We start from the raw sequence: 170,949 nt of genomic DNA, 5'->3' as shown, positions 1-170,949 counted from the left end.
GAGCCATTTACCGTGGCCGCGGGTCGCATATATTATGCTTTCCCGAAAAGAAGTCAAGCGATATGCGCCTGATTTCTTACTGAAACTGCGCTGGCGTTTCACCGTTGCCGTGTCAGTGGAGGCGCATTATAGGGACTTCTTCGTCGCTGACAAGCACTAATTTCAAAAATAATTCCGACCGCTCAATATTCATTCACCCACTGTGTTTAATGGCAGTTTTTCGAGTGAATGGAAGCCATAACGGCGTAAAACTGGCCAAAGCGCCGCCACTTTGGGTGTTATCGACAAACAATAAGCCAGGTTTTTCTCCGTTGAACATTTAGGGTTATCTAAATGTTCTATCAGCCATGCGGTTCTACGCGCAATTGCCGAGCCAGAATCAACCAACCGTGTACCATCAGGTAGTACCTGCTGCAGTTCCTCGGTCAATAACGGGAAATGCGTGCACCCTAATACAACCGTGTCCGGCGGCTCAGGCAATTTCAGCCACGGACGCAGAATTTTGCGCAGTGCATCTTCAGATACCGACTCACCCTGTAATTTCGCCTCGGCAAACTCAACCAACTCCGCAGAACCCAATAGCAAAATCTGGCAGTCATGGGCAAAACGCGAAATCAGTTCATGAGTATAAGAGCGCTGGACCGTTGCCCGGGTTGCCAATAGGCCGACCACACCGTTTCGAGTGAGCTTTGCCGCAGGTTTAACTGCCGGGACTACCCCAACGACCGGGAAATCAAAACGTGTACGCAATGCGGGCAGTGAAATCGTGCTGGCAGTATTACAGGCAATAATCACCAGAGATAATGGATGCTGCTTCTCCACCGCTTCGACGATAGAGAGCACTCGTTCAATAATGAATTGCTCAGGCTTTTCCCCATAGGGAAAAGCCTCATTATCGAATGCATAAATATAATGTAAGTCCGGCAGTAAATTGCGAACTTCATCATAAACGGACAAACCGCCCACCCCGGAATCAAACACCAGGACCGTCGGGCGGTTGGGTAAATCAGAAACTATAGCTTCCGGTGAGATAATATTCTCGCCCTGCAGTTCGGTAGCCATATACCGTCTCATAATTCTTATCAAACAGGTTGGCTATTCTAGCACGAACTGTCAGATGTGAGGTGACAGGATATGATGCAGCGATATCCCACAAACTTACCCCAGCCAGCTTCACTCTCTCTGCCGGCGTGGTATTGAAGTTCTGGTCATAACGTTCACCCAGATAGTGATAAGTTACCGTCCAATCCAGATCGTTGAATTGCCAGTCCAAATCATATTTAAATTGCTGTCTGGCGCGTCGGGTCAATATTTGGTTGGTATCGAGATCGCGTGGGTCCAAATAATCGTACGACAATTTGTGTGACACAAACCCGGTATCAAATGATGCTGTCGCTTCAACGCCCTGCAGGCGGGCACGACCGACATTCACATTTGCGAAAGTTGGCGCACTGCCGCTCTGGATTAAATTATCCACATCATTACGATATGCTGACACATGCCAGTTCACTGGCCCCGTCAAACCTTCAATGCCACCTTCCCACTGCTTACTTTCTTCAGGCTTAAGGCTCGCATTTCCAGAAAACGATCCGTAAAGCTGACCGATAGTTGGTGCCTTATAACCCGTCCCATAAGATGCCAGCAAACGGTAGCCATCAACGAATTCCCACGCGGCACTGCTTTGCCAGGTGGTATGTTGACCAAACTGGGAACTGTCATCGCTGCGTAATGCCCCTTCAAGAGTTACCGGGCCGAATGCCTGTAACGCGGTAGTATAAATACCGGTATTGCGGAGCTCATAACCATTAGCGATAAAGTTTGTGCCAGGTTCAGTGGTTTGTTTCTGCCAGTCAACGCCCGCACCGACATTGCCCTTTCCTACCTGAACACTGTTGCTCCACTGAACGTTGTACTGTTGGATATCGTCCAGCGTGGCGGAAATATCAGAAATACCAAAACGTGGGTCATAGTTATAGTCTTTGCTATGGCTATAGCTGGTAATCAGTTGAGATGACCAAATATCCTGGTGGTAACGGAGTCCGCCATCCCAGGATTGGCTATAGAGCTGCCGGGTATCAGGAAAGGCCTCCGACCGATTGAAACTGGCTGTCCCATCGTACGCCGTCCGGTTATCAAAGCCGTATCCGCGAACAAACCCGCTGACATTTTCACTGAATTGATGTTCGACATTTCCGTATACCGTTTTGCTCATGAAACCATCGCGATCAGGCTGGGCGGGGTCTCCAAACGAATCGGGCAGGTTGGCGACAACATCAAACCCTCTGGTATAGGTGTAATTCCCGGCAAAGGTTGCCAGCGTATTTACGCCCAATTGCTGCTGGGTGGAAGCGTCATAAGACTGATAACCATTAGAGCCGATGCCCGTGGAAAGGGTTGTGCCTTTTTTCTCGCGGGTGGTGATGATATTTACCACGCCGCCAATCGCATCCGAGCCATAAACAGCTGAGCGTGGCCCGCGGATATATTCCACTTTCTGAACCAGGGAAATCGGGATTTGGCTAATATCGGAAGAGCCGCTGATACCAGCCTGATTAAGCCGCACGCCATCAATCAATATCAATACATGGCTTGATGACGCACCACGGATAAATAACCCACTCAGTTGCCCTAAGCCACCGCTCTGGTAGAGATCTACCCCCGGCAACCGGCGCATAACGTCGGTCAGGCTTTTTGACTGCCAGCGGTCAATATCATCACGCGTCACCACGGTTGTGGGAGCCAGTACAGAGGAAATGGGTTGGGGAAAACGGTTGGCGGTCACCACCATCGCGTCATTATTATTTTGCTGTGTGTTGTCGCTACCCTGCGCCCATCCTGAAAAAGCCGTGGCTATCATCGCCGCCAGCATCGTTATTTTTTTATTAAACATGTTAAGAAGCATCCAAACTGAATTGGCAGGATGCCGCACCCTCATGATCGATAGCACGCGATGACCATGAAACATTGCGACGTATTCCGGCAGGTCTTCGGGCTTGGGTGCTGCCATAAACTGGCATGGCAACGATGACTTCCCATCCGTCAGAACAGTGTCTGTATCATACTATCGTTGCCCATTCCCCTTACCGCTGCGCGTCAGCTCCAGATTTACACTGGATTCCCTTTTCACTTGCGAGGCAAGACCGGACGCCCATGCTACGATCGAGCCAGGTGGATGTCTAGACTTCCATTTTTAGATAAACGAATCCGTACGGCAAGACTGGACATCCCTTCTGGATGCCCTACAATCGCGCCCTGACAACTATCTGTCACTGTAGCAACATTATTCCAGCCGCTTTTTCAGATGAGACCATCATGACGCCAGAGATTCTGCCCATCGACCAATATGACGCCCAGCTTGAAGAAAAAACCGGGCGCCTTGGTGCCATGATGGCGCCATTCGATGCGCCGGCACCGGCCGTATTCCGCTCGCCGGTGAGTCACTACCGGATGAGGGCGGAGTTTCGGATCTGGCATGATGGCGATGATCTGTACCACATTATTTTTGATCAGCAGACCAAACAGCGGATCCGGGTTGATCAGTTTCCGGCAGCCAGCGAGCTGATTAATCGCCTGATGCCGGTGCTGCTTAACGCACTTCGCGCCGAGCCGGTGCTACGACGCAAGCTGTTCCAGCTAGATTATCTTTCCACCCTGAGCGGTGAAATTGCCGTGTCGCTGCTTTACCACAAAGCGCTGGATGACGAATGGCGGCAGCGTGCCCGCGAGTTGTGCGATGAGCTGCGCGCACAGGGTTTTGCCCTACAGTTGATTGGTCGCGCGACGAAAACCAAAATTTGTCTGGATCGGGATTACGTGGACGAATGTCTGCCGGTTGCCGGTCGCCAGATGATTTATCGTCAGGTGGAAAATAGCTTCACCCAGCCTAACGCCATGATGAATATTCAGATGCTGGAATGGGCGTTATCAGTAACACAAGGCTCGACAGGTGATTTGCTGGAGTTGTATTGCGGCAACGGTAACTTCTCATTGGCGCTGGCACGCAATTTCGAGCGGGTGTTGGCAACGGAGATAGCCAAGCCGTCGGTCGCAGCGGCGCAGTACAATATTGCCGCTAACCAGATTGATAACGTGCAGATTATTCGCATGGCGGCGGAAGAGTTTACGCAGGCGATGAACGGGGTACGCCAGTTCAACCGTCTGCAAGGCATCGATCTGGCTGGTTATCGCTGCGAAACTATCTTTGTTGACCCGCCACGCAGCGGCCTGGATGACGGCACAGTCAAACTGGTGCAGGCGTATCCACGCATTCTGTACATCTCCTGCAACCCGGAAACACTGTGCGCCAACCTGGAAACCTTGAGTCAAACACACCGGATAAGCCAGTTGGCGCTGTTTGACCAGTTCCCCTATACCCACCACATGGAATGCGGCGTGTTACTGGAAAAACGCCAGTAACTCCATCATCGATTAAGGCGTATTGATGTCATTACTGTCGGGCTTGCGGGCCCGCAGTTTGACGACCAGCCACAGCGCCAGCACCACGCAAAGGATTGACGGCACAAAATTGGAACCTATCTGCGGGTACTCGGCACGTACAATCGCACTGTAAAGCAACAGGCCGAACAGAAAACAACCCGCCGCCAGCAGTGGCGTTCCTTCAGGCATGGCATGATGCATATAACGCTGATGCAAGCAGTAAACCGACAGCACTAGCGCAATCAGCGGGAAAATGGAAAACGGCACGATAGAGCTAAACACAGCAACAAAGGAACCATTTGCGGACAAACCGGCTACCATTGCCAGCACCAACGTGCTTTTCTCTGAATTTATCTGCTCTGTCATGACTTTACCTCTGATTATCCTTCAGGGTAAGAAAACCCTTTACCCTGCTCTTTGCGATACCAGTAATAAGCGCCCTTGGCAATCATACGCAGTTGCAATACTAACCGCTCTTCCAATTGGCGCCGTTGCTCGAGATCGACATCCAGCGCCTCTGCACCCGCGCTGAAGACGATCGTCACCATCGCTTCCGACTGTGCTTCCGCGAAACTGCGCGGAATATGATTTTCGACTTCAAGATAGTCGGCCAGTTCAGCGATAAAATGCTGAATTTCACGCGCTACCGCAGCACGGAACGCAGCCGACGTACCGGAGCGCTCGCGCAATAGCAACCGAAAGGCGTTGGGATTGTTACCGATGAACTCCATAAACGTCGATACCGACGTTCTAATCACACTGCCGCCGCTTTTGACGATGCGCTGGCGCGCCTGTCGCATCAGTTGACGCAGCATCAGCCCGCTTTCATCCACCATGGTCAGCCCCAGTTCATCGACATCGCGAAAATGGCGATAAAACGAAGTAGGCGCAATCCCTGCTTCACGGGCTACCTCACGCAAACTCAGGCTGGCAAAACTACGTTCAGCACTTAACTGGCTGAAAGCGGCCTCAACCAGGGAACGGCGAGTTCGTTCTTTTTGTTGTGCTCTGACACCCATTATCCTGCCCGCAGTCATCGGCTCTCCTTAAATCAAGGGAAGCACTATAACAAACTTTACTTGCTACATACTGCGCCAAAGTTTGTCATAGTAAAAATGTGATCCTGGGTTCCCATACAAATATCAGGGATGATTGGGTTATCATCTGGACGATGTTACAATCGCGTTAGTAACTTGTATAAAAACAGGTGGTTCCTACCATGTCCATACAACAGCAATACGATTACGATGCCATCGTGATTGGTTCAGGTCCGGGTGGTGAAGGGGCGGCCATGGGGCTCGCCAAGCAAGGGGCGAAAATTGCCGTGATAGAACGGCATTACAACGTCGGCGGTGGTTGTACCCATTGGGGCACCATTCCTTCCAAAGCGTTGCGACACGCCGTCAGCCGTATCATCGAATTCAATCAAAACCCGCTTTACAGCGATAACGCCCGTGTCATCAGCACCTCATTCTCCGATATTCTGCGCCACGCCGACAGCGTGATCGGCCAGCAAACCCGCATGCGTCAGGGCTTCTACGAACGCAATCACTGCGAAATATTTTCCGGCGAAGCACGGTTTATCGATGCGCACACCATCGCGGTTTATTACCCGGATGACACCCACGACACGCTGACCGCCGCGAATATTATCATCGCTACGGGTTCACGGCCTTATCATCCAGGCGGAGTAGACTTCGACCATCCCCGCATCTACGACAGTGATTCCATTCTCGATCTGGATTATGAACCCAAGCACGTGATCATCTACGGCGCTGGGGTGATCGGCTGCGAATACGCATCGATCTTCCGGGGACTCAATGTAAAAGTCGATTTGATCAACACCCGTGATCGTCTGCTGGCGTTTCTTGATCAGGAGATGTCCGACGCGCTGTCCTATCACTTCTGGAATAATGGCGTGGTGATTCGCCACAATGAGGAATTCGAGCGCATCGAAGGGCTGGACGACGGCGTCATCATTCATCTGAAATCCGGTAAAAAGATGAAGGCGGATTGCCTGCTCTACGCCAACGGGCGTACCGGCAACACTGAAACGCTGGGGCTGGAAAATGTCGGGCTGGAAACCGACAGTCGCGGTCAGTTAAAGGTTAACAGCATGTACCAGACAGCCCAGGCACACATCTATGCCGTGGGTGATGTGATTGGTTACCCCAGTCTGGCATCAGCTGCCTACGATCAGGGCCGCATCGCCGCGCAAGCCATCACCAAAGGCGATGCCAGCGCACATCTGATCGAGGACATTCCCACCGGCATTTACACTATCCCGGAGATCAGTTCCGTCGGCAAAACCGAGCAGGAGCTCACGGCCATGAAGGTGCCGTATGAAGTGGGCCGCGCCCAGTTCAAACACCTGGCACGAGCGCAGATTGTGGGAATGAACGTCGGTAGCCTGAAAATCCTGTTCCACCGTGAAACCAAGCAGATTCTGGGTATTCACTGCTTTGGCGAGCGTGCAGCCGAGATTATTCATATCGGCCAGGCCATCATGGAACAGAAAGGCGAGGGCAACACAATTGAGTACTTCGTGAACACCACCTTCAACTACCCGACCATGGCGGAAGCCTATCGGGTAGCGGCGCTGAACGGCTTAAACCGGTTATTTTGATAACCGGCGTATTTCCTCAAAACAGGCGCTTAATCGGACAAACTGTTTGATTAAGCGGACTGTTTGATTAAGCAGACTGCGCCGACAGCTTTTCCATGTGAAGTTGCATGTGTTCGCGCACCGAATCGGCCAGTTGTTCATAACGGCCGCGTAACGGCGAGCCCGGACGGTACACCAGCGCGATGGTACGTTTGGGCTCCGGTTTATAGCAAGGCAGATAGCACACCCCATCGCGTATCCGCTCCTGCGGTACCGCCAGCGACGGCAGTAACGTAATACCGCTGCCCGCCGCGACCATGTTACGCAGCGTCTCCAGGCTGGTAGCGCGGAAATGGGTATCTTCATCCGCGCCGGCCTGAAAACAGAAGCCCATCGCCTGATCGCGCAGGCAGTGACCGTCTTCCAACATCAGCAATTTTTCGCCCGACAAATCGGACATCGCGACCCGCTCGCGATTCGCCCAGGGGTGATCCTGATAAATCGCCAGCTTCATCGGCTCATCAAACAACGGCACTTCGATAAAGGCTTCCGACTCTTTCACCATCGCCAGAATGGCGCAATCCAGCTTGCCGCTATCGAGCTGGGCCAGCAACTGATGAGTCTGGGCTTCGTGCAGGTACATTTCCAGCTTCGGGAAAGCGCGATGCAACATCGGGATAATCTGAGGCAGCAGATAGGGGCCGACGGTCGGAATCAGGCCGATATGCAGCGGGCCGGACATGGCTTCGCCCTGCTGGCTGGCCATCTCCTTCAACACCTTCACTTCGCGCAATACGGTTCTGGCTTGCTCCACCAGCAGCAGCCCCGCCTGAGTGAACAGCACTTTGCGGCTGGTTCTCTCCAGAAGCATCACGCCCAGTTCATCTTCCAGCTTACGAATCTGACCACTCAGAGTGGGCTGACTGACATGGCAGGAATCTGCTGCGCGTCGAAAATGGCGGTGCTCCGCCAACGCCACCAGATACTCTAAATCCCGAATATTCATGCCCTGAGTCCTCTAAACATGATAGTCCCTAGCGATAGATAGGATAGCAACGAACGATTAGTCCTATCAACCTTTGATGATGAATAATGTCTCTAACAACCGAGTCCTGATTACTGACGGATTCAGCCAGACAGAGCTTTTCGACTAATAGAGACTGAAAAATGTTTGTAAGCCAAGAAGGCAAAAAAATTCCGTCAGTAACTTTCCATACCCACCAAGGGGATCAATGGGTTGACGTGACGACAGAGGAACTCTTCAGCAACAAAACCGTCGTCGTCTTTTCCCTGCCGGGGGCTTTTACACCAACCTGCTCTTCCAGTCATTTGCCACGCTATAACGAGTTGGCTGCGGTATTCAAGCAATTTGGCGTTGATGCGGTGTTATGCGTATCCGTAAACGACACTTTTGTGATGAACGCCTGGAAAGCCGACCAGGATGCAGAAAATATTACGTTTATTCCCGATGGCAACGGCGAATTCACCCGCGCCATGAATATGCTGGTCGAAAAAGCGGATCTGGGCTTCGGCCCTCGCTCCTGGCGCTACTCCATGCTGGTTCGTCACGGCGTGGTGGAGAAAATGTTTGTTGAACCCAACAAGCCGGGCGACCCGTTTGAAGTTTCCGACGCCGACACCATGCTGAAGTACCTTGCTCCGCACTATAAGGTTCAGGAATCTGTTTCACTGTTTACCAAACCCGGCTGCTCGTTTTGCGCCAAAGCCAAACAGTTGCTGCAGGATCGCGGTATTCAGTACGAAGAAATCATGCTGGGTAAAGATGCCACCACGGTGAGCCTGCGGGCAGTAACCGGGCGTAGCACCGTTCCCCAGGTATTCATAGGCGGCCGCCATATCGGCGGCAGCGAAGAACTCGAAACATTCCTGACCACATAAATTTCTATAAAGCCAACGAAACTTTGGCGGGCTTCGGCCCGCCCTTTTTTTCTCCCCACGTCTTAAACATAAACGCCCGCCCGGAGATATCCAGGCGGGCGTTTGACATGATAATGGGTCAGGAAATCAGGCTAGTGTCGCCGGGCGCACGCCCAACGTATGGCAGATGGCATAGCTCAGTTCTGAACGGTTCAGGGTATAGAAATGGAAATCTTTCACACCCTCACGGCTGAGGATCTTCACCATATCCATAGCAATCGACGCACCGACCATCTTGCGGGTTTCCGGGTCGTTATCCAGCCCTTCAAACATGGCGGTCATCCAGTTTGGCACACGTACGTTGGTCATCGTGGCGAAACGTTGCAACTGCTTGAAATTCGACACCGGCAGAATACCGGGTACGATTTCCACATCAATACCGGTCGTGACGCAGCGGTCGCGAAAACGTAGATAGCTTTCCACGTCAAAAAAGAACTGCGTGATGGCCCGGCTGGCACCGGCATCAATCTTACGTTTGAGATTAATCAGGTCCGCTTGCGCGCTTTTCGCTTCCGGATGTACTTCAGGATAGGCCGCGACCGAAATATCAAAATCCCCCACTTCCTTGAGCAAGGTGACCAGATCAGAAGCGTACATCTCCGGTTTACCCGCGCCCGGCGGCAAGTCACCGCGCAGGGCGACGATGTGGCGGATGCCGCTCTGCCAGTAGTCTTGAGCAATGGCTTTCAATTCATCGCGGGACGCATCGATACAGGTCAGGTGCGGCGCAGCTTCCAAACCGGTACGTTCCTTGATGCCTTTAATAATGCTGTGGGTGCGGTCACGTTCGCCGGAATTGGCGCCATAGGTCACCGACACGAATTTGGGTTTCAGGCTGCTGAGGCGGTCAATCGAGTTCCACAGCGTTTCTTCCATCTCGCTGGTACGCGGTGGGAAAAACTCAAAGGAAACGTTAATCCGGCCCTGCAATTCCGCCAGATTCTGGTTAAGCGCTTCCTGATGGTTCGCGTGGAAAAAGCTCATATCCTTACCTCGATTCGCCATTATCATCGTTACTTTCTACAAACGTCTATACGTTTAGACGTCTATATAGAAAATGACTGAATCCGCTTAAAGAGTCAACGCTTTTCAGCGTGATAAATGCTGATGTTTGCTCATGCAAGATGAAGAAAATTCATGATCGTAAATCACGCATCACCATGCTTATCACCAAGAAATACCCATAAACTGTAAGGAATACAGATTCAGTATCGGCAAAAAACGTAGTTCTCGCCACTGGGTGAATTGAAGGCGTAAAAAAGCCCGCGCTGCGGGCTTTGGGGCATGTAGCTAACACTCTGTGAGTTCAGTTGGGATGATCACAGCAGTTGCGCCAGACGGTTGAGATCCGACTGAATCGCCCCTGCCGTCACATCACGGCCGGCACCCGGCCCACGAATCACCAGCGGGTTATCGCGATACCAGCGGCTTTCGATGGCAAACACGTTATCACACGGCAACAGTGCCGCCAGCGGATGATCCGCCCGCACGGCCTCTACGCCTACGCGCGCCTTGCCGTTACTATCAAAGCGGGCGACATAACGCAGCACCAACCCCATCTCATTGGCAGCCTCCAGCCGTTGCAACATTTGCTGGTTCAGCGGCTCGCCGTCTTCAAAGAACTGATCCACCGAGCCGTTCTCGCATCCGGCAGGCACCAGCGACTCCACCCGTACCTGATTGGGCTCGATCTCGTAACCGGCTTCGCGCGCCAGGATAACCAGCTTGCGCATCACATCCTGGCCGGAAAGATCAACGCGCGGATCCGGCTCGGTCAATCCTTGCTGCCAGGCTTGGTCCACCAGTTCGGTAAAAGGCACCGTGCCGTCAAACTGCAGGAACAGCCATGACAGCGTACCGGAGAAGATGCCGCTGATAGCCAGAATACTATCGCCACTTTCACGCAGGTCCCGTACCGCATAGTTCACCGGTAACCCGGCACCAACGGTGGCGTTGTACAACCAGTGACGCCCGGTTTTGGCGAACGCGTCGCGGATCTGGCGGTAATTATCGCCGCCGGATGCCCCCGCCAGTTTGTTGGCGCTGATCACATGGAAACCGTAGCTGGCGAAATCCAGATAGAGATCGGCAACCGACTGGCTGGCGGTCACATCCAGCACCACCAAATCATCATACGGATGGGCGCGCATCCACAGGAACAGCTCATCGTCGTCACGCTCTTGCGCTTCGTCGCCAAAGAAGGCCAGCACGCGGCTGGCATCCAGGCCCTCGTAATTCAGCAGGCTGCGGGAACTGTCCACCACGCCCGCCAGCGTGAACTCAAAACCGGTGCGCGCCGAAATCAGGCTCTGCTCACGAGCGAACAGTTCCAGCCAGCGTGAACCGATATTGCCTTTACCAAATAGCACCAGGCCGATGCGTTTTTCCGCCCGGAACAGCGAATGATGTAGACCACGCACCAAATGCTCGGTCGGGCCGACGCGCAGCACCGCCACCAGGCTGATCTCGTCTTCCGCCTGCCAGACAAACTCGATCGGCTGGTCACGCAGTTGCTGGTAAAAACGATGGCTATGCAACGGGTTACGGCAAACACCGGCGCCCACCAGCGCCACCAGCGCCAGCCCTTCGCGCAGATGCAGCGACACCGGCAGCGCCGCCTGTTCCAGCACTTGCCAGGCGCTGTGCACCACTTCTGAGGTGTAACACAGTTGCAGCAGGTTGCGGTCCTGATGTACGCCGAGCGCCAGCGGCCGGATTTGAGATTTATGCAGCAGTTGTTCGACATCTTTGTGCATACGGGCGAAATCGTGATCCGCCGATACGCCGATCTCAATCAGGCAAACATCATCGTGACTGGTGACGATCTTGGCGCCGGTGCCGGAGGCCAGCACGCGCTCAATACGGGTCGACCCTTGCTCAGGCTGGTAGCTGCAACGTAATTGCAGGTCGATATCACTGCCGGAAACCGGCTGCAGGGTACGGGCATGGAGTACCGGCGCCGCCAGACGAGCCAGCTCGCTGGCTTCATCCAACCGTAGCAACGGCAACAGGCAGGCGTCTTTAACCTTGCGTGGGTCGGCGCTGTAAACACCTGCCACATCACTCCAGATAGTCACGCGCTCGGCACCGGCTAGCGCACCAATCTGCGTAGCGGAATAGTCACTGCCGTTACGTCCCAGCAGAACGGTTTCGCCCGCCTCGTTGCTACTGATAAAACCGGTGATGACCAAACGCTGCCCGGCATGTTGGGTCAGCAGTTGCTGCAATAGCGGCCAGGAGCGGCCCTCATCGACTTGCGGTTGCGCCGCACGCTCAGCGCGCAGGAAGGTGCGGGCATCCAGCCAGGCCGCCGGCAGGTTTTTCTGATTCAGGACCGCCGCCATCAGGCGGGCTGACCAGATTTCACCATGCCCGACCACTTCGGCATACGTTGCCTCAGTCATCTTGCCATCCAGCAACGCCGCCAGACGTTCCAGATCGCGAATGAATTCATTAATCAGCGGTGCTGCCGTTTCAGCCGGCAGCAAACCGGAAATCAGCTCGCTTTGATAACGACGTAGCGACTGCTGTACCTGATGAGCGGAAATCCGATCCGACTGGCTGAGGTTCAACCAGCTAATGAGCTGATTGGTGGTGCTGCCTGCCGCCGAGACCACCATTAAATCGCCAGCCTGGCTGTAATTGGCCATGATGCCGGCGACACGCTGATAACATTTCACATCAGCCAGGCTGCTGCCGCCGAATTTGTGCAGTTGCCGTCCCTTCACGGCCGCTGCTATCCCTAACGCACTCATTGTTACCTCTTGGCTGCTGCCTGAAATGCTCTGTCCAGAGAAGCGACCAAATCGTCGCCGTCTTCAATCCCGACAGAAATACGCAATAACGTCTCCGAGATACCGGCGGCGGCGCGCGCTTGCGGCGCCATGCCGGCGTGAGTCATGGTAGCTGCGTGAGAAATCAGGCTCTCCACGCCGCCCAACGATTCCGCCAGCGTGAACAGATCCAGCGCGGACAGAAAGCGACGCAGGGTGTCTTCATCGCCATCCAGCTCAAAACTCAACATCGCGCCAAAACCAGACTGCTGCCGACAGGCGATCTCATGACCGGCATTCCCGGGCAAAGAAGGATGATACAACGCCTTGACCAGTGGCTGATGCCGTAAATACTCCACAATTTGCAGTGCATTCTTCTGCGCCATCGCCATACGCGGCGACAGGGTACGCAGACCGCGCAGCAACAGGTAGCTGTCAAAAGCCGCCCCGGTCACGCCAATATTGTTGGCCCACCAGGCCAGATCCGTCACCACCGCCGGGTCACGGGCAATCACCGCTCCCGCCACCACGTCGGAATGACCGTTAAGATATTTAGTACAGGAATGTACCACCAGGTCCGCCCCCAGCGTCAGCGGATTTTGCAACGCCGGGCTCAGGAAGGTGTTATCCACCACGCTCACCGCCCCCACTTCACGCGCGGCCTGACAGATAGCGGCGATATCCACGACGCGCAGCAATGGGTTGCTGGGGCTTTCCACCAGCACCAGTTTCGGTTTTTCCGCCAGCGCCGCCTTCAGGTCGGCCTCATTGCCCTGATCGACGAATTTCACCCGGAAAGCGCCGCGTTTGCTCAGGCTGTCAAACAGACGATAACTGCCGCCATAGCAATCATGCGGGGCCACCAATAAATCGCCAGGGCGCAGGAATACCGTACAAACCAGCGAAATCGCCGACATACCGCTGCTGGTCATCACCGCGCCCGCTCCGCCTTCCAGCTCTGCCAGCACCCGCTGGACGACATCACGCGTCGGGTTGCCGCGTCGGGAATAGTCATGCGCTCTGGGTTCATTAAAACCGGTGAAGTTGTAGGTACTGGAGAGATGGATCGGGGGAACAACGCAACCGAACTGCTCGTCATTGTTTAACCCACTGCGGACTGCGATAGTAGCCTGTTTACGCGTCATCGGTGCTTTTCCTGACTGGAAGACTGAAGTAGAGAAGTTAAAGAGTAAACCCGGACAATATAGACGTCAATACATCTGGACTTCTAAACTTCTTTGCGTATAGATTGAGCATCCCTATAATAATCGTTAGAATTATGGTGTTTTGTGCCAGTGACTGTTTTTATCACGATCAATATTTAAGGTATCCCATGGCTGAGTGGAATGGCGAATATGTAAGCCCATACGCTGAACACGGCAAGAAGAGCGAGCAGGTTAAGAAGATCACCGTATCTATCCCTTTGAAGGTATTGAAGATACTGACAGACGAGCGTACCCGTCGTCAGGTCAACAACCTGCGTCACGCAACCAATAGCGAGTTACTGTGCGAAGCGTTTCTGCACGCTTTTACCGGCCAACCCTTACCCAATGACGATGACCTGCGTAAAGAACGCGGCGATGAAATTCCTGAGGTCGCCAAAGCGATTATGCGTGAAATGGGGATTGACCCGGATACATGGGAATACTGAGCAGACCGCCCGGTTAATGGGAAAGGACGACAGAAACAACAAAGGCACCCGCAGGTGCCTTTGTTTTGACGAGAAAACCGGTTAGCCGATTTTCCGTCCCGGCGCAGAAGCCAGTTATTTTTTGGTGCCCGGGACGCTGAAGCGTTTGTTGAAACGCTCAACACGACCACCGGTGTCAACCACACGCTGCTTGCCGGTGAAGAACGGGTGGCAAGCGCCGCACACGTCCAGGTTCAGGTCGTGAGCAACGGTAGAACGGGTTTTGATGACGTTACCGCAAGAGCAAGTAGCGGTAATTTCAACGTAATTCGGGTGAATACCTTCTTTCATGGGAAACCTCTGTTTAAGGCCGTGTCGCTATCCGGCCCTGTTCCGCCAGACACCACACGAAGTTGAGTGAAATGTTCTTCATACCACAAGGTATAAAGGCGGCGGATCATACAGAAATTAACCAGCTGATGCAAATTGGATCCGTGCCGGGATCGCAGCGACGCGTCAACACAACACCGGCAAGATTGCACAATGTACTCGCGCACAGTACCGTGACGGCAGACAAACCCTCATGCACGACCGAAAACCTTCATGACCTATTTGAACGCAGAAACCATGCCCGTTGTTCAGGTTGCCTTGCCGGTACCGCTGACGCGAACATTTGATTACCGGTTGGCGCCGGGTGTGACGCCACCGGTAGCCGGCGTGCGGGTAAGCGTTCCCTTCGGCAACCGCAAGATGATCGGCATCGTGACGGCGCTGAGCGCCGGCAGCGAACTGCCGCTGGCACAACTCAAACCGCTGCATGACGTACTCGACGACGCTCCGCTATTTCCTGACAGCCTGTGGCGCATTCTGCTGTGGGCGGCGGAGTATTATCATTATCCGCTTGGCGAAGTGTTGTTTCATGCCCTGCCGATTTTACTCCGACAGGGAAAACCGGCGCACAGTGCGCCGCTCTGGCAATGGTTTGCCACCGAGCAAGGGCGCGCCACACCGCTGAATGCGCTGAAACGCGCACCGAAGCAACAGCAGGCGCTGGCCTCGCTGTTACAGGGGCCAATCTATCGCCATCAGGTGGCGGAAGCCGAACTGACCGAAGCCGCGTTGCAGGCGCTACGCGAAAAAGGATTGAGCGAGCTGCGCGCACAGCCCAGGCACGTGCAGGACTGGCGTAATACTTTCAGCCTCGCGGGCGAACGCCTGCGTCTCAATACCGAACAGGCCACCGCGGTCGGCGCCATACGCAGTGAAGATGACCATTTTGCCGCCTGGCTGCTGGCAGGCATCACCGGTTCCGGCAAAACCGAGGTTTACCTCAGCGTGCTGGAAAATATCCTGACACAAGGCAAACAAGCCTTGGTGTTAGTACCGGAAATCGGCCTGACGCCGCAAACCATCGCCCGTTTTCGCGATCGGTTCAACGCCCCGGTAGAAGCGCTGCACTCCGGTCTGAACGACGGCGAACGGCTGTCGGTATGGCTGCGAGCGCGGCAAGGTGAATCCGCCATCGTGATCGGTACCCGTTCCGCACTGTTTACCCCCTTTGCCCGACTGGGGCTGATCGTCATCGACGAAGAGCACGACGGCTCTTACAAGCAACAGGAAGGCTGGCGTTACCATGCTCGCGATCTGGCGGTGTTCCGCGCCCGACAGGAAAATATTCCTATCGTGATGGGGTCCGCCACGCCCGCATTGGAAACGCTCTATAACGTGCAGATTGGCAAATACCGCCAGCTACGTCTGAGCAAACGTGCCGGCAATGCCAGACTGGCGCAGCAACACTTGCTGGATTTGAAAGGGTTGCCGCTGACCAGCGGCTTGTCACAGCCGCTGATAAACCGCATCCGCCATCATCTGGCCGAAGACAATCAGGTCATTCTGTTCCTGAATCGTCGCGGTTTCGCGCCGGTGGTGCTGTGCCATGAATGCGGCTGGATCGCCGAGTGCCAGCGTTGCGACAGCTACTACACCTTGCACCAACATCAGCGGATGATGCGCTGCCACCATTGCGACAGCCAACGCCCGATACCGCAGCAGTGCCCGCAGTGCGGCTCCACCCATCTGGTGCCGGTGGGTCTGGGAACCGAACAATTGGAACAGGTATTACCGACGCTGTTTCCCGACGCCCCCATCACCCGAATCGACCGCGATACCACCAGCCGCAAAGGTGCGCTGGAGCAGCAACTGGCGCAGGTTCGCCAGGGTGGCTCCCGCATTCTGATCGGCACCCAGATGCTGGCGAAGGGGCACCATTTCCCCGACGTCACGCTGGTAGCACTGCTGGATGTCGACAGCGCGTTGTTCTCCGCCGACTTTCGCGCTACCGAACGCTTCGCCCAGCTCTATACTCAGGTATCCGGGCGCGCCGGGCGCGCAGGCAAAGCGGGCGAAGTCGTACTGCAAACCCATCACCCGGAGCATCCGCTGCTGCAAACACTGCTACATCAAGGCTACGACGCCTTCGCCAGTCAGACGCTAAAAGAGCGCCAGAGCGTCTTCCTGCCGCCGTTTACCAGCCATGTGTTGTTCCGGGCGGACGATCACGATAATCAGCAGGCCAGCCTGTTCCTGCAGCAGTTGCGCAATCTGCTGGAAGCCAGCCCGCTGCGTGACGAAGCGTTATGGCTAATGGGGCCGGTACCGGCACTACAACCCAAACGAGCCGGACGTTTCCGCTGGCAACTACTGTTGCAACACCCATCGCGCGCCACGCTGCAACGGCTCATTCGCAACTCGATGCTGCTGATCGATACGCTGCCGCAAACGCGCAAGGTGAAATGGGTGATGGACGTTGACCCGACCGACAGTTGAGCCGATTCTGCGCCGCCGAAATACCCGATGCCAGCAGTGGCGACGTTTTTTGCGAACAATGCCGAAAAACCGATAATTCAGGCGGCACAGAAGTAAATTCTTCGATAAATCCTGGACGCAATCTGTTAAGAGTGATGTCGGAAGCAGTATGCTGATCAGGCAGTTGGCGCACCACCCAATACCTGACATAACCGCACTTGCCCATACAGCGGAACAGACATTCTGTAAAACGGCGGCCGACCGATAATAACAACGGCCCCCTGACTACAGCGCCAGTAAACGCTGACGCAAGGAGGAAATGCGTTGGAGCAGAAAAAAATCATCTCACCCGCCACCATGAAAGACGTTGCCGATCAGGCCGGCGTATCCACTGCAACGGTGTCGCGGGCCCTGACCACCCCGGAGAAGGTCTCGGCCGCCACCCGCAAAAAAGTGGAGCAGGCAGCGCTGACGGTGGGATACTCTGCACAAAATCTCGCCCGCAATCTGCGGCGGCATGAATCCAGAACGATTCTGGCGCTGGTTCCCGATATCTGTGATCCCTTTTTCAGCGAAATGCTGCGCGGCATTGAGGAAACCGCCGCGGAACACGGTTATCTGGTGCTGATCGGCGATTGCGCTCACCAGCGCAAAACAGAAAAAACCTTTCTGGACCTGATCACGACCCGGCAGATCGACGGCATCCTGCTGTTAGGGTCACAACTGCCGTTTGATGCCGGCAAGGACGAGCGTCGCCATCTTCCTCCGATGGTAATGGCGAATGAATTCGCCCCCGAACTGGATATGCCCACCGTACACATTGATAATCTAACCGCCGCGTTTGAGGCCGTCAGTTATCTCCACCAACTGGGGCATCAGCGCATCGCCTGCATCGCCGGGCCGGAACAGATTCCACTCAGCGAATACCGGCTGCAAGGTTATATTCAGGCGCTGCGGCGCTGCGGGCTGGTCGTCGACAACCAGTACATCGTACACGGGGATTTCAGTTACGAAACCGGTTCGCGCGGCTTAAACCGGCTGATGTCGCACCCTACGCCGCCCACGGCAATATTCTGTCATAGCGACGTCATGGCGCTGGGTGCATTAACCCAGGCGCGCAGAATGGGTCTGGAGGTGCCGCGTGACCTGTCGCTGGTCGGATTCGATGATATCGAGCAAGCCAGCCACGGCTTTCCGGCACTGACCACCGTCGCGCAGCCACGCTATGATATTGGCCGCGAAGCTATGCTGTTACTGCTGGCTCAACTGCAGCAGCACAAGGTGCCGCGAGGGTCGCAATTGATGTCCAGCCAGTTGGTCGTTCGCGATAGTACCGCCGCGCCAGCCCTGCGTGTTACAGGCTTTAAGAATTCCGGTGCTGGTCAAACATTTTAGGGTTCAGTAACATGGCGACCTGTTACTTATTTTCTTCGCAACGAAACGATTGTGGCACAACGAGACTATGTCAGCCGGGGACGTTCTGGGACGCGCCGGAAAAAAACATCCAGCCGTAAACGAGGAGAGACCTCGGGCGCATCCAAAACAATGGTGGCGCTGGCCGTTGCCGTGCTGGTCACGTTTGCCGGTGGGCTCTATTTTATCGCCCACAATAAGCCGGACGAATCACCGGTTCTGCCGCATCAGGGCACCAAAGGGAATGGGCTGCCGCCCAAGCCGGAAGAACGCTGGCGCTATATCAAAGAACTGGAAAATCGCCAGATTGGCGTTGTTTCACCGACCGAACCTTCGGCAGGAGGCGAAATTCAGTCGACTGGCCAGCTTACCGACGAGCAACGGCAACTACTCGAGCAGATGCAGTCGGACATGAAACGCCAGCCAACCACGTTGGCGGAAGTGCCTTACAACGATCAGAGCCAAATGCCAACACGCTCGCTGAATACGTCCAGACAGCAAACCGTTGTGCCGATCGTCCCCAATACCAATACGATGACGCTGCCCGCGACGCCTCGCACGACCACTGCGGCCCCGCCAGCGAATCAACACCATGCCGCGCCGGCCGTCAACACGCCGACGCAAACGGCTCAGAAGCCGGCGCAGGCGGAACCGCGCAAAGAGGTTGCCAAAACCGAGCCTGCGCCGGTAGCCAAAGAAACGGCCAAAACGGATAACACCAAACCAGAGAGCAAGCCGGAGAAGGAGCAGCGCTGGATGGTGCAATGCGGCTCGTTCAAAACGGCGGAGCCTGCCGAATCTATCCGAGCCCAGTTGGCATTCGCTGGTGTCGAAACTCATATTGCCAGCGGCGGCGGTTGGCACCGGATCATGCTTGGCCCGTACAATAGCCGCGCTGTGGCCGACAAAATGGCACAAAAACTCAAAGGCATGGGTCAATCCAACTGCATCCCGTTAGCCAGCGGGGGTTGAAAACCCCGCCCCCTTCCCCCATCTTCATCGTCAATATGCCCCGCGTCCGCGCGGGGGCCTTTTTCTCAGTAACGGGGATAAACTCGTGACAACAATTGTAAGCGTACGCCGTAATGGTCAGGTGGTGATTGGCGGAGACGGGCAGGCCACTCTGGGCAACACGGTAATGAAAGGCAACGTACGCAAAGTACGTCGTTTGTACAACGACCGGGTTATCGCCGGGTTCGCCGGCGGCACCGCCGATGCCTTTACTCTGTTCGAGCTGTTTGAGCGCAAGCTGGAATTGCATCAGGGTCATTTGGTGAAAGCGGCGGTGGAGCTTGCCAAAGACTGGCGTACCGACCGTATGCTGCGCCGGCTGGAAGCGCTGCTGGCCGTTGCCGACGAAAATGCGTCGCTTATCATTACCGGCAACGGCGATGTGATTCAGCCGGAAAACGACCTGATCGCCATCGGTTCCGGCGGCCCCTATGCACAGGCAGCGGCACGCGCCCTGCTGGAAAACACGGAATTAAGCGCCCGGGAAATTGTCGAAAAATCACTGGGCATCGCGGGTGATATCTGTATCTACACCAACCAGTTCCACACGATTGAAGAATTAGCCTCCAAGGCGTAAGGATCCCACTATGTCTGAAATGACCCCGCGCGAAATAGTCAGCGAGCTTGATAGCTATATCATCGGACAGCATAAAGCGAAACGCGCCGTGGCGATTGCCTTGCGTAACCGCTGGCGCCGTATGCAGTTAGAAGAGAACCTGCGCCATGAAGTCACCCCGAAAAACATCCTGATGATCGGCCCAACCGGGGTGGGGAAAACCGAAATCGCCCGTCGCCTTGCCAAGCTGGCCAACGCCCCGTTCATCAAGGTGGAAGCGACCAAATTTACCGAAGTGGGGTACGTCGGCAAGGAGGTGGATTCCATCATCCGTGATCTGGCCGATGTCGCTATTAAAATGGTGCGTCAGCAGTCGATAGAGAAAAACCGTTATCGCGCCGAAGAGCTGGCTGAAGAGCGGATTCTGGACGTACTGATTCCCCCGGCCAAAAACAACTGGGGCCAGCCGGAAGAGAGTCACGAACCGTCTGCCGCCCGTCAGGCGTTTCGCAAGAAACTGCGTGAAGGTCAGTTGGATGACAAAGAAATCGAAATCGATCTGGCCGCCGCACCGGTCGGCGTTGAAATCATGGCTCCGCCCGGCATGGAAGAGATGACCAATCAGTTGCAATCGATGTTCCAGAATCTGGCGGGGCAGAAACAAAAGAGCCGCAAAATCAAGATTCGCGAAGCCTTTAAGCTGCTGGTGGAAGAAGAAGCCGCCAAGCTGGTCAATCCGGAAGAGCTCAAGCAGCAAGCGATTGAAGCGGTGGAACAGCATGGCATCGTGTTCATCGATGAAATCGACAAGATTTGCAAACGAGGCGATACGTCCGGCCCGGACGTATCGCGTGAAGGCGTCCAGCGCGACCTGCTGCCGCTGGTGGAAGGCTGCACGGTATCCACGAAACACGGCATGGTGAAAACCGACCATATCCTGTTTATCGCCTCCGGCGCGTTCCAGATTGCCAGCCCGTCGGACCTGATCCCGGAATTGCAGGGCCGTCTGCCGATTCGTGTCGAGTTACAAGCGCTGACCACTGAAGATTTCGAACGTATTCTGACCGAACCCAGCGCCTCGCTGACCCGTCAGTATCAGGCGCTGATGGAAACCGAAGGCGTTAACATCACCTTCCAGCCCGACGGTATTCGCCGTATTGCGGAAGCCGCCTGGCAGGTCAACGAGCGTACCGAGAATATCGGCGCCCGTCGCCTGCATACGGTACTGGAGCGGTTGATCGAAGAGGTGTCCTATGGCGCCAGCGAAATGAGCGGCCAAACCGTGACGATTGATGCAGATTACGTACGCAGTCACCTTGATGAGTTAGTAGCAGATGAAGATCTGAGCCGATTTATCTTATAATCCGCTCACGGATCGCACTGATGACTAAACCAGTGGGAGGCCAACGCCTCCCACTGGCGTTTTTATTACCGTCACCAAGGCATTATTCCTGAACTGAACGCGTCACAACCTGGCTGATTCCATGGCCCATTAGACACCATGATTCTATTAACACCATGACCCAATTGACACATAGCAGCAAAACCCAAGCCTGGCTGGACAGCCTGCGTCCCAAAACGCTGCCGCTGGCTTTTGCCTCCATCGTTACCGGCACCGTCATCGCTTGCTGGCACAGCAACTTTAAGCCGGGCGTCGCGCTATTAACGCTGATTACCGCCGGCCTGTTGCAAATTCTCTCTAATCTGGCCAACGACTATGGCGATGCCGTGAAAGGCAGCGACAAGGAAGACCGTATCGGCCCGTTGCGCGGCATCCAGACCGGTGCCATCACACTATCGGAACTGCGCAGGGCGCTGTTGATCACCGTGCTGCTGACTGCGGTTTCCGGTAGCGCGCTGGTAGCGCTGGCCTGCGAAAAGCCGGTGGATATCATGGTGTTTCTGGCGCTCGGTCTGCTGGCAATTCTGGCGGCGATTACCTACACCGTCGGCAACAGGCCGTACGGTTATATCGGATTGGGCGATATCTCGGTGCTGATCTTCTTCGGCTGGCTCAGCGTGGCAGGCTCGTACTATCTGCAAACCGGCTACTTCGACAGCAGTGTGATCCTGCCCGCGACTGCTTGCGGTCTGCTGGCCGTCGCCGTCCTGAATATCAACAACCTGCGTGATATCGATAGCGATCGGGAAAACGGCAAAAATACGCTGGCGGTGAGACTCGGCGCGCACAAGGCCCGCCGCTACCACATGGTGCTACTGATGACGGCGCCGGTGTGCCTGGCGCTCTTCGCGATGCTCTACCTGCATACCCTGGCCGGCTGGCTGTTTATTCTGGCGCTGCCGCTGCTGGTGAAACAAGGCCGCTACGTCATGCGTGAAACCACCGCGTTCAGCATGCGTCCGATGCTGGAGAAAACCGTGAAAGGCGCGCTGCTGACCAACCTGTTGTTCGCCGTGGGTGTGCTGCTAAGCTAGCCTTAGGCAGGCAAAGCGTTTGTATGGATTGGCAAAATCACTACCGATTACTGATGCGGGTCAAAGCCGCTGTTGATGATTTTGCCAACAACAAACAGAAAGGGATATACTCAGTCCCACACTCCCCAGCGGCAACAAACGTGACTCCTATGAAATACGATACTTCCGAACTGTGTGATATCTATCATGAAGAGGTCAATGTGGTTGAGCCTCTTTTCTCCAATTTTGGTGGACGTAGTTCATTCGGCGGCAAAATTATCACGGTAAAATGCTTTGAAGATAACGGCCTGCTATTCGATGTACTGGAAGAAAACGGCAGTGGCCGCGTCTTGCTGATCGACGGCGGCGGTTCTGTACGCCGTGCGCTGGTTGACGCTGAACTGGCCCGCCTAGCCACGCAAAACGAATGGGAAGGTATCGTGGTCTATGGCGCGGTACGTCAGGTAGACGATTTATCGGAGCTGGATATCGGCATTCAGGCGATGGCGGCGACACCGGCGGGCGCCGCCAGCGAAGGCATCGGCGAAACCGATATTCGGGTGAATTTCGGCGGCGTGACCTTCTTCTCCGGCGATCATCTCTATGCCGACAACACCGGCATTATCCTGTCCGAAGATCCGCTGGATCTGGAATAACCAACGGCATACCTAAGGGCGTCAACTGACGCCCTGTGCGCATCCGTCTGTCTGACTTCGGCGATTACTGAACGTCTTCCATTTTACCCAGCAGTGCGCGCAGGCGTTCCTGCCATACCAGCTGTTCCTGCTTGAGTTGTTCGTTCTCGCTCATTAGTGCATCACGGTTACCCGCCATACTCTCTACTTCCTGCGACAACGAATTGTTCTTCTCTTTCAGTTCTTCGATTTCCATCTGCAACAGCGTGATCGTGTCAATCGCCTGCTGAACTTTCGCTTCCAGCTTCTCAAACACTTCAAATGACATAACTTCTAACCCCTTTTGATCGCACGGCCTCAGCCGGTTAACGCAGATGTATCACGAACAGGTGTGTCACGACCGGTATCTCGCGAACAACGGTATCTCGCGAACAACGGTATCTCGCGAACAACGGTATCTCGCGAACAACGGTATCTCGCGAACAGATGTTTCACCAGCACGGTTTCACAAACAGATCTCTCGTGGCGCTTCACGCCCTCGGCTTGCGTCCCGCGATGGCAACGCCGGACGCAAACGCCAGCCAAATTGTATGTAGCCGGATCAGGCGTGTCCAGCGCACTACCGCTAAAACAGTGACTCTGCCTGCTTTTTTACCCATACGCCATCAGTACAGACTGAAAATCGCCCGAATTATTGTTAAACAATACTAATGTTAATAAATTTAACACCCTGATTAACACCTGACCGGCGGCGATATGACGCTTTTGTGTCTAATTACGCGAATGCGCGCATTTTCTTGACGCGTCACACACATTTTGATTTCGATATTTCTCGTTTTCGAACATTAACGATAAATTCACATCCGAAATACAAAAAGAGTCTGGCCGTGAATCCGCTGAGAGTCGCGAGACAGACCAGAAAACGCGCAGACCATTCGACAAGTCTGCGTTAACCACCATGCTGTAGCCTACAAGCAGGAACAAGCATTATGAGTCAATATGAACTTTCTACCCTTAAAGGCCAGTGCGTCGCCGAGTTTCTCGGTACCGGCCTGTTGATTTTCTTTGGCGTTGGCTGTGTCGCGGCTCTGAAACTGGCTGGCGCCAGTCTGGGGCTGTGGGAAATAAGCATTATCTGGGGGTTGGGCGTCGCGATGGCGATCTACCTGACCGCCGCGATTTCCGGCGCCCATCTCAATCCGGCGGTGACCATTGCCCTGTGGCTGTTTGCCTGTTTCGATGGCCGCAAAGTGCTGCCTTATATCGTTTCACAGGTCGCCGGCGCATTCTGCTCGGCGGCACTGGTTTACGGCCTCTACCACAACCTGTTCGACAATATCGAACAGACGCACAATATGGTGCGCGGCAGCGTGGAAAGCCTCGATCTGGCCGGCGTCTTCTCCACTTATCCTAACCCGCACATTTCGGTGATGCAGGCGTTTCTGGTGGAAACCGTTATCACCGCTATCCTGATGTGTCTGATTCTGGCGCTGACCGACGACGGCAACGGCATTCCGCGCGGGCCGCTGGCGCCGCTGTTGATAGGGATTCTGATCGCGGTTATTGGCGCATCGATGGGGCCGTTGACCGGGTTTGCCATGAATCCGGCGCGTGATGCCGGTCCGAAGCTGTTTGCCTATTTCGCCGGCTGGGGCAAGATCGCACTGACCGGCGGGCGTGACATCCCTTATATACTGATACCGATTTTCGGCCCGATCGTCGGTGCCTGTCTGGGCGCATTTGGCTATCGCAGCCTGATTGGCCGCAATTTGCCTTGCGATGTCTGCGCCATTGATAACGACACCGACACGGCGGCTTCTGCCCAAACTCGTAAGGTCTGACCCTACTCCGCTAACAGGATTACGTTTATGAACCAGGAAAAAAAATACATCGTCGCGCTTGACCAGGGCACCACCAGTTCACGGGCTGTTGTGTTTGATCATGACGCCAACATCGTCAGCGTATCTCAGCGGGAATTCACCCAGATTTACCCCAAAGCGGGTTGGGTAGAACACGACCCGATGGAAATCTGGGCATCGCAAAGCTCGACGTTGGTGGAAGTGCTGGCGAAAGCCGGCATCAGCAGCGACGAAGTCGCCGGCATCGGTATTACCAACCAGCGTGAAACCGCCGTGGTATGGGAAAAAGAGACCGGCAAACCGATTTATAACGCCATTGTGTGGCAATGCCGCCGTTCCGCCGATATCTGCGAAAAACTGAAAAAAGACGGGCTGGAAGAGTACATCCGCGCGAATACCGGCCTGGTGGTCGACCCGTATTTTTCCGGCACCAAAGTGAAATGGATCCTCGACCACGTAGAAGGATCGCGTGAACGCGCTCGCCGCGGCGAGCTGCTGTTCGGCACCATCGATACCTGGCTTATCTGGAAGATGACGCAAGGGCGCGTCCACGTCACCGATTACACCAACGCTTCGCGCACCATGCTGTTCAACATCCATAAGCTGGACTGGGACGAACGTATGCTGGACGTGCTGGACATCCCGCGCGCTATGCTGCCGCAGGTACGCCCGTCTTCCGAGGTTTACGGCCAGACCAACATTGGCGGTAAAGGCGGTACCCGCATTCCTATCGCCGGTATCGCCGGCGACCAGCAAGCCGCCTTGTACGGCCAACTGTGCGTACAGCCCGGCATGGCGAAAAACACCTACGGCACCGGCTGCTTCCTGCTGATGAACACCGGCACCGAAGCGGTACGTTCTAAACACGGCCTGTTGACGACCATCGCCTGCGGCCCGCGCGGCGAAGTGAACTACGCACTGGAAGGCGCGGTATTCATCGGCGGCGCGTCGATCCAATGGCTGCGCGACGAACTGAAACTGATTGGCGATGCGATGGACTCCGAATACTTCGCCACCAAAGTGAAAGACACCAATGGCGTCTACGTGGTGCCGGCGTTTACCGGTTTGGGCGCGCCTTACTGGGACCCGTACGCCCGCGGTGCGATTTTCGGCCTGACCCGCGGCGCTAACGCCAATCACATCATCCGCGCCACGCTGGAATCCATCGCCTACCAGACCCGCGACGTGCTGGAGGCGATGCAGGCCGACGCCGATACCCGCCTGCAGTCGCTGCGCGTGGACGGCGGTGCCGTCGCCAACAACTTCCTGATGCAGTTCCAGTCCGACATTCTGGGTACGCGCGTAGAGCGCCCGCAAGTACGCGAGTCCACCGCGTTGGGCGCCGCGTTCCTGGCCGGCCTGGCCACCGGTTTCTGGAATGATCTGGACGAAGTGAAGAGCAAAGCCACCATTGAGCGTGAATTCCGCCCCAGCATCGAAACCGTGGAACGCAACTTCCGCTATCGCGGCTGGCAGAAAGCGGTAGAACGCGCACGGGCGTGGGAAGACCACGACGAATAAAATCATCGCTATCCTTGATCGGGCGCGGCTATCGCGCCCTTTTTCCCGCCCCTCGCTCCCCCGTCCGCCATTACGCCTGTGTTACCATAATGCCCCGACTATTCCTTACTCCCCGTTCAGGACAGGTATCCATGAAACGTGAATTAGCCATCGAATTCTCCCGCGTGACAGAAGCAGCTGCACTGGCCGGTTACAAATGGCTGGGACGCGGCGATAAGAACGCCGCCGACAACGCCGCGGTACAGGCGATGCGCATCATGCTCAATCAGGTCGACATCAACGGCCGGATTGTCATCGGCGAAGGTGAAATCGACGAAGCCCCGATGCTCTACATCGGCGAGCAAGTGGGCACCGGCCACGGCGACGCGGTGGACATCGCTGTTGATCCGATTGAAGGCACCCGCATGACCGCCATGGGACAGGCTAACGCGCTGGCGGTGCTGGCGGTGGGTGAACAGGGTGCCTTCCTGCACGCCCCCGACATGTATATGGAAAAGCTGATTGTCGGCCCACAGGCCAAGGGGGTCATCGACCTCGATCAGCCGCTGGAAGATAACCTGAAGCGTATTGCAGAACGGCTGGGTAAGCCGCTGAGTAAATTGACCGTCATCACGCTGGCTAAACCGCGTCACGACCAGGTCATCACAGATATGCAGCAGTGGGGGGTAAAAGTCTTCGCCATTCCTGACGGCGACGTGGCGGCGTCTATTCTGACCTGTATGCCGGAAAGCGAAGTCGATGTGCTCTACGGCATCGGCGGCGCGCCGGAAGGCGTTATCTCCGCCGCCGTAATCCGCGCGCTGGACGGCGATATGCAAGGACGCCTGCTGGCGCGTCATCAGGTGAAGGAAGACAATGCGGAGAACCGCCGGTTGGGCGAGCAGGAGCTGGCGCGCTGCCGTGAGATGGGTATCGAAGCGGGTAAAGTGCTGGCGTTGGGCGATATGGCGCGTAACGACAACGTGATATTTTCCGCCACCGGCATCACCAAGGGCGACCTGCTCAACGGTATCTCACGCCGCGGTAATATCGCGACCACTGAAACGCTGCTGATTCGTGGTAAGTCGCGTACCATCCGCCGCATCAGTTCCACCCACTATCTGGACCGCAAGGATCAAGCGCTGCACGACTTTCTGCTGTAGACCCGGCAGGGCACGAATTGTTTCACTGTTGTTAACAGATCGCGTATCGTAAGGTTTGGCTGCATGCAGCCTTGTGATGCCCGAGAGATCAAAACAGGAGCAGAGAACCATGGCAGAGTGGGTGACCGGCAAAGTTATTCAGGTTGAACACTGGACGGAAAACTTATTCAGTCTGCGGCTGGAAGCGCCGGTGGCACCGTTTACCGCCGGGCAGTTCGCCAAACTGGCGCTGGAACTGGACGGCGATCGGGTTCAGCGCGCTTATTCTTACGTCAACGCCCCCAGCGATAACCTGCTGGAGTTCTATCTGGTCAATGTGCCGGACGGCAAGCTCAGCCCGCATCTGCATCGCTGCCAGCCGGGCGATGAGGTGCTGGTGACACAGGAAGCCGCCGGTTTCTTCGTGCTCGACGAGCTCCCGGACTGCGACACCCTATGGATGCTGGCGACCGGCACCGCCATTGGCCCGTACCTGTCGATTCTGCAGGAAGGGCGCGGCCTGGAGCGGTTTAAACATATTGTGCTGGTACATGCCGCCCGCTTCGCCCGCGATCTGAGTTATCTGCCGCTGATGCAACAGTTGGAACAGCGCTATGACGGCAAATTGCGCATCCAGACGGTGGTCAGCCGCGAGGAACCGCCTGGTTCGCTCATCGGCCGCGTGCCGGCGCTGATTGAAAACGGCACGCTGGAAGCGGCGGTCGGCCTGCCGCTAGACGCGGCGACCAGCCACGTGATGCTGTGCGGCAACCCGCAGATGGTGCGGGATACCCAGCAATTGCTCAAAGACACAAGGCAGATGAGCAAACACCTGCGCCGTCGCCCCGGTCATATGACCAGCGAGCACTACTGGTAACCACCGGCTGGATTCAGGAAGCGCGGAGCCGCAACGGTTCCGCCGCTGGTCCGAAACGGTTTGAGCCCGTCGTACCGCCGAACGCGCCGCAATCCAGCAACATCATCACGGTAATCAGCGTCGGCAGAAAACGCCCCACGCCCCACTGGCCGAGCGGCGGCAGCATTGCCCAGTTGCCGTTACCCAGCATCCAGGCCAACACTAGCGCCAACGCCCACCCGCCGCTTTTATTGCGATCATGCAATCGCTTAACCAGTATCGCCGTCAGCGGCCATAACAGTACTACCAGCATGAACGCCGCTTTCTGGGTTTCCAGCCAGCCGGTGCCGGCCAACACGAACAATCCCACTATCAGCGCCAGCACGATCACCATCCCTAACCAGAAATCCCGGCGGCCAACACGGCCACGAAACGAAAAGCACCATTGTTGTATCGTCATCACTTTATCCCCGAATACGGTTCTACGGGCACGAGTTTACCTTAAGTCAGGCCGTGTTTTTTACCGCACGTTTTGACAATCGATCCCGAATCCCGTTTTAATCACACAGCATGCCAACGGTAAGTGACGATACTAATGAATTGATGATGAAAAATGCCCTGTTGATTGTTTGTTGCCTGTCTGGCCTACTCTGTCCCCCACTCGCCAGGAGTGACAGCCTGTTCCAGCCAAAAAACCCGACCGCTGCGCCTTACCTGTTGGCTGGCTCCCCCACGTTCGACATGAACATCGTCCAGTTTCGCACTCACTATAATCTGAGCAATCCCTCATTGCCGATTAGTGAATACCGAGTCGTCGATACCGGCGACGACTCACCTAACCTGACGCGAGCAGCCAGCCGCATCAACGACCATCTGTACTCCTCTACCGCGCTGGAAAAAGGTACCGGCAAGATCAAAACCATGCAGATTACCTGGATCCCCAAGCTGAAAGACCCTGACCAAAGCGGGCGACGCAAGCAGGCCATCAGCTACATGGCCGCGCTGGTTCGCACGTTTATGCCGTCGTTAACCAACGAGCAAAGTCTGAGAAAAATCGAGACCTTGCTGGAAAAAGGCAAAGGTCAGCGCTTTTACCAGCAAACTGAGGGGGCATTACGCTATGTTGTAGCGGATCATGGAGAAAAAGGGCTAACCTTCGCTGTTGAACCGATTAAGCTGACACTATCTGATTCGTGATCGCACCGAGAATTAGGCACGAAAAACAGAGCCACCGGGCCATTTCGACTCTATACTATCGTCAGTTTTGTATCATCGTCAGATTGGCTGCCTGACGCAGCCATGCATTGATTAACTGGCAATTCGCCTGGAGGAAACAAGATGCGACACCCCTTAGTCATGGGCAACTGGAAGCTGAACGGCAGTACCAGCATGGTTCACGAACTGATCGCCGGCCTGCGCAACGAACTGAGCACCGTCACCGGTTGCGACGTAGCCATCGCGCCGCCAGCCATTTATCTGGATCAGGCAAAACACCTGCTGGCAGGTAGCCGTATTGTACTGGGTGCCCAAAACGTCGACGTCAATCTTGCCGGCGCCTTCACCGGTGAAACCTCCGCCGCCATGCTGAAAGACATCGGCGCCAAATACATCATTATCGGCCACTCCGAACGCCGCACCTATCATCACGAAAGCGATGAATTCATCGCCAAAAAATTCGCCGTGCTGAAAGAAACCGGCCTGATTCCGGTACTGTGCATCGGTGAAACCGAAGCCGAGAATGAAGCGGGCCAGACCGAAGCCGTCTGTGCACGTCAGTTGGATGCCGTGCTGAACTCGCTGGGTGCGAAAGCGTTCGAAAATACCGTTATTGCCTATGAACCGGTATGGGCCATCGGCACCGGCAAGTCCGCCACCCCGGCGCAGGCGCAGGCAGTGCATAAATTCATCCGCGACCACATCGCTAAACAGGACGCGGCGGTCGCTGAGCAAGTGATCATTCAGTACGGCGGTTCGGTCAACGCCGCCAATGCGGCCGAGCTGTTCACCCAGACGGATATCGACGGCGCTCTGGTGGGCGGCGCATCGCTGAAAGCCGATGCGTTCGCGGTCATCGTCAAAGCAGCTGCTGAAGCCAAAGGCCAGGCCTGATTCCGCTCCCGGCATACCACGGCTCCGTTTCGGAGCCGTTTTTTTATCTGTTTCGGCCTCTCTCCCGGCATTCTCATTCTTTTGCCTGGTTTTCCACCGGGTGTTACCCCCGAACCGTTTTCTCTGCACCACGCCTGAAACCACCCTCAACACAATGCCACCGGCTTGCGCCCATAAAAAATGTCTACCGTCAAGTCTTTTGCGAGATCATGAAGTGGCATGAAAGGTCTTACGGGGCAACAGGTTAGGCCAGATTTCGGCCATCGTGTGCTCTTGCTGCTTTTCCGGCTAGGTGCCGCATAGGCGCTTCGCGGTAGCAAGCCCAGGGGCGGCGTAGCGGTCGAGGTCGGCTTTCAGGCTGGCCGGGCAGGCAAAGGTCAGCTTCGTGGATTCGGTTTTCGGCAGCGGGCCGAGCCGCAGCTTGCGCGTCGTCATCGTGAAGTCCCCTTGTTGAAGAACAACGGCTGGTAGGGCCGCAGCACCAAGTCGCGGTTGGCGATGATGCGAACCGGCAGGCCCGGCCGCTCGGTCAGCGTCGGCTGGATGTTCATGTTGCGCCGGGTCATCTCCTGCCCGACCTGATTGATGCTGTCCTGCGCGCTGTCGCGCCCGGCGATGATGATGCGGTCGCCATCCTGGCGGTTCTCGGGCGCGGCCAGCTCGGCGCCGACGCCCAGCACAGTGTGGTCAACGCTGCGCCAGCGAAGATGCGGCCCCAGTGGTAGTCCACGTCGTCTTCCAGCCCGGCATAGCCGGCCGGGTCGGCTCCGACCAGGTTGTCGAGCGTGAGCGAAGACGTGTCGGGCAGGATGATCCAGTACCACACCACCTGCACGCGGCTCTGCCCGTAGCTGACCTGGCTGTTGTAGCGGCCCAGCGGCGTTCGATGCCATCGCTACCATCGAGCGATTCGGTGAGGCGTCGACCGATCTGGTTCAAGATGAGCCGGATCAACGGCTTGGTGCGGCTGATGTCGGACGGTGGCACCACCAGGTACAGCGACACAGGTGATTCGGACGCGATCAGGTCAGCGATACGCCAGTCGCAGCGTGACGTGACCTCGGCCACCGTGGGGTCGCGGTACAAGCCCAAAAAGCTCATCGCGGTGGACAGCACACCAGACCGCTCGTTGTCCGACTTGTTGAGCACTTCGCGCGCGGCGGACGCGACAACAGGATGCGGCGTGTCACCGAGATGGCGCGTCGTCGTCATCCGGTGCAGCGTCAGCTCGAACGGGCACGCCGGGTCGCTGAGGAAGTTGGCGACGCCGCGCAGCGTCGAGTCAAAGAAAAACGCCGCAAGCGAAGGCGCATTGCGGCGTGTATGGCGAAAAAACAGAATATTTTTAGGAATCGCCTGCGATCAGAACTTGGGCGGTTCCTTCGGCGGCGTTCTTTTCTTCCAGTTCGGTCAATTGAGCATCGTTTCCAGAGCGCACGCTCAAATGTGCATTTTCAAGCCCCAAGCGGGCAATGGCCGGCTGCGGCGGGAGATCACCGCGGGTCAAAATTTGCCGGATCAGTTCACGAAAAGCGGCGGTGGATTGCCTCAATTCCTTGGCAATAGGAGGTCGGTCTTCCTCGAAGTCCAGCAGGCGCGCGAGGATCGGCCTGCGTAGTTGTTGACGAACCGCGACGGCAATCAGATGCGTCAATGCTTGCCGACCCGTTGGCTCGCCGAGTGCGCTTTCGCCTTCCGCGAGGAACAGACCGCGTTCGCGCTGGATCAGGGCAACGATTAGCGCATCCTTGCCGGGGAAGTATTGGTACAGTGAACCGATGCTGACCCCGGCACGCAGCGCCACGAGGTTCGTATTCAGCCCCTGTAAGCCCTGGGTCTCCAGAATACGGGCCGCCGCTTCCAGAATTGTGGCTACCGTCTGCTCGGCACGCGATTGTTGTGGAATCTTGCGCGGCTTCAACGATGGACGCTTTTTTACCGTCACCATAGTCCCCGATTTAATGCGAGCATAGACTCATTTTATTCGGATCGGATACTTCATCTCAAACATCCGATAAAGAGACTGCATCGCCGCAAGTTTGTCTGGATTGGACAACATTCTGGCCAATCATCGCTATCATCGAGAAGCAAGGGGCAAGTATTTTGATGGGTTAGCGGCCACATTATTGGAGATGACTCATGGATCTTGGATTGAAGGGAAAGCAGGTACTCGTAACAGGATCGACGGCCGGCATCGGACTGGCCACCGCTCGCGCGCTGGCGGCCGAGGGCGCGTCCGTCACGGTCAATGGCCGAACCCAAGCCCGTGTCGATAGTGCGGTGAATGCAATAAAAGGTGGATTCCCCAACGCGGTCATCACCGGAATTGCCGCCGATCTGAGCCATAGCGAAGGCTGCGAGACACTGATAAGACAGCTTCCAGACATTGACGTGCTGGTCAACAACCTAGGCATCTTCGAGCCCAAACCATTCGAGCAGATTTCAGACGCAGACTGGCTTCGCTTCTTCGAGACCAACGTGTTAAGTGGAGTTCGCCTTTCGCGTCATTACGTGCAGGGGATGCGCTCACGCAACTGGGGGCGCATCGTGTTCGTATCGAGCGAATCGGCCTTGCAGATTCCCGCCGAAATGATCCATTACGGCATGACCAAGACTGCGCAACTTGCCATTTCACGCGGGCTTGCAGAGACGCTCGTAGGCACCGACGTCACGGTCAACAGCGTGCTTCCCGGCCCGACAGCCTCCGAGGGCGTTGGCGGCTTTGTTGCCGAATTGGCTGCGAGCCGCGGCGTTGATGTCGCAACCGTGGAGCGCGAGTTCTTCGCAACGGCCCGCCCATCTTCGGTGCTTCAACGTCTTTCGACGCCGGATGAGGTTGCCGCGATGATTGCCTATGTCTGTAGCGCACGCGCATCCGCAACGACAGGCGCCGCGCTTCGCGTTGATGGTGGCGTGGTGCGGGCAATCGCATGAGGGATGAGTCCCTTTCGGATCAGGCGGTCTTGGCTTGAGACCGCCTACTGTCCTCCCTTGCAGAGTTGCCGACATTTCGTACACGTCATGGTGATGGTAAAGGCTGGCTCCCTGTCGAGAGCGAAGCCTTCCTCGCGCGCCACAGTGACATCGCAGTGTGTCGTAGTGGGCGTTTAGCCCGTCCGGTTTGATGGCATAGAACGCGCGCCCATGTGCGCCTTCCGTGCGAACCAGCAGCCCAGCAATCCATAAATCATTCAGCGCACGGTAGATCGAGGCCGGCGTGAGGCTATCGAGTTGCGTGCTGAGGATGCGATACATCTGGCTGGCATCGAGACAGCTCGGCGTCGCCTTCTCCAGCGCGTTCAAGACACTGGTACGAGCGATCGTCGGTCGCAGTCGGCTCGCCGCCAATCGTTGTTCCTGAGACGACATCGGCGATCTGGTCACGGGACTGGCTGCTGCGGTGTGCTTCATCATGTGTTTGCCCGACGGCAGGTTCTTGCTACCGAATGATGTAATCAGGTCAATGATCCGAGGTGGGTCATCGTGCGGGTCCATATCTGTATTCCTTCGCTATGCCGGATCTGCGGTTGTTTGTGACAATGCGGACGGGCGTGGCTAATGGTTGGTGTCGGACATGGGCGCGATGGTGGGGCCGCCACCGCGCCCATGTCCGTAGGAGCTACTGCGTAGTGGCCTGTTCCCATCCGCCACCAAGCGCCTTGAACACGCTGACCCGTGCGGAACCTACGCGCTGGTCGGCAGCGGCTACCTGCGATTTCGTGTCGATCAGACTGGTCTGCGCGACGATCACGTCGAGGTAGCTGATAGACCCGGCGTGGTAACGCTGGTCGGCCAACTGGAAGGCTTTTTCGGCCCGGTCGCGCGCTTCGACCAGTGCCTCGCGCTGCTGCATCGCGGCGCCGTAGGCACTCAACGATTGTTCGGACTCCTTCAGGGCATTCAGCACGGCACCATCGAAGCTGGCCAACGATGCCGCGTTTTGCGCCTTTGCCTGTGCGATGCGGCTACGTGCGGCCATCGTGTTGGGGAAGCTCCAGGAGATCAGCGGCCCGAAGGAGAACGACCAGGTGCGATTGCCTTTCAGGTAGTCGTTGCGCAGGTAGTTGCCAGAGGCGCCCAGCGTGACGCGCGGATAGAGGTCGGCCACGGCCACGCCGATGCGGGCGGTATCGGCGGCCAGTTGGCGCTCGGCCTGGCGCAAGTCCGGGCGGCGGCGCAGCAGCGCGGTGCCATCACCGATCGGCAGCGCCCCCGCGATCTCCGGTGCCTGGGTGCAGGCACGCGCCGACTCGGGCACTTGCGACGGCGTGCGGCCCATCAGCGCGGCCAGCTCGAACAACGCGGCATCCCGCTGACCCTGCAACGGCGGCAAGACGGCCCGGGCCTTGGCCAGCGTGACACCGGCCCGTTCCACATCCAGATGCGACGCTGAGCCGGCGTGTTCCTGGCGGCTAACCAGATCCAGGCTGCGCTGAGCCAGTTCAATGGACGAGTGCGCGACGCCGATGGATTCGCCATAGGTGCAGGCGTCCACATAGGCGCGTGTCGTCTCGGCGACGACGACGACCTTGGCGGCATCATGGGCGGCGGCGACTGCATCGGTGTCGTAGCGTGCGGCCTCGATGTCGCGCCTGACCCGGCCGAACAGGTCGAGTTCGTAGGAGACGTCGAGGCCACCGCTGTAGCTCCATTGTGTGGGCGCCTGACCGGTGCCCGTCCACGTGGACTGGTCGCGGCCGTAGCCTGCGCCCGCCGACACGTTGGTCGAGGGAAACAGGCCACCGCGCGCTTCCTTGTAGATGGCTCGTGCGCGGTCGAGGTTGGCCAGCGTCACGCGCAGGTTGGTATTGGCCGACAGGGCTTCCTGCACCAGATTGTCGAGTGCGGGATCGTCATACAGCTTCCACCAGTCCACCGGCAGTGATGCAGCGGTGTCCGTATCGGCTGGCGTGCTGACGAAGGGGCCTGCCGCGGTTTCCGGCGTGGCCGGAGCGCGATAGTCGGGGCCGCTGGCGCAGCCTGCGGTGATCACGGCAACGGCAATGGCCATGAAGGCAGCGCGCCGAGGGGGAAACATGGCCGGATGCAAAGCAGTAGTCATGGCAGCAATCGGTTTAGAGCGCGACATCGGGGGCCTCCGCAGTGGCGAGTTCACGGGCGCGGGGACTTTCCGCTGCCGCCCGGTGATCCTTGGCGATGAAGCTGTAGATGGTGGGCAGCACGAACAGCGTGAAGAAGGTGCCGACCAGCATGCCCATCACCACCACAATGCCGATGGAAAAGCGGCTGGCTGAACCCGCGCCATCTGCGAACAGCAGCGGCACCAGGCCGGCGACCATCGCAGCGGTGGTCATCAGCACGGGGCGCATACGCACCGCTGCGGCCTTCTCGATGGCCTCGATGCGGCTCAAGTTTTCGTGGTGCTGGATATGGTTGGCGAATGTGACCATCAGGATGCCATGCTTGGAAATCAGTCCGATCAACGTGACCAGTCCGATCTGGGTGTAGATGTTGAGCGTCGCGTAGCCCAGCCACAGCGGCACCAGCGCGCCGCAGACCGCCAGCGGCACCGTCACCAGGATCACCAGCGGATCGCGCAGGCTCTCGAACTGCGCCGCCAGCACCAGGAAGATGACCACCAGCGCGAAGCAGAACGACACCAGCAGGCGGTTGCCTTCCTGCACGAACTGGCGGCTGTCGCTGAGCCAGTCCACGCTGGTGCCGGGCGGCAGCGGTTGCGATTGCAGGAACGCCACCGCTTCGCCCATGCTCACGCCCGGGGCCGGCAGCATTTCCAGCGTGGCCGAGTTCATCTGGCCGAACTGGGTGAGCTGGTTGGCCTGCGGACGCATTTCGACGCGGGTCACGGTCGATAGCGGCACCAGCGCGCCGGAGGTCGCCTTGACGTAGAAGCGCCCGAGGTCTTCCGGTGTCATGCGTTCGCCGCCGCGCACCTGCGGGATCACGTCGTAGGAACGGTCGTGGAAGTTGAAGCGGTTGACGTAGTTCTCACCGACCAGCACGGCCAGGGTGTCGGCGATGGACTGCATGGTCACGCCCATTTCGCTGGCCTTCGCGTTGTCGATGCTGATGTGCGCCTGCGGACTGTCGTAGGACAGGTCGTTCTGCACGTAGAGGAACAGGCCGCTGGCGTAGGCGGCGGTCTTGATCTTCTCGCCGGTCTCGTACAACGTCTTGAAGTCGTCGGGCGAGCGCAGCACCATCTGCACCGGCAGGCCGCCGCTGGAACCCGGTAGCGGGGGTAACTGCACGGCGGTCAGCGTCTCGCCGTCGATGGCGCCGCCGGCGGCCTGGATCTGGCCTTGGATTTCGGTGGCCGAACGCTTGCGTTCCGACCAGTCCTTGAGGATCGCGCCGCCGATCATCATGTTCTGGCCGCCGGCATAGTCGCCGATGTTCATGAAGCTGCTGTCGAACTCCGGGATCGACTCGAACAGCTTTTCGATCTGCTGGGCATAGTGGGCGGTATAGCCCACGCCGGCATACTGCGGCGCCTTGGTGACGACGATGACGGCGCCCTGATCCTCGGTCGGTGCCAGTTCGTGGCGGGTGCCGGTGAACAGCACCACGATGGCGGCCAGCACCACCACGCCGACCAGCAGCACCGCGCCGCGCGCGGCCAGCGTGTGGGCCAGCAGGCGTCCATAGAATGCGGTCAGCCCTTCCATGGTGTGTTCGACCCGCTTCGCCAGCCGTCCCTCGCCCTGCTTGGAACTGAGCAGCATCGAACTCATCACCGGCGAGAGCGTCAGCGCGACTACCCCCGAGACGATCACCGAGCCGGCCAGGGTGAAGGCGAACTCCTTGAACAGCGCGCCGGTCAGCCCGCCCATCATGCCGATCGGCGCATAGACCGCCGCCAGCGTGATGGTCATGGCGATCACTGGCCCGACGATCTCGCGCGCGCCGAGCAATGCCGCGCGCACCGGCGTCAGTCCTTCCTCGATGTGGCGATGGATGTTCTCCACCACGACGATGGCGTCGTCCACCACCAGGCCGATCGCCAGCACCATCGCCAGCAGCGTCAGTAGGTTGATCGAGAAGCCGCAGGCCAGCATCAGCGCCGCCGTGCCGACCAGCGACAGCGGAATGGTGACGACCGGGATGATGACCGCGCGGAAGGTGCCGAGGAACAGGAAGATCACCACGATCACGATCACGATGGCTTCGACCAGCGTGTGCTTCACTTCCTCGATGGAGGCGTTGACGAAACGCGCCACATCGTAGTTCGGCGCCACCGTCAGTCCCGGCGGCGCCATCGCACGGATCTTGGGCAGCAGTTCATTGGCCTGCCTGACGATCTCCAGGGGGTTGCCGTCGGGCGTGGGTTGGATGGCAACGAAAATCGTGGGGACGCCGGTAGCGAACGAGAGGTTGTTGTAGTTCTGGCCGCCGACTTCCATCGTGGCGACATCCGACAGCCGCACCACGCCGCCGCCGGGGCTGGACTTGATGACCATCTGGCGGAAGTCCTCGACGCCGCGCAGGTCGGTGGCGGCGCTGATGTTGGTGACGGTCAGCGCGCTCTTGAGCTGGCCTGGCGCGGCCTGCACGTTGTTGGCGCGCAGTGCGGCCGAAATCTCGCCCGCCGACAGCCCATGCGCGGCCAGCCGCACCGGGTCGATCCAGATGCGCATGGCCAGCGTCTGGCCTCCATAGACGTCGGCCGAGGCCACCCCCGGAATGCTGGTGAACAGCGGCTGCGCCACCCGGGACGCGAAATCCGTCACCTGCGGGATCGACAGGGTCTTGCTGTAGAAGGCGACGTACTGCACAGCGGTGCCGCCCTCGGTGGACTTGGCGATGACCGGATCGGTGACGCCTGCCGGCAACTGGTACTTGACCTGCTGCACCTTGGCGAGGATTTCGGTCATCGCGCGGTCGGCGTTGGCGTTGAGCACCAGCCGCGCCTTGATCTCGCTTTTGCCCTGCGTGGTGGTCGAACTGAGGTATTCGATGCCGCTGGCCGTGGCGATGGACTGCGCGATCGGCGTGGTGACGAAGCCCTGCATCACGTCCTGGGTCGCACCTGGAAGCGTGGTGCTGACCGTGATGGTGGCGTTTTCCAGATAGGGGGTACTGCCGCACGGGCAGCAGGAACACGGCGGTGGCGCCCATCAGCAGGATCAACAGGCTGACGACCAGCGCCAGGATGGGCCGGCGGATGAAGATGTCGGTGAAATTCATGGCGCCGTCCTCTATCGTGCGCCAGCGGCGGAGGCGACCGCCGGGGCAACATGCGGCGCTGCGGCGGCAGGTGCGGGCGCATTGAGCCTCACCGTCGCGCCGGGCGGCAGCCGATTTTGGCCGGCCATCACCACTATGTCGCCGGGCTTGACGCCCTGGGTCACGAGGACTTCCTCGCCGAGCCGGCGACCAGTGACGACCGGCACGGCGACCGCCTTGCCGATTCCCTGCGCGTCGGCATCTTGCACGAGCACCACGCTGTCACCGGAAGCCGAAGTCTGGATCGCCGTCAGCGGCAACACGATGGCGTCGGTCGTGACGGGCAACGCCAGCCGCGCCGTCGCGTACATGCCGGACTTCAGCAGCCGATCGGCATTGGGCAACAGTGCTTGCACGGCCACGTTGCGGGTTTCGCCGTCGATGCGCGGTTCGATGGTGCTGATTTTGGCGGTGAATACCCGACCCGGCGCGGCGTCCACTGTGACCTGCACCGGCGCGCCCGGCGTCAGCTTGGACAAGTCCTGCTGCGGCAGCGTGAAGTTGACGTAGAGCGGGTCGAGCTGGGTCAGCGTGGCGATCGCATCGCCGGCATTGAGGTACTGGCCGGGATTGATCCGCCGGATGCCGATCTGGCCGGAAAACGGCGCGCGAATGCTTTTCTGCTGGATACGTGCGTCCAGTTGCCGCACCGCCGCGACGGCCTGGGCGGCCTCCGCCTTGCGTTGTTCGAGCAATTCACGTGGCTCGGCGCCGGTAGGGGCCAGTTCCTGCGAGCGCCGGAGTTGCAACTGGGTGAAATCGGCCTTGGCCGCAGCAGCGGCACGATCCGCTTGTTCGGGAGCGTCGTAGAGCTGAATCAGCACCGTCCCTTCCTTCACGGACTGGCCGGCGTCGAAATTGATGGCGGTCACGCGGCCCGACGTGTCGGGGGCCAGCAGCACTTCGCGCACGGCTTGCAAATTGCCGACGGCCTGCAACTCCTCGGCCACGCCGCGAGGTTCGGCGCGTATCGTCGAGACCGGCATCGGCGGCATGGCGTGGTGTTCAGCGCCACCGCTGCGGGTGGTACGCCAGGCATACAGCAGGCCGAAGACCACGACGAGGCCAATGACGCTGATAACAACGGGTTTGGCACGGGAGATAACGGCGGTGCTCATGCGTTCCTCCCGACGACAACGGGGATGGGGGTGGCGCGTGATCGGCTGTGCGGGGCCGATCCACCAAGGCAAAGTGAGTGCATAGGGGAATTTCCTCGGGAAGAACGGGGTATTCGTTCGGCCGGCCAAGCACGCTGGATTGAGGCATGACAGACCACGATGAAGCGCAGCCTATCCGTGTGAGCACAGTTCTACATTGCGAAAGCAAGTCAATTTATTTCGCAATACGGCCAAACGCATGGAGACAATTGAATTTGGCCTAACCGAATAACAATCTGGCTTAATTTCACCATCATGCCCATTCAGTTCCATTGTTAAATAAAGCATCTAAACGCAAATGAGTATTGTTTGATGCTAGATCTCACGACTACTGGAAAGCTCCGTTGGCAAATTGATGTGCGCGCAATGCCCGCCGTCTATCCTCATCTGGATGGGCCGTGCAAGGGCGTCATGAGGAGCGCGCCCCGCACTATGCCTGGCTCGGCAGTTGCGGCGGCAATTTTCATTAGCGCGCAGGGCGCGCGCCGCCTTTGACGGCGAGAACGCCGTGGTACGGTGAAGGGAACAGCAAGACCACCTACACCCCGCCCACTGCACACACCTGCTTTGGGCAAGCGCAGGCCCACAAGGGCCGAAGACGTCAGGGGTCAAAGCCGGATGGCCGCGACTCGGCACGAGGCGCGGGGCGCAGCCCGCGAACCCGACGGCAGCATGCCGGGACGCACGGATGTTGCGGTCAGAATTTTTCGTTAGGCCGCCGTTGCTCGATCTGCAACCGCGCCCGCTCCGTCGCCTGCTGCAACCGTTCGCCCAGCACCGCACGCGGCGGCAAGGTGGTCAGGTACTCGGCAACGTGAATGCCCGACTTGTCCAACTCCAGCAATTCGATCTGCTCGGACTTCTTGCCCGTGCAGAGGATGATCCCCAGCGGCGAGGCTTCTTCCGGCTCCCGCTCATGCTTGTCGAACCGGCGAAGGTAAAGCTCCATCTGCCCCTTGTAGGTACTCGCCGATCTTCAACTCCACCGCCACCAGCCGGCGCAGCTTGCGGTTGTAGAACAGCAGATCAAGGTGGAAATCCTCGTCGTCGATCTGGATGCGCTTTTGCCGGGTGAGGAAGGAAAAGCCCGCGCCCAGCTCCAACAGGAAAGATTCCATTTCACGGATGATCGCCGCCTCCAGGTCGCCTTCCTGCCAGGTATCCCGCAGCCCCGGGAAGTCGAGGATGTACGGGTCGCGCATGACCAGGGCCGGTGTCATGCGCTGCACATCGCGCAGAGTCGCCAACTCCTGCGCAATCGTTTCGTCCGGCTTCTTGGACAGTGCCTTGCGTTCGTACAGCATCGAGTCGATGCGTTCGCGCAGCATCCGCACGCTCCAGCGTTCGGCGCTGGCCATCTGCGCGTAGTAGTCCCGCTGGAGCGGGTCTTTCAGCGGGATCAGGGCGATGAAGTGCGTCCAGCTCAATTGTCGTATCAGTGATACGACAATCTGCTCGTCGGGGAAGGTGGTGGCGCACTGCACCATGCGGCGCAGGTTCTTGACCGCAAAACTGCTGCCGTATTCCTTCACCAACTGCGCCGCCAGCGTCAACACGACCTCCTCGCCGTAGTCCGCCCTCCGGCCCTCCAAGCGCGGTGCCGCCGAAAGCAGCCGATAGGCTTCCTCGCTCATGGGCTTGGACATGCTGCCGGTCTTGCTGTCGGGCCAAGATACGCGCCGGTTCTCGAAGTCCAGCCAAGGCCATTCGAGCGGGCAAATTTCTCCACGGCGACCGGAGAACTCGAATTGCAGGCGGATCGCCAGCGGGATGACGTAGTTCTCCAGTTCTTCGGCTTCGGTCTTTTCGATCTGCCGGAACAGCTTGCCCATGTCCTCGTCGCTGATGAGGTGGGTGGCCCTGCCGGGTACATCGGGACGTGGCGGCACGGATTGGTGCCGTCCGGGCGGTAGCCCCACACCTCGGCCAGATTGAACATCCGACGCATGACACTGAACGTCCGGTTCGCATCGGCCGGCTTGTGCGTCATCTTCTTCATCATCCCGGCCACGTCCGGGCGCTTCACGTCCTGAACCTTCATGCGACCGATAATCGGAACGATGTTGCGGTCGATGACGCTCTGGTCGCCTTCCTGCGTGCTGGGCTTGTTGCGCACCCTGGAGTAATCCGTCATGAACTTCGTGCACAACTCCTTGACCGTGGGCGCCTTGCGCGCCGCCGTCTTGTCCGCGCTGGGATCGCCGCCCCGGCGCACCTGGGCCAGCCATTCCTGTGCCAGCGAGCGGGCCTGTTCGACTGTCAGTTCCCCGTACTGGCCCAAAGCGGGCTTGCGGCGCTCGCCAGCGTTCGTGCGGTACTGAAGCATGAACACCTTGCGGCCCGATGGGGTAATCTTGCACAAGAAGCCGGGCACCAGGGTATCCGCCTGCGCCTGGGGTTGTGCCGCATCGACAGCGGACTTGGTGAGCTTGATCTTTGCCATGATGACTCCTCGGAAAGACCCGATCCCCAAGAGCCTCATAGGGGCCACCAGCAGGGAAGTCGGGTCAGGTTTCGGAAAGCACCGGCATATGTTGAAATATACTAAGTTATTGATAAATATGCTGCATAGAGTTTGGGCGTAGTCCAGCGAAGTCCGGTGCTGGAGTCATCCTGAAATAAAAAAACCGGGCCGAAGCCCGGTTAACAACAGCATAAAAAACAGACACAGGGAGGGTGATGATTGATGATGATTATTGAGGAAGGGGAAAAGTATGTTTCCCAACTTCACCAGTCACATTATTTATACAGAACAGCATTGCCGTGCAGTGTGTCGTTACCCTGAACAGCGGTTATCTGGAACGACTTGGCACCAGCGGCATCGGCTTTCGCAGCCAGTTTAGCCTGCAGGCTGTCGAGCGTGTTGGCACTGGCAGAGACACTCCCCATTTCCTGGCCCTGCGGGTATTGGATTTCAGTTGCAGCAAAAGCGCCGACAGACAGAGTGCTCAGTGCGATGGCAGTAAAGATAGCTTTCATATTCATGGTGGTTTCCTTTTTTACGTTTTCGTTGTTGATGGGCTCGTAAATGACAAGTCAATTATCACTATAGTAACTATATCGCATTTCACAAAAAGTGCGATCCATATCACATTCCTATGTCAGGAAGATGAAAACTATGTTTTTTCATCACGTTACCGACATCACTTTCTCGCATCCGAGCGGGACCGATGCTGAACAAGGTGTGTTAAAGCCGATAACGGCCACTGAAGAGAGCAACATGCTGAGGAGAGAGTGCGTCTTCCCTGATAGGTCAACACACCTTAAGACGCAAAGAGGCCAGAGAAACGCCACCGAGCTACACATACCTATGGCGAGATAACATGCATTTCTGACTACGATGACACATCACCTACCGTCAGAGGGATCCGCATGGAAGGGCAACTTTCTTTACTCTCATTCACGACTATCACGCGGTAGTAAGAGATGTTCACGAAACCTATTACCTTAATCCATATGTATCATCGCCTTCCTGCCGTGCATATCCGGGGTGGCGGCCATCACACTCTTTCTTCCCCTATCTCCGATAACACAATACGTGCGCATCACGCAGGAAGCATTCACACCATTACCAGAATAATAATGACTTTTGTGAATTACCGTTCAACGAGTCAGGCATACTTTATGCAATAAAAACAGATTACCTGGTCGCGGCTTAAGATAAAAAAGGAAATGAAATGTCAACGAACAAACCCCAAAGTTTCCTAAACGGATGAAAATAATCACGCTGGAAAAGTGAGTGGTAAAAACGTTACCATATATACCATCAGACAAACTTCCATGCCAAAAGACATAAAAGTGATAACAGGAGGACAAATGTTAGAAATATTTGATGTGAATTTTAGTTTAATGTCAAATAACAAGCTGGATGAGGTGTTTACATTACGAAAAGATACATTTAAGGACCGTCTGGACTGGGCTGTTAACTGTATTAACGGGATGGAGTTTGACGAGTATGATAATGAAAAGACAACCTATCTTTTAGGTATCAAAGAAGGAAAAGTTATTTGTAGCGTCAGATTTATCGAAATGCAATATCCCAACATGATTACCGGCACATTCTTCTCTTATTTCGATAATCTCAAAATCCCCGAAGGGAATTATATCGAATCCAGCCGCTTCTTCGTTGATCGTGACCGGGTAAGAAATTTGATTGGTACCCGTAACCCGGCGTGCCTGACGCTATTCCTTGCCATGATCAATTACGCCAGAAAGTGTCACTACGATGGGATACTCACCATTGTCAGCCACCCGATGCTAACCTTGTTAAAACGTTCAGGCTGGCGTATATCCATCATCCAGCAAGGGTTATCGGAAAAACAAGAGCGTATTTATCTGCTGCACCTGCCCACTGACGATGAAAGCCGGCATGCGCTGATTGAACGCATAACACAAATGACGAAAGCGGAATCCGAACAGCTTAAGACCTTGCCTTTACTGGTTCCACTGGCTTGATCAGATTCATTTCAACGCCAAGTCGAATCGCATGTTTGGCATTCAGCACACCCAGTTTTTTCACGACATTGCCGATATGAAATTTTACAGTACTGGTGGTAATACCAAGAATAAGCGCAATCTCATGATACGTTTTTCCCATACTTGCCCAGTAGAGAATTTCATTTTCTCTTTGTGAAAAAATATCGGCTTCCTGCGACTTACTATTGTGCCTGTTTCTGCTCATCTCCCGATGAAGGGAGGTGAGCTTTTCATGGGCCGAGATCAACAGCATTTGCAGCTTGTCTCTATTATTCTGAATAATCTCTTCCAGCTCGCTGCTGCGGTGTTCCTCAACCATGAAAGACAGCGTCGCCAAATTGTTACCCGGATCATGTAAGACAAACGTATAACCGTTAACAATGTCATATTCTTTGGAGAGGTTGAATATTCTGGAGAATTTCAGTTTTGAACTGATAACCAGGTCATCATCCCAGGAGAAGGGAGATATCTTATTAATCGCCGTCAGTATTACCGGGTCAATATGCTGATAGTTATTGCTGCGGTAAACATCAACCCACTCCGGCGGATAATTGGAAATGATCACGACATCCGTCGGTTTCTTCTTGTTCATGATCAAATAGGCGTACTTAAGATCGCCGTAACTTTTTAACTTCCTGTCAATAAAGTTTTGTATTGTGCTATTGATGAAGTCAACGTTAGAGAATGATATAGACATCTAACTCTCCCAAAATCGCATGCGACAGCCCAACCTGACCATAACGGCACGAAAGTATAGTATCAACCTATACCTAAGTCTAACTATCTTTCCCGATACAAAATCCTTAGAATTTTCAAAAAATAACATCAAACACAAAAATAAAAACCTCCGGTCGATTTTAAAGATCGGAAAGCCAAATTGGCGCACACCAGGGAAATATCTGTTAGTTCATTAATATATACCCTAAATAATTCAGGTTGCAGGAAAGCGGCAACCCGACGTATCACCGAAAGCAGGCATTGAGCCGGTGACGGAGATGAACACGGTCGCTTAACCTTGACGGCAATCTGAAGTATGGCGGGACTATAACGTTATTCTGTATTGTTAGCCCTTCTCTCTCCTGTTCTGGTTCACGGGAGAGAGAAAGGTGATTTTCTCTTCCCCCACGATTATTCCTTGTCTGGTATTTCACGCCAGCGTCTCGCCAATACCACGAACAAATTTGCCAGTTAAAAGCCGCGATAATACAACTATCGGAATAAGTTATGCGTCTTTTGCCGCCGATCTGAAGACTCGCTCACAACGACGTCGATTCGCGTGCAATTTCAAACAAAACGCCCGAATAAAACGCTGGTTATACTCCCGTCAGAGATAAAGATAAGGGGAGTAGAATGGAGTATCCGGTAATTACCCACCATGACGACGACGCGTTGCACACCCTCCTGCGTGAAAAACTCACCGCGATTGGCGTCGATAACGGCCGTATAACCGAGATCTTTCAGGGAGCTTCACTGTTTGGTGAAGAGGGGCTGCTGGATTCCATCAATATCGTCAGCCTGATTGCCGTTCTCAGCGATCACTGTGAAACGACTTACCACCTGACCGGCGACCTGTTCAATCTGACGGACGATCGTGTCTTTGAGGCTTTCCAGAACCTGACCAGTCTGACGCGTTACCTGCGCGAGCGGCTTCACCATGGCTGACGCTGTTCACCCCTTGATCCAGCCTGAAGCACTATTTGCGAACGGCTATATAGAAGAGGTGTCGATTACCGATATTGCCGACCGTATCGGTACCCCCTTCTATGTCTACAGCACCCGGCAGTTGCGCCGCCAGCTTCAGCAGCTCTATCAGCAACTGCCTGCCGATACCGCGGTTTATTATTCCCTGAAGGCGAATCCGAACCTGTCGGTGGTTAAAACGCTAGTGGAACAAGGGGCGGGATGTGAGGTCTGCTCACCGGCGGAACTCGACACGGCGCTGGCAGCGGGCGTACTACCGCAACATATTCTGTATGTCGGGCCGGGAAAATCCGTACCGGCCTTGGCGCGGGCTATTGATTGCGGCATCAGGGCAATTGTCGTGGAATCGGTCGCCGAGCTGGAGACAATTAACCGGCTGGCCGCACAGGCCGGTACGATACAAACGGTGGCGCTGCGCATTAATCCGGACTTCAGCAGCGAACACGCCCGGCTGGTGATGAGCGGTAAACCCACCCAGTTCGGCATGACGCTTGATACGCTGCAAACCGTGCTGCCCTGTCTGCATCGCTGGCCTGCCGTTGCCCTGCGCGGCTTTCATGTTTATCTGGGCACCCGCATCCTCAACGCTCAGGCTATCGCCGATAACACCCGCAATATTCTGCAAATGGCGCTGAACCTGCGCGATCAACACCAGTTAACGCTGGATTTTGTCGATGTTGGCGGCGGCTTTGGCGTCCCCTATTTCCCCAAGGAAACACCGTTGGATTTGCCCTCGCTGGGCGAAGCAATCGCGCCTGTCATGGCGGATTTCCGCCGTCAGGCCACCACGACGCAGATCATTATCGAACTGGGGCGTTATCTGGTGGCGGAAGCCGGTCTGTTCGTCACCCGGGTGAATAACCTGAAAACCGTCGGCGGAAAAACATTCGCTATCTGCGACGGCGGCGCCAATTGCCATAGTGCCGCGGCGGGGTTGAACAGCATGCTGCGTAAAAACTTTCCGCTGCTGCGAGTGGGCGATAACCAATCGCGGCCGTTACAGCCTTATCAGGTCAGCGGCCCGTTATGCACCCCCACCGACCTGCTGGGCGACAATGTGCTGCTGCCGACGCTGGAGGTTAACGACCTGATCGGTATCACCCACTCGGGTGCATACGGGTTAACCGCCTCTCCCGGCGCATTTCTCAGCTTCGGTTATCCGGCGGAAATGATGGTGGATGGACGCCGCCTGATTCAGATTCGCCAGCCGGAAACCACAGCGCAGTGGCTGGCCCGTCAGCAACCGGTCGACCTCTGGCACGGAGATGAACCATGACGCTGTGTATCCAGCCGGATGACCTGGTATGGCGCACTTTCGCGCCCGAGAACGACGCCGTATTACCGGCGCCGCATCCTAATCAGGATCTAATGGCGGATTACCTACGCGCTTTTTTTCGCTCTCATGGCGAAATGGGAGAACCGGACAACGCCCTGTTGACCCGCTGGCTGAATAGCGGTCGTTACAGCTTTAGTACCATGATGCAGACGCTGTTGCCTGAATTGCAGGCACGCGGCACATTACAGCAACTTGATTTAGTGGTATTCGCCCACTGGACCCCGGATAGCGATCTCGGCTGCGCCGTCTCCAATGCGTTGATCCATGCCTGCGATGCTCGCCACGCGTTCGGGCTGTCGGTGTCGGATCGTGGGCTGGCCGCGCCCTTTTTCGCACTGCACACCATCGATGACTATCTGGCCTGTGACGACAACCGGCGCGAAGCATTGCTGATGATTGCCGATCAGGATGTGGCGCCTTATCCCAGCGAACAGCTGGCCCAGGCGCATCCTCAAAAGAACTGCTGCCTGATACGAATGGAAAAACGTCCGACCGATGAAGCCATCGGGCTGGTATTTGAGGGGTATTATCGCCAGCCTTACGCGGATCAGGGCGATCTGGCGGCAACCCTGCGGCAATTGCTCTCACGCTTGCCGATGGCAGATGGATTACCCTCGACGTTACTGGCTAGCCCGTCGCTGGTAACCGCGCTGCAAGGCGCGCTCCCCGAACTTCGTCTGGCGAATGTACCGGCCTCATTGCTGTGCGCCGCTCCATTCGTCTACCTGAAACAGCATGCGGAGCCGGGGCAACGTTACCTGTTAGCTGTGCCGGAAAGGCGCCATCTCACCGTCTGCGTATTGCGTTATCAACCGCACGATGCCCGGCCGCTCCCTCTTTCTTCCTGTACCTGATAAGGATGCCCATGACGAACATTACCCACCTGACCGCCTGGCTTGACCGGGCAGCCAAAGAAGCGGCGAATAAAACCGCCATTATTGATACCGATCGCGAAGTCAGTTGGTTTATGTTGCGCCTGCAAGCCCGCCAGTTGGCGGATTATCTGCGGGAAAAAGGGGTGGAGAAGGGAGATCGGGTGATCGTCTACCTGCCAAACTCATTGACGTTCGTGCTGTATTTCTGGGCGTTGCAGTATCTGGGCGCAATCTTCATTCCGCTGAACCCGGAAACCAAAGCCGCCAAACTGAGTTGGCTGGTGGATAATGCCGGTTGCCGATTACTGATAACCCACCACGCGCTGGCGGACGAAATCAACATCGCGCAGGCCAGCGAACACTGGCAGCAATACAACCGTCATACCCGCATCTGTTTTAGCAGCGATGTCACGGCCGTATTGGCCGATGAACCGTATCGCATCGCTGCCGAATGCGAGCGCAAGACGACGGGCATCGATCTTGATCTGGCGTGTATTCTCTACACGTCCGGTTCTACCGGCCATCCCAAAGGGGTGATGCTCAGCCGCCGCAATATGATTACCGCCGCCAGTTCGGTGGCCGGTTACCTGCAACTGCGCGACGACGATCGCATCATGTCGTTCATTCCAATGAGCTTCGACTACGGTTTGTATCAGGTCATTATGTCGGCGCTGGCGCAGTGCACGTTGATCGTGGAGCCCGATTTTCGACGGCCGTTGCTGTCGCTGCAACGCATGGTCACGTTGCGTGCGACCGTGCTGCCGCTCGTACCGACCCTGCTGCGCCTGATTGCACCACTGGCTTCCCGCTATAACTTCAGCGCCATCCGCACCATCACCAATACCGCCGCGGCGCTGCATATCAACGATATTGATCAATTACGCCATATTTTCCCACAGGCACGCCTCTACTCGATGTATGGGTTGACCGAGTGCCACCGTTGTACCTATCTGCCGCCGGAATACCTTGCCACCCACCCGCAAAGCGTCGGTATCGCGATCCCCAACACCGAACTCTGGGTGGTGGATGACAACGGACAACGGCAGACCCGCAACGCCACCGGCGAGCTGGTCATCCGCGGCGCAACCGTGATGTGCGGCTACTGGCGCAATGAAGAAAAGAGCGCTGAGAAGCTGCGCCCCGGCCTGCTACCGGGTGAGAAAGTGCTGTACACCGGCGATATCTGTCGGCTGGATGAACAGGGGCTGCTCTATTTCGTCGGCCGTCAGGATGAAATGCTGAAAAGTTGCGGTGAAAAAGTCGCACCGAAAGAGGTGGAAGCCGTACTCAACCGTCATCCGCAGGTGGTGCAGGCAGCGGTAATCGGCGTACCACACCCGATCTACAGCGATGAAATCATCGCCTGCGTGGTAACCCGCGGCAATCTGAACGAAAAGGCGCTGGCGCGCTGGAGTAAAACCCAGATGGAATCGTATATGGTGCCCCACCGTTTCCGGCTGATGTCCCAGCTCCCCCTTACTCCGAACGGCAAGATCAACCGTTCTCTGCTGCAAGAGCAACTGATGGCCGGCACGACGATGCAGGCTTCTACGCAACCCGGCTTGATGGAGTAACGCCGATGTCATGTGATACTGCTTACACCCCGATAACCGGCTACGACCCGGACTTTTATTACCCGAAGATCGTCACGGCGATCGGCATGGTGCTGGAAACGGATGACCTGTCAGAACTGCATCCACATACCAATCTGGAACGGGATTTAGGATTCGAAAGCGGCATTTTCATCGAACTGATGATGTATCTGGAGGAGATGATAGAGGGGTTATCCATCGATCCGGTGACGCTGGACAGCCAGCAGCTCAGCACCATTGATTCGCTCGGTCGTTTTATTCACTCGCAACGGGAGCCTGGCGTACCTTGTGTATGATCGCCTCGTGGCAATACCTGACCACCTTGTTGGCACGGTTCGACGGCGTGCATACCCCCGCCTGCCATCACATTGAAGGTTCGCTGACGTACCACCAGTTGTACCTCGGCGCACTGGCGCTGGCGGATCAACTACAGGCGCGACATATCGCCAGCGGGCGTCGTCAACCGGCACCGGTCATACTGTTCGGGCACAAACACCCGGCGTGTCTGATTGCCTGGTGGGCTTGCCTGTTGACGGGTCATCCGGTGGTGCCGGTGGAAACCGATAATACCGACGAACGTCTGCGTTTTATCGCCGACAGCATTCAGGCAGGGTTGCTCCTCAACGCCACCGACCGGGCAGCGCCCGAAACCGGCATCCCGTCGCTGACGGTGACAGGGGTCGATGATATTGATCCCACTGGCAATCGGCCTGCCGCCCGACTGGCTGAACACTGTCACCAGATGGGGCTGGCGTTCGGCCGGAACGCCGTCAGCGGCATCGCTTACATCATGTTCTCTTCCGGTACCACCGGCGCGCCCAAAGGCATCCAGGTGAGCTACGCCAATCTGGCGCACTTCGTGCGCTGGGCCGCGGACGCTTTTCCCGCCCCCGGCCCTATCAGCGGCAATATTCGCTACTGCTTCGACGTCGCCCAGTACGAGCTGTGGCTGGCATGGCATTATCGCCAACCGATTTCGGTACTCGACTACCGCGACGTCATCAATACCCGCAAAATGATCGCCCGCCACGCCGATACCGGCGTGCAAACCTGGGTCAGCACACCGTCGCTAACCCGAAGTTATCTGCGGGATCGCGCGTTCCGTCACGACAACCTGCCGCGATTGAACACGTTTATCTTTTGCGGCGAAGTCCTGACAAAAGAGCTGGTCGGCACGCTGTGGCGAGCGTTTCCGGGCTGTCGTATCGTCAATACCTACGGCCCGACGGAGTGCACGGTCGCCGTGACCGCCTGCGACATTACGCCGAACATGCTGGATGACGATACGCCGCTGCCGCTGGGTTATGTTCGCCCGGGCGTCATCCTGCACATTGATGCCCCGGCAGACAGCGAGCGCGGGGAAATCGTCATTACCGGCCCGGCAGTCAGCGAAGGCTACCTGAACGCGTCGCCGGCTCAGGCATCGCGGTTTAGTATCGACCCGGACGGCACGCGCCACTACCGCACCGGCGATATCGGCTCACTGCGCAATAACCTGCTCTATTTTCACGGACGGGAAGACAGCGAGTTAAAAATTCAGGGTTACCGCATCGCTCTCGACGACATCGAGAATGCGCTGCGGGAACATCCGCAGGTACAGGATGCCATCGTCACCCCGTGGCTATTACACAATACGCCCCAGGGTCTGCAGGCGTTTATTCTGTCCAGTCAGCCGGATATTTTGCCGGTGCTGGCGGACTACCTGCGCCGCTATTTTCCGCTCTATATGGTGCCCAAATTCTGGTATCCGGTAGACCACGCCGCGCTCAACCACAACAGTAAGCTCGACCGCCGGTGCGTCACGCAGCAAGCGCTCGATAAAGGCAAACGCTATGTTTTCGTCAGTTCTTAATCCTATCCAGAGCTGGATGCGGGAGAATCCGCAGCGCCTCGCCATCATCAACGACGGCGGCAGCTATACCTTTGCGCAGTTGGGATACCGGGTGGAAGGCATACGGCAGGCGCTGCAACAGCACAAGCCACACTGCGCGATGATTTACGGCCACAAGCAACTGGATGCGGCGGCAGCCATGCTGGCCTGCGCATTTGAAGCCATTCCGTTCACCTTCGTCGATATCGCTAATCCGCCCGCTCGTCTTGCCCACATTATCGACGTGACGCAGGCGGATCTGTTGTTGCTCACCTTCCCGCCCCATACGGCGCTACCGCAGTTATCCATCGCGACGCTCGCTACGGCTTCGCTGCCGGACATGCCGTCACGTCGTCGCCCGGTCAGCGCGGTGCCTGAGCAGGTATTCTATATTTTGACCACTTCCGGCAGCACCGGCGAACCGAAAGGAGTAAAAATTACCCATGGCAACTATGATGCGTTGGCGCGCTGGGCAATGCCGCTCCTGCATGGGCAAAGAAGCGGCGTACACGTCAATCACGCTTGTTTGTCGTTCGATCTGGGCATTATGGATATTTTTCTGACGCTGGCGACGGGTAAAACGCTGGCCATGCTGGACCATATCAATAATATCCGCCCACGGAAAAACCTCTCGCTGCTGACGCAATCGGCCTTGCGGATCGACAGTTGGTTTTCCACCCCCGGCTTTCTTGATTTGATGTGCTCAGACCCTGACTTCAACCAACACACGCTGCCCGACCTGACTTGCATCGCTATCGGTGGAGAAGCGCTGTTGCCGCCGCTGGTACATACACTTCAGCAACGTTTTCCACATACCGCCTTACTACACTGTTATGGCCCAACAGAAGCGACCTGCATGACGCACGCCGCACGCGTAACGCCAGAGACTCTCGCCGGCGCACCGCCCCTGTCGCTTGGTCCGGCCGGCGGTAACGGCAAGGCAATCATCGTTGATGAGCACGGTGAGCCGCTGCCTGCCGGTACGACAGGCGAAATCGTACTGTTCGGCCCCCAAATTAGCCCAGGCTACTTACCGGAAGCCGATCCGCGTAATCGCCTTTTTGGCTGGCGACACGGTCGGCGCTGCTACCATACCGGTGACCTCGGTTATCTGGATGCGCAAGGCAATCTGTTTGTTAAAGGTCGCAACGACGGGCAGATAAAATGGCAGGGAAACCGGATAGAAACCGGCGAAATCGAAGCGATAGCCAACCAACTTACCGACGTACAACAAGCGGCTGTTATTGTCGGGAAACGGGATAACCGCGTAACGGAGTTGATGCTGTTCGTACATTTATCATCCGATACTCACGAGAAACGCATCGGCCTACGGCGGGATCTGGCGCAACGGCTACCCGCTTATATGGTGCCGCGCGTCATTCACTTCACCGGCCCCTTTCCGCTGACGTTACACGGCAAAACCGATCGTCAGGCGTTGATGCGACAAGTCGAAGCCGACGCCGCTCCAGATAGCACTTCCTCAAAATAGCGCTACGACCTGCAAGCAGGCATAAAAAAAAACCGTTGCCGTCGGTAGTCTGTTACAAACGGTAGTGACGGGAGAAAAACCATGAAATTCAGCCATCTTGGATACATCGTCAGAGATAGTGAGGCGACTATCGCCGCGATGGCGGCTTTTTTCCCGCATATCACGGTACATCGCAAAAAAGTCAGCGCTCAGCAGATTTACGTCACCTTTATGAATACCACCCGCCAGGATATGCAAATCGAACTGGTGGAACCGCTGCCGGAGAACCGGCTGCTCAGCGGTATGCTGGACAAAGAGCACAAGGATTGCCTGCCGTACCATATTTGCTTTGAAGTGGATGATTTCAATCAGAAATACCAGCAGTTGCGTGCTGATGGCTGGCTGGCGCTGACCCGTCCATTCCATGCCTACCCACAGGGGCCGCTGGCCAGTCATCTGTATAAACCGGAGGCAGGTATCATGGAGATTATGTCCGACAGCACCAGCCTGATCGCGCAAGGAGAAACCGCGTGAATGATTACGCCCTCTTCCTTTCGCCCCTAAAGCGCCTGATTGAAGACACGCAGTCCGAGGGGCGCCACCTTGGCGGACAAATCGATATTGCACCGGAGAAAGCGCGTCTGACGGCGCAGTATTCACTGGCGCCGATGCTCAACACGCTGGGTGTACCGGCCGACTACCAGCCGACCTGCTGGCTGGAAGAACAAGGCGTCGCCCTGAGGACGTTGCCGTTGCCTCTGCGATGCGAGGCGTATGAGTCATTCGGTTATATCGATCCAAACCTGCTCTTCGCCGCGCCGGGGCCGGGTATGGCGGCGCTGGTGGTGGAGAGCATGGGCAGCCAGGAACAGCGAGAGGCGTTCTTCTCCCAGTTTACTCGCGAGTTAACCTGGAGCTGTTTTGCCATGACCGAACCGGAAGTGGGCAGCGACGCACAACAAATCCAGACCAGCGCCATCAAGGTGGACGGCGGCTGGTTGATCAACGGCGAGAAGTATCTGATTGGCAACGGCGTCATTGCCGATACCGGCGTCCTGTTTGCCCGTACCGCCTCCGGCCCGCTCGGCATTAATGTGTTTACCTTTTCGCCGCGCCATCAGCACGGCGTGTTCGCCGAACGTATTCCGATCAACGGCGTACCGGGTTGCAACGTATCGCATCTGACCTTTCGGGATCTGTTCGTGCCGGACAGCGCTCTGCTGGGGCAGCACCTGAAACCCACCGAGCGTTTTGCCCGTTCCGCCATGGTAACATTCGACTCGTTGCGCCCTTGCGTCGGCGCAATCGCACTCGGCATCGCCCGTTCTTCGCTGGATCTCGCTCTGCAGCAGCGTTGGGTCACGCCGCGCGCCGCCTGGCTGATGAAAGCCAGACGACAGTTACAAGCCGCCATGGCGCAGGTTCGAATGGTCTGCGAGCGTTTTGAACTGGGTGAAAACTGCGGTCGCGACGCCGGGCTGGCAAAAATCACCGCCACCCGGGTGGCGGAACAGGTGGTCATGGCCGTCATTCATCATGCCCCACCAGCGGCGATGGGCGAATATCCTCGCCTGGCAAAAGCCTGGCGCGATGTAAAAGCCTTTGAATATACCGAAGGCACGACCTTTATCCATCTGATTAACCACGGCTATCGCGGGGTATAACGTGACCGACCCGGTTCTCGCCTCCGCCGGCACGCTCATCGCGCAGGAAACCGGTAGCCTGACGGTGGAAACGCGCGCCACACCGCTGACGGCAGGTCAGTATGCCTTGCTGTCTCCCTGGTTTGCTCTGAATCGCGTCGTCCCTGATACGCCGTGGTTTCTGCATGAACCGGTACATCGTGATGAATCCGGCCTGCATGCCGACGAAGTTATCGCGCTCTGTCGCCGTTTTTGCGCCCGCCATGTCAATAGCACCCTGTTGTACGAGTATCAGAGCGCGCCGCTCCAGTTTCGTACTCCGCTGCTGCAAAGCCTGCTCCATGCCGCACCGGGTTTTCATCACAGTCTGGGTATCAAAGCTCAGGGCCGGCCGCTGGCCGAACATGATCTGGCCTGCACGTTGCTGGACCGCGATGGCGCCGTGCTCTATCTCAACGACCCATTGCGTCGCATCAGCCCGCGCGCCGACGCCGGGCCGGTCGTCTATCATTACTGTCGGTTTACCCGCGCCAGCCCTAATCCGTCGTTATCATGATGCCTCTTGCCACGACGCCGGACACGCAGCTCTCCCCTTATCAACCCCGCTAACCGCCAGGAACGCGCTTGTGCTAGGACATCTTGAGGCGATAGAAATCGCATTCCCGCCGGAAATACAGTCACTGGACGAGGTGGCGCAGGAAGTCGGCCTGAGCCGACTCGATATCCGCATGTTCGACCGTTTTCATGGGCTGCGCCGTTTTCACGGCGGCCCCGGTACGCTGGACGACCTGCTGACGCCGGCCATCGACCAGATGCAACACAACCAGCCTCAGGCATTCGCCGCCATCAGCCACGTCGTACATTGCCATACCGTCCCTTGTGTGCGGGTGTTCGAAACCGTAAGTCAGAAACCCGCCTGGCTGGACCGATTCTCTCCTCACACCGAGTTTGCCAGCCTGACCATGGGGCACTGCGCCACCCCGCTCACTGCGGCGGAATGGTTGCTGAAACAGCTCTCACCCGGCCGCTTCGGCCTGATGCTGATCGGAGAGAAAGCGTTCCATCCCAGGGTCAAAATGATCAAAGACACCACGCTGATGGGCGAAGCCGCCTGCGCGGTATTGCTGGCCCGCCAGGGGAACGGCCCCACGATTCTCAGTCGTTATACCGGTCAGGATGGCCGCTTCAGCATCCAGAAAGGCGCCGACGAACACGAAACGTCCGACTTCGGGCAGCATTATGTCGATTTTACCCGTCAGCACTTGCAGGCGGCGCTGGATAAAGCCGACATCACCATGGACCGTATCGACTGGATTGCCCCACATAACGTCAACCTCTCGTCATGGCATCGACTGGCGCAGTTAATGAACTTCCCACGGGAAAAAATCTTTCTGGAAAACGTTCCGCGCTATGGGCACTGCTTTGGCGCCGATCCATTCATCAATTTGCATCAGTTGCAGCAACAGCAGCGCCTTCAAAAAGGCGACACCGTGTTGCTGGTTAGCGTCGGGTTGGGCGCAACCTACTCGTCGCTATTGCTTGAAATTTGACCATTTTGCAATACCGGACAATACAACACCGCGATTCCCGATAAGGTACAGAGTTATCGTGCGAATGGTATGTTTTGCGACTCGACTAACAGGACAGCTCATGAAAGCGCTTACATTCAGGAATGTATTAACAGAATTGGATGCATTGGGCGAAAAATTACGGCATGCGGCCAGTCAGGTAGAATCCGATCGTCATCGGGCGCTGTCCTGCCTCGAAGATGAATTGCTGTATACCATCGCTTATATCGGTATCCCGACTGAATTTATTCCTTTTCGGCAATGGGATTATCAAGCCTGCCACTACAGCGATCACATCGATATGCTGGAATACCTGAGCCGTTTTGATGCCAGCGGGCTCATGATGCTGCCCGGGGCATCGTTGTCGGCGCGAGCCGTGACGACGTTGGGCACGCCGGAACAGCAGGCGTTCTTTTTTTCGCGCTTTACTCATCCTCCCTGCTGGGCGTTTTTTGCCGTTACCGAGCCTGAGGTCGGCTCCGACACGCAATCTATCGCCTCGTCACTGACGCCGACCAACAACGGCTATGTGCTGCATGCCCGCAAGAAATTCATCGGCGGCGCGCAACTGGCGTCGGTCGGTCTGGTGTTCGCTCGTGAAGGCCACTTCCAGCGGCTGGTCATGGTCGAGCCGGAGCAGGCGGCGTCCCATATGACGATCACGCCGCTACAGCAGTTCGGCTTGCAGGGTTCCAACCTGACGGAAATCGAGATCAATGGGCTACCGGTTACGCCGGAGCATATTCTGGGTTATGACCGTAAAGGGTTAAATCAGGGGCTGACGGCACTGGGGCACGTCTTTGAACGCCACCGTCCTATGGTTAGCGCCATGGCGCTCGGTACCGCCTACGGACTGCTCAACGTACTGGATAATACGGCATTAACCCCGGTTCAGCAGCGCTGGCGCGCTCAACAATGGCGCACCTACCATCTGCTGCGCCAGCAGTTGTCGGACATTGCCGAACGTTATCAGTCAGGCCAGTCGCACTATCACACCACCAGCCAGCTAAAACGTCACTGTACCCTGTTCGTGGAAACGGTAGCACACTGTATGCCGCATCTGTTGAGCGAGCAGGCCTGGCTGGAAGATGCGCCGCTGCGCCGTCGCTGTCGTGATGCTCTGGCGTTCGAATACATGGAAGGCACCGCCAATATTCACCTGATGAACAGTTTCCGTTGCTATACCGCCCGGGGAGGCGTCTGTGCCCACGTATCTTGACCCACGGTCGATACTGCATCGCAGCTTTACACCGCCAGCCAGCATGCCCCGGCAGGCGATAAGCCCGGCGCAGGAGTATTACTGGCACAGCTATGCCTCCCGTTTCTTCGAAAGCAACGGTCTTGACTGGCATGAAAGGCTCGCCAACCTGCAGCACAGTCGCCAAACCGGCGACCTGACATCCTTCATCAACATGATCAGTCAGTTGCTGCCGGTGTATCAGGCCAGAAATGATCTATCGCATATCGACAGCGTGCTTATGGCGCACTGGACGCCGGATCTGCATCTTGGCAGTTCGGTGATCAATTATGTGATTGAGGAGCTCAGACTACCGGCTTGTCTGGCGCTGACCATCAGCGATCGCGGGCCGGATGCCGCGCTGTTTGCGCTCTCCAGCATCGCAAATTGCCAGCGGGAAGATAATCACGATTCGCTATTGCTGATCGCCGATCAAAGCAATCTGCCTTATCACTCTTCCCTGCTCGATTCGCTCGCGCCGGAGAATAATGCCTGTCTGTTTTCCGTCTGCTGTGATGAACGCCCGCTGCATTATCAGGGCTTTTGCCGTCATCCTCAGTACACGGCGGATACGCTGACGCAAAGCGTCGATACATTATGCCGGCGCTTTGAACTGCAACAAGAACGCCTGTGCGTCGTGGCGGATCCGCTATTGCTGGCCGAACTGCCGCCGTCGATGACCGGTATCGCCACCAATCCACATCGGGTTTGTGCGGCCCCCTTCGTCGCGCTGGCGGAAAATTATCAGCCAGGCTGCGATTATCTGCTGCTGGTTCATCATCAGGATACGCTCAGCGCCGTCGCGCTACAGGGGTTGGAATAGTGCGCCTGACCCATTTCGTCACCTGGATACCGGAGCGGCGGTTGAGCGCCGGCGAAATTATCCATGCGGCAGGCGCCAGCGCATCAGAAGCACGGGTCTTCTCACAACTGTTCGGCTTTCAGCAGGTCGCCGCGTTGGATAGCGCCATACCGCCGGCATCGGTGTTCTCCGGGTTACTCAGTGAGTTACAACGCCAGTCGCCACACCCTGAGCGCCCGGCCGATGTACTGATTTACGCACACGGGATGCCGATGCAGACGGCGGAACGGTCCACCTGGTTGACTCAACTGGGCCGTGAACATCCGTTTATTCATCCACAAGCCCTCTGTTACGAACTCGACCAGCAAAACTGCGCCACGTTGTTCTGGGCATTAGGGTTGGCGCAACGACTGTTGTCGCAACAGCGGGCAGAACGGGTGGTCATCATCGCCGGCGATACTTTCGCCGCTTATCCGGTACAAGAACGTTACGTGCCTGGCTGTTCACTCGCTGGTGACGCCTTCGCCGCATTATTGCTGGAAGCCGAACCGGGCGGTTTGCAACTCGACCCCGTTTTTATGACGCAACGTCCCGAGTTTCATGAAGGATTTTACGGCAGTCACGAGCAGTTGAAGGCGTTCTATCTGGCTCACGACGACATGGTCAATACCGCCTTATGGGGCGCACTTTCCCGGCAAACCGACGCAGAGCGACGTCACTTGTATCTGCTGCCCCATAACGTTAATCGGTTAAGCTGGCTCAATTATTCCCGCCGTCATCACCACCCATTGGAAAATATTGCGCTCGGCCTGATGCCGGATATCGGCCACTGTTATACCGTCGATCCGCTACTATTGCTGCCCGACGCTCTGCCCGCGATTCGCTCCGGCAAGGCGCATATCATGCTATCCGTCGGTTTGGGAGCCTGGATCGGCAGTTGTCGGATAAGCTACGCCGGTACGCCAGGCTGACGCTTTTTCGGTCATGTCGATTATTTAGCCGCATTTATCAGGGTAACACTCAATTTCAGACAACAATCGATTATTCCGCCAGGCATAATAGTGATCAGGGAAAGCTTTTCACCGGCATGCCGGCGATAAAGAGACAAGGATGTAACCGAACCGCCCCGCCCGATACTATGGACGAATAATCGGACGGGATGGCCAGACAAGGACAGACTGGCCGCGGGTTCCCTCCTGATAAGGAATATCAGGTTTGACATGCAGGGAGCGCAACGGAAAAAGGAGAGAGGGATGAAAGCGCTGCTTTGTTCCGCGCTGGTGTTGCTGCCATTGACGGTAGCCTGTTCACCGGCGAATCAGCAAAACGTGGATGTGCCCTCCTTTACGACACTGGATGTCAGCCGTGGCCTTAACGTCACTTTGGTTTGCGGTAATGGATACCGCGTGGAGACCAGCGCCAGACAGGATGTCCTGGAAAAGCTGGTCATCCGCCCTCAGGGACAAAGTTTAATCATAGAAAACCACGCCAGCGACGACAGCATCCTGCGTAATCACGACGCGACGATCAGAATCACCGTCGCCGCCCCGATCAATACCGTTAAAGCACAAGCCGGGGTTAAGATGGCCGTTCCCGCCTGTGCGGTGTCACCCGATACATTCACCGTCAACGGCAGCATGGGCACGGACCTTAATATCGCAGGCACGACGCATCGGCTCGACCTGTCGCTGGCGATGGGCGCCGCCTTTAATTCCCATGAAAAAGCCTTTTCCGCACAAGAAGCCGTCGTGAATATCGCCATGGGCGTTGATGCGCGGTTATGCCATGTGCGGCAATTGAGCGGCACCGTGACTACCGGTGCCAGAGTGCGGGTAGCGCCTGATACGCAAGTTCAGGTCGACAATGGTGTCGCCAGTCTGATAGAGCATGACGGCTGCTAAAATCAGGGTGTTAGTTTATCTGCGCATCATCCTGTATTAACAACAAGCGCCACGCATCCTGCCGGGCTGCACCTTCAGACAACAGGCAGTAGCTCAACGCGACGGAGGGCTCGCCCGTTATCCATTGCTCACCCAACCCGCCGTCAATCGCCTGCCCGGAATCCACCACCTGAATAGCGCCCTGCCCGTCGTCCAGACAGCTGAACGACGCCAGCGGTTTATGCAACCCTAACCCCAATGCTTTAATATAGGCTTCTTTGCGGCTCCACAAGCGGGTGAAGGCAGGCAGGAAGCCGGCGTCATCAAGCGAGTCCAGCCAGCGAATTTCGTCATGGTGAAAAAAGCGTGCCGCCACCGCTCGTTTGCGGTTCACCTGTCCCTGACAGCTTTCTACATCCACGCCTACCGCGCAGTGACGAGCAAAAGCAAACGCGAACGCGCTATGCGTGTGGGACAGGTTGAACTGAATGGCCGGGTGTTGCGGTAAAAACGGTTTGCCATGTGGGTTACGCTCAAAGCGTAGCGCCGCGGCTTCCTGCCGACATAACGGAGCCAGCAGCGTTCGCAGCATTCCTTCCGCCAACTGACGCGACGCCAATTGCGCCGTTCCGTCAAGACCGCAGGCCTGACGAGCCTGTGTGACTAGCGTCGGATGCGCCAGTTGCGCCCGCAGCACCACGACGCAATGGGGGGATGACCCTGTTCTCGCCGTCAGGTCATCCCAGCGGCAGGAAGATATTGACGACACAACCTTCTGCATCCTTACGGTTCTCCAGCGTCAGATGCCCGTCATGCCCTTCGACAATTTGTCGACACAGGATCAGGCCAATGCCGCTGCCATGCGTTTTGGTGGTATAAAACGGCACGAATAGATTTTCGATATTCGCCACCCCTTTACCTTGATCGATAATCTCGATGTGTAATTGCCGGGCAATCACTTTCCAGCGCAGCACAATTTCACCCTTCCCAGACTCCATCGCTTCATCGGCATTCTTGAGCAAATTGATCAGCATCTGCTGCATTTGATTGGCGTCAATCATCGCCCGCTGCGGCGTCTCACCGGAAAAAACCAGCTTGCGTTGTGGAAACAGCATCGCCATTTGCATCATCAGCCCGGCGATATCGCACGATTGTTTGTTGGCCGGCGGCAGGCGATTTAACTGCCGATAGCTGCCGACAAAAGCGATCAGCTCGCGGGCGCGATTATTGATAATTTCCATGCCATTAATCAGATCCGGCGCCGACGGGTGCTGATTATCTCTCCTGAATACCTGCAACAGCGTCTGGCTGATGGACGCAATCGGCGTCAACGAATTGTTGATCTCATGGCTGATCACCCGCAGTAGGTTCTGCCAGGTTTTCTGCTCTTCGTTACGCAACAGTTTGCTCACGTCGCTGATGAATAACAGGTGGTTTTGTCGGCCATCTTCAATATAAGAATCGTGGCGAATCTGGAACATCCCCCGCGAACTGGGAAAACGCCAGTCAACGGGTTCAGCATCGGACGACTGCTGCAACAAACCTTCCAGGCCGAACTCCGCCGCCGGTTGCCCTATCAGTAACGACAGCGGCTTGTTGACTAATGCCGCCGCGGCATCGTTGCACCAGATGATGCGTCGCTCGGCATCCAGCGCAAACACGCTGATATTAATGTTGGAGATAACCTTGTGCAGCACATAGTAAGTCTCTTTTTGTTGCTGACGGCTGCGCGCCATGGTGCCGGACAGTTGGTTAATCTGTCGAATCAGATTATCGAACGCACTTTTACCCTTGGTCACGCCGCGCAAGCTGAAATTCTCCTGCTCCAGCGCTTCCAGCAGGTTGGAGACGACATGGATCTTGCCGTTCAGGCGTTCGGAAAACGTAAAGCTGCTGTAGATCAGACACAGGAAAATGATAAATACCGTCAGTATTTTCAGATATACCGACTGATCGGGGAACAGCCATAGCAGAAAATACCCGAGCAACCCCGCGATCGCCGCGACATTGAATGACAACAGGTGAGGAGGCTCAAAAGAGGAGTCGAGTTTACTCATGGTTAATCTTGTATTTTTCCAGTCGTCGGTAAAACGCACTGCGGCTCAGCCCCAGCGAACGGGCCGCCTTGATGGCATTCCCCTCAAATTTCGCCATACGCTGACACAGCAGACGTTCTTCAATATCGGCCAGAGTCGCATCACAAGCCAGTTCCGGCTCGGCTCTCGCCATTTTTTGCGGTGCACCGGGCAGTGACGGGAAGATATCCTCACTGTTCAGCCGGGATGAGCTACACAGCAGCACCGCACGCTCCAGCAAATGACTCAATTCGCGGATATTCCCCGGCCAGTGATAGCCATATAACGCCGCCTGCCCGGACGCGCTGAGCTCCGGCACCGGCTTGTTGTATTTTCTGGCGTACCGGTCAATGAAATTCAGCGCCAACGGCATAATATCCTGCTGCCGCTCCGCCAGCGACGGCACGTGTAACTCAATGGTATTGAGACGGTAATAGAGATCCTGACGAAACGTCCCTTCACGCACTCTGGCGCTTAAATCGGCGTTCGTGGCGGCAATAATGCGGCAGTTGGTTTTCAGGGTGCGGGATGACCCCACCCGCTCAAAACTCCGCTCCTCCAGAATACGCAACAACTTGCTTTGCTGGGTCATCGGCAGGTTACCTACCTCATCCAGAAACAGCGTACCTTTATCCGCCAGTTCGAAACGCCCGACACGGCTTTCCCGCGCATCGGTAAACGCCCCTTTTACATGACCGAACATTTCGCTTTCGAACAGGTTCTCGTTGATACACCCCATGTTCACCGACACCATATTCTCGTCACGGCGCGAAGAAAGCTGATGGATAACCCGGGCCAACAGGCTTTTGCCGGTACCGTTTTCACCCAAAATCAGGATGTTGGTTTCCGTCGCCGCGACCTGCTCGACCATCCGCATCAGCTGTTTCATCGGCGCGGATTCCACCACCCACTCGCCATTAAAATTGTCTTCCAGCTCCAGTTTCAGCAGCTTATTTTCTTCTTTCAGGCGTTTACCGGAGCGCTGACTGAGGCTAAAAGAGATCTGCTGACGAATCACATTCAGCAGCCGCTCGTTGTCCCAGGGTTTCTGGATAAAATCCACCGCTCCCGCCCGCATCGCGCTGACTGCAATATCGACGCTGCCCCAGCCCGTCATCGCCACCACAGGCAGGTATTCGTCATACCGTTTGATCTCTTCCAGCAATACCAATCCCTCCTGCCCGGACGTGGTATCGCGCTGATAGTTCATATCTATCAAGATCAAATCAAAATCATGTTGGGATAACTGAACAGGCACCTGCTCGACAGCGGAGCAGAGTGTGACCTGATAACCTTCCATGGACAACAGCATCTGCAAGCTGGCCAGAATATGTGCGTCATCATCAACAATGAGGATATGTTGCTTATCCGCCATATGGGTCCTTATCACGCGGGTTGATACTGAAATTCACACTGACGGACTACGCCGCAGGGAAGCAGCACCTGCCGCGAGTCCCTTACAGCATAATCGATCCGTGGTAACTATTAACGGCTCTGTTGCGGGAAACTGGAGCGTTGAGCAATATGCTGCCCGCCCCGTTTATTCATAACGTATCGCATCACCCGGTTTCATCATGATGACGCGTCGGGACGGGATCCAGGTGGCCAGCGCGACGATAATCACGATAAACAGAGCGACACCACCAAACAACAGCATGAAGTTACCGCCGCCATCGCCATATACCCGATTGATCTTGGGCGCAGCAAATATCGCTAACGGTAATCCAAGCGCCAGACCAACGAATAACTGTCTGAACCCCGAGAACATAAGCATACGGAGTAATCGGGTCGGTGTCGCACCTAACGCCTGCCGGATGCCTATCTCCTGGGTTCGTTGGTTTATAGCGTGTTGCGTCACACCATAAATGCCGCTGGCGGCAAGTACCATCGCCGCCGCGCCAAACAGCAGGAACAGATTGGTGACGAACTGTACGCCAATGGTATTGCGGGAGAGTTGCTCGCTTAGCGTCTGCGGCGGGGTACTTTCTATGGTTGGACCTAATGTATTGAGCACATTGAGTAGCGGTTTTGAAAACCGCGGCGGCTGTGGAGCCTTAATCATCATCGTTAGTGACGGATTGACCTGCCGAAGTTGCGTCAGGGAACGATACACTGTCGGACGGGTCTTGAACTCACTGAACGGCCGCCCGTGGATAATATGTGAAACCACCCCCACGACGGTGAACCAACGATAATCATTGCCGTCGCGAAAACGCAGTTGCTTCCCAATCACCGCTTTTTCATGCGGCCAGTATTTAGTGATAAACGAATCGCTTACCACGGCAACCGGCAGCGTGGAGTCAATGTCACTCTCGGTAAACTCCCGGCCGCTCAACAATTTTGCGCCCATCGCCGTCAGGCTGCCCGGCATTACGCGTACATCATTCACAAGTGAATAAGGCGAAGCATCCTGCCCCTCGGGCAGACTACTTTCCGTCACTATCTGATGAGGAAAGGTGAATTGTCCCGGTGTACTGGACGTAATACCACAAGCTTGCACACCCGGAATCGCACAAATCTGATCAATCAACGAGGAATACAGCTTCCGGCGGCTATCATCATCCGGATAGCTATCCTGATCGACATTGATTTTCGCGACCAAAAAATTATCGATAGGCACGCCATAATCGGCTTTGGTGGCACGCATAACCAGAAACAACAGCAATACGCTGATACAGAGTATTGAACAAGACAACGCTACCTCAACGACCACCAACGATCGGCTGAAACGCCCGGTTTTTCTTCCTTGAACACCATTAGCGCCGTCACGCAATGCGTAAGCAAATTTGCCGTTAGCGATTTTCCATGCCGGCAGTGCGCTGGTGATCAGCGCGGTGGCAAGAATCAGGATGACCGCATCCAGAATCAATCCGCCATCCAGCGACAAATGCCACCAGACCGGTACTTTGTTCGGTACAAATTTAGGAAAAATATAATTGGTGATATCCAATCCCCAGGAGGCCAGCAACACGCCGATGACTCCGGCAATAGAACTGATGATCAGACTTTCCCACAGCATCTGCATTACCAGCCGGGACATCGGCGACCCTATCGCCATGCGAATAGCGATTTCCCGGGTACGCTGATTAGATCGCGCCAACAACAGGTTGCCAACGTTGAAACAAGCCAGCAACAGGATAAAACCCACTGCGGACAACATGACAAAAAAGGTTTGCGCCGTTTCTTCCCCGGTAAAACTTTCCTGAAAAGACAACACATTCGCCGAAATACTTTTATTCGTCTTAGTCGGATACTGGTGGGCCGCGTCCTGCAGCAGGCTATCCAGCTCTTGAGTGGCGGCCATCGCCTTACCCTCTGACGGCTGTCGCCCGAAGACAAATACCTCCGGCGCCATTTCCCGGTCAGGAAAGAGTTTGGGGTCGAGACGCGAAGGAAGCCACAGGTCATGATAGAAAGGAAAAGCGAACCCCTTGGGCATTACGCCGATCACCTGGGTATTACTGCCGTTTACTTTGACAGTTTGATTAAGAATATCGCTACGGCCATTAAAGTAACTTTGCCAAAGCTGATAACTAATTACCGCAACCGGCGCAGCATCGGATTGCATATCCTGCAAAGTGAAGGCACGACCGAGAAAAGGCATAACGCCGGTATAACCAAACATGTCCGGGGTGTTGTACACCGCAATATACCGGACCGACTTTTCGCTATCTTTCAGGTCGGCGTAATCCGCATAAAAATAGCTGATATCCTGCAGTCTCGTCGCTTTCTGCCGGATAAACTCATAGTCTAAAAAGTTTAGCCCGGCATCATTAAGACTCTCGCCGTCCATTTTCGGCGTCACCATCACCATGCCTTCACCCTTCGGGTACGGCAGCGTTTTATACATGATGGTGTTGATAACAGAGTACATATACAGCGCCAATCCCAATCCACACGCCATGACGGTAATAGTCAGTACGCTGAATCCGGGGCTTTTCAGCAACAAGCGCAGGGCATAACGAATATCAAACCAGAAATTCATCGTGTCATACCGCCTGACGCAGTTGCCCGTTTTCGCCATCGGCCACTACCTGTCCGTCGGACAGCACAATGGTACGCTGAGCGCGCATGGCGGAACGCGGGTCATGGGTAACAATGCAGATGGTCGCGCCGTCCTGATGCAGCTCATCCAGAATATTCATCACCGCTTCGGCGTTGGCGGAATCCAGGTTGCCGGTGGGTTCATCCGCCAGTAATAACGACGGTTTGCCGACAATGGCGCGCGCGACGGCAACCCGTTGCTGCTGCCCACCGGACAGCTGTGAAGGGTAATGCCGTACGCGATGCGACATATTGACCTTCTCCAGCGCCTGAATCACCCGCGCTTTCTGCTCAGCACGCGACAACTCTTTACGGTAAGTCAGCGGTAGCGCTACGTTTTCCGCGATGGTCAGATCGCTTATCAGGTTGAAGGACTGAAAGATAAAACCGATTTCCCGGTTGCGCAGTCGGGCCATCTCCCGGCGGCTGATGCGTTCCACATCCGTGCCGTTCAATCGGTATTGCCCCTCCGTTGGCGCATCCAGCAATCCCATAATGGACAGCAACGTCGACTTCCCACAACCGGACGGCCCCGCGATAGAGACGTATTCTCCCGTGTGAATAGAAAGGTTTATCTTGCTAAGGGCATGCGTTTCAATTTCATCGGTAAGAAAAATTTTATGCACATTATCAAGTTGAACCAGCACGGTCATGGGAAATCCTCAGTGTATAAGTAGAGTCAGCCTTCCTGAGGCCGAGGGTATCTTACAGGCAGCGGGCCTCTCACTTTTATCTCTGGTTTTAAAAATGTGTCCAAAATACGCCCATCTCGCCACTGTGGTCGCCTTTTTTTCTCGCGCTAATCGGCCGTAGCGTACCGCTCCTGTCCCTCGGCAGCACGACTGCACATGCCTGATCGCCGGCAAACCGATTCCCTCATTTCGATGAGTCCCAGCATAAATCATACCAATTACATCTGATGCGTTGTTTGTTAGCAGACAGGCTGCCGACAGTCGTCAGCCACGGCGTAGGGCTGGCTTCTTATCGACACTGCGTACGCACACTCAAATCATCGTGAGCGTAACGTATCCGGATTGCCAATTGCGAGACGAATAATCCCATGTTTGACACGCAATCGTCCCATTAATGGGACGATTTACAGGTAAGAGTAAGCATTTCCCTTGAAAAACAACCCTTCACAACATGGCACACAATTTGCGTCAGACAGCTCGTACATCCGACCAAGGGACAATAATTAACCACTGACTTCACCGCTATAAGGATTTTTGGATTAAGCAGGACCAGACGCGGGGAATCTATTTTTTGGGATGACACCATGAGCTTACAGAACACTTTTGCCCACACGTTAGACAACGATATTTTCAACAATAATCTGATTCAGGATATGTACCGCCGCCACCCTAACCTGCGAAAAACACTGGCAGCCAATAATAAAGCAACCAGCCTGGCGGGAATTATTGACTATATTATCGATAATATCGGCAACAATATTACGCTGGAAGATCTTGAAGCCGTCAGCGGTAAATCAAAATTCGATATCTGCCGTCTCTTCAATCAGGTTTATAACATTACACCGATGCGCTGGATTTGGCGTGTACGTCTGACGCTGGCCAAAGAGATCATTCATATTTCCCCTAACTGGTCGCTTACCGATATTTGCTACGCCTGCGGTTTTTCCTCACTCCCCCATTTCTCGCGTTGTTTTACCAAGACATACAATATTCCGCCGCTGAAATACCGCAAATTGGTTTCACTGGAACGAGAAAACGAGTCACCCCGTACTCTGCAAAACATGAGTTTCGATATTATTTTCGGCAAACAGCGTCACCTGTTTTCTCGTCACGTGCTGCTGGATAATATCCATAATCTTTGTAATTGATCATGTGCCCGCCATCGCGGTGGCGGGCCTGATTACCCCCGCCCCGGACGAGACGCTGCCGCCATCACATCGGTTTTGATACCACCGGCATCGGGCCACCGCATGCCGCCGCCGAGGGCGCATGACATGTTGCCGTATCATGAATGAGTGGCGCGCACGGCGTTTCGGTTCCCGTCCCGGCATCAGATAAAAACGACAAAATGCGCTGATGTACCAGAGGACTGCGTAAAATCCCTAGGTGCCCGAGCCCGCGGGTGTAAAAAATCTCACTGCGGGCGAACGCGCGATGAATCTCGTCGGCAACAGCAGGATGCACCCGCGCATCCTGCTGGTCATGACAAATCAACGCCGGGCAATCCAGCGAGCGATACAGCGCTTCGCCGATCTGGTCTGGATGGAAGCCGAAACGCTGCGCATAAATCGTTTTCATTGGTACGGCCAGCGACGCCGACACCGATGCCCCCGCCAGAAATCGATCGATCATCTTGCCGAAGTTGTCCGGACTTGCCAGCAGTACCAGCCGCTGCGCCGCCAAACCTTGCGCCAACGCCAGACTACACACCAGGCCGCCGCTAGAGTGCCCCACAACCGCGTGAAACGGACCATAGCGCCGCCCCAATTCGATAATCAAGCCGGCCAGCTCGTAGTTGGATACCCGTTTCCCTTCAGACAACCCATGCGCCAGCAGATCCGGCATAACCACGCCGTACCCCTGTGCTTTTAACGCCTCGCACAACGGCCGAAACATAATGCCGCGGCCTTCCCAGCCATGCACCAGCAAGACGGTTTTTGTCGGCGTATCCGCCGCCGCAGGCATCCAGCGAAACACATATACGGTCTGGCGCTGAAAACTGACGCACTCCTGCTGAAAACCGGCCAGATACTCATGGTCTACCTGCTTATAGGCGACATAACGCGTGGTCTCGAACAAACTCAACAGGTAACGCGCCGCCAGATGCAGGGAACAACGCTCCAGCAGCCACAAATCCGCCAGACGCAATGCACGGCACAACCGGACATAGTGGGTTTCCGGTTTGATCCGTACTTTAAGCAGCAACGATGGGCGGTGCTTTAACTTCACCAGCACGCGGTAATAGTTGTATTGCACCAGCGTGGCCAGCCACATCAAGGGGTAACACAGGTTATACAGCAGCATCCTGTTCTCCCAGCGCGCAGGCCAGCAGCCGGTACTCACGCAGGAACACCACCGCATATGCCAGGCTAAACGCGACGATCAACCCGGCAATCGTCTGGACATCATTAAAGTAACGGTGTGCGCCCAATGCAACCGCCACCATCAGCAACTCCAACGCCAGCGTGAAGAGCAACACCCGTTTTCCCCTATCCACTTGCTCCAGCAACGTTTGCAGCGCCGCGACCAACGAGGTGAGAAAGAACGTCGGCAACAACAGCAGCAACAACAGCTGACTGGACTGCCGAATGAGCTCGTCATTAGAAAACCCGGTCAGAATCCCGTTGCGCGCCCAGCATACCCCAAGGGTTAGCGCCAGATAGGCCAGCACGATTAACCAGACGCCGTTGTTCAGCAGGCTCACCTGTCGTGACGCTGAGTGGGTTTTGCGGTGCTGATTCAGCAAAATGGCGATGGCGGACCCCGTCGCCACCGCCGGGATGATGAAAAAAGCCCGCAGTTTTATCACGATAAGAAACGCAGGCAGGAACCCGGCCCCCAATGCCGCGACCAGCGGAAAAATCACCATCGAGCTGAAAAACACCACCAACATCGAAAATCCAACCGGTAAACCCGCATGAGTCAGCAACGCCAGCAGACGGGGCAAAAACGCGTGTGGCCGATCATCCGGCATCGGCCTGGCAACCTGACGCAATGACCGCGCCGCCAGCGGCAGCAACACCAACGCCGGGAGGCTATTCGCCAGCAGCACCGCGTCAAACCCTAACTGATAAACATGAAAACCCAGATAGCAACCTGCCGCGCTCAGCAACACATAGCCGCACATCAGCGTCATGGCGGGTACGGTTTTTCCCTGCCCGCGTAACGCGGCATTGCACATTTCCAGCGCCAGAAACGGCGTCATCGATAACAGATATCCGGGAGCGGCGTTTTGCATCAAAGCCAGATCCGGGCTGTTCATCCAGTTGGACAACGGCAGCGCCAGCACCCAACACAGCAGCGCCGCCAGCGCCGTCGCCAATGTCCCGATCACGCCCAGCAACAACGTGCTATGCCGAATACGTTGTCGCGGCCAGTCATGGCGGGAGCGGGCGCTGAACACCTGATTGGTGATCGCCAGACATTCCAGAATAGCAATAAACAGAAAGTTGAACGGCTGCAAAAAAGAGAGTGTCAGCAATGTCTGGCTCTCAGCTCCGTTGCCCAGAATTGCAATCTGCATATTCTGAGACAGCGAAACCACCACGGCAGTGACCATCATCGGCCACGCCAATGCCATGATCTGCCGTATATCCCCGCTTGCAACCGGGGCAGCTCTGGATACCACACGCGCGATCAGGCTCATCATTCCTTCCTCGATTCGTATTCAGGCCGCCGCCAGACTGCTCGCCTTGCCATAAATGCTGTACAGCATCATGGAGAAATAAGACAAACTGTGGGTATTGCCCAGCAGGAAGCCATGCCCGCCCATCATCTTTTCCGCTTCATTATTAAGCTGGGTAATTTGGTAATGATCATCCTCCAGCCCGGCAAAGTCACCCTCCCGCAAACGCTGGTACTGCTGCTCCAGCATTAGCGAGGCTTTGCCCGCGATATCGGCAAAGCTGGCTTTAATCAGTTGATGGCGGGTGGTTTTGGTACCAAAGCTTTGGCGGCCCGACAGATGCTGCCAGCTCATGGTTTGTATGCGGGCCAACACCCCCAGACGCGCGGCGCACACCAGTATCGGAAAACTGGCCGGCAGAACGATGGTCTCCGTGCCGCGAACCGCGTCCAGACCGAGGTGGTTAAGCACCCGGTCGAACAGACGCTGCGGCTGGCTTGCATCGGGCAGGCGGCTGATATCCTGAATCTGATACCCAATCGGGTGAAGGTACTGCGCTTCGCCTGACGGCGGCTGTAACAAAACCAATAGCGCCTCAGACAACGGCTGATCCCGAAAGGCTTCCCAAACGTGCCGAATACGCTCAACCGACATGCCGAACCTCCGCCAGCACATTCGCGTTCAGCCAACCAATCAGGCTGCCTACGGTAGTAAATGCGTCCATATTGATTTGATCAGGATCGAACAGCAGTCCGTCAATATTATCTTCAAGCGTCAGCAAAAATTGCACAAACATTACCGAGTCCAGATCGAGGTCATGATCAAAATCCGTTTTTTCATTAATCTCGATGTCGTCATTCTCCATGACGTCACGTAACGCTTGTTGAATTGTGAGTAATAACGCAGACATGTCTGTCTCCTGTTTAACGATCAATTTGCTGTATCAGCGCGCAGGAAAGCGTGACGCCCATTCCCATCGAAAAACAAAAATAATTTTTCGCGCAGCCGGTTGTAGTTTTAATGAGTAAAGAAAAATTAAATAACACGTCCGAACAATACAGGTGTCCATAATCAGACACTTGCTGACTGAATAAACGCTCACCCATATTCAGACGCTTTGCCATCTGGCGTAATAACGGGAAATTAAGGTTGCAGGGAACAAAATAGTCCATCTCGTCCATGCTCATGCCGCTATCCCTGACGGCATCGACAATAAAAAGGCACAACTCATCCAGCAGGCAGCGATTAAGTTCTGCTTTTTCCTGCCGGGTCATAGTATCCGGGTTGTTATAAAAACGGCTCAGGTGCCTGACTGCCGTAAACGTTACCCGCCACGGACTGCTGGCAGCATTGAACAGCGCCGCCACCGGTAACTCTCCTTGTACGCCGACCGTGAAACGATTGATTTCGGGGTGAAACGCTTTTTCTCCCGTCAACAACAACACCGGCCTGTTCCGCCGCACCGCGCTGTGCCGCACCAGATGCAATGCCGATAATGCGCCGGCACAATGATTCAGGCCCAACGTCGTGACATCCCAGTGTCCCAATTGCTGGCGCAGCAGGATGTCATCCAGCCAGTGGCGGTCGAAGAACGTGTTGTGCGTCTGCGTTTTCGCGTAAATCAGCAGTCCATCCTGCGAAGGCAGCGCCGGCCAATCATTAATCAGCCCAGCCACCACGGATTCCAGCATCGCTTCATGGCTGTCAGAACGCATCGGCACCGATTTCAACTGGTACAGCTTTTCCATCATCCGACGCTGCCCTTCCCGCAACTGGTGCGAATCCCCCAGTTCGGCCAGAGAAAAACGCCGAATGCGCTCCGGCGCTTCATGATGAATGGCATTCAGGCAAAACATGCCGGTTTCCGATGAAGTTCGCACGGTCACCACCCTCATGTCGCACAGAGGCTTATAGTACAGACGCATCATGGATAGACGCAGAGCACGCCACTGTTTCCAGCAGCACCGTTTATGACTTACGTTCGGTCGCAATTAACCTGTAGATACTATTGCTAACAAATAGATATCGTTTTTATCCGCAATTGCCGACGCCGGTTTTTCAGCATGCTTTTCGTCTCAGAAATGGGATCAGCACACCAAAATATGGGATCTCACCCGCAAAATAGCGAAAAAATCGGCTCGATAGTGGGACAACCCTGAAAAAACGCGCGGGTATCACCCCGCGCGTTGCGCCTGACACTGTCTCATCCCACCTGGCTGGGCGGCGCCTGTTGATACTGAATAACGCTCGTCAACTCAGCGATGCCGGCTTCCTTCAGCATGCTGTAGTGATCCGCCGTTAAATCCAGCACCGTAGGCGGCAAGGCAGAAAACCCGCCGTGATTCTCGATAAATGAATAGTCGTCACCTTGCGCCTTGATGATGGTGACGGGCGTATTCAGTTGCCGCCGTTGCAGCTCGCTGAAGGTATAAGAGAACTCGAAGGTCTGCGCCACAATGCGGGTAATTCGCCGCACCAGGCCGTCATCCAACGCCGGATTCAGCTCCGTGATAAAGGCGACAAAGCTTTCCTCGTCACGCACCGTTTCCAGACAGCGGGCCAACGCCGGGTCAGTAATACTGCCGATAAACACCGAAAACAGAATGGTCAGGTAACCGGGATTATCAAAATCCGCGGACCGATGCATAGCAGCTACACGGTCATTACGTAGTTTCGGCGACCCCGGCGCCAACAGATACAGGCTCTCCACCACTTCGCCGGCTTGCTCCAGTTGCCAGGCGGTTTCGAATGCGACCCGCGCGCCGAAAGAGTATCCCCACAGCGTATAGGGCCCGTGCGGTTGATGCCGGCGAATCAGTTCAATATCCCTGGCGGCCATCTCACTGATGGTGGCGTAAGGCACCTCGTCTGGATTGATGCCGTGCGCCTGAATCCCCAAAAACGGTCGCTCCGTTCCCAACTGACGCGCCAGCAACCGCAGGTTCATGCAATATCCCCCCAGGCCAGGCCAGCAGTAGATCGGCACCTGACGTCCTTTCGGCTGCAACGGCACCAGCCGGGATATCGGCTCCTGACGCGCTCGGTTCAACCACGCCGCCAGTTTTTCAACGGTAGGCGCCTGAAACAACACCTGCAGCGGCAGATTGGCATTCAGCGTGGCGTTCAACTCATTGATCAGACTCACCGCGATCAGCGAATTACCCCCCGACTCGAAGAAATTGTCATCCACCGACATCGCTTCGCGTTTCAGCTTCGCCTGCCAGACAGCCATGATTTGCTGTTCCAGCGGGTTTCGCGGCGCCACGATGGTTTTATGCTTCAACTCGACATTAATATTCGCCAGCGCTTTCATGTCGACTTTGCCGTTTACCGTCAGCGGCATCTCATCAACAATCAGCACCTTGTTCGGCATCATGTAATCCGGCATGAAAGCCGCCAGATCATCACGAATCATCTCCGCCGGCCCTTTCATGTGCACCGCATCCTCTTTCATGCCTTCACTGTATTTCTGCTCATCGCTGATGCGTCCGCCGATGAAGAAATAATACGGCCCGGTGCGATGGCCGAGTATTTGCCAAAAACGGCGGGCGGCGGGCAGATCGTTACCCGTTTCCGAGCTATACCCGGAAGACATCAGGCCGATGTTGATGTCATTCATCTGCAGATGTTGCAGATAACGCCCGACATGCGCATACCCCGCCCAGCCTTCGGTTCGGCTGGCGATGCTGATACCAAACGATGCACGCTCATAGACGGCCTGATTAATGGCGATCACATGCTTTTTATCGATAACGCCATCCGCAATGTGTTGCAGGTCGCCGTGGACATAACGATACGTCCCGACCGGCAGGTCGGCGAGGCGAGTACCCGCCGTCTGCACGTAAATATCCAGGCAATCATCCGCAGGCAGACGCGGCCCGCACAACACATCGCAAGCCCCCAAATAATCGTCGTCCTGATCAATGGCCAGCGGCGCCGGGTCCAGCCCTGCTGCGTCACACAGTTCCACGCCCAAACCGTAACCCGGCAGAACGTTATCCAACATACCGATGATGTGCCCCATCTCCATTTGCAGCACTTCACGGATATTGCTTTTATAGATGGGCTCAATCGCGCTTTTCTTGCCGACAAAATGCAACCGTAAGCTACCCGGCGCTACGCAGACGCACTCGCTGACCCGAATCAACTGATGGTGAACCGGCTGATAGTAATAATGCCCGGCAGCCAGGCCGCCCACGCCGTTCAGCTCCAGAAAAACCTGCGTCGCATACAACGCCCCCGGCGAAGCGTAGGTGTATTTGGGCAACAACCGTTCCGCGCTGGTGAACTGGCCGAGATAACGCAGCCAATGCCCCAGCTCATCGAGCGTCAGTTCATCGGGCTGACGGGAAACCGCCGTCAATAACGGCTGACGTAACAGCGATAAAATATCGTCGCGACGGACGACGCCGCCGTCGTAAAACCGATACGTTTTGCGGGAAAATGCCGTGATTCGTTGTTTTTCATCCGGTTGCTTGCCCGGCAGATCAAGGGTATAGAACGCGCTGTCCGCCGGAAACTCCCGGCATCCTTTGTTCGCCAATTGCAACATCACTTGCGCTTTATTGGCTTTGGACTGGTGATGCGAGCCGTGATTGCCCTGATCCATCAGCGCCGCTTCACGGGCGTTCAATTCAATAAACGAAATCAGGTTCTGATAACCGGTGAAAGGATCATGCTTGACGATCACGGCCGCCGCTTTCACCCATTCATGGGTTTCGATCGCCGAACGAATCTCATCCAGCTCGACACGGTAACCGCGTAACTTCACCTGATTATCGGCGCGGCCGGCATACTGGACCGTACCGTCAGGATTCCAACTGGCGATATCGCCGGTTTTGTACAAACGTCGCCCGGCCCCGACGGGGGCAAACGGATCGATAATGAAACGTTCGGCGGTGAGATCGTCGCGGTTCAGATACCCGCGGGCGACCCCATCGCCACCGATGTACAGCTCCCCGGTCTGCCCGACCGCCACCGGCGTCAGGCAGTTATCCAGAATGTAATACCGGGTATTCGCCACTGGCGCGCCAATCGACAAGGTGTCCGGCCCTTGTCTGACCCCGGCAAGGTCTACACGGAAAGCGGAGCTGTTGATAGTACATTCGGTCGGCCCGTACAAATTGACGAGTTCGCACTCCGGCAGCGTTTCCAGACACGCCTGCGCCAGATGTTTTTGCAGCGCCTCGCCGCCGCTGAAAATTTGCCGCAGCGCCGGGCAATCCGTCAGGCGTTCGGTATCCAGCAACGCCTGCAGCAACGTCGGCACACACTGCAACGTCGTTATCTGGTACTCCGCCAGCATCTCCACCAGTTGTTCCGGATTGCGGTACACACCCGGCTCCCCCATGACCACCCGGCAACCGCACGCCGGCGACAGAATTTCCCACTGCGCCGCATCAAAACTCATCGGCGTTTTCTGCAAAATCACCGTCTCATTATTCAGCGCAAAGGTTTGTGCCAGCCAGTTCATCTGATTCAGCACGCTGTGATGCTCGATCATCACGCCTTTAGGCTTGCCGGTGCTGCCGGAGGTGTAAATCACATAGGCCAGATGATGCGGGGCGATCTCGACCGCCGGTGCCTCGGGCAGCGCCGACGCCTGTCGGCGCATAAACGCGTCGACATCATCGGGCGTGACCACCTGCACACCCGGCGACGACAGCGCCAGCAACCGTTCACGTAAATGGGGCTGAGTCACCACGATGCGGGCCTGACTGTTTTCCAGCATATAAGCCAGCCGGTCTTCCGGGTATTCCGGCGACAGCGGCAGGTAAGCGTTGCCGGAAAGCAGAATCCCCCAGACACCGGTCATCAGCGTCAACGACGGCTCGACAAACAACCCGACACAACGCTCGCGCTCCGTACTCTGCGCATTCAGGTAATGCGCCAGCGCACCGGCTTGTTGATAAAGCTGCCGGAAGCTCAGTTGTTGATCGCGAAACACCACCGCGGTCTGTTCCGGCTGGCATTGCGCCCGTTTTTTCAGTTGCGCGACGATGCTTGTCTCACTGCCCCATGCGTGGTCGGTCTGATTAAAGCGATGCAGGACATGGTCACGCTCATCGTCGTCAATCAGACGGATATCTCGTAGCGTTTCCACACCGTTTTTTCCGGCAAACTCGATTATCTGGCGCCATACCGCAGGCAATGTCTGCACCAGTGCCGAACTAAAACGAGCGGGATTAGACCGTAGCGTTAACGTGAATGTCTCTTCGCTGCTATCGACATAACAAACCAGCGCCCGAACCGGCTCATTATCCACGGGCGGCCGCCATGTCACTTCCAGGTCAAAGACATCAGGCGGTGCCTGTTGTCTGCCCAATGTCAGCACCCGGATGTTCATGTCATTGTTCTGCTGAATAGTGTCCGGCGTCATCCAGTCCGTTATATTCTGAATAAATCCGCAAATTGGCGTAGAACTATTCAATGGAATATTCAGGGGAATAATATCCCCATGAATATGATTGTTATTTTCCCAAACAGAGACTTCTTGTGGCGGCAAATGAAAACCAACCACCATTTCCTCGCTTTGAGTAATACGCGACACAGCCAATGTCAGGGCAGAAAAAAGATAACGAGACAGCGAAGCGGTGTCATCATTCGGTAATAATCCTTTATTCAATACCAATGCGGGGTAATTCATCGCGTGATTCGAGATGTTATCCATTACAATCCTCATACATGAATCGGTAAAAATATAATTAACAGGTTTATTTCAAGGTAAAAACGTCATATACCCGAAATAATTCGAGTTGCAGGAAGGCGGCAAGAGAGTGACCAATTCGTCGGGAACGAATTTGACCAGCCAACGGCTGGCCTCTGGTGAGAGACAGGATGTCTCTCATTTCATCCCGATGAGCTTACTCAGGTAAGTGATTCGGGTGAACGAACGCAGCCAACGCACCTGCAACTTGAAGTATGACGGGTATATACAGTATTTAGCCGAAGACTCCTGTCTTCAGGCCAAATACCTATGCAGAACAAATAAATCGATTAAGAAAAATCAGAAAGAATTAATAATAAGACACCGGGGACGAAGACAATTTTAATAATGCGTGGGCAGCCCCGACTACCTCGCCGAATGTATCAACAATAACCTGCGGCTCCGCCGATTTAAGCTGCTCGACGTGATGAATACCCCAGGTAACCCCGATAGCCACCATCCCCGCTTGTTTCGCCATCAACAGATCATGGGTGGTGTCTCCCACCATGGCGGTGGTTGAGGCACCGGCCCCCAGACGCGACATCGCCAGCAACCCCATTTCAGGGTGCGGCTTAGGGTGCGTTACCATATCGGCCCCCAGCACCAGATCGAAGAACGGCCACAATCCCGCCGCCTCCAGCAATGCCTGAGCGCTGACAAAGACCTTGCTGGTGGCTACCGCCAACGCATAGCCCTGGCGTTGGAGCAAGCTCAGGCCGTCCACCACCCCCGGGAATACCAGCCCTGGCGCCAGAGGCAGCACCTGCTCGCGGAAAACAGCCTGATATCGCCTGATAGCCGCCGCAACCCGTTCATCATCAACCGGCAGCGACAAAAGCTGGCTAAACGCTTTTTCCAGCGGTAAACCGATGGTGGCGCGAATAGCGCGGCGATCCTCACACGGCAGACCCAGATCACGCAATGTCGTCACAAACGCACTGACGATACCGCTCGGCGTATCGACCAGCGTGCCGTCTAAATCAAAAATAACCAGTGGTTTCATGAGACATATCCTTATGCCTGATTGTGCTGTCGCAGGTAATCGGTATGGGCGCAGGCCAGTTTGCCGGCCAACGCCGCCGTACTGATCAGTACCGACATATTCGCTTTTACTGTTCGTCCTTGCGTCGCCCTGGCGACGGCACGCATCAAATACGGCGTGGCGCCCGGCCCGCGAATTCCCTCATGTTCCGCCTGAAGCGCGGCTTCACGGATAATCGACTCGACCTCATCTTTATCGATAGCCTCGCTTTCATGAATAGGGTGGGTAATCAGCACTGAACTACGGTTACCCAGCTTCCAGTGCATCTCAATGGAACGAGCAACCACAGCAGGGTCATCCAGGCGATGGGGGCTGGGAAAATCACTGGAACGGCAGTAAAACGCGGGAAAATCGTCAGATTGATAGGAAATGATAGGTACGCACTGGGTTTCCAGGTATTCAAGCGTCAGACCAAGATCCAAAATACTCTTGGCGCCGGCGCACACGACGGCAACCCGGGAGCGGGTAAACTGGACCAGGTCGGCAGAGATATCCATCGACTTTTCCGCCCCGCGGTGTACGCCGCCAATACCGGCCGACGCGAAAAACGCGATGCCGGCCAGATCCGCCGCCACTAACGACGACGCCACAGTGGTGGCACCTTTTCCCCCTTGCGCCAGAATCACCGGAATATCACGGCTGCTGGCTTTTGGAATACCGTTGGTCGCACCAAACCGTTCGATATCGGCATCTGACATGCCAATCAGAAATCGGCCGTTTTCGATACCAATCGTCGCAGGAATCGCCCCTTCGGCACGCACGACCGCTTCGATTTTTTGGGCGGTGGCGACATTGTCGGGGTAAGGCAGGCCATGGGCAATCACTGTTGACTCGAGCGCCACCACCGGCTTACCGGTATGCAACGCGTCCTTTACTTCGTCACTAAACCGCAGCAATTCATGCGAAAAATCCGTTTTAGACATAATATTCTCTCATCCTGGGGGGATTATGTCAGTTTATATCCGGACGATGTCTTTCCTGCAGACGCAGGTATGACTCACGTCTGGCATCAATGACATAGCAATCATTAGTACATGATATTATTGATAACAATGCATCCTGCATGATTATCGAGTGAGATTAACCCTCGACAGCTGACGTTGCCGATCGTCACATCACCTTCTCATTAAATTAAAAAATTATTTTCCTGTCTGCAAGATATTAACGATTAATTTAATCACCAAAATGTATTAGGTTAATTATTTTTTAACATTCAAAAAACTGGCATACAGAAGATTCAATGCATTGCGATTTTCAACACCTCAGCACATTGCCCAATCAGTTAAATTTCTCTACACACATCAAAAAATATTATTTCATTTAGAAGTAAAATCAGACCGTGTTAATGGCATTGATTTTTTCTTCTGAAAAATAACGAGATATCCTGCACAATAATAATTGCTGAAAAAATGAGTACCACACCCACCAATTGCGGACCGGACAACCCCTGGTGAAGGAATAAAAATCCCACTAACAACGCAACCATTGGGCTGAGAAAACCCAACATCGACATAATGACCGGAGAATTAACCTCAAGACCGGAAAACCACATAAAATACGCCAACAGCGAGCCGGGGATAGCCAGGTAAAAATAACCGGCGAGGTTAGTCCAGGTGATGGCATCCGGCAGCGGCTCCAAAAACATCTGTACCGGCAGAATCACCAACCCGCCACAGAATAGCTGCCAGCCGGTGAACGTCAGCATCGTCATTCTGGCCGGGCGGCCCCATTTCTTGGTCAGCACTAACCCCGACGCCATACTCACCGTCGCCAGTACCGATGCCGCCAGCCCAGCCGGATTTAACGGCTCTTCCGGCAATGAAATCAGCAAGACAATGCCGATCCCGCCGGCAACCGCCGCCATTATCTGTTTTTTCAGCACCGGCTGCGTCAACAACAGGAAAGACAGTAGAATGACGACAAGCGGTTGAAGTGACCCCACCAGCGCCACGACACCGCCGGGCAGACGATAAGCCGCAAAAAACAGCATGACGAAAAATACGCCGATATTGAGTGCCCCCAGCACAAATAATCGCCATAACCAGCTGACCGGCGGGAGCTTTTTACCAAAAATGAGAACAAGACCCGCCGGCAACGCACGAATCAGCGCAGCCAGCAACGGCTTGTCGGCAGGAAGAAACTGGGTCGTAACAAAGTAGGTGGTGCCCCAGACGCAAGGGGCATAGAAAGCGAAGTCTTTTAATTTCACGAGATGAACCTTCCTCAAACTGTGTCTGCCAAAAAGCGCGATCCGGCTTACCGAACCGGCTCAGCCTGAGGCATGTACAGCCTCTCCGGCCGTACAGAAGGCGCACAGAAGGCGCACATCCATGTGCAGTTCTCCTGACTTACTCACTGTGATCGTCCTTTATCTTGATGCATCACATCCTGTGACACCGATAAACAACACTACACATTACGATTTCGTAATATACGTTCACATAATTACCGTGTCAATAACATACTGCGTTGAATATTTCTCTAAAGAATATTACAGTAGGGTTGATCGCGTAACGGTATTGACCTACGCTGCAATAAAAAGGAATGGTCTTTTATACCCGTCATACTTCACGTTGCAGGTGCGTTGGCTGCCTTCCTGCAACTCGAATTATTTTGGGTATATATTAATTAAGGATATTAGTTAATGGCACGCTACCTGGAAGTATCTGATATAGTTCAACAATGGCGCAATGAACGCCCCGATCTTGATGTTGAACCGATGTTGGTGATTGGCACCCTCTCTCGCACCAGTTTGTTGATTGACCGCGCACTGGACAAAGTGTTCAGCAAATATAAATTGAGCGCACGCGAGTTCGACATTCTGGCGACGCTACGCAGACGCGGCGCGCCTTATGCCATCAGCCCATCCCAGATTGTCAGCGCACTGATGATTAACAACAGCACGTTGACAAGCCGGCTCGACAGGCTGGAACAAGCCGGCTGGCTGCGTCGAATGCCGATTGAAGGTGACCGCCGCTCCGTAAATATCCAGTTGACCGATGAAGGTTTTGCCCTCATCAACCGGGTAGTGGAAGAACACGTCGCAAATGAACGCGATATTCTCTCCCCATTCAGTGAAGAAGAAAAAAACCAATTGCGCACCTTGCTGGGCCGTGTTGAAAAACATCTGGTCAACAACCGCTGATATTCACATGAGCATCGGAGCCGGGAAGCAAAAGACGGCGCGTAAAAAAACAAGGGCATCCCGATAGGATGCCCTTGTTACATTCAGTCCGAGATTATTTTGCAGACTTGTCTTGCAGCGATGGGGTAGCAACCTGCGGCAGGCCGGCGTTGCCGGAGTAAATCAGCCCGCTTTCCACGTAATTAAACAGTTTTTCGCGAGTATCCGTGATATCCAGATTACGCATCGTCAGCTGGCCGATACGGTCATCCGGCGAGAAGACGGATTCGCCTTTTTCCATCGTCAGACGTTCCGGCTTGTAGGTCAGGTTGTCCGATACGGTGTTCAGAATCGAGTAGTCGTTGCCGCGACGCAGTTCCAGCGTCACTTCGCCGGTAATTTCGCTGGCCACCCAACGTTGCAGGGCATCACGCAGCATCAACGCCTGTGGATCGAACCAGCGGCCCTGATACAGCAAACGTCCCAGTTGGCGACCATGAGCGTGGTACTGCTCGATGGTGTCTTCGTTATGAATCCCCGTAACCAGGCGCTCGTAGGCAATGTGCAGCAACGCCATCCCCGGCGCTTCATAAATACCGCGGCTTTTCGCCTCAATGATACGGTTTTCGATCTGATCGCTCATGCCAAGACCGTGGCGACCGCCGATGCGATTGGCTTCCAGCAGCAATTCCACGTCGTCAGAGAATGTCTGCCCGTTCAGCGCTACCGGGTGGCCGCGTTCGAACCGTACCGTTACTTCTTCGGCCGGAATACGTACGTTTTCGTCCCAGAATTTCACACCCATGATTGGATTGACGATTTTCACGCTGGAGTTGAGGAATTCCAGATCCTTCGCTTCGTGCGTTGCGCCCAGCATGTTGGAGTCGGTGGAGTAAGCTTTTTCCGCCGACATTTTGTAATCGAAGCCCGACTTCGTCATAAACTCGGACATCTCCTGACGGCCGCCCAGTTCGTCGATGAAGTCGGTATCCAGCCAGGGTTTGTAAATTTTCAGCTCGGCGTTGGTCAGCAGACCGTAGCGATAGAAACGCTCAATGTCGTTACCTTTGTAAGTACTGCCGTCGCCCCAGATATTCACGCCGTCTTCCTTCATCGCGGCGACCAGCATCGTGCCGGTCACTGCGCGGCCCAGCGGGGTAGTGTTAAAGTAGGTCATACCGCCGGTCGTGTTATGGAACGCACCGCACTGAATCGCAGCAATACCTTCCGCTACCAGTTGTTTACGGCAATCGATCAGACGGGCGTTTTCAGCACCGTACTCTTTGGCACGACGTGGAATGGCGTCATAGTCATCTTCATCAGGCTGGCCCAGATTCGCGGTATAGGCATACGGCACAGCGCCTTTCTGACGCATCCACAATAAGGCTGCGCTGGTATCCAAACCACCGGAGAAAGCAATCCCAATCCGCTGGCCCACCGGAAGATGTTTCAAAATCGTCGTCATAACTATTAGTCCCTGCTTGATTTCGATGGCGTTAAGCTTAGCAGCCCTGCCGCCGGGTTACGCAATGTCTGGTTATGCATTGAGACGCGCACGACACAGCGTCATCAGAATCGACTGCGATGAACCATCGCGCATCAATGCATATTTATGCAAATTTTATGATTGATAATTTAAACATCTTTTCCCGCGGACCGGAAGAGAAGAGGCGGATTTTCAGGAAAAAAATTCACAACGGCAACCTCAGGCTTGCAAGCAAGGCCACAACATCGCCGTTTTTACAACTGTCGGCACGGTTATAACGGCAAACGTACCCAGCCATGCAACAGCATATACGTCCCTACCAGCGCGATCAGCACACTGGAGAAGTAAGGTGCCCGCCGCGCCAGTGCGGCGAATCCCGGCCAGCGGCGGCCGGCATGCTGTACGCTAAGCGCCGCGCCTACGCCAACCGCTACCAGCGTCAATGCCAGTCCGATACTGAAACAGACCACCAGTGCCGCCCCCAGCGTAAAAGCCTTCACCTGAATACACAACAGCAGCACCGTAATAGCGGCCGGACAGGGAATCAATCCGCCGGTGAGGCCAAACAATAGAATCTGCCCATTGGTCGCCTCCCGGTTGGCAAAGCGCTGGCGAATCTCGTCGGCGTGCGCCCGTTCATGTGCATCCTGATATTCACCCTGAGGCCGCGTGTGATCATGTTGATGACCAGAATGATGATCAGCATGAGAAACATCATGGTGATGATGGGCATGTTCGTGATCGTGATGCTCGTGGTCGTGGCCGTGGTCATGATGGTGACCATGACTATGCTGGTGTTGTTTCCATGCCCACTCGTCGCGCCAGGTACGCCAGAACATCCAGATGGCAGTCCCCAAAATAATGATGCCGGAAATAAACTGTAGCCAGGGCTCGGCGGATTCAGCGGTAAACTGCCGGCTCAAATACATCCCACCCAACGCAATCAACCAGACCACGGCGGTATGAGACAATGTAGCGGCGACGCCCAGCATTACCGCCTGCTTCACCGTGCCGCGGATTGCCACGATAAACGCCGCCATCATGGTCTTGGAGTGACCCGGCTCCAGGCCATGCAGCGCCCCCAACAGAACAGCGCTGGGGATAAATAACCAGGCATTAGCGACACCCTGCTGCAAAAGTAAGGAAAAATCCGTCATAGTTAGCGTCCGAATCAGGCAGCCGATAGGCCAGCCTGAAAATGAAATGATGAAAACATACTATACCCCAGTATAGGGTGATACAAGACGGGAGCCGCCATGCCTCACACTGTTCATGAAAAAAAGAAACTGCTGACACGCGTCAGACGCATCAAAGGCCAGGCAGAAGCACTGGAAAAAGCCCTGGACGGCGGCGGGCGCTCCTGTCTGGAAATTCTGCAACAGATTGCCGCTATTCGAGGGGCAGTGAACGGATTGATGGGTGAAGTGCTGGAAGGCCACATCCGCGACCATCTGATGAATGAAGAAGCCGATCCTGCGGAACGCGCCACCGATTTGGAAGCGATCGTGACGGTGATTCGTTCTTATATGAAATAGCCGTCAAAGAGGGTGTGCGTATCAAACCGTGTCGCCACAGCGTCATTCCAGACACCTGCGATGCCCCTGTCTTTCCGGCGCGGTTACAGCAGTATGAAGGGAGCGAGTATAGCGCTATTTATCGACGGTGCAGACGAGCAAACATCGATTACGCGACCCACCACTCAATATTGAAACGATGTTTCAATTTAAGTTAGTTTCTTTGCTATCCTCGGCGGCACAGATGTTCGTCCCTCCCCCCTTGATTATTGCTGGAGATACCATGGCCAAGAACGTCGCCATTCTGTTGGCTCCCGGATTCGAAGAAGCGGAAGCGATTATGGTGATCGATGTGTTGCATCGTACGAAGCTAAACGTCACCCTGCTTTCCTGTCACGATAGGCTGGAATTGCCTAGTTACCATAATATCCGCATGTTTGCAGATGCCCTGCTGGAAAGAAGTATGGACCAGCTGTTTGATGCCGTGGTAATTCCGGGGGGGCCGCAAGGCACAGTGAACCTGGCGGCCAACCCGCTGGTGACGGAATTTATCCGCCGCCATGACGAGGCAGGCAAACTGATTTGCCCACTCTGCTCGGCAGCCGCCAGAGTGCTGGGTGGTAACCATTTGCTGAAAGGGCGCCGCTACGTCTGCTCAGGCGACCTCTGGAAAGACGTGACCGACGGCGTATATGTCGACCAAAAAGTGGTGGAAGACGGCAACCTGATCAGCGGCAAAGGGCTCGGCGTCGCGTTCGATTTCGCATTCACGCTGGCCAGCCGGCTGAGTAACGACAAGGACGATGTGAATTTTCAGGTCGAGCATATTTATTACGATTACTGGCGTGTGCCTGCCTGAACCAGGCGACCATGACGGCGGCGCGCACGCGCCGTCGCTCCCAACGTTGTTTCTCGCTCGTCATCTTCGGGCATGTTATACCCCGAAACTCTCATCGTCGTACCATAATCCCCGTTGCTCATCGGTAACACCGATAGGTCGTCTGAACATTATCATAGCGACTATCGTCGTAACCGCCTTCACCATAACGCTCACGGTATTCGCGCGGCGTCAGGTCGTAATCTTTGCGAAAAACAGAATAAAAGTACGGTAACGAAGGATACCCGCACATCGTTGAAATCTCGTTAATCGACAACGAGGTCGACACCAGCAGGTTTCTTGCCCTCTCCAGCTTTTCAGCATGGATGATGCCGTGAATCGTTTGCCCGGTTTCATCTTTAAAGCGTTTTTCAAGATTGGAACGCGACAACCCAACCGCATCCAACACCTGTTCCACCTTAATGCCTTTGCAGGCATGATGGCGGATAAAGTGCATCGCCTGAATCACCGCCGGGTCGCGCACCGAACGGTAATCAGTGGAGCTACGTTCCACCACCCGTAACGGTGGCACCAGAACACGTTGCAACGGCAGCGAATAGGGCGCCAGCAACAGCTGGTGCAGCAATTTGGCGGCTCGATACCCCATCTGCCGCGTCCCTTGCGCCACCGAAGATAGCGCGACGCGCGACAGGTAACGGGTGAGTTCTTCATTGTCGATACCAATTACACACAGCTTTTCCGGCACTGCGATATTCAAGTGCTCGCACACCTGCAACAGATGGCGGGCGCGGGCATCCGTTACGGCGATAATACCGGTTTGTGGCGGCAAGGTTTGGATCCAGTCCGCCAACCGGTTCTGGGCATACTGCCAGTTGTCCGGCGACGTCTCCATGCCCTGATACACTACGCCTTGATACTGCTCCGCCGACACCAACTGGCGAAAAGCCTGTTCCCGCTCTTGCGCCCATCGCTTCCCCACCGATATCGGCAGGCCGTAAAACGCGAATCGGTTCAACCCTTTATTTTTGAGATGCAAAAACGCACTCTCCACCAACGCATAATTGTCGGTGGCGATGTAATGCACCGGCGGGTAATCCGGTGGATGGTGATAAGAGCCGCCCACGCCCACCAGCGGCACGCGCACCCCGGATAACAACGCGACAATCGCCGGGTCATCGAAATCCGCGATCACGCCGTCCCCCAGCCAGTCGCGGATATTGTCGATACGGCAACGGAAGTCTTCCTCAATGAAGATATCCCAGTCACACTGAGACGCTTGCAGGTATTCTCCCACACCTTCGACTACCTGCCGGTCGTACACTTTGTTGGCATTAAACAGCAATGTAATACGGTAGCGTTTCTCAAACATGGCGATACGTTCTCGTTGGACAGTGCGATAGCGGGCATCACCTTTCCTCAGGCGAAATCCGGCGTCGAAAGCCGGTCTTTCGCCTAAATAGCACGGCCGACCGGCAGCCCAAAATCCATTTCCTTACTTTGCGAACTGTTTCGCTGATTTTGCCGCAGACGTACCGTCATCCCTGTCATCCACAGTGGTCAGGCTTTGTGCTTGGTGGCGGTATCCATCCACACCGCCAACAGCAAAATGCCGCCCTTGACGATGTACTGCCAAAAGGTGGGCACATCGAGCATACTCATACCGTTATCCAGCGACGCCATGATGAATGCCCCCATCACCGCACCGGCCACACTGCCGACTCCACCCGCCAGACTGGTACCGCCGATGACGCAGGCGGCGATAGCGTCCAGTTCCGCGATATTCCCGGCAGACGGCGACCCGGCTCCCAGTCGGGAACTGAGCACCAGCCCCGCTACCGCCACCATCAGGCCGTTGATGGCGAACACCGTCAGCTTGGTACGCTCGACATTCACCCCCGACAGGCGGGCGGCATCGATATTGCCGCCGACGGCATAAATGCGTCGTCCGAAAGCCGTACGCATCGCCATAAACATGCCGCCCAGCATGATAAGCGTCAGCAGCAGTACCGGTGTCGGCACGCCCCGATAATCATTCAGTAAATAGATAGCGCCCAGTACCAGCACCGCCATCAGCGACTGGCGAGCGGCATCACCGGAAGCCGACGCCACCGGCAACCCCAGATGCCGGCGACGCCGCCGCTGACGCCAGCGCCATACCACAAACAGCGTCAGCCCAACGATACCGAACAAAAATCCCATACCTTCCGGCAAATAACTCTGACCAATCTGCGACATTGCCGGGCTGGTGGGCGATACCGTGGTGCCATTGGTAATACCAATCAGCACGCCGCGAAACGCCAGCATGCCAGCCAGCGTCACAATGAACGACGGCACGCGCCGATACGCCACCCACCAGCCGTTCCAGGCGCCGAGCAACAACCCCAATAACAGCGTCACCGCCACGGTCAGGGGCAACGGCCAGCCGTACCAGACATCCAGAATCGCCGCCACGCCGCCCAGCAGCCCCATCATGGAGCCGACCGACAGGTCGATTTCGGCGGAAATAATCACAAACACCATACCCACCGCCAGAATGCCGGTGATGGCGGTTTGGCGCAGCAGGTTGGAAATATTGCGGGCGCTGAGGTACGCGCCATCGGTCATAAAGGTGAAAAACAGCATGATCGCAATGATCGCCGCGACCATCACCAGCACCTGTAAATTGAAAGAACGCCGACGAGACGTTCCGCCGGAAGACGTCGCCAGTGCAGGCGTACGGTCAGACAGCCAGGTTTTCAGCATGAGGCTCACTCCTTAATGCAGCTTCCATCACCTGCTCCTGCGTCAGGCCGCGGTTGGGTAAATCCGCCTTGAGCCGCCCCTGATGCATCACCAGCACCCGGTCGCTCAGGCCCAACACTTCGGGCAGTTCAGAGGAAATCACGATGACGGCGATCTGTTGCTTCACCAACTGATTGATCAATTTGTAGATTTCATATTTTGCGCCGATATCGATCCCGCGGGTCGGTTCATCCAGAATCAGGATTTTCGGGCGCAACAGCAGGCACTTCGCCAGAATGGCCTTTTGCTGGTTGCCGCCGCTGAGACGGGCAATCGCCAGTTCCGGCGACGCTGTTTTGACTTTCAGATGGGTTATCGACTCCCGCAGGCTGTGCTGTTCATCAGCATCCCGCAACACCGACAGTGCACCGGTGAACTGGTCGAGCGCCGCCAGTGTAATATTCTGCGCCACGCTCATTACCGGAATAATGCCGTCTTTTTTACGGTCTTCCGGCACCATGGCGATCCCCAGCGCCATCGCCTGCCGGCAGTGGCGGATAACGACTGGCTTTCCTTCCACACGGATTTCGCCCTGCCATTGCCCCGGATAGGCACCGAACAGGCACTGAACCGTCTCGGTGCGCCCGGCACCGACCAACCCGGCGATCCCCAGCACTTCACCACGGTGCAGGCTGAACGACACATCGTCTACCCGGCGAATATGCCGGTTGACCGGGTGCCAGGCGGTCAGGTGCTCCACCCGCAACACCTCTTCACCGATCTGATGCGGCTCGTTCGGATACAGCTCCGTCAGCTCGCGCCCCACCATCATGGCGATAATCTGATCCTCGCTGAGCGAATCCGCCGGACAGGTGCCGATGTGCCTGCCATCGCGGATCACGCAGATCACATCGGAAATCGCCTTGACCTCGTTAAGCTTGTGGGAGATGTAGATACAGGCGATACCGTGGTGACGCAGGTCACGCACGATATCCAGCAATACACCGGTTTCCCGTTCGGTCAGCGACGCGGTCGGTTCATCGAGAATCAGCAGCCTGACTTGCTTATTCAGCGCTTTGGCGATCTCCACCAGTTGCTGTTGACCTAACCCCAGTTCGCCGACGCGGGTATTCGGGTCGATATCCAGCCGCACCTGCGCCAGCATAGTCTGACAACGCAGGTACATGGCGTCGTAATCCATCACACCGGCATACGTCCATTCATTACCAAGAAAAATGTTCTCCAGCACTGTCATCTCTTTAACCAGCGCCAGTTCCTGATGAATGATGGCGATTCCTTTCTGCTCGGTATCACGGATATGCCCGGCTCGCAGCTCATCGCCAGCGAATCGGATGCTGCCTTCATAGCTGCCGTAGGGATAAACCGCGCACAGCACTTTCATCAATGTCGACTTGCCGGAACCGTTCTCGCCGCACAGCGACAACACCTGCCCTGCGTCCAGTTGCAGACTGACATTGTCTACCGCTTTCACCGCCCCGAAAGCCTTGGTGATGTTTTTCATTTCCAACAGATACGGCATACCCCCTCCACCTGGCCGATGCCGCACATCCGGCAATACCGCGGCTGCGGTTCGCCGGACGACGAACGAACGGGTTAATAGATATCCGCTTTCTTATGGAATCCGTCGGCGACGACGGTGCTATCGATATTCGCCTTATCGACCGGGATAGGCGTCAACAGGAAGGCAGGCACCTCTTTCTTGCCGTTATTGAGCGTGGCGTTAGACTCCGGTTTTTTCCCCTGCCCCAGCAACACCGCGATAGTCGCCGCGTCCTGCGCCAGTTTGCTAATCGGTTTGTACACGGTCATGGTCTGAGTGCCGGACCCGATCCGCTTGATGGCCGCCAGGTCGGCATCCTGACCGGATATCGCCACCTTGCCGGCCAGGCCCTGAGCGGAGAGCGCCTGAATCGCACCGCCCGCGGTCGCATCGTTCGACGCCACCACCGCATCAATCTTGTTGTTGTTGGCGGTCAACGCGTTTTCCATGATTTTCAGCGCATTTTCCGGCAGCCAGGCATCCACCCACTGGTCGCCCGCGACCTTAATCTTGCCGCTATCAATTAATGGTTTTAATACTTTCATCTGTCCCTGACGGAACAGTTTGGCGTTATTATCAACCGGCGAGCCGCCCATCAGAAAATAACTGCCCTGCGGCACCTTATTAATTAAATATTGTGCCTGAAGCTCTCCGACTTTTTCATTATCAAACGAAATGTAAAAATCGATATCCGCATTATTAATCATACGGTCATAAGCCAGTACTTTTATTCCCTCGCGTTTGGCTTCGGCAATCACGTTACTTAAAACCTGACCGTTATAAGGGATAATCACCAGCACATCGACGCCACGATTAATCATATTTTCTATCTGGGATATTTGCGTTCCTTCATTGCCGTTGGCGGACTGAACAAACACTTTCGCCCCTTTTTCTTCGGCGCTCTTCACAAAAATATTCCGATCTTTCTGCCAGCGCTCAAGACGCAGGTCGTCGATAGCCATACCGATTTTAACCTCTTTGGCGAACCCCGGCTGACCCAGCATGACAAGTGCGGCACAGGCTGACAGTAATACGTGTTTCATTTTCATCGTAGAGTACCTTTGTTATAGGACGGCAGGATAAAAGCGTCACTTCACTTACGGCTACGTTGCGTGAAATTGTTGACAAGAAAAGTCAGGGTCAGCAATTGCTGATTTTTATCTCTGAATTACGTTTTTGGTTTAATTGTTATTTTTTGATAGCGGTCATATTTTCACCGTGTTAACCCCTTTCATCACACCCGTGAGTGCGAGCGGTTTTGCAGATTATTCCGGTTATTTTTTGCGATCACGCGCACATTTAATAATTATCTGAATTTCAGTGTGAAATAACGTAATTGAGGAAACTGGCAGGCAAACCGAATATTGAGACAAGGCTGAAAACAGTCATTCCGGTGGTTTGCAAGGAGATAACAATGCACGCTTATTTTGATCAGATAGAAAAAGTTCGCTTTGAAGGTCAGGGCAGCCGCAATCCGTTCGCCTTCCGCCATTACAACCCCGACGAGGTCATCCTCGGCAAGCGCATGGCCGACCATTTGCGTTTTGCGGTCTGTTATTGGCACACCTTCTGCTGGAACGGTTCCGACATGTTCGGCGCCGGTGCCTTTGCCCGGCCGTGGCAGCAGCCCGGCGACGCGCTGGCGCTGGCGAAACGCAAGGCCGATATCGCCTTCGAATTCCTGCACAAACTGGGCGCGCCCTATTACTGTTTTCACGATGTCGACGTCGCGCCGGAAGGGGGTTCATTGCCGGAATACCTGAACAATTTTGCCGCCATGACCGAGATTCTGGCCGCCAAACAGCAGGAAACCGGAGTGAAGCTGCTGTGGGGCACCGCCAACTGCTTTACCAACCCGCGTTATGCCGCCGGTGCCGCCACCAATCCCGACCCGGACGTGTTCGCCTGGGCCGCGACGCAGGTGTTCACCGCCATGAACGCCACCAAAATGCTGGGCGGTGAGAACTATGTGTTGTGGGGCGGCCGCGAAGGCTATGAAACCCTGCTCAATACCGACCTGCGCCAGGAACGCGAGCAAATTGGCCGCTTCATGCAAATGGTGGTGGAGCACAAACACAAAATTGGCTTCAACGGCACCTTGCTGATCGAGCCCAAACCGCAGGAACCGACCAAACACCAGTACGATTACGATGTCGCCACCGTCTACGGCTTCCTCAAACAGTTCGGGCTGGAAAAAGAGATCAAGGTCAATATCGAGGCCAACCACGCCACGCTGGCGGGGCATACCTTCCATCACGAGATCGCCACCGCGATTGCCCTCGGCATCTTCGGCTCGGTTGACGCCAATCGCGGCGACCCGCAGCTCGGCTGGGATACCGACCAGTTCCCCAATAGTGTGGAGGAAAACGCGCTGGTGCTCTATGAAATCCTGAAAGCAGGGGGATTCACCACCGGCGGCCTTAATTTCGATGCCAAGATCCGCCGCCAAAGCACCGATCGCTACGACCTGTTCCACGCTCACATCGGCGCGATGGACACCATGGCGTTGTCGCTCAAAGTAGCGGCCCGTATGCTGGAAGACGGCGAATTAAACCAGCAGGTCGCCGACCGCTACGCCGGCTGGAATAGCGAGCTGGGCCAGCAAATCCTGCAAGGCAACGCGTCGCTGGAGATGCTGGCAAGCTACGCCACCCGCCACCCGCTTAACCCGCAGCACCACAGCGGGCAGCAGGAACGGCTGGAAAATCTGGTTAATCGCTATCTGTTCGGCTAAATAGGTGTATACCCGTCATACTTCAAGTTGCAGGTGTGTTGGCTGCCCTTACTCACCCCGGTCACTTACTGATGTAAGCTCCCGGGGATTCCCTCGGTTGCCGCGTTACAAGGCTCTTAATGAGCCTTGCCCTAACGGGCCAACGCTTTGCGTTGTTCAACACGCGAGCGTGTTGTCCTGCAACTCGAATTATTTTTGGTATAGGCTGGCGCACGCCCGGTCGTGCAGAAAACCACGTTTGTTGGCGGTATGCGCCGGCGGTACACACCTTCGGGGGTCAGCCTGATAACCAGTGAGGCATTATGTACATCGGCATCGATCTTGGCACATCGGGCGTGAAAGCCATCTTACTACGGGAAAACGGCGACGTGGCGGCCAGCCACAGCGCACCGTTGAGCGTCTCGCGTCCGCATCCGTTGTGGTCGGAACAGGACCCGGAAAAGTGGTGGCAGGCAACCGACGCCGCCCTGAGCGGGTTAGCCGCACAACAGACGTTGCAGGGCGTGCGAGCCATCGGGCTGACCGGCCAGATGCACGGCGCAACGCTGCTGGATGCACAGCAACGGGTACTGCGGCCCGCCATTTTGTGGAATGACGGGCGTAGCGCTGCGCAATGCCAGCAGTTGGAACAACTGGTGCCGGATGCCCGCCGCATCACCGGTAACCTGATGATGCCCGGCTTTACCGCACCGAAGTTGAAATGGGTACAACAGCACGAGCCGGATATTTTTCGGCTCATCGACAAGGTGCTGCTGCCCAAAGATTACCTGCGCTGGCGCCTGACCGGCAATTTCGCCAGCGACATGTCCGATGCGGCCGGCACGCTGTGGATGGATGTCGCCCGACGCGACTGGAACGATGACCTGCTCGCCGCCTGCGGGCTTAATCGCGATCAGATGCCTGCACTATTCGAAGGCAACCAGATTACCGGACAATTGCGCGCCGACATCGCCGCACGCTGGGGTATGCCGCCGGTACCGGTAGTTGCCGGCGGCGGCGACAATGCGGCCGGCGCCATCGGCGTCGGGTTGTATCAAGCCGGGCAGGCCATGCTATCGCTCGGCACGTCCGGCGTTTACTTCGCGGTTAGCGATGGCTTTCTCAGCAATCCCCAGCGCGCCGTTCACAGCTTTTGCCATGCACTGCCCAACAGCTGGCATTTGATGTCCGTCATGCTGAGCGCGGCGTCCTGTCTCGACTGGGCCGCCCGACTCACCCACGCCGATAGCGTGGCGTCTCTGCTCGCCGAAGCCGAGCAGGCGAGTGCAGAAGAAACCGCCACCCCCGTGTGGTTCCTGCCCTATCTGTCCGGCGAACGCACGCCGCACAACAACCCGCAGGCCAAAGGCGCTTTCTGGGGGCTGACGCACTCACATGGTCGCGCCGCGCTGGCGCGCGCGGTGCTGGAAGGGGTGGGGTTTGCACTGGCGGACGGCATGGACGCGCTGCACGCAACCGGGCTTGAGCCTCGGCAGGTCACGCTGATTGGCGGTGGCGCGCGCAGCGCCTACTGGCGACAGATGCTGGCGGATATCAGCGGCAAGACGCTGGAATACCGTACCGGCGGCGATGTCGGCCCGGCGCTGGGTGCAGCAAGGCTGGCGCAAATCGCACTGAATCCGGCCATACCGCAGGCACAGTTACTGCCTGCTTTACCACTGGAGCAAGTCCACCAGCCGGACCCAACGCGTCATGCGCAGTACGCACAGCAGCGCACCGTATTCCGCCGGCTTTACCAGTCTCTGTTGCCGCTGATGTCCTAATTTTCCCTCTGGACGGGTGTTAACTCAACTCGTCCAGATATCGTGCAAAAGAAAGGGGCTGCAGATGCAGCCCCTGTATCGTCTGTCAGGTGACAACGCACGGTTGTTGGCTTAGAACAGGCCGACCGGCTTCTCGGAGTAACTCACCAGCAGGCATTTGGTCTGTTGGTAGTGTTCCAGCATCATTTTGTGGGTTTCACGCCCGATACCAGACTGTTTATAGCCGCCGAACGCTGCATGCGCCGGGTAGGCATGGTAACAGTTAGTCCAGACGCGGCCGGCCTGAATGCCGCGCCCCATGCGGTAGGCGATGTTAGCGTTACGGCTCCATACCCCGGCTCCCAGACCGTACGGCGTGTCGTTGGCTATCGCCAGCGCCTCCTCCGGCGTTTTGAAGGTGGTTACCGCCAGCACCGGCCCGAAGATCTCTTCCTGGAACACCCGCATGCTGTTCTGGCCGAACAGAATCGTCGGCTCCAGATAATAGCCCTGCGCCAGATCACCCGGCAGCAGTTTGCGATGCCCGCCGGTCAGTACCTGCGCGCCTTCTTTCTTACCGATATCAATGTAATTCAGAATGGTGTCCAACTGCCCGGCCGATACCTGCGCCCCCATCATGGTCTGGCTATCGAGCGGGTTACCGACCCGAATAGACTCGACGCGTTTGATGGCACGCTCCATAAACCGTTCGTAGATAGACTCCTGAATCAACGCCCGACTTGGGCAGGTACAGACTTCGCCCTGGTTGAAGGCAAACAACGCGAACCCTTCCAGCACCTTGTCAAAGAAGCTGTCTTCCTGATCCATGACGTCGGCAAAGAAGATATTCGGCGATTTACCACCCAGTTCCAACGTTACCGGAATAACGTTTTGCGCCGCATACCCCATGATCTGTTGGCCGACTTCAGTCGAGCCGGTAAAGGCGACTTTGGCGATACGCGGCGAGGTTGCCAGATATTCGCCGATCTGCCCACCCGCACCGTTAACCACATTGAGTACGCCCGGCGGCAGAATATCCTGAATCAGCTCCATCAACAGCAGCACCGACAGTGGGGTCAGTTTGGCGGGTTTGAGCACGATGCAGTTACCGGCGGCCAACGCCGGCGCCAGCTTCCAGCAGGCCATCAGCAGCGGGAAGTTCCAGGGAATAATCTGCCCGACGACGCCGAGCGGTTCGTGGAAATGGTAGGCGACCATATCGTGGTCGATTTCGCTGATCGCCCCTTCCTGTGCACGAATACAGGCGGCAAAGTAGCGGAAATGATCGATACCCAGCGGTACGTCGGCATTCAGGGTTTCCCGGATCGGTTTCCCGTTATCCCAGGTTTCCGCACTGGCCAACAGCGCCAGATTGGCTTCCATACGATCGGCTATTCGATTGAGGATCTGCGCCCGCTCACGCGTAGAGAGCGCCCCCCACTCGGCACTGGCCTTGTGAGCGGCATCCAGCGCATGATCCACATCGCGGCTACTGGAACTGGCAACCTCACATAGCGGTTGCCCGGTTACCGGCGTCAGATTGACGTAATATTCGCCGCCGGAGGGAGGAACCCATGCGCCGCCGATAAAGTTGTCGTAGCGCTTTTTCAGTGTAAGGGCGGGGCCGTATTCACCGGGTTGTACCCGGCTTGCATTATCGATATCCATTCCGTTCTCCTTTGGTAACACGAAGTGTCATTGCAGGAAGATACCCGGCCTCATGCCGGTGCCCCTGCGCCGCGGCAGCCAGACTTCGCCGACGCAAACGCCGACAAAGATAAACCCTATATCTGGCTGATAAGTCCTCACAGAAAATAATGGTTAAATCGTATACAGTGTTGCAGGGTTGTAAAAGCCCTGTAGCAGTAAAAAATATCAGTCTTCGACACAGCGCACAGTTTGTTATCCCCGCATCTGCGCCATCACTTTTACACTCAATGGGATAGCAGGGCATTGACGGGATAAAAATTCGCATCGCCGCCACGGCGGTGAAATAATGTCGAAATAGATTCCCCCAACAACAGGCACAACACAGTGAACAGTGATGATTCTCAGGGCGTTGCAGAGCGTTCCGGCGCCTGCCAGCACAGCGTCTGGCGTCAGGGTGCGCTGGATTTGCCGCAGCAGGACTGGCTGGCGGAAGAAGTGCCGGTCGCGCTGGTTTACAACGGCATTTCGCACGTCGTGATGATGGCGTCGCCAAAAGATCTGGAGCCGTTCGCGCTCGGCTTCTCTTTGTCGGAAGGCATCATTGAGTCAGCTCAGGATATCTATGGCATGGATGTCGTGCCGGTGTGTAACGGCATCGAAGTACAAATAGAGCTTTCCAGCCGCCGTTTTGCCGGGCTAAAAGCACGGCGGCGAGCGATGGACGGGCGTACCGGCTGCGGCGTCTGTGGAGTGGAACAACTGGCGGAAATCGGCAAGCCGGTGTCGCCGCTGCCGTTCACGCAACATTTCTCCTTGTCTCGCCTGGAGCCCGCATTACAGGCGTTGAAAAACGTACAGCAGGCAGGTGCGTTGACCGGTGCGACTCATGCCGCCGCCTGGCTATCGCCGCAAGGGGAGTTGCTGGGCGGTTGTGAAGACGTAGGCCGCCACGTGGCGCTGGACAAACTGCTGGGAACGCGGGCACGTCAGCCCTGGCAGCACGGTGCCGCGCTGGTATCCAGCCGCGCCAGTTATGAAATGGTGCAAAAATCCGCCATGTGCGGCGTGGAAATTCTGTTTGCGGTCTCCGCCGCCACCTCACTGGCCGTAGAAGTCGCCGAGCGCTGCAATCTGACACTGGTCGGCTTCTGCCGTCCTGGGCGCGCCACCATCTATACCCATCCGCAACGGTTGCAGCCATAACGGCTGCGCCGGGTATAGCTTAGATCAATTTGTTGTTAGCTCACCCAATTATGGTATAACCGATTGTAATGATAGGATAAAACCCCACATCAAACCGGTTTTCGCCGCGAATAATCGTTTTCAAGATCATTTAATTAACTATAATGAACTTAATGCTTACGCGGCGCTAACAAACGACGGTGCCACACAAACCAGTCACAAACGCCTTGTGCATGATAACGATTTGTACATGACAAGAATTTGCGCACCACAACAATGGAGATGCTAAACATGAGTTATTCACTGCCGTCCCTGCCTTATGCTTATGACGCACTGGAGCCGCACTTCGACGCACGGACGATGGAGATTCATCACTCCAAACACCATCAGGCTTACGTCAATAACGCTAACGCAGCGCTGGAATCCCTGCCTGAATTCGCCGGCCTGTCTGCCGAAGAGTTGATTACCAAACTGGATCAACTGCCGGCCGATAAAAAAGGCCCGCTGCGTAATAACGCCGGCGGCCATGCCAACCACAGCCTGTTCTGGAAAGGGTTGAAGCTGGGCACCACGCTGGAAGGCGAACTGAAAGCGGCGATTGAACGTGATTTCGGCAGCGTTGACGCGTTCAAAGAAAAATTCGAGCAGGCCGCAGCAACCCGTTTCGGTTCCGGCTGGGCGTGGCTGGTACTGAAAGATGACGGCAAGCTGGCTGTCGTTTCCACCGCCAACCAGGACAGCCCGCTGATGGGCGAAGCGATTTCCGGCGCATCCGGCTACCCGATCATCGCACTGGACGTGTGGGAGCACGCTTACTACCTGCAATACCAGAACCGTCGCCCGGACTACATTAAAGCGTTCTGGTTCGTCGTAAACTGGGACGAAGCGGCTAAACGTTTCGCAGAAGCGAAAAAGTAAGACATATACCCTAAATAATTCGAGTTGCAGGACAACACGCTCGCGTGTTGAACAACGCAAAGCGTTGGCCCGTTAGGGCAAGGCTCATTAAGAGCCTTGTAACGCGGCGACGCAGCGAATCCCTGGGAGCTTACTCAAGTAAGTGACCAGGGTGAGCGACAAATCTGCCGGGAGCAGATTTGAACGCAGCTCGCTGCGGCCCGTAGGGCGAGGCCCAGGGATGGGCCGAGTAATAAAGCCAACGCACCTGCGACTTGAAGTATGACGGGTATAATTTCCACACCGGAAATTAATCCCGACAAACCCGGAATAACCTTCGTTATACCGGGTTTTTTTTATTTTGTTTTTCGGATCAATAATGGAAAAAACAGTATAAAGTTTTAGTAGGGTACGCCGATAGATTCAGCGTGTTCTCCCCGCAGTCTATACACAACTGCCATGGTGGCATTTTATATACGTTATAGATTTCAGGACATGGTGAAACGGCAGGTAGATAAAGCTTCATTCGCCCACTCAGGCCGGCGAATGAAAAAAAACAAATCCATCGGAAGCAGATTTGAGCACAGCTCGCTATCTTTACAATGACAAGCTCGGTCAGGAAGGCCGAAAACCAACAGCTGGCTTATTCGTATCGTGATACAAAGCCAAGTCTGTCAGCGTGCTAATCATAAAGAGCCTGGTACCTTACTTAGTCACTCAGCCTATCTACGATGGAAGAAAATCAATGGCTATAAAACTCGAAAATATCAAAGTCGGCAGGAAGTTAGGATTAGGGTTTTCCCTGATTCTGCTACTGACCGTTATCATTGCCGCCGTGAGTGTTCGCTATATCGAAACACTGAAAGGGCGTTTTGAAAAAGTTATTTTTAGCAACCAAATTAATAATGAGGTGAGTGAAGCCCGTTATTATCGGTTGCTATACGGCACCAGTTATAACCCGGATAGTCTTAAAGAGAATAGTAAACATATTGATAACATCATCGGGTTAATATCTTCTATTCAGGGTAAAAACTGGCGAAGCGATTACGACGAGCGGCTGGATAATATCAATAAGTTGATTAATCAGTATAAAGAAAGACGGAAAAACTATACCGACGCCGTCGCCAAAAAAGATGACGTCAGAAAAAGCTGGAACCTGTCCGATTCTGAAAAGCCGCTCAAGCAAATAGAACAGCAGGTAGCCGGCAATATGCCTTTGCAGTTGCAACTGACCTCACTGCACCAGAAACTGGTTAACGTCCGCTATCTGGTGCGCGGCCTGTTGTTATCGTTGAACAGCGACGCGGAAAAACCGCTGATTAGCGCACTGGACGACGCTCAAAAAGCGCTTGGCCAATTCGTCCAGGCACTGACGCCGGAACAGCAAGCGATTATGGCGCCGGTTGTTTCTACACTGTCGACGTATAAAACGCAGGTCATGGCTTATCTGCCGGCTTATCAGGAAGAAATGGCGCAAGGTAAGTTACTGGGTGATACCGCCAATCTGCTTATCGACAACGTCAATAAGATGGTCGCCGAAGAAACCGCCGCTACCCAGAACGATATCATCAGCGCCGAATGGCAGATTGCCATCACCTCGCTTATCACGCTGATACTCGGCGCGCTGATTGCCTGGTATATCTCCCGCCAAATCACCCACCCCTTGAACAACACCGTGGCCATCGCCGAGAGTATCGCCACCGGCGATTTGACCGTCGCCATTGAAACAACGCGCCGCGACGAACTGGGCATGTTGTTTAGCGCTATGGCAAAAATGAAGGCCAATCTGCATAACATGATTGACGATATTCGTATGGGGGTCAGCCAGATTACTACCGCCGCCAGCGAAATCGTCACCGGTAATAACGATCTGGCCGCGCGTACCGAATCTCAGGCGGCGTCCGTTGAAGAAACCGCCGCCAGTATGGAAGAACTCACGTCCACCGTGAAACAAAACGCCGCCAACGCGCATCAGGCCAATAAACTGGTGTTGGATGCCACCCATACGGCGCAGGAAGGCGGTAAGCTGGTCGCTGATGTGGTGCAAACCATGTCCGATATTGAAGGCAGCTCCAAACGTATTGCGGAAATCACCTCCGTTATCAACGGTATTGCATTCCAGACCAATATTCTGGCGCTGAACGCGGCGGTGGAAGCGGCGCGGGCGGGTGAGCAAGGGCGTGGTTTCGCCGTGGTTGCCAATGAAGTGCGTAATCTTGCTCAGCGCAGTTCGCAGGCAGCCAAAGAGATTGAAGGCTTGATCTCCACCTCGGTCGAGCAGGTCTCGAAAGGGGCGCATCTGGTTCACTCGGCGGGTAAAACCATGCAGGAGATTGTGACTGCGGTAACGCATGTACACGACATCATGGGGGAAATTACGATTGCGTCCGACGAGCAAAGCCGCGGTATCGCTCAGGTCAATCAGGCGATTGTCGAGATGGACAGCACCACCCAACAAAACGCCGCACTGGTGCAGCAATCTTCTGCGGCAGCCAGCTCACTGGAAGACCAGGCCATGATGCTCTCCAATACGGTATCGGCTTTCCGTCTCTCCTCGTCCCACGAACTGGCGCCAGCCAGTCACGGTTTGCCGTTCGCCGGCCACCAGCAACAGTTATCTTATAAGCATTAAAACCGGCGATAGCGCAAAGCGCGAAAATAGAAAGATAAACAAAGGGCAACCCGAATAGGTTGCCCTGTTTTATTGTGGTGATTCGCTGAAATCAGAATGCCTTTTTCAGGCTGATGCCGGCGATAAGTTCAGTCAGCGACAATACCAGCGTGGAGCGCACCATCTGTTGATAACGCTGCTGTTGCATGGCCGCCAGCAGCGCATCGTCGGGATCAACGCCGGACGGCGGTATCGGCGACGGCGGCAGGCTGCTCACGCAATGCAACTCGCTGATCGGCCCCAGGATTTCGTCATCAGTAAACCGATACGCGTGCTCATCGTGGGCCAATTCCTCGCCCAACGCCATCAGCAGTTCCGTATCTTCATACTCTTTGCGGCTAATCATGCCCAGCCCGTAAATCAGCTTTAACCGCACCGACAGTTCGCCCAGCGGCCCGCTGCCGGATAACAACGGCTCGACGGCGTACTTCACGGCATAGTCGTCTTTACGAAACGCCTGCAACATCAACAGGCTGACGGCTTCAGCCAATAATTCGACCGCCATCAGCATAAAACTTCTGACTGTCTTCGATGCATTCAGGGATTCCAGTACCCGATTTTCAAATGCCTGCGTATCGTCCATCGTCGCTTCTCGTACGTTAATTCTGCGCACAGTATTGCCCCCTGCGCGGTGGAGCGGCTGACGCCACGAGGGCATGGTTTTTCATCGCCAACGCCCTCCCTATCCAACGCAATCGATTGAAAAGCAGGGACACAGCCTGACCTGTGCCGAGACGCGCCGATTATTGCATGGCGTTATACACACTCACCGCTTTTCCGACAACCTCGCTATCAGCGTCCAGACCTGAAATCTGCGCCAGTGCAGCCTGCGGCCCCGCGGAAGCAATTAACGCCGCCAGTTCCTGCGCCTGCGGATCCTGCTCGCTACGGTAGTGCATCGCCGCGGCAATCCCCTGGATCAGATTATCGTGCGGCAGGCCGTATTCCAGCGTACCCAGCAGTGGTTTGATCAGCCGATCGCCGGCGCTGAGCTTACGCAACGGCTGACGGCCGACGCGTTCCACCTCGTCGTGCAGCCACGGGTTTTCAAAACGGGTAAGAATTTTGCAGATATAAGCCTGATGCTTATCGGCATCAAAACCATAGCGACGAATCAGTACGCCACCGCTCTCTTCCATCGCACCCTGCACGACCTGGCGGACCGCCGGGTCCAGAATCGCATCGCGGATGGTGCCGTGCCCGGCACGCTGGCCGAGATAGGCGGTAATCGCATGGCCGGTGTTAAGGGTGAACAGCTTGCGTTCAACGAAAGCCATCAGGTTATCGGTCAGCTCCATACCGGCGATCGCCGGCGGCTCGCCGGTAAACTGGGTTTTATCCACGATCCATTCGCTGAAGGTTTCCACCGTCACCGCCAGCGGGTCGGATTCGCCCGCTTCGGCCGGCGGCACAATACGGTCTACCGCCGAATCCACGAAACCGACATGCTGCGCGACCCACGCCTGCGTATTCTCCGGCAGTTGCGCCAGCACATGCTGTTTGAGCTGGCTGGTGCCTCGCACCATGTTCTCGCAGGCAATGATATTCAGCGGCGAGGTATTACCGCTTTCCTGACGCTTCACCAGCCCCTGAGCAATCGCCCCGGCGATCTTCGCCAGTATCTGCGGCCCCACCGCCGTCGTCACCAGGTCAACCTCGGCAATCAGTTCAACCGCCTGCGGGCTGCCGCTGTGTACCGCATTAACCTGATTAACCGTTTCCACACGCTGCTGTTCGCCGACAATCCGCACCGGATAGCTGCCACGCTGATTGATGGCATCCAGCAACGGCTGATTCACATCGGCAAACGTCAGGGCAATGCCGGCATCCGCCAGCAGCTTGCCGATAAACCCACGGCCGATATTGCCGGCCCCAAAATGTAATGCTTTCATCATGCATAACCTTACTGCTGAGATTTAACAATCCGTGAAAGAAAGCGCCGCCCGAAGGCGGCACTTTTTTATCTGTCAGGCAGGAGATTTGCCGGAGAGCAGGTCAAGGACATCCTGCACATTCTCCGTTTGAGCCAGCCGTTCTATGACTGACTCATCATCCAGCGCACTGGTGAGGTTGGTGATAACCTGCACATGTTCGTTGTTGCGAGCCGCGATACCGATGACCAGGCGGGCCACGTCATCCTCATCGTCGCCGAAGCGCACCCCTTGCGGGTACTGGCAGAACACCACGCCGGTTTTCAGTACGCGGTCCTTGGCTTCAATCGTCCCGTGCGGCACGGCGATCGACTCACCCAAATAGGTAGACGTCAGTTTCTCACGCTCCAGCATCGCATCGACATACGCCGGCTCAACATACCCGCCTTTTACCAGTTGTTCGCCGGCAAAGCGGATAGCCTGTTCTTTATCCGCCGCCTGCAAGTTCAGGAAGACGTTTGTTTCCGTCAGTTGGAACAGCGCCTGCGGCGCGGCGGCCGGTTCAACGGCTGGGGCCGCCTGAGCCGGTTTAACGCTGCCGGACTGCGCGGCCTGCAAGCGGGCCACCAAATCGTTGTACAGATGGCTATCGAGGAAGTTGGTCAGCGAAATATGCTGTGCCTGCGGTGCATGACGCATAGCACGTTCCGTCAGGTCGCGGTGCGTAATCACCAGATCCACATCGTCCGGCAAATTATTGATGGCGCAGTTGGTCACTGAAATAGCCTGCAAGCCTGCATCCTGCACTTTTTTACGCAGTACCCCGGCGCCCATCGCGCTGGACCCCATACCCGCATCGCAAGCAACGATGATTTTACGCACGGTCCCCAGATCGCCGCTTACGCCGCCGACCGCCTGACCTTTGGAGGCGGATTTCATCTCCTGCATGCGGCGAGTCGCCTGCTCCAGTTCATCATCATCCTTCACTTTGCTGCTTTTCAACAGGATGGCCGACACCACAAAGGAGACCGCAAAAGCAGCGGCAATAGCCGTGATATTAGCGAAATACGCGCCTTTCGGCGTCATCGCCAATACCGCCAGGATGGAACCCGGCGACGCCGGCGATACCAGACCGCCATTCAACAGGCCCAGTGTGAACACACCGGTCATACCGCCGAGAATAACGGCGATGATCAGACGCGGGTTCATCAGTACATACGGGAAGTAGATTTCATGGATCCCGCCGAGAAAGTGGATGATGGCCGCGCCCGGCGCAGACTGTTTAGCGTTGCCACGCCCGAACAGCATGTACGCCATCAGCACGCCCATGCCCGGACCGGGGTTGGCCTCGATCAGGAAGAAGATCGATTTCCCGGCTTCCGTCGCCTGCTGGATGCCCAGCGGCGAGAAGATACCGTGGTTAATGGCGTTATTCAGGAACAGGATCTTCGCCGGTTCAACGAAAATCGACGCCAGCGGCAGCAGGTTGTTCTGCACCATCAGGTGCACGCCGGCAGCCAGAATACGCGACAGCGCTTCAACTAATGGGCCGATCGCCAGAAACGACAGGATAGCCAGCAACATGCCGATGATACCGGCGGAGAAGTTGTTGACCAGCATCTCAAAGCCGCTTTTGATTTTGCCGTCCACCGCCGCATCAAAGCGCTTGATCGCCCAGCCACCCAACGGACCGGCAATCATGGCGCCGAGGAACATCGGAATATCGGTACCGACGACGACACCCATAGTAGTAATCGCGCCGACCACGCCGCCACGCTCACCCCCGACCAGACGGCCGCCGGTAAAACCAATCAGCAACGGCAACAGATAGGTGATCATCGGGCCGACCAGCTTGGCCAGCGTCGCGTTAGGGATCCATCCGGTAGGAATAAACAGTGCTGTGATAATCCCCCAGGCAATAAAGGCGCCGATATTCGGCATCACCATATTGCTCAGGAAGCGGCCAAAATTCTGCACCTTGACCTTGGTATCTGGTGAGAGCATAGCGATACACCCCTTTGAAGCGCGCGGCGGAAAGCGTTCGCGCGATAATTATTGATTGTTAGACAGCGTGATGACTTCCGTCGGCGTCATGAGGTCGCGTGCCGCTATGACTGTTTTATGGCGCGTCGTGAAGCGACATCCCGTGACGGCGAAAAACCCCAATAGCGTGGCCCCAAAAACCCGTTATCACAGCGGACTCTAGCACGTGATTTCCAGACCGCAACCCGAGGAAAAAACGTGATCAAAATCACATAAATAACCCACAAGTCAGCCACAAATAAGTGACATGATTCACAAAAAAATAATAAAGAGGGGTTGTCGCTCAGAAAAAAACAATCCACCAACGACAAAAGGTGATAAATATCACACTTTATTGAATTGGATTTATGCTGTATATGTGATTTAAATCACAATATATTTGCGAACCGGCCGGTCTTCACACGAAAACCGGCCCATATCGCAAGCAGTAACAAGCGGTATTAGCGAGGCAGGAAATTCTGAGATTTGAGAGTGGTAAACAGTTTTTGCTGCTGATTAGCAATATCCGTCATCAAACTGTTGTACTGGTCCACCTGCTGCTGGGTGTGGAACTGCACGCCGTTGTTGCCAAATACCGCCTGATTGCCTTGAGCCTGCAGATAATCACCCACCTGCACAACGCTCTGCGCAAATGAGGTACTGGCCGGCACTACCGTCACCATCGCATTGGCCGGCAAAGAAACGGCGCGGTTGTAGACCTTGTCATACACCGTCTGCAACTCTTCCGACTGCTTCAGCGCCTTGCGGGCGTTGTCTGCCTGGGTTTTCGCGTTCTGCACCTGCGGGCTCAGCATGTTGAGGCCGCCAAGCGCCTGACGCAGGTTATCGCGCTGCGTCATGTAATCCTGCGGTACGCGAATGCGGGATACCACATCCAGCACCGGCGTCAGACTGGCCGCCAGCGCCTGATCCAGTTGCTGGTTGAAACCGGTCATCACCGCATAATCCTGGGTAAATCGCCCGAAGCTCTGTTTCTGCTGTTCAGTCAACGCAGGCAACTGACGCCCTTCCTGTTGTGAAACCCCCTGCAGGAAAGTGATGAACGCCTGACGTGCGTCCTTATCTTTGTCGCCGCAAGCCGACAGTTGCAATGCCATAACCAACATAACCACTGGCAGCAGCCAGCGCGAACGGTAATCCGCCAACATCATTACTACTCCTGTTTATTTTCACTACCCTGACTCGGCGGCCTTCTTTCATCACCAACGAGCCATCACCCGACGAGTCATGTCGCCATAAGCGTAACCGAACCCGTGCCGCATGGCACAGGCGACGCCTGTTTTTTTCACCCGACAGCCTGCTCATTCATCAAGAATCACTATTCTACGCCGGATCGGTGCCGTACCACCTGCAGAATCCTCTGTTCTGTTCTAGCCATGCGCGCACAGTTGCACACTATCTCGCACATAACACACTATCTTGCTTGCACATAACACGCCATCTTGCACATAAAGCATCTTGCACATAAATAGTGCACCCCGGCAATGCACACTGAGCACCGAGAGCAATCCCTCCGCCCGTTAACCTGCCGTCTTGCTTCATGACGAATTTTTTAATCAATTGAAAGATAAATCAAAATAAAACAAATCTCCCCCAGAGTTCTTATCCTGCCACGCAAGCTGGCAAGTATTTTGCTTTATATCGCTGGCAGCAGGAGCGATAGCGGGCAACCGGTGTCGCCAGACAATTTGGAAATGGGTGACTAGGGTTCCGGCTTCACTGCGCAGGTCCGAGAGTCACCGACCGCCCTCTGGCGGTTACACGGCGGGAAAAAAGCCCGGGAGGATACAGCGAGATACATGCTCGCCGCCCTCCTGCTTTTTCTTTCTTTAATGATTGCGCCCAACGTCAGAGGAAATTCACCATGAAAACGATTCTACGATTACTGCTTGTTTGCGCGCTGGCGTTGTGCAGCCTTGGCGTGCAGGCCGCCGACAAACCCGCCTTTAAACTCTGCTGGTCTATCTACGCCGGCTGGATGCCTTGGGATTACGCCCAGCAGCACGGCATTATCAAAAAATGGGCCGACAAATACGGCATCGATATCCAGTTTGTACAGGTCAATGATTACATCGAATCGGTTAACCAATACACCTCCGGCGGTTTTGACGGCTGCGCCATGACCAACATGGACGCCCTGACCATCCCAGCCGTCGGCGGCGTAGACAGCACCGCGCTTATCGTCGGCGACTACTCAAACGGCAACGACGGTATTCTGATCAAAGGCACCAATAACCTGAACGCGCTCAAGGGTAAGCCGATTAACTTGGTGCAGTTGTCGGTTTCGCATTACCTGCTGGCGCGGGCGCTGGAAAAGAACGGCATGAGCGAAAAGAACATCAAGGTGGTGAATACCGCCGATGCCGATCTGGTCGCGGCGTTCGGCACACCTGATGTTCAGGCCATCGTCACCTGGAACCCGCTGCTGGCAGAAGCGAAGAAACAGCCGGGCAGCCAACTGGCGTTTTCTTCCGCACAAATTCCCGGCGAGATCCTCGATTTGCTGGTGGTCAACACCGCCACGCTGAAAAAACACCCTGAGCTGGGTAAGGCGCTGACCGGCGCCTGGTATGAAACCCTGCAAGTCATGTCTGGCGACAGCGACGGCGCCCGTCAGGCCCGCACCTTCATGGGGCAAGCCGCCGGTACCGATCTGGCCGGATTTGACGAACAACTGGCCGCCACCCACCTGTTCGCAACCCCGAAACAGACGCTGGAATTCGTCCAAAACGCCCAGTTGAAAACCACCATGCAGTCTGTAGCGGAGTTTTCCTTCCGTCACGGCTTATTGGGCGAGGGCGCGCTGGGTGCCGACATCGTGGGTGTCGCCACGCCGGCGGGCGTGTGGGGCAACACCGGCAACGTCAAACTGCGTTTCAGCGACGAATTCCTGAAACTGGCTGTCGACAACAAGCTGTAATACGGGAGAACGCCGGATGCGCAAATTGATCAACTACCAGCCGTTGCCGCTGACGCGCGGGATGATGGGGTTTCTGCCGCTACTGGCGCTGTTGCTCGTCTACCTGATGGCGTCCGACGCCCGGCTGGCGGTGAATGCCGCCGACAAGCTGTTGCCGGGGCTGGGCGCGATGGCGCAGGCCATGCATCGCATGGCGTTTGAACCCAACGAGCGCACCGGCGAATACCTGTTGTGGGTAGATACCGCCGCCAGCCTGCTGCGGCTGTTGACCGGCGTTGGCTTAAGCGCCGTGCTGGCGCTGGTATTCGGCCTGCTGTGCGGCGCACTGCCGGCGGTGCGGGCCACCCTGTCGCCGCTGATCACCCTGTTTGCACTGATCCCGCCGCTAGCGGTGCTACCGATCCTGTTTATCGTGTTCGGGCTGGGCGAGGTCTCCAAGGTGGTGCTGATCATGGTGGGAATTACCCCGTTTATCGTGCGCGACCTGCAACTCTACATCCAGAGCCTGCCGCAGGAACAACTGGTGAAAGCGCAAACCCTCGGCGGCCACAGCGGCCAGATCTTGTGGCGGGTGATCCTGCCACAACTGATGCCGCGCTTGCTGGACGCCGTACGCCTGTCGCTCAGCTCCGCCTGGCTGTTTCTGATCGCCGCCGAAGCCATCGCCGCCACCGAGGGGCTGGGTTACCGCATCTTCCTGATGCGCCGCTACCTGGCGATGGACGTCATTCTGCCCTACGTCGCCTGGATAACCGCGCTGGCGTTCCTGCTCGACGTGCTGCTGCGGGTCGTCAGCCGTCGCGGCTGGCCCTGGTATTACGCGAAATAAACCGTCGACCAGAACGCTGGAGAATCTATGTCGTTATTAACGCTAAAAAATCTCAGAAAAGAGTACGACGGTCAGGTGGTGCTGGAACGGCTCAACATATCCGTTGAAGAGGGCGAGTTCGTCTCTATTGTCGGTGCCTCCGGCTGCGGCAAAACCACCTTTCTCAAGATGCTGCTCGGTACCGAAAGCCCCAGCAGCGGCCAATTGCTACTCGACGGCGCACCGATGCCGCAAGAGCCGGATGAACACCGCGGCGTGGTGTTCCAGCGCTATTCGGTTTTCCCTCATCTGCGGGTGGTGGAAAACGTGATGATTGGCGCGGAGTTCGCCGAAGCGCGCTGGTTTGGTCGGGTATGGGGTACACGCCGCCGGGCGCTTCGCGACCAGGCGATGACGATGCTGCGCCAGGTTGGGCTTGAGCAATCCGCCCAGAAGTACCCGCATCAGTTATCCGGCGGTATGCAACAGCGGCTGGCGCTGGCACAGGCGTTGATAAAACGCCCGCGCATTCTGCTGCTGGATGAACCGTTCGGCGCGCTGGACCCCGGCATCCGTGCCGAAATGCACCAGTTAATCAGCCAGTTATGGCAAGAAAACCGCCTGACCATCTTCATGATCACCCACGATCTTAAAGAGGGGTTTTCACTCGGGTCACGTCTGTGGGTGTTCGACAAACTCCGTCAGGACCCACAAGCGCCGGACGCGTTTGGCGCCAGCATCACCTATGACCTTCCGCTGGATCGTGCGCCTGCCGGCGTGCGGGCCTCGGTGGGAGAACTGATTGATAGGCGGCGATATGTCGCCTGACCAGAAGGAATCACACCATGAATGATCATTATCAGACTGAACTGCCTGCCGGGTCGCACTGGTCGCTGGTCATGCGCCGCGGCACTGCGCTACACCTGACCGACATCGAAGGCGGCGCCAACGTCGGTATGCTGTTCTACAACCCGGAAAATCCGCTGGAGCGCTATAACGCACCGGATACGCTCAAATGCCAGCACACGTTTCGTCTGACCGCCGGGCACTGCCTGTATTCGGATATGGGGCGCATTTTCTGCGGCATCGAAACCGACGGTTTCGGCTGGCATGACACCGTGTGCGGCACCGCTAATGCCCAGCAGGTAGCGCGTCAGTTCGGCGAGCTGAACTACCAGCAGGCCCGTAACGACCGCCATCAAAACGGTTACGACAGCTTTCTGGTGGAACTGGCGAAATACGGTCTCGGCAAGCGCGACATGGCGGCGTGCGTCAACTTTTTCGCCCATGTCGGCAGCGATGACGACGGTAACCTGCGGCTTGAGCAACAAGGCAAGCCCGGCGCCGGCGTCACGCTGCGTTTCGCCATGGATACGCTGGTGATTCTGCACACCTGTCCGCACCCGCTCAGTACCGCCGCCGACTATCCGCGTCACCCGGTGTGCCTGACGCTGGATCATCAGCCTGCGCCGCTGCCGGATATCTGCCTGGCACGCCCGGAAAACCGGCGCGGGCTACGCAACAACACGCTTTACTATCTGGCTGAACAACCACAAGGAGTCTGAACATGATAAAGACCAGTCAACGCGACCCCGCCACGGCGGTTTACCGCGCCACCGTTCAGGCCGGCGACTACTGGCTTCACCGTCTCGAAGCCGGTCAAACGCTGCGCATCACCGACCTCGAAGGCAATCAGGCCGCCGATACCCTGTTCTACAATGCCGACGATACCGCCGAACGCTACAGCATGAGCGACACCCTGCGCGGTCAACACAACGTGTTTCTCACCACCGGCAGCGTGCTGCGCTCCAATGAGGACCGCCCGATGCTGGAAATCGTGGCGGACACCTGCGGCCGTCACGATACGCTTGGCGGCGCCTGCGCCACCGAGAGCAACACGGTGCGTTACGACCTGGAAAAACGCCACATGCACGCCTGCCGCGACAGCTGGATGCTGGCGGTGGCGCAACACCCGGAATACCGTCTGACTAAACGCGACATCACCCACAACATCAATTTCTTTATGAACGTACCGGTCACCCCGGACGGCGGGCTGACCTTTGCCGACGGTATCTCCGCACCGGGGAAATACGTGGAGATGGTCGCAAAAATGAACGTACTGGTGCTGATCTCCAATTGTCCGCAACTGAATAACCCCTGCAACGGCTACAACCCCACACCGATCGATATCGCCGTCTGGTAAATAAGGCGAAAAGCACACATCGGGAACAGCGACGCGCGGGACGACCCGCAACACGCGTCCAGAACAGCGCAGGACGACCTGCCCGTAAGAGACTCGGTCATGTTTGAGCGTGTATTGATTGCCAACCGTGGCGCTATTGCGGTGCGTATCATCCGCACCCTGAAAAAAATGGGCGTGAAAGCCATCGCGGTTTACGCCGAAGCGGACCGTCATTCACAACACGTGCGTCAGGCGGATGAAGCCTGGCCGCTGGGCGATGGCCCGGTGCGCGATACCTACCTGAATCAGGACAAATTACTGCACATCGCCGCTCAATGCGGTGCGCAGGCTATTCACCCCGGCTACGGCTTTTTGAGCGAAAACGCCGGTTTTGTTACCCGCTGTGAACAGGTTGGTCTGATATTTCTCGGCCCGACCGTGGCGCAGATGACCGCGTTCGGCCTCAAGCATCAGGCGCGGGCGCTGGCACAACACAACGACGTGCCGTTGCTGCCCGGCAGCGGCCTGCTCACCTCGCTGGACGGTGCCTGCGAACAGGCACAGCGCATCGGTTATCCGGTGATGTTAAAGAGCACCGCGGGCGGCGGCGGCATCGGCATGCAGCGCTGCAATGACGAAGACCAGTTAATCGATGCGTTTACCCGCGTGAAGCGACTGGCAGGCAACAATTTTGCCGATGACGGCGTATTTCTGGAAAAATTCATCGCTCAGGCCCGTCACATCGAAGTGCAGGTATTCGGCGACGGCCAGGGCAACGTGATAGCCCTTGGCGAGCGCGACTGCTCCGCCCAGCGTCGCAACCAGAAAGTGATTGAGGAAACGCCGGCTCCCCACCTGAGTGACGGCGTACGCGCCGAACTGCAGGCTACCGCCATCCGGTTATGTCGGGCGGTCAACTACCGCAGCGCAGGCACGGTAGAGTATGTGTACGACGAGAGCAGCAAGCAGTTCTGGTTTCTCGAGGTCAACACCCGTTTGCAGGTCGAGCACGGCGTCACCGAACTGGTGTACGGCGTCGATATCGTGCAATGGATGGTGGATCTGGGCGCGGGCTGCCTGCCGCCACTCGATACGCTTGCCGCCACCCCTCGCGGTCACGCCATTCAGGTACGGTTATACGCTGAAGACCCGGCCAAACAGTTCCAGCCGTGCGCCGGCTTGCTGAGTCACGTCGCTTTTCCAGACGCGCTGCCCGGCCTGACCCTGCGCATCGACCACTGGCTGGACAGCGGCAGCGAAGTGTCGCCGTTCTATGACCCAATGCTGGCAAAAATTATCGTGCACGGCGACAGCCGCGACGCCGCCCTCGACGGTATGGCGCAAGCGCTGGACGCCACATCGTTGTACGGCATCGAAACCAATCTTGACTGGCTACGCCACCTGCTGACCCTGCCTGTGGTCAGACGCGGAGAAATCATCACCGCGACGCTGGGCGACGTGGTCTGGCAACCGGCGACGCTGGATGTCCTTGGCGGCGGCACGCTCACCACCGTGCAGGATGCCCCCGGCCGCACCGGTTACTGGCACGTCGGCGTGCCGCCTTCCGGCCCGTTCGACACCCGCTCCTTCCGGCTCGGCAACCAGTTGCTGGGCAACGCGCCGGATGCCGCCGGACTGGAGATTACCCTGCGTGGGCCGACGCTGCGTTTCAACCACGAGTGTGCATTCGTGGTGACCGGCGCCATCATCGACATCCGGCTGGATAACGTCCCGCTCAATGGCGGGCGAATTCACTATGCCCGTACCGGTCAAACGCTCACACTCGGTGATGTTCAGGGTGCCGGTTGCCGCAGCTACCTGTTGCTGGCGGGCGGTCTGGCCTGCCCGGCTTATCTGGGCAGCCGCAGCACTTTCACGCTCGGCAAGTTCGGCGGCCATGCCGGGCGGGCGTTACGCGCCGGCGACGTACTGCATCTGGCCGCCCCGGCGCTGCCAGCCACAGACGTCGCCCTGCCAGCGCCCGACTGGAGCGCACACTGGGCGTTACGGGTGATTTATGGTCCGCACGGCGCACCGGACTATTTTACCCCGCAAGACATCGACACCTTCTTCGCCGCGGACTGGCAGGTGCATTACAACTCCAGCCGCACCGGTATTCGGCTGATTGGCCCCAAACCCCAGTGGGCACGAACCGACGGCGGTGAAGCCGGTATGCACCCGTCCAATATCCACGACAACGCCTACGCCTTCGGCACGGTAGACTTTACCGGCGATATGCCGGTTATTCTGGGGCCGGACGGCCCGTCGCTGGGCGGCTTCGTCTGCCCGGCTACAGTGATCCACGCCGATTTGTGGAAACTCGGCCAGCTCAAAGCAGGCGACAGCATCCGTTTTATTCCGGTGACGCCGGAACAAGCGGACGAACTGGCGCGCGCGGCGGAATCTGCCATCGCCGCCGGTCGTCCAGTCGCAGAAGCTGAGCTCACCCCCGATTGCCCGTCGCCGGTGCTGCACCACCGACCCGCGCAGGACGAGCGCCCTTCAATGACCTGCCTCGCCGCCGGCGACCGCTTCCTGTTAGTCGAATACGGCGAGCACCGGCTGGATATCGCCCTGCGTTTTCGCGTGCACGCGCTGATGCAGTGGCTGGAACAGCATCCATTGCCGGGCGTGCAGGAGCTGACGCCGGGTATCCGCTCGCTGCAAATCCATTTCGATAGCCTGCACTGCCCGCGCCGCGCGCTGCTGGCGCACCTGCAACAAGCAGACGACGCACTCGGCGACTTGCAGCACGCCGCCGTGCCCTCCCGCACTGTCTGGCTACCGCTCAGTTGGGACGATGATGCCTGCCGCGAAGCCATCACCCGCTATACCCAATCGGTCAGGCCCGGCGCCCCCTGGTGCCCCAGCAACATCGAATTCATCCGCCGCATCAACGGGCTGGATTCGGTAGAGCAGGTCAAAGACATCGTATTCGACGCCCGCTACCTGGTGATGGGGTTGGGCGACGTCTACCTCGGCGCCCCGGTCGCCACCCCGCTCGACCCGCGTCACCGTCTGGTCACCACCAAGTACAACCCGGCCCGTACCTGGACGGCGGAAAACTCGGTCGGCATCGGCGGCGCGTATCTGTGTGTATACGGCATGGAAGGCCCCGGCGGCTATCAGTTCGTTGGCCGCACGTTACAGATGTGGAACCGCGATCGACAAACCGACGCTTTTCGTCAGCCCTGGTTGCTGCGCTTCTTCGATCAGATTCGCTTTTATCCGGTCAGCGCACAGGAACTGCTGACAATTCGTGAACGCTTTCCGTGGGGAGATTATCCGTTACGGATTGAAGACGGGGAGTTTCGCCTCGCCGATTACCAGCGGAGTCTGGCGGAACAGCAACCGGCGATCGATGCGTTTCAGCAGCAACGCCAGCAGGCATTCGACGAAGAGCTGGCACGCTGGCGCGCCGACGGCCAGTTCACCTTCGACAGCAGCCTGCAGGAAATCACTCCCGACGATGAGGTGATCCCTGCTAACGGTTACGGCGTGGAAAGCCAGGTGGCAGGCAGCGTATGGCAGTGGCTGGCCACCCCTGGCGACAACGTCGCCGCCGGGCAAATCGTCGGCATTCTGGAGTCGATGAAAATGGAGATCCCGATTACGGCACCGGTCGCCGGCATTATCCACAAGCTGTACCGTCAGGCGGGGCAGCAGGTGCAGGCCGGGCAGTTACTGATGGTGATCGAACCGGCTGACGCCTGATATCGTTATTTTGTCGTTTACCCGGCCGGCCCATGCCAGCCGGGTATTTTTATGCGCAATAACGGTAACGATGTTCATGACGGGATTCAGGCAGGGCAATGTTTTGCGGGAAGCCATATCAGGGAAAAGCGGCGGCAGTCAATAAGGCCGGTAGATCCGTCGTGACATTTAGTGCTATATTCCCACGAAGTTTAGAATTTAGTATTAATCTTATACCCTAAATAATTCGAGTTGCAGGAAGGCGGCAAGTGAGTGAATCCCGATGAGCTTACTCAGGTAAGTGATTCGGGTGAACGAACGCCGCCAACACACCTGCAACTTGAAGTATGAAGGGTATATACCCTAAATAATTCGAGTTGCGTGTTGAACAATGCAGCGAATCTCCAGCAAGTCAGTGACTGGGGTGAGCGACAAATCGGCATGAGCCGAGTAAGAAAGCCAACACATTTGTAACATGGAATATGACGGGTATAGCAGGATGTGGGCTACGCCAACCGCATCAGAACGAATAATAAAAATGATCCCGAGGTTAACGCATAATGCGGTTATTATTTATTTGCCCGGATTGGGCTAATTTGGCTACACCTATCGTGACGGAGATGAAACGGCAGGGTCACGATGTGATTCATATTGATCATTGCGATCTGTCAACATTTCGCTATTTTGATTCACGTCACCGCATCGTCGCAAAGATTTATAAAACCATAACCGGAAAAAATTACAAACGGCTGGTGCTTGATAATCAAATAAAATTGGGTCTGCACAATTTCTTTATCGGCAGAGAACCATTTGATGCGATTATTATGACGGAACCCAAGCTGTTCAATAAACAGCATCTGGAAATATTACGTAGGCATGGAAAAAAGCTTGTCGCCACATTGTGGGATGGACTAAAAAAAGCACCGGGCAACGGCTTGCACCTCAGTGAGTTCGATCATGTACTCAGTTTTGACAGTGAAGACTGCGAACAATTTCACTTTGCCAAAATCACTAATTACCTTGATCCCACCTGGAAAAGTACCATACCTTATCAGGCGTGCGAGTACGATATTTTCTCTATTATGAGTTTCACGCAGGAGAGATACCGACAAGTCATCCATTTTCTTGATAAAAACCCTGATATCAAATCAAATATTATTTTTTATGTCGGGGAATCAGGAAAACCGAAGTATATAAAAGATAACAGAATAAAAACATCAGAAAAATTACTGCTGGGTGCTGAACTGGCCCATGAAATTAATAACTCCAGAGCAATTCTGGATATCCTGCAAGGCCAGCAGACGGGGTTATCATTTCGTGCATATGAATCGATGGCCTATCAGCGTAAATTAATTACCACCAATCCCCATATTATTGATTACGATTTTTATAACCCACAGAATATATGTATCCTGGATCAGGATGTATATATTCAATCTGAATTTATCCATACGCCTTACCAGCCTGTACCGGAAAATATCTATCAGCAATACACACTTTGCACGTGGGTAGAAAAAGTCATTCAGGAAATATCAAACAGCACCCGTAATCCATGAACCAATATAAACCTAAAAAATAATTTTAGATAGTTCCTGGATGCGCAACAATATTGCCCTATCAACCAGACGGATAAAAAGAATAGAGTTATACCCAAAATAATTCGAGTTGCAGGAAGGCGGCAAGAGAGTGACAAATTCGTCGGGAACGAATTTGACCAGCCAACGGCTGGCCTCTGGTGAGAGACAGGATGTCTCTCATTTCATCCCGATGAGCTTACTCAGGTAAGTGATTCGGGTGAACGAACGCAGCCAACGCACCTGCAACTTGAAGTATGACGGGTATATAACTTAACTATAGCAAACACTATAAATGCTACCGACAATAAGGATTACATTCATCGATAAACTTCTTATTGTCGGCTTTAAATTATTTTAGATTTACAGTAAGCTCTGGTACACCAAAACTCACTAGTTTCGCCTGAGACACATCAAAATATTGTCGCCAGAACCCTTCTAATTTCTGAATTATCTTTCCCGATCTATACACCCCAGGAGAATCTGTATCAATCAACCCTGCACCAGATATATAAATACTAGCTCCTGAAAAATCAGCTATCAGTTGTTGCTTTTTCACACGAACCATCTCTTTTTCTGGATCTAACAACCGGATACTATTGTTGCTATAAAAACTACTAAATTCACTATTTTCAAGCATATCCGAAATTAAAAGAATAACTCTTGTAGTTGCAGATTCAGATCTTAGATCCTCACTAATACGCTTAAGGCTGTCTAAAATTTCACTCTTGGCAATATTATTGCCTTTTTCCGCAAAACTTTCCGCCATTTTATTACCAATCGCTTTTTCAAAGAATTGCTTTTGCTGGACTAAACATCTATCTAAGGATTTAAGACTTTCCATCCCAATATGATTTCGAATATTTTTATCATTTAATGGAACCTCTAATTTCCCATCAAAGATACGCTTCATATAATTATCTTGAAGAAGAGCAGAGAACTGATATAAGACAATATGATCCCCTGCTTGCACATACCGAATGACCTGCTGCCATAGTGACTTCTTTAAGTCCAGAGGAACTTTTACTGTTTGATCAATAATAATAACTAACTCTCGTCCACTGTAATCTGGCCTAGACGATTCAAGTTTGACAGCACTATAGCAACTAGAAATATCGTTACGTTCACCTGCTGATACAGTAAATGCAATACTCAAAAAAAATAGTAGAAATAGTGTTTTCATACACCTTCTCCATCACGTGCTTTCTTTAAAGCCAGTTGAACACGTTGACGCTTCTGTAATGCTTCTAATGACAAACTCTGATCTTCAGCTATCAATTCCAACTCTTCAGGAGAGAGAGATGTAAGATCACCGAGTGCAAGAATTCGCTGCCGTTCATCATCCACATTATCAGAAGTTCCTTCTAACGATTTTTCCAATTTTTCTGGCTCAGGAGTATTACTCTTTTCAGATACTGATTGAGGGGTAATAGTTTTATACTGGTTTTTATATAGACCTTCCTTGTCAAAATCCGTACTCAATATTTTTGTCTTCACTTTCATCTTGATATATTCATCAAAAGTCGGTAGAGCACTTTTTTCTTCACTACCAGCAATACTATGTCGCATCGCAATTTTATTCTGGAGTGCGGTGAGTTTCTCTTGTGCATCCCTTTCAACACGTTCACGTCTCATGGCGTGCCATGCAGCGAACTCCTCTGAACTACTAAAATTACCGATATATTGAGCTGCTGATCTCGACTCAATACCAGCAAAAGAACGGTGAAGACCAATCATAATACCAATAATTTGTACACCAACAAAAATGACAGATAAAATTACAAATGCAAGCTTAGATGCAAAAACCTGATATTTACCTATTTCATCCAGTGCTTTTCTATTTGCTTTATCATTATCATCTTTTGCTCCCTTAGGAATATCAAAAGGACTATCTACACTTCCATTCAATGATTGTGAATAATATGGATTATTAATCTCTTCTGTTTGCAACTTATCAAGAGTCGCAGATCTGACAAAATAAGCACCAAAAGCAAAAAAAGCGATTAGGAACAACGCAATTATTGTTGACCAATATTGAGGCTTAACATGAACATTGTGCGTCACACGATTTAGCATTTGAATATAATTTGGCTCATCATCATCTAGCCTGGTATTCTCTAATGATATTTCGTGATTCTTACTGAGATCTACAGCTCCATTTTTTAGTCTTGCTTCCAAATACCAATAGCGTATTTTCTTTAACAACGTGTTTTTATGTAGCTCTGAGCCCATTAAATGGGTAGCAGGAACAAGAATAACACCAATAAGAACAGAAACAACAGTAGCAGAAATCTCTGCTTGTTCCGGAGTAATATTATAGGCAATGAATGGAGCTAAAACTAAAGCAAAAATAAAAGCCTCAAGCAAGACAAGAATAATACTACCAAACCATAATAACATACTGGTTGGTTTTCTTCCTCTCTCATCGACTTTGTTCAAATAGTTAACACAGCGGAGATAAAAGTCGGCATCAAGCGTTGAGCTTCTATAATATTGCCAATACTTTGCACAAATAGCCTCTTCTGCAGGATACCACTCAACACCTCCAGCACCTTTACGCCGTGGCTCATAACTACGTGAGAACCTGGCGATATAACCCATGATAGGTAAGCTGCTCATAAAGTTTAGGAAAAAATAGCTAACTGCCTCCCACCATCTTATAACTATGATGACCAGAGCCATTGCCCCTATAATTACCGTAAAGAGATGATAATATTCAGAGAGAATTTTTGTAATTCTTTGTAATAATTCCATAATTTAGCCTCTAAATCAGGTACGTGCCGGGTTATAATCCGACATATAAATTTTACTGTGATTATTATAAAATAACTGACCCTGCTGTACTTTCGAGGAATTCTTAGGAATCAACAAATCAATACAAGAAACAGATTGCTGGTTACCGTTTTGCAAATAAATACGATACAGAATGCTATCTTCACCTTCCCAGGCATTAGCAACTGCTTTCATCGGCTGATCGGCTTTACGGTTTTCCTTGGATTCATAATCTCGTGTAATATATACATGTGGATTTTCAACGACGATAGCACCATCTTTGAGCACTTTAACCGGGGATAAAGTAACTAGATGGTTATTAACCAGACCAGCCCAGGCTCTACCATTCATACCAACAAAATACTCTGTCGTTTTATGGGGTTCTACCGACGCCCCACTTTCAAGATTCTTTACCTGACCGGTAATACGGGCACTATCTACAACACAGCTTTTCAATGTATTACTGGCGCTAGCTTCAGATATCAAAGAAAAGCCAGAACTACGAGGCTTAAGACTGGATGCCAGAGAAGATGAAGAAGCGCTATTAAAAGGCTGACCACCGAAATCAACAAAAGTGCTACGGATTACTTCCCCCTCCGTACCCGATGTACCATTTTCCTGAGAAGTATCTACTGACCTCTTTTCTGATTTGACTACTGCGGGTACTCCCGTCGAAACAGCTCGTTTCTCAGTGGGCTTGGCTACCGCATTATGATGATCAACATTAGAAACAACCTTTGTCGCGTCAACTAACGATGCTGTGCCATAACGCAGATAAGCAAGGTTGCTGCCTTCTTGCTCAATACGCTGTTTGAGCAAAATCTCATTCGCTAAACTCACAATCTCAACCCGACGGTTCAATGATCGTCCGCTTTCGGTATTGTTCTCAGCGATCGGGCGAGAAGAACCCGCACCTTGAAAGTAGATTTTTCGTGCGCTGAGTCCTGACTGTTGTAACACCTGCCCAACATTGCGGGCTCGCCTTTCCGACAAGCTCTGGTTTAATTGTGCATTGCCACTTGCATCGGTATGCCCGACGATAAGAATAACTTCGTTACTATCGCTATTTTTCATCGCTTCGGCGATCTTTCTGACTTGCCGTAACCCATCAGCAGAAAGTTGATCACTGTCAGAATCAAACATACCACCCTCTGTAACCTGAGCAACTAAACCGACAGTTTCTGCATTACTCTTTTCCTTCGCTTTTAATATATTCGTCTTAATAGCAAGATGCTCTTCCGCAGCGATCTTCGCCAAGCTCCTCTCACGATTTTGCCAAATATTACCCACAGCACATCCGGCAGCCCCGCCTAGCAACCCTCCTACCGCTGCTTTTTTGGCATCGCCAGTCGCCAGGTAAGTAATACCTCCACCTAAAACAGCACCACTAATACAGCCAATAGCCGTACCATAATTTTGTCCGGTTTCATGAACATTCGCACAACTAGTTGTGAACGTAGCGAGTGCCAATATCATACCCACTTTCTTTAATGGAAATACTTTCAAGTTACCCCCCATATCAGCCATTATCATCAATAGTTATAAAAGATTAATTAATAATTAATTCACAATAGAATTATTTTTATTAAAAAATAATTAGCTTACATCCTTTTGACCACATCCGAACTAACCAAGTGACATACACCATAAAACAAGATTAATTAACCATAATATCCCCGTCATACTTCAAGTTGCAGGTGTGTTGGTTGTATTACTCGGCCTATCCCTGGGCCTCAGCCTTTCAGGGCCGCAGCACGCTGCGTTCAACTCTGCTCCCGGCAGAGTTGTCGTTCACCCGAATCACTTTCATCGAGATTCTCTCTCTTGCAGCGTTACAAGGCCAGAAACCCGAATTATTTGGGGTATAGTATGTAGTAATTGGCCCTTTACATTTCATGGTTTACTACTAAAAAAATATAAAATGTTTTTTATTTCAATGAAATAAAACGTCAACTCACACACAATATAATGCGAATAAACTCTCTTTTTCTGGTCTGTCTACACTCGATATACTAAACGCCTGCAATAGGCTAGCCATATCAATTTCAGCCCCTTCAAAAGGGAGTAAACCGTGTCTACGTTGTTCCCATAAATTATGACAATCACCACTAAATTTACTTAGATAATAAGACCGTAAAAAAATAAATTAATAGCATTATAATTATAATCTTTGGTTAAATTTCATTACCGAATGTACTACAGATAAATCACTACTTTTTATGTCAAAGTAATTTATTAAAGATAACTAAATTATTCTCCTATATACTAATCAAAAACGCCAGAAATAATCCTTCATAGGTTTTATAGATAATAATAAGATCTAACAATATTGTCGTAGTTAGACAAGTTTCTTAAGAAGATCAATATTCACTAATAACTGAGCTAGTCATGCACTACAGCACAATGTTAATAAATCTCGAAGTACTCTTTACAAAAAAAAGAACCTCCATCTGGAGGCTCTCTGTTTACAGGCATATGTCCACGCGCTGACTTACTGCAACACTGAAATATCCGCGACTTTCAGGAACAGGTTACGCAGTTCGTTGAGCAGCGTCAGGCGGTTGATACGCACCTGTGCGTCATCGGCGTTTACCATCACCTTATCGAAGAAGTTATCGACTGACTCACGTAACTGTGCCAGTTCCGCCAGCGCTTCCTGATAACGGCCCTCGGCAAACCACGGCGCCAGCTTGCTGGTCAGCGCGGTAACGTAGGTCGCCAGTTGGATTTCTTCCTTCTCTTTCAGCAACGCCGCCTGCACGCTGTCGTTCAGCGTTTCGGTGGACTTAGCCAGAATGTTGGAAACACGCTTGTTGGCTGCCGCCAGCGCTTCGGCTTGCTCCAGTGTACGGAAGTGGCTCACCGCTTTCACGCGGGCATCGAAATCCGCCGGGCGAGTCGGACGACGCGCCAGCACCGCCTGAATGGTATCCACGCTGTGGCCTGCTTCCTGATACCAGGCGCGGAAACGGCCCAACATGAACTCGATGACATCGTCGACCACGTTGGCGTTAGTCAGCTTGTCGCCGTACAAACGCACCGCTTCTTCTGTCAGGGTTTGCAAGTCCAGCGGCAGGCGTTTTTCCACGATGATGCGCAGTACGCCCAGCGCCGCACGGCGCAACGCGAACGGGTCTTTATCGCCTTTCGGGTGCTGACCGATGCCGAAAATCCCTGCCAGCGTATCCATCTTGTCGGCGATCGCCAGCGCACAGGCTACCGCGGAAGACGGCAGTTCATCGCCGGCAAAGCGCGGCTGATACTGCTCGTTCAGCGCCACCGCCACGTCTTCGGCTTCGCCGTCGTGACGAGCGTAGTGCATCCCCATCACACCCTGGGTGTCGGTGAATTCAAACACCATGTTGGTCATCAGGTCGCATTTAGACAGCAGGCCCGCGCGTTTGGCGTGCTCCACATCGGCACCGATCTGCCCGGCTACCCAACCGGTCAGTGCCGCGATGCGATCGGTCTTATCGCGCAGCGTGCCCAGTTGCTGCTGAAACAGCACGGTTGCCAGACGCGGCAGATGATCTTCCAGGCGTTTTTTACGGTCGGTATTGAAGAAGAATTCGGCGTCGGCCAGACGCGGGCGCACCACCTTCTCGTTACCGGCGATGATCTGCTGCGGGTCTTTCGATTCAATGTTGGCGACGAAGATGAAATTCGGCAGCAGCTTGCCGGCATTGTCGTAAACCGGGAAGTATTTCTGGTCGCCTTTCATGGTATACACCAGCGCTTCTGCCGGCACCGCCAGGAATTTCTCTTCAAATTTCGCCGTCAGCACCACCGGCCATTCCACCAGCGAAGTGACTTCTTCCAGCAGGCTGTCGCTCAGATCGGCATTACCGCCAATCTTGCGCGCCGCCTCTTCGGCGTCGGCTTTGATTTTGGCTTTACGCGCGTCGTAATCGGCGAGCACCTTGCCGCGTTCCAGCAGAATCTGCGGGTACTGGTCGGCGTTATCGATGGTGAATTCCGGCTCGCCCATAAAGCGGTGGCCGCGAAGGGTACGCCCGGAATCGATACCCAGCACGGTGCCGGGGATCAGTTCATCACCCAGCAGCAGCGTCACGGTGTGTACCGGGCGCACAAACTGGGTGTCGTTATCGCCCCAGCGCATCAGTTTCGGGATCGGCAGTTTTGCCAGCGCGGTACTGACCATACCCGGCAGCAGCGTCTGTGCCGCCTCACCTTTCACCTGCGCGCGGAACAGCAGCCATTCGCCCTTGTCGGTAGTCAGGCGCTCAGCCTGCTCGACGGTGATACCGCAACCACGCGCCCAACCTTCGGCCGCTTTGGTCGCTTTACCTTCAGCATCAAACGCCTGCGCGATGGCCGGGCCACGTTTTTCCACTTCCCTATCCGGCTGGGATGCACTCAAACCGGCGACTTTCAGCGCCAGACGACGCGGCGCGGCAAACCAGCTGACCGACTGATAACCCAGCCCGGCGGTATCCAGTTCAGCGGTAAAGTTGGCGGCGAAAGATTCCGCCAGCGTACGCAAAGCTTTCGGCGGCAGCTCTTCGGTGCCGATCTCCACCAAAAATGTCTTGTCTGTCATCGCTGCCTCTCAGCTCTGTTTACGATTGCACATCGGGAAGCCCAGCGCCTCGCGGGAGGCATAGTAGGCTTCCGCCACCGCTTTGGTCAGGGTACGGATCCGCAGGATGTAGCGCTGACGTTCGGTCACGGAAATGGCTTTACGCGCGTCCAGCAGATTGAAGCTGTGGGCGGCTTTCAGAATGCGCTCGTAAGCAGGCAGCGGCAGCGGTTTTTCCAGCGCCAGCAATTGCTGGGCCTCTTTTTCATACTGCTCGAAGCAGGTAAACAGAAAATCCACATCGGCGTACTCGAAGTTATAGGTCGATTGCTCCACTTCGTTCTGATGGAATACGTCGCCGTAGGTGGTTTTACCCAACGGGCCGTCGCTCCACACCAGGTCGTAAACGCTGTCCACGCCCTGAATGTACATCGCCAGACGTTCCAGACCGTAGGTTATCTCGCCGGTCACCGGTTTGCACTCCAGGCCGCCCACCTGCTGGAAATAGGTGAACTGGGTGACTTCCATCCCGTTCAGCCACACTTCCCAGCCCAGTCCCCAGGCACCCAGCGTCGGGTTTTCCCAGTTATCTTCCACGAAACGAATATCGTGGATGGTCGGGTCCATCCCCAGTTCTTTTAGCGAACCGAGGTACAGTTCCTGAATGTTGTCCGGCGACGGCTTAATGATTACCTGAAACTGGTAGTAGTGTTGCAGGCGGTTCGGGTTCTCACCGTAGCGGCCGTCGGTAGGACGGCGGGACGGTTGCACATAAGCGGCGGCGATCGGCTCCGGGCCAAGCGCACGCAGGCAAGTCATAGGGTGAGAAGTGCCGGCGCCGACTTCCATGTCCAGAGGTTGGACAATAGTGCAGCCCTGACGCGCCCAGTAATCCTGTAACGTCAGGATCAGGCCCTGAAAGGTCTTGGTATCAAACTTTTGCATGTTGGATTCGCACGCGATACAAGTGGTTTTTACAATGAAGCCGCCAGTATACCCTCTGAGTGCAAGATATACAGCCAGAATGCGGCAACAACTTAAGCCGCATAACTCTGTAGCCGGGTTTTCCTTCCGGTTCCCGCGTCGCGATCACCCCGCAAACACGGTATGCAGCATTTTCAGGCTCAACAGCAACAACAATCCGGCAAACGCTTTTTTCAAGGTGGCGACCGGCAAGCGATGCGCCAGCCGCGCGCCCACCGGCGCGGTGAAGAAGCTGACCGCCGAGATCAACGCCACCGCCGGCAACGAAACATAACCGACGCTGAACGCAGGCAGGCCGGTAGCGGACCAGCCGTTGATCATGTAGCCCAGCGCGCCGGAGAGGGCAATCGGCAAGCCGACCGCCGCCGACGTGCCGATCGCCTGCTGAATACGTACGTTGCACCAGGTCAGAAACGGCACGGTGAGCGAGCCGCCGCCAATCGCCACCAGTGCGGAAATACCGCCGATAGTCAGCCCGGCCAGCGACATGCCCGGCACACCCGGCAACTGTCGGTTGGGTTTGGGCTTGATGTTCAGCACCATTTGCAGCGAGACATAGGCCATAAAGCAGGAAAAGAAAATCGCCAGCGCGCGAGTCGGCAACAGCGCCGCCAGCCAGGTAGCGGCGAAGGTCCCTACCAGAATCGCCGGTGTGATGCGCCATACCACCGGCCACAGCACCGCCTGATGTTGATGGTGGGTGCGCAGGCTGGAGATGGCGGTGATCACAATCGCCGCCATGGAGGTCCCCAGCGCCAGATGCACCAGATGCGCCGTTTCCACGCCCTGCCCGGCAAACAACGCCGTCAACACCGGCACCATGATGCCGCCGCCGCCAATCCCCAGTAACCCGGCCATAAATCCCACCACGGCGCCCAGCGCCAGATAGGCCAGCATCCACTCAATCCCCATTATCGTCCCCTGCTACTGATACTCATCGTCGTTTTTTTAATTTGATTCCGGTGTCATGTTACATACAGCCCTGTCTGGCCGGGGTTGCATCGCACCGCACTTAGGCTGATGATCGCCACACCACGCGGGTGGCGGGTGATGCGCTGAAACCGGCCATCATCAATACCAACAATGCCGGCGGATAACAATGTTTGTAATAACGGCGTCTGTAATAACAACGTCTGTAATAACAACCGGGGGAAGGAGAAGAGGATGACGCGCTGTGGTTGGGTCACGCAGGATACGCTGTATCAGGATTATCACGACAACGAGTGGGGAAACCCCTGCACCGATAGCCGTGCGCTGTTTGAACTGCTTTGTCTGGAAGGCCAGCAAGCCGGGCTGTCGTGGATAACCGTGCTGAAAAAACGCGAGCACTACCGCCATTGTTTCCACGGATTTGATCCGCACCGGGTGGCGGCCATGACCGATGACGATGTGAACCGGCTGGTGCTGGACCCCGGCATCATCCGCCATCGTGGGAAAATTGAGGCCATCATCCGCAATGCCCGCGCCTGGCTGACGATGCAACAACAAGGGGAAGACTTTGCCGCTTTTATCTGGTCCTTCGTCAACCATCAGCCGGTGATCAATCACCCAACGTCGCTGACCGACGTGCCCGCCAAAACAACGGTGTCGGACGCCATGTCCAGGGCGCTGAAAAAACGCGGGTTTACCTTCATCGGTTCCACTATCTGCTATGCCTTTATGCAGGCCGCCGGGCTGGTAAACGACCATACTACCGACTGTTGCCGTCATCCGGAGGCGTCATGATTCGACCTTACCGGCCGCAAGACCTGGAGCCGCTGGTACGGCTATGGCGGGAAAGCACCACGCTGGCACACCCGTTTATCGCGCCGCGCTATTGGCAGGAAAGCGAGGAGCTGGTGCGCGGCCACTACATTCCCCACTCGCAAACCTGGGTTTATGAGAGCAGTCAGGGCATCGGCGGTTTTATCAGCGTGATGGATCAACGCTTTATCGGCGCGTTGTTTGTGCACCACAGCCTGTATGGTCAGGGGGTCGGTGCGGCGCTGATGCAACATATTCAGCACCGCTTTCCGATGCTCAGCCTGGAGGTATACCAACAGAACCATCGCGCCTGCGCCTTTTACCGCAAACAGGGATTTACTGCCGTGCAGGAAAATTACCAGCACGAAACCCAGTCACGCTTATTGATCATGCACTGGCAGGATCAGGCGTTGCTCGCCTCCGTTCTCTCCTGAACTCGCGTTGGGTTACGGGAAAACGCCCCAGCCTCAACGTACCCGATATGGTTGCATTATCATCAAAAAGTGATACTTTATAACATAACACTTACCCCGCCGGGGTGAGTGCCTCTCATCTTTGATTTGTCGTGCTGTTGATTCCAGTCAATACCAGGGTTTTTAGCAGGAGCGCACCTTCTGGCCCATCAGAGGGCGCGCCGCCTGACTTGCAGTCTCCGTCCATGTCGCCCATCATGCCTGAAGCAGGCAGTGTGCCCCGTTAGGAAATCACGAACAATATCTGATGGTTTAACCCTCTAAATCTTTCTGGGCAATGGCACGGCAACAGCCTGGCCGCGATATGCAAAGCTAACGGAATCACCTGCGTTTAAACACAACCGTCGTCTTAATCAGCCGGAGTGAACTGATGAAACCTGAAGTGATTCTCTACAAAAGCATCCCTGACGATTTACGCAACAAGCTGGAACAGCACTTTACCGTCTCGATGTTTGATGGCCTGCCGCCTGCCGACCATCCGGTATTGGCGCGTACCGAAGGGTTGATCGGGGCCGGGCATACCGTCAGCCGGGACTATCTGTCTCACCTGCCAAAACTACGGGCGGTGTCTACCGTGTCGGTGGGTTACGACAACATTGACCTTGCTGCGCTGAACGAGAAGAAAGCGTTGCTGATGCATACCCCAACGGTACTAACCGAAACGGTGGCGGATACCGTGTTGACGCTGATGTTGATGACTGCCCGCCGGGCGATGGAATCCGCCGAACGGGTGAAAGCCGGTGAGTGGACGCGCAACATCGGTGAAGAGTGGTTCGGCATTGATGTTCACCACAAAACCATCGGCATTCTGGGGATGGGGCGCATCGGTCTGGCGGTGGCGCAACGGGCGCACTTTGGCTTCGGCATGCCGGTTATCTACCACGCTCGTCGACGTCATGAGGCGGCGGACACCCGTTTCAACGCCTGCCACTGCGATCTCGATACCCTGCTGGCGGAGTCGGATTTTCTGTGCATTACCCTGCCGCTGACGCCGGAAACCCATCACCTGATCGGTAAAGCGCAACTGGCGAAGATGAAATCCAGCGCCATTCTGATCAACATCGGTCGCGGCCCGGTGGTGGATGAACAGGCGCTGATCGAGGCATTGACTGAGGGTACTCTGCACGCCGCCGGTCTGGATGTGTTCGAGAAAGAGCCGCTATCGGTGGACTCACCGCTGCTGAAGTTGCCCAATGTGGTCGCGCTGCCGCACATCGGCTCGGCCACCCATGAAACCCGCTACAACATGGCGGCCTGCGCGGTGGATAACCTGATCGCCGCCCTGAGCGGCAACGTTAAAGAAAACTGCGTTAATCCGGACGTGCTGAAGTAATTCAGCGCGCTAATTGACGCATCCTCCTTCCCGAAATCAGGAAGGAGGATTCTCACGCGAAGAGCAATGTGATTACTCTACCGCGATCGGTTTCTCAGTCAGCGTGGTAGTGCGGTCGCCCTGAATCGCTTTCACTTTCTGCTCGGTTTGTTGTACCGCCGCCGGGCTGCTTAACAGACTGTAGGTCAGCTCGAAAATGGTGCTTTGGCCGGGTTGCAGTTTCTTCACCCGCCCTTGCTGGCGTTCAATGGTGACTGGGTAGGCGTAGCTGGTGCCTGGCTCGATGCCGGTGACGTAGCCCTGTTTCAGGGTATCAGTGTTTTTCCACAGCGTCAGCAGCGGCAACTGATGGGTATCAAAGGCGATGGACACCCCTTTGTCGCCGGCGCGATTCACCAGCGCGGCCAGCGTCTTACCGTCTTTATCCGCGTACGGCGTCATGTTAAACACCATCTCGTCGAAGCCTTTGGTCGGCCCTTTATAGGTTTGCCAGCTTTTCAGACCGGCTTTGGCGTAGTCATTGAACGGCGAAATCTCTTTTACCGGTGCCAGGAAACGCGCGCCCTCTTCCAGAATCGGGGTGCCGAAGTTGCTGTGATAGATAATCTGGTAGTCGCGCGCGTAATCCGACTTATTGGTCAGCACGTCATGAATGGTAAACGACTCACTGCCCGGCACGTAACGCAGTTCAGTCCAGGTTTCGAGGTTGGATTTCTTAAAACTGTTTTCCTTCAGCAAACCGCGCACCGTGATGGTGTACGGCGCTTTATCGCTGACATCCACCATCACTTTTGACGCCGGCGTATTGCCGGCGCGGCCGTGCAGGGTGTAAATCATGCCGTCGCTGGTGACCGGATGGCCGGTCCACTCATAGCCGCAGCGCACCATCATTTCATTGAAACCTTCCAGCCAGCCCACCCCGTTGCGGCCTTCCAGTGTGATGGTATTCGGGTTGACCACCTCATCCACCGGGGAATCCCAGCCCAGTCGGATGTTTTTGCCGGTGACATGCAGTAAATCCATGCCGCGCGTCGGGCTGAGGGTAATTTGCAGCCCGTTCGGACTGGTGATGGTGAGAATTTTACTGCCTTCCTGACGCCCGCCGTGCAGCACTTTCTGCTCGATGCTGAAGCGCTGATCCTTGATCTTCAGCGCATCGCTGCTGATCTGCCAGTTGCCTTTCTCGGTGCTGCTTTCAACGTCCGTCAGCACGAAAGTTTGAGCCGATGCCTGCCAGGAAACCAGCGCCAAAGCGATACTCATTGCCAGTACATTTTTCATCCCATTCGTCCTTATTAGCTGAATTGATTAAGCCTGTGAGGCTCAAAGACTACAAATCCAACTGACGGGAGAATGTGACTGCAATCACCAGATAACCAATGGCCTTTTTTTCACATCAGATTTGCATGATTCATCACAATCTATTTAAGTATCGCTAACGGTTTTGCATAAAAAACGCGATCAAGATCAGATAAAAGCTGACGCGCGTTCAGCTTTCTGTGCCTTTCAGAAAGAAGAGGCTGAAGCGGCAAATCAATATTCTAGAGTAATACTCCGGCATAACAAAAATATATAGTTAAAAACAAGGTGATGGTATTTCCGCCGTGATTGCACCGGCACGGCACGCACGCTAAGGTGTCGGTTTACCTGTGCTTCACCCTTTATTGACAAACTATGAACTTTTCCCGTTTCGGCAACAAATTTACCCGCCATGCCGGTATTACCCAACTGATGGACGACCTGAACGACGGGCTGCGCACCCCCGGTGCCATCATGCTGGGCGGCGGCAATCCGGCTCATATCCCGGCGATGGACGACTACTTTCAGCAGTTGTGTCGCGACCTGTTGGATCAAGGAAAACTGACCGATGCCCTGTGCAACTACGACGGCCCACAAGGCAAAGATGTACTGCTGCACTCACTCTCCGGCCTGCTGCGCGAACAGTTCGGCTGGGAGATTGGACCACAGAATATTGCTCTGACCAACGGCAGCCAGAGCGCGTTTTTCTACCTGTTTAATCTGTTCGCCGGCCAAACCGATGACGGCCAACGCCGTCGGGTACTGTTCCCGCTGGCGCCGGAATACATCGGTTATGCCGATTCCGGACTGGATGAGGACATGTTCGTCTCCGTTCGCCCGCAGATCGAGCTACTGCCCGCCGGGCAATTCAAATACCACGTCGACTTCGAGCAACTGCGCATCACCGACGATATCGGCATGATTTGCGTCTCGCGGCCCACCAACCCCACCGGCAACGTACTGACCGACGAGGAACTGCTGCATCTGGACGCGCTGGCCCGCGAACATCAGATTCCGCTGGTGATCGACAACGCCTACGGCGTACCGTTCCCCGGCATTATTTTCAGCGACGCCACGCCGCTGTGGAACCCGAACATTATCCTGTGCATGAGCCTGTCCAAGCTCGGCTTGCCCGGTTCGCGCTGCGGCATCGTGATCGGATCGGAACACGTTATCGAAGCACTCGGCAACATGAACGGCATCGTCAGTCTGGCGCCCGGTTCCATCGGCCCGGCACTGGCGCACGAGATGATTCAGCGTGGCGACCTGCTGCGGTTGTCCAACGACGTAGTGCGGCCGTTCTACCGCCAGCGGGTGGAGCAGACCATCGCCATTATTCGTCGTTACCTGCCGCCGGAAGTGTGCCTGATCCACAAACCGGAAGGAGCGATTTTCCTGTGGCTGTGGTTCAAAGACCTGCCTATCACCACTGAGGCGCTGTACCAGCGGCTGAAACAGCGCGGCGTGCTAATGGTGCCAGGCCATTACTTCTTCCCCGGTCTGGAACAGGAATGGCCGCACGCTCACCAGTGCCTGCGCATGAACTACGTGCCGGAGCCGGAAAAAATCGAGCAAGGCGTCGCTATTCTCGCCGAAGAGGTGGAGCGGGCGCGACAAGAAGGCGGCGTCTGACACCCCGAAACAGACGCGCCACACTCGGTGCCGCACCCCAACACTTGGCGTGCGGCAACACGCACATGATGAAGTAAAAATCGCCATATCCTCCTCTCGCCTGTCCGCCTTTACTTACCCCAAAAGCAAATATTTATTGCCGGTTTTGTACTTTGTGGTTTTGCCATGCCTGTGGAAGTATCCCTTTCGTATAACAGCCTTTTTCCAGCCCTGACATCACCTGCACAATGGCTGGCATCACTCTGATAACTAAAAGGAAAAAACCATGTCTGGTTTCTTGAACGCTCGGCAGAAGCGGGGAATGGGTCTGCTTGTTTTATTGGCGCTACTGGGGAATAGCGCACAGGCGCTGGCCGCCGACGCGTCGCCTAAAATCGGCGGCACCTTGATCTATCTTGAACAACAGCCACACACCAATTTGTATCCGCCGGCAGGCGGTTTTTATCCTAATGGCGGCATCCTCAACCAAATTACCGACAAGCTGACTTATCAGAACCCAGAAACGCTGGACATCGAACCCTGGATCGCCGAATCCTGGACTATCAACGCCGACAGCACCGAATACACGTTCAGACTGCGTCCCGGCGTTACCTTCTCTGACGGCTCACCGCTGGACGCCAACGCCGTCGCCAAAAATTTCGACACTTACGGGCTGGGTAACAAGGAACTGAACCAGCCGGTTTCCGAAGTGATCAACAACTACCAGCGCAGCGAAGTGATCGACCCGCTGACGGTGAAGTTCTACTTCAAAAAACCGTCGCCCGGCTTTCTGCAAGGCACCGCTGCCATCGGCTCCGGACTGGTATCGCTGAGCACGCTGGCGCGCAACTTCAACCAGTTGGGCGACGCCACTCGCATCATCGGCTCCGGCCCGTTTGTGGTCAGCAGCGAGAAACCGGGGCGTGAACTGAGACTGACAGCGCGTAAGGATTACCACTGGGCGCCGGTGAAATTCACGCATCAGGGCCGCCCTTATCTGGACAGCATCACCTATCTGGTGACGCCGGAAGACAGCGTGCGCATCGGCGCGCTGGTGTCCGGTCAGGCGGACTTCATCCGTCAGATTCAGGCCTATGACGAAAAACGGGTGCAGAGCGAAGGCATCCGCATCTACGCCGCACCGACTCGCGGCGTGAATAACAGCGTCAACTTCCGCCCGGATAACCCGCTGGTGGCGGATATCCGCGTGCGTCAGGCGCTGCGTTACGCCACCAACCCGAAAGAAATCATCCAGACGCTCTACTCCGATAACTACCCGCAGGCGACATCGGTGCTGGCGAAAACCGCCGCCGGCTACGTCAACCTCTCCGATAAGCTGACGTTCGACCCGGCCGCCGCCGCCCGCCTGCTGGACGACGCGGGCTGGAAAACCGGCGCGCAAGGCGTCCGCCAGAAAGACGGCCAGCCGCTGGTGCTGACCGCTTACGAATCGCCGCCGCAGCCGCAGAACAAGGAGATGCTGCAACTGGTGGCGCAACAGTGGGCCAAAGTGGGCGTGAAACTGAACGTACTGGCGGGCGACGCGGGCACCAAAACCCTCGACAGTCTTGACCCGCTGAAAACCGGTGTGTCGCCGGGCATGGTAGGACGCGCCGACCCGGATGTGCTGAAAAGCCAGTACTACCCGACGCTGCGCAACGTGCTGCTGCAAAAAGGCGGCGCCAGCGACAAGGTGAAAACCTTTGAAGACGCACACCTCAACACGCTGCTGGACGGCATCGCTTCCGCTACCGATCGCAGCAAACGGCTGGCGCTGGTGGGCGAAGTACAGAACTACCTGATCGATCAGGCGTATGTGATTCCGATTTTTGAAGAACCGCAGGTGTTCGCCGGGCGCGCCGCCACCAAAGGGATCGGCTTTGAAGCCGTGGGCCGCCCCAGTTTCTACAACACCTGGTTGGACAAGTAACCGGGCGAATCGACGACGGAGGGCAAAACGTGCGGATAACCTATCTGGCGACACGCCTAGGGCAGGCGCTGCTGGTGCTGTGGGCGGCATTTACTCTGTCGTTCATCCTGCTACAGGCGCTGCCGGGCGACGCGGTACTGATCAAATTCATGAGTCCGGAACTGGGGTTAAGCGCCGGCCAGATAGCTGAACTGCGGCTGGCCTACGGCGCCGATGTGCCGTTGCTGACCCAGTACGCCGCGTCGCTGTCGCGCCTGCTGCACGGCGACTTCGGGCTGTCGTTGCAGGCCGGGTTACCGGTCAGCGACCTGCTGGCGACCAATTTGCCGCCGACATTGCTACTGGCGGTGCTGGGGTTTAGCGTGGCGCTACTGCTGGCGTTCGCGCTGGCGTTTCTCTCGGCGCTGGCTTCATTCGCCTGGCTGCGCCAGCTATTTCAGTCGGTGCCGTCGCTGCTGATTTCCATTCCCACCTTCTGGCTCGGCATTGTGCTGATTCAGGTGTTTTCCTTCCGGCTGGGCTGGATTTCGGTGATCAACCCCGGCGAGTGGGAAGGGCTGGTTCTGCCGGTGCTGACGCTTTCGGTGCCGATTGCGGCGCCCATCGCTCAGGTGCTGATGCGCAGCATCGATCAGGTACTGGCGCAGCCGTTCGTGGCGGTGGCACGCGCCAAAGGGTTGAGCCGCCGCGGCGTGCTGTGGCGCCATGTGGCGCGCAACGCCATGCTGCCGGCGCTAACGCTGGCAGGCCTGTTGCTGGGCGAACTGATCGCCGGCGCGCTGATTACCGAAACCGTGTTCGGCCGCAGCGGGCTGGGCCAGTTAACGCAGGAAGCAGTCAACACCCAGGACGCCAGCGTGTTGCAGGCCATCGTGCTGGTTTCCGCGACGGCGTTCGTGGCGGTCAACCTGTTGGTCGACCTGCTCTACCCGTGGCTTGATCCGCGTCTGAAAACCGCCCCGGAGGTATGATATGGCGAGTATTCAACTGGAAAAAATCGCTTTTCCGCTGCTGCGTAAGACGCCGCGCTTGCGCCGTTATGCCGCACAACCCGGTCTGGTGCTCGCCTGGCTGGTGCTGCTGACGGTGGTGCTATGGGCGCTGTTCCCCGGCCTGTTTACCCACGCGTCGCCGATTGAGGGCGTACCGGGTGCGCAGCGTCTGGCGCCGGGCGGCGGCTATCTGCTCGGCACCGACCAACTGGGGCGCGACCTCTACACCCGCATCGTCTACGGTTCGACGCATTCGCTGTCCGGCGCGGTGATCGCCGTGTCGCTGGGTCTGGTGTTCGGCAGCCTGCTGGGGCTGCTGGCGGGCGCGGCGGGCGGCCGGCTGGATACGCTGGTGATGCGTACCGTCGATGTGCTGCTGGCCATTCCCGGCCTGTTGCTGGCACTGAGCGTCATCATCCTGCTGGGGTTCGGCAACCTGAACGCCGCTATCGCGGTGGGCGTAACCTCGGTGGCTAACTTCACCCGACTGGTGCACGCGGAAGTGCTGCGCGTGCGCCGCAGCGATTACGTTGAAGCAGCGTTTGGCAGCGGCGGCACTTTTTGGGGCGTGCTGTGGCGCCACATTCTGCCCAACTCGCTCACCAGCGTGCTGGCGTTTGCCGCGTTACAGTTCGGCAGCGCGATTCTGGCGATCGCTACCCTGAGCTTCCTCGGCTATGGCGCGCCGCCGCCAACGCCGGAATGGGGGTTGTTGATCGCCGAAGGCCGCAACTATCTGGCCACCGCCTGGTGGCTGACCACCTTCCCCGGCCTGCTGGTGGTCGCCGTGGTGCTGGCGACCAACCGCATCAGCCAGTCGATCCGGAGACCAACGCGATGAGCCTGCCGCTGGGTTTACAAAGCAGTGCGACAGCACCGGTGCTGGAACTGGAAGACGTCGCCATCGCCTATCGCGGCGACGACGGCGAACGCACGGTGGTGGAAGGCGTGTCCTTCACCATCCAGCCCGGTGAAGTGGTGGCGCTGGTGGGCGAATCCGGCTCCGGCAAAACCACCACCGCGCAGGCGGTGATCGGTCTGCTGGCGAACAACGGCCGCCTGGCGCGCGGCGCGATCCGCCTTAACGGCACTGATATCAGCCGCTGGTCGCAACCACGGCTGGACAGTATTCGCGGCAGCGTGGTCAGCCTGGTGCCGCAGGACCCCGGCAGCTCACTCAACCCGGTGAAAACCATCGGCGAGCAGGTGGATGAAATTCTACGCCTGCACCAGAAAAGCGATCGCCACAGCCTGCGCCGGCAAACGCTGGCATTGCTGACACGCGTCGGGCTGACCGAGCCGGAACTGCGCGCCAGCCAGTACCCGCACGAGCTCTCCGGCGGCATGAAACAGCGGGTGCTGATCGCCATCGCCATCGCGCTGAAACCGGCGCTGATCATCGCCGACGAACCGACCAGCGCGCTGGACGTCACGGTGCAAAAACGCATTCTCGATCTGCTGGACGAACTGCGCCGGGAAAACGGCACCGCCATTCTGTTCGTCACCCACGATCTGGGGGTGGCCGCCGAGCGCGCCGACCGCCTGCTGGTGTTTCAGAAAGGCTATATTCAGGAACAGGGACCAACCCGGCAGGTACTGAACGCGCCGCAAAGCCAGTACGCTCGCACCCTGCTGGCGAACATCCCGTCGCTGGCCCCGGCCCGACGTCCATCACGCGCCGACGGTCAACCCGCCGCGCTCGCTCAACCGATTGTACAGGTGGAACAACTGGTGCAGGAATTCCCGCTGGCGGGCAACCGGAAAGCGCCATTCCGGGCGGTGGACCGGGTATCGTTCAGCGTGGCGCCCGGCACCACCCACGCTATTGTCGGCGAGTCCGGCTCCGGCAAGACCACCACCGCGCGCATGATTCTTGGCTTCCAGCGCCCGACCGCCGGCCGCATCTTGATCGACGGCACCGACATCACCCGGCTGCGCGGCGAAGCGCTGCGCCAGTTCCGCCAGACCATCCAGTTGGTTTATCAGAATCCGTTTAGCTCGCTCGACCCGTCGCAGCGGCTGTTCGACATCGTGGAAGAGCCGCTGCGCAATTTTAATCGTCACTCCCGGCCAGAGCGGACCAACCGGGTGCATGAGATGTTCGAACGGGTGGCGCTGCCCGCCTCGCTGCTGCAACGCCGCCCGCTTGAACTGTCCGGCGGCCAGCGCCAGCGGGTTGCCATCGCCCGAGCGCTGGTGCTGGAGCCGAAAGTGCTGGTGCTGGACGAAGCCGTCTCGGCGCTGGATGTCACGGTGCAAGCCCAGATACTGCGTTTGCTGGAGGAACTGCAAGCCTCACTGAGGCTGACCTATCTGTTTATTTCCCACGATCTCGCCGTGGTGCGGCAAATAGCCGATACCGTTTCCGTGCTGTATCACGGCAAACAGGTGGAATCCGGGCCGGTCGAGCAAATCTTCGCCCAGCCGGCCGAGCGCTATACCCGGGAGCTGATCGACGCGATTCCCGGCCAGCACCACGTCTCTTAAGGGACACAGCCTCAACCAAGGATTTAATCATGACTCAAAAACGTCTGGGGTTTTTCACCCGACTGTTAGATGACGTGCCCGCCGGGCAGCGTTACCGGCTGGCCGCCGAGCAGATCATCAAAGCGGAACAACTGGGCTTCGACAGCGCCTGGGTGGCGCAGCATCACTTTCACGCCGATGAAGGCGGCCTGCCGTCGCCGCTGGTGTTTCTGGCGCAGGTCGCCGCACAGACCCGGCGCATCCGACTTGGCACCGGGGTGATTACCCTGCCGATGGAACAACCGCTGCGGGTGGCGGAAGACACCGCCGTACTCGACCTGCTCAGCAACGGCCGGTTGGAGGTGGGCATCGGTTCCGGCGGTACGCCATCGTCGTTCGCCGCCTTCGGCCACAACAGCGAACAGCGCGGCGAGATTCTGGGCCGCTATCTGGCGCAGGTACGCGCCGCCTGGGCGGGGGAACCGCTGAGCTCGGACGACAACCAGCTTTACCCGGCCGCACCGCACCTCAACCACCGCGTGTGGCAGGCCACCTTCTCAATAGAAGGCGCCATCCGCGCCGGTCAGGCGGGCGACGGGCTGATGCTGTCCCGCACCCAACCGCGCCCGGACGGCGTCCCCGACGCCACGCTGGCCGACCTGCAAAACCCGATGATCGACGCCTATCTGGACGCGCTGCCGCCCGGCGTCGCGCCACGCATCATGGGCTCGCGCAGCGTATTCGTCGCCGACGATCGGGCGCTGGCGTTGCAACTGGCGCAAACCGGACTGCAACGTTCCGCCGCTCGGCTGGCCCAGTTGGGTCGTCCGGCGCGTAACGGTTCGGTGGAAGAGCTGATCGCGTCGTTTGACAGCCATGTCGGTACGCCGGACGACGTCATCGCCTCGTTGCAAGCCGACAGTTCGCTGGCGCGCACCACCGATCTGGCGTTTCAGGTGCATTCCATCGACCCGCCGCACGCCCATATTCTGCGTTCGCTGGAGCTGATCACTACCCGGGTCGCACCCGCGCTGGGCTGGTCGCCCGCTAAAGATAAACAAACCAACCCGATCGGGCAGGAGGTCGCATGACGCATTCAACATCCGATATTTTGGATACGCTGGCGGAGATCGCCGCGGATTCGCCGCTGGCGCAGGCCAGAGCGACGCGTGATGCCGCCACCCGGCATACGCAAGGCAGCTATGACGCGCTGTTTAGCCAGACGACGGGCGACGCTCTGCCGCTGGCGCTGCGCTTTTTCATCGCCGAAAAGGTCAGCAGCTGGCATCAAAATGCACGATTACAGCAGTTTTACGCCCAGCGGCTAGCGGATTTTTCGGCCCCGACACCCGGTGCGGCGCTGGACCGGGCGCTGGAACATGCCGAACGCCTGACCTACCAGCCGGTGGCGGCGCAGCCAGAACAGTTGCAAACATTGCAACAGGCGGGTTGGGCGGTGGATGATATCGTCACCCTGTCGCAACTGGTGGCGTTTGTCAGTTTTCAAAGCCGGTTGTTGCAAGGCTACCGGCTGCTGGCCGGTCACGCCGAAGAGCCGGCGCCCGCTGCGCCTGCCGCCGTTGCCGGTCGCTGGCACACCCAGTCGCTGACTCACAGCGGCAAAACCGCCCCAGAGGCGTTTACGCAGAACGAACTGGGTTGGGAACCCTGGATCCCCGCCAAACCGCTGGCGGAATTCACCACCGACGAACAGGCGATTCTGGCGCGCTTCGGCCATACTGATTCCGACTATTTCCGCCTGCTGGGTCGCAACCTGTCGGTGCTGGAGCAACGTACCCTCACCGATAAGGGGATTTTCTATACCGCTGGTGGCCTGCCGCGCAAAGACCGGGAGCTGGCCGCAGCAGTGGTCAGCAAGGTCAATGGCTGTATTTATTGCGCCTCGGTGCATGCCCGCAAGGCCAGCCAGCTATCGAAACAAGACGACGCGGTACAACGCCTGCTCGACGTAACGCCGGGCGGCGATCTCGCCGCCGGGCAGCACGCGCGCTGGCAGGCGATCATCACCTTCGTCGCCCTGCTGTCCACCACGCCGTCGCAAGTCAACGCGCAGGATCTGGCGCGACTGCGCGAACAGGGGCTGGACACGTTGGAGCTTCTCGACCTGATTCAGTCCACTGCGTTTTTCGCCTGGGCCAACCGGCTGATGCTGACGCTAGGCGAACCGTTCTGGCCGCCACGGTAAGTGATTGTTGTTCCATCGGGCAGCCTGTCAGTCTGGCGGGCCGTTTTCCGATCCAGCCAATACACGGCCTGGCCGCCGATGCTGACCGACAAGGCTGAAGAACGTATAGACAGTCCGGTAACCCGCAAGGTTACCGGCCGCTGACGAGCGTGGCTTACAGCGTCTGGCCCAATGCCTGACGCAGATACGCGCCGGCGCCCAACAGCCCTGGCTGCGGGTGAGAAATCATGAACACCGGAATGTCGGCCAGATAATCACGGAAGCGGCCTTTGTCTTCAAAGGCGCTGCGAAAACCGGAGTTGCGGAAGAATTCCAGGAAACGCGGTACGATGCCGCCGGCGATGTAAACGCCGCCGAAGGTGCCGAGCGTCAGCGCCAGATTGCCGCCAAAGCGCCCCATCAGCACGCAAAACAGCGACAACGCTCGCAGACAGTCCACATCGCTGTGCGCCAGCGCCCGTTCGGACACCACCTGCGGCGTCAGCGCTTCCGGCACCCGGTCGTCCGCTTTAACGATCGCCCGATAAATATTCACCAGCCCCGGTCCGGACAGTACGCGCTCGGCGGAGACATGCCCCAGTTCCTGACGCAACACCTGCAACAGGATGTCCTCTTCTTCGCTATTCGGCGCAAAATCGACGTGACCGCCTTCGCCCGGCAGGCTGAGCCATTTCCCATCCACCGGCAACAGGTGCGCCACGCCAAGCCCGGTTCCGGCACCGTATACCGCCACCGGCTTGCCCGCGACGGGCGCTGCGCCACCCAGTTGAATCACATCCTCCGGCGTCAGCACCGGAATCGCCATGCTGACGGCGGTAAAGTCGTTGATCACCGCCAGGCGTTCAAACCCCAGGCTCTGCCGCATGGCGGCAATCGAAAATGCCCAGTGATGATTAGTCATCTCCACCCAGTCGTCGGTCACCGGGCAGGCGATGGCAATACAAGCTTCTTTGATGGTGAGCTCCGCGTGTTCCGCCAGAAACAGACGAATCGCCTCTTCCAGACTGTCATGCTGCTGAACCGCGTACTGTTTGCTGTGCGACAACTTCCCATTCGCCAGTTCACACAGCGCAAGACGTGCGTTGGTGCCACCGACGTCACCTACCAGCGCATACTGATGCATAAATTACGTTCTCCCATTGAAATATCATCATGCGTACTTGAGCACACGGAGAAAGCCGTGCACCGCTAACGGCAAGCACGCCCGAATCTCACTCATCTTCACTGGCAGTCCATGCCGTCGGGGAAACGTAACACAATAAATCAGGCCGTCTCCCCCCGTTTCAGCCGCAGCATAAAGTCCCGAAATGCAGGTGCCAGGTCCCGGAACAGGTCCTCTTTGCGGTGGGTCATCATGACCTCGCTAAACAACTTCAGCCCGGTGCAGAACGCGGCAACTTCCGAGTCCGGCAAGATCCCTTTTAACCGAACTTTCTCAATAATTTCCAGAATATCGTCATGATTGGTGACGTCAAACGTCAATACGTGATTTTGCGGCGTTTCGTCGCGATTATCGGTGAGATTTTCCAGCGTGATACGATAGCGATAAGGCATGGTTTTATCCTTGCGGTAGAACGGTGCGATTGAATGGGCGGCCAGGTGTCGCCATATGGTTGATATTATCAACCATATAATCCAAATAGTTGATGAGGTCAACAAATTAATGCATGACACTCTTGATACCCAAACTTTTGAGTTGCTGGGAGAAGTGATCCACGGCGTTAAGCAACGGCTACAGGAGAGCGACGCATTGACGCAGGCCGGCCTCGCCCCGTTTCAGGCGCGTACGTTGGGATTGATTGCTCATCACCCTGGCCAGAGCCAGCATTTTCTGGCGCAGTATGTGGGGCGGGATAAAGCGCAGATTGCCCGTCTGCTGAAAGAGCTGGAAACGCTGGGGTTGATCACCCGAGAGCCTTCACCAACCGATCGCCGGGCACAGGTGGTGTCGCTGACGAAAAAAGGCGAGGACACACATCGTCGTTTCGCGCAGGCGCGCACCAAACTGCTGCAACGTGCATTTGTCGACGTAACGCCGGAAGAGCGTCGTCAGTTCGCACAGGTATTGCAGAAAATGAAGGCTAACCTGATAGCTTCGGAATAACGCTGAAATCCAATCATGACCCGGTGTGAAGGGTATCCGCGCTATGTGTGCCCTAGATGTAGATATCCTTGCGGAGAAACGTCCAGGTGTAATCCTGCCGGTTGATTGGCTCGTATCCGACCTTCTGGTATAGCCACGGCGCGGTAGAAGTCAGCAGCAACTGGCGACGCAGGCGCTGCAATCGTGGGTGGTTTACCGTGCATTCCACCAGAAAACGGCCCAACCCGGCGCCCTGATAGGCGGGCAATACAAACACATCGCACAGATAGCCGAAGGTCGCGAAATCCGTCACCATGCGAGCAAAACCAATCTGGCGCGCCTGATGGTATAAACCAAAACACAAGCTGTTGGCGATAGACAGCGCAACGGTTTCCCGGTCGATGCCCTCCGCCCAACTGGAGGTAGCGAGGTAGCGATGAATGATGTCCAGGTCAAGCCGCTGCGGATCGGTCGACACCTGATAGTTCTCTTTCTCCCATTGAGCTGACACAACTTACTCCTTCTAATCATGATGGGGTTTTATCATCCCACCAGACCGCCCACCTTAACAACGCCGATGACAACGATAAACCCACCCCTGCACCATCAGCAATATGCCGATGCCGAATCCGGTTATTTGCATCAACGTCAGCAGGCTGAAATAGTCGTACCGCTTTTCTTCCATCCTGCGTATTCTCATGAAAACAACATCATGCAAACACGATCATGAAAACAACACAGAACCAAAGGAGAGACGTGTGGCGATAACCCTTCCTGAAGCACTGATTCCGGCCGACCCGCGTTTTGGCTGCGGCCCGTCGCTGATTCAGCTTGATGACCTGACCCGCCTGAAAGATAAAGGGCCACATTTGCTGGGCACCAGTCACCGCAAAGAGCCGGTGCGCGCACTGTGCCGCGAGATTCAGCAGGGCCTGCGAGATTACCTGTCGGTGCCGGACGACTACAGCATCGTGCTGGGCAACGGCGGCGCCACCGTGCTGTTCGACATGGTCGGCCTCGGGCTGGTCAGAAAGCGCATCGTCCACCACACCTGCGGCGAGTTCTCGGAGAAGTGGTTTAAAGCCTCGCGCCGGATTCCGTGGATCCAGGCGGATAACATCGCGGCGGAATACGGCCAGGCAAACATGACTTTTGCGACGGAGGGCGCGGACGTGGTGGCCTGCACGCTGAACGAAACCTCTACCGGGGTGATGAACACCCGTTTGCCCGAGGTCGGCGAGGATTGCCTGCTGGCGGTAGACGCCACCAGCGGCGCAGGGCAAATCGCCTGCGACCTGTCCCGCGTGGATGTGTTCTTCTTCTCGCCGCAAAAGGTGTTCGCCAGCGAAGGCGGATTGTTTGTCGCTATTTTGTCGCCGCGAGCCAAAGCGCGGATCACCGAGATCGCCGCCGATCCCAACCGCTATATTCCGGCGTTCGCCGACTGGCGGCTGGCGCTGAGCAACAGCGAGCAGCAGCAGACTTACAACACGCCGGCGGTGGTAACGCTGTTTCTGTTCGCCGAACAGGTCAAGCGCATGAAGGCGCTGGGCTTCGCCGAGGTGGAACGTCAGGCGGCGGAGAAAGCCGAGCTGCTATATCAGTGGGCCAGCGACCGGGATTATTTGTCCGCCTATGTGGCCGACCCGGCGTGTCGCTCCACCACCGTCGCCGCCATCGACGTAGCGGACTCCATTTCGGTAGACAAGCTGACCCGCTATCTGGACGAGCAAGGGCTGGCGCACGGCATCGAAGGTTACCGGGCGCTGGGGCGCAATCAGTTACGCATCGCGCTGTTTCACAACATCGCCTTCGACGACCTGAAAACGCTGACCGCGTTGATCGATTTTCTCATCGCCAGCGGTGAATTCGCCGCCTGAGCTCACACCGTCGCTTTAACCGGCAGCGCGGTTTTGTGAATCAGTCGCCGCAGTGAAAACGAGGACTGCACATCACGCAGTCCTTCGATTTTGATCAGCTTCTTTTGCAGGAATTTCTCGAAATCAGACAGGCTGGCAGCCACGACCCGCAGCATGAAGTCGTGGCTGCCGGACATCAGATGACACTCCATCACCTCGTCAAAGGTGGCGATCTGTTGTTCAAACTTGCGAAAGGTCGCTTCCGATTTGGGTTCCAGCGTCAGTGATATGTACGCATTCACCGGAAACCCGGCTTTTTCCTGATCCAGCAGCGTCACATACCGGTCGATCATGCCGGCGTCTTCCAGCTGTTTCAGCCGCCGGGTGCAGGGCGTGGCCGACAGGCACACCCGTTCAGCCAGCTCGGTGGTTTTCAGCCGCGCATCCTGTTGTAGCTCATTCAAAATCTGCGCATCGATACGGTCGATCTTCATGGGTGACAATCTCTATTTATGCCGTCCTTACGAGTGATAATCCCTAATCTAATCGATAAACGGCTTTTCTTTTAGTTAAAACTCACTCCATGATCAATGTTAACTTGAACGCCATAATTGAATTTTAAGTCATGAAAATCGCAGATATATGCATTACTTATGACTAAACCGAACGACATCGTATTGATGAGGGCAATACCGTGCTGAAAGACTCTGCTGCACTACCCAATACAGCGGAAACCAGCCAGAAGTTGGCGCTGGCCCACACGCTGAAAGACGATGTGTACGGCCTGATACTGGGGGTGATGTTTATTGCAATCGGGCTGAACCTGCTGAAACTTTCAGGCATGATCACCGGCGGAATTGCCGGCATCGCCCTACTGCTTTCTTACGTTGTTCCGCTGTCGATCGGCGTGCTGTTTATCCTGACCAACATCCCGTTCATGATTTTCTGCTATTTCAGTATGGGGCGCGCGTTTACGCTGAAAACACTGATCGTCAACATTGCTCTGAGCCTCGCCACCCAGGCGGTGCCCGGTTTGCTGACCATCAACTATGTGCATCCGCTGTTTTCCGCGCTGGTGGGCGGCACGTTCCTCGGTATGGGCATCCTTTCGCTGGCTCGCCACAACGCGTCGGTCGGCGGCACCGGCGTGGTCACGCTGTGGCTCTATAAACGCTTCAACATCAATGCCGGCAAGAGCCAGATGCTGCTGGATGTGCTGGTGTTTATCGTGTCGATGATCACTATGCCCGTTCACCTGCTGCTGTGGTCGGCGCTCAGCGCACTGGCGATGAACGCAATGCTGATGAACTGGCATAAACCGGGGCGTTATCAAGGCGGGTGACCGGGGGCCAACAAAGAGTAAACGCTGAGATCTGGTATATCTGAACCAGGCTATCAGGTCAATTGGGGAAGATTACTAGACCACCAAGCGATTTTGGAGCCGATTTGATCGGCGCTACTGGCCCATCTAAATAATAAGGATTGTCTAATCGCCTGAGTGCACGACCAGTGCCTCAACGATACTTATTGGGTGCCGCCCGCCCCCAATCGTGTGTGTAGCTAAGGTTTCCCCAAGCCCGTACATTTACAAAAGCAGGTTCTGAGTACTCTTCTCACCGGAGTGAGCCCTAATAGATAGCACCCGTTTAAGTAAGTGTAGAAGCATACGGAGGCAGGCGACATAAACTAGTCATACGAGAAAAGGTATTCCTTTTTCTCTAGGCTGCTCTTCAGGTATTCTGGATCTCTCCAACTAACGATGAAGTCCTTGAAAAGAGCTATTCTACTTTGTACATCAACATTGAATGTTACTGGATTCTGCTGATGATCTAAAGTGATGTCTTTAACTTTTTTCATCATTTTCTTTCTCACTTGTTCATCGATATGTGGACATGCAAGGTAGTCAAAGTAGAACATAAAGTACTCAGAGGATATAAACATATCATCATTTTCGAGTAGGTACTCTTCAGCTTTCTTTATTAGATTTTCTCGCAATTGATTATATTCACTCTTACTTTCAATGTATAACATACACGTTACCCATCGAAAGTAGAAATCATTTGTGACCGAGCTTCTATCCAGATAGTCGAAATATTCTTTAACTTTACTCTCGTGGAGTTGATATTTTGACGGAAGCATGGTTAAAATAATCAACAGATTTAGTGTTTCAAGTCCAACCATGTCCTCTGAATGGTTTATGAAGATATTCATCGCCTGTTTTACATGATCGAAAATCTTTTTATGAATAACATCCTTGTAGCTTTCTGGCCAGTTATTTGTTTTTTCAAGAATGTCGTTTATCAACCTCCCAATTCTGTCAGTAGGTCTTATACGGATATCCATTGCGTGAATAAAAAACAACAAATCCAAATCCACTAAAAGCCAATTTAAATGATATTCTTCCTTGTCTTTAATTTCGAGCATTTTTGATAGATATACAAGTGTTTTTTTTGTAATTGCACTAACTAAATAGTTAGATATTGAACTATATTCTACCTTATGGTTAGCAATAGCCATCTTGATTTCAGAAATGGCTTTATTACCTTTAGAGTCAGGCCTTTTCAAATCTGATATAGACTCAGAGTCGGTCCCTTCTTGCTTGTAGCGCGACGAGTAGAATTTATTAACGACGAGTTTCAATGAATTTTTTGCTAAAGATATATCAGTCGCAAAAGGCCTTGACACCATAGTTGTTTTCGCTTCATTCAAGTACATCTTATACTCTAATAGACTGAGCTCAAGTGCTTTTACAAAAGCCGTCTTTACTTCTTCAGAACGATGAAAAACGAAATAATCATCAACATAGCGTCTAAATTCATAGTCTTTTGAAACCTTGAACTTCTTCTTTGTCATTCTGTCTACGAGATTCAAATCTATTTTTTGCAGAATAATCTCTGCGAAAATTCGACTTACTTCTGGTCCGACAATTATTCCATTCGTCTCACGATAGTTTGTGAGCTGCATTAAGCCGTCAAAGTCACCATCAAAACTACCTTTTGGTTTAGCTTTCGCCAAACGCTTGTCTTTTACTGCCCATCCAATTGAATGAGTATATATGCTTGAGAAACACTTGGAGACATCAACCTGGAGCATACTATGGAACTGCTTTTCCAATCGATGATACTCATAAGACTCAAAGAAACGATATAGAAAAGGATATTTTTTATACTTGAAATAAGAGCTAGAAACAATTCTTTCTTCATCTGAACTTTCTACGCCATCAGATAGCTTAGACCCCTCTTGAGCCTTACCATAAAACTTAGTAGATTTTCGATATGGATGTCTTAATGAAAATCTAGACTTTGTACAATGGTACTCAATCAATTCATCATATTCATGATAAAAATTGCAAACACGCAATTGAGCTACTGGATGCATTATCGATATAGTTCTTGGTGTCTTATTTCCACCTCGGCTTATATAATAATCCAAGGGTATATAAAAACCACTATTATTTTTAAAATTTAGCCCGGAAATGTTCTCGTAGGCATTTAAATGGCTCTTGGTCTTGAATCTATGGTACATTGTGAAGTTAGAAAGCCATAAAGGTAATTCATAAGGTAGAACATCTGTTAGTAACGTGCGTAGACTATCACTTGTATCAACCTTAATTATATTAGACATCTTCCCACACCCGCATAATTTTAATGGTTTTACTTCTGCTGAATTTTCCAATCTTCTTTTTTCTTACATTACCATAGACAGAGATATGTCTAAGTCTATTTAATTCGTGAACACCAAGCCCAAAACGAGGGGAGCTCAGTTGATGGCAAAGAAAACCGTCAATGGCTTTTAGGCATTCAAAGCTATCAGTAACATATTGATAGTTGTGAGCGATGCCTGCTAATAAATCGCCATTCCTTCCTTTTTTTACGACTTTTAGCATTGAGAGATATTCAAGTCTTCTTTTTAGAAGTTCTATATTGTTTTGCTTCTTGTGATCACAAAAACTCTTTATTATACGAAACTTTATCCTGTCCAATTTTGAGTTTGATATTGTAACAGTTACGCGATTCGGCTTATTTGTTATGGAATGAACTTTAATCGAGTATCCTAAGTAGTCGAAATTTGCCGTAGCTGACAGAGCGCTATAATATTTTCCGGGTGTGTCGTTCATATCCAAGCCCATTTCATTAGCAATGGCCTTAATGTAACTTTCTACATCACTTTCCTTTCCTTGAGGGACTAGAATTATTATGTCGTCCACATATCTGGCACTATAAATTACTTTCGGATGGGATGCGATTTTTTTATCTAAAGATTCTAAATATAGCTCTGCCAGTGTAGGGCTGATGGATAAGCCTCTAGGTAGACCATGTACATGGTAATTATTCTGGAGATCATTATGAATCTGATTAAGTAACTTGATACATTCTGGAGCTAAAATTAGATCATCTTCAAGTTTGCCTATCATTCTATGGAATATGATACTTTCATAGCAATCTTTGATGTCTAACCTAAGAACATGGTACTTCCCAGAGTCCTTTAGAAGTGATACCAACTGCCTAACAATCCTATTGCGATCCGATTGCCTAACTTTATAAACTCGTCGAATAAATCTGTCGAGCAGCCTGATTGAAAGCTCGTCCGCTACTGTGGAAGGGCTAAATACTGGTTTTCGCTTTACTATTTTTTGCTCAAGCGGTGATAATATTAGCTTGCATTGTTTCCAGTCATTCGCGATGCTAGTTATTGCTGCTTCTATATTCCCATGAGCAGATAGCAGTCTCCATTTTTGTACATCCGATGGAGTAAGTATTTTAGCAAGCTGCTCTTTCTCAAATACTTGTTTTAGCATTGATTTTTCTTTCTAATTGATTGGACAACTAGCTCAGTTGAACTGGGTTATGTTTAGAGACAACAGCCGATTAAACTATACGCTATCAATTGAACTGGGTTCACGCAATGGTGTTGAAGATTTTGACCGATTTAGTGATGGTTTGAAGCGGCGTAGTTTTCCAAATGCACGGAACTATTTTACTGCCTGCTGAAACTGAATTTTCGCCTCAGACTGCCGGTACGCAATCCAGCTCCGCTGGTGACTCAGAAACAGCTGTACCAAAGCTGGCCAGTCGATTTTATGCATGATGCGCTGATATGTGGCAGATGTTTTCGTACCTTCAATGTAGTGGATGACTTTAACCGAGAAGTTCTGGTGATAGAAATCGACCAGAATATCCCGATACAACAAGTAGTCCGAGAGCTGAGCAGAATGAATGGAGGCAAGCCGTGGTTATCCACTAAAACTGAGCATGGACTGGAACTGATATCGTTGACTCTGACGCGGTAGGCAGAAGAGCATAGTGTCACGCTGGAATTTATCAAGCAGGGAAAACCCACACAGAATGCCTCTATCGAACAGTTCAACCGAACGTACCGGGTAGAAATACTGGATTTTTATTTGTTCAAAACACTGAATGAAGTCCGGGAAATAATGGAGCGCTGGCTGAACGAATATAACTGCGAGCGTCCTCATGAATCCCTGAATAACCTCACGCCGGAAGAATACAGATTGATGGCTGAAAACCCGGAAACCTCAAAAAGTGCGTGGAACTAAAATAGGTGTGCTTACAACACCACGGCGACCGGTGTCAGCTCAACGGTGCCGGTGTTGTCACGGTACCGTGGTGTTCTGGAATTTATCCACCATGTGTAGCCTTTGCTGTTGTGCGCCAAGCCCGCCGCATCCAGATTTATACTATCGTTCGCCGGTTCACGTCCAATCGCCCAGATCAGGCAATCCACGGTTTGTTCGCGTCCGCTTTCCAGTTGCAGCATCAGGCCTTCGGTATTCATCACTTCCACCAGCGTACCCACAATCAGCAGATCTAACTGGCGCAGCGGCGAATGCTTGCGCACAAACGGTTGAACATCGGAGCCGAGCGCACTGGCGATGAACGCCATGCTGATGAACTGGCATAAACCGGGGCGTTATCAGGGCGGGTAAGGCAGCAGTCTAATGGTAGCCATCCGGCGAACAGCTATACCGCTATTCCTGAGTTGCATTCAGTAATGCCACAAACTGCCGCCATAGCGCGTCAGCACTACGCTGGTACCCTTGCTGGGTCAGATGAATCAAGTCGGGGCGTGCAATTCCCTGTTGTTGCCAGCGTTCAATGGCACAGTCTCCCCCCATGTAATCAAACCAGCTCCAAAACAGCGTGTGATAGGATTGGGCGACCTCTCGCTGGGCCTGAATAACCGGTTTTAGCAAAACCGGCTGGTGCTGCCGACAAGATGCGCCATTTTTATTGCTGATACTGCTACCGGGGCCAACCAGCAGAATGACCGCTTCCGGCAACACTCGCCTGATAGCCTGCACATATTCGCTATAATTTTGCTGATAACGTTGAATATCAAGTTGTTGGTCAAAGGCTTCGTTCGTACCGTACGCCATGACTACCATGTCCGGCTTCAGCATTTGTAACGTGGATAACCAGTTATCGCGCCATTTATCCAGCATGGAAACCCGAGCGCCATTGATACCAAGCGCACTCAACATGACGCCGCCACGGTGACTGGATGACAGCAGCCATCCGGCCAGTTGGCTCCCTCCCGAAGGCGCCAGCGAATACCTGACGGGCGACTGGACAGTCACTGGCTGGCTCAATACCCAGCGGGACTGGCTGCATGGCAGCACAACCGTCTGATGCTGGATCTGTATCTTCCCGTTCGCCTGATTACGGTACAGCGCTTGCATTAAAAAAGCCGGGTCAGTGTCACGTACAACCAACTCTGCGTCATTATTGTCCCGACGCGGCGTGGCGATATTGCCGCCTAATGTAAATCCAGCATTCGTGGTTTTTCGGCTGGTTACCATGTCCCAGCCGCTAGCATTTGAGAACAAGACGTTATCAAACCGGTTACCCGATATTGCCAAAGGACTAATAAAACCAACGCCGCCGTCTCCATACTGCTGTTTAAAATGACGACGCAGTTGCCCGGAAAAAAAATCCGATGCGGTATGCGAATCCCCCAATTGCAGGATGTGAATCTTTTCTTTATCGCTATGGTTCAATTTACGTTTAAGCCGCTGCAACCCCGGATCGCCATAATCGATTAACTGAATCCCATTCTCTCCGCCCATTGGAAATGTAGTGGTTTGAGGAACATTATTATTTTCCCGGCTACAGGATGTGAGCTGAATCAGACAGAGCGTCATCATCATTAAATACCTTTTTTTATCCATTACCTTATCTGTCATTCTAATGATTTATCTCATTCAATGAGGGCTTCACATTTATTTTCGAAAAAACACGTTCGGCAATCATTTTTTGTCCCGTCAGCGAGAAATGAACACCATCATTAGTGCGAATACGCACTTTCGCTTTATTCTGTTCCATATCAGGAGAATAGATACCTCTCTGATAGCCAAAAATCTCATTCACCTGAATGGATATTTCATTGCCAGCTTTTACTTCAGACTCAAACAAATCATTAATATAATTAATCCCATGATTGAGCTTCTTATTCTCCACATTCGGGGGAGAAATCCATATGACGGAAATCCGCTTTTCACGAGCTGAATGCAGTATAGAGCGGATACGGTCACGATACGCACTCTCCCATGCCGGCGACTCAAACTTTAGGAAATTCTTACCATTACCAGACGGCATATCCCAAGGGTCGTTTGACCCTAAAAACACCACCAGCACGCCAATATCCTGCCTTTTTTCCAATTCACGGCTCAATATTAACGGCCAGTTAAAAAAATGAGGGTACGTCAGGCCAGTGCTACGTTTACTTAAATCAATACCCGCCACACTATAGCGGTCGCGTAACATTTTAATGACGTGAGGTGCCACCCCCTCCATCATAGAATCACCGATAAAAAGGACCGCCTGCCCGGCGTTCAATACCACATGGTCATCCCTAATATTGGTACTGGCACTGTTGGTTGAATTGCCGTCAACATGAGTGGCGGGGGCTTTGACGGCAGCGCAGGGTAACGGCTTTTCCCGGGGAGCGATTGGCCTTGCTGCCTGCCGAGGTGTGACAGACGCGCCATCACCTGGCGGCTGCTGTGCGTGACCTTCGGGAACGGATGTCAGGCTCTCTACAAATGAATCTTTGGCTGCCTGTGAGGCTTCCATCAGGCGATCACCGAATACCCATGACGGGCTGGTGATGCCATCCCACGGACTTTTAGTATGAAAATGGAGCTCCCAATAACTATTGATTGATTGCTGATCCAACCATATCAACCCAACCATACAGCTCAGTATCACAAGCAGGCTCTTAAAGACATGAGCCAACATGGTGCGGTATTCAGAAGTTTGCATAGATAAACCCCGGCACGCCAGCAGGCGCAAAAAAGAAAACCACGGCTAAAAATGAAAAAATCACGAAAGGCACCATATACCATTCGAGACGTCTCAACGTAGTAGCAATATTTTCACGCAGCGTTATTAACGATGGATAGAGAAGCAATAAAACAATGAAACCAGAAATTCCCCATATATCGTTTACCGTCAACTGTGCTGAATCCGCTCTGGAGATTGCTTCCAAAATGTACAACGCATCATGCACACTGCCAGCCTTAAAGAAAATCCAGGCCAGACAAACAAAATGAAAGGTGAATAACCGTGCAAGACATCCAGGTATCGGAATTATTTCTTTATTCTGCCGATACTTAATCCAGAAGTTATAGGTAATCAAACCAATACCATGTATTCCCCCCCAGATTAAAAAGGTAATACTGGTGCCATGCCAGATACCAGACAATACCATCGCAATGAAGATATTGAGCTGCGTGTGCCACCATCCCTGACGACTCCCTCCTAACGGGATATAGATATAATCACGAATGAACGAAGAGAGGCTTACATGCCATCTTCGCCAAAAATCCTTTATATTATCAGCAACATAAGGATGTGAAAAATTCGTGCCTATCTGAAAGCCAAGTAAAATGGCAATCCCTGTTACCAAATTGGTGTAACCAGAAAAGTTGAAATAAATCTGCCAGGCCCATGCATACGTTGCCAATATGCATTGCCAGCCGGTATAGTTTTCGGGATCAATGAATACAGATGAAACATAGTTTTCATCCAGCCATTCGTTTAAACAGAATAGCTTGGCTATCGCCAGCGCAATAAGAAACAGCGCCCGTGTCCACTCCGTTAGCCGGCGTGGACGTTTTGTCTCTATCTGGGGTAGCAGCCAGGCTGCCCGGTTGATGGGACCAGAAATAAAGGTGGGGAAAAAGTTAAGATAAAGCAAAGTATTAAAAACATTGCTTTGCTTTATCTCACCTTTTGCAACTGACACGATCAGGCTAACGGCGTTAAATATATAAAATGATAAACCAATAGGAAGCAATACATTAAGCACAGGAAGCGTGACGGCAATATGATACTCACTCAGTAGCATTTGCAAGTCATCACGCAAACCTGAGTAATACTTAAACATAATAAAGAAAACAACAGTAAAAAAAATCAACAAATAAACAGAAAGTTTTCTAAACTCAGTATGCGCCGCTAACTTCAAAAGAAAACAAACACAAGTACTAAACAATAGCAGCACGGTCAAAGACTGCCAGCTGGATAGCAGAACAAGGCCATAACCCGTCACAAGCAGAATAAGATTCTGTACTTTTATCCAGGGAGAAAAAAGCCAATAAATCAAAAACAAAACGAGAAAGAAAAAGGAAAATTCAACAGAAAGGAAATTCATTAATACCACCATGCACTTATTAAAAATGCGCTTTATCAATATACCTTAGCCACCTACTTCACCTTCCCAGAAATAAAAAATGATTTTTAACATGAAGAACTTACTGACAAGAAAAAAACGCATTGACCAGAAAATCACTAAAAAAACCAAACGTCATAATAATGACAACATCATCATATAGACCTGAATCAGATATACCTGAAAAACAACCACCTGATTATTTCACGACATGCCTTTTTATGACATAAAATGACAAACGGTTTCATCATAATAAACCGCTGTAACAATAATCACCGCACACCACAATTTGGCTGAAATTACCCGGCAGGAAGAAACGTCATGTTGGTGAACGGGTATAAGACAAGATATTTCAGGGTGAATGAAAGTCATCAAGTCATTGAGGAACTCTGCCTAACCTGCATGGCTCAGGGTGAAAATAGTTTCACCCTGATGAACAGCGCGACATAAGCACATCACGATCTTACGTGCTATCGCATAGTAACAAACTCTTCTGCCGCCGTTGGATGAATCGCCACGGTGTTGTCGAAGTCTTTTTTGGTCGCGCCCATCTTCACCGCCACCGCAAAGCCCTGCAGGATTTCATCCATCCCGACACCGATGCCGTGCACGCCGACGATTTTCTCTTCCGGCCCCACACATACCAGCTTCATACGGCATGGCTGGCGATGCTGCGTCACTGCGGTATACATGGCGGTAAAAGCCGATTTGTAGACTTTCACCTGATCGTCGCCGTACTGCTCACGCGCCTGCGGTTCGGTTAATCCGATAGTGCCGATCGGCGGGTGGCTGAATACGACAGTCGGGATATTGCTGTAATCCAGATGCTCGTCCGGCTTGTTGTTAAACAAGCGCTCAGACAAACGGCGACCCGCCGCCACGGCGACCGGCGTCAGCTCAACGGCACCGGTATTGTCGCCCACCGCGTAGATACCCGGCACAGTGGTGTTCTGGAATTTATCCACCACGATGTAGCCCTTGTTGTTCAGTACGACACCTGCCGCTTCCAGGTTTACCTTATCGTTCGCTGGTTCACGACCAATCGCCCAGATCAGGCAATCCACGGTGTGTTCATGCCCGCTTTCCAGTTGCAGCGTCAGGCTACCGTCGGCATTTTTCACCACCGCTTTAGGGATAGACTCGGTATGCAGTGCCGGGCCTTCGGTGGTCATCACTTCCACCAACGTTTCCACAATCAGCGGGTCGAACTGGCGCAGCGGCGCGTGTTTGCGCACGAACAGGTGAACGTCAGAGCCGAGCGCATTCAACACGCCGGCGATTTCCACCGCGATGTAACCGGCACCCACGACGGCAACCCTCGGCGGCAGCGCGGTCAGCTCAAAGAAGCCATCGGAATCAATGCCGTATTCCGCACCGGGAATGTCCGGGCGCGTCGGGCGGCCGCCGGTGGCGATCAGAATATGGTCGGCGGTGATGCGCTCACCGTTCACTTCCACTGTTTTCGCATCCACAAAACGGGCAAAGCCCTGAATCACATCGACCTGATTTTTCCCCAGCACATTATTGTAGGACTGGTGGATACGGTCGATGTAAGCGCTGCGGTTTTTCAGCAACGTATCCCAATTGAACTGATTGACGGTGACATCAAAGCCATAATCCGGCCCGTAGTGGTGAATGGCTTCGGCGATCTGCGCCGCATGCCACATCACTTTCTTCGGCACGCACCCGACGTTGACGCAGGTGCCGCCCAGATGTTTGGCTTCAATCAGCGCGCATTTCTTGCCGTACATGGCCGCACGGTTGATGGAGGCAATACCGCCGCTGCCGCCACCAATGGCGAGATAGTCATAATGTCTGGTCATCAGGGCTCCACGCTTGCTTTCGATAAACGTTCGATAAAAGTAAATAGGCCGTACCCGCCGCCATCTCTGCGACGGGCGCCTTACAGTTCATGCTCTGGCTGGGCGCAAAACGTTACGCCGGCGAAAAGTGTAACGCCAGCAATCGGTATCCGGCAAAGACAGAAAGCGGGATTGTATGAAGAAATGCGTAGCGGTTCGCAACGGTTTTGAAAATCGGTGCGATAGGTAAAACCGGCTATCGTCGGCTTTACAGGTCAATCATCCCCCCATCACCGTGTCAAACAGCAACCGGTTCAACGTCTGATCCATGCCCGCCAGCGTCGCATCCAGTACGTGCCGTTCGCGCACTCACACCAGATTCATCTTCCATATTTTTCTCTCATTATCCTTTTACACACACCACCTGCCGCAGCGTGTGAACAATCTCGACCAGCGACGCCTGCGCCGCCATCACGGCATCAATGTCTTTGTACGCCATGGGAATTTCATCAATCACGTCATGGTCCTTTCGACATTCGACGTGGGCTGTCGCCCGAACGTGGTCTTCAACCGTAAACTGCTTTTTTGCCGCCGTTCGGCTCATGGTGCGCCCGGCGCCATGGCTACAGGAACAAAAGCTCTCTTGATTGCCCAAACCACGCACAATGAAACTTTTTGCTCCCATCGAGCCGGGAATAATCCCCATCTGCCCGTGATGGGCCGATACCGCGCCCTTACGCGTTACCAGCACCGACTCGCCAAAATGTGTTTCCTGTTGTACATAATTGTGGTGGCAATCCACCGCCGCCTGCCGGGCGGTAAACGGCTTGGGAAGCACCTGTGCCAATGCCTGCAGCACCTGTTCCATCATCACCTCGCGGTTATGGCGCGCATAACCCTGTGCCCAGCCAACCGCATACATGTAGTCATCGAAATGACGGCTACCTTCGGCGAAATACGCCAAATTACGGTCCGGTAGATTCGCAATATGCTGCCGCATGTCTTGCTGCGCCAACGTGATAAACACATTGCCGATGGCATTGCCGATACCACGGGAACCGCTGTGCAGCATCACCCACACCCGATCCGCTTCATCGAGACACAATTCGATAAAATGGTTACCGGTTCCGAGCGTACCCAGGTGGTGGTAATTATTGGTTTTCAGCAACGACGGATAGTGTTCGGTAATACGTTTGAACCCGGCATCCAGTTGCCGCCAGTGGGCATCAACGCGCGGCGGCGGTTGATGCCATGCACCTTTATCCCGTCCACCACGATTCACGCTACGCCCATGAGGAACCGCCTGCTCAATGGCGCTGCGAATACCCAACAGATTGTCCGGTAAATCGGCGGCAACCAGCGAAGTTCGTACCGCCGTCATACCGCAACCGATATCCACCCCCACCGCGGCCGGAATAATGGCGCCGCGAGTGGGTATCACACTGCCGATCGTAGACCCCTTGCCGACATGGACATCCGGCATCACCGCCAGATGACTGAAAATAAACGGCATCTTCGCCGTATTCAGTAATTGTTCGCGGGCCTCAGGCTCGACCGGAACACCGTGCGTCCACATTTTTACCGGTACGCCATGCGGCGCATCCAGCACCTGATAATCGTTATGCATGGTGCAAATCCCTTAATTTATTTTTAATTCAAATAGTTATTTTTATTTAACGTTAACGCCGTGCCGGTTACCAGGCGGCGTTATAGCCTTCGGTGTCCATCACGGCCAGCGAAACCAGCGCTATTCCGTAACCCGTCAATTGCTGCTCCAGTTGCTCACTGACCTGCGCCCCAACGGTATGTTTCCGGGTCAGCAGTTCATCAAAAGTATGCATTCCCACCACATCCCGCAGCACAACCTGTAAAGCCCGGCATAGATGCGCTTCTGGTTGCGCCAACTGCGTAAACGCGGCCAGAACATCGCTGTAGCGCCAATTCGCCAATAACGTCAGACGCACGCTGATCCGATCTGCCGTCAGCACCTCGATATCTTCAACATCCAGCGCCTGTAAGCGCGTGTCCACCATCGTCACACTCACACTACGATTGAAACGCCAGTAGCCATGATTACCCGGCGGCAACAGTGCCGAAGGCTGCCCATTAAGATGCAAAATCCCAACATGCCATGTCGGTACCGCAGCGACCAATACGCCGGCATCACCGGCGACCACCTGCCCACGTAAGTCGGGCTGCATGAATGCCGGCAACAGCCTTGCCGGCACCTGAGTCTCATTGACGGAAATACGCTCGATAGCCTGCCGTTCATCCCGACGCCAGTACAAACGCCGTGTCCCCGGCGGCAAAATCTCACACAGGTGTTCGCGGTCATAGCGCAAGCCAATCTCATCATCCGCCATATCCGCCGGCAGGCAGTAGCGCGCAACCCACTCCGGATGAAACCGACGTAGATGTTCGGCAAGCGCGGTTTCAACCCTGGAACCATCCTGCTCGATGAACGCCACCGTCCGTTTCCGTGGCCAACCCAATACGATATGAGCACCCGTTTCCAGGATCCGCCGCACGTTGCCGTTTTGGCTGAGTAAACCGAGTTGCCCTTTTCTTATTGTTATTTTCTTGAACATCTTCTTTTTAATCCCTTTCATAAAATATCCGGGAACAACATCACCGGCTCCCCCAGCCGTAACCGGGTATGCTTCCCTCCCTGTGTATAGCCCCGGTATTTTTGCCAAAACCGTGCCAGTCTTTTCTTATTTGACAATATAAATTTAAGACAATGATTTATAATGATTTTATTCAAAACCCTTCTATCCTGTTAATCATTAACCCGGTAAAGTAATATCCGAAAAGATAAGGACTTATAAAAAAGGATAAGCATGAAGCGCAGAGTGATGATCGGCGTGCTGGGCACGGCGTTGGATAAACGCGGGAAACGGCAAAATCGCTGGAATCGATGGCGGCCGACCATCGCCGCCTGCCAGCAGCCGGATCTGCCGATTGACCGACTGGAATTGCTCTATCAGCCACGCAGTTTCGGGCTGGCACAACAGGTTCAGGAAGATATAAGCCAGATATCGCCTTCCACCACGGTGAATCTGCATGAGGTTGAACTGACCGACCCCTGGGACTTCGAAGAGGTCTACACCACGTTTCTCGACTTCGCGGCGCACTACCCGTTCGATACGGAAAACGAAGAATATCTGGTACATATTACGACCGGCACGCATGTGGTACAGATTTGCTGGTTCCTGCTGACGGAAGCGCGATACCTGCCGGCCCGGCTGCTGCAAACCAGCCCGTCGGACCATGACGACGCAACACCGTCTCCCGCCGGGCAGTACACCGTTATTGACCTCGATCTTAGCCGTTACACCGCCATTACCAGCCGATTCCTGCGGGAACAACAAGCATCCGTCTCATTTCTGAAAGCGGGTATCGCCACCCGTAATGCAACGTTTAACCGCATCATCGACCAAATTGAACGGGTTGCCCTGCGTTCTTCCGCGCCCATTTTGTTAACCGGCCCCACCGGCGCAGGCAAATCTTTTCTGGCCAACCGTATTTATCAGCTCAAGGCATCGCGCCATCAGGTCAATGGAAAGTTTGTCGCCGTCAATTGCGCCACACTGCGCGGCGATAACGCGATGTCGACGTTGTTTGGTCACGTTCGCGGCGCTTTCACCGGAGCGCAGCAATCACGGGCAGGGCTGTTGCGGGAAGCCGACGGTGGAATCCTGTTTCTTGATGAAATCGGTGAGTTGGGGCCGGACGAACAGGCGATGCTGCTGAAAGCGATAGAAGAAAAACGCTTTCTGCCGTTTGGTTCCGATAAAGAAGTCAGCAGCGATTTTCAGTTGATTGCCGGCACTCACCGGGATATGCCGCATTGGGTGGAGGCCGGGTATTTTCGTGAAGACCTGTACGCACGCATCAATATGTGGACTTTTCCGCTACCGGGTCTGGCGCAACGTTGTGAAGATATCGAACCTAATCTGGACTTCGAGTTACACCGTTTTGCCCAACAGCAACAAATCCAGGTGCGGTTCGATAAAGAAGCGCGCCAGCGTTTTCTGGCCTTTGCCTGTTCGGAGCACGCCAGTTGGCGGGGCAACTTTCGCGAGCTGGGTGCCAGCGTACACCGCATGGCGACGCTATCCGAGCAAGGGCGCATTAATACCGCGCTGGTAGATGAAGAAATTCAACGTCTTAAACAGCAATGGCGCGGCACAACCGCCAATACGATATTGCCGGCCCACCTCGGTGAGCTGGATATCTTCGAGCAGTGCCAGCTTGAGCGAGTGTTAGAGGTATGCCGACAAGCCCACAGCTTGTCGGAAGCCGGACGTACACTATTTGCCGTTTCGCGCCGACAAAAAAAACAGCCCAACGACGCCGACAGGCTACGTAAGTATCTGGCCCGCTTTGGGTTGAGCTGGGATGACGTGAAAAACACCGCATCGATATAAAGGGAGTCACATGGAACTGATTTTTCTCGGCACCAACGCGGGTGTGCCCACTAAAGAGCGTAACGTCACCGGCATCGCGCTCGACTTGCACGGTATTCGCCCGGCGTTCTGGTTGTTTGACTGTGGTGAAGGCACTCAGCACCAGATTTTGCGCACCCCAATCAAACCCGGCAAGCTGGAGAAGATTTTCATCACCCATCTGCACGGTGACCATCTGTTCGGGCTGCCCGGTTTACTGTGTTCACGCTCCATGGCCGGCGTCGAAACACCGCTGACGCTCTACGGCCCGACCGGGCTGAAAACCTTCGTCGAAACCGCGCTGACGCTGAGCGGCTCCTGGCTGACCTATCCGCTGGAAGTGGTGGAAATCGTTCCCGGTACCGTGTTTGAGGATCATCAATTTAGGGTGACCGCGCATGAACTGTCGCACACCCTGTATTGCGTGGGATACCGCATTGAGGAGCTCCCCAAACCGGGCGCGCTGGATGTGGAAAAACTGGCGGCGCAGGGCGTCAAACCCGGTGCTTATTTCCAGCAGTTAAAACGCGGGGAAACAGTCACCCTCGATGACGGGCGGGTACTCAACGGCTGGGATTACCTCGGCCCTGGCTTGCCGGGCAAATCGCTGGCGATTTTCGGCGATACCCGCCCAACGCCGGAAGCACTCAAGCTGGCTGCGGGGGTCGACGTCATGGTGCATGAAGCCACGGTGGAAGGGGCAATGGCGGAGCGCGCCAACGAACGCGGGCACTCCACCACCCTGCAAACCGCCGCCACCGCACGAGACGCTGGCGCGAAGCGGTTGATCATCACCCACTTCAGCGCCCGCTATGGCCGGGAAGATCTGGAACGGCTGCGTCAGGAATGTCAGACGCTGTTTCCGGCAACCGAAGTCGCCACCGATTTGGCTACCTTTCGGGTATAACGACCGGGTATAACGACGGGCAGCGCCTCGCTCAGTTAAGCCGCACGCTTACTCCGGCACCACCCACTCAACCAACGCGTGGCCGGTGCCAGCCGGCACCAGCGCCTGATGCAGCCACGGCAGCACGCTTTTCATCTGGGATTCCAGTTTCCACGGCGGGTTGATGACAATCATGCCGGAGGCGGTCATACCGTGGCGATCGCTGTCCGGCAGCACCGCCAGTTCAATTTGCAGAATACGGCGAATGCCGGTGTCTTCCAGATCTTTCAGCAGACGTTTGATGTGCTGACGCAGCACCACCGGATACCACAGCGCATACACGCCGGTGGCAAAGCGGCGATACCCTTCCTGAATGCCTTTCACCACCGCCTGATAATCGGTTTTCAGTTCATAGGGCGGGTCGATCAGAATCAATCCGCGACGCGACAGCGGCGGCAACTGCGCCTTCAACTGCTGGTAGCCGTCTTCACGCACCACCCGCGCCCGGTCGTCACGCAGAAACTCCTGACGCAACAACGGAAAATCACTGGGGTGCAGCTCGGTCAGATGCATTTTGTCCTGATCGCGCAACAACTGACGGGCAATCAGCGGCGAACCGGGGTAATAACGCAGCTTGTCGCCGGAGTTATAGGAGCGCACCACCTGCATATACGGTTCCAGCTCCGCCGGAATATCGTCCCGCTGCCAGATGCGGCCAATGCCGTCGAGGTATTCACCGGTGCGCTCGGCGTGTTCGCTCTGTAACTGATAACGACCCGCGCCGGAATGCGTATCCAGATACAGGAACGGTTTGTCCTTCTCTTTCAGCGCGTTAATGATCAGGCTCTGGACAGTGTGCTTCAGCACGTCGGCATGATTGCCGGCATGAAAACTGTGGCGATAACTCAGCATAACGAATGGATTTCCGGTCAATGAGGGCGCGTTTGCCGCTAATCGCCATAGTATAAACGGTTAGCGCCGCAAAATACCCCAACAATCGCCGCAATCCACCACGGACGTTGTCTCTCATGGAATAGTGCAATAACCGACCTTTTTCGTTATATAATAATTTATACATCGAATATTCGGAAACGACGCTTATGAAAAACCACTTTGGCGACGGCATTCTGGCAGGGCTACACGCCAGCACGCCGCAATCGATGAGCGACATCCGTCATTACTGCGACGATTACCGCCGCGGCTACGTCTGCGGTTACGCACACCAACGCGCTTCACTGCGGGGGAGGCAACAGGCCGCATTTGAAGCCGGGCAATTGTGCCGCCGTTACGGGCTGATGCGCGATATCGTGGCGGAGTTCTTTTCCGACGTCAGCAACCCGTCGCTGATAGCGTGGTTTTACGCCGGTTACGATCAACCATCCTGAACGTCAGAATCACCGCTGATCATCGCTTTTCACCGTCGGCCTTCGCCTGTTGTGCCCCCTACCATTGATTTTCCCCTCATTACCCCTCATGTTAAGTCATCATTAATAGATTCAGGACTGTGCCATGACCAATCCATTGCTTTCCTCCTATACTCTGCCGCCGTTCTCCCAGATCCAAATTGAACACATCCTCCCCGCCGTACAAGCCGCACTGAACGATTGTCGCCAGACGGTCGAACGTGTGGTGGCGCAGCCGGGGCCGTTCACCTGGGATAACCTGTGTCAGCCGCTGGCGGAAAGTGATGATCGGCTGGGGCGAATTTTCTCCCCAATCAGCCACCTGAATTCGGTTAAAAACAGTCCGGAATTGCGTAGCGCCTATGAACAATGCCTGCCGCTGCTGTCTGAATACGGCACCTGGGTGGGCCAACATGCCGGGTTGTACCGCGCCTACCGCGAGCTGCGTGACGGCGAGCACTACACAAACCTGAGCATCGCGCAGAAAAAAGCGGTGGATAACGCCCTGCGCGACTTCGAACTGTCCGGGATTGCATTGCCGCCGGAACAGCAAAAACGCTACGGCGACATCGCTTCCCGCTTGTCTGAACTGGGTTCGCAGTTCAGCAACAACGTGCTGGACGCCACCATGGGCTGGACCAAACTGATAACCGACGTCAGTGAGCTGGAAGGTCTGCCGGAAAGCGCGCTGGCCGCGGCCAAAGCCCTGGCGGAGGCGAAGGAACAACAGGGCTGGTTGCTGACGCTGGATATCCCAAGCTACCTGCCGGTGATGACGTATTGTTCCAATCAGGCGCTGCGCGAAGAGATGTACCGCGCCTATGTGACCCGTGCGTCAGAACAGGGTCCGAACGCCGGTAAGTGGGATAACGGCGAGGTGATGGCCGAAACGCTGGCGCTGCGTCATGAACTGGCGCAACTGCTAGGCTTCGCGAGCTTCGCCGACAAATCGCTGGCCACCAAAATGGCGGAAAACCCGCAGCAGGTGCTGGATTTTCTGACCGATCTGGCTAAACGCGCTCGCCCGCAAGGAGAGCAGGAACTGGCGCAACTGCGCGCCTTCGCCAAAGCACAGTTTGGCGTCGATGAACTGAACCCGTGGGACATTACCTACTACGCCGAACAGCAAAAACAACACCTGTATTCCATCAGCGACGAACAGCTACGCCCGTACTTCCCCGAACCGCGCGTGCTGGAAGGGTTGTTCGACGTCGTGAAGCGTATTTACGGCATCACCGCCAAAGAGCGTCAGGACGTTGACGTCTGGCATCCGGAAGTGCGTTTCTTCGACCTGTTTGACGAAAGCGGCGAACTGCTGGGGAGCTTCTACCTTGATCTGTACGCCCGCGAACACAAACGCGGCGGTGCCTGGATGGACGATTGCGTCGGCCGTCTGCGCAAAGCCAACGGCGAGCTGCAAAAACCGGTGGCATACCTGACCTGTAACTTCAACCGCCCGGTTAACGGCAAACCCGCGCTGTTTACCCACGATGAAGTCACCACGCTGTTCCACGAATTCGGCCACGGGTTGCACCACATGCTGACCCGTATCGACACCGCCGGGGTTTCCGGCATCAACGGCGTGCCGTGGGATGCGGTCGAACTGCCGAGTCAGTTTATGGAAAACTGGTGCTGGGAGCCGGATGCGCTGGCGTTCATTTCCGGTCACTACGAAACCGGCGAACCGCTGCCGCAAGACATGCTGGACAAAATGCTGGCGGCGAAAAACTATCAGGCAGCGCTGTTCATCCTGCGTCAGTTGGAGTTCGGCCTGTTCGATTTCCGGCTGCACGCCGGTTACAACCCGGCTACCGGCGCACGTGTGCTGGAAACGCTGGCGGAGATAAAAGCGCAGGTTTCCGTAGTGAAAAGCCCGGAATGGAACCGCTTCCCGCACTCATTCAGCCACATCTTCGCCGGTGGTTACGCCGCCGGGTACTACAGCTACCTGTGGGCCGATGTGCTGGCGGCAGACGCGTTCTCCCGTTTTGAAGAAGAAGGCATCTTCAACCGCGACACCGGCCAGTCATTCCTGGAAAACATCCTGTCCCGCGGCGGCTCTGAAGCACCGATGGAACTGTTCAAACGCTTCCGTGGCCGTGAACCCCAACTGGATGCGATGCTGAAACACTACGGCATTCAGGGATGAAAATTGCGTTACTGACCGAAGCCGGCGCCGACCCCGAGGCGCTGGCGGTACTGTCCCAACGCTGGAGGCTGGAAAACGACGCCGACGCCATGCTGGCGCTGGTGCTCACCCCCGAGCGGCTGGAGCTGCGCAAATGCGATGAGCCGAAGCTCGGCGCCATCTGCGTGGATTTCGTTTCCGGCGCAATGGCGCATCGCCGCCGCTTCGGCGGTGGGCGCGGTGAAGCGGTCGCCAAAGCGGTCGGCATCAAAAAGGACTATTTGCCCGATGTGGTGGATGCCACCGCCGGCCTCGGTCGTGACGCCTTCGTGCTGGCCGCACTTGGTTGCCGGGTACGGATGGTGGAGCGCCATCCGGTAGTGGCGGCGTTGCTGGACGACGGCCTGCAACGCGGCTATCAGGACCCGGAGATCGGTGATTGGCTGCAACAGCGCCTGACGCTACTACACGCCTCCAGCATTGCTGCGTTATCTGCCATTACCCCACCGCCGGACGTGGTCTATCTCGACCCGATGTTTCCCCACCGCCAGAAAAGCGCGCTGGTGAAAAAGGAGATGCGGGTGTTTCAGTCGCTGGTAGGTGCCGACGATGACGCCGACGCCTTGCTGGAACCGGCCCGCCGTCTGGCAAAAAAACGGGTCGTGGTCAAACGCCCGGATTACGCGCCGCCGCTGGCGGGCATACCGGCCCAGTCGGCGCTGGAAACCAAAAGCCACCGGTTCGATTTTTACCTGCCGATGGCACAATAATCCGCTGTTCTGACTGCAGGCTTTACCAGCAGCAGTCAGATCCTGTTTCCGCCATCGCCCCTCAATTCCCCCGCCGCTCGGTTAAGATCGTGCCCGCAAAAGATAGACGGCTAACTGCTATGGCGATATGTTAACCTTATTGCTGAATCCGCTCTTGCGCGCCCGCGCAGCTAATCTATTAAAACAATGATGAAAATAAATAAGTTATCACTGCTGGCACAAGTCTCCGCCGCTCACTGGGTGAGCCATTTTCACATGATGGTGTTACCGGCGTTGATGCCGCTCATCTCCGCACAACGTGGCATCAGTTACGTGGAAATGGGGTTTGCGCTCGGCGTGTTCAATGTTGTCTCCGCACTGGTACAAACGCCGATCGGCTTTGCGGTTGACCGCATCGGCCCACGTCGTACGCTGATAGCCGGGCTGACGCTGGGTAGTCTGTGTTTCTTGTCGCTCGGCTTCTTTACCAGCTACAGTTGGATGCTGACGGCCATGGCGCTGGCTGGGCTTGCCAACGCGGTATATCACCCGTCGGACTACGCCCTGTTGTCACGCGGCATTGCCGAAAATCGCATGGGCCGTGCCTTTTCGGTGCATACTTTTTCCGGTTTTCTCGGCACCGCCGTCGCACCGGCGATACTGCTGACGGCCGCCGCCTTCACCAGCATCGAGTTCGCGCTGGTATTGTCCGGCCTGCTCGGACTGCTGACCGTACCGATGTTGCTCGGCAAACAAGAGGCATTGCCTGTCGCCGCCACGCACGACAAGAAAGCCGCTGCGCCAAAGGTGGCGGTATTTACCCTGCCCATTTTGTCGCTGCTGGTGCTGTTTATGCTGCTCAACCTGAGCACTAACTCGATTCAAAACTTCTCGGTGACCGCGCTGGTGAACGGCTACGGGATGCCGTTGACCGAAGCCAACCTGGCGCTAACGGCGTTTTTGTTTACCAGCGCCTTCGGCGTGCTGGCGGGCGGCTCACTGGCGGATAAAACCCGGCATCACGGGCTGGTCGCCACCGGTTCGCTGGTGGTCACGGCGGTGCTGGTCGCGATTGTGGCGATATCTACCCTGCCGTCGCTGGCAACCACGCTGATTCTGGGTGTGGCCGGCTTTCTCTCCGGCATTATCGCGCCATCACGGGATATGCTGGTACGCGCGGCATCGCCGGCAGGCGCTGAAGGGCGGGTATTCGGCGTGGTCACCACCGGCTTTAATATCGGCGGTGCCGGTGGCCCGGTGGTGTTTGGCTGGTTGTTGGATCAAGGGCATCCGTCCGCCATTTTCTGGTCGGCGGTTATCTTTATGGTGATTACCGCCATGATGGCGTTGGCGCAGGAGTGGTACAGCAACCGGCAGCAGGCGCTAACCGCATAAAATATATCAGGATTTAAAAAGCAGAAACCCGCGTCAAACGCGGGTTTCTGTGAGCCCTAAATCAGAAAAATACCGATCAAATATCAATATTCGCTGCTTTCAGGGCGTTTTCTTCGATAAAGGCGCGGCGCGGTTCAACGGCGTCCCCCATCAGAGTGGTAAACAGCTCGTCGGCGGCGATGGCGTCTTTTACCGTCACGCGCAGCATACGGCGGCTTTCCGGGTCCATAGTGGTTTCCCACAGCTGTTCCGGGTTCATCTCACCCAGACCTTTATAGCGCTGAATCGCCAGACCACGGCGCGACTCTTTCACCAGCCAGTCCAGCGCCTGCTCGAAGCTGGCGACCGGCTGTTTACGCTCGCCACGCTCAACAAACGCGCCGTCTTCGATCAAACCACGCAGTTTCTCACCCAACTGGTTGATTTTGCGGTATTCATTGCCCTGAACAAACATCAGGTCCAGCGCATAGTCGGTGTCTACGCCGTGAGTGCGTATACGTAATACCGGCTCGTGGCGCTCATTGACATGACGCAGGATGAAGCTGTACGTGCTGCCGTGCTGTTCTTTTTCACTGAGGTACTGAATCAGTGCTTCCATCCACGACTGAGCCTCTGCCTGCGAGTTCAGCATCGCTTCCGTCAGAGACGGTTGATAAATCAATGCATTAAGCAGCGCACGAGGGTAACGACGCTCCATACGATCGATCAGCTTCTGTACGCCGTAGTGCCCAGCCACCAGTTTCTCCAGCGGCTCACCGGCCAGTGCCGGCGCATGGGCGTTGGTGTGCAGCGTGGCCCCATCCAGTGCCAGCGCGATCTGGTACTGATCCATCGCCTCGTCGTCTTTGATGTACTGTTCCTGTTTGCCTTTCTTCACCTTGTACAACGGCGGCTGGGCGATGAACACATGGCCACGTTCGACGATTTCCGGCATCTGGCGATAGAAGAAGGTCAGCAACAGAGTACGAATATGAGAACCGTCGACGTCGGCATCGGTCATGATGATGATGTTGTGGTAACGCAGTTTGTCCGGGTTGTACTCGTCGCGACCGATACCGCAACCCAGCGCGGTGATTAGCGTCGCCACTTCCTGCGAAGACAGCATCTTGTCGAAACGCGCTTTTTCCACGTTCAGAATCTTACCTTTCAACGGCAGAATGGCCTGATTCTTACGGTTGCGGCCCTGCTTGGCGGAACCGCCCGCGGAATCACCCTCCACCAGGTACAGTTCGGACAACGCCGGGTCGCGCTCCTGACAATCTGCCAGCTTGCCCGGCAGGCCGGCCAGATCCAGCGCGCCTTTGCGGCGGGTCATCTCACGCGCTTTGCGCGCAGCTTCACGGGCGCGGGCGGCGTCGATGATCTTACCGACCACGATTTTAGCGTCGTTGGGGTTTTCCATCAGGTAGTCCACCAGACGGTCGTTCATCAGCGATTCCACCGCCGATTTCACCTCTGAAGACACCAGCTTATCTTTGGTCTGGGAAGAGAATTTCGGGTCCGGCACCTTCACCGATACCACCGCAATCAGCCCTTCGCGCGCGTCATCGCCGGTGGCGCTGACTTTGGCTTTCTTGCTGTAGCCTTCCTTGTCCATGTAGTTATTCAGCGTACGGGTCATGGCGGCGCGGAAGCCCGCCAGATGGGTACCGCCGTCACGCTGCGGAATGTTGTTGGTAAAGCAGTAGATATTTTCCTGGAAACCATCGTTCCATTGCATCGCGATTTCCACGCCGATGTCGTCTTTTTCGGCGCTGAAATAGAACACCTGCGGGTGAATCGGCGTCTTGTTGCGGTTCAGATATTCAACAAACGCCTTGATGCCGCCTTCGTAGTGGAAATGGTCGGCTTTGTTTGCTTCGCGCTCGTCACGCAGACGAATCGATACGCCGGAGTTGAGGAACGACAACTCGCGCAGGCGCTTAGCCAGAATGTCGTATTCAAATTCGACCACATTGGTGAAAGTTTCCAGACTCGGCCAGAAACGCACCGTGGTGCCGGTGGCATCGGCATCGCCGATCACGCCCAGCGGTGCCTGCGGTTCGCCATGTTTGTATTCCTGACGATGAAGTTTGCCTTCACGGCGAATAACCAGTTCCAGCTTCTCGGACAGGGCGTTCACGACCGATACCCCCACCCCGTGCAGACCGCCGGATACCTTGTAGGAGTTGTCGTCGAACTTACCGCCAGCATGCAGCACGGTCATGATCACTTCGGCGGCGGATACGCCCTCTTCTTCGTGGATGCCCGTCGGAATACCACGGCCGTCATCCTGCACCGACACCGAGTTATCCGCATGAATAGTAACGACAATATCTTTACAATAGCCTGCGAGCGCTTCGTCGATAGCGTTGTCCACCACCTCGAATACCATGTGATGCAGACCGGTTCCGTCATCCGTATCACCGATATACATCCCCGGGCGTTTACGGACCGCATCCAGCCCTTTTAATACCTTGATACTTGAGGAGTCATAAGAATTCGACATCAACGTTTCTCGCTCATTTAGTCCTGTGATTGAACGGTTATTTTACCCTGTTCCACGCGGAACATCTTGCCATTTTCGCCCACCATGTCGCTAATCTGCTCAGCGGTGATGGCGCTGACGAACACCTGCGCCTGCGTTGCCTTCAACCGCTCAGCCAACAGCCGACGGCGGGTGCTGTCCAGCTCCGAGGCGAAGTCGTCGATCAGGTACAGACACTTCAGTCCGTTTTGTCGGGTCAGGAACTCGCCCTGAGCCAGCCGAAGCGCGCACATCAGCAGCTTGAGCTGGCCGCGGGATAGCATATCCTCCACCGCCACGCCGCCGGCGCGGATACGAAAATCGGCCTTGTGCGGCCCCAGCGCGGTGTAGCCCAACTGCCTGTCGCGCTCGAAATGGCGCTCCAGCAGGTCGGCATAATCACTCTCTTTATCCCAGCCGCGCTGAAAAGAAAAACTTAAGGAAAACTCCGGCAAAAACTGGGCGCAGGTGGACGCGATATCCGCAGCGATAGCGGCGCTGTACTCGGCGCGCCACCGGCTGATACCCTCAGCTAACGGCACCAGTTCCCGATCCCAGGCACGCAGTTGCCCGTAGTGGCTGACCTGACGCAAAGCGGCGTTACGCTGGCGCAACAGCCTTTTCAGATTGCTCCAGGCGCTGAAAAAACCGGGTTCGTTGTGAAAACAGCCCCAGTCCAGAAAAGCGCGGCGGTACTTGGGACCGCCGTTAAGCAGGGTGAAACCTTCCGGGGTGATAAGCTGGATAGGTAACAGTTGCGCCAGTTCCGCCACTTTGTGGCCGTCGCTGCCGTCGATACGCACCGTGCTGTCGCCGTCGCGGTTTTTGCTCAACCCAACGGAGCGCTCACGCTCCTGCCCTTCAATGCGTCCATGCAAAATGAATTCAGCCTGCTCGTGGCGAATCACCCTTGCTGCCTGAATGCTGCGAAACGCCCGGCCATGCCCCAGCGTGTAAATGGCTTCCAGCACGCTGGTCTTGCCGCTGCCGTTAGCCCCTACCAGAAAATTAAAGCCGGAAATCAGTGCCAGATCGGCCGATTCGATATTGCGGAAATCGCGGATAAGAAGACGGGTCAGCGCCATATCACAACCATTTTGCCAGATTTGTTGCCCATGCCAGACAATGTCGCGCCCTTACCGATAATAAAACCCATCACAACGCCGATAACAACACGCCGCACCCAATGGCGCGGCGTGTAACGGCAGGCAGGCGCACAGATAATTTACAGGCGCATCGGCATGACCACGTAGGCCGCCGCCTGGCTGGCTGCATCCTCAAGCTGGACGCTGGATACCGAATCCGTCAGCAACATACGCACCTCTTCGCACTTCAGCGCATTGAGCACATCCAGCACGTAACTGACGTTAAAGCCGATCTCCATCTCCGTGCCGCCGTATTCCACATCCAGAATCTCTTCCGCCTCTTCCTGCTCCGGGTTATTGGCGGTGATGCGCAACTGATTCTGGTTCAGGTACAGCCGCACACCACGGAATTTCTCGTTCGACAGGATAGCCGCGCGGGAAAACGCCTGACGCAGCAGGTCGCAGCTCGCTTCCAGCGTCTTGTCCGGGTTTTTCGGCAGCACACGGCGGTAATCCGGGAAACGGCCATCCACCAGTTTGGAGGTAAAGATAAAATCGCCGACATGGGCACGGATATTATTGCTGCCGATCTGCAATTGTAGCGGCGTGTCGCCGCCATCCAGCAAACGCACCAGCTCCATCACCCCTTTTCGCGGCACGATCACCGAATGCGACGGCAGCGACTGCCCGACCGGCATGGCGCACACCGCCAGACGGTGACCATCGGTCGCGACAGTACGCAACTCCTCACCACCGGTTTCAAACAGCATACCGTTGAGGTAGTAGCGGACATCCTGATGCGCCATCGAGAACTGGGTGGCTTCAATCAGGCGTTTCAACGTCGCCTGCGGCAAGGTAAATTCCACCTCGCTCTGCCAGTCATCCAGATTGGGGAAATCCGCCGCCGGCAGTGTAGACAGCGAGAAACGGCTACGCCCGGAACGCACCAGCATCCGATCGCCTTCCAGCGTAACGGTAATCTCCGCCCCATCCGGCAAACCACGGCAAATATCGAATAACTTGCGCGCCGGTACGGTAGTGGCGCCCGGTTCATGGGGCTGAGTCAGCGCCAGATGCGCCACCATCTCCATTTCCAGATCGGTGCCGGTCAACGATAACCGGCCTTCGCTGACCTGCAGCAACAGGTTGCCCAGAATCGGCAACGTCGGTCGCCCGCCCAGCGGGCTGCTGACCTGTTGCAACGGTTTTAACAGATGCTCACGCTCAACGATAAATTTCATGATGTTATGACGATAATGTTCGGATTAAATTGGAAAAATCTTCTTTGATGTCGTGACTTTCCTCGCGCAGCTGCTCGATTTTGCGGCAGGCATGCAGCACGGTGGTATGGTCACGGCCACCGAACGCGTCGCCGATCTCCGGCAGGCTGTGGTTGGTCAGCTCCTTGGCCAGCGCCATCGCCATCTGACGCGGACGGGCCACCGAACGTGAACGCCGTTTGGACAACAGGTCGGCCACTTTAATTTTATAGTACTCCGCCACCGTCTTCTGAATATTGTCGATGGTGACCAGCTTTTCCTGCAATGCCAGCAAATCGCGCAGCGCTTCGCGCACAAAATCGATGGTGATCGACCGGCCGGTAAAATTGGCGTTGGCGATCACGCGGTTCAGTGCGCCTTCCAGCTCACGCACGTTGGAGCGCAGGCGTTTAGCGATAAAAAACGCCACTTCGCCCGGCAGCCGGATGTCATTCTCATCCGCCTTTTTCATCAGGATCGCCACGCGGGTTTCCAGCTCCGGCGGCTCGATCGCCACAGTCAGCCCCCAGCCGAAGCGGGATTTGAGACGATCTTCCACCCCATTGATCTCTTTGGGGTAACGATCCGACGTCAGGATAATCTGTTGATTACCTTCCAGTAACGCGTTGAAGGTATGGAAAAACTCTTCCTGCGAGCGCTCTTTATTGGCAAAGAACTGGATGTCATCGATCAGCAGCGCGTCGACAGAACGGTAGTAGCGTTTGAACTCTTCGATGGCATTATTCTGCAACGCCTTGACCATATCCTGCACGAAGCGCTCGGAATGCATGTACACCACCTTGGCATTCGGCTTACGAGCCATGATGCCGTTGCCCACCGCATGCAGCAGGTGAGTTTTACCCAGACCGGTGCCGCCATACAGGAATAAAGGGTTATAGGCGCCGCCAGGGTTATCCGCCACCTGGCGCGCCGCCGCGCGGGCCAACTGGTTGGACTTACCTTCTACAAAGTTGTCGAAGGTATGCTTGGGGTTTACGTTGGAACGATAAGTGTGTTCTGTCAGCGCCACTGGGGTTTCCCAGCTTGGGCGTACCGGTGAAGCGACGCGTGCCTGAGGCGCCGCGACGGCGGCATTGTGGCTACCGTTACCTGCAGGAACGGCAACGGGCGTCGCCGGCTTACTGCCGACTTCAAAACGTAGCAACGGCGCATCCAAGCCGCAGAAATCATTCAATAGTCCATTGATATTATTGATGTATTTATCGCGCACCCAATCCAGCACAAAGCGATTCGGGGCGTAAAGCGCCAGAGTGTTGTCACTCAGTTCCGCCTGTAACGGGCGTATCCACATACTGAATTCTGTGGCAGGTAACTCATCCTGCAAACGGGCAAGACACTGCTGCCAAAGCGAAAGTGACACGGCGGACTCCACTCGAACAAGGTCAATCAAGAAA

At 55.3% G+C, this 170,949-nt stretch carries 137 protein-coding genes, 7 pseudogenes and 2 riboswitches; of the genes and pseudogenes, 70 read left to right on the top strand and 74 right to left on the bottom strand.

The features are described from left to right. Positions 1 to 189: 189 nt before the first annotated feature. Positions 190 to 1,062, bottom strand: coding sequence for a glutamate racemase (gene murI, locus DCH402_RS00880; RefSeq protein ID WP_039999072.1), 873 nt, complete (start codon positions 1,060 to 1,062; stop codon positions 190 to 192). Beyond that, complete coding sequence (gene btuB, locus DCH402_RS00875; RefSeq protein WP_039999069.1) at positions 1,007 to 2,890, bottom strand: TonB-dependent vitamin B12 receptor BtuB; 1,884 nt, start codon at positions 2,888 to 2,890, stop codon at positions 1,007 to 1,009. The genes murI and btuB overlap by 56 nt, the downstream gene beginning before the upstream one ends. Positions 2,891 to 2,961: 71 nt before the next feature. Continuing rightward, positions 2,962 to 3,157: riboswitch (cobalamin riboswitch) on the bottom strand. Between the two features lie 155 nt (positions 3,158 to 3,312). Here btuB and trmA point away from each other — a divergent pair. Continuing rightward, a complete protein-coding gene (gene trmA, locus DCH402_RS00870; protein WP_039999067.1) occupies positions 3,313 to 4,416 on the top strand; it encodes a tRNA (uridine(54)-C5)-methyltransferase TrmA in 1,104 nt (367 codons plus the stop codon). 12 nt (positions 4,417 to 4,428) lie between these two features. On the opposite strand, the gene DCH402_RS00865 is transcribed toward trmA, so the two are convergent. Beyond that, complete coding sequence (locus tag DCH402_RS00865; protein WP_012767913.1) at positions 4,429 to 4,803, bottom strand: YijD family membrane protein; 375 nt, start codon at positions 4,801 to 4,803, stop codon at positions 4,429 to 4,431. A gap of 14 nt (positions 4,804 to 4,817) precedes the next feature. Beyond that, positions 4,818 to 5,456: an HTH-type transcriptional repressor FabR gene (gene fabR, locus DCH402_RS00860; RefSeq protein WP_027710614.1), complete on the bottom strand. Its 639-nt coding sequence runs from the start codon at positions 5,454 to 5,456 to the stop codon at positions 4,818 to 4,820. A 206-nt stretch (positions 5,457 to 5,662) separates the two neighbouring features. Between fabR and sthA the strand changes: the two genes are divergently transcribed. Continuing rightward, complete coding sequence (gene sthA, locus DCH402_RS00855; RefSeq protein WP_027710613.1) at positions 5,663 to 7,063, top strand: Si-specific NAD(P)(+) transhydrogenase; 1,401 nt, start codon at positions 5,663 to 5,665, stop codon at positions 7,061 to 7,063. 67 nt (positions 7,064 to 7,130) lie between these two features. Here sthA and oxyR read toward each other — a convergent pair whose 3' ends face one another. After that, a complete protein-coding gene (oxyR, locus tag DCH402_RS00850; RefSeq protein ID WP_039999062.1) occupies positions 7,131 to 8,048 on the bottom strand; it encodes a DNA-binding transcriptional regulator OxyR in 918 nt (305 codons plus the stop codon). Positions 8,049 to 8,209: 161 nt separating this feature from the next. On the opposite strand from oxyR, the gene DCH402_RS00845 reads away from it, so the two are divergent. Next, entirely contained in the window at positions 8,210 to 8,941 is a 732-nt protein-coding gene (locus DCH402_RS00845) for a glutathione peroxidase (protein ID WP_039999058.1), read from the top strand. 126 nt (positions 8,942 to 9,067) lie between these two features. Here the strand turns inward: DCH402_RS00845 and metF are convergent, their stop codons facing one another. The 3 genes from metF to metB all read right to left on the bottom strand — a co-directional run bounded on the left by metF (position 9,068) and on the right by metB (position 13,898). After that, positions 9,068 to 9,964, bottom strand: a complete 897-nt coding sequence (metF, locus tag DCH402_RS00840) for a methylenetetrahydrofolate reductase (protein WP_012767908.1) — start codon at positions 9,962 to 9,964, stop codon at positions 9,068 to 9,070. Positions 9,965 to 10,299: 335 nt separating this feature from the next. Then, on the bottom strand, positions 10,300 to 12,735 hold the full coding sequence (locus DCH402_RS00835; protein ID WP_039999056.1) for a bifunctional aspartate kinase/homoserine dehydrogenase II: 2,436 nt from the start codon (positions 12,733 to 12,735) through the stop codon (positions 10,300 to 10,302). Positions 12,736 to 12,737: 2 nt separating this feature from the next. Beyond that, entirely contained in the window at positions 12,738 to 13,898 is a 1,161-nt protein-coding gene (gene metB / locus DCH402_RS00830; protein WP_039999054.1) for a cystathionine gamma-synthase, read from the bottom strand. Positions 13,899 to 14,086: 188 nt separating this feature from the next. Between metB and metJ the strand changes: the two genes are divergently transcribed. Continuing rightward, entirely contained in the window at positions 14,087 to 14,404 is a 318-nt protein-coding gene (gene metJ, locus DCH402_RS00825) for a met regulon transcriptional regulator MetJ (protein WP_039999052.1), read from the top strand. 114 nt (positions 14,405 to 14,518) lie between these two features. On the opposite strand, the gene rpmE is transcribed toward metJ, so the two are convergent. Beyond that, the gene (rpmE, locus tag DCH402_RS00820) at positions 14,519 to 14,734 is read right to left on the bottom strand and encodes a 50S ribosomal protein L31 (RefSeq protein ID WP_012767901.1); all 216 of its coding nucleotides are present in this window, start codon (positions 14,732 to 14,734) and stop codon (positions 14,519 to 14,521) included. A gap of 276 nt (positions 14,735 to 15,010) precedes the next feature. Here rpmE and priA point away from each other — a divergent pair, with 276 nt between their 5' ends. From priA to rraA, 7 genes are all read left to right on the top strand, one after another. Beyond that, the gene (priA, locus tag DCH402_RS00815) at positions 15,011 to 17,209 is read left to right on the top strand and encodes a primosomal protein N' (protein ID WP_040003272.1); all 2,199 of its coding nucleotides are present in this window, start codon (positions 15,011 to 15,013) and stop codon (positions 17,207 to 17,209) included. A 303-nt stretch (positions 17,210 to 17,512) separates the two neighbouring features. Further along, positions 17,513 to 18,583, top strand: a complete 1,071-nt coding sequence (gene cytR, locus DCH402_RS00810) for a DNA-binding transcriptional regulator CytR (RefSeq protein ID WP_039999050.1) — start codon at positions 17,513 to 17,515, stop codon at positions 18,581 to 18,583. Between the two features lie 51 nt (positions 18,584 to 18,634). Further along, positions 18,635 to 19,573 (top strand): cell division protein FtsN, encoded by a 939-nt coding sequence (gene ftsN, locus DCH402_RS00805; protein WP_071604646.1) that lies wholly within the window; start codon positions 18,635 to 18,637, stop codon positions 19,571 to 19,573. An 85-nt stretch (positions 19,574 to 19,658) separates the two neighbouring features. Beyond that, complete coding sequence (gene hslV / locus DCH402_RS00800) at positions 19,659 to 20,189, top strand: ATP-dependent protease subunit HslV (RefSeq protein ID WP_012767897.1); 531 nt, start codon at positions 19,659 to 19,661, stop codon at positions 20,187 to 20,189. A gap of 10 nt (positions 20,190 to 20,199) precedes the next feature. Next, positions 20,200 to 21,531 carry an HslU--HslV peptidase ATPase subunit gene (hslU, locus tag DCH402_RS00795; protein WP_039999045.1) on the top strand — a complete coding sequence of 444 codons (1,332 nt, stop codon included), beginning with the start codon at positions 20,200 to 20,202 and terminating at the stop codon, positions 21,529 to 21,531. Between the two features lie 155 nt (positions 21,532 to 21,686). Then, positions 21,687 to 22,604 carry a 1,4-dihydroxy-2-naphthoate polyprenyltransferase gene (locus DCH402_RS00790; protein ID WP_039999043.1) on the top strand — a complete coding sequence of 306 codons (918 nt, stop codon included), beginning with the start codon at positions 21,687 to 21,689 and terminating at the stop codon, positions 22,602 to 22,604. Between the two features lie 149 nt (positions 22,605 to 22,753). Next, entirely contained in the window at positions 22,754 to 23,239 is a 486-nt protein-coding gene (gene rraA, locus DCH402_RS00785; RefSeq protein ID WP_040003270.1) for a ribonuclease E activity regulator RraA, read from the top strand. A 64-nt stretch (positions 23,240 to 23,303) separates the two neighbouring features. Here rraA and zapB read toward each other — a convergent pair whose 3' ends face one another. Beyond that, a complete protein-coding gene (zapB, locus tag DCH402_RS00780; RefSeq protein ID WP_012767893.1) occupies positions 23,304 to 23,546 on the bottom strand; it encodes a cell division protein ZapB in 243 nt (80 codons plus the stop codon). A 661-nt stretch (positions 23,547 to 24,207) separates the two neighbouring features. On the opposite strand from zapB, the gene DCH402_RS00775 reads away from it, so the two are divergent. From DCH402_RS00775 to fpr, 4 genes are all read left to right on the top strand, one after another. Continuing rightward, positions 24,208 to 25,059 (top strand): MIP/aquaporin family protein, encoded by an 852-nt coding sequence (locus tag DCH402_RS00775; protein WP_039999042.1) that lies wholly within the window; start codon positions 24,208 to 24,210, stop codon positions 25,057 to 25,059. 27 nt (positions 25,060 to 25,086) lie between these two features. Further along, on the top strand, positions 25,087 to 26,598 hold the full coding sequence (glpK, locus tag DCH402_RS00770) for a glycerol kinase GlpK (RefSeq protein ID WP_039999040.1): 1,512 nt from the start codon (positions 25,087 to 25,089) through the stop codon (positions 26,596 to 26,598). Positions 26,599 to 26,729: 131 nt separating this feature from the next. Next, on the top strand, positions 26,730 to 27,740 hold the full coding sequence (glpX, locus tag DCH402_RS00765) for a class II fructose-bisphosphatase (RefSeq protein WP_039999038.1): 1,011 nt from the start codon (positions 26,730 to 26,732) through the stop codon (positions 27,738 to 27,740). Between the two features lie 109 nt (positions 27,741 to 27,849). Next, the gene (gene fpr, locus DCH402_RS00760) at positions 27,850 to 28,596 is read left to right on the top strand and encodes a ferredoxin--NADP(+) reductase (protein WP_039999035.1); all 747 of its coding nucleotides are present in this window, start codon (positions 27,850 to 27,852) and stop codon (positions 28,594 to 28,596) included. Between the two features lie 13 nt (positions 28,597 to 28,609). Here the strand turns inward: fpr and DCH402_RS00755 are convergent, their stop codons facing one another. Then, positions 28,610 to 29,035, bottom strand: a complete 426-nt coding sequence (locus DCH402_RS00755) for a DUF805 domain-containing protein (RefSeq protein WP_039999033.1) — start codon at positions 29,033 to 29,035, stop codon at positions 28,610 to 28,612. A 146-nt stretch (positions 29,036 to 29,181) separates the two neighbouring features. On the opposite strand from DCH402_RS00755, the gene DCH402_RS00750 reads away from it, so the two are divergent. Both DCH402_RS00750 and tpiA read left to right on the top strand, forming a co-directional pair. After that, entirely contained in the window at positions 29,182 to 29,772 is a 591-nt protein-coding gene (locus tag DCH402_RS00750) for a DUF1454 family protein (protein WP_152486949.1), read from the top strand. Between the two features lie 141 nt (positions 29,773 to 29,913). Further along, complete coding sequence (tpiA, locus tag DCH402_RS00745) at positions 29,914 to 30,684, top strand: triose-phosphate isomerase (RefSeq protein WP_039999030.1); 771 nt, start codon at positions 29,914 to 29,916, stop codon at positions 30,682 to 30,684. A 288-nt stretch (positions 30,685 to 30,972) separates the two neighbouring features. Here the strand turns inward: tpiA and DCH402_RS20920 are convergent, their stop codons facing one another. From DCH402_RS20920 to DCH402_RS00725, 4 genes and pseudogenes are all read right to left on the bottom strand, one after another. Further along, a complete protein-coding gene (locus DCH402_RS20920) occupies positions 30,973 to 31,119 on the bottom strand; it encodes a DUF2274 domain-containing protein (protein WP_438266437.1) in 147 nt (48 codons plus the stop codon). Beyond that, positions 31,116 to 31,561 (bottom strand): annotated as a pseudogene (locus DCH402_RS20915) (TraB/TrbI/VirB10 family type IV secretion system protein); the annotation flags it as partial. The pseudogene DCH402_RS20915 and the gene DCH402_RS20920, both read right to left, overlap by 4 nt. Before the next feature lie 26 nt (positions 31,562 to 31,587). Continuing rightward, positions 31,588 to 31,959: pseudogene (locus DCH402_RS20910) on the bottom strand (type IV secretory system conjugative DNA transfer family protein); the annotation flags it as partial. A 70-nt stretch (positions 31,960 to 32,029) separates the two neighbouring features. After that, entirely contained in the window at positions 32,030 to 32,632 is a 603-nt protein-coding gene (locus tag DCH402_RS00725; protein ID WP_081642113.1) for a TetR/AcrR family transcriptional regulator, read from the bottom strand. 191 nt (positions 32,633 to 32,823) lie between these two features. On the opposite strand from DCH402_RS00725, the gene DCH402_RS00720 reads away from it, so the two are divergent. Continuing rightward, positions 32,824 to 33,618: an SDR family NAD(P)-dependent oxidoreductase gene (locus tag DCH402_RS00720; protein ID WP_039999026.1), complete on the top strand. Its 795-nt coding sequence runs from the start codon at positions 32,824 to 32,826 to the stop codon at positions 33,616 to 33,618. Positions 33,619 to 33,768: 150 nt separating this feature from the next. Here the strand turns inward: DCH402_RS00720 and DCH402_RS23340 are convergent. The 7 genes and pseudogenes from DCH402_RS23340 to bhsA form a co-directional block, all read right to left on the bottom strand. Next, positions 33,769 to 34,053: pseudogene (locus DCH402_RS23340) on the bottom strand (transcriptional repressor); the annotation flags it as partial. Between the two features lie 250 nt (positions 34,054 to 34,303). Further along, complete coding sequence (locus DCH402_RS00715; protein WP_200864868.1) at positions 34,304 to 35,773, bottom strand: efflux transporter outer membrane subunit; 1,470 nt, start codon at positions 35,771 to 35,773, stop codon at positions 34,304 to 34,306. After that, positions 35,760 to 38,853 (bottom strand): annotated as a pseudogene (locus tag DCH402_RS00710) (efflux RND transporter permease subunit). Before DCH402_RS00710 ends, DCH402_RS00715 begins: the two are co-directional and overlap by 14 nt. 11 nt (positions 38,854 to 38,864) lie before the next feature. After that, positions 38,865 to 40,010, bottom strand: a complete 1,146-nt coding sequence (locus DCH402_RS00705; protein WP_039999024.1) for an efflux RND transporter periplasmic adaptor subunit — start codon at positions 40,008 to 40,010, stop codon at positions 38,865 to 38,867. Positions 40,011 to 40,746: 736 nt separating this feature from the next. Continuing rightward, positions 40,747 to 41,683: pseudogene (locus DCH402_RS22580) on the bottom strand (PDDEXK nuclease domain-containing protein). Further along, positions 41,680 to 42,492 carry an Arm DNA-binding domain-containing protein gene (locus DCH402_RS22705; RefSeq protein ID WP_162531365.1) on the bottom strand — a complete coding sequence of 271 codons (813 nt, stop codon included), beginning with the start codon at positions 42,490 to 42,492 and terminating at the stop codon, positions 41,680 to 41,682. Before DCH402_RS22705 ends, DCH402_RS22580 begins: the two are co-directional and overlap by 4 nt. Positions 42,493 to 42,788: 296 nt before the next feature. Then, positions 42,789 to 43,034 (bottom strand): multiple stress resistance protein BhsA, encoded by a 246-nt coding sequence (bhsA, locus tag DCH402_RS00690; RefSeq protein ID WP_012767885.1) that lies wholly within the window; start codon positions 43,032 to 43,034, stop codon positions 42,789 to 42,791. Between the two features lie 831 nt (positions 43,035 to 43,865). Here bhsA and DCH402_RS00680 point away from each other — a divergent pair. Continuing rightward, entirely contained in the window at positions 43,866 to 44,504 is a 639-nt protein-coding gene (locus DCH402_RS00680; protein ID WP_039999017.1) for an acyl-homoserine-lactone synthase, read from the top strand. Here the strand turns inward: DCH402_RS00680 and DCH402_RS00675 are convergent. After that, a complete protein-coding gene (locus DCH402_RS00675) occupies positions 44,470 to 45,222 on the bottom strand; it encodes a helix-turn-helix transcriptional regulator (RefSeq protein ID WP_039999016.1) in 753 nt (250 codons plus the stop codon). The two genes, DCH402_RS00680 and DCH402_RS00675, sit on opposite strands and share 35 nt — an antisense overlap. Positions 45,223 to 45,875: 653 nt before the next feature. Here DCH402_RS00675 and DCH402_RS00670 point away from each other — a divergent pair. The 15 genes from DCH402_RS00670 to DCH402_RS00600 all read left to right on the top strand — a co-directional run bounded on the left by DCH402_RS00670 (position 45,876) and on the right by DCH402_RS00600 (position 60,518). After that, entirely contained in the window at positions 45,876 to 46,187 is a 312-nt protein-coding gene (locus DCH402_RS00670; RefSeq protein WP_039999015.1) for a hypothetical protein, read from the top strand. Beyond that, complete coding sequence (locus tag DCH402_RS00665; protein ID WP_039999014.1) at positions 46,180 to 47,502, top strand: type III PLP-dependent enzyme; 1,323 nt, start codon at positions 46,180 to 46,182, stop codon at positions 47,500 to 47,502. The genes DCH402_RS00670 and DCH402_RS00665 overlap by 8 nt, the downstream gene beginning before the upstream one ends. Further along, complete coding sequence (locus DCH402_RS00660) at positions 47,499 to 48,416, top strand: hypothetical protein (RefSeq protein WP_039999013.1); 918 nt, start codon at positions 47,499 to 47,501, stop codon at positions 48,414 to 48,416. Before DCH402_RS00665 ends, DCH402_RS00660 begins: the two co-directional genes overlap by 4 nt. Positions 48,417 to 48,427: 11 nt before the next feature. Next, a complete protein-coding gene (locus DCH402_RS00655; protein WP_039999011.1) occupies positions 48,428 to 50,011 on the top strand; it encodes a class I adenylate-forming enzyme family protein in 1,584 nt (527 codons plus the stop codon). 5 nt (positions 50,012 to 50,016) lie between these two features. Continuing rightward, entirely contained in the window at positions 50,017 to 50,325 is a 309-nt protein-coding gene (locus DCH402_RS00650) for an acyl carrier protein (RefSeq protein ID WP_039999009.1), read from the top strand. After that, complete coding sequence (locus DCH402_RS00645) at positions 50,322 to 51,881, top strand: AMP-binding protein (protein ID WP_039999007.1); 1,560 nt, start codon at positions 50,322 to 50,324, stop codon at positions 51,879 to 51,881. The genes DCH402_RS00650 and DCH402_RS00645 overlap by 4 nt, the downstream gene beginning before the upstream one ends. Beyond that, complete coding sequence (locus tag DCH402_RS00640) at positions 51,862 to 53,388, top strand: AMP-binding protein (protein WP_039999005.1); 1,527 nt, start codon at positions 51,862 to 51,864, stop codon at positions 53,386 to 53,388. Before DCH402_RS00645 ends, DCH402_RS00640 begins: the two co-directional genes overlap by 20 nt. A gap of 81 nt (positions 53,389 to 53,469) precedes the next feature. Continuing rightward, complete coding sequence (locus DCH402_RS00635) at positions 53,470 to 53,901, top strand: VOC family protein (protein ID WP_039999003.1); 432 nt, start codon at positions 53,470 to 53,472, stop codon at positions 53,899 to 53,901. Further along, entirely contained in the window at positions 53,898 to 55,031 is a 1,134-nt protein-coding gene (locus DCH402_RS00630; protein ID WP_039999001.1) for an acyl-CoA dehydrogenase family protein, read from the top strand. The genes DCH402_RS00635 and DCH402_RS00630 overlap by 4 nt, the downstream gene beginning before the upstream one ends. 1 nt (position 55,032) lies before the next feature. Next, entirely contained in the window at positions 55,033 to 55,566 is a 534-nt protein-coding gene (locus tag DCH402_RS00625; protein WP_081642112.1) for a hypothetical protein, read from the top strand. A 70-nt stretch (positions 55,567 to 55,636) separates the two neighbouring features. Further along, positions 55,637 to 56,560 carry a 3-oxoacyl-[acyl-carrier-protein] synthase III C-terminal domain-containing protein gene (locus DCH402_RS00620; RefSeq protein WP_039998999.1) on the top strand — a complete coding sequence of 308 codons (924 nt, stop codon included), beginning with the start codon at positions 55,637 to 55,639 and terminating at the stop codon, positions 56,558 to 56,560. Positions 56,561 to 56,660: 100 nt separating this feature from the next. Beyond that, complete coding sequence (locus DCH402_RS00615) at positions 56,661 to 57,797, top strand: acyl-CoA dehydrogenase family protein (RefSeq protein ID WP_039998997.1); 1,137 nt, start codon at positions 56,661 to 56,663, stop codon at positions 57,795 to 57,797. Beyond that, positions 57,781 to 58,638: a hypothetical protein gene (locus DCH402_RS00610; RefSeq protein ID WP_039998995.1), complete on the top strand. Its 858-nt coding sequence runs from the start codon at positions 57,781 to 57,783 to the stop codon at positions 58,636 to 58,638. The genes DCH402_RS00615 and DCH402_RS00610 overlap by 17 nt, the downstream gene beginning before the upstream one ends. Beyond that, positions 58,638 to 59,588, top strand: coding sequence for a beta-ketoacyl-[acyl-carrier-protein] synthase family protein (locus DCH402_RS00605; protein WP_039998993.1), 951 nt, complete (start codon positions 58,638 to 58,640; stop codon positions 59,586 to 59,588). The genes DCH402_RS00610 and DCH402_RS00605 overlap by 1 nt, the downstream gene beginning before the upstream one ends. 282 nt (positions 59,589 to 59,870) lie before the next feature. After that, complete coding sequence (locus DCH402_RS00600; protein WP_039998991.1) at positions 59,871 to 60,518, top strand: GIN domain-containing protein; 648 nt, start codon at positions 59,871 to 59,873, stop codon at positions 60,516 to 60,518. A 10-nt stretch (positions 60,519 to 60,528) separates the two neighbouring features. Here DCH402_RS00600 and DCH402_RS00595 read toward each other — a convergent pair whose 3' ends face one another. The 5 genes from DCH402_RS00595 to DCH402_RS00575 form a co-directional block, all read right to left on the bottom strand. Further along, entirely contained in the window at positions 60,529 to 61,266 is a 738-nt protein-coding gene (locus DCH402_RS00595; protein WP_233276308.1) for a 4'-phosphopantetheinyl transferase family protein, read from the bottom strand. Next, the gene (gene vfmI, locus DCH402_RS00590; protein ID WP_039998987.1) at positions 61,235 to 62,554 is read right to left on the bottom strand and encodes a two-component system sensor histidine kinase VfmI; all 1,320 of its coding nucleotides are present in this window, start codon (positions 62,552 to 62,554) and stop codon (positions 61,235 to 61,237) included. Before vfmI ends, DCH402_RS00595 begins: the two co-directional genes overlap by 32 nt. After that, complete coding sequence (gene vfmH / locus DCH402_RS00585) at positions 62,547 to 63,947, bottom strand: two-component system response regulator VfmH (RefSeq protein ID WP_039998985.1); 1,401 nt, start codon at positions 63,945 to 63,947, stop codon at positions 62,547 to 62,549. Before vfmH ends, vfmI begins: the two co-directional genes overlap by 8 nt. A 165-nt stretch (positions 63,948 to 64,112) precedes the next feature. Next, on the bottom strand, positions 64,113 to 66,557 hold the full coding sequence (locus tag DCH402_RS00580) for an ADOP family duplicated permease (protein WP_039998982.1): 2,445 nt from the start codon (positions 66,555 to 66,557) through the stop codon (positions 64,113 to 64,115). 4 nt (positions 66,558 to 66,561) lie between these two features. Beyond that, positions 66,562 to 67,269 carry an ABC transporter ATP-binding protein gene (locus tag DCH402_RS00575; RefSeq protein ID WP_039998980.1) on the bottom strand — a complete coding sequence of 236 codons (708 nt, stop codon included), beginning with the start codon at positions 67,267 to 67,269 and terminating at the stop codon, positions 66,562 to 66,564. A 623-nt stretch (positions 67,270 to 67,892) separates the two neighbouring features. On the opposite strand from DCH402_RS00575, the gene vfmE reads away from it, so the two are divergent. Beyond that, the gene (vfmE, locus tag DCH402_RS00570) at positions 67,893 to 68,456 is read left to right on the top strand and encodes an AraC family transcriptional regulator VfmE (RefSeq protein WP_039998978.1); all 564 of its coding nucleotides are present in this window, start codon (positions 67,893 to 67,895) and stop codon (positions 68,454 to 68,456) included. 64 nt (positions 68,457 to 68,520) lie between these two features. Here vfmE and DCH402_RS00565 read toward each other — a convergent pair whose 3' ends face one another. From DCH402_RS00565 to DCH402_RS00525, 9 genes are all read right to left on the bottom strand, one after another. Then, complete coding sequence (locus tag DCH402_RS00565) at positions 68,521 to 69,612, bottom strand: alpha/beta hydrolase (RefSeq protein ID WP_039998976.1); 1,092 nt, start codon at positions 69,610 to 69,612, stop codon at positions 68,521 to 68,523. Further along, positions 69,599 to 70,888, bottom strand: a complete 1,290-nt coding sequence (locus DCH402_RS00560; protein ID WP_233276307.1) for an MATE family efflux transporter — start codon at positions 70,886 to 70,888, stop codon at positions 69,599 to 69,601. Before DCH402_RS00560 ends, DCH402_RS00565 begins: the two co-directional genes overlap by 14 nt. A gap of 87 nt (positions 70,889 to 70,975) precedes the next feature. After that, complete coding sequence (locus DCH402_RS00555) at positions 70,976 to 71,587, bottom strand: acyl-CoA dehydrogenase family protein (RefSeq protein ID WP_039998972.1); 612 nt, start codon at positions 71,585 to 71,587, stop codon at positions 70,976 to 70,978. Continuing rightward, complete coding sequence (locus tag DCH402_RS00550) at positions 71,577 to 71,843, bottom strand: acyl carrier protein (RefSeq protein ID WP_012767858.1); 267 nt, start codon at positions 71,841 to 71,843, stop codon at positions 71,577 to 71,579. The genes DCH402_RS00555 and DCH402_RS00550 overlap by 11 nt, the downstream gene beginning before the upstream one ends. A gap of 13 nt (positions 71,844 to 71,856) precedes the next feature. Further along, positions 71,857 to 72,789 carry a 3-oxoacyl-[acyl-carrier-protein] synthase III C-terminal domain-containing protein gene (locus tag DCH402_RS00545; RefSeq protein ID WP_040003261.1) on the bottom strand — a complete coding sequence of 311 codons (933 nt, stop codon included), beginning with the start codon at positions 72,787 to 72,789 and terminating at the stop codon, positions 71,857 to 71,859. Positions 72,790 to 73,136: 347 nt separating this feature from the next. After that, entirely contained in the window at positions 73,137 to 77,603 is a 4,467-nt protein-coding gene (locus DCH402_RS00540; protein WP_039998966.1) for an amino acid adenylation domain-containing protein, read from the bottom strand. Positions 77,604 to 77,949: 346 nt separating this feature from the next. Continuing rightward, complete coding sequence (locus tag DCH402_RS00535) at positions 77,950 to 78,642, bottom strand: HAD family hydrolase (protein ID WP_039998964.1); 693 nt, start codon at positions 78,640 to 78,642, stop codon at positions 77,950 to 77,952. A gap of 11 nt (positions 78,643 to 78,653) precedes the next feature. Next, on the bottom strand, positions 78,654 to 79,604 hold the full coding sequence (locus DCH402_RS00530; RefSeq protein ID WP_039998962.1) for a pseudouridine-5'-phosphate glycosidase: 951 nt from the start codon (positions 79,602 to 79,604) through the stop codon (positions 78,654 to 78,656). 419 nt (positions 79,605 to 80,023) lie between these two features. Beyond that, positions 80,024 to 80,890 carry a carboxylate/amino acid/amine transporter gene (locus DCH402_RS00525; RefSeq protein ID WP_039998960.1) on the bottom strand — a complete coding sequence of 289 codons (867 nt, stop codon included), beginning with the start codon at positions 80,888 to 80,890 and terminating at the stop codon, positions 80,024 to 80,026. 435 nt (positions 80,891 to 81,325) lie between these two features. Between DCH402_RS00525 and DCH402_RS00520 the strand changes: the two genes are divergently transcribed. Further along, entirely contained in the window at positions 81,326 to 81,826 is a 501-nt protein-coding gene (locus DCH402_RS00520) for a MarR family winged helix-turn-helix transcriptional regulator (protein ID WP_039998958.1), read from the top strand. 94 nt (positions 81,827 to 81,920) lie between these two features. Here DCH402_RS00520 and argG read toward each other — a convergent pair whose 3' ends face one another. Further along, the gene (gene argG, locus DCH402_RS00515; protein WP_012767851.1) at positions 81,921 to 83,270 is read right to left on the bottom strand and encodes an argininosuccinate synthase; all 1,350 of its coding nucleotides are present in this window, start codon (positions 83,268 to 83,270) and stop codon (positions 81,921 to 81,923) included. A gap of 293 nt (positions 83,271 to 83,563) precedes the next feature. Then, positions 83,564 to 84,448, bottom strand: coding sequence for a nickel/cobalt efflux protein RcnA (locus tag DCH402_RS00510; protein ID WP_039998956.1), 885 nt, complete (start codon positions 84,446 to 84,448; stop codon positions 83,564 to 83,566). A gap of 99 nt (positions 84,449 to 84,547) precedes the next feature. Between DCH402_RS00510 and DCH402_RS00505 the strand changes: the two genes are divergently transcribed. Together DCH402_RS00505 and DCH402_RS00500 are read left to right on the top strand one after the other, a co-directional pair. Then, positions 84,548 to 84,826, top strand: a complete 279-nt coding sequence (locus DCH402_RS00505; RefSeq protein WP_012767849.1) for a metal/formaldehyde-sensitive transcriptional repressor — start codon at positions 84,548 to 84,550, stop codon at positions 84,824 to 84,826. 262 nt (positions 84,827 to 85,088) lie between these two features. After that, complete coding sequence (locus DCH402_RS00500) at positions 85,089 to 85,664, top strand: DJ-1/PfpI family protein (protein ID WP_012767848.1); 576 nt, start codon at positions 85,089 to 85,091, stop codon at positions 85,662 to 85,664. Between the two features lie 118 nt (positions 85,665 to 85,782). Here DCH402_RS00500 and xylR read toward each other — a convergent pair whose 3' ends face one another. The 4 genes from xylR to xylF all read right to left on the bottom strand — a co-directional run bounded on the left by xylR (position 85,783) and on the right by xylF (position 90,974). Further along, complete coding sequence (gene xylR, locus DCH402_RS00495; RefSeq protein WP_039998954.1) at positions 85,783 to 87,012, bottom strand: D-xylose utilization transcriptional activator XylR; 1,230 nt, start codon at positions 87,010 to 87,012, stop codon at positions 85,783 to 85,785. A 188-nt stretch (positions 87,013 to 87,200) separates the two neighbouring features. After that, positions 87,201 to 88,385 carry a xylose ABC transporter permease XylH gene (gene xylH, locus DCH402_RS00490; RefSeq protein WP_039998953.1) on the bottom strand — a complete coding sequence of 395 codons (1,185 nt, stop codon included), beginning with the start codon at positions 88,383 to 88,385 and terminating at the stop codon, positions 87,201 to 87,203. Further along, positions 88,363 to 89,904, bottom strand: coding sequence for a xylose ABC transporter ATP-binding protein (locus DCH402_RS00485; RefSeq protein WP_039998951.1), 1,542 nt, complete (start codon positions 89,902 to 89,904; stop codon positions 88,363 to 88,365). Before DCH402_RS00485 ends, xylH begins: the two co-directional genes overlap by 23 nt. 74 nt (positions 89,905 to 89,978) lie before the next feature. After that, the gene (gene xylF / locus DCH402_RS00480; RefSeq protein WP_039998949.1) at positions 89,979 to 90,974 is read right to left on the bottom strand and encodes a D-xylose ABC transporter substrate-binding protein; all 996 of its coding nucleotides are present in this window, start codon (positions 90,972 to 90,974) and stop codon (positions 89,979 to 89,981) included. 365 nt (positions 90,975 to 91,339) lie between these two features. On the opposite strand from xylF, the gene xylA reads away from it, so the two are divergent. Continuing rightward, positions 91,340 to 92,659, top strand: coding sequence for a xylose isomerase (gene xylA, locus DCH402_RS00475; RefSeq protein WP_039998947.1), 1,320 nt, complete (start codon positions 91,340 to 91,342; stop codon positions 92,657 to 92,659). A gap of 302 nt (positions 92,660 to 92,961) precedes the next feature. Further along, positions 92,962 to 94,422: a xylulokinase gene (gene xylB, locus DCH402_RS00470; RefSeq protein WP_039998945.1), complete on the top strand. Its 1,461-nt coding sequence runs from the start codon at positions 92,962 to 92,964 to the stop codon at positions 94,420 to 94,422. Positions 94,423 to 94,533: 111 nt separating this feature from the next. On the opposite strand, the gene exaC is transcribed toward xylB, so the two are convergent. Continuing rightward, complete coding sequence (exaC, locus tag DCH402_RS00465; RefSeq protein WP_039998944.1) at positions 94,534 to 96,069, bottom strand: acetaldehyde dehydrogenase ExaC; 1,536 nt, start codon at positions 96,067 to 96,069, stop codon at positions 94,534 to 94,536. Between the two features lie 366 nt (positions 96,070 to 96,435). Here exaC and fdhD point away from each other — a divergent pair, with 366 nt between their 5' ends. From fdhD to DCH402_RS00450, 3 genes are all read left to right on the top strand, one after another. Further along, positions 96,436 to 97,254 carry a formate dehydrogenase accessory sulfurtransferase FdhD gene (gene fdhD, locus DCH402_RS00460; RefSeq protein WP_039998942.1) on the top strand — a complete coding sequence of 273 codons (819 nt, stop codon included), beginning with the start codon at positions 96,436 to 96,438 and terminating at the stop codon, positions 97,252 to 97,254. 270 nt (positions 97,255 to 97,524) lie between these two features. Further along, complete coding sequence (gene sodA, locus DCH402_RS00455) at positions 97,525 to 98,151, top strand: superoxide dismutase [Mn] (RefSeq protein ID WP_039998941.1); 627 nt, start codon at positions 97,525 to 97,527, stop codon at positions 98,149 to 98,151. A 724-nt stretch (positions 98,152 to 98,875) separates the two neighbouring features. Then, positions 98,876 to 100,762 carry a methyl-accepting chemotaxis protein gene (locus DCH402_RS00450; RefSeq protein WP_039998939.1) on the top strand — a complete coding sequence of 629 codons (1,887 nt, stop codon included), beginning with the start codon at positions 98,876 to 98,878 and terminating at the stop codon, positions 100,760 to 100,762. A 91-nt stretch (positions 100,763 to 100,853) separates the two neighbouring features. On the opposite strand, the gene DCH402_RS00445 is transcribed toward DCH402_RS00450, so the two are convergent. The 4 genes from DCH402_RS00445 to DCH402_RS00430 all read right to left on the bottom strand — a co-directional run bounded on the left by DCH402_RS00445 (position 100,854) and on the right by DCH402_RS00430 (position 105,866). Then, on the bottom strand, positions 100,854 to 101,459 hold the full coding sequence (locus DCH402_RS00445) for an MltR family transcriptional regulator (RefSeq protein WP_012767837.1): 606 nt from the start codon (positions 101,457 to 101,459) through the stop codon (positions 100,854 to 100,856). Positions 101,460 to 101,544: 85 nt separating this feature from the next. Continuing rightward, positions 101,545 to 102,693: a mannitol-1-phosphate 5-dehydrogenase gene (locus tag DCH402_RS00440; RefSeq protein ID WP_039998936.1), complete on the bottom strand. Its 1,149-nt coding sequence runs from the start codon at positions 102,691 to 102,693 to the stop codon at positions 101,545 to 101,547. A gap of 75 nt (positions 102,694 to 102,768) precedes the next feature. Continuing rightward, a complete protein-coding gene (locus DCH402_RS00435; RefSeq protein ID WP_039998934.1) occupies positions 102,769 to 104,676 on the bottom strand; it encodes a PTS mannitol transporter subunit IICBA in 1,908 nt (635 codons plus the stop codon). A gap of 479 nt (positions 104,677 to 105,155) precedes the next feature. Then, positions 105,156 to 105,866: a DUF3053 domain-containing protein gene (locus DCH402_RS00430; protein WP_039998932.1), complete on the bottom strand. Its 711-nt coding sequence runs from the start codon at positions 105,864 to 105,866 to the stop codon at positions 105,156 to 105,158. 540 nt (positions 105,867 to 106,406) lie between these two features. Further along, a riboswitch (guanidine-I (ykkC/yxkD leader) is annotated at positions 106,407 to 106,501 on the top strand. Positions 106,502 to 106,579: 78 nt separating this feature from the next. Between DCH402_RS00430 and DCH402_RS00425 the strand changes: the two genes are divergently transcribed. The 7 genes from DCH402_RS00425 to DCH402_RS00395 all read left to right on the top strand — a co-directional run bounded on the left by DCH402_RS00425 (position 106,580) and on the right by DCH402_RS00395 (position 115,874). Beyond that, positions 106,580 to 107,635: a putative urea ABC transporter substrate-binding protein gene (locus DCH402_RS00425; RefSeq protein ID WP_039998931.1), complete on the top strand. Its 1,056-nt coding sequence runs from the start codon at positions 106,580 to 106,582 to the stop codon at positions 107,633 to 107,635. 16 nt (positions 107,636 to 107,651) lie between these two features. Further along, positions 107,652 to 108,464, top strand: coding sequence for an ABC transporter permease (locus tag DCH402_RS00420; protein WP_039998929.1), 813 nt, complete (start codon positions 107,652 to 107,654; stop codon positions 108,462 to 108,464). 27 nt (positions 108,465 to 108,491) lie between these two features. Then, a complete protein-coding gene (locus tag DCH402_RS00415) occupies positions 108,492 to 109,271 on the top strand; it encodes an ABC transporter ATP-binding protein (RefSeq protein ID WP_039998927.1) in 780 nt (259 codons plus the stop codon). Between the two features lie 17 nt (positions 109,272 to 109,288). Next, positions 109,289 to 110,008, top strand: coding sequence for an urea amidolyase associated protein UAAP1 (locus DCH402_RS00410; protein WP_039998926.1), 720 nt, complete (start codon positions 109,289 to 109,291; stop codon positions 110,006 to 110,008). A gap of 2 nt (positions 110,009 to 110,010) precedes the next feature. Continuing rightward, a complete protein-coding gene (locus tag DCH402_RS00405) occupies positions 110,011 to 110,646 on the top strand; it encodes an urea amidolyase associated protein UAAP2 (protein WP_039998924.1) in 636 nt (211 codons plus the stop codon). Between the two features lie 99 nt (positions 110,647 to 110,745). Further along, positions 110,746 to 114,339: an urea carboxylase gene (gene uca, locus DCH402_RS00400; protein ID WP_039998923.1), complete on the top strand. Its 3,594-nt coding sequence runs from the start codon at positions 110,746 to 110,748 to the stop codon at positions 114,337 to 114,339. 539 nt (positions 114,340 to 114,878) lie between these two features. Beyond that, on the top strand, positions 114,879 to 115,874 hold the full coding sequence (locus tag DCH402_RS00395) for a hypothetical protein (protein ID WP_039998922.1): 996 nt from the start codon (positions 114,879 to 114,881) through the stop codon (positions 115,872 to 115,874). A 370-nt stretch (positions 115,875 to 116,244) separates the two neighbouring features. On the opposite strand, the gene DCH402_RS00390 is transcribed toward DCH402_RS00395, so the two are convergent. The 7 genes from DCH402_RS00390 to DCH402_RS22090 form a co-directional block, all read right to left on the bottom strand. Continuing rightward, positions 116,245 to 117,075: a hypothetical protein gene (locus DCH402_RS00390; protein ID WP_039998920.1), complete on the bottom strand. Its 831-nt coding sequence runs from the start codon at positions 117,073 to 117,075 to the stop codon at positions 116,245 to 116,247. After that, on the bottom strand, positions 117,072 to 118,646 hold the full coding sequence (locus tag DCH402_RS00385; protein ID WP_039998918.1) for a hypothetical protein: 1,575 nt from the start codon (positions 118,644 to 118,646) through the stop codon (positions 117,072 to 117,074). The genes DCH402_RS00390 and DCH402_RS00385 overlap by 4 nt, the downstream gene beginning before the upstream one ends. Before the next feature lie 15 nt (positions 118,647 to 118,661). Further along, complete coding sequence (locus DCH402_RS00380) at positions 118,662 to 120,191, bottom strand: OmpA family protein (RefSeq protein ID WP_233276306.1); 1,530 nt, start codon at positions 120,189 to 120,191, stop codon at positions 118,662 to 118,664. A gap of 964 nt (positions 120,192 to 121,155) precedes the next feature. Further along, on the bottom strand, positions 121,156 to 123,225 hold the full coding sequence (gene glyS, locus DCH402_RS00375) for a glycine--tRNA ligase subunit beta (RefSeq protein WP_039998917.1): 2,070 nt from the start codon (positions 123,223 to 123,225) through the stop codon (positions 121,156 to 121,158). Between the two features lie 9 nt (positions 123,226 to 123,234). Next, on the bottom strand, positions 123,235 to 124,149 hold the full coding sequence (gene glyQ, locus DCH402_RS00370) for a glycine--tRNA ligase subunit alpha (protein WP_012767825.1): 915 nt from the start codon (positions 124,147 to 124,149) through the stop codon (positions 123,235 to 123,237). A 144-nt stretch (positions 124,150 to 124,293) separates the two neighbouring features. After that, positions 124,294 to 125,100 carry a sulfite exporter TauE/SafE family protein gene (locus DCH402_RS00365; protein ID WP_039998914.1) on the bottom strand — a complete coding sequence of 269 codons (807 nt, stop codon included), beginning with the start codon at positions 125,098 to 125,100 and terminating at the stop codon, positions 124,294 to 124,296. 53 nt (positions 125,101 to 125,153) lie between these two features. After that, positions 125,154 to 125,375: a hypothetical protein gene (locus tag DCH402_RS22090; RefSeq protein ID WP_152486885.1), complete on the bottom strand. Its 222-nt coding sequence runs from the start codon at positions 125,373 to 125,375 to the stop codon at positions 125,154 to 125,156. On the opposite strand from DCH402_RS22090, the gene DCH402_RS00360 reads away from it, so the two are divergent. From DCH402_RS00360 to ghrB, 3 genes are all read left to right on the top strand, one after another. Continuing rightward, positions 125,353 to 125,913: a DNA-3-methyladenine glycosylase I gene (locus tag DCH402_RS00360; RefSeq protein WP_039998913.1), complete on the top strand. Its 561-nt coding sequence runs from the start codon at positions 125,353 to 125,355 to the stop codon at positions 125,911 to 125,913. The genes DCH402_RS22090 and DCH402_RS00360 overlap by 23 nt on opposite strands. Next, positions 125,910 to 126,365, top strand: a complete 456-nt coding sequence (locus DCH402_RS00355; protein WP_039998912.1) for an N-acetyltransferase — start codon at positions 125,910 to 125,912, stop codon at positions 126,363 to 126,365. The genes DCH402_RS00360 and DCH402_RS00355 overlap by 4 nt, the downstream gene beginning before the upstream one ends. A gap of 409 nt (positions 126,366 to 126,774) precedes the next feature. After that, the gene (gene ghrB / locus DCH402_RS00350) at positions 126,775 to 127,737 is read left to right on the top strand and encodes a glyoxylate/hydroxypyruvate reductase GhrB (protein WP_039998911.1); all 963 of its coding nucleotides are present in this window, start codon (positions 126,775 to 126,777) and stop codon (positions 127,735 to 127,737) included. A 72-nt stretch (positions 127,738 to 127,809) separates the two neighbouring features. On the opposite strand, the gene DCH402_RS00345 is transcribed toward ghrB, so the two are convergent. Then, complete coding sequence (locus DCH402_RS00345) at positions 127,810 to 129,018, bottom strand: aldose 1-epimerase family protein (RefSeq protein ID WP_039998908.1); 1,209 nt, start codon at positions 129,016 to 129,018, stop codon at positions 127,810 to 127,812. 393 nt (positions 129,019 to 129,411) lie between these two features. On the opposite strand from DCH402_RS00345, the gene DCH402_RS00340 reads away from it, so the two are divergent. The 7 genes from DCH402_RS00340 to DCH402_RS00310 all read left to right on the top strand — a co-directional run bounded on the left by DCH402_RS00340 (position 129,412) and on the right by DCH402_RS00310 (position 138,241). Then, positions 129,412 to 130,668, top strand: a complete 1,257-nt coding sequence (locus tag DCH402_RS00340) for a valine--pyruvate transaminase (RefSeq protein WP_039998906.1) — start codon at positions 129,412 to 129,414, stop codon at positions 130,666 to 130,668. A 265-nt stretch (positions 130,669 to 130,933) separates the two neighbouring features. Further along, on the top strand, positions 130,934 to 132,577 hold the full coding sequence (locus DCH402_RS00335; protein WP_039998904.1) for a TIGR04028 family ABC transporter substrate-binding protein: 1,644 nt from the start codon (positions 130,934 to 130,936) through the stop codon (positions 132,575 to 132,577). Between the two features lie 29 nt (positions 132,578 to 132,606). Continuing rightward, positions 132,607 to 133,548, top strand: a complete 942-nt coding sequence (locus tag DCH402_RS00330; RefSeq protein WP_039998902.1) for an ABC transporter permease — start codon at positions 132,607 to 132,609, stop codon at positions 133,546 to 133,548. A 1-nt stretch (position 133,549) separates the two neighbouring features. After that, on the top strand, positions 133,550 to 134,410 hold the full coding sequence (locus DCH402_RS00325; RefSeq protein WP_039998900.1) for an ABC transporter permease: 861 nt from the start codon (positions 133,550 to 133,552) through the stop codon (positions 134,408 to 134,410). Next, complete coding sequence (locus DCH402_RS00320) at positions 134,407 to 136,056, top strand: dipeptide ABC transporter ATP-binding protein (protein ID WP_039998899.1); 1,650 nt, start codon at positions 134,407 to 134,409, stop codon at positions 136,054 to 136,056. Before DCH402_RS00325 ends, DCH402_RS00320 begins: the two co-directional genes overlap by 4 nt. Before the next feature lie 29 nt (positions 136,057 to 136,085). Beyond that, entirely contained in the window at positions 136,086 to 137,126 is a 1,041-nt protein-coding gene (locus DCH402_RS00315) for a putative FMN-dependent luciferase-like monooxygenase (protein WP_039998898.1), read from the top strand. Next, the gene (locus tag DCH402_RS00310) at positions 137,123 to 138,241 is read left to right on the top strand and encodes an alkylhydroperoxidase domain protein (RefSeq protein WP_039998897.1); all 1,119 of its coding nucleotides are present in this window, start codon (positions 137,123 to 137,125) and stop codon (positions 138,239 to 138,241) included. Before DCH402_RS00315 ends, DCH402_RS00310 begins: the two co-directional genes overlap by 4 nt. 154 nt (positions 138,242 to 138,395) lie before the next feature. Here the strand turns inward: DCH402_RS00310 and glk are convergent, their stop codons facing one another. Both glk and DCH402_RS00300 read right to left on the bottom strand, forming a co-directional pair. Further along, positions 138,396 to 139,364, bottom strand: coding sequence for a glucokinase (gene glk / locus DCH402_RS00305; protein ID WP_039998896.1), 969 nt, complete (start codon positions 139,362 to 139,364; stop codon positions 138,396 to 138,398). A gap of 140 nt (positions 139,365 to 139,504) precedes the next feature. Beyond that, positions 139,505 to 139,795 carry a DUF3861 domain-containing protein gene (locus tag DCH402_RS00300; RefSeq protein ID WP_039998895.1) on the bottom strand — a complete coding sequence of 97 codons (291 nt, stop codon included), beginning with the start codon at positions 139,793 to 139,795 and terminating at the stop codon, positions 139,505 to 139,507. 109 nt (positions 139,796 to 139,904) lie between these two features. On the opposite strand from DCH402_RS00300, the gene DCH402_RS00295 reads away from it, so the two are divergent. Next, positions 139,905 to 140,345 (top strand): MarR family winged helix-turn-helix transcriptional regulator, encoded by a 441-nt coding sequence (locus DCH402_RS00295; RefSeq protein ID WP_040003257.1) that lies wholly within the window; start codon positions 139,905 to 139,907, stop codon positions 140,343 to 140,345. A gap of 52 nt (positions 140,346 to 140,397) precedes the next feature. Here the strand turns inward: DCH402_RS00295 and DCH402_RS00290 are convergent, their stop codons facing one another. Next, positions 140,398 to 140,835: a GNAT family N-acetyltransferase gene (locus tag DCH402_RS00290; RefSeq protein ID WP_039998893.1), complete on the bottom strand. Its 438-nt coding sequence runs from the start codon at positions 140,833 to 140,835 to the stop codon at positions 140,398 to 140,400. A 247-nt stretch (positions 140,836 to 141,082) separates the two neighbouring features. Between DCH402_RS00290 and DCH402_RS00285 the strand changes: the two genes are divergently transcribed. Then, the gene (locus DCH402_RS00285; RefSeq protein WP_039998892.1) at positions 141,083 to 142,204 is read left to right on the top strand and encodes an aminotransferase class V-fold PLP-dependent enzyme; all 1,122 of its coding nucleotides are present in this window, start codon (positions 141,083 to 141,085) and stop codon (positions 142,202 to 142,204) included. 2 nt (positions 142,205 to 142,206) lie between these two features. On the opposite strand, the gene DCH402_RS00280 is transcribed toward DCH402_RS00285, so the two are convergent. Next, entirely contained in the window at positions 142,207 to 142,677 is a 471-nt protein-coding gene (locus tag DCH402_RS00280) for an Lrp/AsnC family transcriptional regulator (protein ID WP_012767803.1), read from the bottom strand. A 200-nt stretch (positions 142,678 to 142,877) separates the two neighbouring features. On the opposite strand from DCH402_RS00280, the gene DCH402_RS00275 reads away from it, so the two are divergent. Beyond that, on the top strand, positions 142,878 to 143,525 hold the full coding sequence (locus DCH402_RS00275) for a YitT family protein (protein WP_039998890.1): 648 nt from the start codon (positions 142,878 to 142,880) through the stop codon (positions 143,523 to 143,525). A 344-nt stretch (positions 143,526 to 143,869) separates the two neighbouring features. Here DCH402_RS00275 and drt3b read toward each other — a convergent pair whose 3' ends face one another. Then, positions 143,870 to 145,807, bottom strand: coding sequence for an antiviral reverse transcriptase Drt3b (gene drt3b / locus DCH402_RS00270; protein WP_081642110.1), 1,938 nt, complete (start codon positions 145,805 to 145,807; stop codon positions 143,870 to 143,872). Then, positions 145,800 to 146,981 carry an antiviral reverse transcriptase Drt3a gene (gene drt3a, locus DCH402_RS00265; protein ID WP_039998886.1) on the bottom strand — a complete coding sequence of 394 codons (1,182 nt, stop codon included), beginning with the start codon at positions 146,979 to 146,981 and terminating at the stop codon, positions 145,800 to 145,802. Before drt3a ends, drt3b begins: the two co-directional genes overlap by 8 nt. 180 nt (positions 146,982 to 147,161) lie before the next feature. Here drt3a and DCH402_RS20900 point away from each other — a divergent pair. After that, positions 147,162 to 147,740 (top strand): annotated as a pseudogene (locus tag DCH402_RS20900) (integrase core domain-containing protein); the annotation flags it as partial. 20 nt (positions 147,741 to 147,760) lie between these two features. Here DCH402_RS20900 and DCH402_RS00250 read toward each other — a convergent pair. The 7 genes and pseudogenes from DCH402_RS00250 to DCH402_RS00220 all read right to left on the bottom strand — a co-directional run. Next, positions 147,761 to 148,093, bottom strand: a pseudogene (locus DCH402_RS00250) (FAD-dependent oxidoreductase); the annotation flags it as partial. 79 nt (positions 148,094 to 148,172) lie between these two features. Next, positions 148,173 to 149,351, bottom strand: a complete 1,179-nt coding sequence (locus DCH402_RS00245; protein ID WP_081642109.1) for an SGNH/GDSL hydrolase family protein — start codon at positions 149,349 to 149,351, stop codon at positions 148,173 to 148,175. A gap of 37 nt (positions 149,352 to 149,388) precedes the next feature. Next, positions 149,389 to 150,465, bottom strand: a complete 1,077-nt coding sequence (locus DCH402_RS00240) for an SGNH/GDSL hydrolase family protein (protein WP_039998879.1) — start codon at positions 150,463 to 150,465, stop codon at positions 149,389 to 149,391. Then, positions 150,452 to 151,855: an MBOAT family O-acyltransferase gene (locus tag DCH402_RS00235; RefSeq protein ID WP_039998878.1), complete on the bottom strand. Its 1,404-nt coding sequence runs from the start codon at positions 151,853 to 151,855 to the stop codon at positions 150,452 to 150,454. The genes DCH402_RS00240 and DCH402_RS00235 overlap by 14 nt, the downstream gene beginning before the upstream one ends. A gap of 488 nt (positions 151,856 to 152,343) precedes the next feature. Continuing rightward, positions 152,344 to 153,696: a glutathione-disulfide reductase gene (gorA, locus tag DCH402_RS00230; RefSeq protein ID WP_039998877.1), complete on the bottom strand. Its 1,353-nt coding sequence runs from the start codon at positions 153,694 to 153,696 to the stop codon at positions 152,344 to 152,346. Positions 153,697 to 154,078: 382 nt separating this feature from the next. Then, positions 154,079 to 155,302: an RtcB family protein gene (locus DCH402_RS00225; RefSeq protein ID WP_039998876.1), complete on the bottom strand. Its 1,224-nt coding sequence runs from the start codon at positions 155,300 to 155,302 to the stop codon at positions 154,079 to 154,081. Between the two features lie 67 nt (positions 155,303 to 155,369). Continuing rightward, entirely contained in the window at positions 155,370 to 156,284 is a 915-nt protein-coding gene (locus DCH402_RS00220; protein ID WP_050583233.1) for an SPFH domain-containing protein, read from the bottom strand. 231 nt (positions 156,285 to 156,515) lie between these two features. On the opposite strand from DCH402_RS00220, the gene rtcR reads away from it, so the two are divergent. Then, positions 156,516 to 158,105 (top strand): RNA repair transcriptional activator RtcR, encoded by a 1,590-nt coding sequence (gene rtcR, locus DCH402_RS00215; RefSeq protein WP_039998875.1) that lies wholly within the window; start codon positions 156,516 to 156,518, stop codon positions 158,103 to 158,105. Positions 158,106 to 158,115: 10 nt separating this feature from the next. Next, positions 158,116 to 159,030, top strand: a complete 915-nt coding sequence (gene rnz, locus DCH402_RS00210) for a ribonuclease Z (protein ID WP_012882761.1) — start codon at positions 158,116 to 158,118, stop codon at positions 159,028 to 159,030. 48 nt (positions 159,031 to 159,078) lie between these two features. Here rnz and DCH402_RS00205 read toward each other — a convergent pair whose 3' ends face one another. Further along, a complete protein-coding gene (locus DCH402_RS00205; protein WP_012882760.1) occupies positions 159,079 to 159,921 on the bottom strand; it encodes a 23S rRNA (adenine(2030)-N(6))-methyltransferase RlmJ in 843 nt (280 codons plus the stop codon). Positions 159,922 to 160,109: 188 nt separating this feature from the next. Between DCH402_RS00205 and DCH402_RS00200 the strand changes: the two genes are divergently transcribed. The 4 genes from DCH402_RS00200 to DCH402_RS00185 all read left to right on the top strand — a co-directional run bounded on the left by DCH402_RS00200 (position 160,110) and on the right by DCH402_RS00185 (position 164,684). Next, complete coding sequence (locus DCH402_RS00200; protein WP_012767792.1) at positions 160,110 to 160,394, top strand: DUF2623 family protein; 285 nt, start codon at positions 160,110 to 160,112, stop codon at positions 160,392 to 160,394. 124 nt (positions 160,395 to 160,518) lie between these two features. After that, positions 160,519 to 162,561, top strand: a complete 2,043-nt coding sequence (prlC, locus tag DCH402_RS00195) for an oligopeptidase A (RefSeq protein WP_039998871.1) — start codon at positions 160,519 to 160,521, stop codon at positions 162,559 to 162,561. Beyond that, positions 162,558 to 163,310, top strand: a complete 753-nt coding sequence (gene rsmJ, locus DCH402_RS00190; RefSeq protein ID WP_039998869.1) for a 16S rRNA (guanine(1516)-N(2))-methyltransferase RsmJ — start codon at positions 162,558 to 162,560, stop codon at positions 163,308 to 163,310. The genes prlC and rsmJ overlap by 4 nt, the downstream gene beginning before the upstream one ends. A 189-nt stretch (positions 163,311 to 163,499) precedes the next feature. Continuing rightward, positions 163,500 to 164,684: an MFS transporter gene (locus DCH402_RS00185; protein WP_040003253.1), complete on the top strand. Its 1,185-nt coding sequence runs from the start codon at positions 163,500 to 163,502 to the stop codon at positions 164,682 to 164,684. Positions 164,685 to 164,760: 76 nt separating this feature from the next. Here the strand turns inward: DCH402_RS00185 and gyrB are convergent, their stop codons facing one another. The 4 genes from gyrB to dnaA all read right to left on the bottom strand — a co-directional run bounded on the left by gyrB (position 164,761) and on the right by dnaA (position 170,927). Beyond that, entirely contained in the window at positions 164,761 to 167,172 is a 2,412-nt protein-coding gene (gene gyrB, locus DCH402_RS00180) for a DNA topoisomerase (ATP-hydrolyzing) subunit B (RefSeq protein ID WP_039998867.1), read from the bottom strand. A 17-nt stretch (positions 167,173 to 167,189) separates the two neighbouring features. Continuing rightward, positions 167,190 to 168,275, bottom strand: a complete 1,086-nt coding sequence (gene recF / locus DCH402_RS00175; RefSeq protein ID WP_039998865.1) for a DNA replication/repair protein RecF — start codon at positions 168,273 to 168,275, stop codon at positions 167,190 to 167,192. Between the two features lie 140 nt (positions 168,276 to 168,415). Next, positions 168,416 to 169,516 (bottom strand): DNA polymerase III subunit beta, encoded by a 1,101-nt coding sequence (gene dnaN / locus DCH402_RS00170; RefSeq protein WP_039998863.1) that lies wholly within the window; start codon positions 169,514 to 169,516, stop codon positions 168,416 to 168,418. Positions 169,517 to 169,520: 4 nt separating this feature from the next. Next, on the bottom strand, positions 169,521 to 170,927 hold the full coding sequence (dnaA, locus tag DCH402_RS00165) for a chromosomal replication initiator protein DnaA (RefSeq protein ID WP_071604753.1): 1,407 nt from the start codon (positions 170,925 to 170,927) through the stop codon (positions 169,521 to 169,523). Between the last annotated feature and the right edge of the window lie 22 nt (positions 170,928 to 170,949).

Origin of the sequence: Dickeya chrysanthemi NCPPB 402, from assembly GCF_000406105.1 — a bacterium.
GTDB classification, from domain to species: domain Bacteria; phylum Pseudomonadota; class Gammaproteobacteria; order Enterobacterales; family Enterobacteriaceae; genus Dickeya; species Dickeya chrysanthemi.
This window is presented reverse-complemented; position numbering and strand designations above follow the sequence as displayed.

What these genes read in the sequence shown, in the direction of transcription:
- bhsA (WP_012767885.1), bottom strand. Translation starts at nt 43,034, where the DNA reads ATGAATATGAAAGCTATCTTTACTGCCATCGCACTGAGCACTCTGTCT.
- metF (WP_012767908.1), bottom strand. Translation starts at nt 9,964, where the DNA reads ATGAGCTTTTTCCACGCGAACCATCAGGAAGCGCTTAACCAGAATCTG.
- DCH402_RS00410 (WP_039998926.1), top strand. Translation starts at nt 109,289, where the DNA reads ATGAATGATCATTATCAGACTGAACTGCCTGCCGGGTCGCACTGGTCG.
- DCH402_RS00720 (WP_039999026.1), top strand. Translation starts at nt 32,824, where the DNA reads ATGGATCTTGGATTGAAGGGAAAGCAGGTACTCGTAACAGGATCGACG.
- DCH402_RS00705 (WP_039999024.1), bottom strand. Translation starts at nt 40,010, where the DNA reads ATGAGCACCGCCGTTATCTCCCGTGCCAAACCCGTTGTTATCAGCGTC.
- DCH402_RS00665 (WP_039999014.1), top strand. Translation starts at nt 46,180, where the DNA reads ATGGCTGACGCTGTTCACCCCTTGATCCAGCCTGAAGCACTATTTGCG.
- DCH402_RS00845 (WP_039999058.1), top strand. Translation starts at nt 8,210, where the DNA reads ATGTTTGTAAGCCAAGAAGGCAAAAAAATTCCGTCAGTAACTTTCCAT.
- DCH402_RS00355 (WP_039998912.1), top strand. Translation starts at nt 125,910, where the DNA reads ATGATTCGACCTTACCGGCCGCAAGACCTGGAGCCGCTGGTACGGCTA.
- gyrB (WP_039998867.1), bottom strand. Translation starts at nt 167,172, where the DNA reads ATGTCGAATTCTTATGACTCCTCAAGTATCAAGGTATTAAAAGGGCTG.
- rnz (WP_012882761.1), top strand. Translation starts at nt 158,116, where the DNA reads ATGGAACTGATTTTTCTCGGCACCAACGCGGGTGTGCCCACTAAAGAG.
- uca (WP_039998923.1), top strand. Translation starts at nt 110,746, where the DNA reads ATGTTTGAGCGTGTATTGATTGCCAACCGTGGCGCTATTGCGGTGCGT.
- DCH402_RS00390 (WP_039998920.1), bottom strand. Translation starts at nt 117,075, where the DNA reads ATGAAAACACTATTTCTACTATTTTTTTTGAGTATTGCATTTACTGTA.
- vfmH (WP_039998985.1), bottom strand. Translation starts at nt 63,947, where the DNA reads ATGGCGGATAAGCAACATATCCTCATTGTTGATGATGACGCACATATT.
- DCH402_RS00245 (WP_081642109.1), bottom strand. Translation starts at nt 149,351, where the DNA reads ATGATGATGACGCTCTGTCTGATTCAGCTCACATCCTGTAGCCGGGAA.
- DCH402_RS00360 (WP_039998913.1), top strand. Translation starts at nt 125,353, where the DNA reads ATGACGCGCTGTGGTTGGGTCACGCAGGATACGCTGTATCAGGATTAT.
- argG (WP_012767851.1), bottom strand. Translation starts at nt 83,270, where the DNA reads ATGACGACGATTTTGAAACATCTTCCGGTGGGCCAGCGGATTGGGATT.
- DCH402_RS00235 (WP_039998878.1), bottom strand. Translation starts at nt 151,855, where the DNA reads ATGAATTTCCTTTCTGTTGAATTTTCCTTTTTCTTTCTCGTTTTGTTT.
- DCH402_RS00225 (WP_039998876.1), bottom strand. Translation starts at nt 155,302, where the DNA reads ATGCATAACGATTATCAGGTGCTGGATGCGCCGCATGGCGTACCGGTA.
- DCH402_RS00545 (WP_040003261.1), bottom strand. Translation starts at nt 72,789, where the DNA reads ATGTTTTGCCTGAATGCCATTCATCATGAAGCGCCGGAGCGCATTCGG.
- DCH402_RS00540 (WP_039998966.1), bottom strand. Translation starts at nt 77,603, where the DNA reads ATGGATAACATCTCGAATCACGCGATGAATTACCCCGCATTGGTATTG.
- DCH402_RS00640 (WP_039999005.1), top strand. Translation starts at nt 51,862, where the DNA reads ATGTTTTCGTCAGTTCTTAATCCTATCCAGAGCTGGATGCGGGAGAAT.
- DCH402_RS00650 (WP_039999009.1), top strand. Translation starts at nt 50,017, where the DNA reads ATGTCATGTGATACTGCTTACACCCCGATAACCGGCTACGACCCGGAC.
- drt3a (WP_039998886.1), bottom strand. Translation starts at nt 146,981, where the DNA reads ATGCTAAAACAAGTATTTGAGAAAGAGCAGCTTGCTAAAATACTTACT.
- DCH402_RS00200 (WP_012767792.1), top strand. Translation starts at nt 160,110, where the DNA reads ATGAAAAACCACTTTGGCGACGGCATTCTGGCAGGGCTACACGCCAGC.
- DCH402_RS00565 (WP_039998976.1), bottom strand. Translation starts at nt 69,612, where the DNA reads ATGCTGCTGTATAACCTGTGTTACCCCTTGATGTGGCTGGCCACGCTG.
- DCH402_RS00185 (WP_040003253.1), top strand. Translation starts at nt 163,500, where the DNA reads ATGAAAATAAATAAGTTATCACTGCTGGCACAAGTCTCCGCCGCTCAC.
- DCH402_RS00775 (WP_039999042.1), top strand. Translation starts at nt 24,208, where the DNA reads ATGAGTCAATATGAACTTTCTACCCTTAAAGGCCAGTGCGTCGCCGAG.
- DCH402_RS00670 (WP_039999015.1), top strand. Translation starts at nt 45,876, where the DNA reads ATGGAGTATCCGGTAATTACCCACCATGACGACGACGCGTTGCACACC.
- DCH402_RS00835 (WP_039999056.1), bottom strand. Translation starts at nt 12,735, where the DNA reads ATGAGTGCGTTAGGGATAGCAGCGGCCGTGAAGGGACGGCAACTGCAC.
- DCH402_RS00425 (WP_039998931.1), top strand. Translation starts at nt 106,580, where the DNA reads ATGAAAACGATTCTACGATTACTGCTTGTTTGCGCGCTGGCGTTGTGC.
- xylB (WP_039998945.1), top strand. Translation starts at nt 92,962, where the DNA reads ATGTACATCGGCATCGATCTTGGCACATCGGGCGTGAAAGCCATCTTA.
- DCH402_RS00335 (WP_039998904.1), top strand. Translation starts at nt 130,934, where the DNA reads ATGTCTGGTTTCTTGAACGCTCGGCAGAAGCGGGGAATGGGTCTGCTT.
- DCH402_RS00415 (WP_039998927.1), top strand. Translation starts at nt 108,492, where the DNA reads ATGTCGTTATTAACGCTAAAAAATCTCAGAAAAGAGTACGACGGTCAG.
- DCH402_RS00405 (WP_039998924.1), top strand. Translation starts at nt 110,011, where the DNA reads ATGATAAAGACCAGTCAACGCGACCCCGCCACGGCGGTTTACCGCGCC.
- DCH402_RS00725 (WP_081642113.1), bottom strand. Translation starts at nt 32,632, where the DNA reads ATGGTGACGGTAAAAAAGCGTCCATCGTTGAAGCCGCGCAAGATTCCA.
- DCH402_RS20920 (WP_438266437.1), bottom strand. Translation starts at nt 31,119, where the DNA reads ATGACGACGCGCAAGCTGCGGCTCGGCCCGCTGCCGAAAACCGAATCC.
- fabR (WP_027710614.1), bottom strand. Translation starts at nt 5,456, where the DNA reads ATGGGTGTCAGAGCACAACAAAAAGAACGAACTCGCCGTTCCCTGGTT.
- vfmE (WP_039998978.1), top strand. Translation starts at nt 67,893, where the DNA reads ATGAGCTTACAGAACACTTTTGCCCACACGTTAGACAACGATATTTTC.
- vfmI (WP_039998987.1), bottom strand. Translation starts at nt 62,554, where the DNA reads ATGAGTAAACTCGACTCCTCTTTTGAGCCTCCTCACCTGTTGTCATTC.
- DCH402_RS00430 (WP_039998932.1), bottom strand. Translation starts at nt 105,866, where the DNA reads ATGATGTTGGCGGATTACCGTTCGCGCTGGCTGCTGCCAGTGGTTATG.
- DCH402_RS00645 (WP_039999007.1), top strand. Translation starts at nt 50,322, where the DNA reads ATGATCGCCTCGTGGCAATACCTGACCACCTTGTTGGCACGGTTCGAC.
- glyQ (WP_012767825.1), bottom strand. Translation starts at nt 124,149, where the DNA reads ATGCAAAAGTTTGATACCAAGACCTTTCAGGGCCTGATCCTGACGTTA.
- DCH402_RS00450 (WP_039998939.1), top strand. Translation starts at nt 98,876, where the DNA reads ATGGCTATAAAACTCGAAAATATCAAAGTCGGCAGGAAGTTAGGATTA.
- DCH402_RS00300 (WP_039998895.1), bottom strand. Translation starts at nt 139,795, where the DNA reads ATGCCTTATCGCTATCGTATCACGCTGGAAAATCTCACCGATAATCGC.
- DCH402_RS00755 (WP_039999033.1), bottom strand. Translation starts at nt 29,035, where the DNA reads ATGACGATACAACAATGGTGCTTTTCGTTTCGTGGCCGTGTTGGCCGC.
- DCH402_RS00205 (WP_012882760.1), bottom strand. Translation starts at nt 159,921, where the DNA reads ATGCTGAGTTATCGCCACAGTTTTCATGCCGGCAATCATGCCGACGTG.
- DCH402_RS00580 (WP_039998982.1), bottom strand. Translation starts at nt 66,557, where the DNA reads ATGAATTTCTGGTTTGATATTCGTTATGCCCTGCGCTTGTTGCTGAAA.
- DCH402_RS22705 (WP_162531365.1), bottom strand. Translation starts at nt 42,492, where the DNA reads ATGGCAAAGATCAAGCTCACCAAGTCCGCTGTCGATGCGGCACAACCC.
- DCH402_RS00345 (WP_039998908.1), bottom strand. Translation starts at nt 129,018, where the DNA reads ATGAAAAATGTACTGGCAATGAGTATCGCTTTGGCGCTGGTTTCCTGG.
- metJ (WP_039999052.1), top strand. Translation starts at nt 14,087, where the DNA reads ATGGCTGAGTGGAATGGCGAATATGTAAGCCCATACGCTGAACACGGC.
- DCH402_RS00240 (WP_039998879.1), bottom strand. Translation starts at nt 150,465, where the DNA reads ATGCAAACTTCTGAATACCGCACCATGTTGGCTCATGTCTTTAAGAGC.
- DCH402_RS00750 (WP_152486949.1), top strand. Translation starts at nt 29,182, where the DNA reads ATGAAAAATGCCCTGTTGATTGTTTGTTGCCTGTCTGGCCTACTCTGT.
- DCH402_RS00310 (WP_039998897.1), top strand. Translation starts at nt 137,123, where the DNA reads ATGACGCATTCAACATCCGATATTTTGGATACGCTGGCGGAGATCGCC.
- DCH402_RS00530 (WP_039998962.1), bottom strand. Translation starts at nt 79,604, where the DNA reads ATGTCTAAAACGGATTTTTCGCATGAATTGCTGCGGTTTAGTGACGAA.
- DCH402_RS00715 (WP_200864868.1), bottom strand. Translation starts at nt 35,773, where the DNA reads ATGTCGCGCTCTAAACCGATTGCTGCCATGACTACTGCTTTGCATCCG.
- DCH402_RS00220 (WP_050583233.1), bottom strand. Translation starts at nt 156,284, where the DNA reads ATGAAAGGGATTAAAAAGAAGATGTTCAAGAAAATAACAATAAGAAAA.
- DCH402_RS00315 (WP_039998898.1), top strand. Translation starts at nt 136,086, where the DNA reads ATGACTCAAAAACGTCTGGGGTTTTTCACCCGACTGTTAGATGACGTG.
- rraA (WP_040003270.1), top strand. Translation starts at nt 22,754, where the DNA reads ATGAAATACGATACTTCCGAACTGTGTGATATCTATCATGAAGAGGTC.
- DCH402_RS00555 (WP_039998972.1), bottom strand. Translation starts at nt 71,587, where the DNA reads ATGTCGGTTGAGCGTATTCGGCACGTTTGGGAAGCCTTTCGGGATCAG.
- btuB (WP_039999069.1), bottom strand. Translation starts at nt 2,890, where the DNA reads ATGTTTAATAAAAAAATAACGATGCTGGCGGCGATGATAGCCACGGCT.
- DCH402_RS00365 (WP_039998914.1), bottom strand. Translation starts at nt 125,100, where the DNA reads ATGGGGATTGAGTGGATGCTGGCCTATCTGGCGCTGGGCGCCGTGGTG.
- DCH402_RS00635 (WP_039999003.1), top strand. Translation starts at nt 53,470, where the DNA reads ATGAAATTCAGCCATCTTGGATACATCGTCAGAGATAGTGAGGCGACT.
- priA (WP_040003272.1), top strand. Translation starts at nt 15,011, where the DNA reads ATGCCCGTTGTTCAGGTTGCCTTGCCGGTACCGCTGACGCGAACATTT.
- DCH402_RS00600 (WP_039998991.1), top strand. Translation starts at nt 59,871, where the DNA reads ATGAAAGCGCTGCTTTGTTCCGCGCTGGTGTTGCTGCCATTGACGGTA.
- sodA (WP_039998941.1), top strand. Translation starts at nt 97,525, where the DNA reads ATGAGTTATTCACTGCCGTCCCTGCCTTATGCTTATGACGCACTGGAG.
- DCH402_RS00320 (WP_039998899.1), top strand. Translation starts at nt 134,407, where the DNA reads ATGAGCCTGCCGCTGGGTTTACAAAGCAGTGCGACAGCACCGGTGCTG.
- DCH402_RS00325 (WP_039998900.1), top strand. Translation starts at nt 133,550, where the DNA reads ATGGCGAGTATTCAACTGGAAAAAATCGCTTTTCCGCTGCTGCGTAAG.
- drt3b (WP_081642110.1), bottom strand. Translation starts at nt 145,807, where the DNA reads ATGTCTAATATAATTAAGGTTGATACAAGTGATAGTCTACGCACGTTA.
- fpr (WP_039999035.1), top strand. Translation starts at nt 27,850, where the DNA reads ATGGCAGAGTGGGTGACCGGCAAAGTTATTCAGGTTGAACACTGGACG.
- rtcR (WP_039998875.1), top strand. Translation starts at nt 156,516, where the DNA reads ATGAAGCGCAGAGTGATGATCGGCGTGCTGGGCACGGCGTTGGATAAA.
- ghrB (WP_039998911.1), top strand. Translation starts at nt 126,775, where the DNA reads ATGAAACCTGAAGTGATTCTCTACAAAAGCATCCCTGACGATTTACGC.
- metB (WP_039999054.1), bottom strand. Translation starts at nt 13,898, where the DNA reads ATGACGCGTAAACAGGCTACTATCGCAGTCCGCAGTGGGTTAAACAAT.
- DCH402_RS00505 (WP_012767849.1), top strand. Translation starts at nt 84,548, where the DNA reads ATGCCTCACACTGTTCATGAAAAAAAGAAACTGCTGACACGCGTCAGA.
- DCH402_RS00420 (WP_039998929.1), top strand. Translation starts at nt 107,652, where the DNA reads ATGCGCAAATTGATCAACTACCAGCCGTTGCCGCTGACGCGCGGGATG.
- DCH402_RS00295 (WP_040003257.1), top strand. Translation starts at nt 139,905, where the DNA reads ATGCATGACACTCTTGATACCCAAACTTTTGAGTTGCTGGGAGAAGTG.
- rsmJ (WP_039998869.1), top strand. Translation starts at nt 162,558, where the DNA reads ATGAAAATTGCGTTACTGACCGAAGCCGGCGCCGACCCCGAGGCGCTG.
- DCH402_RS00440 (WP_039998936.1), bottom strand. Translation starts at nt 102,693, where the DNA reads ATGAAAGCATTACATTTTGGGGCCGGCAATATCGGCCGTGGGTTTATC.
- murI (WP_039999072.1), bottom strand. Translation starts at nt 1,062, where the DNA reads ATGGCTACCGAACTGCAGGGCGAGAATATTATCTCACCGGAAGCTATA.
- DCH402_RS00380 (WP_233276306.1), bottom strand. Translation starts at nt 120,191, where the DNA reads ATGGCTGATATGGGGGGTAACTTGAAAGTATTTCCATTAAAGAAAGTG.
- DCH402_RS00340 (WP_039998906.1), top strand. Translation starts at nt 129,412, where the DNA reads ATGAACTTTTCCCGTTTCGGCAACAAATTTACCCGCCATGCCGGTATT.
- dnaN (WP_039998863.1), bottom strand. Translation starts at nt 169,516, where the DNA reads ATGAAATTTATCGTTGAGCGTGAGCATCTGTTAAAACCGTTGCAACAG.
- DCH402_RS00865 (WP_012767913.1), bottom strand. Translation starts at nt 4,803, where the DNA reads ATGACAGAGCAGATAAATTCAGAGAAAAGCACGTTGGTGCTGGCAATG.
- zapB (WP_012767893.1), bottom strand. Translation starts at nt 23,546, where the DNA reads ATGTCATTTGAAGTGTTTGAGAAGCTGGAAGCGAAAGTTCAGCAGGCG.
- xylR (WP_039998954.1), bottom strand. Translation starts at nt 87,012, where the DNA reads ATGTTTGAGAAACGCTACCGTATTACATTGCTGTTTAATGCCAACAAA.
- xylH (WP_039998953.1), bottom strand. Translation starts at nt 88,385, where the DNA reads ATGCTGAAAACCTGGCTGTCTGACCGTACGCCTGCACTGGCGACGTCT.
- rpmE (WP_012767901.1), bottom strand. Translation starts at nt 14,734, where the DNA reads ATGAAAGAAGGTATTCACCCGAATTACGTTGAAATTACCGCTACTTGC.
- DCH402_RS00395 (WP_039998922.1), top strand. Translation starts at nt 114,879, where the DNA reads ATGCGGTTATTATTTATTTGCCCGGATTGGGCTAATTTGGCTACACCT.
- DCH402_RS00280 (WP_012767803.1), bottom strand. Translation starts at nt 142,677, where the DNA reads ATGAAGATCGACCGTATCGATGCGCAGATTTTGAATGAGCTACAACAG.
- glk (WP_039998896.1), bottom strand. Translation starts at nt 139,364, where the DNA reads ATGCATCAGTATGCGCTGGTAGGTGACGTCGGTGGCACCAACGCACGT.
- DCH402_RS00385 (WP_039998918.1), bottom strand. Translation starts at nt 118,646, where the DNA reads ATGGAATTATTACAAAGAATTACAAAAATTCTCTCTGAATATTATCAT.
- DCH402_RS00790 (WP_039999043.1), top strand. Translation starts at nt 21,687, where the DNA reads ATGACCCAATTGACACATAGCAGCAAAACCCAAGCCTGGCTGGACAGC.
- hslU (WP_039999045.1), top strand. Translation starts at nt 20,200, where the DNA reads ATGTCTGAAATGACCCCGCGCGAAATAGTCAGCGAGCTTGATAGCTAT.
- glpK (WP_039999040.1), top strand. Translation starts at nt 25,087, where the DNA reads ATGAACCAGGAAAAAAAATACATCGTCGCGCTTGACCAGGGCACCACC.
- exaC (WP_039998944.1), bottom strand. Translation starts at nt 96,069, where the DNA reads ATGGATATCGATAATGCAAGCCGGGTACAACCCGGTGAATACGGCCCC.
- DCH402_RS00655 (WP_039999011.1), top strand. Translation starts at nt 48,428, where the DNA reads ATGACGAACATTACCCACCTGACCGCCTGGCTTGACCGGGCAGCCAAA.
- DCH402_RS00445 (WP_012767837.1), bottom strand. Translation starts at nt 101,459, where the DNA reads ATGCCCTCGTGGCGTCAGCCGCTCCACCGCGCAGGGGGCAATACTGTG.
- xylA (WP_039998947.1), top strand. Translation starts at nt 91,340, where the DNA reads ATGCACGCTTATTTTGATCAGATAGAAAAAGTTCGCTTTGAAGGTCAG.
- DCH402_RS00520 (WP_039998958.1), top strand. Translation starts at nt 81,326, where the DNA reads ATGGCACGCTACCTGGAAGTATCTGATATAGTTCAACAATGGCGCAAT.
- DCH402_RS00435 (WP_039998934.1), bottom strand. Translation starts at nt 104,676, where the DNA reads ATGCTCTCACCAGATACCAAGGTCAAGGTGCAGAATTTTGGCCGCTTC.
- recF (WP_039998865.1), bottom strand. Translation starts at nt 168,275, where the DNA reads ATGGCGCTGACCCGTCTTCTTATCCGCGATTTCCGCAATATCGAATCG.
- oxyR (WP_039999062.1), bottom strand. Translation starts at nt 8,048, where the DNA reads ATGAATATTCGGGATTTAGAGTATCTGGTGGCGTTGGCGGAGCACCGC.
- prlC (WP_039998871.1), top strand. Translation starts at nt 160,519, where the DNA reads ATGACCAATCCATTGCTTTCCTCCTATACTCTGCCGCCGTTCTCCCAG.
- DCH402_RS00535 (WP_039998964.1), bottom strand. Translation starts at nt 78,642, where the DNA reads ATGAAACCACTGGTTATTTTTGATTTAGACGGCACGCTGGTCGATACG.
- DCH402_RS00550 (WP_012767858.1), bottom strand. Translation starts at nt 71,843, where the DNA reads ATGTCTGCGTTATTACTCACAATTCAACAAGCGTTACGTGACGTCATG.
- DCH402_RS00660 (WP_039999013.1), top strand. Translation starts at nt 47,499, where the DNA reads ATGACGCTGTGTATCCAGCCGGATGACCTGGTATGGCGCACTTTCGCG.
- xylF (WP_039998949.1), bottom strand. Translation starts at nt 90,974, where the DNA reads ATGAAAATGAAACACGTATTACTGTCAGCCTGTGCCGCACTTGTCATG.
- glyS (WP_039998917.1), bottom strand. Translation starts at nt 123,225, where the DNA reads ATGACAGACAAGACATTTTTGGTGGAGATCGGCACCGAAGAGCTGCCG.
- DCH402_RS00510 (WP_039998956.1), bottom strand. Translation starts at nt 84,448, where the DNA reads ATGACGGATTTTTCCTTACTTTTGCAGCAGGGTGTCGCTAATGCCTGG.
- gorA (WP_039998877.1), bottom strand. Translation starts at nt 153,696, where the DNA reads ATGACCAGACATTATGACTATCTCGCCATTGGTGGCGGCAGCGGCGGT.
- DCH402_RS00485 (WP_039998951.1), bottom strand. Translation starts at nt 89,904, where the DNA reads ATGCCGTATCTGTTGGAAATGAAAAACATCACCAAGGCTTTCGGGGCG.
- DCH402_RS00500 (WP_012767848.1), top strand. Translation starts at nt 85,089, where the DNA reads ATGGCCAAGAACGTCGCCATTCTGTTGGCTCCCGGATTCGAAGAAGCG.
- DCH402_RS00615 (WP_039998997.1), top strand. Translation starts at nt 56,661, where the DNA reads ATGAAAGCGCTTACATTCAGGAATGTATTAACAGAATTGGATGCATTG.
- DCH402_RS00680 (WP_039999017.1), top strand. Translation starts at nt 43,866, where the DNA reads ATGTTAGAAATATTTGATGTGAATTTTAGTTTAATGTCAAATAACAAG.
- DCH402_RS00560 (WP_233276307.1), bottom strand. Translation starts at nt 70,888, where the DNA reads ATGGCATTGGCGTGGCCGATGATGGTCACTGCCGTGGTGGTTTCGCTG.
- glpX (WP_039999038.1), top strand. Translation starts at nt 26,730, where the DNA reads ATGAAACGTGAATTAGCCATCGAATTCTCCCGCGTGACAGAAGCAGCT.
- tpiA (WP_039999030.1), top strand. Translation starts at nt 29,914, where the DNA reads ATGCGACACCCCTTAGTCATGGGCAACTGGAAGCTGAACGGCAGTACC.
- trmA (WP_039999067.1), top strand. Translation starts at nt 3,313, where the DNA reads ATGACGCCAGAGATTCTGCCCATCGACCAATATGACGCCCAGCTTGAA.
- DCH402_RS00675 (WP_039999016.1), bottom strand. Translation starts at nt 45,222, where the DNA reads ATGTCTATATCATTCTCTAACGTTGACTTCATCAATAGCACAATACAA.
- DCH402_RS00575 (WP_039998980.1), bottom strand. Translation starts at nt 67,269, where the DNA reads ATGACCGTGCTGGTTCAACTTGATAATGTGCATAAAATTTTTCTTACC.